Source organism: Bradyrhizobium sp. USDA 4472, assembly GCF_054058595.1.
Genome location: NZ_JBSSAM010000001.1, coordinates 844,799 through 1,075,484 on the forward strand (window position 1 = coordinate 844,799; position 230,686 = coordinate 1,075,484).

Genomic DNA, 230,686 nt, shown 5'->3' on the forward strand with positions numbered 1-230,686 from the left:
GCAATCGACGATTTCGGTGGCTCTGTGCTCGGCAAGCCGATCAGCATCGTGGTCGGCGACCACCAGCTCAAGGCCGATGTCGGCGGCGCGATCGCCCGGCGCTGGTACGACGTCGACCAGGTCGATCTGATCGTCGACGTGCCGGTCTCGGCCGTTGGCCTCGCGGTGCAGAACATCGCCAACGAGAAGAAGCGGCTGTTCATCACCCACTCCACCGGTACCGCCGATTTCCACGGCAAGTTCTGCTCGCCTTATGCGATGCAGTGGGTGTTCGACACCCGGGCGCTCGCGGTCGGCACCGCGGACGCCGTGGTCAAGCGCGGCGGTGACAGTTGGTTCTTCATCACCGACGACTACGCCTTCGGTCATTCGCTGGAGCGTGATGCCTCCGGCGTCATCACCGCCAATGGCGGCAAGGTGCTGGGCTCGGTGAAGCCGCCGCTGGCGACGCCCGACCTCTCCTCCTTCGTGCTGCAGGCGCAGGCCTCCAAGGCCAAGATCATCGGCATCGCGGCCGGCCCGCCCAACAACATGAACGAGATCAAGACCGGCTCGGAATTCGGCGTCTTCAAGGGCGGCCAGCAGATGGCGGCGCTGCTCGCGCTGATCACCGACATCCACGGCCTCGGCCTGCAGGCGGCGCAAGGCCTCTTGCTAACGACCTCGTTCTATTGGGACATGGACGACAAGACCCGCGAATGGTCGAAGCGCTATTTCGCCAAGACGAACAAGATGCCGACGATGTGGCAGGCCGGCGTCTATTCCAGCGTGATGCACTATCTCAATGCCATCAAGGCCACCGGCACCGACGATCCGCTCAAGGTCGCGGCGAAAATGCGCGAGACGCCGGTCGAGGATTTCTTCGCCCGCAACGGTCACTTGCGCGACGACAATCTGATGGTGCACGACCTTTGGCTGGTGCAGGTGAAGACGCCCGGGGAAAGCAAATATCCGTGGGACTATTACAAGATCCTCGCGACGATTTCCGGCGAGAAGGCCTTTGGCCCGCCGGACCCGGCGTGCCCACTGGTGAAGAAGTGAGGTTAGCGAATGGCCAATAGGAGCGGGCGAATAGGACTAGCTCCATTCGCCACTCACCACAGGCCATTCGCTACTTCACAACTCCGATCTCGCGAAAATATTTCATCACGCCCGGATGAATCAGCTCCGGCCTCGGTGCTGCGGCGACGGTGTTCGCCGCCGTGGTCTCGCAGGCCTGCGCCAGCTTCTTGCAGAAGGTTGCTTCCACGCCGTGCAGCGTCTTGGCGAGACGATAGGCGACGTCGTCGGGCAGATCCTCGCGCGTGAGGACAAAACTCCAGGAACCGAGCGAGGCGATCGACTCGGATTGTTTGGGATAGGAGCCGGCCGGCACGGTGAGCGGTTTAAGGAACGCGTGCCTGGCACGGATGCGCGTGATCTCGTCGGCATCGGGCGCGATGAAGCGCGCGCCTGACGCGCTCGATGCGACCGCGGCAAACCCGGGCCAGCCGATGCCGGCGCCCCAGAGCGCGGCGACGCGGCCATCCTCGACCATCGCAGGCCCGTCGCCGGCGCGGTCGAGATAGACGGCCTTGAAGTCCTCGTCCTGCTTCAGGCCGAGACCGTCGAGCACGTAGCGCGCCAGGATCGGCAGGCCCGAACCTTTGGCGCCGAACGCGATCGGCTGTCCGACGAGATCGTGGATGGTCTTGTAGGGGCTGTCGGCCCGCACCACGAACATGCCGGGGTTGGAATAGATCGCCGTCAGGATCTTCAGCGCGACCTTCGCCCGGCCGATGCCGGCAAAGGCCTCATAGGCCGGCTCGCCCGCGACCAAAGCGAGATCGAGCTCGCCTTTCTCCAGGAGCGGAATGTTTTCGTTGCTGCCCTTGGTGTTGCGGGGTGCGATGGTGAGCGAGCCATCCGCTGCATTCATCACCTCGGCGAAGGCGTTGCCATAAAGCGGGAAGCCGCCGCCCGGCGTTGCGGTGCCCAAACTGATCGTGGTGGTCGGAATGGCGTTGCCTCCGGTTTGAGCGGCGGCGGGGCTCGCGAGCAGTGCCGCGCCGAGAAGAATGGGAAAAGCGAACTTCATGATCGTTCCGGCTGCGCCTGCGTCAACATCGACGAGAGGCGATGTAGGCAGCGGGCGGTTTTTGTGAAAGCATGCCCACAACGACGATAGAACAACGGGAGGCGACATGTTGCGAATTTTGCGGTGCGCTGTTTTCGGGCTGGTCTTTCTGTCAGGTCTTTTCGCCGCCTCCCCTCCGGCCTCCGCCGCCTACCCCGACCGGCCCGTGCACTGGCTGATCGGCTTTGCCGCCGGCGGCCCGGTCGACATCGTCGCGCGCATCATGGCGCAGTGGCTGTCGGACCATCTCGGTCAGCAATTCATCGTCGAGAACCGCGCCGGCTCCGGCGGCAACATCGCGGCCGGTGCCGCGATCAACGCAGCCCCCGACGGCTACACGCTGCTGTTCGTCGCGCCCAACAACGCGATCTCGACCTCGCTCTACAAGAAGCTGCCGTTCGACTTCCTGCGCGACACCACGCCGGTCGCGAGCATCATGCAGCTCACCAACATGCTGGTCGTCTCCAACGCGATGCCGGTGAAGTCAGTTCAGGAGTTCATCGACTATTGCAGGGCCAATCCCGGCAAGATCTCGTTCGCCTCGTCGGGCAACGGCACCTCGGTGCACATGTCGGCGGAGCTGTTCAAGGCGATGACCAAGTGCGACATGGTGCACGTGCCCTATCGCGGATCGGCGATCGCCTTCCCCGACATCATCTCCAACAAGGTGCAGCTGATCTTCGACAACCTGCCTTCCGCGCTCGAGCAGGCGAAGGGCGGCAGCGTCCGCGCGCTCGGCGTGACCTCGCCGCAGCGCTGGCCCGCCCTGCCCGACGTGCCCGCCATCGCCGAGACCGTGCCGGGCTTCGAATCGGTCGGGTTCTACGGCATCTCCGCGCCGAAGGGCACGCCTGGCGAGATCGTCGAGATCCTCAACAAGGCGGTCGGCGAAGCGCTGAGGGACCCGAAGCTGGTCGCGCGCCTCGCCGAGACCGGCGGCATTCCGAGGCCGATGACGCCGGCCGAGTTCGGCAGGCTCGTCGCCGACGAGACCGAGAAGTGGCGCAAGGTCGTGGAGTTCGCCGGGGTCTCGGTGGACTGAGCGGGCGGCCGGCCGCCGGTCAATCGCCGGCGCGACCGGGGGCCTGCGGGCCTCCTCCCGCCAAAACGCGAAAACAACCCCATGCACAGTAGAAAGCCGGCCGATTACAGCGCCTTACGGCAGGAAAAACCAAAACCGCGGGGGACAGCGGTTGACTCGTCGGGCAAAACAGGCGCATAAGGGCACGATCACAGAATTCGGTAATTCGTAAACCACGCCGCCGGCGTCTCCATCCGCCCAACCCGGCATTGCACCCCCGCCTCCATCCCTGTAAACGAACCCCGCACCGTTGCCGGCCGCGCATTCCCGCGAGCCGACTCGCGGCGGGGCCTGTAGCTCAATGGTTAGAGCCGGCCGCTCATAACGGTCTGGTTGCAGGTTCGAGTCCTGCCGGGCCCACCAAATAAATCAATAAGTTATCAGCCACCAAGTCGCCAGACTGAAATCACCGCACCAGAAACCGCACCAGATACGTGCGCTTTTCGTTCACTGGCTGGGTCGCCTTAGCGATTTTGTCGACGGCATCGCACAAATAGTCGGAACGTGGCGGCCAACTTGTTGAGCAGCACCTCCAGCGGCATTCCGAGACAGCGCGCTACGCGCCCTTTTGGTACCGGCCAAATCGATGCTGTGCGATCGCCCAGGGCTCAAGTCAAGACCGATAAGATCGACGCTGGCGTCGGGCACGCCGAAAAGATCCATGCCATTGTCCTGGATCAGGTTTGAAGGAATGAAAAATGGCCTGGCGTGCCCAGAATTGGCTTAGTTGCCGTTGAAGCGAGCATGGCTCAACAGGTGCGGCAAATGCGTAGCTCGCGCGTTGGAATTCGATGGGCGCACTCAGGATTCCGCGAGCAAGCGAAGGCGTGCTTTCGTCTTACTATCTCTTCGAGGGCTCAATGTTCTCGACGGCGAGATCGAGCTTGACAAAGTCTGATGCCGACACCCTGCTACCCGTTCCTGGTGAACTGAAGTTTCTCGCCAAACGCTAGAAGCCCGGAACCTCTGACTGTGCCTACCACACGCAAGCTGTGATTCTGCGCCAATCACCCGCCTGGCGCGATGAACTCAGAGTGGATGGCAGATGCGGTATTGATGGCTGCATCGACTGACAGATTTCCAAATGCAGGCTGACAAAGGAGATAATTAGCGCCGGCCTCTTCCAGATGTTGAAGAACGGTCTGCCGCACAGAAGCGCGTGTTCCTACGACGCACAGTTCGCTTGCGATTGCGGCCTCGAAGGTCGGAGGAAGGTTGGCCGGGAGCGGTATGTCGTTCATTTCGTAGAGGAACTTAAAGTTAGCGAGCCACCGCTCGTAAGCAGGTGCGGCAAGCAAATAGGCCTCTGCCTGGGAACGTCCGATCACAATCATGCGGAGCAAAGCAATAAACAGGTCCCCACCGTCGGCCGGGCGCCTAAGGTTTCCATGAGCGCGAAATACGTCGGTGACTTTGCGAACAACAGAAGACGGTCCGACACAGGCAAGGTTCGCGCCATTGGCCGCAGCCCAACCGGCCGACTCTGGCCGGTTTGTGGCGACCCACGTCGGGGGGTGCGGACGCTGATGAGATGCAAGAGTTAAGGGAACATCGTCCAAAACAAAATGCTGGCCCCTATAGTTTAGAATGCCGCCATTCATTGCATTGACAAGGATCTGAGATGCTTCCTCGTAGCGACTAGAAGCCACATCCGGATTCACGCCGAAATAGGTCAGCTCCATTGGGAGTGAACCACGACCAATACCGACTTCAAGTCTGCCATTACTCAAGTGGTCCAACATGCAGATTTCCTCGAAGGCACGCAACGGGTGGTACAGATTAAGCAGCATGACCAACTGGTTGACGCGAAGCCGGCGGGTGCGCTGTATGACGCTGGACAGAAACACGTTCGGGGACGGGCTTCGTCCGTGGGGGGTACAGTGATGCTCGGCCAGATGATAGGCGTAGAATCCGAGCCGATCGTAGGCCTCGGCCAACATTAAACGGTCTGCGTATTGCTCGGTGATGTTGCGCCCACTATCGTCAAAATGATCGAAGATGCCGCAAGTTGGGTTTGAAGCAGTGGTGTTAGTCACTTGATTATCTCCAGCTTAGGAGTTTGAGGTTCGCGTGCTTGCAAACGATTGGAGTAGAAGGCGCGGTCTATTGCTTGTGATGCAGACCAGTATTGATTGCCCGCCGGCGATGGGATGATTCAAGGCGCTCGTCCGGTAGACGTCGAGGCGCCTCAGCTAGGGACAAGAGCAGGCGCCGCAGAACCTCTCGTGCACGTGCCAGACGCGAGTAGAATGATGATCAAGTGTAGCGATCTGCAGCACGGCGAACCTTGCCGACGGCGCCAAGAAAGGCCTCCATCTGCTCACTTGTGCCGACGCTAACGCGAATGCAATCTTCCAGGCCGTCATCCGGAAAGGTGGCAACGAGGATCTTCTGACGTTCCAAAGCGCTTTGCCACCATCTTCCGTCCCGACCGGCAGGGACACAGGCAAGCAGAAAATTTGCGTGTGAGGGCAGTATCGAGAAGCCGAAGCCGGAAAGGGCGTTCGAAATCCGCTGCCGCTCATTCTTTATATGCTTATGGTTCTCGTCGTAAGCGCTGCGGTGGGCAAGGACACTCATACCGACGGCATGAGCCACCACATTCATGTTAAACATATTTTGGAGGGCGCGAAGTCTTCCAATCAGCTCGGGATGGCCGAACGCGAAGCCAATGCGAATTCCCGCGACCGCGTAGCTCTTAGAGAACGTGCGCAACACCAGAACATTCGAATAGCGATCGACTAGATGCAGCCCGTTCTCCGGTGCGAAATCAATATAGGCCTCGTCCAGGACGACCAACCGGTCATATTGCGCTACGAGTCGCTCGATCTCAGCAATGGGCACGAACGAGCCCGTGGGGTTGTTCGGATTAGCCAGCAGAATGAACTTGGCATGTTTTGCAGGGCCGAAGAGCAGATTATTGATCGGCAGGCAGTCATGTTCGTTGCAGCGGACCTCAATTAACTGCGCCCCTTGTAGCTTGGCAAGCTGACGATTAAACGAAAACCCCGGCGACATCATTGCGACGCTGTCACCCGGAGCAAGAAAGGCTCTATAGACTAGGCTAAGAAGCTCAGATGATCCATTTCCTGCCATAACGCGATCCACAGAGATGCCATAGGCAGCGGCCGCCGCTTCCCTCAAGGCGACATTGTCATGCTCCGGATAAATGTATTGCCGCTCTAGCGCTGCAATCGCGCTTCGCATCACCTCGCGTGGCAGCGGAAATGGATTCTCATTCGTATGTAGCCTCACATAGCTTTCATCTAGAGCTGGCAGTAATCCTGTCGGGGTAGCGTCTAATACTTGAGCGATCGGGGTAAGCGAGGATAGCAGCGTCGCCAATTTTGCTTCCGTCATGAATATCTTTCGTTTGTTCGTACCGAGGTTTTGAGCGAGAGACTCGGCAATTGCGCGGAAAGCGAACGGCAGGAGTGCTCGAACTAACAATTTTCAGTTGGCGTTCAGCGCATCGGGGCCGGACCACGAAAGTCGGCCAGCTACTCGCATGCATGTCGACATTTTCCCGTGCAGACATCCCGGGAGTTCGCAGTTACCCGCTGCTGCAGAAAGGGTTCAAAGGGTTTATCGGCCGAAGTCTCTCGTCTGTAGACATTGAGCGATGTCGATCATCGTTTCGCTGTCCAGTACATTCCTCATCCTTTGCTCTCGCGCACTTTGGGCCGATTGCCCGGCGAGTGAGGCAGCCATCCGCTCCTCGGCGGCGCCTCCCGAGGTGCCGAAGCAGTGGATCTAACGGCTTACCCGGAGTTCGTCCGGGCGCGCCACGGCGTCGTTGTCCTAGATCGTACAATTTGACGCTACGTACGATTCAAGCCCCTTTTGGCGTCTTTGGCCTGATTTACTTTACTCGACGGGGCGATGCGTTGAAGGTATGCCGGCGAGGCGCAGCGAGCATATCGTCGGAAAGCTGAGACCTTAATGCCGTCATCCCGCCTGTCGCCTCTAACGTCCGCTGCGTGTTAGGCTTATCCCTCGGCCTTTGTAGTCCCGGCTGAACAGGTGGCGTTCCTAGGGTGGATGCAGTGCAACTGCGAAGATCCCTCTTTGTCAGGCCGGCATTGACTCACGCTTGCAGAAGATAACTGCACTGCCGTCGCGAGGTTCGAGTTGGCTGCGATCGCTGATATGCCCGGCAAAGCCGCAAATTGTCTCCTGCCAAACAATCAACTTGCCGCAGTTTGATTGCTCGAGCAGCCATCCAGCTCCTTCAACTTGAATTACTGAAGTTTGCCCAATGCGGTCCACGGCAATTCGTTCGTAAAGATGATTTCGCGAGGCGCCTTGAAGCGGGCGAGCTGCGATCTCACATATTCGATCAGAAGGTCCACCTCAATTTGAGCTCCAGGCTGCTTGACTATGAGCGACCGGCACTTCTTCCCAGCGAGCATCAAGCCGGCCGATAACAGCGCATTTAGCGACAGCGGGATAGATATGCCCATGTCTCAATAGCCGGGGCGATTGGATAGCCAGACGCGACCGTCACGTGTGCTAGCACCTTACAATCTAACGTCGCGTGCGATTGCCTTCTGTCGAGACTCGCACATTTTACGAAAGTGAGTGAAGTGAAGAGACGACAGACAAGACTCATGTTGGTTGAGATACTCACCGATTACGACGCTTCCTGCACTCGTGCACGGATCGTTGGTCAATAACTCACCGACGATATGTTTGATTTTAATATGCAGCGGGCTTTCTTGCGCTCCGTCAAATTGCTGCACGCTAACGATATCGACGCTGGCCGGCGTCCCTGTCCACCAGGGACAAAGCTGCGGGCACCCTGGTGATGTTTCCACTAGGGCTGGCCGGTTCGGCCTTCCGCGCGGAGCATAGATGGCATGTCCGCATTTCGCGCAGACGCAACGAGCTTTCCTGTCGAGCCGCGCGCGCGTGTCGCGCCTAACACATTTGAACAATTCCGGAATTTAGAGGCGAGATTCTGCATAGAGATACGTATTCAGGGCCTGCCGGATATTTCAGTAACTTATCAGGCGTCATTTCGCCGGATCGGAATAACCGCACCAGATATTGAACTAGAAACGTGCGATCTTCTTTCCCCAGTCGGATCGCGACTGGCGATTTTTTCCACCGCATCCGACAAATAGTCGGGATGGTGATGGCCGTAAGTGTTGAGCAGCACCTCGAGCGACATTCCGAGATAGCCCGCCGCTTGCCACGGATCTGCCCCTCGCTGCATAAGCCAAGTCGCTGCGGTGTGCCGCAAAGTGTGAGGGGAGATTCCCGGTGCCAGGCCTGCGAGCCTGACAGCACTCTTGAATGCCGTCTTCACCGAGGTCACAGCCTTCCCGTTGTACTCCACGAAATGCTTCGCCTCTGGATTAGCTCGGTGCCAGCGCCGCAGGTGCGCAAGCAAGCGCAAGGGGATTGGCACGGTTGGCTGCCGTTTGTTGGTTTTCGCGCTGCCCTGCTTCAGGCGGTAGTAGCGGCCGCGCTCTAAGTCGACGTAAGAGCGACCAATGGCCGGAATGGGAGATGCAGCTGCGATAGCTCCAGCACGAGTTCCGCTGTAGATCCCCAATAAAATAAACCGTGCAAGATGGCGCAGTGGACGCTTGCTTGTCGGGACCTTCACATCGTCGGTCGGCCGACGAGAGCCCTTTTGCATTTCGCGATAGCGCCAGCAGGTCCAAATCAGTTTCGCCGCATCGCTCCGCGTCAACCACTTGTCCCGAGGTTGGCCCTTCTGTGGCAGCGATATCTTGACGATTTCCCGATGATATCCTTCGGCCGCGTGGTGACCAATGGCTGCGCGGAGGTCTTCAAGGTCTCGGCGCGCGCCTCCCCTCGTGGCGCGCTTCTTGGCAAACGAGCGACACGCCTCCCCGTTTACCTCGCCTAGCATTTTTGCTCCCCACCAGTCGTTCAACCGCTCGATCCGCTTTTTGAACTTGCGGATATCGGGGATGGCATTTTCGCTCTCGCCATCGACGCTGAAACGCTCGCGAAGTTTGTCCAATTGCGCGTCTAAATAGATCGAGAGAACGTCCGCAACTGCGATATCATCTATGTGGCGAATTCGTCGCTTCGGCGTGTGTTTAGAGCTTATGTAGTCCTTTAGTTTTTCCTCCGCGGCCGCAATCTCATCTGCAACGCAGCCTGTGCTGACATCCCGGCCGTTGTCTCTGATGATCCAGGTTGCCTGGTGGGTGATCTTTCCGCTCTTATTCCGGCGGGCAGCCTTGAGCTGAAGTCGGGCTCCCTTGGTTCTTCGCGGCATAGCTCTCTCATCCGTTGGATATGAGCCAGGGTTGTAAATTCCTTGCCCGCTATCTTCTCGGTGACCAATCGGTTACGATCGCGCTCGCGACGTAGACCGGCGACCGAAATTCCTCCCATAGGAAACGCGATCTTCACGGCATCAACGAGGCGAAGAGGGGTATCGAGTGTAATTTCAGGTTGCGTTCGACTTGGCATAGAGGCCCATGGCGCGACCGTTAAAGGTGAACTAAGATGTCGGCGCATGGTGGGGAGTAAAGCTTTCTTTCGTTCCATCGCAGGATTGGCGGTCGCCTCGCAAAACTGAGCAGAGTGCGCAGCACCACCTGCTTCTTGGACCTGCTTTGGCCGCGCGGTAAACGGACCGTCCGATCTGGCGAAACGGGCCTGTCTTGTCGCCGGACAGCGGTAACGTCAGCAGCGGGTTGGCCTCCGTCCCGGACGGTCCCCTTCACGACCCAGCCTTCACCCTCCAGAGCATGGCCTACCCTGCTGAGAGCGTTGGGGAAGAGGATCCCTGGCAGGGTGACGCGCTTGGTCCCTTGAGGTGTCGTTTGCTGTATTCACGTGAAGTGCACCCCATGAAGGGCTTCGTTTTTGCCGCTTCAGCGGTCTTGGTGTGGCCGTTGCCGGCTGCACACAGGGGGAAACTAATCTGAAAATCTGCGGCTTCGCGCGCGCGATTGTGGGCCCGGTACGTGGCGGCCATCGTCGGAGAGATTGCGGTGGCCTCCACGCCCCCCCTGGAAATCGGCCCCATAGCTAAGGGGATCAAGCGCTTAGCTGCGGCAATAGGCCGGAAGGAAAGGAGCCCGGTCAGAACTGCCTGTACCTTTAGGCAACGGCGGCAAATGTGTCCCGGACCATGATGAATGACTTCCCGTGCAGATCTGAGGAGTCATTCACCTCGTCTACGCCACAAGCGGTAGTGAGCCGTCCGAACTGCGCTTGGCCCACCTTTTGAAGTGAGGCGCCGTGTCCTCTCTAGAAGGACCGCAACGCCTCGCTGGTCGGTCTGTAGTTCTAACCAACGATCATCCCCCGCGCAACGACAGCGCTGTCAACGATCGCCTTCAGCGATAGCGAAGTGATCTGGCACGTGTTTCCTGCGCAGGTCGACTTCCTCCTCATCGTCCGCTTCGTCGCCACCGGTGCTGGTCGGCGCAACTTCTGCACGCTGCGGTCAGCTTCGTCGTATCGCTCCTGCTCCAGCCACTTTTCTAGAGGCATCCGGCGCCGTCCTGGCTTTGCACTTGCGGCCCTCGCAGCAGCTCGGCTTGCGATGTGGTCGACGTCGGGGCTCGCGATATCTCCGTAGGCCCGCCTGCTCGCCTGTTTATTGCCGTAGCGACCGTATGCTCGCCAGTTGAGATCAAACTCTCCCGTCAGCCAGAATTCCGAGCGGCATACGCTTTAGCCATTCCCGCTCCGCAGATCTATAATTTTAGTTATGGCTTCTTGAGACTCTTCGGCGGGTCCACTGTTTCAGTGTGATAGATTGCATCACCACCTGCCGCCCGATCTCAGCACCCCTCTCGTCCAAAACCAACACGACCGTGCCGCTAACGGGGTCGAACTCCGGATCGCTCCCAATATCCTGAGCGACACGAGCGCCGTATTTCAGCGCGAGATCAGCCGAGCCAAATAGCTCTCCCATCTCGCCCGGCTGTGCCTCGCCATTGTGGAGTATCGGGAAGTAGTAACGCTGCATGGCCACGGCCCTCGTCTATGAGGTCATCGTGCGCTATCTAAGGATGCGCCGTACCTGTCAAAAATGACAGGTCATAAACGGGGGGTTGTACTTGTCGATAGCCGCGCCGCCGCGCGCTGAGCTAATCTGGACGTCAATCGTTTGGTTAAAAGTCGAGCTGTGGCTGCGGATGCCGAAGGACTAGCAACAGGGCTCAGGGAACAGTGCAGGACTTACGTAGTTTTCCCGGTAGCCCAGTTCGTGATGCTGGGCTAGAAGGTGCCTTGCCCCAGCTCACTTCCCCTTGGTGATGCTGGGGCTTTTTTCGGCTTAGGGCGGCTTCACCCAAGGGCCATCGGCAGGGTTGCGAGGCCGACGGTGGTCAGCCCCGTGCCAATGCGTACACTATCCAGGGCTGCCTCATCACGCCACTCGGTGTTCCTGCCCGAGACAAGCAGCACTCGTCCGACGCGCGCTACTTGAGATGGACCAAAGGCCGAACAGGAGCATCGCGGCGACGCCGACTGTGGAAGATTCTCGCCCCCGAGCTAGCTCTTTGCCCATGCTCGAAATCTAAGTTAGGGTGGAGCCGGTGTGCAATTCATGCCAGCCAACTGAGGCGGCGTTACTCGCCAGCCTCTTTGGTCTGCATTTCGGCTAATGCACACTCCAGCTCGCCGGCTAAAACCTTGTAGTGCGCCGCCGCGCGGCGAAAGACATTTCGCTTGATGTCGCTCTTAGCCGATCGTCTAAGCTCCTCGCAGTTGGCGATGTTCGCCCGGAGCCTCTCAAGGTGGACAAGGATGTCTTTCATGGAACCGTCCCGATCATGCCGAGGGCGTAGCAGATCGCTGATGACTAGGATAGTACAAATGGCACCGTGCTCCGCAGGATACCTGCCCGGTGACTTTGGATAGCCGACGTGTGCTCTTCGAGGCAGTCATCTTCAAGGCGAATAGCGTGCTCGAATTCTAGCCTCAGAGCCCGTTGAGCAGGCGCCCCTTCATGTGTAACGGCGTTGGTCGGTCGCTGCTTGCGCTGTTCGTCTATGGGAACGTTCCGGCAACTACGGGTACTTAGTTTTTGGGGTGGCGGCCTCTTATTCGCGTCGATAGACTCCTCGTAACAGCATTGGTTGGTCCCCCTTTCAGCCAGCTGCTGACCTCGCCTACGAACCGGCACACTTTGACTTCCGAGGCTCATCGCTCCACGCGCCCGACCCGAGAAAGTTTGAGTGCAGACGTTCATGGCGCATTGTTTCCTGACTTGCGCTTGGACCGGAAGCGCCGCACTACGCCTGCATGTGAGCCAAGAAGTCGCTGACCTGCCCCTGTAATGAAGAGATACTTTTGCTCAAATGTCTCGCCTTTCCAATGGCTTGGTCCGCCGACGAGCCAGAGGTGCGCGAGGCGTCATTTAACTGGTCAATATCTCTGGACGCTTCGCGCATATCAACACTGATGCTGGTGATGCTTCTTGAGATGTCGTTCTTCACAATCGATTGCTCTTCAATTGCCGCCGAGATGCCGCTCGATATCTCTTGTACTTTTTCGATGATGTCGGCGATATCACCCATCGCAGCGGTCGCCTGTGCCGTCCTCTGTTGAATGGCAACAATCTGAGCATCAACCTCGCTGGTCGCTTTGGCTGCCTGCGCAGCAAGATTCTTCACTTCTCCCGCCACCACTGCAAAGCCTCGCCCCGCTTCGCCAGCCCGTGCTGTCGATGGTTGCGTTGAGCGCCAGCAAATTGGTTTGCGAGGCTATACCTTCGATCATCTGGACGACGCTGCTGATCTTTGTCACCGACGCAACGAGCTCACCTAATGTTGTTTCAGCATGTGCGGTCTTGCCGCGCGCAGTTTGCGAGATATTCGCGGCGCTGGACACTTGTCGGCTGATCTCTGAAATCGAGGCCGAGAAGTCCTGAGCGGCCGAAGAGACTGCGGTCGAGTGTTCTTCGGTCTTTTTCACTATTGCTGTCACGCTTCAGTGCGAAGACAGACATCTCCCGTCGAAGCCGTCATTTCCGACGCGACCGCTTGCATGTCCTGCATCGAGCTCGCCACAACGTCGACCACTCGCGATACATCGCTGTCAAATCTTTTCGCAAGAATCAGCCGCTCTTCGCGCATGCGAACCAGGTCCGTTATGTCCTGCCAAACACACACGACGATCGGACGAACACCGTCGCTCGTCGGCGTCTTTCAACGCCGAGTCTGTAAGTCTAAATTTCGGCTTGTCACTGGACAACCTCAACGATTGAAGCTCGTTTGGCGCGGCACCACTTTTGAGCACCCCGGTGGTCGATTATCTTACGACCTACGACAGCTGGCCATTCCTAGCCGCGATGTTGAGCTTAAATTTCGCTTCGCCAGTTCACTCATTGACTACGTTTTTTCGAGCATCGCTCATGAATCGAACGGGTGGCGCGCTGTTGGTGCCGACGAACTGAGAGTCCTCAGTCGATCCTCGAGCTGTTGTCGGGCCAGTCACGCCTGGCCATTCATATCGATCGCGAGAGGGGCTCGAGAAGATCTGTAGCATAACAGAAGGTAGGCAGCATCACACGCATGATGCTTTGAGATTATTGGCTCACACATTGAAGGATGCGGAGCATGCCGAGCTTGCCGCAATGGACACCTCTATAGAGCCTCTGGAAAGCATGCTACCGGCAGACGACCTGAAGGTCTCCTTCGTATTCGATAGCGAGCCCTCGATTGTCGTTCAGCGGGGTGGATCCGTGGTCTCTACGAGGACGGATACCTTCCAGGACTTAAACCTAGCCTTCTGGAAACGGGGGCAGGCTCGTACATCGAGATGCTATCCCTTTCGCTGGCGGCCTTGAGCAGCTTGCTGATGTGTCTGTCTATGACCGAAAGAATAGTAGACGTGTTATCTACATCAGAGCTCGCACGAAGATCCTGTTTTCCCCGCAATTGCCTGCTGTCATCCGGCGGCGCGCACTCCAACCTGCCGCCGCCCCGTCTGCGACCGAGACGCGCGAGTTGCAGAAGTATCTCGTTGCCTCTCGCATTCTGAGGCTCGCAACGCTTTGTCAAGCCTGGCAAGCTCCGGAAGAGCGACACCCATCTCGTCCCAGTCCGCTTCAATCGCCGTCCGCCTGACGATCGCAACCGGAATAGGGGCAGGTGAGCTTTGCAGCATACTTGTTGCTGATGTGGCTCCCGAGCGGGGCGCGTGTCAGGATTCGCGGCAAGGAAGCAAGGGATCGGCGAAACTTGTTACCCAAACTAAAGGATCGGCGACGCATCGGCGCTGCTACGACCAATGCGGTCATGCCTTCTTCTCGGCAATCCGCATCGCAGCACCGGTCGCCTTCCATAGCGGATGTTCGAAGAGACCAACGAGGTTGTGATGAGGTCAGGTCACGTCGCGATCGAATGGTGGCTTCAGCGCAAAGATCAGACCTCCATTCCAGTCAGGATAAGTCTTGTCGTCTCGAAATTTGACGGAATGCCTATTCCGAGCGCGCTCGGCACGGCTCGTGCTCAATGAGCTTCGTCGCTGCCTGTCGGCCACGACCCTGCCGCTGGGCGAGCTGTTCGCAAGTGGACCTTGGCTCATCATAAGACCCATTAAGCAGAAAGACGGCAGGCGATAGCTGCTTTGCGCTGATTATCGCCATAGCTGCCGTGCTAAGCTTGAAATTCGTATTTTGCCCGGGACCAAGATGGTCGGACGCATTCGCAATATAGTCATTGCAGGTACTTTCCTCGCGGTTGCTGCCGGTAACGCTACCTGGGATCTGGTGAACAGCTATTTCGGCTGCATCCTCGCGCTCGGCGCGTCGTTCGCTGCCGGCCGTTGCTTCGAACGTGCCCTCATCAGACGCGCTCATCGCGAGATGACGCGGCTTCATGGCGCGGACTGGCGCGCGGGAGACCGTTAGTCTGGCTGGATCGGTTCACCGCAAGTAGAGTCTGCTGGAGGACTGTACTTTCCCGTTTCCGCGAGCAGGCCTGGCACCTAGAGGCGCCCGCGTCAGAGGCCGAGGGCTCTTAAAATCTGGCTCACGCCCGACGCCCTTTCCGGCGGCTCTAGTCGCCGCCGCAACGCGAAATTGTCCGCGGAGACCGGCGTGCCCGTCTACGACGCCGATGCCGCCGTCCATCAGTTCTAAGAAGGCGACGCCGCGTGTGCATGATTGGGGCGGGTATCGCACGATCAGGGCTCGAGGCCGTGCTGCCGCAGAACTTTGTGCATCAGCTCGCCTTTGATCTCACGTGCGATTTCGCTGAGGATCTGAGCTCCGACCACCCTCCGGGCATCGACATCATTTGTCAGGCCATGCTCCGCGAGCCGCTCGTTCAAGCGCGTCGGAAACTCATCTTCCATCGCATCGGCAAGCCGGTCCCGCATCGCGACATGATCATCGGGGGCGATCCGCCTCACCACCGTATCCCAGGGCTCCCAGCGCGTTGCTAGAAAATCCTCGAAACCCGTCGCTTCCAGTTCCCGCACCGACGTCTCAGCCCTAGCAACGTCGTCCGCCGTGACGTCAGCGAGATTCAAGAAGCGCATATCCGGGGCGATGTGGCGCAGTTCCAGTCGATCCCGTAGCTGGGTCTGATAGGCAAGATAGACCTCGATCTCGTCGATATTGGCCTCCGGGTCGGTACGACGGAGCGAGTTGACCGTCTCGCGCGCGATGTCGTCAAGCGCCTCCAAGCGAAACATGACACGGCCATGTTGGATCAGCTTGTCGAGCCGATTGTCATAAAGCCCGTCCTTGACATCAGCGTTCACGCGTGCGGTCTGCATGCCATTCCAGGTCAAAGTGATGCGGTCCTCGCAGGACGCAGTCGCTCCATTGGCCAGCTCGAAATACTGCTCGCGCAGCTGTGGCCTCAATGCGGCCTGCAGCAGATTCTCGGCCACCCGGTCGCGGAACGCCTGATGACCATAGTTCACCGTGCCCGCGAGCCTTTCAAGAAAGAGAGCGAAGTCCTGCGCACCTGGCTCTTCGGCGAAGCCCTGCCATGCATCCACTGCGCCGGGCTCGTCCGCGAGCCAATCCGCGACAACCTCGTGCAGAAGCCGCGGCTGATGTTCCAGCGGTTGTAGCGGCATAGAAAGTAAAACCTGCGGGCCGGTATAATGCGCGCCACGCGTGGCTGACGCCAAATCGGCCAGCACCGGGGCCGGTATCGGATTCGACCGTAGGTCGATGCTGTACGCGCTGCCGAGCTGCGTCATTAAGGTCGAGGGGCAGGCTCGTCAGCTGGTTGTTCCTGGCGCCGAGCATTTCAAGCCCGCCCGGGAGCGTCTCGGGCAAATTCGTCAGCCGGTTTTCGCTGACATCCAGATATCCAAGTCTGGCCGGGATTTCGGGCAGGCTTGTCAATTGGTTGTCGCTTGCGTCCAAGTAGCGCAATCTGGCTGGAAGATCGGGCAGGCTCGTCAGCTGATTTTCGCTGACGTCGAGGCGGCGGAGCCTAGCTGGAAGGTCGGGCAGACTGATCAGCTGATTATTGCTGGCGGAAAACTCCTCAATCGTTGCCGGAAGGGCGGGCAGATCGGTCAGCTGGTTACCATCGACGGTCAAGCTGCGGAGCCTGGATGGGAGCTCTGCCGGCAGGCTGGCCAACTCGTTAGCCATCAGCTGGAGGTGCCTCAGCCTGCTCGGGAGGGCGGGCAGACCAGTCAGACGGTTGTCAGAGGCGTATAGGTCCCGGAGTCCGCCCGGAAGCTGGCTCGGCAGGCTGCTCAATTGGTTACCGATGACGTTGAGGGTGCGGAGCGTGGGCAGGAGTGAGGCTGGCAAAGCGGTCAGGGACAATGACGACAAATTCAGCTCGTCTCTGACATTGCCCTCGTCCCGCCATGCCCTCGTCCGGATGACCGCCTGTTGCCGATTCTCGTCTTCGCCCTGCCCATCTTCCACTGCCCAGCTCGCTAGGACGCGGTCCTGGGACGAGACGAGGTCGGCGGCCGCCGCTCCTGTGGCCCATCGGGCCAGGACTGACGCCCACTGCGGCAGGCATGAGGGGGACCGTCCAGCGGACCCCGACGTTGGCTCGGTGCTTTCGGATTCGGAAGCTATGCCAGCGCGAGGCTGGGCCCGTTCTGTGTTCATTGAACTTCATGACATGTTTGCCTCAGCCAAGAAGGCGGCTCTATCGGCTAGATCGAGACGTTCGCATACTAGGAAGCTCAGCTGTCGATAAGCTGTCGAGATTGGTTTATCCGGTCGGCTAACATGCCCGGGACTGTCTGCCGCTGTATATGCCGAAATTCGCCTGAGCAGGAAGCTCGCCTTCCGTGAGGCTCCCGCCGAGCTTGTCAAAGGAAGCCGATCGAGAGCCACGGCACGGCTGCTACGATCAGGGTGCCGATCAGAAGCGCGATGATGTAGCCCACGATCGGCCTCATGCCCATATCCCGGTTGATGCGGCTGATGGCACAGACCGCGTACAAGTCCGAACGGCGGCGCGAACAGGCCGATGCCCAAGGACGACCACATTCGCGTAGTGGACGTCGTGCACCCCGACCAGCCGCGCGAGCGGAAACAGTAGCAGACCCTCGCAGGCGCTGCCCTGCAGCGCAGCCGGATAAGGGGGCTCGTATACGAAAACTCTCTTTCGCCAGCTTCTGCAACACAGAGAAAGGCGGTTCGGTGGAAAAGTCACAGCTACAAATGCGATTGAAGCGTAGCCCTGCTTCTTCAGCGAGAATAGTATATAAGTTTTCACTTTAAGAGTGACTCAACGTGGTCCGTCCGTTCTGGTTCGTGCTCGACGAAATGGACGAAGCACGGGGTCTGGGAGGTAGTCGCACGCAATCTGTCTCGTCGCGCTGTAAACCACGTCCGAGTTGTACTTCCATTTCAGGCTCAAGCAGCGCAATCGCGTGGTATCCCAACTCCGTGGTGAGGTGCTGCTTGAGAGGTGCTGGCGAAGATCGCTTTCCCGTGTGCCGAAGGCTCGAGCTTCGGCGGTGGCCTGGGAAATCAAGCGAATAGGGGGCGGCGCGTCAGAGCCCCGCTCACAATACGCTCGCCGTCTGCTATTGCGACGCCAACAGCAACTGCGCCCAGTTCTACATCGCACCCTGCGGCAGCCAATGACGCGAGTTTCCTCATTTTGATAGCGCTCAAACATTCTTTGCGGCAGAGCGGCTTGCCCGTTTCTAGTACTCGGAAACTTTGATTGCCGGCGACTTCTGCTCAGCTTTTTTGCTGCGGATTGGCCTGTATCGTGTATCTCAAGCGTTTGGTCGCACTGGGCCAGCGGAGAGTGCGGCTGCGTGGTCACTCAAGGTCGTGGGGCCATGTCCGCCCCACAGCATCCCTACTGGCTTGTGATAGTTTCGCATCCCACGAAGTGGTACGTTTGTGCATGGTGCGGGCGAGTATCGGACGCATTAAAATAGGGAGGAGACACGCATGAGCCGTTCGGGCCCAAGGCTACATCCGCCACTTATGATAGATCGATCTGAGATTGAGTCCGTCTCGAGCTTTTTGACGCTGCTAGTTGAGAAGCGTCAAGCGACATCTGAGATAGCGATAGCCACGGATGCAGATATTCGCATTCCGATTGACAGCGTCTCTAAGGATGGAAACTTCGACGCGTACGTACACGTGGGATTGGCGGGCGGCGGGCATCCCAATATCAAGCTGCTTGTAGATTCTGGAAACTCGACTCTCATTTTGCCTCGATTTGACGAGATCCAGCGACTACCCAATTTCAAAAAGAGTTACAAAATCGAAGCTGAAGATGTCAGAGAACCATGGGGCGCGCCAGCAAATATTGTCACAGGCCCAATTGTGCTACCGCGCGCGGGAGGCACGCATACGATATCCTCTTGCACATTTTACGCCTGCACTGACGTGAATGACTGTGGGGAGTACACAGCAAATTTTGGGATTGGCTGTGTAGACCCTTGGTCAGCCGGAGATTCGCATGAACTGCGATCCCCGCTTTCATACGGGGCAGACTACGTTCAGATCGACTATGCTCCCGTCGATCAAGTTCTTGCCTCAGGCGGTAAGCTGCGGGTTGCACCTGGATCGTACCTTACCCTATGCAGGGCAAAACCGGACGGCTTCTCGACGACGCTAAAGATCCTTCAAAATTTGGCTTGGATGGCGCTCAAACCGCAATCCTTGGTCATAGGTGCGCAGAGAACAGATTGGCCGGGAAAGGGAGAAAACACATCCGTAGCTATGATCGACACCGCAGGGGGTCCAGTATTTCTAAGCGATCCCGAAAATTACTTACGGAAACGCGATTGGCCCGAAACATTGCCGGAAACGATACCAGATTTTTGGGTGTCTTCTTGCAAGGGGATGAGCGCTGACCTTGCCTTTTCGCTAACTGACGGCAAAGAAACGGTATTACTAACCATACGCAGCAAGGCATTGACACCTGCAGTTCAAGGCTTGTCTCTGATCATGTGTGATAAATGTGAGTTTATGCGCGCTCAGGACGGAATGAACATCGGTGGGCTAACGGCTCTTTTCTACTCGATTTTGATAGATTACAAAAATGCGCGAGTTGGATTTAAGCCGAAGCTCCATTCTGTCCGTGAGCCGGCAGTTCTCTCGTGAAGACAGGAATGTGAGAGCAAGCTAGTCGTAGCTAACCTATGATTCAGTTTTGGTGGGCGTACCTTAGTTTTAAAAATCAAGCATCGCGGCAGGCCACTCCTGCACTGTTTCTCCATCGAGTAGGCCAAGATGGCCAATTTCCTTGTGCATCCATCAGCGGGGTGAGATCGGAAAATTCAACCTCAATGAGCTAAAAGCCTGCGTCGCTTGCTTGCCCTTTTGACTTCTCCTTTGACAACCGGCGTATCGCCTTCGCGACTGAGCTCTACCTTAGAGACTGCTGGTTGAACCGCGCGCTTTCTCAGTAGAAGATGACTCTGATGCGGAATAGCTATGCCCTCTTTGGCGCTCTCAATCATGAAGATGGGGGCCGAAGTCCTCTCCAAGTTACGTCATCGGTTTTCAAGCCGCCGGGTTAACCTCCGGGAAGCGCTGCCCGTTGAGGACCTCGTTGATACGGCCTTGATTTCAAGCTGCGCGGCGATCTGGTGCTGATGCAACTGTTCATCGCGAGCGAGCTTCTTGATCATCGCCACGGCTTCCGGGTTGAGCGGTCCGCGGTACTTCTTTCGCCCCTTCAATCTGAAGCGCCTTGTACACCAGCGAAGCCGGTCCTTCGGGCCACCCAGAGCGATTGCACCAGAATGGCCCTGCTTCGCGCCGAACTTCAGCCAATGAGGCCCTCGCGACCAATCGACACCCGCAAGCCTGGCATCTTCCGCCGCATTGAAGGCGTGGTTGATTGCGCCAGCAGTGAGGGGCTTGTTTAAGTCGTCCGCCCATCAGCTCGCGGAGAACCTCGTGATCGACGACGCCCAGAGCGCACCAAACCGACGGTGATGCAGCAAACGTCTTGCCGCGCTGATCGCGCTGCAATGCTCCGTTCACATCAACCACGGCAGAGTACCAAGCGACCGCCGCGCGGCGGAAAGTCTCCAACCGGTCCTCGTCATCAACGGCCAACATCGGTGAGGATAAGAACAGTGGACGCAGGCAGCTTCAGGCCATCGAGCGATTCGCCAAGCGCGGGCATTGAGCTGGTTGGCAGGTACCACGATGGGGCGGTGAAGGGCTGGACGCTTGGTGCCAGTGCCACCTGCGCCTTAATCAGGCGATTTTCGGGCTAGAAAAATTGCGGCAAGTTGTTTGGAATCGCCCTCTAAGGGCGCATCCTTATACGCCCCCTTTAGGAAGCTGAAGCCTCGCAGCCTCAGCTCCCTCGGTTTAGACCAGCTGGACATTTTGGTGTTAGACCGGGCTTAGAGAGGGCGGCCGACAATGACGGTCAAAAGCCCGTGGCCCCACAGCCGCTTGGCTGCCGCCTTGGCATCATCCAGAGTCACGGCATCGACGATGGCGTTGCGCTTCTCGATGTAATCGATCGGCAGCTTGTGCTCCTGATGCTGCAGCAGCTTCAGCGCCAAACTGGAGGACGTGTCGATCGCCAGCATCTGCGAGCCTTTGAGATAGGACTTTACGTCGTCGAGTTCTTTCTGAGTCGGTCCATCCTCGGCGATACGGCGGACCTCCTCCTCGATCGCCTTTGTCGTATCGCCGGCGCGCTCGGCACGCGTACCGGCTGTGGGTCTTGACCCTCTCAAGATCTTCGGCGCGGACCGGGTTCCGGGCGACGTCGGCGATCACGCCGTCTATCGCGCCCTCGACCTCGGCAAAGCCGACGCCTGGTTTCGGCGAGGCCGAGATCGCGAACCGGGTCGGGTCGGGCGAGATGCTGGAATAGCTAGCGCTGGCGGAGACCGCGAGCGGCTTGTCGACGACGAGCGCGCGGTACAGATACGAGTTGCTGCCGCTCCCCACCAACTGCGCCAGGACGTCGAGCGCGTCACTCTCTCCGGCCGCGGCGGTGGTCGCCGAGGGCACCAGATAGTAGCGGCGCAGGCTGGGCTGCTCGACGCGCGGGTCGGACAGTGTGACGGTGCGCGGCGCTGCAGGTTCCGGCTCCTGTGGACGGATGCGCCGCGCCGGGATGGCCGGCCGGGGTAGGATGGCGCCGAAATTGCGTTCGACCAGCGGACGCACATCGGCGACCTCGACATCGCCGGCGATCACCAGGATTGCGTTGTTCGGGGCGTAGAAGCGACGGTAGAAGACGAGCGCGTCCTCGCGATTGAGCTTTTCGATCTCCTGACGCCAGCCGATCACCGACCGGCCGTAAGGATGATTGAGATAGAGCGCGGCCATGAGCTGTTCGTGGAGCCGCCCGTCTGGATTGTTAGGCAAGGCCCATGTTGTACTCTTCGAGCACGACATCGCGTTCGGGCAGCACGTTCTCGTCCTTGAGCACCAGCCCGCTCATGCGATCGGCCTCGAACTCCATCATGGTCGGGAGCTGCTCTTTCGGCACGCGCTGGTAATAGTTGGTGTAATCGACGGAGGTCGAAGCGTTCTCGTTGCCGCCGACGCGGAGCACGGTCTGAGTGAATTCGCCGAGGGGATGCTTCTCGGTACCCTTGAACATGAGATGTTCGAGGAAGTGGGCAAGACCGGATTTGCCCGGCGTTTCGTCGGCCGATCCGACCCTGTACCAGATCATCTCTGTGACCACGGGGGTGCGGTGATCCGGGATCACCACGACCTGGAGGCCGTTGGGAAGCGTGAAGCTGGTTGGCCGCGTCCCTGCAAAAGATGCCGATGAGACGCCGTTCAACAGGAGGGCGCACATCAACGTCATGCTAGCGGGCGAATGACCGATTGAGATGAGGATGCCGCGCCCCTAAAAGCACTCCAGCTAGAACTTGCGAAAAGAAGGGTCGACAAAGACGGGATTTCAGCTGGAGTGTCAGAGCATTTTTCAAGCGCCGTTGCAATTTATTCACAATGAAAAATAAGGTCGGTGTCGACGTGTGCATCGGACGCTCCATCTTTTGCGATTCTCCAGACCGCGATTGATCCATCGCAATAACGTCGGTCCAGTGTGTAGCCGCCCGTTGCATTAGCCATGCCAAAGCAGATAATCATTTCGTTATAGCGTGGTCGCTCAAACCAACTTGTCAGCATCCGCACACAGCGTGGTTCATCGGACAGGACGTCGTGGGCTCAGATCTTGCGCGCTTACCTATCCGGCCACGCCGGCGAACGTGGTGATCTGTGGGCAGCTCCACCGCGCACCGGGCACACTGCCGAGTCATCAGTGACGATCCGCAAAGCGGATCGCTCGGTTGTGATGGCCGAGCGCGCAGCGAACGGATTTGCTAATCAGCCACTTCAGCGTTTTGGGCAGCATCTTCGCTCGGCCCGCTATGACTGATCTGTTTATCTGTACGGCGTACGGCCTGAGCGCCTTCCAGAATTTCACCAGATCGGCAGCAGTACAAAGCGCCGAGCCTCTTTAGATGCGGAGACACAAGTACTTAAGCTCGAGATAATCATTCAAGCCATCCACATCGGATTTGGTACGCACCAATTGCCCAGCGGTGCCGGCTGAAGCTTGATCTCGAGCAGCTTTCCTGGCTCACCCTTCAACGTGCGCGGTGGCTCCAAGGGAGCGAACTCCTCGCCTCCTACAACCCTTCGAGGTACTTCTGTGAGCGGAACGCGTAGGTCTTCATGCAATCGACCGCGATCGAGCCTTTCGTGCCTTCAACGCATGTGCCTGCCCTGAACGTCCGAGAACACCGCCTTGAGGCGGAGATTTTTTGTCGTGCACTTCGGGCACTTGCATAGCCATGAGTAGGCGGGGTCGGCGAGGTTCGTTGAGACAGGCTACACAGGCCTCAATCGCCGTAGATTCGTTCTGCAGCCGCGCGACCACGGTGTCCACGACGTGGTCGGCATCTTCGGGCTTCGTATGGCGCGTTGCGAAATGGCTCTCACTGCCCGGATCGAATTCCAAGAGGTTGGCGCGTCAGTGTCTCCTTCAATTGCCGACGATATCGTCCTGGCATGCGCCTCCTCCGAGCCTCGCGAGTTTCTTCGTGTCCAGATCCGACAGCACAGTAACCTTAGCGGCTCGCGCCGTGTCGGCGTCGGGCATAGCGGACTGCCCGGCTACGGAACTCGCTGCACTTCCGGCCTGCCTGCGCTTGCCTTCTTTCCTGCGCGCTGGGGTGCCTTCGGCCGCCAGGGCCTTGTCGGCAGTGTCGGGCGGTATGCCAAGGCCAGCCTCCATTGGCGGCGCAATCATGGCTGGACGCTCCGCGACTATCGCGCGATTTACTTCGGCGCAGCTGTGTGGATGCAACGGAGAGGATAAGGAGACAATTCAAGAACCTTGCTCGGATGGCGCGGTCGCGTGTTTCGCTTGGCGCAGAGCTGCAACATTCGTTAGCGGTAAGCCGACTTTACCCGGTCAGGGCATGCAAGTATCGCCCTGTCTGGAGAATGCCTGTTACAGGAGCCGGCAAGCGCCACGTGCCGTTAGAGCGCCTTCGCCGCGCCTTGCATAACATCTCTGCCTAAGGATCATGATCGGATCCCGGTGAGAAAGTCATCGGCCTCGATTTTTAGATGATGGCTGGTTCGGGCAAGCACATTTGCAGATGTCAGCACCTGCGACGATGATGCACCTGTCATGAACGCTTTCTGCGCGACCTGCCTGATGTTGCCTGCGACAGTCGTCGACATCGCGGCGGCATGCTGAATATTCCGAGCAATATCTTTCGTGACTGCGCCCTGCTGGTCCATCGCCAAGGCAACCGCTGATGCAATTTGTGAGATTCTGCCAATGCTGTTTCCAATGCTGGTGATGGCGCCGACCGATTCCAGCGTCGCCGCCTGAATATCAGAAATCTGCTGTCCAATTTCAGCTGTCGCGTTCGCCGTCTGAGTTGCTAACGACTTCACCTCAAGCGCCACAACGGCAAAGCCGCGGCCGGCGCCGCCGGCACGAGCGGCCTCGATCGCTGCATTGAGCGCTAAGAGGTTGGTTTGCCTGGCGATCGCTGCAATTAGGTCAACCACCCCACCGGCTTTTGTTGCAGCTGCCGATAGCTGGCTCATCCGCCGGTCTGTTTCCTCAGCCTCTCGCACGGCTCCATGGGCGATCTCTGTCGATCGCGCGACCTGGCGGCCGATCTCGGAAGCGGACGCCATCATCTCTTCCGTTGCCGCAGCAACCAGCCGAACATTGGCTGATGCCTCCTCCGATACGGACGCAACGTTATCAGAGATCTCCCGAGTAAGCTGTGCCGTCTCCGTCAGCTCCCGAGCGGAAGCTTCCAATTCGGTCGATGCGGACGACATCGTATTAATGACGCTGCTGACGGCACTTTCAAATCTGACTGCCAGTTCCCCAAGCTCTGCTTTGCGGCGCTCCGCGAGCGCGCGATCCTGTTCTTGACTCGCTGCAAGTTCCTCTTGCAGTTTTTCCCTCGATCGCAGCTTAAACGCTTCCATGGCCTGAGCCATGTCCCCGATCTCGTCTGAACGGCCAAGCCCCGGCAGCGTGACATCGAACTGCCCGGCCGCAATTTGACGCATTGCCGCGCTCATGTGGCTTATAAGTCTCGCCAGTTTCTGGCCAACAAGCACCGCAATGAAGCCAATCCCGAGCGTTGCAAGCCCGATTGCCCAACCCAAAGTCTCTCTGAGGCGAACGGCACGCTCTTCAGCAGAGACAGCGCGCGCCTCCGCGGCTGCTATTGCCTTCAAAAGAAGGGGACGATTCCGGCTGTAGATTTGGAGGAGATCGTCAACTTGGTCGTCCAGCGCTTGCTGCGATACAAGAAACGAAAGAAAGCTCGATCGATAAGAAGCAATCAGAGTCCTCAACTCAGTCTTGGATTCCGGGGCAAGATCTGAAGCAGCAAGCGCGGCCTCGAATTCGACGACGCGCCTTTCCAGTTCATCACCATACTTCTCTTCATGACGCAGCATGAAATCCTTCTCGTGCCGTCGCATCATCAACATTAATACGGTCAGGTGCGGCTTATTGAAATGTGCGAGCCGCGCTTCAGCCTGATGTACCGCTTCGCGGAGCTTACCCTGGAGGCCGTCATTTTCCGTAAGCCCGAGCACCCGCTGCGCGGACACGATGTTATTAAAACGAGTCGCATAAAGGTTGATTCCAGCGCGAAGGAACTTCACGTCTCTCAAGGGATCGCCCTCGGGCAAGGAATCGGCCCGCTCCTCGATTTGGCCAAGGTCCGCCAGTGCGTTATTGACGCTCTCGGCTTGTCGAACGATCACGGCTTCGTCGTGCTTGCGCAAAAACTCCAACGCTAGCTGCTGGGACTCAAGAAAGGCCTCGGAAAGGGACGTTAGGTGAGCGCGGAGATTGGTGCTCTGGCTTACATCACTCTGCGCCTTCGCGAGATAACTGATTCCGGTAACGCAAGTCGCGCCAGTCACAAGCACGCTCACGATTCCCAAAAACCCAATCTGGGTGCGCAGACTCGGTCGAAGCTGACGAAGAATTATTGATGGGAGCCGTTTGACGGTTCTAAGAGCGGGCATCAGATGTCCAATAAATGCAATAACGTTCCGCCAAACCCCTACTTTTGATTGGTTACATAAGATTGAACTCGATTGTCATATGAATCATACATGCGCGAATGGCCAGGGATGGCACGCATTTGGCAACATAGCAGTAATAATCCGACGCACAAATTCTGCGGTCTGCCACTCATGCCCGCAGGATTCACGCGCAGAATGGCGATAAAACTTGCGCGGAGAGAACCGTGCTGCGAGGCGCCATCCAAAAATATTTCGAAGACTCCGCCATTTCGTCTTGCGACTTCGACGCCCCACGGATGGATCGAATAAAGGCGGATCGTCTTCTGCCGGAGGGGCTGGCTCGATCGGCACTTGACTGGATGCGCTGGTCGTTAGCTGAGTGGATCTCGCATTCGACCCACCTGGAAAAGTCAGGAGATCAATCAACGCGTGACGGCGCGAGAATTTAGCATCGGAGCCGCCAATATGCCGAAACCTTGAGCTGTTCAGGGTTGGCTTCTCGGATGCGGGGATGCTTTTTAAATTCCCGGCTCGCCACCACCGATTTCAACCTCAATCTCGGCTATAACTGGATCTTGCCATGCGTCCGCTGTCGGCGAACCGGGTGGATGGTCTCGTTGCTCGAAGATTTAGCTCGAACACTGCGAAAAAGGGCTAACAAAGCCTTGCTCACCCAGCGAACCCGGAAAGACCAAAGCAATTCTGACGCCGAGGACACAATGACGCTCGCGCCTGCCATAGGCAATCCGCTCCTCCCGCCCGGGCCACAGTCGAAAACCCCGGTTGGAAGCCGGGGTTTTCTCTTGTGCTATTATAGGCACCAACTCTCGTAAACTGCCGTGGTACGGTCAGTACAGTGCACCTCACGGATTGAGCTGCAAGGCTCTATCGTAAGCCGCAGGTATTGGCTGGTCTCCGCTCCTGCTCCACTTCAATGAATTGGTGGAGATTTCACCTCACATAAAGTCTCCATCCGAGTCGGACTCTGGTGAAGGTTCATCGTCGCTCGCCGTTTTGACTTTGGAGAGATACATCGGCGAATTGGTTGCACGCTGCCATTCACCATCCCTATATCTCCACTGTCTGGACTGGGTGGGATCAAGTACCATATCATTGTGATCTACATCAACGAAGCCCATTTGTTCTGCACGGGCTCTCGCTTCGTCACTGGCAGGACGCCAGTTCACAAGCGGCCGCTCGCCGTCTTGCTGTAGTTGGTGCTCGAGCAGAATATCGCCAGCGTTTCCAACGAGCGGATGAGCAACCTGAAAATCCACGATTGATGTGACGTGAGTTCGTCCGGGGAACTGATGTTGCCACCGGTCGGTGGTGAACTCAGTCGCCATAGGAAACCCGGCTTCCGTTCTTTGGAGACCGACGCTCCTATTTCCTAATTGGTAGCTGTAATATCGCGCGGCATCAGAATCCTTTCGGATCCCGTAATTGCTAGCAACGTGCGCGGTCCGCCTAGCTCTTTCGGATATAAATTCCGAGTATTCCTGCGGATTGTTGGCGATATGATTGATCTCGTCACCATGAAGGCTCCTCACCCGTTCCCGGAATTCGGCTTGGTCGATCTCGACAACGGGAGATCTTGAAGTCAGGTGATAACTCGGCTGCGAGGATGAGCTGGCACCCGAATCCTGCAATCCCATTCTACCGAACGCGTCCGCGAAATAGTCAGCATTCCCGTGCTCCGGGGAGCTCGCATAATGATACTCATCAGCGGATGGAACATCGGACCAACTGTTAATTCGACCGTCCATGACGACCACACTCCTATGGCTGTTGCATTGTGTTCAGGTCATTAGACCTGGCTCCGCCGATAAGCAGCTTAGCTGTCCGTAAGCTGACCCCGACAAATAAACGGAAGCAAAATTCTCCGAAACGGTAGAGCGAGCCGCGAGAGCGCGCAGTTCGGCGCCGCGCTCGCCGGAGCGTCTTCATAACTCGGCCGAACTTGAGATCAGCGTGAGCGAAGCTCCGTTCCCACGATGAACGCGCCATCAGGAATCGGCTGGGCGATCTCATGGAGGAAGCGAGCGAAGCCGTCCCGGCGCCTGAGCATATAATTGATAGGCTTGAGCACCTCGGACGAGCGCGAGAGGGTTTCCGCTCGAGCAGCGGTCAGGCGTGCATGTCGTCGAGAAGCGGCTGCTCTGTTCCTGGCGGAGGGCGCGCCGATGCTTAGCCTCACAGCCGTTAATGTCGCGCTCGAGTCGAAAAAGCCTCTCCGGGCATGGCATAGCGCAACACGCCGACGTAATGGGCAGTGTGTTCTTGGGTGGGTCGAACAGCGGCTTTGTCGGAATCGGCTTGCAGGATGCCGGCGAAGACCACCAGATGGATTTGGGGACGCTCGCTTCGCCGGTCGCTTGAGGCGTAATCACAGCTGGCCGCGGCGGGAACCCGTTCAGCGGCCGGTCGTCGAGCTTATGTAAATCTCGACATAGTAGAGAGCGTTTTTAGATTGGCGGCGCGCGGTTCGGTACCCAACACGAGCACTCGCGAGCGGCGCCGGTAATCTAAAAACGTGTTGGACGAAGCCGCGGGCACGCCGCTGCAGCTATGGGTGTTGAATCACTGCGCCGTTATTTGTGGACGTCGTGACCTGGACTGGAGACAAGTCCAAAGGGACATTACCCGAAAGTACTGGGTGGAAGGGACATCTGGGAAGCGAAGTAGCCGAAAAATGCGAAACGCCGGAGGGTTGACGTCGGAAGAACGACAACAGGGCATCTATCGGCTGCCACGGCGGCCGGAAGAATTGCGCAATAAGGTGGCGGTTCTTGGTTGATTGAGGTCTCGCATCAACAAATGTCCGGTGAACGAGTGGCGCTGAACGAACCTGGCTGCAAGACCTCGACGCACACCATATGGCCTTGATGACAGGATGGACATTGACGCAAGGAAGCGGCATTGCAGTGCTCAGCCTTCGCGGGGCAATCGGATGGCTCTTCCGGGTTCGAATGAGCATCGGCGGATATCATTCCGAGCAGTTCACGGCAGCGAGCGAGCTTTTGCTTGCGGTAGCGGTTACCCAGAAAACCATAGTAGCGAATGCGTTTGAAGCCTTCGGGCAGGATATGGATGAGGAAACGCCGGATGAACTCCCCGGCGTCCAGCGTCATTACTTTCTGCTGGCTTCCGCGGCGGTAATCCTTGTATCGAAAGCGCACTTTGCCGACTTCGATATCGACGATACGGCTGTTGCTGATCGCCACCCGATGCGTGTAGCGGCCGACATAGTGCACAACCTGTTCGGCGCTACCAAATGGCGGCTTGGCGTAGACAACCCAATTGATTCTGCGGACCTCGTTCAGATAACGCCGAAGCGCAGCCGGATCACGCAACGCTTCCAGCGACGAGAAGAATTGTAGCTCGCCAGTATCAAACGATTTTTGCAGGGCGTTGAGAAATAGCCGCCGGAACAGGCGAGAAAGCACGGCCACGGGAAGAAAGAAGCCCGGCCGGCACGCGATCCAGCGGCTGCCATCTGGAGACAGTCCTCCTCCAGGAACGACGCGATGGAGGTGGGGATGGTGAAGGGAGGTTCTGCCCCCCAAGTATGAAGGACGGAAAAGAACCCGATCTCGGCACCGAGGTGCTTGGGGTCGGCAGCGATGGTCCGCAAGGTCTCTGCAGCTGTGCGGAACAGAATAAGTCCGCGACGCACTATTCCGCGCAATTGCAGGCCGGCCCAGCTTAACCCTGGAACGTCGGAGCAACCGCGTGCGTCTGCGACCGGTACTCGGCGAGGTAAGGCCGTCGATTTTCAACACCGCGACCGCCAAGCCCGTCGATGTCGTATCAGGCATTGTACCCAAGACTGACGTCGTCTGGAGCGAAGCTTGCGGCCTGCGCGTCGATTACCGTCTTGAACAGCTCTGGCTTCTGGTTGAGCCTATCGTTATCACCGAGCTTGCCGCAGATGCATCAGACGACACACTCGAGCTCACACGCGAGTTTGTACGCGAGCGACGTGCGCGTCGACACAATCGCCTCGCCAACGCCATGCTGGACGGCTGGATAAGCCTCATTGTGGGTCGACAGCCAAGCGTGCGTCTCAGGGCGTTTGGTATCGCGGTCGAAACTAAGCGGCTGCATATGCGGTCGGACATCTTCGCTTCATGGGCGGTCTAACTGCCATCGCACAGACAAGAGAATTGCTTCGGCTATGAAACATAACGCAATCACGGCTCCGCACGGGCTCGCTGCTGCACAGGTCGTCCTTGCCCTGGGAGAATTATTCATAGGCACCGGCGAATTCGCCGCCATGGGCTTGTTGCCCGGCATGGCCGAGTCCATCGACGTTTCAATACCCAAGGCGGGTAATCTCATCAGCGCCTATGCGCTTGGCGTGGTCGTCGGCTCTCCATTACTCGCCGTGCTCACGCTCGAATGGAGCGGCGGCCGCTGTTGGTGGTGCTTGCTTCGATTGTCCTGCTCGGCAATGCCGCGTCGGCACTAGCGCCAGGAGTCCTCGGGCTCACTGCGGCTAGATTCCTCGCCGGTCTCCCGCATGGCGCTTATTATGGTACGGCTTCCATCGTGGCAGCGGCCATGGTCCCGCCGTCAAACCGGGCCCAGGCAATCGGCCGCGTTATGCTCGGTCTCGCCGCCGCAAATGTCGTCGGCGTGCCGGTGGCCACGTGGCTAGGCCAAGTTTTCGGCTGGCGCTCAGCGTTTGCGCTGGTGGCCGTCGGAGGGCTGGCACTAATTGGCCTGATCCGCATATTCATCCGCATGGTCGCTGCCGACAAGCAGGCCAGCCTGCGGCGGGAGCTTTCCGCTTTCTCCAACGTGCAGATCTGGCTGACACTCGGGGTGGCCACGATCGGCTTCGGCGGGATGTTCGCGGTCTACAGCTACATCACTCCAACGCTGACCCAGGTTGTGGGTGTCACCGCCGCGCATGTTCCGGTTTTCCTGGCGCTCTGGGGGCTAGGTATGATCGCCGGCAACGTCGCCGGAGCATGGCTTGCTGATCGCGCGTTGATCCCATCAATTTTCGGGATCATCATATGGAATGTGGTCTTCCTTGCTGCCTTCGCCGCGGCGGTGAAGCAAGGCCCCGTTGCCGCTGGCCTCACGCTCCTCATGATCGGCATCGGGTTCGCCCTGGTGCCTGCTCTTCAAGCGCGTCTGATGGACGTCGCGCGACATGCTCAATCGCTGGCGGCGGCCATGAATCATTCGGCATTCAATCTCTCCAACGCTATCGGAGCCTGGATTGGAGGAATGGCCATCAGCGCCGGTTGCGGATGGCCCTCGACCGGTCTCGTTGGCTCGGCGCTCGCAGGCGCGGGACTTATTGTAATGGTCATATCTGCACTGCTTGCACGGCTCCCAGCGGGCACGACGAGCCGCCTGGCCTCTGCTGGTATCTGTGCCAGGTGCGCTCTGGTAGAAGAACCCGATATCAACGTCGAGGCTCTGGGCGATCTGCGGCGTGGTCAGAAACACTTTGCGGCGCCAATCGTCACTCAAGTCTCACCCGGCGCGTTGGGTTTCCAATCGCCGGGATGCAGGGCGGCCCAGGAGCAGCACTTCTTCATACTCAAAACGAGGAACCACTGATGCACGAAAGAGATGGACGACCCGCATTGTTTGCCGCAGGCAATGTCGCCGTCATTACCGGCGCAGCCAGCGGCATCGGGCGTGCGGCGGCGGAACGCTTTGCTACCCTCGGTATGCGACAGGTCCTGTCCTGTTCGATCAGGACGAGGTTGAGTTGGTGCGCGTCGCGAGCGGCCTTCATGCCGAGGTCCGGCACCTAGCTGGGACCGTAACTCGCTTCGATGATTTGGAGCGCTTGCGCGACCTAGCCATCGGCGCCTTCGGCGAGGTCTCGGTGCTGATGAATAATGCCGCCATTGGTCGGGAGGACGGTAACTGGACCGGGTTGAGCGATTGGCGTCGGATCATCGAGGTCAACCTCTGGGGCGTCGTGAATGGCGTGCACGCACCGAAGCAATGCTGGCTCAGCAATCGCGCGGCGCGATCATCAACACGGGCTCCAAACAGGGCATCACCAATCCGCCGGGCTTTCCCGCTTACAATGTTGCCAAGTCCGGCGTGAAGACCTTGACCGAGCAACTGGCTCACGGACTGCGGGGAGAGAGCGACGCCGTGACGGCCCATTTGCTTGTTCCTGGATGGACCTACACCGGAATGACTCACGCGCCCGACGGGAAGCAGCCAGCCGGCACGTGGACGGCCGACCAGGTGATCGACTTAATGATCCCTCGAGTTGAGTCAGGTGACTTCTATGTCATCTGTCCGGACGGTGCCGTCACACCAGAGCTCGACGCCGCGCGGATTCTATGGGGCGCCACGGACATGACGGAGAACCGTCCCGCCCTGTCGCGCTGGCATCCCGCCTGGAAGGAACGCTTCGACGATTTTGTAGCAAAGGAGACGGGCGCATGAAGCCCTATGTGATCTGCCAGATGATGGGCCCGCTTGACGGTCAACTTCTTGTCGAGCAGTGGGCCCCGTCCACCGGACAGCCCAACGACGCGCTGATCGCGGAATATGACCGTGTGCACGAACAGTTGAGCGCAGACGCCTGGATCGTGGGACGAGCGGTCGGAGCCAAATTCGCTGACGGCGGGCCGCACGCGCCGATTGATACGCCCGCCGTCGAGCGTCCGGTTCGTGTGGCGCGCAGCGGTGCTGAGGAATATGTCGTGCTGATCGACCCCCACGGCAAGCTTCACTGGACCGGACCGACGACCTATGGGGCGGCGACGATTGTTCTGCTGGGGCGGAACGTTCCGGACGCACATCTGGTCGACCTGGCCTCGGACAGCATTTCCTATATTATCGCCCACGGCGAGAAGATCGATCTCTTCCAGGGGCTTGAGATACTCAACGCAAAGTTCGGGATCGAGCGGCTGATACTTGAGGGGGGCGCACACAGGAACGCAGAATTCCTTGAGGCAGGCCTCGTCGACGAGATCAGCTTGCTCCTCTTCCCAGCAATTTGTGGTCGGACCGGTTGTCAAACCATATTCGGGGCGCGGCCAGACGGATTTGCCGGCCGGCTTCGATTGTCGACGATTTCGTCGGAAATGCGTCAGACCGGCGTGATGCATCTTCGGTACAAGATGGAGTACCCTCGGAAAAGTCAATGACCGTGACGCGCGTGAAGTCACCGCACCTCGTTCTTCAAGAAGGAAATCAGGGCGCGGAGCGCGATCGGCACCTGCCTGCGGCTACTGTAGTAGATATGAAAGGCGGGCCCAAACGAACTCCACTTCGGCAGCACTTCCTTCAGCACCCCGGATTTGAGCTGATCCTGGACGCGCCGTTCGATGCAATAGGCTATGCCGGTACCGGTCTCTGCGATTTCGATCGCGAGCGCCGTCTCGTTGACGACGATCGCCCACTCCACTGAAACCTGTCCGCAGTCAGAGCCTTTCTCGAGCTCCCAGTGGTAGATCGCTCCTGTACCAGTGCGCTGACCAACACATCGGTGGAAAGACAGGTCCGACGGAGTCTTCAATTGCGGCCCCTGCGCCAGATAATCTGGCGAAGCGACCATGATCCAGCGAAGATCTGCGCCGACCGGTACAGCAATCATATCCTCAGGAACGGACCCGCCGACGCGAATGCCGGCATCAAAGCTGCCGCCAACGATATCGATGAACTCGTCCTGAACGACTATCTCAAGCTTCACCTCCGGGTAATCCAACATGAATCTTGCGAGGTTCGGGCCGAAAGCAAGCCGAGCTGCGTCGGTGAGGACATTGATCCGCAGACGACCTGACGGTGTACCCCGATGAAGGTTGAGGCTCTCGATCCCGCTCTCGATAGCCTCGAAGCCCCGTCTCCAGGCTCGCCAATAGCTTCTGGCCCGCTTCCGTCAGCGTGACGCTTCGATTCGTGCGGTTGGCCAGACGAACACCAAGCCTCGTCTCAAGTCCGCGCATCGCATGGCTGAGTGCCGATCCTGAGACATCGAGTTCGAGAGCGGCACGACGGAAGCCGCCGGCGCGCGCGATCGTTCTGAACAGGTTCAAGTCCCCAAGGTCGGAACGGGTGAGTGTAAGGCGAGCCATGCACTATCTATGGTCCTCGTTCTGAAGGCCCACATAAACTGCGGGGGCTGACCTCACGCATCGGCAACACAAATACGAGGTTCACAACCGCATTTTTCCTGAATTGTGCGCCAAGCTCGGAGATAAGCAGGTGCTAGTCGACCAAAATGACTCTGATGTCGTTCACATTGGTCAGCGTTGGACCTGTCTCCAGTAAGTCGCCGGTTGCCGCAAAGAATGCGCTGGCGTTATTTTCATCGAGAAAGTGCTGAATGTCGAGCCCAAGTGATTTCATCCTGCTGAACGTTCGCTCATCCACGATAGCCCCGGCTGGGTCGGACGCCGCACCTCCGCCGCCATCGGCACCGTCCGTATCTGCAGCAATCGCCGCAATCCCCGTGACATTCTTGAGTGAGTCGGTTAGCGAGAGCGCATACTCCTGATTGGGACCTCCTCGCCCATTTCCGCGCACTGTAACAGTGAGCTCACCGCCAGACAGTATAGCGACCCGCCGTCCGTTTCGGCGCATGTCCAGCGCGAGATTCGCGTGTATGGCGGCCACTTCGCGCGCTTCGCCTTCGACATCGGCACCTAGATCCATGATTTCGTAACCGGCTTTTTTGGCATGGACGATCGCGGCGTCGAGCGACGCCCTGGGCCTTGCAATCAATTTAAAGCGCGCACGGTCGAAGCATGGATCGTCAGGCTTGCAACTCTCGTTTCTCGGATCCCGCAACGCGCGCAGAATTTTATCGCCTACCTGCAAATCGTACTTGTAGACGATTGCACGTGCATCCGCGAGGGTTGTCAGATCCGGCACAGTCGGCCCGGATGCGATGGCAGAAGGATCATCGTGTGGGACGTCAGAGATTGCTGGTGTGACGATCTCGGCCAGCTTCCCTGCCCGACCGAGGCGCCCACCTTTGATACGGGACAAGTGCCTCCGAATGACATTTATTTCATCGATAGGAGCGCCGGAGCGCAATAGAGCCCTCGTTAGTTGCTGCTTCTGGTCGAAGGTGACGCCATCTGCGGGTGCAACCCAATTCGCCGAACCACCACCTGACAATAGAACGAGTAAGAGATCTTCTGGCAGCGCGCTGCTTGCCAACTGAAACGCTTTCTGGGCGCTCGCCAAACCTGCTTCGTCGGGTATTGGGTGACCGACCTCGACGACACTAATACGACGCGTAGGCACTGCATGGCCATGCCGTGTGCTGGCGATGCCTATCAGTCGATTCGGATCAAGGTGCAAATCATCGAGATAGTGCCGCTCGGTGGCTGCCGCCATAGCCGCCGCACCCTTGCCGGCTGCGAGACAGATTACGCGACCTTTTGGCTCCCGCGGGAGATGGGGAGCGAGCACAACACGGGGATCCGCGGCAGCAACGGCTGCATCGAACATGGCACGCAGAAGCACACGCCGGTCGGTCATCTCAAAAAATGCTCAATTCTTCTTCGAAGCGAGCCCACGGTAATCGTCGTGAACGACGCAGTTCGCCCTCGCAGGTACAAGGATAATGCCGGCCCTATAGAGACGACATGTGCATCGGCTCTGGATAGTACCTGAAACCATCGCCGTCCCTTCCTACATGACCAACCCCAGGCCAGGGGAAATGATAAGACATAAACGGCGTCTTGTTTGCGGCCAACATATCCAAGACTCTGACGCGTGATTGTGCCGACAACTTTGGATCAGTGTCGAAGGCAAACTCCATCTTCGGCTTTTCGAACAAGAGCACAGGGTGGTGCGTCAGGTCTCCGCCATAGCAGAACGATTTTCCCGCCGACTCAATCATGAAGCAGTGATGCCCCACAGTGTGACCGGGCGCGGCAATTGCGTGTATCCCTGGCAGGAACTGCTCTCCATCCTTAAAGAACACGATCCGGTCGCGCACCGGCGGCAGATTGCGGATTGCGGCCTTCACCAAACCATCGACGTCAGTGCCAAGCTTGCTCTTGTCGGTCCAGAACTCGTAGTCAGCCTGGCTGATATAGATCTGAGCGTTCGGAAATGTTGGTTTGTCATCATCGCTCCAAATACCACCGACGTGATCCCAATGAGCGTGAGAGCACACGACGGCATCAATATCCTCGAGGGCGATCCCGGCCGCTGCAAAGCTACTTCTCAAACGACCGGTAGTAGGACCGAACTGCTTGAGCGACCCCATACCCGTGTCGAAAAGCACAAGTTTGTTGCCGAGATTGACGACCGGGGCATTTTGCTCGAGAACGACGTCGTCGATCGGGAGGAAACTCTTCTCCAGCATCTGCACGACCTCTTCCTTTGGCACCCCTAGAAAACTTTCACGCGGATCGCCAAGTGGAAGTGGGCCATCGGACAGGACGGTAACCTGCGCTTCACCGAGTGCGAAGCGATAGTAGGACGGTGCCTGCTTATCAAACTTGATTACCTTCGCCTCGCCGGGCGTAGCGGCCGGTCCTGTTAGTATCGCTCCGCCGAGCCCGCCCGCAGCTCCCTTGACCAGATCACGGCGACTGACTCGCGAGTGGTTAGACCTCGATTCCATTTTGTCGCTCCCACAGAATGATATTTGCGTCTTGAAATTATGCGCACTAAACCGCGATCATACCGCCGTCGACCACCAGTTCAGACCCGGTCATATAGCTGGATCCGTCGGAGGCCAAAAAAGTGAGTGCTGCCGCGACTTCAGAGCATTCTCCGGGTCTTGCCATAACCGTGCTTCCCAGAATGAGCCGTGTCTGATCCGGATCTGAGAAGTAATCTTCATTGAGCGGGGTCCTGATTGTCCCCGGATGAATTGAGTTTACTCTGATCCGATACTGCCATAGGTCGACAGCAGCAGCCTTGGTCAACATGCGGATCGCGCCTTTCGTGGCGCAGTAGCCGCTCATGCCGGGCATATTCGCCACGATACCTGACACCGAGGAAACGTTGACAATCGAGCCGCCACCGGCCTGCCTCATACTGGGAACGATCAACTTGCATCCGAGAAACGTCCCGGCGACGTTCACGTCGTACAGTCTCTTGAAGTCAACGAGAGAGAGACTCTCGATCGTCTTCCGAATCAGTATCCCGGCATTGTTGACGAGGACATTGACGCATCCGAAAGCGCGCTGTGCCTCCTTGATGACATTGATCCATGACCCTTCATCAACTACATCATGGGCGACGAAGATGGCTTTGCCTCCCGATGACGATATCTCGCTGGCGACCCGGGCACCGTTGTCCCTGTCAACGTCGGTTAGCACGACTGCCGCATGTTGCTTCGCAAATTCGCGAGCGTGAACTTCCCCCATTCCCTTGGCCGCTCCGGTAACTATGGCAATCTTGCCTTCGAGCATATTCGTATCCCCCTATTCAGGACGCCTGTTGCACGTCGAGCCCGGTCAAATCCCTGTCGTGTTCAGGCACACGGCATAGATTGAAGTGCTTGCCGCCATGAACAATCTATTCTTGTGGCGGCCGCCGAAGCAGATGTTCGCACAGGTCTCAGGAAGATGTACTTTCCCGATCAGCGCGCCTTCCGCAGAATAGCAGCGAACCCCGTCCTCGACAGGATCGGCCCATCCCATACTGCACCAGATGTTTCCGTGAACGTCGACGCGAAGTCCATCAGTGAAACCAGGAGCAAACTCGTCTGCAAACACGGACCCGTTCTTCAAGCGTCCATCAACTACATCGAACTGGCGAATATGGGAGGGGCCGCCGTCGGTGATGCCGCTGTCGACCACGTAGAGCCGAGACTCGTCAGGCGACATCGCCAGGCCGTTCGGCCTGACGAAGTCGTCAGCGACCACCGTAGTGAGCCGCTCGGATCGAGTCTATAGACCGCTCGAGGGAGCTCGGCTTCCTGCTTGATGCCTTCATAGTCGCTATCAATTCCGTATCCCGGGTCGGTGAACCAGACGGCGCCATCCGACGTCACGATGACGTCGTTGGGGGAGCTAAGACGTTTTCCCTCATAACGATCCGCGAGTACCGTTATGTTGCCGTCCAACTCCGTTCTGGTGACGCGCCTGAGATGCTCGCAGCTCACGAGGCGTCCAGCCCCGTCGCGGGTATGGCCATTGGCGTAGTTTGAGGGACTTCGGTATATTCCTAAATGTCCATCGGACTCGAGCCATCGGTAGATGCGATTGTTCGGGATATCGCTGAATAGAAGACAGCCGCTGTCGCCGAAATAGACCGGACCTTCTACCCAGCCGAAGCCGGTTGCAAGGCGCTCAATCGGCGCATTGCCTATTTTGTAGGTAAATCGCCTATCCAGCACCTCAACGCCGGCGACCGGATACCGCGAGCTATTTTCAATCGGGCCGAGAGCAAAACCCACAGCAGATTCTCCTCGCCCTAGCCTTCTTTCAACCGCCCGCCAAACTTGTCGGCACACACAGCCATCAGGATGATCGCGCCGATCACGACCTGATGCCAGAAGGTGTTGACGTTCAGAATATTGAGGCCGTTGCGTACCACGGCCATGAGGATCGCACCGGCTGCGGTACCCAACAGAGACGCCTTTCCTCCGGCTAGACTCGTTCCTCCCATGACCACGGCTGCGATCACGTCCAGTTCATATCCCTCGCCAGCCTCCGGCATCGCCGCTTCAAGGCGAGATGTGAGAAGAACACCCGAAAGAGCCGCCAGAAATCCCGTCAGGGCGTACACGGTGATCTTGATGCGATCGATCCTTATACCGACCAGACGCGCGGCTTCGGGGTTGCTGCCAATCGACAGGGTGTAGCGCCCAAACCGCGTCTGATAGAGCAGAAAATAGATCGCCAAAAACGTCGCGATGGTGATTATCACCGGCATTGGTACAAGCCAGACGAAGCCTTGTCCGAACACCTGAAAGGTCGGGGTAGACAAACCCGTGAGCGGAATGCCTTCAGTGTAGACCATGATCAAACCGCGCGTCATGACCATCATCGCCATGGTTACAATGAAGTCGGCAATCCTGACTTTCGCGACCAACACACCGTTTACAATTCCGATCAGCGTTCCAGCGGCGAGACTTGCCGCGACGCTGGCGAATGGATTGAATCCGCGGTTCATGAGATCCGCAGCGATTAGACCCGTGAAGGCAAGGGTCGAGCCGACCGAAAGATCTATGCCGCGCATGGCGATCACGAGCGTCGCGCCGAATGCTATGATTGCGACGAAAACGGCCTGGCGCGTGATATCCGTGAGATTTCCCAGACTCAGGAAACGCGGCGACGCCAAGCCGAGCGCGGCGATCAACACGATCAATGCGATCAAGATGCCACTACCGCCCCCGGAGAGCTTGAACCTTGAGCCGAGCGATTTCACGTCCAGAGTTTGAGCCGACAACCTATCCTCCACGATTCCCCTCATATGTCCGTTGAATTGAAAGCGAGGCGATAGTCTCTTCGCTCGTGGAAGACGCATCCAGAATTCCGGCAGCTTCTCCCTCGAACATCACGAGAATCCGGTGGCACAGTCCGATCAGCTCCGTGCTATCGGATGACACGACGATGATCCCTTTGCCCATCCGAGAACTGGCTACGATCAACTGGTAGACGTCTGCCTTGGCCTTGATGTCGATTCCGCGGGTCGGCTCCTCGAGCAGCATCACTTCGGGCTCGGTCAATAGCCATCTTGCAAGCAGCACTTTTTGCTGGTTGCCGCCGCTCAAGCGCCCGATCGGCTGGTGAGGACCTTCGGATTTAATTCCCATCTCTTTGATATATTTGATGCACCAGCTTCGCTCCGCGCGTCGATTTAGGCGGATGCCGCCGAGCTTGGGCAGACTAGGAGCAGTCAAATTCCACCCGACGCTGTGTTCGGCAAAAATGCCTTGCGTCTTTCGTTCGGCGGGAAGAAACGCAATGCCGCTGCGCATCGCGGATGATATCGAATCGATCGCGACTGGCTTCCCTTTCAGGGAAATATTGCCAGCATCTGCTGCCCCATCTCCAAACAATGCCCTTACGAGGAAGCTCTTGCCTGATCCCTCCAATCCCGCGATGCCTAAAATCTCTCCTTCACGTAGGTTGAAGCAAATGTCTTGGAAGGCTCCTTTTCGAGAGAGCCCTTCTACCCTGAGGATTGGATCCACGCCTGGACTCGTCTTGGCCGGGAATTGCTTTCCAAGCGAGCCGCCGATCATCAGGCTGATCACTTTGCTAACGTCAAGCGCCGATGCCGGCAGGTCCGCGACGCACGCTCCATCGCGCAAGACGATCACGCGATCACAGATCGTCAGGACCTCGTCCAGCTTATGGGATACGTATATGACGGATTTACCTGCCCGCTTGAGGTCGTTGATGATCCTTACAAGCCGCTCTCTCTCCGCTCTTTCGAGTGCTTCGGTTGGCTCGTCCATGATTAGGATGTTCGCGTTCGAATTCAACGCCCGAGCGATCTCTACGATCTGGCGCTGGGCAAGCGTGAGTGAGCCGACCGGGCAAGCGAGGTCCAGTTCGACATTCAGCACCTGGCTCAAGATCTGCTGCGCGCGGTCGCGCATAGTCTTTTTTCGAAGTGGCGAAGTGAGCTTTGGCGTCGCGCCAATTGAGATTTCACGGCCGATGAAGATGTTTTCGACGGCATTCAGATCGGGAAATAGACTCAACTCCTGGTAGATGATACTTATTCCAACTCGCTGGGCATCCGCCGGCTCGCGAATATCGACGCGTACGCCGTTGACCTCGACTTCTCCTTGGTCAGGGACGTGAGCGCCGGCTAGAATTTTCATCAGCGTGGATTTGCCGGCACCGTTTTCCCCGACCAGGCCGAGCACTTCGCCTTTGGCGAGGGTCATCGAAACATTGAACAACGCGTTGGTCGCGCCGAATCTCTTTCCGACGCCCGTGATTTTCAGAGCTTGTTCCGATTGACTCATTAGAGAGATCCTTCCAACGTAGAGAGCCGCGCAACGCGCGGCTCTCTCCTCAGCCACTACTTCGTAGACTTCGCGACGTAGATGTAGTCGGACGGATTGAACGTGCCGATGTTGTTGGCATCGTATGTCTTCGGAGCGACGAAGATCTTCTTCGGAACGCCCTCGCCCTTCATGACGAACTGTTCGACGGCACGGACTATATTGCGCCCTTCTTCCTTGGCGCCGGTATCCACCGTCGCGGCAAAGTCGCCGACCTTGATCGCGTCATTGGCTTCCTTCATGTTCTCGTACCCAACGATCGCGATCTTGCCGTTCAGCTTCCTTGCCTTCAGCGCCTGGAGGCCGCCCAACGCCATCTCGTCGTAGAGCGCGACGAGAATGTCGATGTCCGGATGCGCGGTGAGCATGTTCTCCGTCACGCTGAGACCTTGCGCTCGCACCCAGCCGGCAGGCTGCTTCGCAACAATCTTGAGGTTCGGGTATTTCGAGATGATCTCATTGAAGCCCTTCATGCGCTGAGCCGTATGCGGTCCGGGCAGCCCTTCCAAGATGGCGATTTTGACGTCGCCCTTGTCCTTGTAGTGGTCTACGATCCACTGGGCTTGAGCACGTCCACCGTCGCTTTGGTCGTATCCGATATCACTCACATAGTATGGATCGTCGGCGACGGGCGAATTGAACAGGAACACGGGAATGCCGGCCTCAGTCGCCCGCCGGATCAGGGGTTCCAACGCGCCCTCGTTGTAGAGAGCGACAGCGATCGCGTCGACGTGCTCGTTGATCCAAGCCTCCATCGTGCGGACTTGATCGTCCGTCGCGGACTGGCTCTTTGGCGCCTGAACGAGCAACTGGATCGTGCCAGGTCCGCCTAACTTGTCGATCTCCTCCTTAACGCCAGCCAAGACCCGTTGATAGTAGGTGTCCATGGCCGTCGGCAGGAAGCCGACCTTGAGTGGCCGATTGCTCTTGGCTTGCGGCTTCGCCTCCTTACCGGTCGCCGGAATCACTTTGTCCATGAGAATTCCGGGAAATACGGCGCCGTAGTCAGCGGCACGCGTCACCCCCGGAACGATCATCGCCGCCATAAAGGCAGCAGCAAACGGCACGCTAATAGAACGTCTCATGTTTCCCCTCCGATGTTTTTTCCGTACTGCACTTGCTGCACGCGCAAAGCGCGGGCAGCCCTCGCCGAACGCTCCGCCCACGCGGAGCGTCGCAAACGATCCGTTTCGCTCGATGCGTTGTCCTGCCGCTACTCTTTCAGATTGCGGAGGATTTCCCTCAAGAGCCGCCAAATTGGTTCGACAGTCGTGTGATTGAGGCGCTCTCGGGTCGTATGGACGTCGAACGCCTCGGGCCCGATCGAGATCATGTCGATACCGGGAATTTTCTTGTTGAAGAGGCCGAGTTCGAGACTCGAGTGGGACACCTCTACATGCGGCTTGACCTTGAAGGTCTCCTCATAGGCGCGGGTCGCCACAGCCAAGAGCTTCGAGTCCTTATTGTAAGGCCACTCGGGGCAATCGGCGAACGTCGTAACCTTTGTTCCGCGTCCCATCAGTGCAGCCAGTCGCTCGATGCGTTTCAGGATCGCGTACCGTCGCGAACTGATCGCACTCGGAATGGTCGAAACAATCTCCACCTCCTCGTCGCTTGTCGACAGCAAGGCGATCGTATTCGAGCTCTCTACCAGGTTGGCAATGGTGAGGCTCATGCTCTGGACGCCATTCGGCGTGAGCGTGATGGCCTGCACGGCCGAGTTGGCGGTGACGTCCGAGAAGACACGCTCCACAGCTTCAGTGTGGCGCTCCAACCCGACCTCGAGCTTGGGGTCGCTGACGAGGAACTCTTTTTTGAGATCCGCCGAAACACTCCTGACGATTTCGTTCGCGCGGTCCAAATCAGCTTGATGCAGGAGCAGGATCGCTTCGGCATCGCCGGGGATGACGTACCGATTGACGCCTCCTTTAACTAAGGCAAGCCTTGTCGGCAGCTCATCGATGAGCGCGCCAAGGAGTCGGGCGAGAAGGACGATCGCATTCGCACGTTCGAGATGAATGTCGAACTCCGAGTGACCGCTGCTGAGCCCTTTCACGAACGCGCGCAGGGTCGTGAGGCCAGCCGGCGGTTTCTGCCATTCGATGGGAATCCGGAAGCGGGCCGAGATATCGCCCGCGCAACCCGCGAATAGGCTCTTGGGATCGTGCCAGTTAAAATCGATCAACCGCTTCGCAGTGAGGCGAGAGGCGTCGAAATGCTGCGCACCCCCCTTTCCCACTTCCTCCTGCACAGTGAGTACGACCTCCAAGGGAGGATGTGGAATATCCGTCGAGTCCAGCACCGATAAGGCGAGGGCGACGCCCACCGTGTTGTCCGCGCCGAGGGTCGTGCCCGTGCCATGAATGAAGTCACCATCGATGCGGAGTTTAATGCCCTCCTTCTCGAAATCGTGGTCCACGCCTTCATCGCTTTCGCACACAATATCGGTATGACCGTGGAAGATTACGGGAGCTGCGCTCTCGTACCCACGCGTACCAGGCTTCTTCACGAGGATATTGTGAATGTCGTCTTGAAAGTATTCGAGCCCACGATCTCGCGCGAACCTGGCTATATAGTCGCTCACCTGCTTCTCGTTGTACGAGCCTCGCGGGATGCGGCTGATCTCTTCAAAATAGCGAAAGAAGATTTCGGGTTTAAGGCCGGAAAGGACGTCGTTCGTCTGACCACCAACGGCTCGGTTCTCGGTCCGTCGTCCGTTCACACTATCGGTCAAGGTCTGGTGCGCAGACATCATCTTCCTCCCATCTTCCGGCGCCGCTTAGATGCGCTCGCTTCAGACTATGATGATAAGAACTATAAATTTCGCATCAAACGAATTACTTGCCCAGTTAGGTGAACCGCATTCATGCGAGTACGCTCAAGGCAAGGAGCAACTCTGGGTGATTGACACACCGGAGCCAGGCTTTTCATCCGCTTGGGTGAAAGCCGAGGATGACGACCCATCTGCCAACTCGACAGAAGGGCCCTTAAATGTCATTGGTGATTTATGACCGCCACGAGTAGCGTTGCTGGGTTGATAAACGCTTCCGCTGCGCCTGCCTTGGGCCGATCCACCAGCGTGCGACCGTGGGACACAGGTCAAAGCAGGCGCAATCCTAGGAGTTTCGAACGGAATATTGCTCACCGCCGATCCGGGCCCAAGCGATTTGCCGCACGGAATCGAGAACAGAGGCGGAGGCCTGCCCTTCGAGGGACGTCGTCCTGCGCAAAGCGCGAATCAGGTCAGAGGATGAAATCTGTATGGATGAAGCTAGAATGGTGGCCTTCGACAACCGCATTGAGGATATCGCGCGCGGGCGGCGTGTATTTCGCTGCCACCATGGAGCGGATAGAAAACGAGCGCAGCGCATCAGTAACCGACAGCGTACCTTCGGCGGAGTCCTTCCTTCCGGTGAAAGGAAACACATCGGGTCCGCGCTGGCACTGACAGTTAATGTTCACGCGACAGACCTGATTGACGAGCGAGTCCGCCATCCGACCTATTAGGCTAGGATCTCGCGCAAACAGGCTGACCTGTTGACCGTGGTCCGAGGTCGCAACGTAGTCAAGTGCAATATCAGGATCGTCGAAGCGCATTATTGGGACTAATGGACCAAACTGCTCTTCGCGATACAATCGCATTGCCGGCGTGACCGGATACAAAACCGCCGGATAAAACAGAGTGCCGGCTGCCGCGCCTCCCCCCGAATTGCAAACGCGTGCGCCGAGGCTGACGGCATCATCGAGCAGCGCAGTCATCTGTCTCGCCTTTTCCAGAGTCGGTAACGGCGTCAAGGTCACCCCAGATTCCCATGGCATTCCAACTCTAAGTTCGTCCAGACGCTGAACGAACTCCGAGATAAACGCTTGTTCAATATCGCGATGAAGGAGTAGCATCTTCAGAGCCGTACAGCGCTGACCATTGAACGTGAGTGCTCCCATCAGACATTCGCGCGCAGCAAGTGCTATGTCGGCATCAGGCATGACGATTGCGGCGTTCTTGGCATCGAGTCCAAGAACTGCGCGCAGACGGTTCGTCTTTGGATGGACTTTCTTGAGATGATCCGCTACCCGGCTCGAGCCGATAAGCGTCAGCACATTCACCTGCCCAGTACCAAGGAGGGCAGGAATGATTTCGGCTCCCTCGCCGTAAGCAAAGTTGATAGCGCCAGCCGGGAATGCATCACGAAACGCTTCCAATAGCGGCTCGAATAATAGAACGCCGTTGCGCGGCGGCTTGAACACGACGGTATTGCCCATGATCAGGGCAGGAACCAGCGTCGCAAACGTCTCGTTGAGCGGATAGTTGTAGGGCCCCATGCACAGAACAACGCCCAATGGCGTCCTGCGCACTAGGCCGACCGCCCCATCGACGATCTGGAACTGCGAATTGGCATTATCGAGGTTGCGTAGAGCTTCGATGGTTTGCCTGATGTACTCGATCGTTCGATCAAACTCCTTTTCCGAGTCAGCAAGCGTCTTTCCTATCTCCCACATGATAAGACGCGAGACGAGTGTTCGACATTCGCTCATACGGGCGACGAATTTCTGCATCGCGGCGAGACGATCTGCAACGCGCATCGTCGGCCAGACGCCACGACCGTTGTCGTAGGCGGCTACCGCTGCGTCGAGTGCGGCGAGAGCCGATTCGACTTTCCCTGACGGATGGCTACCTAACCGCATCTGCGTCAATTCGCCATCGCTCCCCCGCACGAGTACAGGCGAGAGGACGTTCTTAGTCGGCCCCGTCCAATCGTGGAGCTCGCCACCAACCAGGATTCTGCGCTGCTCGACGGGTGCAATCGCAACTTCGCGCAAGCCAGGATCATCAGCGGTAGGAAACAATCGATTCAGATGGCCGAAATCCATAACACCTCCAGAAAACAATTCTTCGCTGTCACATTCGGTTCATTGGTCCTGGAGGTTCTGAATATGATTAGGCCGCAGGCGGCCCTACGACATTCTTCAAACGGCCGCTCCAAAATGCTTCAATGTTGTCTACCAACTGATCCGCGAGCGACTGGACGGCCTCTCGACTTGCCCATGCCACATGCGGGGTAAGAATGAAGTTCGGCAGATCGGTCAAACGCACGAGCGGGTGATCGTCGGGCGGAGGCTCGACGGTAGCAACATCAAATCCAGCGCCGGCAATGTGCCCACAGCGAAGAGCTTCAGCCAAGGCAGCTTCGTCCACAAGGCCGCCTCTTGCGGTATTTATTAGCAAGGGTCTGCGGTCCATCAGCGCGAACTCGGGAGCAGCGATCATGTTTCGCGTGGCGGACGTAAGGGGTGCGTGGAGGGTGATCACATCGCTCATGCGCAGGACGTCTTCGAATGGCGTGTACAGCGGTCCCATTCCAGAGATACCCTTGTAGGACGAGAAGAGGACTCGCATTCCGAATGCGCGACCGATGTCCGCAACCGCTCTGCCCAACGCGCCATCGCCAATGATGCCAAGAACCGATCCGGCCAGGTCGCGGATCGGATGATCGAAGTAGCAGAACTGGCCGGATGCCGACCAGCGACCAGAACGCACGGAATCCCTGTAAGCGACTAGGCTTCTGCGTAATGCCAGCAGCAGTGCAAAGGTGTGTTCGGGGACGGTATTTGTCGCGTAGTTCCGGATGTTCGATACGGTTATGTCTCTCGCAGCGCAGGCCGAAAGATCCACGATATCGGTCCCCGTTGCCGCGACAGCGACGAGCTTGAGATTGCGCGCCCTAGCGACCGTTGCTGCGCTCAGCGGCACCTTGTTGGTGATGATGATATGCGCGTCTGCCACTCTATCGCCGATCTCATCTGGCTTCGTGGCAGAAAACTCGCGCAAGTCGTGCGGGAAAGCGAATGGTCGCAGGTTGACTTGAGACGGCATGGTGTCGCGATCGAGAAACACGATCTTGGCCAATTGGTTATGAATCATCTTTCGTCCCTCTGCCGAACAGTACAAACTTCCGGATCCGATAGCGCGTCACTGCGGCGATCTAGCGCGCGGCGAGAAATCAACCAACGTCAGCGGCGGTTCTCCCACTATATGGGACGATGCTTCCGATGAGATAAAACGAAAAATACCTCCGGATAGATGATTTCTGGTCAACTGATCTGGAAAGTCTCGATGCCTCGCAGATGTTCTTTTGTGCTCGTGCCGCGGCGTTGAGGCTCGACCTCGACTGAAAGGAGCGCACTCAGCCTTTCATGCGCCGCCGGCGAGATCCATGGGGGAATCATCTGCGATGCAGCCTAGCGGCAGCTTCAGTTCGTCCTTCCTACTAATCAGGGTCGACCTTCGAGTAGGTCGTTACGCGCTTGTCGACCACCCATGGGGAAACCAACCGGTCGAAGCTCCGGAAATGTTCGGTGGCGAGATGAGCGTCGAAGGCGTCTTTGACGTCGTAAAGTTCGTAGAGGAAGACCTCAGCCCCCTCCTTCGCCTCACAGACTTCGAAAAGACGGCATTGCGGCTCGAGCTTGAGAGAATCGGCAGCGTTCTTCGACATTGCTTTGCGGAAATCCGCCCGGTATTCGGCCTTGATCGAGAAGCTAACGGTGACTACGAACCCTCCCGTCATGCGACCTCCTTCATGGCGCTCGAAAGTGCCGCGATCGTTTCACGGGTAACCGTGGCGCAGCCCGCCGTGCCGCCAAGCTCCATCGGAACGGCGCCGGAAGACAGCGCGATTTCGACCGCACTCTCGATCAAGCGCGCTCGTGTCTCGAGGCGAGGTTCATTGTGTTTTTCGGCGAGCCAGTCGAGCATCATCGCTGCCGATAGGAACATCGCGCAGGGATTTGCCTTTCCTTGGCCTGCGATGTCCGGCGCTGTGCCGTGAGCCGGCTGGAACAGGGCATGCTTATCGCCGACGTCGGCGGAAGGAGCCATCCCCATGCCTCCGATCAAACCCGCGGCGAGATCCGAAAGGATGTCGCCGAACATGTTCTCCGTCACCATGACATCGAGCGTCCACGGCTTCTTCACCATGGTGAGAGCCATGGCGTCCACGTAGGCGTGATCCGCTTCGATACCGCTGTGCTGAGCCGCCACTTCGCCGAAAACTTTTCGAAAGAAGGCCATCGAGGCAAACACGTTGGCCTTGTCGACGCAGGTGACTCTGGCTCTCTTGCCGCGCGCTCGCCGTCGCTCGGCAACACGGAAGGCGAAATCGCTGACTCGCGCCGTTCCAGTCCGGCTGATGTGCATCGTATCATAGGCATCGCGATCGTCGATCAGCTCTCCCTTACCCCTGGCATAGAACAGTCCTTCCGTCTGTTCTCGGATAAGCACGAAGTCGATGTCGCGCGCCCGGGGGTCCGACAGAACGTTAGGCAGCCCCGGAAACCAGCGAATGGGTCTGACGCCGGCGTAAAGATCCAGCGCCATACGCAGATCCAGCTGCGGAATAATCTCAGTACCGTCCGCATGCCTGATATCCGGCCACCCCATTGCCCCGAACAGGACGGCGTCCGCCTTTCGGCAGGCATCGAGCGTCATGTCCGGCAAGGCTTCGCCGCTCGTCGCGTAATATTGGGCGCCCGCGTTCCAGATCGTGGTTTTTAGGGCCGGCCCTCCGGCTGCCTTGGTTTCGACGGCCGCCAGCAATTCCAGACAGGCCGCCATCACTTCGCGTCCTATGCCGTCGCCGGGGAGTACCGCAATATCCAGGTAGTTCGATGAGGTGGTCAAAGGGCGTCTCCATATCTGCGTTCAAGTCGGAATGATCGCGCCGGCATGCGAGCGTTACGCCGACGTGGACAGGCAATATGCTGGCCGGACGGCGAGTATACCACTTTCGAATGCGATAACGCATGCATTAATGTACAGTAACCCGACCGCGCGCTTGTCGCAAGCACCGACGGTGGGATTCTCGATACCCAAGACGCAGATTCGTCGAATCGGAGCGCCTATCATCCACGCATTTTTTGAGGGAAGATCAGACACGCGCTTCTCTTTTTCCGCGGAGCGTGCCTAGTCTGGGCCGCAAAGCACATGGTGCCTCGAAACTCGTTTGTCGCACCGGAAGAACGCACAAGAACGACACATAGCGGGCCGTAATGACCACCAAGCCTCAAAGAAATTCGCCCGATCGCAAGGCAATCGAACGGAAACTCCCGCCGCGAGGACGCTCGGGAGCAACGCCCTCACGCGGAACTCGATCGAACCAGGCAGACGTCGCCTATTCCCGCCTGCGGGAGCTTATCCTGAGTGGCGGGATCGCTCCGGGCAGCTTCGTTCTCGAACTCGAGGCGGCGGCTCGGCTGGGTATGAGCCGTACTCCCGTGAGAGAGGCAATGGTCAGACTGCGCGCGGAGGGTATCGTCGAGATACGCGCCAGACACGGAATGCGCGTTCTCCCAGTCTCTGCCGACGACATGCGCGAGATATACGAGGTGATTACAAGCCTGGAGTCCACGGCGGCCGGGCTCGTTGCCAAGCGCGGGATCGATGCAGACGCACTGTCCTCGCTCAACAAAGCCGTCAAGGCCATGGACGCCGCGCTGGAGCGGGACGATCTGGAGCGATGGGCGCAGGCGGACGAGGACTTCCATCGGACACTGATCAATAGCTGCGGTAATGGCCGCCTGATTCAGACCGTCGATCAATTTTGGTCGCAAGCACATCGCGCGCGCCTGCTGACTTTGCGACTTCGGCCCAAACCCACGCAGTCGAACCGCGAACATGCCGCCCTCGTCAAAGCCATCGCCAAGGGCGATGCGGAAGCCGCGGTGCGCATCCATCGGGAACACCGCGAGCGGGCGGGGCGTCTTCTGACCGACCTCTTGGCCAAGATCGGCTAGGTCGTGGCGGCTCTCGGAAGTTGCTGCGCGCCCGGCAAAACGGGCGCGCATCGGCCTCAAGATGCGGTTCCCAGACTCGTCTGTGCCGTCGCCGGCATCGACCGCGAGCGTTGCCGTAGGAAATATGCGACAGACACGGCCACGCAAACGCCCCAGATCGCCGCGACGCAGTAGATCCCCAGGTCGAGGGTTTTGGTGGACTGGGTGAGGTATCCGATTATGAACGGCGAGAAGAAGCCCGCCGTCAGGCCAATGGAGTTGATGAAGGCTATTCCAGCGGCTGCGGAGATGCCCTTGAGGGCTGCGGTCGGGAGGCTCCAGAACACGGGCAGCGTGGCCATGACGCCGCCGAGAGCCATGCTCAGTCCCAGGAGAACCATAACAAGGCTGTCCTTGAACCAGATGCTGATCAGGAAGCCCAGGATGCCGAACAGACAGCTTCCGACAAAGTGCAGACCTCGCTCCCTCTTGCGGTCCGAACTGCGGCCGACCAGGAGCATCACGACGACCGCTCCGGCGTACGGGATCGCGGAGTAGATTCCAAGTTGGACGGTGTCGGTCACGCCCGCCCCCTTTATGAGGGAGGGCAAATAGAAGAACACCCCCGACTGTGCGAGCACGATGCCGAAGAGAATGACGGCCAGCATGAGCACGTCGATGTTCTTGAAGACCCCGGCAATTCCGAGCGCCGGCTTCCTGGTGTTCTCCGATTCGATGTTTGCGCGCAGGCGAACCTTCTCGTCCCGCGTCAACCAAGGCGCATCCTCAATGTTGTCCCTGAGCTTGTACCAGACGACGAACGCCAAAACGACGGCAGGAAGGCCTTCCAGAATGAACATCCATTGCCAACCGGCGAGTGAACCTGCGCCGTGCATGTTCGCGATGATTAACCCAGAGAGCGGTGCACCGAAGATACCCGCGAGCGGCGCGGCCAGATAGAACAGCGAAGTGACGGTCGCGCGACGTTCCGTGGGGTACCAGCGCATCATGTAGAAGATGACGCCGGGAAACAGACCCGCCTCGCCGATTCCGAGTGCGATGCGCAGGATGTAGAACGAGTATTCCGACCAGACGAGGGCCATTCCCATCGAGATCAGACCCCAGGTCAGGAGAATTCGAGCCAGCCAACGTCGCGGACCGAAGTAGTGGAGCAGTAGATTGCTGGGAACTTCCGATGCCGCATAACCAAGGAAGAAAAGGCCGGCACCAAGCCCGTAGATGGCTTCGTTGAGACCGAGTTGCCCCATCATTTGCGGCTTGGCGAACGCGATGTTGATCCGGTCCAGATAGGAGACTGTGTAGCAGGTGATCAGCAACGGCATTACATGGCGCGTCACCTTCTTGTAGAGCGGATCGTCCTTGGGATCTTGAGCGGGCATTTCCAAGCTCATCTGCTATCCTCCTTCGCAATCTTTACAGCATTCTTTAATGTATGCATTATTGTCACAATTGCAGAAACGAGCCGCTGCTGCAAGGGTTTTCCCGAGCCAGGTTACGCGGCACCTTGGCGAGTAAAGAACGATGTGAGAAAGGGATACGATGCCCGAGGAATTCGACTATATTATCGTCGGGGCTGGAGCCGCCGGTTGTGTCCTGGCAAATCGCCTCTCGGCCGACGGCAGTTCGAGCATCTGCGTTCTCGAGGCCGGCCCCGCGGATCGCAATCCGTTCATCCACATACCAGCAGGCTTCATCAAGACGCTCTTTGACCCTTCCTGCACCTGGCAGTTCAAGACCGAGCCAACGGCGCTAACTGGCGGTAGGGCTATCTCGACGACGCAAGGCCGTACGCTCGGAGGCGGCTCGTCCATCAACGGCATGGTTTACAACCGTGGGCAACCGGCGGACTTCGACGGATGGGCCCAACGCGGCAACCGGGGCTGGGGATGGAACGATGTTCTGCCTTACTTCCGCCGTTCGGTTCGCAGGATCGGAATTGAGGGTGATCCACCGATCGACGACGGCATTCCCGTAAGCCGCATGGATTGGATTCACCCGGCTTCCGAGGCGTTCATCCGGGGCTGCGCTGGCTTGGGAATTCCGCTCAACGCTGACTACAATGGGGGACGGCAAGAGGGCGTAGGATATTTCCAGCGCACGATAAACAGAGGGCTGCGTATCAGCAGCGCGAAAGCGTTCCTAAAACCGGCACTTGGTCGAACAAATCTCGATTTGAGGACGGGGGCGCGCGCATGTGAAGTGGTCATCGAATCGGGACGGGCTGTAGCGGTCCGCTACTTGAGGGGACGTGGCGATGCGCCCCTTGAGGTGCGGGCGCGCCGCGAAGTCATTGTATCCAGCGGTACTGCGAACACCGCGCGCCTATTGCAGATTTCGGGCATCGGCCCTTCGGATCTGCTTCGCAGCATCGGTGTGGAAGTTCGGCACGAGCTCAAGGGGGTCGGCGAGAACTCTCGCGATCATTACGCCGTGCGGGTCGTGGTACGAGCCAGGAAGGGTACGATCACCCTCAACGAGTTGTCGCGCGGCTACCTATTGGGGGGCCAGATCGCCCGATGGGCAATGGGACGGCCGACCATCCTTGCGACCACACCTTCGCAGGTCCATGTATTCTGGAAGTCCTTCGACGGTCTAGATACGCCAGATTTACAATGTGTCTTTACGCCCGGCTCCTACAAGCAGGGGGAGGTCTACGTTTTGGACGACTACCCGGGATTCACGGCAGGCGCCTGGCCCCACCGGCCGCAGAGTTCTGGCTATGTACGCGCGCGATCGGTCGACGTTTTCGACGATCCCATTCTTCAGCCCAACTACCTCGCCGAGCCGGCCGACCGGCACGCCACGCTCGGTGGCCTACGGCTGATCCGACGACTGCTGTCGACGCCCGAGATGACGAACTTCGTTTCCCACGAGACGCTTCCGGGGCCTGACGTGCGATCGGACGACGAATTGCTGGACTTCGCCTACCGGAACGGGAGCACGTGCTACCATCTCGTGGGCACCGCCCGCATGGGCCCGGCAAGCGATCCGGGCGCTGTAGTCGACAACGAACTTCGCGTGCACGGCCTGTCGGGTCTGCGGATCGTCGACGCATCGGTCATGCCGATGATGCCATCGGCCAACACTTACGCTGCGACGCTAATGATCGCCGAAAAGGCCTCGGACTTGATCCGCGGCAAAAGCGCCGCCGGCTCGGATTTGGCGGCATGACGGCCTCCTTTCGAGAAAAATGGCCGCTGCCGAGGGCAGCGGCCAAGTTCTCCAGGGGAGGAAAGCAGACGACCGGCCTGCCAGCGGAAAGGACACGTTGATCCCGCGGACCTTCGCGCGGCCGTTTGCAGTTGAAGAAGCGCTTCGGGCCAGCTCTAGCTGGCAGAAACCGTCAACGCATTACGAACGGATCTGCTACGTCTTCAGCCGTGCTGATCATGACGCTCTTGGTCTGAAGATAGTTTTGGATCGCGTCGAGTCCGTTTTCTCGGCCGATGCCCGAGTGCTTGTAGCCTCCGAGTGGCGACAAATAGCTGATCACTCGATAGGTGTTCACCCAAACCGTTCCCGCCTGCAGTCGTTCAGACATCCTCAGGATCCGGCGAATATCGCGGGTCCAGAAGCCGGCGGCCAAGCCGTACGTCGTGTCGTTCGCGAGCGCGAGCGCCTCTTCCTCGTCGTCGAACGGGATGCAAGCCAGTACAGGTCCGAAGACCTCCTCTTGCGCGATCCGCATCTGGTTACGGACGCCAGTGAAGATGGTTGGCTCGACAAAATAGCCCCCGTTTCCGACGTCCGGACCAGTTGCCGGACCGCCTCCGAGCACGCACGTCGCGCCCTCGTCCTTGGCGACTCCGATGTATTCGAGGATCTTGCGGTATTGCGGAGGCGTGGTGACCGGGCCGACCTGTGTGCTCGTCAGCAGCGGATCACCTTTCTTGGCACGCTTGGCGAACTCGACAATCCGCTCGACAAAACGATCGTGAATGCTTCGCTGGACCAGCAGGCGCGAACCCGCGATGCACGTCTGACCAGTCGCAGCAAAGATTCCGGAGATCACGCCCTTGACCGCATTGTCGATCTCCGCGTCGTCGAAGACGATGTGAGGAGACTTTCCACCGAGCTCAAGCGTGACCTTCTTGAACGTGCGGGCCGCAACCTGACCGATATGCCGACCGGTGTTTTCGCTGCCTGTGAACGCGATCTTGGCCACATCCGGATGGGACGTCAGAGCATCTCCGATTTCGCTTCCGAAGCCGGTGATGACGTTGAAGACTCCCGCCGGAAATCCCGCTTTCTCGACCAGCTTGGCGAATTCGAGCGTCGAGGCTGATGTGAACTCGGACGGCTTGGCGACGAAGGTATTGCCTGCGGCGAGTGCTGGTGCGAGCTTATATGCCAAAAGAAGCAGAGGCGAATTCCACGCGGTGATGCCCACGCACACGCCCAGGGGCTCCTGTCGCGTGAAATTGAACGTCTGGGGCTTGTCGATAGGAATGACGGCGCCTTGGACTTTGTCGGCGAGCCCGCCGAAATAGTAGTACCACTGTGGAATATAGCGCAGTTGGAACGCCATCTCGTTGATGAGCTTTCCGTTGTCCGTCACCTCGACACGCGCGAGCATTTCGGCGTTCTCGGCAATGAGATCGCCCAGACCACGTAACAGATGGCCCCTTTCGCTTGGTGTCAGCTTCGGCCAAGGCCCGGCCGCGAACGCCGATTTGGCGGCTGCGACGGCTTGATCGACGTCCACTTGGCTTCCCCGCGGGATCGTCGCCCAGGACTTACCGGTGAAGGGGTTCTGACTTTCGAACCGCTCGCCACCGGCTGCATCGACCCACCGGCCGCCGATAAACATCTTGTAGGATTGCATGCTCTCACCGTTTGGTTTTTACGATTTCCGCGACTGCGTTCCCCGGTGGCTCAGGTCCCCAACTGCCGCGCGAAATCGATGATGTCAGTTGCGACGACGTCCCAGTCTCCCGCTGGGGCCAAGTCCGTCTTTTGCCCGGGTCCATACTCGGTCGGACGCGGGATGAATGCGGTCTTCAGCCCGACGCTGCGAGCCGCCGCGAGATCGTAGTTGTGGGCGGCGCACATCATCACCTCGCCAGGCTCGAGGTACATCAGCCGGCAAACTCCAAGATAGGTCTCCGGATGCGGCTTGAAGTGACGGAAAAGCTCGCATGAAAAAACGTTGTCCCAGGGGAGCCCCGCGTGCTTCGCCATGTTGACGAGCAGCGCGACGTTTCCGTTCGAGAGCGGGCCAATCACGAACTTCCGCTTCAGGCGCGTGAGGCCCTCGACCGCATCGGGCCATGCGTCCAGCCTGTGCCAGACGCAGTTAACGTGCTGCATCTGAGACGGAGATAGGTCCTTGATGCCGAGTTGCGCTGCCACTTTTTCGAGCGCATGCGCGTGAAGTTCGTCGAGATTGGTCCAGCCGATCTCTCCGTTTCGCACCCGGTTCTTCTCCGGCTCGTACTCGTCCCGCCAGCGATCCGCCAGCGCCGTCCAGTCGGCCTGGATGCCCTGGTTGTTTCCCCAGGCGGTTAGATCGCGGATGATGCTGCCCCGCCAGTCGACCACCGTTCCGAAGGTGTCGAACACGATGGCTTTGACGTCCTTGATCGAATTTTTCATCTTGCTTGCGACCTTGGCGGCGGCGAAGGCGAGAGCGGGTGAATTCCCGCCTTGCGGCAGCCGACGAATTCGTTAATGCATACATTATGCGCGTGGGGCACTTCATCCGTCAAGGCGGATCTAGAAGCGACGCGTCACTGCGCCGACGACATTTTCGGCCGTTATGCCGAAGCGGCGGAAGAGTTCCTCTCCGGGCCCCGACGCTCCGAAGCCTGTCATCCCGATGAATATACCGGTCTCTCCGAGATAACGCTCCCAGCCCTGACGCACGGCGGCCTCGATTCCCACCTTGAGTATGTCCCCGCCTCCAAGAGTGCTGCGCCGATAGCTTTCGTCTTGCCGCTCGAATGCCTCCCAGCTCGGCATCGAGATCACCGCCGTCGATATCCCTTCTTTTTCCAATAGCTCCCTGGCTTCAAGCGCGATCGAGACCTCGGAACCGGTAGCGATCAGGCTGACCTGTCTGGGACCGCCGACCGCCTCCGCGAGCACGTACGCTCCCCGCGCGCAGAGATTCTCGTCTGTATGGCCCCGGCGAACTGGCGGCAAAGCCTGGCGAGAGAGGATCAAGGACGAGGGACCATCGCGCCTCGCCAGCGCCATCTCCCAGCATTCGGCGACCTCGACCGCATCGGCCGGTCTCATGACCAGCATGTTCGGGATCGCCCTGAGTGAGGCCAATATTTCGACGGGCTGATGGGTAGGTCCATTCTGCCCAATTCCGATCGAATCGTGGCTGTAGACGAATACGCTGGGCACCCCCATGAGCGCGGCCATTCTGATCGCGGGACGCAAGTAATCGGAGAAGGCCAGATAGGTCGCCCCGATCGGGACGATACCGCCGTGAGCGGCCATGCCGTTCATCATCGATCCCATTGCGTGCTCGCGTATTCCGTAGTGGACGAAGCGCCCTCCTCTGTCGCTGGCGGTGAAGGCGCGCAGTTCGCGCTTGTGCCCCGTCGGTCCTTCCAGATCCGGAGCGCCGCTCACCAACTCGGGGATCGCGGCAAATACGCTCGCGACCGCCTCTCCGGAGGATTGAATAGACGGTTGGGCGGGCAGATCGATCGCCGATCGCTTGTAACGCCGCAGGGATTCCTCCCAGCCCGTCGGCAGCTCCCGCCGGGCCAGGCGTTCCGCAAGGGCGCGTTGGCCCTCTGGCAGCTCGGCGAGCCGCCCCTGCCAGGCGCGATACTCTCCGCCGTTGCGCGCCTCGATCATGCTCCGCCAACCCGCCAAAACGCTTTCCGGAACGACAAACGGTGGGGACGTCCAGCCCAAGCGCTCGCGCGCAGCCTCGGTATCCTCCTTGAAGACGCGGCTGCCGTGGGCGCCCCTCTGCCCTTCCAGCCGAACGAACCCGCGGCCGATGATCGTGGCGCACGCGATCAGACTGGGCCTGGAATCGGATTTGGCGTGGGCGATCGCACTGTCGATCGCCTCCATATCGTGTCCGTCCGCATCGAGAACCTGCCAACCCGCAGCCCTGAAGCGGGTCCGGATATCCTCGCTGATCGAGATCGAAGTGCTACCGTCGTCCGTGATCGAGTTGTCGTCCCACAGCACGATCAGCTTTCCCAATCTCAGATGCCCAGCGAGCGAAAGGGCCTCCTGAGCGACCCCTTCCATTAGACAACCGTCGCCGGCGAGAACATACGTGAAATGGTCGACAACGCCTGGTCCGATCACGCTACGCAAATGTTCTTCCGCGACGGCCATTCCCACGCCGTTCGCGAACCCCTGGCCGAGTGGCCCGGTTGTCACCTCGATGCCGTGCTCCGTCGCGTATTCCGGATGGCCGTGGCAGATCGAGCCTAATTTTCGGAACGACTTGATCTGTTCCATCGTGACCGCCTCGTAGCCACTGAGGTGAAGCAGCGAATAGAGCAACATCGAACCGTGACCGTTCGAGAGGACGAACCTGTCGCGATCGAACCAGTTTGGATCGGCCGGATTTAGCTTCAGGTGCCGGGTGAACAGAACCGTAGCGATTTCCGCGCAGCCGAGCGGAGCCCCCGGATGGCCGTCGCCGGCGCGTTCGATCGCGTCCAGCGACAGTATCCTGATGGCGTCCGCCATCTTCTTGTTGAGAGTTGCGTCGGAAGGCACTTGTGTTTGAACAACGACGTTCATAGGTCTACTCTCGCTTCATCTGGTGTGGTCGCTCGTCTGCAATTGCGGGGACCGCGCGGCTTAGAGGAAACCGGTGGAAAGCCAGGGAATGCAAGCCACGATCACGAGGCCGATCAGAAGGGCGGCCACGTAGCCCAAGAGGGGCCGGATGCCTTCCGCTGGATCCACGCGGCCTATCGCGCACGCGGCGTAATAGCCGACGCCGAATGGCGGCAAGAACAGCCCGATTCCCATCGCGAGAATGACCACGATGGCATAGTGCACCTCGTGAAGGCCGACGCTCTTCGCGATCGGAAACATCAGAGGCGCGAACAGCACGAGCGCGGGAATGCCTTCAAGCACGCTTCCGAGGATCACAAACATGGCAATGGATACTGCCATGAAGGTCGGCGCGCCCCCTGGAAGCGACGACATCATCTTGGCAAGATCACGCGAGAAGCCGGACTGGGTGAGGCACCAGGCGACGGTGGTCGCCGCTCCTATGATGAAAAGGATCGCACCCGACAAGGCGGCCGTGTCGACGAGCATCTTCGGGAATTTGGACCAATCGCAACGCCGGTAGATCAGAAGGCCGGCGAGAATCGAATAGGCGATACCGATGGTGGAGACTTCCGTGGCAGTGGCAACACCTTCGACGACCGCCAGCCTTATTATGAAGGGTAGGGCCAGGGCCGGCATCGCGAAGACGAAGGACTTGAGAACCTCCTTGCGGCTCGGTCTCGTCACGTCGGAAAGGTCCGCCTTGCGGTTGCGCCACCAGACTAAGGCCGCAAGGCATGCCCCCACAGCGACGGCCGGAACCAGACCGCCTGTGAAGAGTGCTGCGATCGACACGGTCGTCACCGATCCGATCGTGATCAATACGAGGCTGGGAGGAATCGTTTCGGTCTGGGCTCCCGTCGCAGCCAATAGGGCCACGAGTTCGCCGCCGCGTTGCCCGCGTTTCCTCATTTCTGGAAACAGCGACGGCGCCACCGCTGCCATGTCGGCGGTCTTGGATCCGGAGATGCCGGACACCAGATACATCGCGCCGATCAGGACGTAGCTCAATCCGCCCTTGACGTGCCCCAGCAGCGCAGCGAGGAAGTCGACCATGGCCTTCGCCATACCGGTCAGTTCCATGAGCATTCCAAGGAACACGAACAAGGGCACGGCAAGGAGGATCAGATGCGACATGCCTTCGTCGAGCCGACCAGCAACGGTGAGCAATGGTGCATTGGTCGATAGACCTATATAGCCGAGCGCGGCGATCGCGAAGGCGAATGCAATCGGCACACCAAGGAAGACCGCCACGCCGACAAGTCCGACGAAGAATATGACGAGGTTGAGATTTCCTAATGTGTGGAAAACGCCGCGTAGATACCAAGCGCTGGCCACCACGAAGGCAAGCAGACAGGCCGTCGTCGCCACGCGTCGGAAGCCGGAGATCGAACTGAGCCGAGCCAGAGCGAAGATGATCATCAAGGCAAAGCCGACGGGCAGCGCAGCGGCCCTAGCCGAGCCCGAGATTTCTAGCGCGGGAGTGATGACAAACGATTCTTCGTGTGCGTAGTCGAACGATGGAATGAAAACGAGCAGCATCATCGCTACGCAGACAAGCAATGCCAGTAGTTCGCAATTCGCGCGAGCCGCTCTTGGAAAGCGATCGACCAGCGCAGTCATCCGCATGTGCTGGCCTCGGTGCAGGGCGATCGCCGTACCCAACATAGAAAGCCAGACAAACAGGATCTGGGCCAGCTCGTCCGTCCAAACGATCGGATTGTGAAAGACATACCGCGCCACGACACCTACCGAAAGTATGCCGACTTCGACGGCCACAACGAGGCCGGCGAGAAATTCGGTGACGGTTACTAATGGCATGACCAGGCGCGATACTGGCGCCGATTGAACTCCTACGTCCATCACCGCATGCCGCTCGCCGGTTGTCGACATCGTGCGCTCCTCAGCTCAGCTTGCCACTTGCGGCCTCCAACAAAGACCAGGCCTCCTCTCCATACTTGCTCTTCCATTCTCCATAGAATCCGGACTGTTGTAGCCTGGCGCGGAAGGAGGAGGAATCCACCTTTACGAACTCGAGACCTTTCGCCGTTAGTTCACCCTGCAATGAACTATTGAGAGCGGCGCGACGTCGGCCCGCTGCTTGACGGCCGCGTCATTGACGGTGCCAACGACTAGGTCGCGGTCGGCCGCGGAGAGCCCATCGAATGCTCGCCTATTGGCCAGGAACCAAAAGCCATCCCACATGTGGTTTGTTTCGGATAGGTACTTTTGGACTTCATACATCTTCGCGAAGTAGATTCCGGCCAGCGGATTCTCCAATCCGTCCGCGACCTTCGTCTGCAATGCCGAATACGTTTCGCCCCATGGGATGGAGGTGGGTGATGCGCCCAGCGACTTGAAAAGGGACGTCCAAAGTGGACTCGGCGGGACGCGAATCTTGAACCCTTTGAGGTCGTCCGCGGTCTTGATCGGACTGCGCGCAGATGTCGTCTGCCTGAAGCCGTTGTCCCACATCTTGTCGAACGCAACGATGTTGGCTTTGGCAAAGCTCGCCACGATGTGCTTGCCAAGAGATCCGTCCGCGGCGTTCCAGACTTGCGTGTAGTCGGAAAACGCGAAGCCTATGCCTGTAATGGCTGCTACCGGAACCAAGGTGGCGACGATCAGACCCGACGACCCGAAAAACTCGAGGGCGCCGGACCTTAGCTGGCTTAGCATGTCGGCATCGGTGCCAAGCTGACTGTTTGGAAAGACCTGAATGTCGACCCGCCCATCGGTACCTTTGAGTATCTTCTCGCTCGCTTCCCTCATTCGGGCGTTGAGTGGATGGTCCGTCGGCATGATGTTGGCGAACTTCATCTTGAACTGGGGCTCGGCCCTCAAGATAGATGGACTTGCGAAGCCCACCGCCAGGCCCGTCCCGCCCAACATAAGTCCGCGGCGCGAAAGCTTCCTCATGGTCTCCTCCTTGGTAGCAGCTTTGTTGACCGACCTGCGCCGCGGGCTGCATCGCAGCGAATTACTCAATCCTTCTCGGCAAAGAACTTCAGCAAAGCCTGCACGACGAATTCAGGCTGCTCCTCCGCGACCCAGTGGCCGCAATCGGGAATGATGCCGCCTCGTACCTTCGCGGCAACGCGCTTCAGAGATTCTAAGGTCTCCAGTCCACGCCCGAATGCCTTGTCTCCCCCAAGAGCGAGAACAGGCATCTTGAGCTTGCCATTGCGTTCCAGGACTTCGCGATTATCGGAGGCGTCCTTCGCGAACTCGCGGTAGTAGCCGAACATCGCTCGGAAGGCCCCGAGCTTCTTGTACGTGCGGTAGTATTCCTGCTTGTGTTCCTCCGTGATGCAGTTCGCCCTATGACCGTAGTTCTCGAAGAACCAGTCCATCATCAGTTCTTCCCGCCCGGCACAAAGTGCTTCAGGTAGATCCGGCGTGCGGTAGAAAGGATGGTGCCAGCGTCTGCCACCCTGAGACATCTCAGCTCCGTCACCGGGAATCGTGACGTCCAGAACAGCAAGGCGTGAAACGGCTTCCGGATGATGAGCGGCAAGAGAGAACGCAACTGGCCCACCCCAGTCGTGCCCGACGAGGTGGAGGCGGTTTATGCCGAGATGGTCATGGACCAGCTGCCATACGTCTTCAGCGATCGTCTTCTTGTCGTATCCGAAGACAGGACGAGTCGAGTCACCAAGCCCCCTTAGATCCGGAGCAATGACGAGGTATTTCTCGGCCAACTTCGGGAGAATGAAGCGCCATTCGAACGAAGTCTGCGGAATTCCATGGAGAAGCACCACTGCTTCGCCCTGTCCTGCCGTCAGATAGTGAAGGGTGACTTCCTTCAAATCGGCGAACCGTCCGGTGACAACGCTCATGGTTCGCTAGCTCCCGCATCGGCTGTCATGGCACGATAGGCGCGGACAACCTGGCTGTCGTCGATCTGTCCCGCCCCCTGTCCGGATACCGCCAGGAACATTTGCTGAGCGACCGATGCGAGGGGAGTCGGCGCCTTGAGCCGGAGACCCGCATCCAGCACAATTCCGAGATCCTTCACGAAGATGTCGATCGCGCTCGTAACCTTCGGTTCGCTCGCCACCATCCGCGCCCCACGATCACGCAGCATCCAGCTCGAGGCGGAAGACTGCGAGAAGATATCTATCAATATGCGCGGATCTATGCCCGCCTTCGCTCCAAGCGCCACGGCCTCGCCCGCTGCGGCAAGGTGCACTCCGCACAGGAGCTGGTTGATCGTCTTGACCAATGCGCCTTGCCCGGCGCGTTCGCCGACGTGGTGTACTTTGTCGCCCATCGCATCCAGTACAGGCTTCGCGAGCTCGAACGTATCGGGGTTGCATGCGGCCATGATCGTGAGTCCGGCGGATGCCGCGCCCGCGACCCCGCCTGATACCGGAGCGTCGACGAAGCGTCGTCCCTTCGCCTCAACCTGAGCCGCGATCCGCTCAACCTCCGCCGCGGGACACGTGGCCATCAGGACGACCGTCGCGCTCGCCGGCAATGCATCGACGGCTCCGGACTCGAAGAGAATCTGTTCGGCCTGACCGACGTTGACCACCATCAGCAGAAGGAACTCGCAGCCGGCCGCCACATCCCGCACGGACTCGGCCCACGTCCCTCCGTTCTCTTCAAACGCCCCGCGCGCGTTTGCTCGAACGTCGAAGCCCTTCACGCGAAAGCCGCGAGCGCACAAATTGCGCGCCATCTGGGAGCCCATTGATCCCAGCCCGATGAAGCCGATGTGCTTCGCCCCGGAAGCGGGTGAGCTCTGCTGTTGCATGTCGTCCTCAATCAAAGCCATGACTTGATGCTGTTCGTGATCGCGCTGGCGGAAATGCCGTAGCGATCGTGAAGTGTCGGAAGTGCGCCGGCGGCCAGGAATTCGTCCGGAAGTCCTATGTGATGAAACGCCGGATATACGCGCTCGCGCATCAGAAGCGCAGCGACGGCTTCGCCCAATCCGCCGATGACCGAATGGTTCTCGGCAATAACCACGGGCCGACCCGGTTTTCGGCATGCCGCGACGATGGCTTCCGCGTCGAGCGGCTTGATGGTCGGAACGTGCAGCACGGCCGCCTTGATGCGATCGGTCGCGAGCAGCTTCGCGGCCTCCAGGGCGCGCATCGTCAGCAGGCCCGACGCTATGATGAGGACGTCTTCGCCGTCCCGCAATTGCTTCGCTTTACCGAGCTCAAACTGGTACCCGTACTCGTCGAGCACGAGCGGCACCTGCCCCCGCAGAAGCCGCATGTAGACGGGACCCTGGTGCTCGGCAATCGCCGGCACGACCTGCTCAATCTCCAAGGCGTCGCAGGGATCGATGACGGTCATATTGGGCATCGCGCGGAGCAGCGCGAGATCTTCCGTCGCCTGATGGCTGGGCCCGTAGCCGGAGGTCAGGCCGGGCAACGCGCAGGCGATCTTGACGTTGCGGTTCTCCTCCGCAATCGTCTGATGGATGAAGTCGTAGGCGCGACGCGACGCAAAGACGGCGTAGGTCGTGACAAACGGAATGAACCCCTCTGACGCGAGCCCCGATGCGCTGCCGAAAAGCAGCTGCTCGGCCATGCCCATCTGATAGTAGCGATCGGGAAACTCGTTGGCAAAGACGTGGAGATCGGTGTACTTGCCGAGATCTGCCGTCATTCCAACGATCTCCGGACGTCGGCGGGCGACCTCGATAAGCGCGTGACCGAAAGGAGCCGGCTTCGTCGCCTGGCCCTCGGCTGCGATCGAAGCGATCATCGCGGAGGTGGTGAGCCGCGGCTTGCTCGGTGCCGTCACGCCGTTTGTCTTTTTCGGCTTCATGCCGAACTCCCTTCGCCGAGCGCCTCTAGCGCCAGTTTCCACTCGTTCGCGTCGACCCGCATGAAATGGTTTCGTTCACGAGCCTCCAGAAACGGAACCCCTTTTCCCATCAGCGTGTCGGCGATGATCATTCGAGGCCGCGGTCCTTCGTGCGTCTTCGCCGCATCGAAAGCCGCGACAACCGCGTCGAGATTGTTGCCGTCGACCCGTTGCACGAACCAACCGAATGCCCGTACCTTGTCGGCGAGCGGCTCGAAGCCCATCATCTGCTTGGACGGTCCATCGGCCTGCTGATTGTTGACGTCCACGATGGCGATGAGATTGTCGAGCTTGTAGTGGGCTGCCGACATCATAGCCTCCCACTTTGAGCCCTCGTCGAGCTCGCCGTCGGAGAAGAGCGTGTACACGCGACTGTCGGCTCCGCGTCTCTTGAGACCCAGACACTTGCCAACCGCGATGGTTAGACCGAGCCCCAACGAACCGCCGGACATCTCCATTCCCGGCGTGTAGCTCGCCATTCCAGACATGGGCAGTCGGCTGTCATCGAATCCATACGTCTCGAGTTCGCTCTCAGGTACGATCCCGGCCTCGATCAGCGCCGCATACAGGGCGATGGCATAGTGGCCGTTCGAGAGCAGGAAGCGATCGCGGCCGTCCCATTCCGGGTCTTCCGGCTTGTAGCGCATGGCGTGGAAATAGGCCGTCGCCAGGACGTCGGCGATGTCGAGCGCTTGCGCGATGTAACCCTGTCCTTGCACTTCGCCCATGCGCAGCGCGTGGCACCTGATGCGACGGGCTCTTTCGCTCAATGAAATGTTGTGGCCCTGGCCTGTCATATCGCCGCTCCCGTGTTGCGTTGTAAGGCAGCGAAGGCCGAAAGGTCCTTCGCGCTGCGAACCCGTTACGCATGATCGGAGATCCGCTCGACTGCGAGCAGGTTGGGCGTTTCTCCGTTCGGCGGTTATCCATCCGCTGTTTCGTTCGAGACCGTAGCCCCCTTGTCCATTCGCAACAAAAGAATTAAACCATCAGTTAGATGAATGGGGCTCATTCGACGTGTCTGAACTTCCGCAACTTCGTGCCATCCAAATTTTCGAGGCTGCGGCACGCCTCGGATCGTTTCTTCGTGCCGCGGACGAGTTGACGCTCACGCCCTCGGCGGTGAGCCACCAGATAAGGTCGCTGGAGGACGCGCTCGGCGTGCAGCTTTTCCACCGCATCAACCGAGCCGTTATGCTCACGGACATCGGCAGCAAATACGCCGACGAGATCTCCGAGGCATTGGGACGAATTGAAGCCGCGACACATACGATCACACGTCGGGGTAAAAGTGATATCCTCACGATACACTCCGTTCCGAGCTTTGCGAGCCAATGGCTCATGCCACGATTGTCCAGGTTTGGCGCTCTCAATCCCGCAATCGATCTCAGACTCAACGCGTCGGGCGATGCAGCCGATCTTGGAGGCGATGCGGTCGACATCGACATTCGCTATGGGACGTTCGTTCCTGCCGCGTATCTCGGGGTCGATCCTTTCCCTCTCGAAACGATCGTCGTCCTATGCTCGCCCAAATTGATGAAAGGGGCCTCGCGTATTCGCACAGCAGCCGACCTCAAGAAGCACGTCCTCATCCACTCTGAGGTCAATCTCTATAGGTGGCGACACTGGGCCGAAGAAAAGAAGGTCGAATTGGATCTCGAACGAGGTCCCCGCTTCGATCGATCGTTCATGGCAATCAGCACCGCCGTGGACGGCCTCGGTGTCTGTTTGGAAAGCCGACTTCTGGTGCAGCGTGAACTGGAGGATGGGCGGCTTGTGATGCCGTTCGGCGCATCCGGCAGGCGGATAAAGTGTCATAGCCTCGTCTACCGACGATCCCGCGCGAACGTTCCGAAGATCGCGACATTCCGGTCGTGGCTGGTGCGTGCCCTCAAGGAAACAGACACGTGAACCGCTCAGAGTCCGGTCCGCGCAACGCCTGCAGATGCGCATGGTCCGGCCCTCGATCTAGCCGCTGTCCGGCGGGAAAAGTGCCACTCATTTGGATTCACGCCAGCTATGGGCCGGAGCATAGCCGAGCATCCGGCGCGCCTTGTCGATCGAGAGGAGCGTTTCGCTGCCCTTGACCGCCCTCTTTAATGGCACCCCGGGAAAGTACTTTGCGGCGAGTTCGGCGCTCGGCGTAGCAAAGACTGTATCCTGATTTGCTATCACAAAGACCTCCGCTCCCTTCAAGTCGGACTCGAGCGACAGCCGAACGGCCTGCGCCCCGTCCCGTGCGTCGATGTAACCGAATAGATTGAACTTGCGGACTTCCGGATCGAACGAGGGGAAGTCGGCGTATTCAGAGGGATCCATTACGTTCGAGAAGCGGAGGCAGATAATCTTGGTTTCGCCATCCCACCGGCAAAATTGGCGCGCCAACTCTTCTCCAACCGCCTTGGAGAGCGAGTAGGCGGTCTCCGGTCGCGCAGGATAGTCCTCATCGACCGGCAAGTAAGGGGGCGGATTCTCGTACGGGAGGCCGAGCAGAGTCTCGCTCGAGGCCCAGACGATGTTCCGTATCTGAAGACGCCGCGCGGCCTCGAAAACGTTGTACGTGGTCAAGGTGTTTATTCTGAAAACCTCGCCGCTGGGCTTGACGCCCGGCATCGGAATAGCTGCCAGATGCACGATCGCGTCGACGCGACGATTGTGGTTCCAATCCATACCTGACAGTAGCTCGACCGTGCGGTCCAGGCTGGTGAGGTCAACCTCGACGAAGGGGCAGATGCGCTGCTCAGGGGGCGAAACGTCGGCGTTGATCACGCTGTAACCGCGGTCCAGTAGATCACGGGCGCAGGCCCTGCCCAGTTTTCCGCTGCCGCCGGTCACGATCACCAAGGTCATCTGCACTTTCCTTCTCGACTAGTAAGCTCTCGACCGATCAAGAGCGCTGGTTGCGACCCAGCGCCACGGCTAAGACGATCAGTACGCCCCGCGCCATAAGTTGTTGGCTGAAATCGAGACCCAACAGAATCAGGCCGTTGTTGATCACACCAATCAGCAGAGCCCCGACGATCGATCCCACCACGGTCCCGGCTCCGCCAAACAGGCTGGTACCGCCCAGAACGACGGCTGCAATGACGGACAATTCGTCTCCTTCCCCGAGCTGAAAACGCCCTGATTGGAGTCGCCCCGCATAGAGCATTCCGGCGATCGATGCCGCAGTTGCTGTAATCATAAGCGCCTGGAATTTCACGGTGCGCGTCTTGACGCCACTGTAGCGCGCTGCGGTTTCGCCGCCGCCAGTAGCTAGGATTTTTCTACCGAAAGGCGTCCTACGCAGCGTGATGTGAGCAACGGTCCCAAGTACAGCGACCCAAAACACCAATACCGGCACGGGACCAATGTTGCCCGAGCCGAAAATCGCGATGAACGTATCGTTGATGACCGGCACGGGCGAGGTTCCGCTCGTCCACATACCCAGCCCGCGCGCGAATCCCATCATCCCCAGGGTTACGAGGAAGGAAGGAATACCGATCCAGGCGGTGAGTCCGCCGTTTACCGCCCCCACGAGCAAACCCGTGGCGAGACCGGCCAGGACGCTGGGGATCAAGCCGTAGCGACTAAGTGCCATACTGGAGATGACGGATGCCAGGCCGGCGATTGCGCCCACCGACAGGTCGATCTCGCCGGCGCACAACACGAACGTCATGGCCATCGCCATGATGGAGATGATTGCCGTCTGGCGCGTGATGTTCAGCAGATTGTTCGTCGACAGAAATCCGCGATCGCTCAAGACAATCGCAAAGACTGCGAAGATTACGGCGAAGCCGATGTAGACGACATACTGCCTCCAGTTAGCAATGAGCGAAAAGCTCCGCCTGTTCCGGGCTGGATCTATGGACGCTGTTGTCATCGTCGTGCCATTCTCTTCAGCGCGCTGGAGCATTGAGCCGGACTTCTTGAATCAACACTTGCAAGCCGTGCTCGGCCTTTGCGATGCGCGTTCCACCATCCGAACCGGACGGATCCTGGTCCTCCGTCCAACTGGATATCTCGTCCCTGGTTACTTCTCTGACGAGACGGCCGTCACTCATGATGAGGACCCGGTCGCTTACTGCAAGCAGTTCGGCAATCTCGGAGGAGATCATGACGACGGCGCGCCCTTCGTCGGCTAACCCGCGAATGAGTTCGACGATTTCCGACTTGCTGCCAACATCTATGCCTGCTGTAGGCTCGTCCAGAATGAAGATATCGGGGTCAGTGGCCATCCATTTGCCCAGCACGACTTTCTGCTGGTTCCCGCCGGAGAGAGTCCGCACCGGGATAGCGTCCGTTTCAGCCTTGATTCTCAGTTTCTGAACGATACTTTCAGTCGATGCCGTTTCCACGGCATTGTCGATCAAAGGCCCCCGAGCGAGATCGTCGATCCTCGGGAGAGCGAGGTTGGCTCGCACGCTATGGGCAACGATCAACCCCTCGCGCGATCGGCTTTCCGGTATCAACGCGATCCCTGCGTCCATTGCGGCGCGCGGCCGATCGATCTCGATCTGCCTCCCCTTGACCCTGATGTCGCCGGAGACTTTCCGGTCGATACCGAACATGACGCGCGCAAGTTCGCTCCGTCCGGATCCGAGCAAGCCAGCGATACCGAGCACCTCTCCCGCGTGCAGCTTGAACGAGACGTCTATCGGCTTTTCCGCCCCGGAAACGTTGCGCAGCTCGAGGACCGGCGGTCGGGAACGATCGACGGTCCGTGGACGCCAGTCGAATGCCCCGACGCGCTTGCCGATCATGTGCTCGACAAGATCCTGAATCTGCATCTGCTTCAGAGAGGCGGTCGCGACGTTGCGTCCATCGCGAAGAATCGTCACATGCTCGGCGACGCGATAGATTTCGTCCATGCGGTGCGAAACGTAGATGATGGCGACGCCGTCCCCCGTGAGGCGCTTCAGCACGCCGAACAGATGCTCCACCTCGAACGCGCTGAGCGCAGAGGTAGGCTCGTCCATGATGAGCACCCGCGCGTTTTGCGAGATCGCCTTCGCGATTTCGACCATTTGCATCTGACCGGCACTCAACTTCCCGACCGGGCTGTTCGGATCGAGATCGAGTCCCAATTCGGCCATCAAAGCGTGCGCTCTTGTCGCCGCGGCACGGTCGTCCACGAAGATGCCGAATCGTCGCGGTTCTCGCGTGAGAAAGATGTTCTGCGCTATGGTGAGGGAAGGAATGAGGCTCAGCTCTTGAAAGATCATTCCGATTCCCAAAGATCGAGACATCTCGGGACTATGGGTGCTCATTGGCCGACCGAAAACGCAGATGGAGCCGTCGGTCGGCGCAAGTACACCTTGAAGAATTTTGAGCAGCGTGGACTTACCAGCGCCGTTTTCTCCCATCAGCGCATGAACCGTGCCGCGATCGACGGAGAAGTCTACGCCCCGGAGGACATTGAGTCCGCCGAAGGCCTTCTTGATTCCAGTCATCTCGACCGCGGCGGTATCTTTGGTCATTACGCTGATCCTCACGTCGAGGAAATCGAGGCGGGTCTCGTGCCCTGCTACTTCATCGCGTCCGTGACCACCTTGGGCGGCTCGGTGCCATTGGATTTGGGCCAGGCTGCGACGAGATTCTCCTTTGACACCGCGAGCGCGGGAAGAACCACGTAAGCCGGCGCCTCCTTGCCAAGCAATGCATAGCCGGCGAGCATACCTTCGGCGTAGCCCGCTCCGTAGGGCCGTTGTGATCCGGTGCCGCGAACGAAGCCGTTCTTGGCCATGTCAATCGCGATATTGACCCCGAGATCGCAAGTCGTGATTGCCAGATCTTTGGGTGCGCGTCCGCTCGCACGCGCCGCGGCCAACACGCCCTCGGTTGGCACATCCCAAACCGCCCAAATCCCGTTCAACTCGGGATGAGCGGTGAGCATTCCGGACGCGATCCGCTCGGATTCACCGGCGAAGTCGGGCCCACCCACTCCCTGTTCCACTGCTACCTTGATCTCCGGATAGGCCTTGATCGCCTCCTTGAACCCGACCACACGCTCCTTTGTGGCGAACAGGTCGGATGCGTGCGGGATCAATCCGATATTCCCCTTGCCGTTGAGCGCTTGGGCCATGAGCAGCGCTGCTGCCTTCCCCATACCGCGGTTGTCGGAGGAGACGAGGCTTACGTATTCCTTTCCGGGCACCATGCCGGCTCCGGTTTGATCGAGAAAGACGATCTTGATGCCTGCAGCAGCAGCTCGTTTGTAGGCGGCTGACGTAGCGCTCTGCTCGGCCGGTACCGAGATCATCACATTCGGCTTACGCGCCATGACCGTCTCGATATCGGAAACCTGCTGCTCGGCCTTGTAGCCGGCGTCGGTCACTGCGATGATCTTGATACCCAGTTCGTCGAGAGCCGCCTTTTGACCGGCCATCTGAGCCTTGGCCCAATCGGACGCGGTATAGTGCATCACGATAGCCGCAGTCGCGTTCATCGACTTTACTTTCGCGATCTCGTCGGCGGTCAGCTTGATGTCACTCGCGAGCACCGGCTTCTCGCCGTTCGGCCCTGGCGCAGGGTGCTCTTCGATTTCCTTGAGCGCCGGCGCGATATCGGCCGAATGAGCCGGCGGCGCCACGATCGCGGCAAGTGCGACAGCAACGGCAGCAACGACGTACTTCTTCGAGAACAGATTAACCATCAGATCCCTCCCATCACGCAATCGTCGATGTACTTATTAATGCATACATTAATGGACGCGTAGGCTTGCTGTCAATCCCGAACGAGAAGTCGTGAAGCGTTTCCGATTCGTGGCGAACCAAGAAAGATGCATCGAGTGCGCGCGGCAGTGCCCTCCATCCGCCGGCGCCGCGCGCGCGGAGAAGCTGCACAAGCCCGGGCGCTTGTACGCGAAACCGAGACAGGACGCGGATGCTGTCTGCCTTGCTGCTTAGCAGCGAGGCCAAGCGCACATTGCCGGAGGCTTGAGCAGGATCAAAAGGCGACGTTGCTTGGCGACTCCAGGGGTATCAGCTCAAGGATCAAGAACATCATCCACCAGGGTCCTATACATGGGCGCACGAAGTTGAAGGACGAGCTCGCCCGCTCGCTTACCGTCGTTAGCGATGGCATCCAGCGCTCGCCGGACTTCCTCCAGGTCTGGCGGTTGAGCGCTCAGCCAATTCAAGGCCGCCTGAGCATTAATGATCGTCGCTGTGAGCGCGTTGATGGCGGCAGTATGGGTACGCAAAGAATCCACTGTGGTCTGCAACTGCGCTCCGCTTTTCGCATCGCCCTGATTTCCTTCTGGTTCGGCGTCGCGGGTGCGATGCACCCAACGCGGCCTTAAACCCTGAACAGCGTTCGCAACCTTCCGGATCACATCGAGGACGAGGTCAGGCTGGCACAGCTTGCGAAATCGGCCGCTGTCGGCCGCGAAGGCAGAAGCGCCTATGCCTTTTACGACAAGACGTTGAAACTCCGGTTGAACCGTGCGGCCCTTGTTGGCCACGATGCACCAACTCGACTTCCAGGACATAGCGCGCTCCCTCAGTGGGGGTGAGAACGATTCGGCGCTGTCGGCCCGAGGGGCCACTCCAACGTCGATGCAACAGCCAACTTCTTCCCTTCGGTTCTTTGTAAGTTTTTGATGACCCCCCCTAGTGGGAAATATCCGGAAATGAGAGCTTGAAGGTCTTCGCCAAATCCTGTTCCTGCTCCGGCGATAGGTAGCGGGGGTTGAGTCCACGTAACAGCAAGTAGAGCCTCGCGGTCTCCTCCAATTCTTCGGTTGCGAAGACGGCAGCTTCTAACGTATCGCCCGCAACCACAGGGCCATGGTTGGCGAGCAAGACGGAGGAATACTTCCCCCCAAGCCCCTTGATCGCGTTCGCAACGGCAGGATCGCCTGGCCGATAGTACGGCACCAGAGCGGTCCGACCACATCTCATGAGGTAATAGGGGGTCATCGGCGGGAGGACGGCGCGCGGATCAACCTCGGGCAACATCGAGACCGCGACCGAATGAGCCGAATGAAGATGTACCACGGCGCGGGTCGCACTTCGGGTCTGGTACAGCGCGGCGTGCAACGGGACTTCCTTCGTCGGCGTATCCCCCGATAGGACCCTTCCCTGCGCGTCTAGCCGTGTGATCCGATCGGGATCAAGGAATCCGAGCGATGCGTTGGTGGGCGTCACTAGCCAGCCGCCGTCATTGAGCCCGACGCTGATATTGCCGGACGATCCCGGCGTGAGACCGCGCTCAAACAGGGAGCGGCCGAAGCGGCAGATTTCATCTCGCAACTTGCTATCGCTCACTGTCGGTCCGCCATTCGTCGACTTACGGCGTCTACGTCACACATTCGAGTGAATCCGATCTGGCCGGTCGCAGCCCGCCTTCAAAGACGGGCCCCTTCAAAGATTCACGGTACTGCGATGACGCGGATATTGTTCGTGGTTCCAGCTTGCGCGAACGGGATACCCGCAACGATCACCACGTGGTCCAGGGCTTCTGCGAAACGCTCCCCGACCGCGGTAGAGACAGCGCGCGACACCATCTCCTCATAGTTGCTCACGTCGGATGAGAACACGCTGTGCGTCCCCCAGAGAAGACACAGACGACGAGCGGTGTGCGAGCTCGGCGTAACGGCAAGCACAGGCACATCTGGACGGCGGCGGGCGATGCGTGCTGCGGTCGTGCCTCCGGACGTGTACACGACGATGGCCGCCGCATGGATCGCCGACGCCAAGCCGGCCGCAGCTGCGGCCACGGCGTGAGGCGGCGTTTGCTCCTCGTCGGGACGCAAGGCATCGACGATGGAACGATACATTTTGTGACGTTCGGTGCTGCAGATGATGCGATCCATCATCTCCACCGCCTCGCGTGGATATCGGCCGACGGCTGACTCCGCTGACAACATCACGGCGTCGGATCCATCGTAAATGGCCGTGGCGACATCGGACGCTTCTGCGCGCGTCGGCGACGGCGAGGACACCATAGAATCCAGCATTTGGGTGGCTACGATCACAGGCTTAACCGCCAAACGACAGGCTCGCACCAGCTCCTTTTGCCGGCCGGGGACGTCTTCGTGGGGAATTTCCACGCCGAGATCACCGCGCGCCACCATGACCGCGTCGGACAAGCCGATGATGTCATCGATCCGATCGAGCGCAGCCGGCTTCTCGATTTTCGCAATGAGCCCTGCCCGATCTCCGATGAGCCCCCTCGCCTCGAGGAGATCTCCCGGTCGTTGCACAAACGACAGCGCGACCCAGTCGACGCCGAGCCGAAGACCGAAGTCGAGGTCGGATCGGTCTTTTGGGGTGAGTGGAGACACGTCGAGGATTGTGCCCGGCAGGTTAACGCCCTTCTGGTCGGAAAGCTTCCCGCCAACGATTACCTCGGCTTCGAGACTGTCGCTGAAGAGCGACTTGACGCGAACGCGCAGCCGACCATCGTCGATCAGCAGGTCGTGACCAGGTGCCGCCGCCGCAAACACTTCGGGATGCGGCAACGGGATAGCAGTCCGATCGCCAAGTGCGCCTTTTTGGACAAATCGAATGGTCTCACCGGCCGCTATCATCAAGCTCCTATCACGTAATGTGCCGATCCGGATCTTCGGCCCCTGGAGGTCCAGCAAGATGCCTATCGGCCGGCCCATTTCAATTTCGAGAGCGCGTATCGCCGCGTGTACCTTGGCGTGATCCTCCTTTGCCCCGTGACTAAAATTGAGGCGAAAGGTATCGACGCCAGCCTCGAACAAAGTCCGAAGCATCTCAGGCTCGCAGGACGCTGGCCCGACGGTTGCTACGATTTTCGCTCGGCGGCTTCGGCGCACGTGAATAGCCTCCCAATGATACCGGGCTCGCTCCGACGAAGCAGCCCTGCAAGGACTAACTACCGCGGAGGGGTCTTGTCCGGCCCGAACATCAGGCCAGCTTCACGGAAGCCGCCGTCGACATTCAACGTGTGACCGTGGACATATCTGCTCTCATCCGACGACAGAAAGACTGCTGCGTCGGCGATCTCTTCAGGAGTTCCATAGCGGCTCATTGGAATGAGATATTCATAGGCCCGACGCGTGGCCGGATCGTGCGCGGTCTTGGCCATCTCGGTTTCAATTGCTCCCGGAGCGATGTTGTTGACGTTGATGCGGTACTGAGCAAGTTCGACCGCCATGACCTTTGTCAGCAACTCCAAACCGGCTTTTGCTGCACCATACGCTCCCCGTCCATTCCCACCGCGCTGCCCCGAGAGCGACGCGATATTTATGATCTTGCCACCACGGCCTTGCTTGACCATCTGGCGCGACACCGACTGCGCTACGATGAACGCGCCGGTCAAATTGATCGAGATCATACGCTGCCAATCCTCGAGCTTGATATCGAGGAATGGCGTGTTGCCACCAATTCCAGCGTTGTTGATCAGGATATCAATTCCCCCGCAGCGGCGGACCATTTCGTCCATCAGTTCGCTTACCGACCCCTGATCCGCCACGTCCACTCGTAGCCCCAAGTGATCCCGGTCGGCATGTTCGAGAGAGTTCGCCGCCGCCTTCGCGCCATTGAGGTTGAGATCCGCGATTACAATGCGTGCTCCCTCGCGCGCCAACGCCTTTGAGATCGCAAAGCCGATGCCCCGCGCCCCTCCGGTGACGAGCGCCACCCTGTTATTCAATCTCATATCAGTCCAGCTCCTAATTCTTCGTCTTCACGTTAGTTTCCCGGTCGTGCGCTCAAGCGTCGTCCACAGCTCCTCGCCGTACTTGGTCCGCCATTCCTTGTAAAAGCCTGCTGCGCGAAGTGCATCGCGGAAAGCGCCGACGTCCGGCTCATTGAAGATTAGGCCTTTCTTTGTCAGATCACCGCGCAAGGACGTGGCCAGCACGGCCATATCCTTCCTCTCGGCCATGGCCGCATCGTTGATGGCCGTAGCGATGATGTCACGAAGATCCTGCGGGATGGCTTCCCAATTCCGCTTGTTGGCCACGCAGAAGAACGCATCCCACATGTGGCCAGTCAGAGCGCAATATTTCTGAACTTCGAACAGGTTGGCAGTAAAGATGTTTGCCAGCGAATTTTCCTGTCCGTCGACGATCTTTGTCTGGAGCGCGGAGTAAAGCTCGCTGTAATTGATCGCTGTCGGCGCGGCACCGAAGGCCTGGAACATAGAAGTCCACAGTGCGCCGACGGGGACACGGATCTTGACGCCCTTCAGATCCGCCGGGGTATTGATCTGCTTTGTGCTGGTCGTGATGTTGCGGAAACCATTGTCCCACATCTTTGTCATCGGCACGAGGTTTGCCTTGCTAATATTGGTTCGCAACGCATCGCCAAGCTCCCCGTCCATCGCTTTCCAGACAGCATCGTAGTCCGGAAAGATGAATCCCAATCCGTAGATCGACGCTGATGGAACGATTGTCGAGAGCACGTTTATCCCGGAATTGAGAAACAGATCGAGCCCGCCAGCGCGCAGCTGCGACAGCATGTCCGTGTCGCCGCCGAGTTGGTTGTTGGGAAACACATTGATTTCGACCCGGCCCTTCGTTTCAGACAACACGCGATCGGCCGCTTCGCGAGCTCGCGCCGTGATCGGGTGCGATTCGGCGAGATCGAACCCCCATCGGAGCCGAAACTCCGCTGCAGCCCGCGCAGGCTTGACGGGCAATCCGACACCCGCGGCCAACGCTACCGACGCTGCTCCTTGCAATAACGTCCTGCGATCAACACTCTTCATCATTCCCTCCAATGTGTTTACTTGCTTAGATTAGAGATCACTCGTCGCGCGCTCTGCGCTTACAAGAACCCCGTTGAAATCCAGGGGATCGACGCCACGATCACAAGTCCAATCAATAAGGCCAACATGTAGCCAAGGATCGGTCTCATCCCGGCATCAGGATTCACCCGGCTAATTGCGCACGCGGCGTAGTAGCCGACGCCAAACGGTGGCGCGAAGAGACCCACACCCATCGCCAATATGACAACCATCGAATAGTGAACTAGATTGATCCCGACGGCCTGAGCGATTGGGAAAAGCAATGGACCAAAAAGAACGATGGCGGGAATACCCTCGAGCACACTGCCAAGTATGACGAAGGCCAGGATCGAGACTGCCATGAAACTTATTGACCCGCCCGGCAACTGTTTCATCGCAACCGCGAGAGAGCGAGAGAAGCCCGATTGCGTCAGGCTCCAAGCCATAGACGTCGCAGTGCCGATGATGAAGAGGATCGCGCCGGACAAGCTCGCCGTTTCCACGAGCATCGGCTTGATGCGCCGCCAGTCGAACTGCCTGTAAAATAGAGCGCCAATGATGATCGAGTAGAATATTCCAATGGTTGAGACTTCGGTGGCCGTCGCCACACCTTCAATGACAGCGGATCTGATGACGAAAGGCAGAACAATTGCCGGCACCGCAAGCAGGAATGTCTTGCCGATTTCCTTTGCCGAGGCGCGGCGGACGAGGCTGCGGTCCTCGCTGCGGTATCTCCATGCGATGACGCAACAGAGGGTGATCGCCAGGATGATGCCCGGAAGTAGTCCGCCCGTGAACAGAGCCGCAATGGAGACACCGGTGACCGAGCCGATTGTTATAAGAACGATGCTGGGCGGAATCGTCTCTGTTTGAGCCCCTGTCGCCGCCAGCAGCGCGACGAGGTCGCCTTCGTTCGCGCCTCGACGCTTCATTTCCGGGAACAAGACCGGTGCCACCGCGGCCATGTCAGCGGCCTTCGATCCGGAAATGCCTGAGACAAGGTACATCGCTCCAACGAGCACGTACAACAAGCCCCCGCGCACGTGACCCAATAGGCTGGCCAGGAACGCAACCATGGCTCGCGCCATGCCGGTCATCTCGATGAGCTGACCAAGAAACACGAACAATGGGACCGAAAGTAGGATCAGATGGCTGACACCTTCGTCAATGCGGCCGACGATGATGAGCGGCGGGGTTCTGGTCGTAAGCATGAGATAGCCGAACGTTGCCAGACCAAAGGAAAAGGCGATCGGTACGCCCGCGAAGACGGCGCAGGCCACTACTACCACAAAGAAGATTATGAGATTTGCGTTGCCAAGAGGCGCAAAGAGAGGCTTAAGCAGCCAAAATACCCCGACGATAAGCGCAACGAAGGCGAGCGCACTGACAACCTGTCTTGCATCACCGAGCCGCACGAGGCGAAGGAGTGCGAACATGCCCATCAAGCTGAAGCCGACAGGAGCGGCGGACGCTCGCCATGCGTTGGAGAGATCCATCGCTGGTGTTCTAACGATGGCTTCCTCGAGTGCATACTCGAGCGCGGCTGGGAACAGTAGGATGACGAGGCACAGCGATGCGGCCAGCGCGATTGCGTCGAGGTGAGCCCGCATTCTGGGAGACACGTACGCGAATAGCGCCGTCATTCTCATGTGCTCACCGCGTCGCAACGCTATGGCGGACCCTAGCATCACGAGCCAGAGAAACAGCATGGAAGCCAGCTCGTCCGACCAAATGATGGGCTTGAGGAAAACGTACCTTGCCATAACTCCTGCAAACAGCAGCAGAATCTCGGCCGTAAGCAGGATGGTGACAAAGGCCTCAAGAATGTAGCCAAGCAGCTTGTCGGCGCCGCCAGCGATTGTATGCAGGACGTTTTGCCGTGAGCTCTCCGTCTCCTCTAGCAAGAGCGTATGCGAGGTCATGGCGCCCGGGCCCTCCTGCACGGCTGCGCCGCCTGAAGCGATCGTTCGGACACGCATCGGCATCTTCTCTTTTGCGTTCTTATCAAACCCGGCCCAGCCATCCGCGCTTGAAGAACTCTTCGTCGCCCAGTTGGCCGCCTTTGAATGCAATCTGAAGCCCGTCCAGACGTCCGCGGATTGATCTCGCTCGGCAGAGTGGGACGCCGGGGCTTACGCGAGAATCAATTTCAAGAGCATCGATGTCCAATAGCTGTGCAACCTGGCTCGACGTATCGCCTCCTGATAACAGCAATCTGTTTAAGGGTACCATCTCAAGGATGTCACTGACGAGCTGCCCCATCTTCCGGCCAAGGTCTCTGCCACCTTCATGCTTGGCCAATTCTCGTGACATGCCGCCGCTAACCAGCATATCGATCATCCTTGCGATGCGCGGATCATCGGGACCACGAGCGGTGTGTAATATGACGCTGCGGCCTTCCTTGAGCAGCGCGACGGTACGTTCGACGACTTGCCTCGCGGCTGTCTCATGTCGGCTATCATCGAGTAGAGCAGCAGCGTCGAGTGGTACCTCTGCGAATCCAGCCCGCACGGCGGCATTGATCTGTAGCGCTGTCACGGGCGAGGCACTACCTGACACGGCCAGGACCTGATCGACCGAAGCCGGGTTGCCGTAGGTGCTGGAGGCGGGAGGAATCTCACCGGCCTCCTGCCACCATTGCGTCAGGGCATACTCCACACCCGACGGTCCAATCACAAATGCGCTTCCGCTAATCCCAGCCCATTCAGTGAGAAGTCGGCCGACCTGCGTAAGCTGGGACGCATTCGCGGAGTCCAGCAGGATGGCGTCGGCCCCACCCTCAGTCAAATCATTGAACTGCCGAGCGGCCGCGTCATGACCTTGGTCTAAGAAGGGATACGTCAGCTTTTCGATTCTGAGAGTTGCCTGCCGGGCAATGTGAAGGGCCAGATCGCTTTCATTCATGGGCGTCACGGGGTGAACGCTCATGACCGGATGCCTATCGATGCGATAGACATTCCCATCGGTTCCCGATCGGGCAAACAGATTTCCAAAGATGCAATATCTTTGGAGCGATGGCGTGCCACCAACGATCGGAACTGGGTCACCGAAGATAGACTTCGCGATTTCGATCACCCGACCGATGCTGCCAATCTCCGGCGAGCTGTCAAAGGTTGAGCATACCTTGTAGTGCACGATCGGTGCACGGAGAGATGCAAGGTAGCGTAGATCCTTTTCCAGATGCTCGTTCATCTCCCGGGGGGACATGCTGCGGCTCACACCGGCAAGGCCGACCACGTCGATGTCCCCGAAATGCTTCAAGACGTCAGGGCTTGGAGGCCGGAGAAAGAGAGCAGCGCGGAGCCCAGCAAATGCGACGACTTCAAGGGCATCCGTCGATCCAGTAAAGTCGTCGCCATAGAATGCCAACCGATAGCGAGGTTGCGTCACGATGCGCCCCCGAACTTGGACAGCGCGAGTTGAAGCGCCGCATGTGATTTTGCGTATTCGGCCACGGGTATACCCTGGGCCGCCGCTTCCCAGGCTTCGCGCAAGCTCAAAACCCCGTCAGCGATACCGCCGGGATGCCCCATGATTCCACCGCCGGCGAGATGCATGAGGTCTACACTTCCAAGACGCTCGAATGTGTCTCCGGCTTGCCCCGCCCACTGCCCTGAAGAGAAGACAGGCATCATCGGTTTGACACCAGAAAACGCGGCGAGACATGAGCTTGCGGACTGGATGACAGAATCATCCGGCTCCCAGAATTTGCTCCTGAGGCCATTGACGTGCAGATGATCGACGCCCGTCAGTCGCCACAGTTTTTGAAATGCCAGGAAATCGAAGCCCAGCCATGGATGGCGGGTAAATAAACCCCATCCATTGCGATGGCCATGAATTGGAAGATCAGTATATGTTCGCAGGTGTTCAATCGCGGAGAAGCCGCACCAATTGACGCTGACCATCACGCACGTTCCGCCGGCCTGTAACACCAAATCATGGCGACGTCGCATGTCGTCGATCGAACCACTGATGTTGATCGCGTACATTGGCTTACGCCCCAACCGGTCGGCATGCCTTTCGATCACAGGAAAAACCGCCTTCAAACGCTCTTCGAACGGCGCGTAAGGCGGGTCTGCGATTAACTCGTCATCCTTGAGAAAATCGATGTCGGCTTCGCAGATCTTGTCGACCAGCGAGGAAGTCTCGGACGGAGACATGCCAATACTTGGCTTCAAGATAGTACCGATGAGCGGCCGACCAAAAACGCCGGCCAGCCGCCGGGTGCCATCAACGCCGAACTTCGGGCCGGGGAAAGTGGCTGCGTAGCCGTCCGGCAGGCCTATATCGAGGAGCCGAAGCCCTGTGGTCTCGCCGAGCTCGAATAGATTGCCTGCAATTGTCGCTAATAGCGTCGGGATATTGCGGCCTACGTTATCGATCGGAAACGCGATTTCGATCTCGCCGCGCCGAAACGCCTTTGATTTCTGCCTCCGCTCGACGAAGGCGCTACGCAAGGTCGGAGTGTCGACGGATGGCAGTTCGGTTACCCGTACCACCCGTGCGCGCGACCTCTTCTTCAGTTCGTCCGTTTCGCCGGGCAAGGAGAGAAATGTCCCGCTCGACTGCTCTCCCGCGATGACTTCCGCCGCCCTCTCGAGACTATCGCCAGTCTCGACCAGGTAACGCGCCGTGAATTCGGATCGCGGATTGTCGCTGCGCATTGTGACGCCCTGCTGCGTTTCTTCCCGGAGTTCGTCTCATTCATCCGTACGACTGAAGAAGCGTTTCGGATGATGGATGACGATATCTTCACTCCGGCTACGGCCTGACGGCAAACGATATTCGTGAAGCGACCTGTGAGGAAAACTCACAGAGCGCCGAGTTCTGGGAGGCTTCGGACGCGCCTCTCTAGGCCCCAGCGCTAGCCAGCATTGCACAGCTCTTCACCGTCGCCGACATTTCGCGCGCAAGCCATTGGGAGACCGCCCTGCTCTCGGGGCGAGTTGCGACATGCGGCGCCGTCCAGAGCATCAAAGTGCGTTTACCTGGGATGCTCCCGAAGGGGGCAACCAGTCGTCCACTGTGGATCTCCTCAAGGACGAACATCGTCGGGACCAGCGCCAACCCAAGTCCGCATAGCGCTGCCTGGATGAGAAGATAGAAATGATCATAGGACTCTTGAATGCGGATATCTTGCTTCAACCGCATTTCATCGAGCCAATCTGCCCACGCCTCGGGGCGCGTCCGCGTACCCAACAAACGGCAACCTGCGATATCGTTCGGATCCTGGATGTTGTTGGCCTTTGCGTAGGAAGCTGCGCAAACCGGGGAAATCCACTCTCGCGCAAGCTCCTTGAGAACTACCTCTCGCGGCGGCGCGATGGTACTGGAACGGATGGCGATACTGACCTTGTCACGGATGAAATCCACTTGATCGTAGTTCAGATTGAACTGGAGATCGATGCCCCTATGAGCTTCGTGAAAGGCCGCAAGGCGGGGAATCAGCCAATACATCATGATGGTGGCGGAACATGAAACCGTCAGTGGTCCCGGTAAGATCTGCTCTACGCTAGCGTCAATGAGGCTGAATGCGCCGGACAGTCCTTCCGCCAGGCGAACCCCTTCCGGCGTCGGATCTGTGGAGGACGACCCTCGCACCAGGAGCGGTACGCCAAGCAATTCCTCGAGCGATCGGATGTGGCGGCTGATCGCCCCGTGCGTGACAGACAATTCGAGCGACGCCGCAGTCATGCTGCGCAATCTCGCCGTTGCCTCGAAGGCACGCAGCGCATTGAGCGAAGGCCTGGGACGCACCATCCGATACCCCGAAAGCTCAAAGTTTAGCCATTGTGAGCTTTTGTCACAAGGGGGCTGCTAAAAGTCGTTTGGGCATTCTGCGTCGGAGCCATAGTCTTGCTTGCGGAAACTCGTCCATGGCTGATCCATCCGAGGAAGGCAGCCGTGAACGAGATCTCGAGCACCGCCGGCACCTCGCGAGAGAACAAATGCTGAGAAAGATGATCGTCGAAGCTCGCGTGAACGAATACGCGATGCGGGATGGAAACCCACACGTGCCATGGACGGCGGATGAAATAGCCGAAACGGCGGCCCGCTGTCGCGAGGCCGGCGCGTCGATCCTGCATTTTCACGCCCGAGCTGATGATGGTGCGCCCCTTCACACGGCTGAGAAGAACGCCGAGATCATTCGCAAAGTCAGGAAGAAATGCGACATACTGATACTGCCGACGCTTGGCTTTTTTGCCAACGACACTGACCCGAACGCGCGCATTAATTGCATTCTTGAGCTTGCCAAAGATCCGGAGACCAAACCCGATATTGTCCCAATCGATACCGGAAGTAGCAATCTTGACGTGTTCGATCGCAACAATCTCATGTTCGAACACTCCGATCGCATCTATGAAAACCGCACTTCCGCCGTGGAGCACTATTTTCGCTCTCTCAAGTCCGCCGGCGTAAAGCCAAAGATGACCTGCTGGTCGATCGGGTTTGTTCGTCGTGCGATCGCATTTATGGAAATGGGACTTGTAGCAGAACCGGGTTATTTCCTGCTCAACATGACCGACGGCCCCTATCTTACAGGCCATCCCGGCACGATCGAAGGGCTGGATGCATTCTTGCCGTTTTTACCGAAGCATGCTCGCCACAGTTGGACTGCCAACATCGTTGGCGGAAACTTGTTGGCTATGTGCGAAGGAGTGGCCAGGCGCGGCGGCAACATCGCTCCGGGCATCGGCGACTATCCCTATATCGAATATGGCTGTCCGACTAACGAGGAGCTCGTCCGTCGGACATGCGTCATCGCAACGGGTTGCGGTCGCGAGATTGCGTCTCCTGACGACGTCCGGGAGATGCTTGAGATCTCTTGAAGCCGCTCCTGTTGCTCGTCTTCAGCCGCAGACCACTGACTTAAAGCGAACGACCAGCCTCGCTCCGCTGTTCCGAGGGCTCTCCCTGACTGTGCCGGGATCTCGTCGATCCCGGCACTTTTTTATCGCTTTGCTTCTGATCTGCCGATCGCTTCCCTCGACGTTGGATTCGGTTTTATCTCACTTCAAGCCGACAACTTTGTGAGGCACATAGCGCTCTTCGAGCCGCGCAATTTCCTCGGACGTCAGCTTCAGACCTAAGGCCGCAACTGCATCGTCCAAGTGCTGAGGCTTCGTTGCGCCGATGATCGGCGCCGTTACGCCATGTTTTCCCGCCACCCAGGCGAGAGCTACATGCGCTGGTGCTACCCGACGCTCCGTTGCGATGTCGGACAGCACGTCGACGATACTCCGGTCGGCCGCTTCGGCGTGTCCATAGAACTGGGACGTTATGTTGTCCGTCTCGGAACGGGCACTTTTCTCAGTCCAGGGGCGGGTAAGGCGTCCGCGAGCCAGCGGACTAAAAGCGATCACACCGATGCCTTCGTCGCGACAAAGCGGCAGCATCTCTCGTTCCTCCTCTCGATAGAGGAGATTCAGGTGACATTGCATCGACACGAAGCGTGCCCAAGAGTTGGCGTCGGCCCGATAGAGAGCTTTGGCAAATTGCCAAGCATAGGCGTTGCTGGCGCCGATGTACCGGACCTTACCGCCGCGCACGAGATCGTTCAACGCTTCGAGCGTTTCATCGATTGGCGTGTCGTTGTCCCAAAAATGGATCTGGTAGAGATCGATATAGTCGGTGCCGAGCCTGCGGAGACTGGCCTCCGCTTCGGCTAGAATTGCCTTTCGCGAAAGACCCACCCCATTTGGCCCTGGCCGCATACGACCGTAGACCTTCGTAGCGATCACAATCTCGTCTCGCGGCACCATTTCCGTTAGAATTTTGCCGACGATCTCCTCGCTCGTACCGTCTGAGTATACGTTAGCTGTATCGAAGCAATTGATGCCGCAGTCGAGAGCCTTCTGTATGAACGGCCGACTTTCGCTCTCACCGAGTGTCCAGGGATGGTTCCCTCGATCTCCTACTCCGTAACTCATACAACCTAGTACGATCCGCGAAATTTTGAGGCCCGAGCGGCCCAAACGCATGTAATCCATGAGCGATACCCTTGCTGGCTTGTTAGTCCCTGAGCCGTTTCAAAGTGTCGCGATATCGGTAATTCGAAGTCCGCGATCGCTCACCCGGGACGGGAAGTGGTCTTTGAGCTTTTCCTCGTGGACGGGTACGAGCCTCAGCATGTCGCCGCCGACGCTGGCGAGCATTTCTTCCGCCGTGAGAATTAGATTGGTCTGACTTCCCGTCGCAAGTCCCGGCGGCACGAAGCATGGATCATCCTGGTTGCCTCCGTGCAGGTTTTCGTACGTGTAGACAACGTCTCCGGTCAGGATCCATCGGTCCTCGACGCTTCCGCCGTTGCGGACCACAACGTATTGCGAACCAGCCGTGTGCGTGTCGAAGGCGGGAAGAAGATCGATATTTGGCAGGACGTCGTGCGACGCACCGTCCAGCACGACCAGCCGGTTCTTCAGTCCGAGATCCACGAGTTTCAAGATATCGGCTGGATTGATGCCGCCGAGTAGGGATCGAAAACGACGTCCCTTGGACATGGCCCAGACCCAGCTCTCGATCTCACGCTTCTGGATGTAGAACTTGGCGTTCGGGAAGTAATCCAATCCGCCCATGTGGTCGAAATGAGCGTGTGTAAGGAACACGTGCTGCACATCCTCGGGACGAAGGCCAACGGCCCCCAGGACCTCAGAAGGGGGGGTCCAGCCGGTGACGCCGATCGAATTGGCGATCTCGCCTCCGAGATCCGACTGATCGTAACCAGTGTCAACCAACGCGACCGTGTCGCTGCTGCGCAGCAGCACATAGGCAAACGGCAGATTCATGCTTCCGCTGTTGTGCCGGCCGTATATGACTCCACTTATCGGATGTTTGGGGCTTGCGGCGTATTCGAGCACAGTGATCGCATATCGCGTCATTCGGAGGCTCCAATCAGAAGGTCAGCACCAAGCTTGAGTTGGCCACAGCACTGCCGCAGGTCGATCAAGCCGCTGCTCACCATCGGGCTCGCCCGACGCAGATGGCCCCAGGCCTTTGACAGCAAACGCGTTTCGCTCGTGCGTCGATGCGGAGCCAAGGGGGCCGCCCGCGGCAGCAACAGATGCGCCGCCTGCTTGACATGATGATGCTCGTGCCGCCGCTGCAGCGGTACCCGAACCGCCGCAAGAACATCGTGCACATGATCCGAATCGCCGGCGTCTGGCCTGTTTACGTCCTCCAGATGCGACATCCCGATAAAGTTTGCGAGAAGACGAACAGAGCGGTCAGCCACGATATCGCGCAGATAGCGAATGACAGGCCCGATGACGGTATCGTATTCAGCGACCGCTGAACCAGGCGCAATGCCTTCGAAGGGATCGTCGGCACGGAACTGTACGCCCACAAACCCGCTCACGAGGAATGCCCGTCTTCGGGAACCGGAGCATTTGATGGGATCAGGCTGAAATTCCTCAAGTCCTGCCAGAGAGCAGCCGGTATCCGCGCCGACACAGCGTCGACGTTCTGGGTGATCTCGCCTATCGACTTCGCGCCCTGAACAACGGTGGCCACGGCCGGATGCGCTTGCACGAACTGCGTCGCAACGGTCGGCAAATCAACATTGTGTCGTTCGCAAACTTTCTCGATTGACCGGACGCGCTCCAGTATAGCGCTCGGGACCTTCTGATAGTCATAAGTCGAGGGCGCCTTCGAGCCAGCGGCCAGGATGCCCGAATTGTAGATGCCGCCTGCGATCACCGAGACATTGCGAGTTCGCAGTTCCTCGAAGTGCCCATCGAGTGGCGCATGGTTGAGAAGCGTATATCGACCGGCGATCAACGCGCAGTCAATTGGGAATTCGCGGGCGACTTCGATGACCGAGTCGGTCTCATTGACCCCCAACCCCACCGCACCGATAGCCCCCGAACTCTTCAGCTCATCGAGAGCACGGTATCCGCTCTCGCGGAGTTGGTTCCAGTAAAATTCTGCTTGATCGCCATGCCATGCGCGCCCGACGTCATGGACCAGAAGCACATCGATATAATCAAGACCCAAACGCTGCTGACTGTCCTCGAACGAGCGCATCACACCGTCATATGTGTAGTCATAGGTATCGCGAAACGGGTATGGATCAACCCATTCGATGCCGTACACCGTGTCGAGTTTCGGTGTTCGGCTTGCGGGCTTGAGCACGCGGCCGCACTTGGTGCTCACGACAACCTGATCGCGAATGCGCAGATCGCGGAGAGCACGGCCAAGGAAATGCTCGGCCTTTCCGAGACCGTACATCGGCGCGCAATCGAAATAGCGAACCCCGAGATCGAAGGCTGCCCTAACAACGGCTTCGAATTCGGAATAGGGCACTCCGACATTGAATCCCGAAAGAGGCACCGTCCCGAGCCCTGCGGATGTGACGGATACTTTGGTGCGGCCGAGAGTTCGCTTATTGAGCGGAAGCATCGCTCTTCTCCTTGCTTGTCTTGGATAATTTAGCTGGACAGAGCCACGGAGCCCTGATCCGGCAGCGGGGCTTCTTTGGGGATCAGACCTTCGCTCCTGAGCTCCATCCAGAAGGCCTGAGGAATTGGCGCCGCTATAGAGGCGACGTTTTGCTCCACATGTGCTGGCGTGAGCGCGCCCTGAACCACCGATGTCACGGCCGGATGCGCATAGACGAACTGAGAAGCCGCATTGGCGAGCGCGACGTTATGACGTTCACAAACAGCTTCCAGCGCCGTCACGCGCTGTACGATGGATTCGGGAGCCGTCTGATAGTCATAGGTCCGCGTTAACGCGTTACCCCGACTGCCCTCCGCGAGGATCCCCGAATTGTAGACACCGCCTGCGATAATACCTATGCAGCGACGTTGGGCCTCGGGAAAGAAGTCAGTCAGTGGCGCATGATTGAGAAGCGTGTAACGTCCAGCGACGAGCGAACAGTCGAGATTGAATTCGGCGGCTACTTCGAGCACCGAAGCCGTCTCGTTTACACCGAGGCCGATCGCCTTGACCGCTCCCGAGCGACGGAGTTCGTCGCAGGCGCGGTACCCGCTCTCGCGCAGTTGTCGCAGATAAAGGGGATACTTCTCCTGGTGCCAGACTCCGCTGACGTCGTGCAGGAAAAGAATGTCGATGTGGTCGAGACCGAGGCGCTGCTGACTATCCTCGAACGACCGCATGATGCCGTCGTAAGTGTAGTCGTATTCGTCGACGAAGGGCAGCGGATCCACCCAATTGATCCCGTAGAGACTTTCCGCTCGCTTTGAACGGCTTGCCGGCTTCAACAGCCGACCCGCCTTGGTGCTTACCATGACCTCCGGGCGAAGACCGTGAACACGAAGGACGTGGCCGAGGAAATGCTCCGATTTCCCGAGACCATAGAGCGGCGCAACATCGAAATAACGTACGCCCTGCTCGTAAGCCTTAAGGATGACAGCCTCAAAAGTCTCGAAGCTTACTGGAACACCACACCCGCCCAATGGCGATGTGCCGAGCCCAAGCGAAGTCAAATTCACGCGTCCGTTTGGAAGCGCTCTCTTTTGCAGAGTCGTCATATTCAACTATCCCGCCTAAAGATCAGTGCGCACGCGGTCGTTCACCGCGTGCGCACGATGTGCATCACATGTATTTTGCGACGTTCGAGGAATCCAAGATCAGCCAGGGAACGACGTAGTCCTTCTGAGTGCCGCCTTTCCACTCCATCAAGGAATCCCAGACCTCGGAGCGGGGCTTGTAGCTGTCCCCCTTGACGGCATGCAGGGCGAGATCGACGGCGCCCTGACCCTCAGCACGGGCGTACTTGTAGAGCGTCACTGTCATTTCGCCTTTCTGGACTGCGCGCTTTCCGTCCGGGATGCCATCGATTGCAAGCACCGGAACGGACTTGAAGTCGACTTTTGCACTCTTCATCGCCTCGATCGCGCCCAGTGCCATCTCGTCATTTTCGGCGAGTACGGCATTGATCTGGCCAGGATGGGCGAGCAACCAATTCTCCATGAGCGACTGCCCCTCGGCGCGGCTCCAGTTGCCCGACTTGCTGGCAATCAACTTAAGCTTCGGGAACTTAGCCAAACCGGCATCGATGCCAGCCTTGCGCTCGATCTGCGCCGATTGACCAATGGGGCCTTCCATCAGCACCACGTTTCCACCATTCGGGAGTAGCTTGCCCAACTGGTCCCCGATGATACGCCCTCCTTCCGTGTCGTTGACGATGATCGATGCGGTGTAGTTCTTTGATGCGGTTTTCAGGGCCGATACGATCACCGGAATGCCGGCAGCGACGGCCTTATCGATTGCGGGCGCGGAGGCCTGGAGATCGAACGGCGACATGATGATTGCATCGAACTTTTGAGTAATGGCCGTATCGATCTGGTTCGCTTGGACAAGAGGATCGTACTTGCCGTCAAAGATCGTGACTGCGACAGAACCGTCCTTGACTGCCGGGTGGCTCTGAATTTCGCTGGACCAGGCCTTCATGTACTCGCCGGATTCTCCGAACGATAAGGCGGCAATCCGTGTCTTGCTTTGAGCAAAGGCCGTCCCGGTCGATAGGATGATTGCAGCGGCGGCGAAACTCGCCATCGTTGATCTACGCGTAACCTTCATCGTCTCCTCCGATTGATGTGGTCAGTCACCTAGTCCGCCCATGCGGGGCGTTACAGCCGTTGTCTTCGTCTGTAATGGTCTTCGCAGGTGTCACTTGCGAAATTGGTCAAGCATCACGGCGACGACAATGATCGCGCCCTTGAGAAGCTGCTGGTAGTAGGAAGACACGCCCATCAGATCCATGCCGTTGTTGATCGTCCCGATGATGAGTGCGCCGAACAACGTCCCGACTAGCGAGCCGCGTCCTCCTGCAAGGCTAGTCCCGCCGATCACCACGGCCGCAATCGCATCGAGTTCGTAACCGATGCCCGCCTGTGGAAGTGCGGCAGTCGTACGGGAAGTAAGCACGAGACCAGCGAGTCCAGCGAGAAGTCCCGAGATAACGTAGGTGGAGGCAATGACGCCGCGCGTGGAGATGCCGCTCGTCCTAGCGGCTTTGTCGTTTCCTCCCACGGCGTACACGTAGCGCCCGAACGTCGTGTATGAGAGAACGATCCATCCGATGGCGAACACAAGAAACAGAATCAAGACCGGCACAGGAACGCCAGCAACGCTGCCGCCGCCGATCCAGCGATACGACTCGGAGAGGTTGGGGATAGGACGCCCCTCGGAGAAGATCAGTGTCAGGCCGCGCGCCATGCTCAGCATTCCGAGGGTGGCAACGAAAGGCGGGACATTGAAGGCCGTTACAATGACGCCGTTCAGGAGACCCAACGCCGCTCCCGTTCCCAAGCCGGCTATAATCGCCCAGAGAACGAAGTGCTGGTTGGTCGAGGTCACAAGGCTGGCAGCAATCATGCCGGCGAGGGCCATCACTGAGCCGACGGAAAGATCAATGCCCTTTGTGAGGATGACGAAGGTCACTCCGATCGCCAATATGCCGTTGATCGATGATTGCCGCAGCAGGTTTACCCAATTCAACCATGTCATGAAGTACTCGTTGGCCACCGCGAAGAACGCCGAAATGACCAGGAACACAATGACGATACTGAACGATTTCAGGTACGGTCCTATTGCAGCGATGCTTTTGGATCGGGGACCCGTCGCGGCGTTGCTTACTACGTTGGCCACCATATCCACTCCTTGCTTGGATCGCATGCGCACGCCAATTCTTGAACAGCCGATCCGTCTAACTGGCGAGATCTGTCAGCATTTGTTGTGTCGTCGCATGCCCGTCGACAACGTGATCAAGTCGTCCTTGCCGAAACACGGCAATTCGATCGCTGACTTGGAGAATCTCCGGTGCCTCAGATGACACGACGAGCACACCGTTTCCCTTGGCCGCGAACGCGCGGAGAAAGGCATAGATCTCCTGCTTTGAGCCCTCGTCGATTCCACGTGTTGGCTCGTCGCATATCAAAAGGCGCGGATTGGTTAGCAGACAGCGTGCGAAAACCACTTTCTGCTGGTTTCCGCCGCTAAGCGTCTCGACAGCGACATTTGGAGATGCCGCCTTGATCCGATGTAGCCGCATCATCCGATCAGTTGCGACTGCCTCCGCCTTGCGGCGGACAAATCCGGCGACGGCACGGAGTGTTAGCGATGACAAGGCAATATTGTGTGCGATGGACGCGCAAAGAACGAGGCCGGTATCCTTCCGATCCTCGGGAATCATAGCCATGCCTTGTTGGATGCACTTCTTCGGATTACCCGGATCGACCCTTCTCCCATCAAGGAAGACGTCGCCGGCGGTCGGCGCGTAGATGCCAAAGATCGTCTCCAAGAATTCAGTCCGACCTGAGCCAAGCAAGCCGTAGATGCCCAGGACTTCTCCTGCAGCGACGGTCACAGAGATGTTCTTGAAGTGAGGTCCGCGCGACAAGGAGCGCACCTCGAGCAGGATTGGCGCGCCTTCGTTGGGCTTGCCCTTTTCGACCGTCTTGATCTCGTGGCCGACGATCTGAGTCACGAGGTGATTGCGATCGATCGCGGAAATTGCCCCGCTCTCGATGAATCGTCCATCGCGGAAAACCGTGTATTCGTCGGCGATCTCGAAAATCTCGGTCAGCTTGTGCGAGACGTAGATGATCGCGGATCCACGCGCTTTTATCCGTTTCAGAGCATTGAAGAGGATGTGTACCTCGTGCTCGCCGATGGCCGAGGTCGGCTCGTCCATAATGACGATGTCCGCGCGGTGGCTAAGGGCCTTCGCAATCTCGACGAGCTGGATCTGTGCCAAGCTCAAGTCTCGCATGCGCGCGCCAACCGGCACATCGAACTCGAGGTCATCCAGAAGCCTCTTGGCGGCCTGCCTCATCTTCGGGAAGTCCACCACAAGACCCCCGATCTTCGGCTCTCTCCCCAAGTAGATGTTCTCGGCCACCGTCATCTCGGGAACCGGAGACAATTCCTGGGTGATGATGGTCACGCCATGTCGCAAAGCATCCGCGGCACTCCTGAAATCGACGGCCACCCCGTCAATACGGATGCTGCCTTCGTCGCGGTGCAGCAAACCCATTACGATGTTCAGGAAAGTGGACTTGCCGGCGCCGTTACCGCCGCAGAGCGCGTGAACGGTTCCGCGCTTGACGACGAGCCGCCCATCGCGAAGGGCAGGAACACCATTGAAAGACTTCGCGATTCCCTCCGCCACCAACAGCGGCTCGTCTAGCGGCCCAAGGACGACGTCCCTTTCACGGCCTTCCGGTTTTGACCCGGTCGACAAAAGCATCGGTTTCCTCCCGCGGCGTCTTCATCGCGCCTGCGTAGAGATATGAGGTCATACCTTATACCTGTTGTCAACAGAGATCATACCTCCTACCTTGTGGATGTTCGTTTGTTTCGCCTGGTCGCGGGGCGGCTTATGTGTTGGCTTTCCCCGCGGCGACGGCGAAAAAATAGAGTGCGAGCGACCGATGGAGCGGATGGAAACCAAAAAACTACCCACGCGTGTCGAAGTCGCGTTGAACTACATCACGGGTGAGATCGCCAACGGTAACCTAAGTCCCGGGGACAAGTTGCCCAATGAAAAGGAACTGGCAGAGAAGCTTGGCATCAGCCGTACCCCCATTCGCGAGGCGATGAAGACGCTTGCAGTCTCAGGACTCATTGAGACCCGGCATGGGCATGGCAACTACATCCGTAAGGATGAAGGCACCGCTGTGATGCCGTTGATGATGTTTCAGCTCTATCTTCAGGATTCGACCCCCGAAATGCTGATGGAGCTCCGGTACATTTTCGACCGCAATTGCGCAGAGCTGGCTTCGATAAGACGCACCGAACGCGATCTCGCCGTCATGCGAGAAAGCATCGATAGATTGAAGGCTCTGTCAGACGATCCAAATTCGCCGATTGACAAATTGCTGGAAGCCGATCTCGATTTCCACCGCGCAGTCTATACGGCAGCGGGCAATAAACTCATCGTTGTGATCGCCGATTTCGTTTTGAACATGGTGGCGCCCTGGATCCGCAAATCGCTGGAGGTCAGCGGACGCTACCGCGCGGTGGGCCTACATGAAAAGATGTATGCAATGATCCGCGATCAGAAGACCGGCATGCTTAGTCGGGAAAGCGTGGAGGCGAACATGGAGCACTTCATGTCTTCCCTAAAGATTCCCGCGGCGTAGCGCTTGTGACAAGGTCGATTCAGGCAAAGTTCCGGCCCAATATCTCTAGGAGACGGCTTCGCCGCACACCGGCCTCCGATTCGCGTTGCTGGCAAAGCGCTCATGCGAGCCTTTTTGAGGCTAATTCGTCCTGCGGTGGACGCCTGACATGATCGCAGGTCTGAGCCTGATTCTACTTTGCCAGTTGGCAGGCGAAGTACTCGTGCGCAGCCTTGGACTGCCGATGCCCGGACCGGTGCTCGGCATGGCAATCCTGCTCTTGCTTCTCTTGGCTCGCGATCATTTCACCGCCCTCAACCGTGGCCCATTGCGAAACGAGGCAGTTGAGAGAACCGGGCGCGGCCTGCTCGCCCATCTATCTCTCATGTTCATTCCTGCGGGCGTAGGCATCGTGAAGAAGCTTGACTTGATTGTCGAGCACGGCGCCGCAATTTTAGTGACGTTGTCGGCATCAGTGGTGATCACTCTGCTCGCGACGGTCGCCACCTTTCTGGCGGTCAGCCGTCTTCTCTCGAAAAGCCAGACAGAGCCATGAGTGAAAACTCATTCTCGCTGTGGGTTTATCTGTCGCAGTCACCTTTGGTTTGGCTCACTGGGACGCTCTCGGTCTATGGGATCGCAGATGCTTTCTCGCTTGCGACAAACCGGCACCCGCTGGCAAATCCTGTTTTGCACTCGATCTGGATCATCGGAGCAGTCTTGATCATTACGGACACTCCGTACACCACATACTTCGCCGGCGCCCAGTTCGTGCACTTTCTTCTTGGGCCAGCGACGGTAGCGCTTGCGATTCCCCTCTACGATAACCGCGCACGCGTCGCCGCCGCGCTCCTGCCAATGGTGATTTCGCTTGTCGTTGGATCAGTCACAGCGATCGTTACTGTCGTATTGTTCGCCGAGGCCTTTGGTCTACCTCGAGCGATCATCCTATCTCTTTCGCCGAAATCAGTTACAGCCGGCGTGGCGATGGGTATCAGTGAATCCCTACACGCTGACCCGTCTCTCACCGCTATCTCGGTTGTTCTCACTGGAATCTTGGGTGCGATCATCGTCACGCCGCTCATGAATCGGGCCGCAATTACCGATTTTCGCGCACGCGGGTTCGCAGTCGGCATCGCCGCACATGGCATCGGCACAGCACGAGCGTTTCAAGTCGACGAGCTGGCTGGCGTTTTCTCCGGGATTGCCATGGGGCTGAACGCGCTTGTCACGTCGCTTCTGGTTCCCATCGCAGTGACCTTCCTTCTGCGCTGATCGCGTCAGCCACCTTCGGTGGCCTTCGGTCCTAGATTCGAGCCGGATAAGGCGGTGACCAACGAATGTCGCGGCTTGATCAAAGCGGGAAAAACCGCGCCGAGCGCAGGGATTAGCTGCATGGGCTGTGGTTATTCGGCTCAAGTGCTCGCGCAAAATTGGCGAAAAACTCGTCCGCGAGCTTCTTTGCCGTGCCGTTGATGAGCCGCTGCCCGAGCTGTGCGAGCTTCCCGCCGATTTGCGCGTCGACCTGATAGGTCAGGAGCGTGCCATTATCCAGTTCGATCAGATTGACCTTTGCGCCACCTTTCGCAAAGCCTGCGACGCCGCCCTCCCCCTCTCCAACGATATTGTAACTTTTTGGTGGATCGAGGTCGGTCAGAGTGACCCTACCTCTGAATCGCGCGGAAACGGGTCCCACCTTCATCTTTGCGACCGCACGAAATCCCTCACCGTCGATACTCTCCAACTCCTCGCATCCGGGAATACAAATCTTCAAGACGGCGGGGTCGTTCAATTTGGTCCAAACGACTTCGCGGGAGGCGGCGAGCTGGATCTCTCCGCTCATTGTCATTGCCATTGGCGTCTCCAAAATGGACGAGGTATGTCATCATCTGCGGATCAGTTGGGAACAGGCGCAAAGACCCGGGCCATGTAAGTCGATAGATCGGTCTCGATCTCCGCGCGCAATGCAGACGAAATGCCTGCAAGCGCTTTGGCCAAATCCTTCTTAAATTCGATCTGCATGGATCGCGCGATCTGGATACGCTGGGCCTGCGGCGAGCCGGCGCCATGCATGGACTCCGTCAGATAGCCCACCGCGTTCCTGCCGAGAGTCATGTTCTCCACGAGGCGAAGGATGCGAATTCGGTCCTCCGTTGCGATCTCGGGCCGTCCCTTCAGGTACTTCTCGATCATCGGACCGATCTTCTCATGCCTGAGTTCGCGCTCGGACGGCAGCGTCACCATTAGGCCGCCGGCGAGATCCTGCGCCAGCCGGCCAATTTCGTAGGGTAGCCGCGTGACGTGATGCTTGCAGACATTTGCCAGCATTTCGTCCGGCAAGTAGGCACCGGACTTCATCGCGGTTCCTTGATGGCTCGCCGCGATGCCTGCCCCGTAGATCGTCTCGTTGAGGTGGGTCATCTCGACGAGTTTATCCCGGATATGCGAGGCGCGTTCGACCCCGTTGTAGTCAGCGATTGTCGCCGCGGCTCCGATCAGGACGTCGCCCACGCCCGTTTTGCAGACGTAGCTGCGGCGGTGGTAGCAGGTGAATCTCTCAACCAGCGTCGACGCAAATTCGAACTCACCGTCGAGGAAAACGTGTTGGTTTGAAATGAAGACATCCTCGAAGATGATCATCGCTTCTTGACCTGCAAATTGCGCGTTGCCGGCGTCGATGTCTCCGCTTTCGCTGCTTCGCGTATCACAAGACTGCCGGCCGTAAACGTAGGTAACACCCGCAGCATCGACCGGAATGGCGCCGACAATCGCATAGTCCTTGTCTGCCGCCTCTAGTCTCATGGTCGGCATTACGATCAACCAATGCGAGTTTAAGCACCCTGTTTGGTGCGCCTTCGCTCCTCGGACGTAAACGCCCTCAGGCGTGCGACGGACCACGTGCAGGAACAGATCAGGATCCGCCTGCTGAGAGGGGGACTGGCCACGATCTCCCTTGACATCGGTCATCGCTCCGCCGATGACGAGGTTCAGCGCCTGCATACGTGCGAGGAACTGCGTGAAACGTGCATGATATGGTGTGCCGTGTTTGGCATCCACATCGTAGGTCACAGAGTGCAGCGAGTTGAGTGCATCCATACCCACGCAACGCTGGAAGCACGTTCCTGTTAGTTGACCCAGACGACGCTGCATCTTGTTCTGCATCACAAGATCGGCTGGGCTTTGCGAAATATGGAGAAACCGATTTACGTCGCTGCCGGTGAACGGCGAGATTGCCGACGCGAGGGCAGGATCCTCGTTCGCGAGGTCATAGGTTCTTGCGACCGCATTGATGGAAGGTCGAATCACAGGATGGTCGACAGGCTCGTCGACCAGCTCGCCCATTAAGTAGACGGCCAATCTGCGTCCGCGGAGGCTCTCGATGTATTCAGCCCCGGTACGAATCCGATTGGGCATTCCAGCCGAGGTCGCTGCGACAACTTTCTGATCCATCGAAATGGCTCCTTAAATGCTGGACCGGTCGGATTGCGGACCCGAGCCCCGGCTCTACGTGTCAACCTTTCCGTACCAACGGGCAGGTGCTGTCCTTGAGCGGACGGAACGCCTGATCGCCCGGGATCACTTCGCGAAGCTTGTAGAAATCCCAGGCTCCCTTCGATTCCGACGGCTTCTTGACCTCGTATACGTACATATCGTGCACCATGCGGCCGTCCTCTCGGATGCGCCCGTTTTTGGCAAAGAAATCATTGATGGGCATCTCGCGCATCTTTTTCATGACCGCCTGCGCTTCGTCGGTGCCCGCCGCTTCGACTGCACGCAGATAGTGCATGGTGGACGAATAGTCGCCAGCATCGCCCATGTGCGGCATCACCTTCATCCTATCGAAGAACCGTTTCGACCACGCGGGGGTCTCGTCGTCACGATCCCAGTAGAAAGCATTCGTCAATACCAGCCCTTTCGCGACGGAAAGGCCGAGGGCCTTGATGTCGGTTTCCCAGACGAGCAGGCCAGCCAACGTTTGCTGCTGTTGAATCCCAAATTCCTGCGCAGACTTGATCGAATTGACTAGAACGTTGCCGGAGCCTGCCAACGCGACGACCTGGGCTTTCGACGCCTGCGCCTGGAGCAGGAACGAGGACTGATCGAAGGATTCGGGCGGGTATCGGGTCGATCCCAGGACTTCACCACCCATCGCCTTCACTACGGCTGAGGTGTCGGCTTCCAAAGCGTGGCCGAAGGCATAGTCCGCGGTCAGGAAGTACCAGGACTTCTTGCCTTCTTTAGCTAGCGCAGTTCCGGTCCCGCGGGCGAGCGCATAGGTGTCATAGGAGTAGTGGATGCTGTTCGGCGTACATGCATCCCCCGTCAGACGGGACGATCCGGAGCCATTGATAATGGCGATCCGGTTCTTGTCCTTCGCAAGCCCGGAAACAGTAAGTGCGATCGAGGAATTGATGAGGTTGCCGATCATGTCAACCTTCTCGACATCGAACCATTTGCGCGCCAATGCGGAGGCCGTGTCAGGCTTGTTCTGATGATCCGCGACGATGACCTCGATCGGCTTCCCCAGCACCTTGCCACCGAAGTCTTCGACCGCCATCTTGATCGCAGTCACCGCGCCTTCACCAGACTCGTGCGAGAACTGCCCCGACATGTCGGTTAGAACACCGATCTTCACCACGTCGTCCGAGACAGCCCCTGTCTGAGCATTGGCGCTGACGCTCATCGTCAGGATTGCCGCCGTTGCAATCAGGCCAATTTCCACGCTCCGCTTCATGACGTTCCTCCCCAGGGTTATCTTTCCATTCCCTAATTACTATCATAACTAGACTAATGTTACATGCATAACTAGACTGAACTTTTCGACGAGTCAATCGCGCCGGTGTGCTACAGCTGCGCGACTTTTCAGGGCTGTCCGGCCGTGGCAGCTGTTTGAACGGACCGATCCGGATGCCTGTTGCCGCCAAAATCCAAAGAACCGCGACCAAATCGAAGGCGACAGCGGCCTCGCCCCGCACCGCAGCCGGCCGAACCGAGCGCAACTGCTCTGTCGCCCGTACGTTGGACATTGTCTCCGACGCCTGGGCTTTCCTGATCATTCGCGAGGCATTTTTCGGAACACAGACGTTTGAAGCCTTTCGATCGGCGCTCGGCATTCCTCGCGCGACGCTGACAGATCGGCTCAGAAAACTGACGCAGCTCGCGATCTTCCGTCAGGTTGCGCCCGGCTCTTCACAGAGGAAGGAGTACAGGCTGACGAAAATGGGCTTCGACCTTTATCCGAGCTTTATTGCGCTCATGCAGTTCGGTGATCGCTGGCTATCCAAGGGTAAGCCGCCGCCGCTGACGCTTGTCCATGCGACCTGCGGCTGCGAGAGTCACCCGGTCGTCACGTGCTCCCATTGCGGGGAAAAGGTGCCAGCTCGAGAAGTCAAATATCGCGATGGGCCTGGTGCCGGGCGTTGTCCGGCCAAGCCTGGCCGCAACACACGGCGCCCCTCTGAGGGAAGCCGCTTCGTGCTCGGCCGTCCGAGCTCGGTATCCCGCGCGCTCGAAATAATTGGCGACAAATGGAGTTTCATGGTTGTCCGCGAAGGATTCTTCGGTAATCGCCGTTACGATAAGATCCTCAATGAGCTCGCAATCGCCCCCAATATCCTGACCGATCGGTTGAATCGCTTAGTTGCCAACGGAGTGCTCCGGCGCCGGCAGTATCAGAGCTCTCCCGACCGCTATGAATACCTCCTGACCGAGATGGGTCTGGAGCTTTACGGTCCGTTCATCGCCATGCTGCGATGGGGGGATCGATGGCTGTCGAAAGGAAAGCCGCCTCTTGTCCTCACGCACATCAAGTGCGGTCACGACTTTGATCCTGTCGTCAACTGCGACCGATGCAAGACTCCCATCGTAGCTGCCGACATGCGATATCGCCTTGCCTACGACCCGAAATCCTATGGCGCGCTGGGTCCACGCTCCGTCGACTGAAGGCTCAAGCCGCTCAAGCCTGCTTGCTCAAAGCCTCGACGAGCTTGAAACGCATGATTTTGCCGGACCCGGTGCGCGGAATTTCTCCAACGAGATGCGTGGATTCCGGGATCTTGTATGACGAGAGATGGGCCCTGCAATGCTCCAGCAGCGCGGGCACGTCGAGAGCCTCGTCATTGGCGACCACGAAGAGGCACGGTACCTCGCCAAGGGTCGCGTGCCGCATTCCGACGACTGCGCAATCCCTGACCTGGGGGTGTTTCACCACCACTTCCTCGATCTCCGCCGGCGCGATGTTCTGGCCGCCACGGATGATCAGCTCCTTGATCCGGCCGGTGATCGTCAGATAGCCCGAAGGGTCCGATTTTGCGAGGTCGCCCGTATGGTACCAACCCTTGCGCAGCGCCGATGCGGTTTCCGTCGGCTTGTTGTGATAGCCCAGCATGAGGTTCGGTCCGCGGACGATGAGTTCGCCTTCCTCCCCGATCGGAACGTCCTCCAGCGAGGAAGGATCCACGATGCGGACCGCGAGGCCAGGCACGGGAAGGCCGCAGGATCCCATCGGTCTGCCGCCGTGCAGCCAATTCATTGTCACCATCGTGGATGTCTCGGTGATGCCGTATCCGTCGAGGAGCCGCGTCTTGAACCGTTTCTCGAAGGCTTTGTTCAGGGTCGCAAGCATGATCGCTCCCGCCGAGATGCACAGACGCACGGATCCGAGCCGCTCGATGCCGGCTTCCTGCGCGCGGAGCAAAAGGTAGTGGAACATCGTCGGCACGCCCGGCATGATCGAATATTTGCCAGTCCCTAGCAGCTCGAGCGCCTGCTGTGGGGAGAAGCGCTCCATGATGTGCTCACTGGCGCCAAGCGCGAGAACGCCGAGAACCGAGAGATTGAGACCGTAGGAATGGAAGAGCGGCAGAGGCGATAGGATCACGTCGTCGCTTGTCAATTCCGCAATCGGCCCCCAGCAAGCTGCTGAGACCCAAAGCATGCCACGGATCGACAGCAGAACACCCTTGGCCCGCCCCGTGGTGCCCGACGTGTAGATGATGAACGAGCACCGATCGATGTCAGCCGGATCCAGCGACGCCGCACCTTGGTCCTTGGCGAGGTTCGCCATCGATACTCCGGCGCTGTCGGCATCGTTCTGAGCGAAGATCACGGTCGGTGAGATACTCGCGTCCCTAAAGACCTTATCCAGCAGATGCTTGCGCGACCCCGTCGTGACGATAACACCGCAATCGGCATCGGTCAGGCGATAGCTGACCTCGCCCTCAGCTGCCTCAAAGCTGATCGGCACCACGACTGCGCCGGCGCGCAAGGCGGCGAAGCAGGCTTCGATCCAGTCCACTCCATTCGGCAAGTAGATCGCCAGCCTGTCGCCTTCCTTCAAGCCGGCTCTTGTCAGACCCGCCGCGATGGAGGCTGTGCGGTCGGCGAGCTGCTCGTAAGTGATGGACCGCGTCGAATCCCAATATGCCACCTGCTCCGGTCGGCTCTTTGCGTGACGATTGAGGAGCGTCGCGATCGGCGCGATCAGATCAACTTGCAGCATCGCCGTCCCCCTTTTAGACCATCGAATATCCGCCGTTCACGCTGATCACCTGGCCGGTGATCCAGGCGCCGGCGTCGGACGCGAGCAAACTGACCAGTGGGGCCACGTCCGAAGGCAGGCCCAGACGGCGAATGGCGTAAGCTTTGACGAGCTTGTCGCGATTGGCTTCCACCCAGACCTTGTCGTGTGCGGTCTCGATCAGGCCTAGCGAGATCGAGTTCGCGGTAACTCCAGAACGGCCCCATTCACGAGCGAGCGATTTCATGAGCGCGATGGTGCCGGCACGCGCGGCCGCGCCAAGCGCGAGGCCCGATTCGCCGACCCGCGATGAGTCGCCCATGATCGATATGATGCGCCCGCAGCCTGACGCCTCAAGCAGTGGTCCGGCACTATGCGAGCAGTTCAATGCGCCGTAAAGGCAGGTGTCAATCTGCTTCTTCCAATCCTCCGGCGTGCTCTCATTGAACTTCTTTCGGAACACCAGTCCAGCGTTGTTGACGAGAATGTCGAGGCCGCCGAAGTCACTCTTGACGTCATCGACCATCTTCTTCACGACGTTCGCATTGGCTATGTCGGCTTGATAGGCTTTCGCTTTTCCGCCTGCATTTTTGATCTCGGTAACGACAGCTTCTGCGTCAGCTTGCGAGCTGTGGTAATTCACGGCGACCGATGCGCCACCGTCAGCCAGCATCCTGCAGATTGCGGCGCCGACGTCGCGGCCACCTCCCGTTACAAGCGCTATACGTCCCTTTAGGTCGGTCATGGTTTTCCCTTTGCTGTGAGCTTGGCGTCCTGAATAAGCCTGAAGATGCGTTCCGGCGTCATCGGAAGAATCGAGATGTCGATATCGAGCGGCGATAGCGCATCGGCTATGGCGTTAGCGATCGCCGCCGGCGCGCCGATTGTTCCGCCTTCGCCCATGCCGCGGAATCCGCCGGACACTGCAGACTCGCTTTGGACGTGGACGACATCCATGGTCGGCACTTCCGGCGCGGACGGAATCACGTAATCGACGAGGCTTGCGGTGAGCAATTGACCATCGTCATCGTAGATCAGCTCTTCGAACAGCGCCGCGCCGATCCCTTGTGCTACGCCGCCGTGAACCTGACCATCGACAATCATCGGATTGATGATCTGGCCGCAATCTTCGGCGACAACAAACTTGTGTATCTTCACAAAGCACGTCGCCGGATCGATTTCGACGGCAGCTATGTGAGTTGCTGCTGCGGTTGTGCCGTTGACTGGGTCATAGGTGTAGCTCGCCGTCAGTTCCTCCCGTGCCTCGACCGGCAAGGTCTTCATATCGGAATAGACGGCCTTTGCGATCTGCTTGAAAGACACCGCGCGATCGGTCCCGAGCACGGTCACCTTGCCTTCGGAAATCTCCAGGTCGTCGGCGCTGGTCTCCAGAAGATGCGATGCAACTCGCTTGACCTTTCCCTTAAGGATCTCAGAAGCGTGCTTCGCGGCACCACCGCCGAGCACAGCGCTACGGCTTGCGTAGGTCCCCGTCGACATCGGGACCTCGTCGGTATCACCCTGAATGACACGAATGTCTTCGAAACGAGCACCGAGGTCGTCGGCGACGATCTGCGCCAGAGTTGTCTCGAGCCCTTGGCCGTGGGAGGCGACCCCGAACGCTGCGGTGATGCCTCCAGTCGAATCGATTGTAATCTTTGCGGTTTCGGAGCCCGTATTGATCGGCATACCAGGCGCCACCGCAATGCGAGAGCCGATCCCCGTCAGTTCTGCATAGGAAGCGATGCCGATGCCGAAAAGTCGCCCGCGTTTGCGGGCCTCCGACTGCTGCTTTCGCAGCTGATCGTAACCCGCTGCCTCAGCGGCGGCTTCCAAGCACTCGATGAAGCCGGTCTTGTCCCAAATGATGCCGGACGCGATGCGGTATGGAAATTCCTCACTCCGTACCAGGTTGCGGCGCCTGATCTCAAGCGGATCAATCCCGAGCGCCTTGGCGCCCATGTCCATCAAGCGCTCGCAGACAAAGGTCGAAACGGGCCGACCAACGCCCCGGTAGGGACCGGTCGGGGGCTTGCACGTTGCGACGCCGCGAACCGCGCCGCGGTAGGATCGTATCTTGTAGGGCCCGGGCAGAAAGCTGACGACCTGCACCGGCTCCAGGCCGCAGGTCCATGGATAGATCGAGAAGGCGCCCACGTCGCCGATCACGTCTGCTTTCAGCGCGATGGCCAGACCGTTAGCGTCGAAGCCCATCTCGGCATCGACGATCTCTGCAAAGGCCTGGCTGCTACTGCTGACGTCCTCAAGCCGGTCTGCCGTCCATTTAATCGACCGGCGCAGCTTGCGCGCGGCGATGCACATCAAGAGTTCTTCTGGATAAAGGGATCCCTTCGAACCGAAGCTACCACCGACGTCGGGGGCGACCACCCTCAAGCGATGGCCTGGAAGTGACAGCGACCCCGAAATGGCATCACGTACAATTCCCGGAATGTTCGATGACGTGTAGAGCGTGAGCGCGTCTCTTCGCTTGTCGTACTCCGCAGAATAGCTCCGCGGCTCCATCGCGAGCGCCGCCTTGCGGGTCATTTCGAAGCGCCCACCTACCCTCACGGCAGCAGCTGCCAGGTCGGCCGCAACATCCCCCTTCTTGAACTCTCGAGCAATCAGGACATTCGTCCCAGCCTCCTCATGCAGCAGAGCCGCCCCCTCGGCGACCGCCACCTCTGCGCGCGCGAGCGGGGTCAGCGGTTCGTAGTCGACCTCGATCAATTCGACCGCGTCCTCGGCCAGGTAGCGTGAGGTCGCGACGACGGCAGCGACCGCCTCTCCGACATAGCGGACTTTTCCCGAGGCAAGCGGTAGAATCGGAGTTGCGTAGTAGTTCGGCGTCCGAGAGAACGGGACGACCGGTTTGAAGTCGCCGGAAATTTCCTCCGCGGTCAGCACCGTGATGACACCAGGCGCCTTCAGAGCGGCGGCGATGCCGACGCGCACAATTCTGGCATGCGCCTGTGCGCTGCGCAGGAAGGCGATATGTAACGGCCGATCCGGCCTGCGATCTGCGGTGTATTCACCGTTGCCCGCCAGCAAGCGGGGATCCTCGGTACGCCTGATCGGTGCGCCGACGTTCTTGGGGCGCAGCACGTCGGAAGCGTTGGCGCGGTGATCTCTATTCATAGCCCTCACCACCTTTGCGCAAGCCTTGCCATTGCGCGTAGTCGTGTCCGCAGATCACGGTAGCGCCGGACGTCTCGATTCTGCGAACCTCCGCGAACGTCTTCATCTGCTGCTCGACGTTCCAAGTGTTACGAGGGGCTGCGTCCGCATCGAGGTTCTGGCGTAGGCTGACAGCATCGGACGCAAGCAGGAACTCGCCGTCCCGGTCCATGCTGACCAGTGCGCCCATAGTGCCAGGGGTGTGGCCTGGAAGAGGAACCAACACCACGCTGGAATCACCGAACAGATCTTTCTCGCCGTTCACAGGCTCGATGGGGTGTCCGTAATCCCAGTCGGCTTTGAGGTATCCCGCACTATCGGCGCCAGGTGCCTTCGCTGCCTCGATCTCCTTGGCGTGAGCGAAAATCGTCGCTTTTCGGAAGAACTGATTGCAGCCGCAATGATCCGGGTGAAAGTGCGAATTGACCACGATGTCGATGTCATCAGGCCCGAGGCCCGTGCAAGCCAGGCTCGCCAGGAGTGTCTCCTCCGCTCGCATCATCGGCCTCATGACTTTCGCGAGCGGTCCCCACCGTCCCTCAGCATCATCGACTACGGCCGGATGGCATCCGGTGTCGAACAGAAGGCTACCCTGCTTATGCCGGATAAGCGCACAGCTGACCGGAAGGTCGATCGTCTCGTTGCGATCTGCGCCGGCCACGTAGATGCTCCTCTTCATCCGGAGGTGTCCGGCGGTGAGAAAGTTCAACTTCATGATTTTTTCTCCGCGCGCATCGCGGCGGCACTGCGGATCGCAGTCACGATATTCTGGTAGCCTGTGCAGCGGCAGAGATTGCCGGAAAGGCCCTCTCTGATGTCCTCATCCGTCGCCAGCGGATACTTTCGAAGCATGTCCTCGCCGGTCATCAGCATGCCCGGCGTGCAATAGCCGCACTGGAGTCCGTGATGCTCACGGAACTGCGCTTGCAAGACGTTGAGCTCGTCGGGCGAGCCAAGTCCTTCGATGGTTACAATTTCGGCGCCATCCGTCTGGACTGCCAGCATAAGGCAGGAGCGCGCGCTATCGCCATTCACGAGAATGGTGCAGGCGCCGCAGACACCGTGCTCACAGCCGACATGCGTACCGGTGAGGCCCAGCCGATCGCGCAAAAAGTCGGACAACAACATGCGCGGTTCAACGTCCGCGACGTTGTAACACTCTCCGTTCACTCTGACCGAGATCTCCGTCATGCTGCTTTCTCCTTTTGTCGGAGTGCTTTGCGCAATGCGCGCCTGGACAGCTCTTTTAGGAGATGGACGCGGTACTCCCCCGATGCATGAAGATCGTCGTTTGGCGAAATCTTCGACGCGACGATGTCGGAAAAGAGTTCCGGAGCCTGGTCGTCGAGCGGCAATGCAACGAGCTCCCGCTCGGCTGCCTTCAAGCGCAGCGGAGTGTCGGCCACGCCCATCACAGCGACGCGCGCATCCTCAAGCCTGGTACCCGCGCGGCGGACTGATAGAGCGATGCTAGCCAGCGCGAAATCGCCGAAGCGGCGGGCGACTTCTTCGAATGCCCACCCGTCCTGATCAAGAACTGGAAAATCGACTTCGGTGACGATTTCGTCCGGCTGCAGGCAATTCGTCAGAGCATCGACAAAGAACTGCTCCGCAGCGACCTTCCGAAGCCCATTCGGTCCTCGAATGGATATCATTGCATCATAGAATACTGCTAGCATCGGCAGTTCGGCGGCAGGATCCGCATGGGACAAGCTGCCGCCGATCGTACCCCGATTGCGTATGGCCAGATGAGCCACGTGCCGCATCGCCGCCGACATGACCGGAAGCTTCGCAGCGATGAGTGGCGAGTGCTCCAGGTCACGATGTCGCGTTAGCGACCCGACCGCAATCCGCCCCTCCCGATGCTCAATGTAGGAAAGCCCGCCGATGCGGTTAAGATCGATCAGAACCGAAGGTCGCGCCATCCGGAAGTTTAAGAGTGGCAGAAGGCTCTGACCGCCGGCCAGCAGTTTCCCTTCTCCGTTCGAGGCGACAAGCGCTTCGATCGCGGCCTCGACCGTTGATGGCGAGACATAGTCAAACTTGGCAGGCTTCATGGGCCTTCTCCAACCTTCCCCATCCCGAATTAATTTCCGCGAAAGCGTGGTGGTCTCTTCTGCACGAAGGCGTCGCGGCCCTCCTTGAAGTCCCTACTGTCAGACGCTTCGTCGACGAGCCGCTGTGCCGCCGCGAGATCCAGCGCGCCGTTACCCATCGAAAGACCGTTCAACATGAACTTGGCACCGGAGATCGAGAGTGGCGCGTTGACGGACAGGCGCCGCAGGAACTCCTCTGCAGCTGCGACGGCGTCTTCGTGAAGCTCGTCGATCAAGCCTAGTCGGAGGGCATCTTCTGCTCCGAAGCGGTCGGCTGAATAAAGGATCCGCTTTGCATTCGACAGCCCCGTGAGTGCCAGGAGCCGCTGAACGCTGTTCACCCCGTAGACAATAGAAAGCTTGGCTGACGGGATCCCGATTGTTGCGGTGCGGCTGGCGAATCGGAAATCGCAGGCGAGCGCGAGATGGCAGCCGCCCCCGAGGCAGTAACCGGCGATCGCCGCGACGACGGGTTTTCCCAGCGCAGCAATTGCCCCCGAGCAGGCATCGACTGCGACTTCGTACGCCACAGCCTGATGACGGTCTTCTCGGATGCGATCGAATTCGGAGATGTCGGCGCCAACGGAAAAGTCCTTGCCCGCCCCACTCAGAATGACCCCGCGAACATTCCGGTCGCTGGTGTAGCCCGAGAAAATGTCAGCGAGCTGTCGCCACATATCAAGCGTGACCGCGTTCCTTATCGCTGGGCGGTTTAGAACCACGTGCGCAACGCCGTCCCGCCTCTCGATACGAATTTCCTCCACGTTGCCTCTCTGGGCTGAGACGGGCTTGGGCAACCGACGAAGGTCGGGCTCACCCGTTACTTGCATAACTAGACTAATTTTCTCCGGCGAGTCAAGCCCTGGCTAAGCCCTCACTCCGCGTTTTAAAATCTCGTGTTGATGTCACAGTTTGGATCGCGGAGCTTGCAGCCAGCGAGGGGGGGTTCCGACGCAGGCGGTCGGACATCCCTATCCGGCGTTTAACTTCCCACCATCCCCAAAAACCGACGTCTCGCGACAAGAAGGGATTTAGTAAAGGACATTGCCGAGGGTTGGCAGACACGCGGTGACTGCGGGGCCCATGACTTCGCGACGGAGAGACTATGCCGGAGATTACGGTGGTCATCTGAAGCGTACCGAAGAGATCTGCTATCTAAGCCTATCTCAGACATTTGACACGTTGGCAGGTTAGCGGGAGAAGTAACGCGTGCATCGGGCTCCGCGCTAGAACCACAACGAGGAAGTGAATGGTGATAGGCAGAAAGAACGGCCGCCCTGCTCGCGCAAGGCGGCACCGATCGGCCGCTGCTTACAGTCTCGCGCTTGGCGCGCTCGTTGTGCTGCTGACCGGCGGCCCCTCAGTCGCCGACGAGGCATTTCAGCGCGCCTGCATGGGACTGGCCGATAGGACTATTCCAGCCACGTTGATCGGGCTTCCCAGCGGGAACACCGTCGTCGCTTCTGCAAGCTTCGTCCGCGCTGCAGCGCAGGCTAAGACGCCCGCGACGCCCGACTTCTGCAAGGTACTGGGCAGCATCTCCCCGGTTGATCCGTCGGCGCAGCTGATCAACTTTGAGCTCAATTTGCCGGTCGCCTGGAACGGCAAGCTGTTGCAATATGGGGGTGGCGGCTACAATGGCACACTGATCACGGGTCTTGCGCCCCTCCGCGATGCTGCGCCTGACGAGGTGCTGCCGATCGTGCGTGGTTATGCCACGCTCGGCACCGATTCCGGTCACCAGGCCGCGAGCTTCCCGCGCGACTCCATCGGCAAGTTCGGTCTCAACGACGAAATGCTGACCAACTATGCTTATGCATCCTACAAAAAGGTGCGCGACGTCGCCGTAGTTTTGAGCGAACTGCTCTATCGTAGGCGGCCGGCGAGGATCTACTATTTCGGCGGCTCCGAAGGCGGCCGCGAAGGGCTCACCATGGCTCAGCGCTTTCCGGTCGATTATGACGGCGTCGTCAGCGTCGTTCCGGTAGTGCAGTTGTCTATGCTCTTCCAGTCCTACATCCCGAACGTGCTGCCGCACTTCGACGGCGGCTGGCTCAATCCAGCAAAGACGGAGATGCTGGCGAAGTTCGTGATGGAAGCTTGCGACGAGCTTGACGGCCTGCGCGATGGTATCGTCAGCAATACATTCGCCTGCCAGCCCAAAGTGAACCTCGCCGCATTGCGCTGCCCTGGTGGAACAGATACGGGCGACAACTGCCTGTCGGATCCGCAGATCGCCTCCATCCAGGCGGTTCATGCGCCGCATCCCTTCCCGTTCGCGATGGCGAATGGCATCGCCGACTATCCGCAATGGCTCTATGGTAACGAGACGACACCCGACCCCGACCGATCCACCATGGCACGCTGGGTTGTCGGCACGGCCCCGCCAACCGACCCAGTAGATGTGGCTACGGCTTCGCAACATTGGATCTACGGCGTGAATGCCGTGCGCTTCATGATCGCACGTGACGACAAGTTCGATGTGCGGAGCTATCGTCCGGAAAATCTCCACGCCCGCGTCGAGGAGCTCTCGAAGTTGCTCGATTCCACCAATCCCGATCTGTCGGCGTTCTTCGCCCATGGCGGCAAGCTGATCATGCGAGAGAACCTGGCCGACCTTGCGCAGAGCCCACTCGCTGGTATCAACTATTTCCAGTCGGTCGTGGCCAAACTGGGTCAGGCCACAGTAGATGGCTCGGCGCGTCTTTATCTTTCGCCTGGCTCCACCCACACCGGCAACGGCGCAACCGTGCCGGACGGCATCGCGATTCCGACCATGGTCGACTTGCTCGACCCGCTCGACCACTGGGCCAGCGACGGCATCGCGCCGGCCGACGCGTTGATCCAGACGGTGAAGGAAGCCACGCCGCCCTTTGCTCTGAAGGCGTCCCGTCCGATGTGCCGCTATCCCAACTACCCGCATTATATTGGAGGTGATAGGTACTTGGCACGGAGCTACGACTGCAGAAATGGTCCATGACGAGCGGTATGGGGATGCGAGAGATGCCTCCCCAAGGCATGCAATTCCTTCCAGAACGCTACCAGCGAACACGCAAGTCATGATCGGCACGGCCAAGAAGACGGCGATGCCGCGGGGAAGCTAGCCACGAACTTCGCTTCCCCGCTCATGGGAGCGGCGTGAACTTCAGCTGGCTCAGTGGCGCGACCTTGTCGGTACGTGTCATCTTGAATTCGGTGCTCGGACCGAGCCACTTGTCCCAGATCTGGTTGATCTCCCCAGCCTTGTCCATCTCGAGCAGGGTCTCGTTGACCTTCGCGAGCAGTGCCGGCTCGTCCTTCTTCATGCCGATGCCGATCGGCTGAAGCACCATGGGCTCCTCGATCATCTTCAGCGGCTGCCCCGCCTCCTTGGACTGGCTGACGAGCTTGGTAATGGTCATGGTATTCGCCACCATTCCGACTGCCTTGTTCTGTTGAACCGCCATGAAGGCCGAACCGGTATCGACGAAAGTCAGCGGGTCGGATTCGTTCATCTTGATCGCGAGTTCCGACGTCGATCCTTTGGTCGATGCCAGGCGCTTGCCCTTGAAGTCGGCTTTGGCGGTCCCGGGGTCGCCCGCCTTCACTGCCAGCATTTCCTTGGCGATGTAATAGGGATCGGAAAACTGGATCTGCTCGGCGCGGCCCAGCGTGTAGGCGAGGTTCGCCACCGTGATGTCGACATGACCGAGCTTGACCTCTGGCACGCGTGCCTCGACCGAGAGCGGCGTGACCTTGGCGACAACGCCCCAGTGTTGGGCGATCACCTTGCAGAGGTCGACGTCAAAGCCCACCATCTCACGTGTCTTGGCATCCGGCGCCGCAAATGGCGGAACGTCCGCGAAGGTTCCGCAGCGCAGCTCCTTGCGCTGGATGATGTCCGAGAGCTGGTCAGCGCAGGCCGTTGACGCGATCCCAGCAAGGCCTACGATCGCGGCCACCAAGCCGATCGAACGATTCTTGAAAGACATTTGTGTTCACTCCTCCAGATTGGTCACATCAAGTCAGCGCGCTCACCTTGTGTGCAGGTCCGACAGAAAACGCTGCGCACGGGGATGTCGCGGTGAGCGGAAGAAGTCGACCGGAGCTCCCGTCTCGAGCACCCTTCCGGCGTCCATGAACCAGACGCGATCGGCGACATCGCGCGCGAAGTTCATCTCGTGGGTCACGCACATCATGGTCATTCCGTCGCGTGCAAGCCCGCGCATGACGGAAAGCACCTCGCCCACCATCTCCGGATCGAGCGCGCTGGTCGGTTCGTCGAACAGCATCGCCGGCGGCTCCATGGCGAGCGCACGCGCGATCGCGACGCGCTGCTGCTGTCCGCCGGAGAGCTGGCCCGGATAGTTCTGGGCTTTGGTCGCGAGTCCGACGCGATCCAGCAGGCGAAGTGCCGTTTCGCGCGCCTCGCTGCGCTTGACGCCGTTCACCTTGATCGGCGAAAGCATGACGTTGTCGAGCGCACTCAAATGTGGAAACAAATTGAAGCTCTGGAAAACGAATCCGATCCGGCTCCGCAAGTGATTCAGCGCCGTGCCACCCAACTTGCCGTGAACGTCCTTGCCCTCGAACAGCACCGAGCCCGACTGAATTTCCTCGAGCCTGTTGACGGTGCGGATGAGCGTCGATTTCCCCGAGCCGGACGGCCCACAGACCACCACCACCTCGCCCTTCTTCACCTCGGCGTTAACGTCGGTCAGCGCGGCGAGTGCCCCAAAAAATTTGTGCACGGCGACGAATTTGATCATCGGATCGGCATCCCGGGATGGAGGTTCATGCGACATGGTCATGTCCCTGATGCGCTTGCGGGTAAGGCAGGCAGTGCAGACACGGCAACCGGGCCTGCGGTCCGGCGCGCGGTTATCCGCCGCTCGACCATGCTGATGGCCTGCGTCAAGGTCCAGCACACGATGAAGTAGCTGATGGCAAGGAGGAAATAGACTTCGAACGGCTTGGTCAGTAGCCGGTTGTTGATCTGGCCGGCCGCGAAGGTGAGCTCGGGGACGTTGATGATGTAGCCGAGCGTCGTTTCCTTGATGGTGGAGACGAACTGGCTGAGAATGCTCGGGATCATGTTGAACAGCGCCTGCGGCAGAATCACGTAGCGCATCGCCCCGAGACGGCTGTGCCCGAGCGCGCGGGCGGCGTCCATCTGGCCTGTTGGCAATGCCTGAATTCCGGCTCGCACGATCTCGCTCAGGAATGCGGCTTCATAGCCGACCAGCGTGACCAGCATGGTCGCGTACGCCGGCACGCTATGGCCGATCATCAGCGGCAGCACGAAATAGACCCACAAAATGATCAGAAGCAGTGGCACGCCGCGGGTCATGTAGACCAAGCCCATGACCGGCCAGCGCAGCGCCCGCCACGGCGATAGGCTGGCCAGCGCCATCACAACGCTCAGCGGAAAGGCCAAGGCAATGCCGAGGACGGAGAGAATGAGGGTGGCCGCGATACCCCCAAGCGGGCCGTTCGGATACTGGCCGACGAGCAGCAACAGCCAGTTGTCCCTGACAAGGTCGATCATGCTCGGGAGCAGCGACATGATCACATCACTCCGGCCATGCGGCTGCGTTGCTCCAGATGGTGACCAAGCCACATCAGCAGCAACGAGCAGACGAGATAGACGATCGTGGCAATCAGGTAGGTCTCGAACGGACGAAAGCTTTGGTTCTCGACCTCTTTGACGGCGTGGGTCAGCTCGGCGACGCCGATCGCCATCGCAAGGCTGGAGTTCTTGAACAAGGAGACGGTATGGCTCACCAGCGCCGGCATCGCGTTGCGAACGGCCTGCGGCAGCAGGATGTAGGCCATCGCTCCGACGTAGCTATGCCCCAGCGCACGCGCCGCTTCCCACTGCCCCCTCGGCACAGCGCGTAGACCAGAGCGCTGATCCTCGCTGAAATACGCCGCCTGGCACAACCCCAAGGCAATGATGGCGAACAACGCTTCGCCGTTGTGATCGCCGAGCCACATTTGGACCGAGTCCGGCAGCAAGCTCGAAATGCCGAAATACCAGAGCATGAGCTGCACCAAGGTCGGCACATTGCGATGGTAGGAGACGTAGATCGCGACAAAACCGCTGGCGATCCGGCCCGGCAGCATTCGGATCGCAAGCAGGATCATTCCAAGACTCATCGCCAGAAGCCACGAGCCGATGAAGACGATGAAGGTCATCTTCACCCCATGGACCAGCATCCGGCTGAACTCCGGATTGAGCAGGACGGCCATGAGGTCGAAACCCTTCATCGCGCGCCCCTCCTCTAGGTCGGCAGAATGGGTTTTGGAAAACCCTCGGGGCGCGTGGTCGACAAGCCACCCGGCACTTGCAAGGTCGGTGTGATCTCGATGTAGCCGACATTCACCGCGACCGGAGCCGCAATCGCAAACGCGATTGCATCGGCAATGTCCTTTGCCTCGGGCAGTTCAAAGCCTTCGATGAAGTTCGCGCGCGTTTCGGCGCTGTCGCCGTGGACATGGGCGAAGATATCGGTTGCCACCCTGCCGGGGCAGATCTCGGTGACGCGCACGCGCTTGCCGAAGCAATCGACCCTGAGCTGACTGGTCAGCATGCTGACGGCCGCCTTGGTCGCGTGATAGCTCGAATTGCCCGCAAAGTTGTAAGCGCCGGCAATCGACGTGATGTTCACCACATGACCGCGATCGCGCTGGGCCATGCCCGGCACGAGAAGACGGCAGAGATGCAGGATCGCACGCAGGTTGACGTCGACCAGAAGATCAATGTCGTCCGGATCGGACTGCAGAAACTTCTTCGGCCGGTCAACCCCCGCGCAGTTGACGAGCACGTCGACCTCAATACGCTGAGCAAGCATGGTGACAGCCGCAATATCTCTAACGTCGATCGCATGGGAGATGCAGCCGGTGCGAGCGGCCAAAGCTCTTAGCGCACCCGCGGACCGTGCGAGCGCATGAACCTTCAGGCCCTCGCGCGCCAGGCGCTCGACCACAGCCAAGCCGATGCCAGACGAGGCACCGGTTACGAGAGCGGTCCTGTAATCGGAGAATGGCATGGGGGTCCTCACCTTTCCAACACGTTAAACGATCGCGCAACTTTCCTGCCAAGAGGGATTAAATGTGGCGAGATAAGGTCCCCTTATGATCACCTACCCGGTCCGCCGGAGTCCGCCACAAGCCGGGAAACCGGCACGATCTCGCCGCCGGCAGCCTCGATCGAGGCCCGAATCCCTCGGGCCAGCTCGACGGCGCCGTGGGTATCCCCGTGCAACAGGATTGATTTGACCGGCATGGCTAGCGCTTTTCCGCTGGCGGCAATAACAACGCCGTCACGCAGCAGACGCTTGACCCGCTCGGCGACCACCCCGGCGTCATGAATGACGGCGCCGGGCTTTGCCCTGGAAACCAGCAAGCCATGGTCGTCGTAGGCCCGGTCAGCCAGGAAGGTCGTGGCGACCCTGATACCGCACTGCGCCGCCGCACCCTCGATGGCGCGGCTGCTCGAGGAGACGATCAGGAGATCGGGATCGAATGCGGCGACCGCGCGAACCAATGGCAGGGCAAGTTCGGCGTCGGCCGCTGCAATGTTGCCCAGCGCGCCGTGAAAGCTCATATGCGTGACGCGATGCCCGACGGCCCGCGCGATGCCATCGAGTGCGCCGAGCTGGTAAGTGACCATGGCGGCGAGCTCGGTGGGGTCGATCTGCATCACGCGTCGGCCAAATCCCTGACGGTCGGGAAACCCGACGTGAGCCCCAAGATCGACGCCGCACGCCCTGGCGCGCTCCGCCGTGCGCTGCATGATCAGGGGATCACCCGCATGAAAACCGCACGCGACGTTGGCCGAAGATACGAGGTCGAGCAGCGCCTCGTCATTGCCCATGGACCACGGACCAAAACCTTCGCCCATATCGGCATTGAGATCGATCTTCATGCTGTCTCACCTCCAATCGGACGTAGTAGGAACAGCGGCTCGCCGTAGCCGACGACGGTGCCGTGGGCGATCAGCACATCGGTCACCATTCCCGACAGCGGGGCAGCCACGGCTAGAAGCAAAGGACCGATTTGCAGGAAGCCGAGAGGCTCGCCAGCCCTGACATTGGGGTCGGCCAAGGCGATTGCACGCTCGTGAAGCGGATGCCGATCGAAAAAAATTCCCGGCGACGGCGCGCGGAGGGTCATTGACGGTGCGTCGACGGGCGAGGTCGCCTCACCTTCAACGACACGCACCACTGCGCCGTCGTTGACCAGGCGCAACGAGGCGCTCGGACCGCGCAGCTCGAGCAGCGCGAGGTCGGCGTCCTGGAGCCAGACACTCAACTGATCGACGTGATCGAGAGGATTGCTCACCGGCCACGTCCTTCGCCGCAATTAAGCTCGACGAGACGACGGGCGTTGGCAAGCCAGCGGCGGACTTCCGCCGAGGCGCTCAGCGCTTCATCCCAGCTACAGCGGATGAAGCGGACGCTGCTCCCGATCGGGGCCTGGCCGAGGCGCCAGAGGTCTGCCTCGATCACCGTGCCGATTTTGGGATAGCCGCCGGAGGGCTGTGCATCGCGCATCTGGATGATGGGCTGGCCGCCATGAGGCACCTGAATGACGCCGGGCACGATGCCATGTGAGCGCAATTCCAGCGGACGCAGTGGGATGAGCTCAGGGCCGGCAAGCCTGTAGCCATAGCGGTCGCTCTGCGGGGTGATCTTCCAGGCGGTCGACCATAACGCACCGTGCGATGACTTCGTGAAGCAGTCGTATTCGGCGGCCGGCAGCACGCGAACGGCGGGCACGCCGTCGGTCTCGAGCGGGAGCGCCAGCCCGGGCGGGACCAGACCGAAGCCGGGAACGGCTCGGCCGCTCGAATGTCCGGTCGGCAGTTTGTCGCCATCGCGGAGCGGCCGCCCCTCGTGGCCACCAAATGAGCCTCTCAACTGCGTGCTGCGTGAGCCGAGCACAGCCGGCACGTCAATACCATCGGCGACGCACAGATAGGCGCGGCTCGCGCGCCATGTGGTCTGCTTGGGAAGCGACAGCGATAGCACCTGCCCCGCTTCGGCGCGATGCGCCCACCACGGCAATACCGGCGTCTCACCAATCCTCGCCGCACAGTCGGCGCCGGTGACGGCAAAAACGGTTGAGCGCTCAAAGCGAACCTTGAAGGGAAGAACCGGAATCTCGATGGCTGCGGCGTTCTCCTCGTTGCGCAGCAGGATATTGCCTCCGACAAGGGCGAGCGCGTCCATGGCGCCCGATATCCCGACGCCGAGATTTAGCCCACCGGTACGACCGAGATCCTGGACCGTCGCAAGCGCGCCTGCTGACAAGATTTTGATCATCGCAGCACCCTGACAACCCTGAAGCGGATGCTGTCGCCTGGCTGAAGCAGCGCGGGCGGGCTACGATCGACATCGAAGAATGGGACCTGCGTGCTGCCGATCGTATTCCACCCGCTCGGTCCGTCCGAGGCAGACACGCCGGTCTGGCTACCGCCTATCGACACGGCTCCTCCCGGAATCCTGAGCACCGGCACCTTGCGGCGCGGCGTCGCGATGCGCCCATCCATGCCGCCGAGATAGCAATAGCCGGGGTGACTTCCGAGCGCGAATACGGTGTAGGTAGGCGCACTGTGGCGTTCGACGATCTCATCGATGCTCATGCCGGTGTGCTCGATGACATCGGCCATATGCGGCCCGGCTTCTCCGCCATAGGTGACGGGCAGATCGATGCAACGCCCGGCAATCGGAAGCGGCTCGATGACGTCCCAGAGTTCGACGAGCCCTTGCTCGATCTCTTCCGGTCGTCGCGGTGGCTCGACAAAGGCCAGCATGAGGTTGTTCATGCCTGGCACAGCCTCGCGCACACCGGGAAATCCGGCTGCCTCGTGTGCTAAGGCCCAAATCAGCCGCTGCGTTTCGAGCGTGGTCTCGCCGGGCGCCTCGAACAGCAGCGCCGTCGTCCCGAGCAGGCTTGTGCGAGGCCGGTCCGTCGTCATGGCTGCCTACTCAACCGAAGTTTCGTCTCGAGATGGTGGATACTGACGCCACCGCGGATAAAATCGGGATCGGCGACAAGGCGCCGGTGCAGCGGCAGGTTTGTTGCAATCCCCTCGATCCGCGCCTCGTCGAGCGCCACCCGCAAACGGGCCAACGCCTCATCGCGTGTCGTGCCATGGACGATAAGCTTGCCGAGCAGCGAGTCGTAATATGGCGAGACGCGGTAACCGGCACTCGCGTGACTGTCGATGCGCACGCCAGGTCCGCCCGGCATCTGCCAGGTATCAATCACACCGGGTGACGGCACAAAACTGTCCGGGTCTTCGGCATTGATGCGGCACTCGAAGGCATGACCGCGACAGGCGATATCGCCCTGCCTGAACGGCAGCCTTTCACCCTGCGCCACGCGGATCTGAGCCTCGACGAGATCGATCCCGGTGGTCATCTCGGTGACGGGATGTTCGACCTGGAGGCGCGTATTCATCTCGATGAAGTAGAACGAATTATCTTCGACCAGGAATTCGAAAGTGCCGACGCCGCGATAGCCGATTTGCCGACAAGCCTCCGCGCAGCGCTCGCCGATTTCGCGGACCAGCCCATCTTCGATCTGCGGGGCTGGCGCCTCCTCGATCACCTTCTGATGACGGCGTTGGAGTGAGCAATCGCGGCTACCAAGCCAGACCGCGTTACCGTGTGTATCGGCGATCACCTGGATTTCGGCGTGGCGCGGATGCCCTAAGAATTTCTCGACATAGATTGCGCTGTTGCCAAACGCCCGCCGCGCTTCTTCCCGTGTCAGGAGCAGCGCGTCGCGCAAGCCACTTTCGCTCTCGACTATCCGCATGCCGCGACCGCCCCCGCCCCCGGCGGCTTTCAGGATCACGGGATAGCCGATCTCGCCTGCGACCGCGCGCACGACATCAAGATCGTCAGTCAGGGCCGCATCGGGACCGAGGACGCACGGAACGCCCGCCGCTCTCATGGCGCGCTTGGCCGCGATCTTGTCACCCATAACGCGCATGCTCGCGGCGGTCGGACCGATGAATGTCAGGCCCGCGGCCTCGACTTGCTCGGCAAAGCCGGCATTCTCAGACAAAAATCCGTAGCCCGGGTGGATCGCCTCGGCTCCGCTGACCTCGGCCGCAAACAGAATCGCTTTCTGGTTCAAGTAGCTCTGCGCCGCCGCGGCGGGTCCGATGCACAGAGCAAGGTCAGCCTGACACACATACGGCGCCCCTCGATCGGTCTCGGAATGGACCACGATCGTTCGCAATCCGAGACGCCGGCAGGTCCGCTGGATACGTAGGGCAATCTCTCCCCGGTTGGCTATGAGAACCGATCCAAACATGGGCTCACGCGAACCTTATCAGTTCTTGGCCGGCCTCGACTTCCTGACCGGAGACAACCAAAATCGCCGACACCGTGCCATCCCGTTCGGCGCGAACTTCGTGGAACATCTTCATTGCCTCGATGACACAGAGTGGGGTTCCAGCCGTCACGGTCTGACCGACCGAAACGAAGACGGATGCATCCGGCGCCGGTTGCAGATGCACAATGCCGAACAAGGGCGCTGCGATCTTCGCTTCTCTGTTCGGCGCCGCTTCGGGTTCGGCGCGAGTTGGCAACTGTCTGGCTCGCGTGGATCGGGCGGCCTTGACCGGTACCCGAGCCATATCGTCCGGCTGCGCCCGACGAACCAGCCTGAGCGACCAGCCGTCTTCGCTGAACTCCATCTCGTTCAGATCAGACGCAGCCATCGCATCGATCAGAGTCTTTAGACGGTTCAGGTCCATGCAGCGCCGCCAGTTCGGGGATCGTGGCCTGGCGCGGCCGTCGCGCCTGGATGGACGCTAGCGCCATCGATTCCTGCCGACCAAGACGGATTGGCTTTGCCCCTATAAGGGACCGCTATGACGCCTTCTGAGACCGCTCATCATGCGCAATCAGATTGCCCGGCAAGCCGGCCACAAGCTCCAGCAGGATTTCCTTGATCGCCTGTGCCGGTTCGGAGAGCGGCAAATGATCGGACTGGCACAGCGCCAGCGGCGCCTCGATCACGGGTTCGATGATGCAGGATTGCCAGGCATCGCAGGAGGACGCGACCTGCCGCGCCATCGATTCGGGCAGGATGGTGGCACCAAGGCCATCGGAGATCACGGCCGTCAGCGTGCTGGCGGATTCGATTTCCGCGATGACCTTCGGCACCTTGCCGATGGCCGCGAAAGCGTCATTCACCATCTTGCGGACGACATTATAGGGACGCGCGAGGTAGAGCTCGGTGTCAACGATCATCGCGAGCGGCACCTCGGCCGGTGGCGCCACCATGCTGCCGCGGCCGACAAGGTAAAGCGGCTCCCGCAGCAGTGGCTGGAATGAGAGGCCGTGGACGGCGGTCTTGCCGCCGTAGAGAACCGCCAGGTCCATGCGGCCATTCATCACGAGCTCGGAAAGCGTGGTGCCGTAGGTCTCGTTCAAATAGAGCAAAATACCGGGGTGCCGCGCCCGCACGGTGCGCAGCAGCGGCAGAGCCAGTCCTGCCGCGGCAGTCCCTGGCGCGAGTCCCACCGCAACGGCGCCGGAGATATTCTTTGCGGCCGCGTTCATGTCGGCACGCGCCTGGTCGCATTGCCGCAGGATGAGCTGGGCGTGGCGATACAGCACTTTTCCGGCCTCGGTCGGCACTACGCCGCTCTTGGTGCGCACGAGAAGCTGCTGACGCACCTCGCCTTCGAGGGTCGCGAGCTGCTGACTGAGCGCTGGCTGCGCCACATGCAGCACATCGGCCGCTTGCGTCAGGCTGCCGACGTCGACGATCTTCACGAAGTACTGCAGTCGCCTGAGATTCACGTCCTCTCCTCAGACTGCCGTCTGCTCCAGACCCGAGCAGAGCATCCATAAGATATGCCTATCAGGCCAGATTGAACTCGTGTTGGCCAGGGCCGGGCTCAATCTCTAGCGTCGCACCTCGCTTAGCCAGGGTCAATCACTATGAACCATCCTCGTATTTCCGCACGGGTCAGGCGCATCAAGCCCTCGCCCAGCTCGGCGGCAGCCGATCGGGCAACGGCGCTGAAGCGAGAGGGCCGGAACATCGTCAGCCTTGTCGTCGGCGAGCCGGACTTCGATACGCCTGCGAACATTCGCACCGCGGCCTCAAAGGCGATGGACAAGGGCGCCACCCGCTATACGATGTTGCCAGGGTCCGTCGATCTGCGCGAGGCGATTGCAGCCAAACTGAAGCGCGAGAACAACCTCGTCTACGCACCTTCCGACATCATTGTCACCAACGGTTGCAAGAGCGGCATCTATAGCGCGCTGGAGGCGACGATCGAGGCCGGCGACGAGGTGATCATCCCGGCTCCCTACTGGGTCTCCTACCCCGACATGGTGATCGCCTGCGAGGGCGTTCCGAAGATTGTCGCCTGCCCGGAAAGCCAAGGCTTCAAGATCTCGCCGGAGCAACTCGAGGCTGCCATCACGAACAAGACGCGATGGCTGATCATCAACTCGCCGTCGAATCCGACGGGCGCAAGCTACTCGGCGGCGGAATATCGCAAGCTGGCCGATATTCTCGTACGGCATCCTCATGTGCTGGTCATGACGGACGACATCTACGAGCACATCCGCTTCGATGGCCGCACAACGCCGCACCTGCTGAACGCTGCTTCCGAACTCGCAGACCGCGTGCTTGCGGTCAATGGCGTGTCGAAGACCTACGCGATGACCGGCTGGCGGATCGGCTGGATTGCCGGCCCCCCCGATCTGATCGGTGCGCTGAACACGCTACTGTCCCAGGCCGCGGGCAACGCCTGCTCGGTCAGTCAGGCTGCCGCGGTCGAAGCGCTCAACGGCGATCAGGGCTTCGTCACCGAAAGCGTCGCGATCTACCGTACCCGCCGCGATCGCATGCTGACGCGGATCAACCAGATCGAGGGCTTGAGCTGCCTGCCGCCCGACGGCGCGTTCTATCTCTACATCAATTGCGCAGGGTTGATCGGTCGAAAAACTCCGGCCGGTGCGCACCTCGAAACCGACGGCGACGTCGCGATGTACCTGCTCGAAAGCGTTGGCGTCGCCGTGGTCCAAGGTAGCGCCTATGGCTTATCGCCGTACTTCCGCATCTCGATCGCCGCGTCGCTCGATGTGCTCGACGATGGCATCAACCGCATCGCTCACGCTGTCTCCGAACTCCGCTAGCATCCCGATCGAAAGCACCTCATGTCAAACACCGGCATCGAAAAAAATCCCTCGGCCCCGCAAGCCGATCCCGCGGTGATCGCAAAACTGCGGACCATCGCGGTCGCCCTGCTCAGCGATCAGCTGCACCGCAACTGCGGCAGCACCGGCCTAGTCCCCTATCACTCGCCGGCGCCGATGGTGGGCACCACGGTGACGGTGAAGACGCGCGGCGGCGACAACCTCGCCATCCTTCGTGCCTACGACTTCTGCCGTCCCGGCGACGTGATGGTTGTTGACGCCGGCGGCGACATCTCCAACGCACTGGTCGGCGGCATCATGACGCTCGCCGCAGCCTCACTCGGGCTTGCCGGCATGGTGCTCGACGGCGCCATTCGCGATGTTACGGAAATCCGTGCACGCACTTTTCCCGTGTACGCGCGCGGCGTGACCCATCGTGGTCCCTACAAGGACGGTCCGGGAGCGATCAACGTTCCGATCACCGTCGGCGGCATGCCAGTGAACGCGGGTGACATCATCGTCGGCGACCAAGACGGCCTGCTGGCATTTCCGCCGGCTCTGGCCGTAACGGTCATTGAGAAAGCATTGGCGCAGGAGCGCAAAGAGCAAGGCACCATCGATGCGATCCGCGAGGGTCGCTGGGATCGCGCCTTCGTCGATGCGCTTGAGGCGCGTTGCGCGAACTAAGCGCTACAAGCTGTTGCAGGCCGCAAGTCCCAGTTCCCGGGCCGTCAGCGGCGATGCCGACGGGCTGATCGCCCGTCCTCTCGGGCGTCGCCTTGGCCATCAGATCCCTAAGGTCAGCAAGGGCGAACGACCGTCCCTCCGATGCGTCCTGTAGGAGGCATGATCGGTAGTTATCTCTGGATCAAGGCGAGCGCTTCGGAATGAAGCCGCGGCGTTGCGGTTGCCAAGATGCGCCCTTCCGAGTGAATCGACAGCGGGCATCCCTCCCAATCGGTGATGCAGCCGCCGGCGCCCTGCACGATGGGAACCAGCGCCATGTAGTCATATGGCTGAAGCCCCGTTTCGAGAACGATATCGCAGTGTCCCGACGCAAGCAGGCCATAGATGTAGCAATCACCGCCGAACCGGCGCATCCGCGCAACTCGCGACAGCCGCTCGAATGCCTCCATCTCGTCTTTGCGGAACATGTCAGGCGATGTGGTGTAGAAGCTCGCGTCGGCGACGCGCTCGCATGCGCTGGTCCGAACCAATCCATCGCCAAACCGCGCCACGCCGGGCTTCGCCATCCACCGCTCGCCGGTAAAGGGGATGTCGATCACGCCGCAGAACGGCTGCTGCTGATAACTCAACGCGATCAGCGTCCCGAACAAGGGAAAGCCGCTGATAAAGCTCTTGGTGCCGTCGATCGGGTCGACGATCCAGGTGAATGCGACGCCGGGCTTGGCTCCGATCTCTTCGCCGATGATGCCATGCTCCGGAAAGCGCGCCTCGATCCTTTCCCTGAGACGCAACTCGACGGCTCGATCGGCGATCGTCACCGGGCTAGCATCGGACTTGGCGAGGACGTCCAGCGACGTGCGAAAATAGGACAGCACGATGGGCCTGACTGAGTCCGCGAGCTCGGCGGCAAATGACAGATATACATCGGCATCGTCTGCCGTGACGGCATAGTGGGCCATTACAACTCCTTCAGGAACAGCGGGGGTATCGCGGATGGTAGAGCGCGCCCGCTTGTGTTTTCAGATGCCAGATTTGTGACGGCCAATATCGGCTCAAGCAATCCGCTAAGGCGGCTCCAGGATCCTGCAAACGTCCTGCGTCTTTCAAGTATCGTTTCGCGACAGGGGGGCGATCATCGTCGTTATCAAAGGCGACCTGATTCACAACGCCACTATCTTTGAACTTGTTAAGAAGTACGTATCCATCCTCGACGTTGTATTGTCCTTCCGGCATCTCGCCCGGTATCGCCCTTCGCGCCCGACGCTGCCGATGAAGTATAGCGCGCGAGGCACGATATTCACCAAACGCTACGACGTTGCCTTTCCACCTGGTCGCGCATGACCCGGTGAAGGAGCTTCGTGGGGCTGCCCAGGGAACTTTCGGGCAGCGCCTGACTAGCCCGGTCCCCTGACGAAAAGCTGACGGCGGCAATAGATTTCTCGAATTCGGCAACTCGGGCGCGGCGCCGTCTTCACCAATCGTCGCGAAGTTCCGCCATCAGGACACGTCAGTTACTGCGGGTTCAAGGGTGAAGGGCTGACCGTCAACACAATGGCAACTTTGTCATTCGACTCGCTTTGACGATCTCAGCCTTGGACGTTAATTGCTGTACCGGCTTTGTGCCGATGTCGAACTGCTAGTTGCAGCATCGCGGTAAGCTGCGGCGGAGGGGCTTTGGGGACTGATGATTCTGCAGAAACAAAATTGCCGCTGCTTTGAATATCAAGCTTTGCCGTGGAAACGACGGTTACGCAACGTGGAGCTAAACGCCCGCCTACCAAATTTGGTATGGGACATAAAGACGCGCTTACATTGAGCGACCGAAAGTCTGTCACGCTCGAGCGAAATTGGTCGCGACGAAAAACGTCTTGGCAGGCTTCATGCCCGTTCTTGTAAAGTCCCGCACACAAGCTCTGTTGACTAGACGCGAGCATCGTCCTCCAGGGATCAGCCTGATTTCAGCCTTCGCCGTGTTCGACCTCGCCAACCCGCGCCCGAACCGGACGTCGGCCGCGGAGAACCTCCGAAGTAGCTCTACGGGATCGGCGACACGCAAGAGGCCTGCCATTTGCCCAACGGCGACAAGTGCAAATATCGACGCGAGGGTATCTCGCAGCCAAGCCCGGTCGGCGCGCGCCTACTCGATGTCCCACCTTCGCCTGGTGCCGCCTCTTACCTTTGAGAATGCTGCTGGGGATATTGCCGGCGATATACACTTTCTCCAGTCGTAGATTTGGCAACTCGCTTCCTTCCTTGCTGCGCCTCTCGCGGCGGACAGGGTTCCGCAGCGGCTCCGCAAGTAGAGCAAATCTTATGCCGCGGTCGAAGACCGATGAAAGATAAAGTTGTGACTGTCTCAGCTGGTTAGCTCGCGAGAACGATGCTGGGCGTGTAGCCAAGCTAACAAACTGCCGAGATAACGGCCGAATACCAACAGGTCCGCGAGCTAGAACCGGTCGAACAGTGCGGCTATTTAATCCGCTATCGGTAAATGCCGATACAGCTTTAGCACCTGATACCCGAGCCGAATCAAGTCCTCGGGGCTAGGCAACAGCGGGCTGGATGTCGTCGATTGTTTGCCGCGTCGCGACGTCATGATGAGGCCGCCGACGAGAAATCGCGTGGTCCCGAATGCACGCGTCGTTCGCGCCTCCGACTCGACCGTCCACTTCAGAAGTCTAAACGCGAGCGGAAAGGCCTCGACCGAAAGAGACCGGAGCGCGGTCTGCTCTGTCGTCGATCAACGCGCCGCCTGTCATCGCATCTCGGAAGCCCTTCGCTAGGCGGCGGATAAGGACAATGCCAGTTCGTAATATCCTCCTTCCGCTAGCCCGGCAAATCCATCGCGACGATCCGCAGCGTTTTTGGCTCGCTATACGCTGTCTTTCTGCCCGACTAATTCCTCAAACAGAGCCGAACGCTGGTAATGCGGGGGGAATGCGCGATCACCCTTCCCCTCGCCGACCGCTTGTTGCTAACAAGCTCGCCCCTCAGTACTCTCTCTGAAAGAACTGAACATCATTTGCCAGTGCTATACGCTCTCGTTGAGAATAGCTTTGTTTGAGAGTTTCGATGTCTCTTTCGATCGAATTGATTGTCGACGGTTATATGAAACTAAACAACCGTAGCGCGCTGGAGAGCCTTCTAGCGCATCGGCGGAAGCTGCTGCAGCAGTTGACCTGCGTTACCGGCACTGATCCGAAGCAAGCGATCGCTCAGGTCACTCAAGAAATCGCAGTCATCGAAAGGGCACTTGCGGCGCTCGCACGGGAGTAAACGGGAACGACGCACCGGCTCGCGTGAGTGGACGGCGTTCCGGCGCCGAACATTGAGTTCGGCCGCTTTTTTGGACGAAGCTTATTGGCGCGACACGTGATTGGCATCGCAGCGCAAGGCGTGGCCAAGGCCTAGATGCGCAGCCTTTTGTGCGAGCTACTCTCTTGTTTCAGTGATCGGCCGCTCTCAGCTGGGGGGACAAGATATTGGCTGACGGCGCTTCCACGTAAAACAGATTCTTCGTTCGGAAGGGCGGGAACGGTCGGGTGGTTTATGATCGAGATCGTAAGAGACCAGCGCTGATTGTGACCAGCTTGGGAGTAATCTAACCATTGAAGAGGCCGAATCGACAAAGCTTGTCACCGCTCCGCAGGACAAAAACGTGTCATTTTGAGCAGAGCATCGAGATGCCGGACATTGTGTGATCGGGCGAGCCTGCGCGTGCGATGGGGTGCCACCAAGAACCTCAGCGCATTGATACGACACTTGGACGGCCGACATCGCGCAAGCGTCCCATTTGACGCGCAGTCGACGAACACCGCGTACCGCTTCTCAATCGGCATACCGACCACCGCCCCGCGCTGGTGAATGTCGCCAACGAAACGCACAATGAACTTCGATGCGCGGAGCTTTTCGCGTCCGCTGCGCGCAAAAAGATACGCCATGACAATGCTCCATCGGATAACGCCGCATTTGGGTGACGTGCAATCGCTATCGATCTGCGAGGACGATACACCTCTGCGAGCTGGCCGGATCGCTATGCCGCAGGGGACGCCGCGAAGCGCGAACCTGGATAACAGGCCAGGATCTTCACCACTGAGCCCTTGAAATTCACCTCAATAACAAGCCATGTACTAGATCTATCGCCACATCGTTGGTGCTTTGGAAAGAGCTTCCTGACCAATCTGTTTAAGCAGATCGGGGCGCGTCTCACCTCTGGTGGCGGCCTCCAGGATTTTGGAGGCGACGTAGACGCGGACGCCAACGTCATGCGGTGAAATGCTCTCGCAAACCTCATCCAGGATCGTGCGCAGAAGCGCGGTCGTGGCACCGTCCAGCATTGGGAGATCTCCCTCACCCCATCAAGGAAGATAATGGGCATTTGTTGGACCACAACTCAAGTACATCAGATCGATGACCTCGCTGCGACTTTGGGTTTTGGACATTTAAGCTGGTGTAGCAGAAGCACCCTGCGCGGATACGCGAACGTCGCGTGAAAATTCATCAGAGGCGCTGCCGTAGTGCAGGATTTGAGCGCGACAGCACGGCGCATTGCATTAATCGATATTGCCATTTTGTTACAGTCTCCGCGCCCAGTAATCACATTCAGCCGGAGCGCGGCATATTTAGTGGCCAGGTTATCTCCGCGATCGTTGGATCGTCGGCCATTCTGGAACTGAGCATGAGTTGTGAGCGGGCTGGCGTCGCCAAAACCTGCGAGATGGGCGCGAGCCCTCTGCAGCGAGTGAGCTAGCAAACCAGGTCGCCGCGGCCTGCTGCTGAAACTGCTGCGATCCGACGCCGAGGCCACGAGCTCAGACAAAGAAAGTGACCGGCTCGTATCACGATTTTTTGAAACGGAACGGGAGTTACATGAATCATCTCGGCAGTAGCCGTCGTCGCACAACGTCTGTGATGACAGACGAACAGCAAGAGCTGGAGTGCTGCAAGCAAGAGATTGCGCGTCTCAGACAGCCGGTCGTACGACTTTCTGAAATTGTTTTACGCCACGTCGTAACAAGCGCGCAAAGCAGTCGGAATGTGCCTGAGTATCTGAGCGAGCCGCCGAAGTGAACTGCCCCCCTTTTCGACCGGACACCGGCGTTAGCCGGAGGAGCTAGGCCTAGTCCTAGAGGCATACGCCTATGTCTGACACGTTTTCGACGATGGAAGTCATCACCGGCGTTGCCCGGCGGCGGCGATTTACGACGGGGCAGAAGCTCTTGCTCGTCAACGAGACGCTGCAACCGGGCATGTCGATCAGCTATGTTGCTGCTCGCCATGGGCTCTCCCCGAGCCTGGTCTTCCGATGGAGACGGCTGATGAGTGAAGGGGGCGAGGAAGCGGTGCCGGCCGACGAGAATGTGGTCGCCGCGTCCGAGGTCCGGCGGCCGGAGGAACGGGTTCGAGACCTCGAACGCTTGCTGGGCCGCAAGACCATGGAGATTGAGATCCTCAAGGAGGCTCTTGATCTTGCACGCGTAAAAAAAACGACCTTGCTGTCGCGACCGCAGGCACCGGAGGATACCCCCGTGAAACGGGGGCTCGACCGGGCCTCGTTGGAGCTACACGCAGCGAAAAACTTCGTCTTCAGGACTATCTCCGCGCCTGGCCCTTAGGGGAACTCGTGAGGCTCCTGCTTTGGCGCCGGCGCACCGAGCAAAGCGACGGGATGGCAGGCCAGGAATGTCCAAAGGTGACAGGCCGCTGCAAGCGCTGCAAGAATCGCGGTCGAATAGATGTCGTCGCGAAGCCGCTTGGATCGGGCCAGCCTGTTGGCTCTGTAGGTCCTGAAGTCGATGATTTTTGCCGATGTTTCTGTCACTTGACCTCCACCCGCTCTAGACGGCCATTCGAATTCTCTGACCAGGGCCGTAACTCAGTCCATTCCTAAGCCGCTCGCCGCCATCGAAGCCATTTCTGATCGGCCTCCCGTCGCGCCTTGAAGCGGTTGACGCATTTCTTGGAGCAAAGGGCCGTTCGCCAGCAGTAATGGCGGATCAGCCCAAACTTTCCGCCGCAGATCGCGCAACATGTGGCTGAGTGATAGAGAGAATTACGCAAGCTAATGTGCATTCTCATCTCCTGTGAGACATTTAGTTGGGAAACCCCACAGCCCCCTGACCACAGCACCGCGCGGAGCAAAGGTCCGCTCGCCCGGCGGGCTGTCCACCCGGTTCTTGCAGCCATCAAGTGACTGAAGTGCGATTGCCTCGCGAAGCAGTACTTTCCGCAGAAAGCCTCGCCAAGAATTCGCTCAAGATAATGGATTTCTCTAATCGTGCTTAGCGCAATTCGCTCGACATTTCGACCAATTGCTGCGCCTTCATCGGTCAGCCCGCAGGATTGCTGCGGCGCTCGGATCAGGACCGCTTAAAGAGCACGAGCCTGCGACCTTGTGTGCGTGCACCCTCGTGGGACACTCAAACGGAAGCAATACGGACACTTTCGCCTTGCAGCTGTCACAGCAGACGATTGCACGGTCAGATGCATCTCACATCAGCAAGTCAGCAGCGTCACGAATGGCAGCATAGATTTCATCGAGGTCGGCCGCCGTAACGCAGTAAGGCGGCATCACGTAGATCGTGTTACCGAGTGGGCGTAACAGCAGATTCCGCGCTTGGAAGAACGCCAGAAGTCTCGGACCGATGTCCGCCAGATAGCCGGCATCGCTCGTGTTGAGTTCTAGCGCTGTCACTGTTCCTGTGCGTCGGACGTTTTCGAATCGTGAATCGGTGCGGAATGGCGCGAGTGCCTGTTCTTGCATCTTGGCCAGGGATGCTAGCCGCAAGCGATATTCCTGATCCCGCCATAGATCCAGATTAGCCTTGGCGGCGGCACAGGCCACTGGATTGGCGGTATATGAGCTCGAATGAAAAAACGTACGCGTGCGGTCTTGCGAATAATGCGCATCGAAAATATCGGCACGACAGAGTGTGACGGCGAGCGGGAGCGCCCCGCCCGTGAGGCCCTTCGAATAGCAGGCAATATCGGGCGTGACATCGGCCTGCTCACACGCAAACAATGTACCCGTCCGGCCCCAGCCGGTCATGACCTCGTCCGCAATGAACAGGACGTCCAAGCCTTCGCAGATCCGCTTCATTTCTCTTAGCACCGAGGGAGAATACATCAGCATTCCGCCTGCGCCCAATATCAGCGGCTCCACGATGAAGGCTGCGGGATGTTCGTTTAGACAAGCGGCTTCAAGCGCATCGAGCGTTGTTTGCTCAAGATCTCTTGTCGGAAATGGAATCGAGGTCACCTCGAACATCAGCGGGCCGTAGGCCGCGTTGAACACGCCTCGGCTACCTACTGACATCGCACCGATCGTGTCGCCATGGTACGAGTGCTGCATCACCACAATTCGGGTTCGCTCTTTTCCGGTATTGCGCCAGTAGCCGAGCGCCATTTTCAGTGCGACCTCGACGCTGGTCGACCCGCTATCGGAGAAGAACACATGCTCGAGCGCCGGGGAGGTGACCTTCAATAGTTCTGTCGCAAGTTGCTCAGCCGGTTCGTGAGTGTATCCGGCGAAGATGACCTGGTTGAGCTTGTCTGCCTGCTCTCGGATCGCGTTCACAATGCATGGATGGCAATGGCCGTGAGTCACGACCCACCAGGAGGAGATTGCATCGATAAGGCGTCGACCATCTTCAGTATAGAGATAAGCCCCCTCTCCCCGCAGCACCTTCGTCATGTCGCACTGTAGAGCATGCTGCGTGAAAGGGTGCCAGATCGGCGACCTCTTGGCCATTTTCATAGGTTCACGAAATCACTGCCAACGAAAGAGTGTTTGAAAGCAGCCTGCAGCCTATCGTCCGTGAGGGGAGCAAGCCACGGGAGCCGTCCCAACCAACGTACCCTCCCGATCTCGCAAATCGCACTTTCAGTTTCGGCGTTTCTCTCGCCGATAAAGGCAATTCCAAGGATTCGAATCTGACGCTTACGCAGAGCCTCTATGGAGAGCAGCGAGTGATTGATCGTGCCCAGTCCCGTCCCTGAGCAAATCACGACAGGAAGCTGCCAGCGCTCGAAGATGTCGATGTAAAGGGTGCGAGCTGTCAGCGGTACCATGAGCCCGCCGGCGCCTTCGATCACAAGTCGCCGCTCGCCGCTGTCAGGCAGTCGAAGCCTCTCTGTATCTATGCGAATGCCGTCGATCTCCGCGGAGTAATGCGGCGACGCAGGCGTCCGAAGTCGGTAGAGCTCCGGGACAATCCGATCGGACGAGAGGCCACCGAGGCGGCGGACGCACTCGGAGTCGGTCTCTTGTTCGAGCCCAGCCTGGACTGGCTTCCAGTAATTCGCGCCTAGAAGGCCGGCGAGCCCTGCGGAAAACACCGTTTTGCCGACGCCGGTGTCCGTACCAGTCACGACGATCCGCTTATTCATCAAACCGAGCCCCTCGTCACATCAACCAGCGCATCGAGCATTGCGCGCACGTCCGCCTCCCCAACATTGAGCGTCAACGCAATTCGCAAGCGGGCGGTGCCCGCAGGAACGGTTGGCGGCCGAATTGCGCGGATATCGAAGCCGCGCTCCTGGAGAGCGGAGGCAAGTCGCATGGCATGATCATTGTTACCTACGATGTACGGCACGATCTGAGAGGTCGATGGTGTACGCAAACCGAGAGAGGTGATGCGCCGATGCGCGAACGCAACGAGTTTGGCCAGCCTTTGCTGCCTCTCCGGCTCTTTCTGCAGGATGCGCAGTGCCTCTCGAACGGCAACGGCGATCAATGGTGATGGCGCGGTGGCAAAAATAAACGGACGGCAGCGGTTAACCATGAAATCGCGCAAGATGCGGGGGGCTGTAACAAGTGCACCCGCCGCACCGAGCGCTTTGCCGCAGGTGTGAACGACGATGAGATTTTCGCGCCCGTCATAAGGGGCCGTGAGCCCTCGTCCCTCATGCCCGTAAGCGCCTGTGGCATGAGCCTCATCCACGATCAGAAATGCGTCTTGGCGATCAGCGATTGCAACCAGCTCCTCAAGTGGAGCGAAGTCGCCATCCATACTGTAGAGACTTTCGGCTACAATCCAGACCCGGCCCGCTCCACCTTTGTTTCGCCAGTCGCGAATTGCATCTTCGGCTGACTGGGGGTCATTGTGCGCGTGAATTCGGTACTCTGCTCGGCCGGCTCGCGCCCCTTCGTGAATACTGGCGTGCACGAGCGAATCGAGAACGAGCAGATCACCGTGTTGCGGCAAGGTTGTTAGGAGGGCAAAATTTGCGATGTAGCCGCCTCCAAAGAAAAGCGCTGCCTCCGCGCCAAAGAACTGAGCCGCTTCGGTTTCGAGTTGTTCGTGCTCCTCGCAATTGCCTCGCAGAAGCCGCGACCCGCCGGCTCCAACCGGAGTTCCTGCCTCGAGCGCGGCGACCATCGCGTTTTTGATGCGCGGGGCACTACCAAGCGCCAGATAGTCGTTCGATGCGAAATCGATCCCTACGCGCGGCTTGAGGCATCGCAGCCGTTTATCTTCGTTCAAGACATTCAACGCTGCGACATACGGACTAAGTCTAGCTGTTTGGATGGACCGCATTCATCATTCCCGAGGAACGCTCAAGCAAGCAAAAGATGCTTTGGAAGAAGGAAGGAAGGGGCCGTTAGGTTCAACTTGGCAGGATGCGATTGTCTTGATCCACACGCACAATGCGTGGCATAAATATCTTTGCTTCGGCCTCATCGAATGAGGCATATGCAACGATAATGATCTTGTCTCCAGGCATCGCCAGTCGGGCGGCCGCACCGTTCAGGCTTATCGTGCCGGACCTCGGCGGCGCCTCAATCACGTAGGTGGCAAAGCGCGCTCCTGTTTCAACATTATAGATTTCGACGCGCTCATTGATCACCATTCCGGCAGCCTCCAGCAGCGAACGATCTATCGAGATCGAGCCTTCATAGTGCAGATCAGCTTCGGTGACTGATGCGCGATGGATTTTTCCCTTCATCAAAGTTATCTGCATTTCTCACCTAGGCTGGATATAGGAGCAACAGACTGCGCGCACTGCGTCCGTCGAGCGAGCCCGGACGTGATGCCGAGCCGACCCAGCAGATCCGCGTCGCGATCAACTTTCGGATTATTGGTGGTCAAGAGGACGTCGCCGATGAAGATCGAATTTGCGCCGGCCAAGAAGCAAAGCGCCTGCAATTCATCGGTCATATATTGCCGCCCAGCGGATAAGCGAACCACACTCCTCGGCATCATGATCCGCGCGGTCGCCACCAGCCGAACCAACGCTATCGGATCGGGAGGCTCCGCGGTGTCTTCCACCGGCACGCCCTCGATCCTGCTCCACAGGTTGATTGGCACGCTTTCGGGATGGTTTGGAAGATTGGCCAACAGCACAAGCATACCTAGGCGGTCCTCCACGCGCTCGCCCATGCCGATAATCCCGCCGGAGCAGATCTTGATGCCGGCATCGCGCACCCGCGCTAGCGTATCGATGCGGTCCTGCAGGCTACGGGTGGTAATTATCTTGCTGTAGAACTCGGGCGATGTGTCGACGTTGTGATTGTAGAAGTCAAGGCCGGCCTCCGCGAGACGTGCGGCCTGCTTCGGCGTCAGCATGCCGAGCGTGACGCACGTTTCCATGCCTAGTTCCTTGACCGCCTTGACCATGTCGCAGACGGAATCAACATCGCTATCTTTTGGCGTGCGCCAGGCCGCCGCCATGCAGAAGCGCGTGGCGCCTGCATCCTTCGCGCACTGCGCGGTCGCAACCACATCCGCGCAACGCATTAGACGAGTGGCTTTCAGGCCGGTCTCGTAATGCGCGCTTTGCGAGCAGTAGCCGCAGTCCTCCGGACAGCCGCCGGTCTTGATGCTGAGCAGGCTCGCAGTTTCAACGTGATTTGGATCAAAATTCTTGCGATGGGCGCACTGCGCCTGAAGCATCAGGTCGGCAAAAGGGAGGTCGTAGAGCGCCTTGGTCTCTTCGACTCTCCAATGACAACGAACCTGCGCATCGATGCCTGTTTCTTTGCGCTGGAGTTCCGCGGCATCATCCATAACCATCCTGCTCAATTGTAGATAATCGCGTCAATTATCTATAGTCATTGCTCTCGAAGAGATGCTAATCGAGCTGCCTCGCAAATGCATCGGTTATTGCGGTAGATAATCTATGATCACTGCTGACAACATGACGACAGTCGCGCGCATCGCGGATTCAATCGCTGAGCGCATTATCAGCGGCGCCTTAGAGCCAGGGACGCCACTTCGCCAGGATCACGTTGCACGAGAATTCAATTCGAGCCACGTCCCCGTGCGCGAAGCCTTTCGGCAGCTGCAGGCACAACATCTTGTTGTCGCTGTGCCACGTCGCGGTGTTCGGGTCGCTCCGCTCGATACCCGTTCAGTGAAAGAGATCGCCGAAATGCGAGCTGCGCTTGAGGTGGTGGCTTTGCGCCATTCGGGGCCAAGGCTCACAACAGGTCATTTGACTCAGATCGAGCTCGCCCTGACCGAAGGAGATAATGCAAAGACGGTCGAGGAGTTTGAGATGGCCAACCGCGCCTTTCACCAAGCCTTGGTCGCGCCGTGCGGAATGCCGCGTCTGCTCGCGAGCCTCGATGGACTGCAGCTTGCCAATTCGAGATTGGTGTTCGCGATGGCGCGATCAGTGGGCTGGCGACCGCGCTCCAATCAAGATCACCGCCTGATCCTGCAAGCCTTGCGAACGCGCAACTTAGATCAAGCCTGTAACCTGCTCACGCGGCACATTCAAACCATTGAGCGCCTTGCCCTTCCGGCGTCCTGAGCAACACTGGCAAATTTCATTACGGATCGCCGACGATCGCAAGCGACGATGATGTGGCAACTGACTAGCCTCATTGCAACGGCCTCTATTCCCATATAGTTATGGTCCAGCTAGCGACATCTCCAGGGATGGCCATGATTCGCCACATCGTCTTCTTCAGCGCCAAGGAAGAGGCGCGCATCGACCAGATCATCGAAGGTCTTTCGCTTCTCACCACGATACCCCATGCGCGCCGGCTTGAGGTTGCCCGCAACCGCAAGACCGATCAGGTCGGCAACGATATCGACATCGTGGTTTATGGTGAGTTCGACAGCGAAATGGAGCTCGCGGCGTACAAAGCGCACGACCTCTACCAACAGTCGATTAAACGGGTCCGACCGCTCCGCGAGCTGCGGTTCGCGGCCGACTATGATGTATCGACAGATGCCCCTTCCACCTCCACGGCAGGATGATCCAGGTGCTGTCGCAGCAAAAAACACTGTCAGGTTAGCCTGGTAGTGGACCTATAGCAGAGAAGCCTCATTCTCATCGGGTCGGCCAACCGAGGGAACGGCACTTTCACGACGTCAGCCACCGGTGACCGACAACCCGATGTACGTTCGCGAGTTGCAGTGGATTGAACCCGTCACAGCGATGCGACGTCTCGGGCATCGATCGCAACTCACGTTTCTCGATAGCGCAGCAAGGCGCGAGCTGCTCGGGCGCTACTCATATCTAAGGTGCGATCCGTTCAGCACCTACACCGTCGCAAACGGCCAAGCCAGTTGGAACGGACTATCTCTTAAGGCCGATCCATGGAAGGTCCTTCGCGTTCTACTCGCGAAGTACCCGCAAGAGCATCGTCCCGAACTCCCGCCCTTCCAGGGAGGAGCGGCAGGCTACCTTGCCTACGACATGAACAGGACATTGGAGCGATTGTCTGCGCCGACAATTGCCGGTCTGGGCTTGCCCAATCCATCCTGCATTTCTATGACCTTGTCATCAGCTTCGACCACCGGGCTAATAAATGTTGGATCGTCTCGACCGGATAGCCGGAGCAAAATCGCGCGGGACGGAGCGAACGAGCGCGTCGTCGAGCCAACGAGTTTGCAGCACTGCTTGCCGGTCGAAAGCCGCCTCAGAATGGTAGTCCTATGAGAGCGGGCGCGTGGCGCTCGAACTTCAGCCGCGAGGGCTACATTGCGGCGGTACAACGCCTGATTGACTTGTTGGCGGGTGACGTGTTCCAGACGAATATTGCGCAGGGTTTCGGCACCCGGTTGTCGACCCCATTTGATCCGCTCGCCTTCTATTGCCAACTACGAGTATTGAATCCGGCGCCGTTTGCCGCCCTGCTACGATGGGGAAAGCTGACCATCGCATCAAGTTCGCCGGAACGATTCCTGAAACTTGACGGGCGACAAGTCGAGACACGCCCCATCAAGGGCACGATCGCGCGTTCGCCGGATTCGAAGGAAGACCACCGCCGTGCGTCTGTTCTCCTCGCTTCCGAGAAGGATCGCGCCGAGAACACGATGATTGTCGATCTTTTGCGAAACGATCTGTCGCGCGTTTGCACTGCGCATTCGGTACAGGTTCCGGCTCTGTGCAATCTCGAGTCTTATGCCTCGGTGCACCACCTCGTGTCGATCGTTACGGGGGAACTTGCCGGAGAGGAAGACGCCGTTAGCCTGCTCCGGGCTTGCTTTCCCGGCGGGTCCATTACAGGAGCGCCAAAGCTACGGTCGATGGAAATTATTACAGAAATCGAGCGCATAGCGCGAGAGGTCTATTGCGGGGCAATCGGCTTCATCGGCTTCAACGGGCACATGGACACAAGTGTTGCGATCCGCACTGTCACGATCGACGGCGACCTGGCTGTGTTTCATGCGGGCGGCGGTATAACGGCCATGTCGGAGCCCCAGGCCGAATACGAGGAAACGCTCGCTAAAGCAGAGCGAATCTTTGATGCATTTCATTTTCAACCATCTGGTGGATTTTGATTGCCATCATCGATAGTTACGACTCCTTCGTCTTCAACATTGCCCGCTATTTCCACAAGCTCAGTGAAGCAACGGAAGTGATCCGAAACGACGCTATCAGCATCAGCGAGCTCGTTCGTCTCGATCCGCGCGCGGTGGTCATATCGCCCGGCCCCTGCACCCCAACCGAGGCGGGAATATCACAGCAGTGGTCCGGGAGCTTTCTGGACGCGTACCAATTCTGGGCGTTTGCCTTGGACATCAGTGTATTGCGAGCGTTTTTGGAGGACGGGTGGCGCGAGCGCATCGGCCCATGCACGGTCGGCGCTCATACGTCGCGCATGACGGCCGAGGGTTATTCAGGGGGCTGCCAACCCCGCTTGAAGTCGGTCGCTACCATTCTCTTGTCGTCGAGTTTGATCAATCACGTGCGCAGAACCTCATAGTGACCGCGCGTTCGGAGGAAGGCGAGATCATGGCCCTCACGCACGGTTATCATCCCACCTATGGCGTCCAGTTCCATCCCGAGTCGATCCTTACCCCACAGGGCCACGTCCTGCTTATGGACTTCTTGCGACTCACAGAGAACTTCCGAAAGCAGGCCAAGCAATGAAAGGCTCGGCCTACCGATCAAGATGGTGGACCGTTACTTTCCGACGGGGTTGGAAGGCCAGCGTTATACGACAGGCATTTTGTGGTAATCAGCGCTATTCCGTGCTCGGCTCCGCGGTCAGCGGCGCGCCTCCGACAGAGACTGCACCTTGCGGTTTTGATGGCCGGACGTCTCTCTTGGCCGGCTTGGATGTGGTGCGCACGGGCGGCGGAGAAGCAGCAGGAGCAGGTGAAACGACAGGCGCCGGCTTCTGCAGCTCGTGGATTCTTTGGGTCAGGGCTTCGATCTGGCCCGAGATCCGCTTTAGCTCGGCTTGCTGAGCATCGAGGTTGCGATTGAGCTCGACAATTTCATCGGCTGTCTTCTGCTGCCCCGATTGGATCCCTAAAAGGACGTCCTTATCCTCAGGTGACAAGTCGCGAGTGGGAGCCACGATTCCGTGCGCCGGTGGCGCCTCGGCAAACGTCTCGATATCAGTCCAATAGTAGGCTCCTCCTGCGCCAAAAACGAGCAAGACGGCTACAAGAGCAAAACTCCAACGAAAGCCTTTCGATGGTCTCTGCAAGACCGGTGGCAACTCCGATGCTTGGGATTGATCCGTCACAGCCTTACCCGCTCTGTTCATTTCGATATGCTTTGGTGGTTCTCGTTGCCGCGACAAAAGACGATGGTCAAGAGCTGCCGCGCGCCGTAACAGCCGCCGCAACGTTCTCAGCAATGTTGTCTCCCGCATCGGAGTTTTTGCTTTGCGAGCTACTTTCGACGATCCCGGGCACGCGGAACCAGAGGCGAATCAAACCGCACGCGTCTTTTCGCTGGCTGATCATGCCATGTTGGCATACCCAAGATTTCAGAAGGGCACACATGTTCGACGTCTGCCCAAACGATAGACATCACTGCTCGTCGTATCGGCTCGACCATCTGTCTTAGGCCGTTCGGCGAATGGCCAATAAAGACGGTACGCCTGGCGAGCGTCGGCCCGGAGATCAGGTCGGCCGTTCAGAAACACGAGCACAACATGCGTAACGGAACGATTCGAAGACGTGGATCCCTATGGAAACCTGAGCAGATCATGTCGATCGCCGGGCCTCCATTACAGCCATAGCAGCGTCCTGTCCGGCTGCGCACCGCCTTTGCGAGAGGCCTCGCAGAAATCCCAGCGCGTCGACTGTCGAGCGCGGGATCTAAATGAAAGCAAGTGCGAGCAGGCTGGAGCAAAGCAGCGCAACGCCAGCGGCGGTGAGCGCCAACAGGCTACCGGACATAATGTCATGATTACGCATCAACCGTCCTCCACAGCTCGCGGAGGCAGCAGCGCGGGCTGTCTTGCGGTGTTAAAGTCCCCCTAAATTACTACTCGAATTCGCTGCACCATTCCTGCGGCCTCCTTGCAAAAACGCATTTTTTAGGCGGAATGATCGCCCCGATAGCCAACCTCCGGCAAGAACAGTCGGTTATTAGCTTTTGGCTGCGAATACGCTGGGATCCATGGGATGCGAAAGGCCTCCCCTTCTCCAAGGCACCAGATGTGAGCCGCTTCATAATTGCGATAGATTAACTTGAGTAATAATGCATGCGCAGTCTTCTGATTCTCCTCGTGGCGTTTACGATCATCTTGACCGCACGCAGCCAGCACCAGAATGGCTTCGACCCACGTCAGAGGGCGCCCATGCCTCCCGTCAATGTGCCGTAACGCAAGCATCTTGCTCCGAATGACTTGACGCGCTTTATCAATATCGGGACGCAATTAGTGACACCGCTCATGCCCACGATCTGCGCCGCCGCCTTGGTAGGCAATGCACCTTCCGCCGAAGGGCTCAAGCTAAATGATCTCGAAGTATCTCCGACGTTCAAAGTCGGTGACCCGATGTTGCACGACCTCCCACTCCCAACGGCGCGAGCAAGAAAACATTTCAACAAACCTTTCTCCGAACACATCACTGGCCGCTGCAGATTGGGCAAAGCGATCAGTTGCCTCTGATAGGCTTTGAGGCAGTCTCGCGCACGGAAGGCACATCTCCACGCCTGCTTCACCGACGATCGAAGCCGGCAGTGACGATCCTGTCTCGACGCCCAATATGCCGGAACCAATCGCAGCCGCGAGCGCGAGATATGGGTTCATGTCTGCGCCAGGCAGCCTATACTCCAGCCGATGGGCTGATGGCTCTCCGGGAATGGAGCGAACCGCGCAGGAGCGGTTGTCAACTCCCCAGCTTGGATAGATTGGCGCCCAGCAGCCAGGAACCAATCTTTTGTAGCTATTGAAGTTTGGCGCCGCGAGCACGCAGAACTCATTCATGTAGTCTAGTTGTCCGGCGATGAATTTCTTCATCAGCTTCGAGACGTTACCGGACGCATCACTGTCATAAAACGCATTTCGGCCATCCGAGGACATGGAGATGTGAATATGGCCGGACTGGCCGGGCCATTGCTCGGAAACCTTGGCCATGAATGTAGCCATCATCCCTCGGGTTTGCGCCCAGCCTTTTATCATCGACTTGAATATGGTTGCCCGATCGGCAGCTTCCAGCGCATCACAATGACGAATTGACGCTTCAACCACGCCAGGTCCCGTCTCAAAGTGTAGTCCGCTGAGAGGTATTCTAGCTTTTTCACAAAGCGCTAAGATCTCATCGAACAGCTCATGGTGCGCGACAGATCGCGCAATCGAGTAGCCGAACGGGCCGCGCGTTAAAGGCGCCCACTCCCCGAAGGGCTTTTCTTCAATCGTGTCTGCGTTCTCCTTAAACAGCATAAACTCAAACTCGAACCCGACAGTGCAGTCGTATCCGTGGTCAGAAGCCCTGCGCAGGACCCTACGCAGAACTCCGCGCGGGCAGATGTTCTCATGCGCGCCCGTGAATTCCGCGAGGTAGAGATATTGATCGCTGAGATGAGACACCGAACGGCCGGTGCCTGACAGAATACGCAGGTCAGCATCTCCGAACGCTGATAGCGGATTCTGCGTGAAACTAGCCGGAATGAGCCGGTCTTCACAATCCCACGCCAGCACCGCTTCAGAGAACTTGATAACTTTATCTCCACCCTTGAAATCTTCACCTAAGAGGTGTTTGCCTCGCAGAACGCCATCGAAGTCGCTCACGCCGACCATCGCCGCGCGGGCTGGATTCGCTCTAGTCAACCTGGCATCAGTCGGCATTAGTCGCGATCCTGCATCACTAAGTCGAATACCTGATCCATCCGCATTGCTCGTAACTTTCGATAGTCATCCTCAAGCTGAATCAATTCGCTATTCACCAGATAAACGATGCCCGGCGTCGAAGCCAAGTCAGTGGTTGGAACTAGCTGCCCACCAATCGGAACGAATGCAATGGCATCCGCGTAGCTCGGGAGCTTGCGTATCATTTCGAGGCCCGGATGACCTGTAACGACACCGCTCCTGTCCGAGATCAGCGAGACGCATAGCGCATGCGACTTCCGCTTGTAGGGCCCCCGTAGCCTCATGTACTCACGAAAGCCCTTAGGATCTGCGTAGCGCCAGGCCGTTAGCGTCATATGGTTATGCCCCAGCGCCATCGTTCGCGCCTTTGCCGACATAGTCCCTTGAAGTCTCGCCCCGAAGTCCACCAGAACCGGCCCTCGATGATCGACAATGATCTCGGCGTGAGCCGGCCCTTCGACAATTTGAAGCGCCTGCAACGCACGCTCCAGGTACTCGGCCAACTCATGAACGATTGGTTCGCCGCCCTCCAACAATCTCTCCAGTGAGCAAACCGACGACGCTCCCTCGATAGGCACAGTGTCATACGTCCAGGCCTCCGTAACGAAGGCTTCACCGCCAATCGAGATGGCGTTTACGGTATATTGCTGTCCATTTATTTTTTCTTGCGCGAGGGCAAAATGATTAAAAGCGCCGACACGATTTGTCTTCCCGATGATTGTGCTTAGCGCCCGCTGAATATCAGCATCCGTCGAGCAGAAGAACACGTCCTCCGTGCCCGTACTGTTCAGGGGCTTGATCACGATCTCATCGAACTTCGCTTCTAGCTTCCAGCTTGCGATCTCTGCCGCATTGTCGGAGACAACTTGTCTGATCGATCGCACACCAGCATAGGTCAACGCGCAGGACAATCGCGCTTTGTCGCGCCTAGCAGCCGATAGTGCGGTGCCATTGGAAGGCAATCCAAGCCGTTCCGACAAAGAATCGGCCAGTTCAACCCCGGTCTCGCAGCCCGCGATAACGAACTCTAATTCCCGACCATGGAGAGCCTGAAGATGATATTCAACGATGTCGTCAAACCCCATGCGCTCGCTGGGGCGAACGACTTCTTCGTATAGATTCGCATCGAAGTGCGATTCAAATATGGGTGGAATCCGGGCCGCCGACATCGCATGCAATGTTCCGATGCCATATCGTTTGAATTCTTCCGGTAAGTATCGGCCGGTAGAGTATGCGTCCACGACGACGCATTTCCGTTCTTTCATACGGATCTCCTATATTGCAAGTAGATGTTGGTGACAGCGATAGCCGTTATGAGGACGTTACCAACGAACGTATGTGATGAGGGCACGATGCGAGCATCGAAGTACTGGAACAGGAAGGTGATGACGGGGGCCGTTGACAGGACCATGTTGACCGTGAAGGGCTCTACCCGGCGGATGCCCTGCTGGATCAAGAGCAAAGGTAAGACGATCGTCGACAGGCCAATTGTAGCAATCGCCAACCAATGCTGTGCAATTTCGGGTCCGACGGATGAATGGTCCACCAGTCCCAGCAGCAAGAGAATCGTTCCATAGAACCGATGAGCCAGCACTTGTCGGCCCGAAAAACCCCGGTCGAACAGTAATTTCACGAGTATATTTGTGATGGCGATCGATAGGCCGGCCACGATGGCCAAGACAATGCCAAAGGATGAGCGAGCTCCCCACTCCACACCCGCGTTGCCGCTGGCTGAGATCCAAATCATGTAACTTCCGATCGCTGCGATCGCAGCACTGACGACTATCTCGGATGCTGGAGGAGAACCCCGGCGCCTGATCACTGCGTTTAGCCAGATTGTTGCGGCCGGTCCCAGCGCGACCATGAACGAAACAACGATCGCAGGCTCGACGTATTTCAATCCGATGAATAGGCCCACCCAACTGATTGCTGTCACGACATTGAGTACGATGAAGGCTAAAACCGATCGACTTCCTACTCTTGCTTCGCCTCCCTCGTGGCGGGCCAAGAAGTTGAACGTCAGACAAACCACCGCGAATGACAGCAGGAGCGCAACAAACGCATCTCCTTGCTGAAAATAGGATGCAGCATAAACCTCGCCTGCCGCGCTCAGAACGACATAAAGGGCCACAAAGAGCACTCCTAACGCGAAGCCGCTCGTCGAGCGTTCACCATTTTGGAGCCTGTGGCGTGAGACGCGGCCGGTTCTCGATGACTGGCTTTTCGGCTCACTGGGGCCACGGTTCATTTGCATTATCGCGCTCTGCCTCTAGCCCTTCTTACTCCTGCAGTACCCAACACACGCCTCCCCAAATGCTTTGAACAATTGCTTGCTAAGGAGGTCGGTCGAGACGTGCCATTCTGGGTGCCATTGAACACCGATCTGCAGCGTCGGAGCGCCAATCACCGAAGCTGCTTCGACGAGACCGTCAGGCGACCACGCCTCCCGCCTCAGCGCTGGGGCAAGCGCCTCGATGCCCTGATTGTGCAGCGAGTTGACCTGCGCCTCCATTGTCCGCGCGACAGGAAAGAGTACGCCATCCGACGATATGCTGACGCTATGCGCGGCATCGTACTGGCGGTCTCTGGGACGATCTGGCTTCTCGGCGTGCATAGCGCCGCTTTCTGGCCTCCAAACTGCGAGCGATGGGCGGAGCGTGCCGCCAAAATAGACGTTGAGTTCCTGAAGCCCACGGCAGATACCCAGAATCGGCATTCCGAACGCGATGGCACTCTTTATGCTCAAGGCAGAAAGCCGATCCCGTGGACGGTCCAGGACTCCAGGCTCGACGTCCTGCCGATCAGCATCTGTAAATGACGCAGGCGCTGTAAGGACGGCCGGGTCGATGTTTGATTCATCACCCGTCAACACCAGGCCGTCGACCCGACCCATGATGGCCATGGCGACCTCCTCGCTAGCATCCTCCGGATCGAGGGTCGGCAGTATGATGCAAGCAACTCCCGCATGACGATGGAGTGCATGCACGTACTTGCGACGTAACCAGTCGCGATGCACATCCTCGACCAGAAGACGGTTCGATGTGACGGCGACAACGGCTCGGGCGCGCTCGGACTGCTGCAACCTCACGCGAGCTGACCTCCCGTGCGAACGCCGGCAATAGACTGCTCATACAACCGTCTATTCCGCTCTTTCAACTGAGCTATGACGCTAGGTTGACCTTGAGGTCCCTTGACAAAGAGTCCGCCCCAAGTCGCAGCGACCTTCGCGTAGTTCGGATCCTGCATCCGGATTTTCTGCGCTTTGCGCAAGAGCCAAAACGGGATACCCGGTGAAAGGTGGTGCTCCAGGTGGTACTCATCCAGATTCTGCCCGAGGATGGCTCGCTCGAGAAAGCTCCCTTTCCGGTTTCTGGTGAGATAGACGTTCTGCGTCTCAGTTTCGCACATCGGTGAGTGCTCTGCGAGTTCGATGAACCAGCCGAGGACCTGAAATGTGGTGAGATAGGGCACAATCCAGAACAAAACGACGACATGGAGTAGCCCAAGCAGATATGAGCCGACGAGGATGCTGATCCAGAAGAGATAGAAGCAATACCTGTCGACAAGTATGGCTGTCCGGCTCTGATCCCCGGCATCTTCGATAGAAAAACGATTGGTCCAAAGGTACTTCAGATAGGCCAATGTCGCGCCGCCAAAGATCGGCTTCCAGATGATGTTGAACGCGTATCGCTCCGGAGGCTGCACGTCATAAACGCCGCTGGCCAGGAAGAACTTCAGATCAGGGTCCTTGTCGGGATCGCCGAGATACGGATGATGCAGGTAGACATGCGAGATCCGATAGGCCCAGTGGCGCTGGAACAAGGGATAGGAGGCGAACAGAATGCCGAGCATATAATTCCAAGTGGTGTTCTTCGCGAGCGTGCGGTGAGCTGCATCGTGCGCAATGGTGGTCAAACCGCGCTGATAGGCGCCGATCAGAAGAACGGCCAGCGGGTACAGCCACCACGAGACGGAGACGGTCGCGAGCGTGCACGCTGCGATGACAGCATAATCTTTCGCGATGTACGCCGCTCCCGTGATATTGTCGGGTCTTAGCTCCGAGAGCTGCTTATTGACCTCACGACTGAATTGAACGGCTTCAAACCGTGATGACCTCAGTTTCCAAGCGTCTGCCTGATTCATGAGAACCTCTTTTCTGATCGCCTTGCAGGTTGTCAGATTGCGGAAAGCGCCTTGTCCAGATCGCGCAGGATGTCGTTAACATCTTCGATGCCGACACAAAGTCGGATAGATCCGCCAAATATGCCGGCTGCTTCGCGCTTTTCTCGGGGGACAGTGGTGTGAGTCGTAGAGACAGGATGGGTTACGAGTGTACGGGCGTCTCCCACGTTCGAAACGTGATACATCAATTCAACGTTCTGGATGAACTTGCGCCCAGCCTGTTCATCCTCAACTTCGAACATGACCATCGCACCGTATCCGTATGCGGTGTTGAGTGTCTGCTCGACGATTTCCCGATCGGCGCCTTCAAAGAGCCCCGGGTAGTAGACGCGACGCACTTTAGGGTGCTGCTTGAGAGCACCGGCGACGATGCTGGCATTCGCGCAGTGCTGCTTCATGCGAAGAGGCAACGTCTCAAGTCCTTGGATGAGCTGAAAACTCGCAAACGGGGCGATGGCCGCGCCGGTATCGCGCAGCCAGGTCATGCGAGCCTTGAGGAGGAATTCACTCTTTCCGAGATCGCCGACATCTCGCACAGCGTTATGCCAGACAATTCCCCCGTGCGCTTCGTCGGGACGGTTAAACAATGGAAAGCGGGACGCTCCCCGGTAGCTGAACCCACCGTTATCAACGATCAGCCCGCCAAGCGTCGTGCCATGGCCCGATATATATTTCGTCGCGGAATACGTCGTAATAGCCGCGCCGAGATCTGCGGGCCGGCAGGCCAGAGGTGTGGTCGTGTTGTCAACGACCAGTGGCACTCCGTACCTTCGGCCGATCTCCGCCAACTGCTTGACCGGGAGCGGAATCAGACAGGGATTCGAAATCACCTCTCCAAATAGGCATATTGTGCGGTCATCAATCGCGCGCTCGAACGTCTCGGGCCTCCGAGGATCTGCCGTCCTGACGCTAATTCCGAGCCGCTTTAGTGTGTTATGGAGCAGATTCCACGTATTGCCGTATAGGTACGGTGACGCGACGATATTGTCGCCCACTTCGCCACTTGAGAGGTTCACGATGGCAAGGAACGTCGCCGCTTGCCCTGACGCAACGGCGAGCGAGTCCCTTCCCATGTCGACAGCGGCATAGCGCTTCTCCAGCGCGCGGGTCGTCGGATTGATGATCCTCGTATAAGTGAATCCATCGGCCTTGACGTTATAGACGTCGGCGATGTGGCTTAAATCGCCATCGAGCTCATAAGCTGTATTCTGGTAAATCGGCACTGCGACAGCTTTCGTCACGGGGTCGCGTCGATAGCCCGCATGAAGAACGGCAGTCTCGGCAGGAAGACACGGCTGCCGGTCTCCAGCCGCTCGAGCGGGTACCTTTACACGAGCCCCTGCTACTTGCCCCGGCACTGGCCTTTCTGACCGGGCCTGACCGGACCGAAAATAGGTACGAAAAGCGCACCCCAACTGCTCAATCCAGCTGGGTTGGATCTCCCCGATGCAACCGACGCGAAAGCTGCGTGTCGCAAGATGCAGCTTCGAGTAGACGTAGAGATTGTGGGCCGCCAGGTGGCGATAAAGTCCATCGAAGCTTGCCTGGTCGACAATTCCGGGCGGCGCACTGAAAGCAACGCAGACCGGCGACTGCAAGTCCGGAGACAGCAGCGGAGACGCAACGCCTTCGAGTTCTTTGACAATATCGTCTCTAACCTTTTCATACCTAAGGCGCCTCGCATCGGTGCCCTCCTCGTGCAAAATCTTCAAGGCCATTGCAGTGGCCTGAACGATGTGGGTAGGAGGGGTCGACCGCCACTCACCGGTGCGCTCGAGCGAGAGCCACTGATCTCTCACATCGAGCACAAACGACCTCTGTTCTTGAACCGCATTCTCCAGCAGTTGGCGCGAGGTGACGACAAACGCCACCCCCGGCGGGCCTTCTATGCACTTGTTGCTCGATGTGACCAATACGTCGGGTCCTCGATTGCTCAGGTCGATGTTGAGGGCGCCAAAAGAACTCATCGCATCGATGATCGTCTTTACGCCACGTCGCTTTGCCTCCTCCACTAACTCTTGCAAGGGATTGACGATGCCGGTCGTTGTCTCGCAATGGACGAAACATAGGTGCGTAACGTCAGGATGCTTGGTTAGATACTCACCGATTTCTCGAGGGTCCAAAGGGTCCGTCGCTCGCTTGACGAGCTTCAGCGCTTCGACGCCCCACAGCCGCAAAATTTGCAAAATGCGCTCGCCATAGATTCCGTTTATGCAAACAAGCGGCTTATGGACACGGGACACGAATGAAGAGAGAGCCGCCTCCATTGCAAAGGAGCCGCCTCCCTGAATAGGCACTACCGAATAATCCTCAGCACTTCGCAATAGGCTGAGCATCAGCCGCCTCATGCTGGCGGTCACCTCCTTGAACTCGTCATCGCGGGATGCGAGGTCAAGCTGCATCTGGCTCCTCACCGCCAGCGATAACGACAATGGACCAGGCGTCAGCAAAGAGCGCTGTCTTGTCAAACCGTTCTCCTCAAGTTGTGTTCTTCGTTGGATTTGGAGTACGCCCATCCCACCAGAGGCCTCTCTGTGGCACGCCGCATTCCTCGGTAAACAGCTCGAATGAAGCGCCATAGATCGACGCAACACTTGCCGTCGACTTCAGCCGCCGGCAAGATGACAAGCCAATTTTTCATCCCAGATGCAAAGCGATCCTTCACAAAGCTTTCGTCGAACCCATTCAGATTTCTGATGGCTCGAGTCTTGATGCAACGGGGCTCTGTCGCTGTTTGAGGATTTCGGACACTGCTGGCGGTCATTGTCATTTTTAGATCGTACAACTTGACGTTAGGGGCGTTTCAACCCTCTCCAACGATCTTCTCGCGCATTTTTTTCTGACTGCACTCCCGTCCTACGCAGAGGCGAGCGGAGGTTCGCAGCGAGCTAGAAATTTTGAGAGTTCGGCCCTCACGACTCCCCCTGGCAGTAAAAAACCTCCAGCAATCCAGTATCGCCTGTCTTGCTTCCGCGTTGACTGCTGTACCTTCTGCACTGAACTGCCGGAGAGCCTGAAACAGAGATATTGCTTTCGCAAAAGAACCGCCTTGGCAGCACCTCTCGGCGCTCTACTCCGCTTTACGGCGCGTAACGTCTCATCAGTCGATCCATGCTGCGTCAAGCTCGCTGTGTTTTCGGCTGGCACAAAGCGCGGCTTCCTAGGTGAGTAGCGAGTACCATCACCGACGCAAGCACCTAGCGTGAGGCGTGTGTCCTGTGAACCTCACTTCCGAGCCGCTGTGCTGGCGTTGTCGCCTCTGAAGCACCTGCTCGATCGTACAAGCTTCCATTGATGGCGCTGTCAATCCGCCGGCAATGCATGTTGCTTGGGATCGCGCGCTCGGCTCTCCCGTCCGGTCGATAACGCCGACCTTGGCCGATGCGGCGTCTCGAAGAGCTGTTCTCGCCCCGGTCGTTCCTGGTCTAGGGCGGTGATCGTGATGCTGATAGTTGAGGAACGTTAGGTCAATTGCACGCGCGCGCACCGGTTGATGCGGAGGAGGATGGGCATCGCCCCGGAGAGCAAGGCGGAACAAGACGAGGCCAACGCCGGGCAAGATCTTCCCTATTTCTTGTGCAACATGATGATCGACCAGCCGAACCAACTATGGTCGGCGCACATAACGTATTCCCATCGGCCGCGCTGCTTTACCTTTGTGACATGATCGATTGAGAGCCGTGCGGTCTTGACGTGGCGGCTCTGGAGGCGGCGGCGAAGTATGGCACTCCGAAGATCCTCAACATGGATCAGGTCAGCGAATTCACTAGTGCGACCTTCACTGGCGCGTTGACGAACGTGGGATCAAGATCTCCATGGAGGTCACGCTCCTTAAATTGGCAACATCGGCGGCAGTAGCGGTCGCTTAAGCAAAAGGGCATCTATTTCAAGGAAAAACGCGATAACTATTACGCACAGCCGGCATCCCCTTTGTGCGACCCACTAGCATCTATTCATGAGAAGACTTGAAGACGTGGCAAGCATATCGAATTCCGCCGCGCTCCCCGTGATCCGTCATGGGTGCTCAGATCGTGCGGCCAACGACATTGGTCAAATTAATGAGCTTGTTTGATTGCAAGCACTCGAACTACATTAGGCGATATTGAGGATCTGCTCCAGTCGCGCGACTTCGTCCCGCAACATTTGGATAGCCGCGTCGCGATTGTCCGAGACATTCGAGGCGACGTGGACTGGTGCTTCAGCGTGAGACGAGGCCGATAACGCTCCCCTCTTTGTAGTTCGGAAACGCCACCACGTCCGAAATATCCGACGATAGAGTTCGGTTACCTCCTCTCCGGTGTCCATAACTCCGGCTTTCCGGGCGTGTCGCAGTTCCTCCTCATATCCGAGTTCTAAAAGAAGCTCGGCGCCGACGAGATTGGTCACTGTTTGCATCTCTTCGACGCTCAGTTGAGATCGCCACGCCTCAACAGAACCTTGGTCGATGGTCGTTCGCTCTAGTATTTTTCGGTCTCCAAAGCTGCTGGTTCGGAGATAATCTGCTTTTTCCTGTCCGCCGATGTGAAAGCCGCTGGATCACACTCGAGCGCCGCCAGCAGCCGCCGAATTTCCTTCTCAGGATGCGCCACAAGCATTTCGTATTGCACCAAGTGTGTTTGCGGGCGAGTGCGGTGCGCAGCTAACCTAGGAAGGTCCAGAACTAAATCGGCAAGCGAGGATATGATCCCGTCGGGCATACGGAGCATGAGATCGACGGTACTGGAGACGCTGACACTACCTGAGCTTTCTGCCCGGAGCGGGATGCCCCACGTAGATTTCAAGGAAGCAGCGATTGCAAAGGGATTGCGCATCAGGAGGATATGTGGCGCTTCTGGGTAGACTGAATCGAGAAAATCAAGCGCCGTCCAATATCGTGGTGTCTTGTCTAAGATGACCCGCTTGCCTGCTTCTGCGAGATACTGATCGTATGCTGCATCGGCAAAAGCGCGGCTGGCCGCTGTGCGATTGATCCGCCCCAAGAATTGAGAGGACGCGGCCTCAATCAGTGCGCCCCCCGCCGGATGGGAAGAAACCACCCCGCCAAACGCTTCAAGCGCCAGCATCAACCAGGGCTCAGGGGGAGCTAAAATGTCTGGATGATGCTGGAGTAAATGCCCAAGGAGTGTGGTCCCGGATCGCGGAAGACCGAGGAGAAAACACACCGCAGACGAACGGCCAAAGACGTCCGCTCATGGTTCAGACATTCGTGCTTGAAGAGAGCCCGCCGCCGGCGTTAGCTCGATTGGGCACAACAAAGCCAGCCACAAGAACACTTGAGAGCAGCTCTTCCGTATAAACTCTGAAACCGACAACCATTCATATCCTCTGCCTTAGGCGCCGCTCGATTAATTGGGCCAGACTGCGGAAGAGCTTACTACCATTGCTTTGCGAATTGCTCGGGAGCTACACGAAATCAAGCGACCACTCAATTGCACGAACATTGATCGCGCTTATGGAAAGGTTGGAAGACACTATACGGAAGTTTTGCCGAAGACCGCCCGCGACACATAGGGCTTTTGCTATCATCAAAAGCAGCATGCTGGGGCCTTGAAAGGTACATGCGGCATCTCTCTCGCTGATGCTACGCACACCCGAACGGATATGAGAAGAGTGTAGCAAAGGCGCAGTTCATATCGTACACATCACAAGGTAAGACCGAGCAATCTTCTCAACGGGGAAGCAATCCCGACGCAACTTTCCTGTCAGCCCGTCGTTAGCCGTTCAACACTCTGGATTATAGCACCGGACAGTTTGTCTTACACAAGTCCACTCCCCAAACCGTACGGTGCATTTTGGGTTAGCGGATCGTGCAACGTCGCTCGTTAATTGACCAACGCGAAGAAGGGTTGGAATAACGGACCTGATCCAAAATCCAACTAGATTATCCGAGACATGCGCCTAGCGCCAACCCCTGCCGAAGGAGGCGAGATTGCTCGGGCATTCATAATCCTTCGCAGGGCTGTGACCAAGACAATTTCTTCACTGCCAATAAGGATCGCAATAGCCGTAACCGTTGAGACCATCTTAGACAATCAACGGCGAGAGGATGCGTGAGCCCGACCGCGACATTGAACCGCGATTAAAAAATCTCGCGGCGCGGATGGGTGAAGCTAGTCGTCGCAAAATTTCTGTGGCGCTGAGGGCGGCCTGCAAGCCGCCCTACCGCGCCATTGCCGGCAGCATCCAACACTATCGCTGATGTCCGAGCCCAATTCCGAGGTTTAGCGCTTTCTGGCGGAGCGCACCGACGCTCCGTTTGGTCATCTTTGCTATTTTGATTACCGGGGTTCTGGCCTTTGAATGGACTTTGAGCTCTCTGATATCTGCCCTCGTCCACTCGCGTCGCTTAACGCGTTTCTTGGTTGCTTTTTTCACGATATATGCTCCTTTTAAGAGGGGTGGCTTGTAACACGGTTTTCCATAAAAAAAAGGGCAACGTTATAGGCAGTCCCGCCCACATATAGATTCGATATGACTCTCGCGAGGCGAAACGTCTGGATCTAATGAAGCTCTGGAACTGTAAATTTCGTACAGCCGCGGCGCAGAGGGATTCGTTCTTTGAATGCCTCGCAATGAACTTCTTACCGTTCGAATCTACGCATGTAGAAGGACATGTTCCGGATAATGAGCCAAAATAGCTATCAAGCTGAACAGCTCCAACCAGGGACGTTCGGACAGCGAGCGGAACGTCGCTGTGTTCCAACGTCCGGCGATGATTGCTTTGGGGGCTTGCGTACGCTCAATCGCTTGCGGGGCGCTTCCTGCCTACGTTCATTCCTAGCTGCAAAGTCAAAGGTGGCGGCTGCTCAGCTGTCGACACTTGCACGTTCTCCCGCTCCACCTCAGCTTGCATGACAGTCCGATCTAACTGCTCGAGTGTCTCGAGATATTTCCTTCCCTGCTCGCTGATGATCCAGCATCCTGCGTCTCGCTCGATCAAGCTCTGGCCGAAAATATCGAGTTGGGGTGCGCGGCTTGCGATGCGCTTCATCCGAGCCGGCCACTCCGGGCCGCTGCTATAATAGATAGCCAAATGCTGCTTAACGACTTCGATGCTCGCCCGACCGTGTGGCTGACCGGCAAGTATTTTCAGAATGGACAGCTGAAAACTCACGCGCTCGCCATCGAGGCAAATAAACTCTCCATATCAATGATCTTGAGGTAAGCTCTTCAGCCGTGCGCAGCTTTTCAAAAGAAGCCGTCCTCCTCAAGCCCTTAATGCACGATAACCACTTCGCTTCGGGTGCGAAAACCAACGCTTTGGGCGGCATCTGCGACGCCCTTCCCAGAGTGTTCCGAAGAATGATGCAGCATGGCTGTGCCGCCTAAGACTGTGTCACGGTCTCAACTACCGCCTTCCCCCGATTTGGGATCAAGCGACGTCGGTGGTAGCCTCGCTGTTGCACATCATGTCGAATGACGTCGCTCACGGAACGAACCGCCCGCTTCCTTCGCTTCCAATTCAAGCCCAATCCCGCGGGGATCGCAAAGCCTTTCGGGACGACCAAGAGATGTCTTCGATTCAGATATATATCGAACATATCGTCCCTCTTTTGACGCGAGCGTAGATCGGTCATGCATTCATTTGGTGACATCGAAGCAACAGTCTTCTCTAAAGTCGCTGGACGGCCAAATGATACTCCAGCAATCGTTCTGACGCACGTGAAGATCGCCTCGGCTACGCGGCCGTTGCCTCAGGGTTCAGGAGAGCTGAGGCTTCAGCTCGAAAGGACCACGTGAACGGATTAACCTCATGCAAGTGGTGCTCGAAGCACGAGCACATCAGCGAAGATTGTCCAATCACGGACACTCTTTTGCTTGCAGAAATCGATCTCCGCCTGCTGAGCGGCAGCACCCAGGGAGGCCGCATCGACCTGGAACGCTGCCTGGCGCGCACGATGTCCGCCGCCGGTATCGTCACAAACATGTCTTGATAAACCGAACGGTAAATGAAGGCATGGTCTTGTCTTGATGTGGTTTCGCCCGACCATTACTCCCACTTCGGGCGAGAGTTTTTGATCTGCCTCAATCAGCTTCTAAATGGGTTTGTCCCGCTCCCTCAGGAACAGACCGCGCGGCTGAGGGTCCTGTTGCCTCGAGGAAGCGCGATCGCCCCTGTCGAACCTGTCATATCGCCCGCTACTTTAGGCCGGTGACCGGGGCCTCGTAGGCTCCTCATGCAAAAACGGGGCTTTGACCGAGAAATGTCTCGCCCGGGCGTGTCCGGCTCGTAGCGGCCCGTCGAGCTCCGCTATTCTCGGAAGCGCAATTGCTTTTGACCCCTATCAATGCTGCGGCAGCAGCTGACTTCCGCTAGAAGTTGCTCCCCCGTAACCGCCGCATGGCTGTCCGAAATACTTGGTTTGCCGTTATGCTTTTCCGTCCGACAGCAGTGAGCGGTTGTTAAGACAGCTGCCAAGCGCACCAGAGCCGCACCAAAATTACCTGAACATGATAAGCTGCGCCGCTTGCGATGACCTCTACATCATTGACCTGCGAATCAGCCCGATGACGTGTCCGAGCGCGACTATGCGAGTCGTAATGGTGTCCACTGGCTCCGACGTCTTTCCCCCTCTCGCTGAGCGATCTGCCGCGCTCGCGAGGGCGCGTTTGACGTCACCGACAAGCCAACGATGGTGACGCGCAGGCAAGAAAGTCTCTCACCAACAAAGGATGTGACATGACAGCATGTTGGACCATAGCACCGCCGCCGGTGGGATTGCTGGAAATACCGGCCGCCGGTCTAGCTTTGCGGAAAGCGACAAATGCCAACGGCGGAGGTTGTGACCTGATCCAGCCGGCGGCACGGCCGATAGCCTTATGTCGCGGCCGGCGCCATCGAGACCGCGTACCGTCTTCGGCCCTATCGAGCGTGAATCTGTCTACGCGCACATTGGCGCATCTGGCTTGGATAGCAGCTTCCATCTCCGCAAGCATCGGCGTGCGCTTGAGAAAGAACTGCCTGTCCGGACTCTTGATTCGAACCGTAGGCGATTCTCCCTCGGACCGCGACAAAGTAGCGCGACGCGTCACCGTCTCATCGGACGCCGCTCCATCCCCGGCCCATCAAGGGCCGGGTACTTTGGTTCGACATTGTGGAGCACGCAAATCACCACTAGCGAATTAACCTCGTCGACAACAGACTAAGCTCGGGATCAATGGTTTTGCGGATCGGATGCAGCGCGCAGCTCGCGGGCGGCAGCGACCATGTTGACCAACGCGGGCCGCACTTGCTCCCATTTGCGCGTTTTTAGGCCGCAGTCCGGATTGACCCAGAGCTGCGATTTCTGCAAACGCGCCTGAGCCAACACCATCAGTTCCTTCATTTCGCTCGTCCCGGGAACGCGTGGAGAGTGGATGTCGTACACACCCGGTCCAATTTGATTTGGATACCTGTACTCTGTGAATACGTTCAGTAGCTCCATTTTAGAGCGCGACGTCTCAATCGATATTACATCCGCATCCATTGCGGCGATTGCGCCGATGATGTCGTTAAACTCCGAGTAGCACATATGTGTATGGATTTGCGTTTGATCGCTAACGCCGGACGAGCAGATGCGGAAACAATCTCCCGTCCAATCGAGATATTCGTTCCACTCCGATCGGCGCAATGGCAATCCTTCGCGGAGTGCGGGTTCGTCGATCTGGATCATGGCTGCACCGGCATCCTCGAGATCGCGGACTTCGTCTCGGATTGCGAGCCCAAGCTGACGGCAGACCTCACTTCTAGGAAGATCATCGCGAACAAACGACCAATTCAGGATTGTCACCGGTCCGGTCAACATCGCCTTCATTGGCTTGCTCGTTAGTGACTGCGCGTAGCGCCACCATTCTACGGTGATCGGCTTCGGCCGCACTACATCGCCAAACAGGATCGGGGGACGAACGCAGCGCGAGCCATAGGACTGCACCCATCCATTGCTGGTCGATGCGAAGCCTGCGAGTTTTTCGCTAAAGTACTGCACCATGTCATTGCGCTCAAATTCGCCGTGCACAAGGACATCAAGCCCAATGTCTTCCTGCCAACGTACAGCGCGGGCTATCTCCTCCTTAAGAAACCTGTCATATTGTTCGTCGCTCATCGTGCCTTTCGCATGCGCCGCACGAGCACCTCGGACCTCAGCCGTCTGTGGAAATGATCCGATCGTCGTCGTAGGGAACGCTGGTAGTCCGAAGCGCACCCTTTGAATCTCGGAACGACGGGCAAATGGGCTCGTTCGCCGGCGCATCTTCTGGTCGATCGCCCTCATCCGGGCAGCAACATTCGCATCATGGATCTTCGGCGAACTCCGGCGGGCAGTCACAGCGCATTCCGACTCGGCAAGAGCTTGCCCGACATTCCGGTCGCCAGCGAGTGCCCGCGCCAGGATCGCAAGCTCACGCATCTTCTGAACCGAGAAGGCGAGCCAGCTCTTGACGTCGGAAGTGAGCCCGGTCTCTAGTTCAGCATCGACTGGTACGTGAAGCAACGAGCAGGATGGAGCTAGCTGTACACGGTGTTTACCGAGCTTCGCGATCGCGGGCTCTAGCCTCTGGCGTAGCGACGACAAGTTCGACCTCCATACATTCCTGCCGTCGATGACACCGAGCGACAAGACGAGATCAGCTCGCCCGTCAGCAATGATCTGCTCCAATAACTCCGGCGATCGAACCAGATCGACGTGCAGGCCGGACACTGGCAGGCTCAAGGCAGTATCCAGATTGTCGCCTAGTGCGCCGAAATAGCTGGCAACCAAGATTTTGATAGCCGGTCCCTCCTTTGCCAACCGGTTATAGGCATGTAGCAAGGATTTTCGCGCCGCCTCGTCCAGATCAAGGACCAGGCTGGGCTCGTCAAACTGAACCCATCTTGCCCCTCGTTTGGCCAATTCATGAAGAACCTCGATATAGACCGGAATCAGATCATCCAACAGGGAGAGGGGCTGGAACGAGTTATCGGCACTCTTGCCGAGCTTTAGGAATGTGACCGGTCCGATAAGAACGGGGCGGGTTTGAAAGCCCAGACCCTTTGCTTCCTCATATTCTTCAATGGGTTTGCGAGAGCACAGCCTGAACGCCTGTCCCTTGTGAAACTCTGGAACCATGTAGTGGTAATTGGTGTCGAACCACTTGGTCATCTCCTGCGCTGGCGCGCCAGATCCTCGTAGGCCGTGACCGACACTCGGGTCGAGGTCGTCGCATTGCGATCCGCGGGCCATGGCGAAGTACGTCGCAAGGGAAACGGATTCTCCCTTCGAATCGTAGATCTCCGGGATCGCGCCAACCATGACACTTGTATCGAGCACTTGATCATACAGCGAGAAGTCATTCGACGGAATGATAGTGACGCCGATAGAGCTCTGACGAGCCCAGTTCGCTGCGCGCAGGCCGGATGCGTCCTCTTGCAACTGCTGTTCGCTTATCCTACCGGCCCAATACCTTTCGAGAGCGAATTTCAGTTCACGGCGTGGACCGATGCGTGGCGTTCCGAGCGTAGCAACGGGAAGAGAGAGAAGAGACATAGCTTAACCCCTGTTGGGGACAAGGCCATGGCGGACGCAGGCAGTCGAAGTCGCGCATGCGACAGCTGCTTGGCGCACCACCGAGACACCCCGCCCGTGGACCAATATTTTGCCGGGGCAGGTCTCCTGGCTTGCAGGTCGTCGCTGCTGTCCGGCCTTCCCGAAGCCGTGGAGGCTTCAGTGACATCGTTGGACAGTGGCTCGCCGCTCACAGTTGCGGGGGCAGCGCCGGCATTGCACCGGCTTCCCTCTTAGCTCCGGATCGAACACGCCCCGGAGAACCTCGACGACCTGGATTATCGGTAGGAGACCTTTCCCGTCAACCTCTCAGATTGTGTACCAAGCTAGTCTGCGACATCTGGTAAGCGAATGACCGTTGACCGGCGAATGACTGTGCGTCTCAACGATTAACCGCCACCCGGAAACATTGGCTGGTCAGAGATCGCGTGTCAGAAAGTCTCGAGTGAGCATCGGTAGCTGCCATGGGATGCCTCTGCACGCTATGGCGATGGCAGGGACAAAGGCAGCGTTCGCGGCGAGGACTACCGCCATTTCGAGCAGATGCAGCGTTCGACGCGGCTTCGTTTCAGCGTTCGCCCAGCAGCTGCACCGGGCAGCGGCTTCTTTGCTAAAGGATCCGCATCGATAGCGGAGGTTTTTTCGGCGCACTCGGGCACCACACGCGGCGCGCCGATTGATCGCCTGCCAGCCAGACTTCAACGTCGGCGGCTAACTCGGCTTCGTGTCGCTGGCCGGCATGTAGGTCAACGAAGAAGGCGATCGTGAAGCACACCGTTCAATGGTGGCAGCGGCACTCCAAGCCGGGATCAGATTTCCATCCGAGGCGCTCGCTTCTTCTACTGCGGGACAAGGGGGTCCAAGCTGCGGCCGATGCGCCGAATGGAAGCATCGAAACATGCGCACGTCGGAAAGGCGACAAGAACACACAAAATCGATGCGTATTTTCGCCCATTGCCTGGCACGAAGAATGCAATCCGTCGGCATGCCCAGACTGCTGCTGCTGGGCATGCCAGCTCAGCCAATTGGAATGCTGTCGCTGACAGGGAAGTTAGCGCCGCGTGACATAGGCAACGGCGTCGAACAGCCTTATCGCGTCGTCGCTAACTTCTTGCCTCTCGCTCAGAGCAAGTTCAAGTCACCTGCTGCCTAAGTCTCTGGATGGGAGACGCCGAGGTTATGAAGAGACTGTTTGCAAGACCCCTGCTATATCTGTGGCTAGGTGCATCTCTAATCTGCCTCGCCTGGCCGGCCGCCACGAGCAGCCGTATCCGGTCGGTCGACAGCCCCCTTATCGAGAGATTCAAGTCGGCTTGGCGGGCGCAAGATGGTGAAACGGTAGAACAAATCATCTCCAATGTCTCGAAGGTGGCACAGTTCGTCCCCCAAATGTGGGGCGTCGCTGAACTTGGCGGAGACGACTTTGTTTTCGTTTCGTGGACCAGGCACCAACACAACAAATCGGACGAACACTACGTTATCACCTGGAAAGTCGGGCTCGATGGTACAATTGAACTTGCGTCAACCTACGCGCAGCCGATGGAATTAGGCTGGCACGCGCTCGCACTCTCGTTGATCGCCAGTGAAGTCGCAGATGGCGAAAGGAACGCAAACCTTCGCTTTCTACACGATCTGTCGAACTTCAATTTTGTGACTACCCCCCAAGGTCGGCTCGGCGATGTTCTTCGGAAAGGCCGATGCACTATCGTTGAAGCTGTGGTAGATTACTTACCGAAGCCCAATCACAAGCCGACCCAGAAAGGTGATCTGTGGCGCGTTCTCCTATTAGTAAACTGTAATATCCAAGGACCACGTTATTTTACACACAACGGGGTCATCACTTTCGAGAAGAGCGAAGTAAAAGATTGGGGAGCCACAGTCCAGCTTTGCCAAGCATATCGCGAAATTCCCTCCTGGGTCCTGGTTTCAGCGCACCGAACCAGAGGAAGAGAAAGAGGAAGAGTAGGCGAGCCCCTCATTGAACGGTCCCGCGCCCTGCAACTGCGACAGCTCAGTCGCCTCTCCCGGAGCTTTCGGCTCGTCGTACTTTGGGCAGCATGATTTCGCGATCTTTCTGACAGGCGCAGAGCGCGAGGGCCCGTCGTAGTTTGCGAGATGCCTGCTTCCCGGCGAACCAGCTGTCATGCATTTTTCAATGCGTGCGCCGGTGGATAAGCTTCCGTCCAAGGCCGGTCCGGCGTACTCCGCGCATCGCCAATTGAGTGCCCACGCAGTAGCGTCCGCACAGCGAGGTGGAGCGACACTCAGCGGTGGCTGAGACGATACCTGGGAGAACGTCACCCGGGGTCGGCCCTGTTAGCCGTGGCCTGCGACGGCTCATCCCCGAGCCCTCGTCGAAACCGTCGTCCACGTACTGTTTTCTGATGACTTCGTCATCAACGATAGCGACGTTGCTGCTCCTCCGTACCCAACCGCTGGCGCCGGAGGTCCAGACTCGCTCACCATTTGCAAGACTAAGCGCAGCATTCCGAGGCTCGGGATTGTTCAACATCGCGAGTTCGCCGCTTAGAGGCGAGGATCTCCAGCTCAAGTCGAGAAGTATCGTACGCTTTCAGTGAGGAAGACGTCGATGCTCGTATTCGCTGCGCGCGCAGCGGATGAAATCACTTGATCCTTACGTGGCGTCAGGTCGTAGGTTCGAACTCACGACAAGCTGTCATAGAGCACACTTCTACCGCTTGTGGCGGAACGCCGGATATAACGCGATCAAACAGCCTAATCTATCGGCAGTGAGCATGGATCAGGAGCGAAAGGATATTGTCGGGATGATGCGCCGCGGAACAATGTTCGCATTACTCGCACTCATTACATCTCCGGTGTGCGCGGCGACGCTCAGCGGTGTTCCGCGCATCCTCGACGGGAACACGATTGAGATCGAGCAAACCACCATTCGGCTGTCTGGAATCGAAGCTCCTGAGACCGATCAGATTTGCCTCGACGCCCGAGGCCGAAAGTGGGCCTGTGGCGTAGCCGCTCGCGACGAGCTTATCAAGCACGCGAATGGGCGAACGTGGGATTGTCAGACTCAACGACTTGATGAGCAACGGCGCGCCCTAGGCAATTGCTTGATCGAAGGCGAGGATGTGAATGCTTGGATGGTGCGCTCAGGCTGGGCGCTATCGGCTGGTGCAGCTCAACATAGCTACGTGATCTATGAGTTGGTGGCGAGCACAAATTATGCAGGGCTCTGGTCCGGGGCGTTCATCGCGCCCTGGGACTGGCGTAACCGCAACAGGGCCACAATTATCGTGGGTGGAAACTCGGTTCCGGTAGACGCTCAGGAACTTTTGCTAGGATCCATCCTGCTGTCTGAACCGCCGTCCCCCGAGTGCCTGATAAAGGGAACCCATCGCAGCGGCGAGCGCATTTATCTCATGCCGCTGCAACCTGGATATGAACAAATCGACATGACGAACAAGCGAGGCGAACGCTGGCTCTGTAGCGAAGCGGAAGCCCGAGCCACCGGCTGGCATAAGGCCGCGCGATGAGGCGACACATGCACGAAGACCATTCTCTAAACATGGACTCCCTAACCAAGTTCGCGCGTTCGCGCCGGGCGCTGTTGTTGTTCGGTGTTTCGACAGTATTTCTCGGACTCGGCAGCAACATTGTCGATGTGGAGGACGCAAGGGGACAGCCAAAGCCAGACAACGTGCTCGCGCCGGATGCTGCTCTGCAGCGGCTGCTGAAGGGAAACGATCGGTATGTGCAGGGCGAACCACGAGCCGATGATTTCAGGCGCGAGCGCCCGGTCTTGGTCGAAGGCCAAAATCCCTATGCGGCGGTTCTAACCTGCGCCGACTCCCGCGTCCCGCCCGAACTTGTCTTCGACAGCGGACTTGGTGATCTGTTTGTCTGCCGCGTTGCCGGCAACTTCGCTAACGATGATACGATCGCCAGTATGGAATATGCGGTCTCAGTGCTCAACACGCCACTGATTCTCGTACTTGGCCACGATCATTGCGGTGCGATAGACGCGACAATCAAGTCGCTGCATCAGAATAGGCCGCCGCCGGGGCACATCTCATCCCTGGTCAAAGCACTTGCTCCTTCAGTCAAGGCATCTCTAGAGCAAGACGGCGACATATTCGCCAAAGCAATTGGACAGAATGTGATCGACAACGTCAACAAACTCAGAGCGACGGGCCCGATTCTGAACGATGCGGTCGAGCAGAACCGGCTGAAGGTCGTGGGGGGCCTCTATCGGTTCGAAACCGGAAAAGTGGATATTGTGAGCTAGGGCTAGCATCTTCACACCCGCGGCAAATCATCCGCAGTCCGGTTTTGCATTTCGGGAAGGCGCTGTTTGATGGTCCATTGTCTTGAACAAATGCGTCGGATGCTGTCCAATTCACAATTGTCATCGCCTCGGAAAAGCCCCGCGGTATGCGTGGCCTCTTAGCTATCCTCCCGTTGTACGTACTCATGTCGGCAGCGGGTGGCCAGCATCAACACACGCACATAGCGCGCGCGGCAGCATTACTCTTGGTTGCCCGATTGAAAGCGATAAGCTTCGGAGCAGTCGCGAGCTCTGGACTTCCGAGCCGACACGATTTCTATTGCGACTTGCCGCACAAACGTCTCTATTGGGTCAGCGGCTCACATACTTTATCAACAGGCTCAATCAGGGACTGAAGACCGCCTACAGCGAGCAGCATGACTGCTCGTTTGAGGTAGTAGCCACGGATGCTCAGCATCAGGCAGCGACAGGCCGCAATGGGCCACGCAAGTCATAAATTTAGCTACCATAGAACGCAGAAAGGCGAAGCGGACCTCCAACAGCCTAAACCTGTTCGAAGCGCTTCGTCTTCGCTCGCATGGGCGGGCAGTTTTGGAGCCAGCTCGAACTACCGAGGCTGCCCTCGTACACTTGTTTAACACCTGCCGTGCGAAGGTCCGCCTCTACCTCACTTACTGGCAGTTGCTCGAAAGCAAATGAGGCTGTCGGTAGCGCCGGGAGATCGGAGCACGCCTTCGCGTTTATCATGAACGTTGAATCCAGCCGGTCAGCGGTCGAGATCCGCCAAGGTCGTCTTTTCTTGCGGATTGTTGACTGAATGACATTTTCGTCTGAAAGCAAACACGAACCACGCGCATTGCGCCGGCACGGCGCAGTGATCTCGCATGACTAAGACGAGGGCGGCAGACATGCTTAATGGCACGTCGATTGGTGGGAAAATGGAAAAGAAGCCGTAGGCTCGGACGCCGTCCCGAACGCAAATCAGAAGTTCCGCACCTGGTACGGCTCGGCATGTCCCGAATGTGACGACGCGTCCATTGGAGCAGACATGACACCGCATGCCCCCATTGAATGGCGCAGGCCCCAGGACGGCAAGGACGGCTCTTGTCACCGCCGCTTATCGATTGCTCGGCAACCCAGCGTCAAGGCCAGCTGCAACAGCTACATCCTTGTGAAACTCCCCGGTCCCTTAGGTTGGGAAGCCACCGGGTGCAATCCCCTGCATTCCAGATCAACTGCGACAGCTTCGGATTACCGTGTAGCCGCTATCATCCACCTGGCCTCGCCACACGCACAAGCCACATGAGTAACGCGCAATGGTGATCCGCTCAAGACACGGAGGACAATTTATGAACGCTCCAACAGAAACGATGCCTGCCGAAACCCATGCCACCGCTTCGACCTGGGCTGATCTGTCCTCCCTACTCGTTGAGATCCGTGAGCGTCGCAACGAGTTTGGCCGCGCTCAGAAGATATTCCAAAAGAGAGCATCGACGGCTTCAGACGTATCGGCGTCTACCGGGCCATGGTCGCCAAGCGTTTCGGCGGCGAGGAGCGGACGCCCGCGGACTTTAGCCGCCTGATCGAGCGGATCTCCGAAGTCGACGGATCTGCGGGCTGGGTCGCCAGCTTTGGGGATGGAGCTCGCTACCTCGCTGCTCTTCCGGACGACACGCTTCGAAATGTGTACGCCAATGGACCCGACGTCGCATTGGCGGGTGCGCTTTTCCCGCTCCAGCAAGCCAAGCGATGCACCGGTGGATTTGTCGTGAACGGCGTGTGGCCATTCGCGAGCGGCTCGCCGGGAGCGGATCTGATAGGACTTGGTATCACTGTAGATGACGATCCGACTGGTGACCTCCCGCGCGTAGCCGTGATGCCGGCCGAGAAGGTAACAATCCGGCCCAATTGGGATGTCATCGGGTTGCAAGGCACGGGAAGCCACGACATTGTTGTCAGCAATGTCATAGTGCCAGAGGAATGGACGTTGATCCGCGGCGGTCCACCGACACTTGATGGCCCGATTTATCGCTATCCCTCTGTGGCTTTCGCTGCCCAGGCGCACGCGATTGTGGGAATCGGCATTGCGCGCTCTGCCTTGGACGAGGTGACCACCATGGCAGGAAGCCGCGTCTCGATCACTGGAGCGCCCGTGATGGCTGAGCGTGGCTACGTCCAGCTTGAAATCGCCAAAGCCGAAGCGATGCTACGCTCCGCTCGTTCGTTTTTTTTACAAGGCCACGGAGGAGCTGTGGAAGCAAGCGCTTACGGGTGAGGTAACTCTGGGCGCCACAATGCTAATGCGGCTCGCCGCGACGAACGCTGCGCGGCAGGGGGCTGAGGTCTGCAGGCTTGCAAGCGGTCTTGCTGGAACTGAGGCGCTCTATACCGCAGGAACTCTCGCGCGCGCCATGTGCGACAGCTTCGTCGTTGCCCAGCACGCAGCGTTGAATGAAGGAACGCTCCAGAGCGCTGGCCGCGCCCTGCTCGGAAGTGAAATACAACCGGGCTACCCATGAAGCGCGTCACGTAAGGCAAGCCACACAACACGAGAGCAGATCTGAGCAGCTGCTACGCACGCACATTCTTGAGCAGTACATCACCTTCCACAGCGCGAGGGTAGTGAGCCGCCACTTCAAATGATGGCAACAAGTTGAGAATGGCTTGCAGGGTCAACTGCCCTTCGTAGAGCTCGCGGTCACTATATTCGGTGTAAATGAAGCGCGTCTTGCTCAAGGTCCGCATGCCGCCTGCGATAACGTCGGCCTCGGCTCCTTGAACGTCCATCCAGATGAAGTCAACTTCGTCCAGCTTTGCTTCGCTGCACCAGTCATCCAGCCGACGCGTTTCAACCGATACAGGATGATCAAAGCGCACCCATTCATACTCAGTAAGATGGTTCTTTGGACGGCGTATTGAGCCGGATAGGTCCCAATCCCTCGCATCCCCATCGGCATTGCTTGGGTGGAAGTCGATTGTCCCGTTTCGATCACTAATCGCTATTTCAAACAGCTTCACCCTACCAAGGGAGGATCCCAGCTTCGTCTTGAAGCGAGCGATCGCTCGGGGATCCGGCTCAAAGCAGTAGAGCTCGGGTTGCGGACACAACTCGAGAAACTTTTGCGTGTCAGTCCCATCGTTGCAGCCGATATCCAGAATGATGGGATTCGGCTTTTCCAGAAGGGAGACGATGTGCTGATGTACTTCTACGGACGACACAGCTGCTTTTCCATGGTGCGCGGAGATCAGGCGAAGTTCGACTTTGAAGCTTGCCATCACACGCCAAAAGCCGCTGCACAACGTATATCAAGGTATAAGCTTCATATGTCCGCCGATCTCCCTGCTGCACGGCAGCTGTTTGCGTGCCATCGACATCATATCGGAAGCATATCGTGCGCCTAGCGAAGCCGCTCTCGAAGCCATCCCGTAAAACGCGGCCCAGCGGGGCATATCGTCGCCTTAGCTTTTTGCAATTGTCCGGCGGCCTTTGCTCGCACTGATTTGCCAGGAACGCACCCTGTTAAAACCGAGGCACGCGTTGCGGTACGCAAGCGATCCTACAAGTTTCCTCACGAGCGGTCGATCACGAATGCGCAGGAATCAACTGAACAGGCTCGCGACACGGCTACATCGCCACACGCACTTAGTTGATTGCAACGTGCTCATCAGCCAGCCACTCTCTACAGGAACTCGCGTCCTATTGTTCGAGATCGTTACATGCTTATTTCGCAATCGATGAACCGCGCAGATTCGGCGAGCCCCCTCTTTGATAAGGCTTCTGTACCGCAGGCTTCGCGGGGCCACCGCGGCTAAATGGGGTCGCCAGATAGCCGAGTTCACCCCTGAAACGGGCATCGAAACCCGCGGCGTTTTGATCGGTCAATGCGCGTCCGGGGAATGTTGAAGTGGCCGTGTCAAACGCCTTCCGGAACTGCCCCCTTTGCGTCACGAAGAACTGCCCCCACCATCGGATTATGATCTCGGTTGAAGGTTGTTTCCGCCGGTGACGGGCCGGAGGGAGGCGGAGCCGACCGGAGGGCCGTCACCGGCGGTCGGCGTCTTGATGAGGCCGCTTTTGCGCTTGGCGCGAAGTCGGTAGCTGTCGCCGCGGATCGTCAGCACGTGGCTGTGATGCAGGAGCCGGTCAAGGATCGCGGTGGCGACCACGGGATCGGCGAACACCGTACCCCATTCGGCAACGCTGCGGTTCGACGTGATCAGCATCGCGCCAGTTTCGTATCGCCGGCTGACCAGTTGGAAGAACAGATGGGCCGCGTCAGGTTCAAGAGGCAAGTAGCCGAGTTCGTCGACGATGAGCAGCTTTGGCTTCGACAGCGCGAGAAGTTTCTCGTCCAGGCGTCGCTCGCCGTGCGCCTTGGCAAGGCCAGCGACCAGCGTCGTCGCCGTGGTGAACTGCACCGTGTATCCGGCCAGGATCGCCTCTCGCCCGAGCGCGATCGACAAGTGCGTCTTACCTACGCCTGGCGAACCAGCGTCATAATGCCGGGTGTCTAGGATCCGAGATTGAGATCCTCTACCCGTTTCATCCGCGATGCGGAGCGTCAGTCGTTGTTGTCGCCTGCAAGCGGCTTGGCGATGAGACGCATCTTGTTATCAGACAGCCTGATGCCACGTTAACGCTTCTGCCGGCATGGATGGCGGCTCCCGCCGCCGCTTCCTTCCGACTGATAGCTGATCCGCGGCTTCCGGTGGATCGTCTGCTGGAGGTGCGCGTTCTCGTCGATGCGGTCTTAGCCTCCTCTTCCAGGGAATCATCCCATTCGCGAGGAGGCGGACATGGCGGACGCATCACGTCGTCAGGGGGATCTTTTCGAGAGCCCTCCAACATACAGCAGCATTCCGATCGAAGCCCACCAGCAGATGCTGGAGCTCTTAAAGGAGCTTCTGGCCGAAGCGTTCACCGACAGCGCGGCCGAGACATGCAACGTGAGCGGGGAGGACAGCGGTGAGCAAGATCACGCCTGAGCACCTTGCTCGCCAGGCCGTCATCTACATTCGTCAGTCGACGGCCGACCAGGTTATCAACAACAAAGAGAGCCAGCGCCGCCAGTACGGCTTGGCCGACCGTGCGCGCCAGCTGGGCTGGAGCGAGGTGATCGTGATCGATGATGATCTCGGTCGCTCTGGTAGCGGCACCGCGCGTCCTGGGTTCGAGAAGCTGCTCGCTGCGATTTGCGAAGGGCGAGTTGGCGCTGTGGTCTCGATTGAGGCCTCTCGGCTGGCCCGCAACGGCAGGGATTGGCATACGCTCCTGGAGTTCTGCGGGCTCGTTGGAACGCTGATCGTCGATGAGGATGGCGTCTACGATCCGCGCCATCCCAATGATCGCCTTCTGCTCGGCATGAAGGGCACAATGAGCGAGATGGAGCTGTCGATCTTTCGGCAGCGCTCGCTTGAGGCCTTGAAGCAAAAGGCGCGCAGGGGTGAGCTCTTCCTCAACGTTGCCATCGGCTATATCAAAGTCTCCCACGATCAGATCGAGAAGGATCCTGATCGACGCATTCAGGAGGCGCTCGCACTCGTGTTCGCCAAGTTCGCCGAGATGCAGACGCTGCGCCAGGTTCACCTATGGTTACGGCAAGAGCGAATCGCCTTGCCTGCAGTCAGCAGTGGCCCCGAGGGACGTCACGTCGAGTGGAAGTTACCCGTCTACAACACGATCCGCCACATCCTTACCAATCCGATCTATGCTGGCGCCTACACCTTCGGGCGTTCTGGCAGTCGGGTGACGATCGAGGCCGGCCGCAAGAGAATCGTGCGGGGTTTCCGCCGGGAGCGCAGCAACTGGGAGGTTTTGATCAAGGACCACCATGAGGGCTACATTACATGGGCGGAGTTCGAGAGGAATCAGCGCTTGATCACCGATAACGCCAATGGGAAGAGCTTCATGAGTCGTGGCTCGGTCCGCTGCGGTGAGGCCCTTCTTGCAGGGCTCCTTCGTTGCGGTCACTGCGGTCGTAAACTTCACGTTGCCTACAGCGGCACGCACAGTAACGTCGGGCGCTATCATTGCCGCGGTAGCCAGATCAATCATGGCGGAGAGCCATGCATCTCATTCGGCGACCTGCGTGTGGATGCCGCAATCAGCGTCGAAGTCATCGCGCGCCTGCAACCGCTCGGAGTCCAGGCTGCGTTGTCTGCCATGGAGGACCGCGGCCGGGAGCACGCCGAGAAGCTGCATCAACTTGAACTTTCTCTTGAGCAAGCGCGCTATGAGGCCACTCGGGCTCGTCGGCGATATGAGGCTGTCGATCCCGACAATCGCCTGGTCGCCGGCGAGCTGGAGCGACGTTGGAATGAACGCCTGCTGGCCGTCCGCGCGCTCGAGGAAGAGCGCGGTGCACTGTTGGCCAAGCCGGAGAGTCCTCTGAGCGAGGCGGATCGCGACCGGTTGCTTGCGCTTGGCTCCGATTTGGAGCGGGCCTGGAACAGTCCTGGGGCGACGCCTGCCACGCGCAAGCGGATCATCCGAACCTTAATCCACGAAATCGTTGTACGCGTCGGCGATGCGGCAATTGAGCTTGTGATCCACTGGCAGGGCGGCGATCACACAGCGCTAGAGACCAGAAAGAACCGCACGGGCCAACACCGCTGGAGCACATCCGCAGATGTCATTGATCTCGTGCGTGTTCTGGCACGCCAGATGCCCGACGGCACGATCGCGGCGGTCCTCAACCGAGCGGGCAAGTCGACGGGGCACGGTAACAGCTGGACCCGCGCCCGCGTTCGTCACTTGCGCAACCAGCAAGCTATTGCACCCTACCGGGAAGGCGAACGCATGGAGAGAGGAGAAATCACTCTGGACGAAGCCGCCGCTGCGTTGAAGGTCAGCCCATCGACGGTTCGCCGCCTGATCGCGGAGCGAAGCTTGCCCGCGCACCAGCTGTGCAAGGGCGCACCCTGGGTGATCAAGGCGCCTGATCTGGAGCACCCCGAGGTCAGGAACGCCGCGCAGGCGCGGCGCTTCCGGCGCCCGTCGTCTGGCGATCTCCGCCAAAGAGAGCTTGAACTATAATGGCATAGCGAGGTGGGCAGTATGAATCGGACTCGGGCGGCCCGAGCAGCAGCACGTTTTCTCCGTTGGCTATCCAACGTGATGCGGCAAGATCACGGATCTGCTTTGGATCGATTGATGGCTGCGCCTCGAAGTCGAAGCCAGCAAGCTCCTTCACCGCCGGGAAGTGTGCGAGCTTCAGCGCCATCTCTATGCGGCGATGGTCCTTGCGTGCGATCTCGCGCTCGCACAGCAGGATCAGCGTCTCACGCGCCGACAGGTTCGCGCGCGCCGCCTCGTCGAGCAGGGTGTCGAGCTGATCGCGGATACCGGAGAGCTGCAGTCGCGCCAGCATGGCATCGAGCGGATCGGCCGTTGCTTCCATTATCTTCTTTGCCCGTGCCATCAGAAGCTTCCTCCGACCACGGCTTCGTATTCGGCAAGAGGGCGCAACAACGAGGGGGGTGAGGACGGCGCCAGCACCGCCGCCGCGATCTCAGCCCGGCGGACCGCGCCATTGCGACCAGCAACACCATCGAGATGAGCGGTGTCGATGATCCGCAGCCGGCGTCCATCCGATTGCTTGTGGATCGCAACTTGGTGCAATCCATGGCGGATCCGCACTTCCCCGGCCGCGATCGTTACCGCCACGGGCTCGCCAATCAGGCGCCACGGCACTGAGTAGCTGTTCGTGTCGATCTCGACGGCGCAATCGTGCCCGACGACGCGGGTCAGTTCACGCAACGATCCGAACGACGGTTGCCCGCTAAGCGGCTTCAACCGATGTGCCTCGTCACGCGCAAAGCGAGCAATCGGCGCCTCCCCGGTCGTGCCGTGGATACGCACGTTCGCCACCTCACGCTCCCATCCGGCCAGATGCGCCTCGAATGCCTCCCAGCTCGCGAAGGAATGCCCCGCGATCGCGTTCTTCTTCACGTAACCGACGCCATTCTCCGTCTTGCCCTTCGTCCGCGCCCGATACGGCGCGCAGGCGCGAGGACGGAAGCCCCAATGCTTCGCGAACGCGATGAGCTTGTCGTTAAATTGGACCGACCGGCTCACGGCGTCGTGGCGCACGACAAGCGCCCGGGGATTATCCATCAGCACTTCCTCCGGCACACCGCTGAAGGTCGTGAATGTGCTCTCGAGCCGGCGAACCAATGCTCTTGCCTCTCGGCCCGGAACGCACGCACATGCAGCCGCCGCGAATGCCCAAGCGTTGCCACGAACACGAATGCCTTGACTCTCGCCCCTCCGATCTCGACCAGACGCTCGCCGAAGTCGATCTGCAGCTGCCGGCCTGGCGGCGTCTCGAACCGCGTCGTCGCCAACGCCTCCGCCTTCAGCGCCTGACGATAGGGCTGCACGGCGCGTTGCAGCGTCCGCCGGCTGACTGCCACGCCTTGCTCGGCCAACAAGTCCTGGCGCACCACGTCGGCATTGCCGCGATGCCGAATGAGCCTCTCGCGCAGCCAACCCTCAAGGCCGTCGAGACGCTTCGGCCGCTCAGGCGACTTGAACGGCTTCACCCCGCCCGCCGCCACGTAGTCCTTCACCGTGTGATGACTGCAGCCCAGCTGCCGCGCAATCCGCTTCAGACCCCACCCGCACGCCCTCAGGCGCAACATCTCCGCCACGTCATCCGGCGTCTTCATCACCTGCCCCCGTGGATCAATCCACGACGAGCTTTCCGCGATTCGTTCCTCTTTCATTCACTCTCTCCTCGGCTATCCAAGGAGGGGGCAATTCCTCATGACGCCGAGGGGCGCATTGCCTCACTAAAAATGTTACCGGACAACTTTCCTGTCGTGTCTGGGGCGGAGCTGCCGAATCAGTTCGGTGGCGGGTATGGCAGGGAAGATCAGCATGCGCGCAAAGCGCGAGATCACATCAGCGCTGGTGGAGCGTTATCGGGCGAGCGGACGGCTCGAGAAGGCACGGATCCTGGACGAGCTGTGTGCCCTTACGGGATGGCATCGTAAGCACGCGATCCGAGCACTGTCGGTGGACGGGGCATCGGGATCGGCCGTGCCGCGGCGACGGGGCCGCAGTTACGGAGCTTCCATTCGCGTTGCACTGATTGTGCTCTGGGACGCCTCTGACCGGCTCTGCAGTAAGCGGCTCGTCGCGATGATCCCGTTTTTGCTTCCGGCACTTGAACGGCACGGCAGATTGAAGCTTTCTGCCGATGAGAGGTCGAAGGTTTTGAAGGTGAGCGCGGCGACGATCGATCGCCTGCTGAGCGACGTAAAGATCGCAGCAGCCGGAGGGCGCCGACGGCGGGCGGGCTTTTCTAGTGCCGTACGGCGGCAAGTCCCGGTGCGTACATTCAATGACTGGGGATCACCTCCGCCGGGGTACTGCGAAGCGGATCTGGTTGCGCACGGCGGCATGTCCGTATCTGGCGCGTTCATTCAGACGCTAACAATGGTGGATATCGCAACGGGGTGGACCGAATGCTTTCCGCTCGTCGTGCGTGAAGCAGCTCTTGTGATCGAAGCTCTCGAGCGGGCGCAGAACCTATTTCCCTGGCCCATTCGGGGGCTAGATTTTGATAACGACAGCGCCTTCATGAACGACACGGTCGTGTCGTGGTGCCGTTCTCACGATGTCGAAGTCACTCGTTCCAGGGCCTACAAGAAGAACGATCAGGCATTCGTTGAACAAAAGAACGGAGCTATCGTTCGCCGCCTGGTGGGCTACGGGCGGTTTGAAGGCATTGATGCCGCTCGCTCATTAGCTCGCCTGTTTGCTGCGGCACGGCTGCACATCAATTTCTTCCAGCCCTCGTTTAAGCTGAAGGAGAAGCACCGCGAAGGTGCCAAGATGATCAAGCGCTATCTTCCTCCCGCTACGCCGTACGAAAGAGCATTGGTCCACCCGAGGCTCAATGAGGCATTCAAAGGTCGGCTGCGGGAGATTTACCGGACGCTTGATCCGGTGGCATTGCTGGCACAAATGCGGGACGCTCAGAATGAGCTGGGTAAGCGCGTCGATCAACGGGCTGGAAAGCCAGCGATGACTGTCGCGCAGGGGCATAGCGACTTAGCGGCCTTTGCCCGAGAGCTCGGCGACGGTTGGAAACAGGGTGAGCAGCGGGGCATTCATCGTCGTCGCTATGTGCGGCGCAAGCCTGTGCCACGTCGGCCATCGATGCTCGACCCCTACATTCCCATCATCGAGGAATGGCTCGCCGCGGCTCCGCACTTGTCCGCGGTCGATCTTCTCTCCCGGCTGGAAGCGCATGCGCCCGGTCGGTTCAGCGGCCATCAGCGGCGCACGGTGCAGCGATTGGTCAAGAATTGGCGATCAAAGGCCGCTCGACAGCTCATCAGCAGCACAGAGATCACACTATCGGGCCAAGCTTCGTGCCTTAGTATTTAAATCCTGACAGGTTCTTTCGCCGAAGCACCGCAAGCCGCTCGCTCGCTACGGCGCTCTGTAGGGCGCGCTTCGCGAGCAGCTTGCTCCGACTCGCGGCAGCCGATCCAGAAAAACACCAGGGTGCGCTTCGGTAACATTGTCATCTGAGGCAATATGAGGGGGCAGTTTTCCATGGCGCGCGACAGGCCGGGCCAGAATACGGATTTTGGAAGAAGCGCGATGTCACTTTCGCAACGGCCGAGCGGACTGTGCCGGTCAGCGCGTTTGCTTCTCGACAAAGTCACCCGCAGCCCCGCAGTGATCCAGCAGAATTGGAAGGCTAGATCGCCACACTGATTATGGTCCGACTCTTGCTGTAGTGAGGCTGGTCACATTGTGTCCAACTTCAACTTGTTCAAACGTTCAGGAGACTTCAATGAATTTTCGACCACTTCACGATCGCGTCGTGCTTAAACGCATCGACGCCGATGAGAAAACCGCTGGCGGTATCATCATTCCGGACACAGCCAAAGAAAAGCCGTCGCAAGGCAAAGTTATTGCAGTTGGCCCAGGCGGCCGAGATGAGAGCGGCAAGCTAATTCCGATCGATATCGAAGTCGGTGACCGGGTGCTGTTTGGCAAATGGGCAGGCACTGAAGTCAAGATCGACGGCCAGGATCTACTGATCATGAAGGAGAGCGACGTGATGGGCGTCCTCACCGAAGTGTTCTCCAAGCAGAAGGCCGCCTAATTCTGGACTTGCGCAGCTCACCTCCTTCTGAGGAGGCCCCTGGGGGCGCTGAACCAATTGGAATCGAGGGAATTCTCTATGACAGCGAAAGAAATCAAGTTCGGAGTAGATGCGCGAGATCGTATGCTGCGCGGCGTCGACATTCTCGCCAATGCCGTGCAGGTCACACTTGGTCCAAAGGGGCGCAATGTCGTACTCGACAAGTCGTTCGGCGCGCCGCGTATTACCAAGGACGGCGTTGCGGTTGCAAAAGACATCGAACTCGAGGACAAGTTCGAGAACATGGGCGCGCAGATGGTGCGCGAAGTCGCTTCGAAAGCTGCGGATGCTGCCGGCGACGGCACCACTACCGCGACCGTCCTTGCCGCCGCAATCGTGCGTGAAGGCGCCAAGTCGGTTGCCGCCGGCATGAACCCGATGGACCTCAAGCGTGGTATCGATCTCGCGGTCGAGGCTGTGGTGGCGGACCTCCAGAAGAACTCCAAGAACGTGACCTCGAACGACGAGATCGCCCAGGTCGGAACGATTTCTGCCAATGGTGATGTCGAGATCGGCAAGTTTCTCGCCGACGCCGTGAAGAAGGTGGGCAACGAGGGTGTCATCACTGTCGAGGAAGCCAAGTCGCTCGAGACCGAGCTCGACGTCGTCGAGGGCATGCAGTTCGACCGCGGCTACATCTCGCCCTACTTCGTCACCAACGCCGACAAGATGCGCGTTGAGATGGACGACGCCTACATCCTCATCAACGAGAAGAAGCTCTCCTCGCTCAACGAGCTGCTGCCGCTGCTCGAGGCCGTGGTGCAGACCGGCAAGCCGCTGGTCATCGTCGCCGAGGACGTCGAAGGCGAGGCGCTCGCGACCCTGGTCGTGAACCGCCTGCGCGGCGGCCTCAAGGTCGCGGCCGTCAAGGCTCCGGGCTTCGGCGATCGCCGCAAGGCCATGCTGCAGGACATCGCGATCCTGACCGGCGGCCAGGCGATCTCGGAAGATCTCGGCATCAAGCTCGAGAACGTCACGCTCAACATGCTCGGTCGCGCCAAGAAGGTGATGATCGACAAGGAGAACACCACGATCGTCAACGGCGCCGGCAAGAAGGCCGACATCGAGGCGCGCGTGGCCCAGATCAAGGCGCAGATCGAGGAAACCACCTCGGACTACGACCGTGAGAAGCTCCAGGAGCGTCTCGCCAAGCTCGCTGGCGGCGTCGCGGTGATCCGCGTCGGCGGTGCGAGCGAGGTCGAGGTGAAGGAGCGCAAGGATCGCGTTGATGACGCGATGCATGCGACCCGCGCGGCTGTCGAGGAAGGTATCGTCCCCGGCGGCGGCGTCGCCCTGCTCCGTGCCTCCGAGCAGCTGAAGGGCCTGCAAACCCAGAACGACGACCAGAAGACCGGCGTTGAGATCGTACGCAAAGCACTGTCCTGGCCGGCACGCCAGATCGCAATTAATGCCGGCGAAGACGGATCGATCGTGGTCGGCAAGGTGCTCGATAATGAGCAGTACTCCTTCGGCTTCGATGCACAGACAGGAGAGTACAGCAATCTCCTCTCCAAAGGTATCATTGACCCCGCCAAGGTCGTGCGCATCGCAGTTCAGAACGCCTCCTCCGTGGCGGGGCTGCTGATCACGACGGAAGCGATGGTTGCCGAGTTGCCGAAGAGGGCTACGCCTGGTCCAGCAATTCCTGCTGGCCCCGGTATGGGCGGCATGGATTTTTGATCCAGGTTCTCAATTTCTCCATGACTCGCGAAACCCTGGCAAATGCCAGGGTTTTTGCATGGATTATCCTTAGGCCCTTGTCATCCGCTGCCCATCGGTTTTTCCAAGTGCTCGGCGGCAGGACCAGGCTCGGCCGTCAGCTTTCGACCGACCTACCAACCTTTTCCGTGTCACGTAGCCGAAAGCGATAAAATTCCGTCGTGACGTTTCGCACCTAAATCTTGTGGCCAACGCGGTTGTCTGAACCCTGACAATGCTCGTTCTCATAGTCACCAAAGTATCCCGGAGGAGTGATGATTGACGCTATTCATGTAGTCATCTCGGACCGGCTCCCCCTCAGCTTCCCTGCTGCGAAGGTCGGGTCACGACGCGCTTAGACTTAAACGCCCACTAAAGTTCGTGCTGCTTGCTTCGCATTCAATTTCTTGGGTTTCCATGTGATGATGGGAACGGCATGGTACTCCGCATAGGAGCTCGCCGGCTACGACGGCAGTCAGGAATTGTGGCCTCGGCCAACAAGCCTATACTTGCTTGCATCCACACTATACCAATGTGTAGCGGAGCTAGCCGCTGGGATGAATTGGCACGAAACATGATTGGGATCATCGTGGCTTTATGCCCATGTACAACCAAGTTTACGCTCAATTCGAGGCGAAGCAGGAACGCTCAGCTGAGAGTCGTGCAACCGCACTATACTCCAGTTTGGCTGCTGACCTCAGTCAGTTGAATTTCGCAGACGCGGATGACCGCCGAGCATTCCCTCCGACCCTACACAGCATTTTGGCAAGGCATGGACTGTTCGGGCTCACCGCACCAAGAGAGCTGGGTGGATTAGCTCTCCCCTTGCACGAGGCCATCGATCTCATCTCCGTCACGGCATCGTTCGATGTCTCCGCTGCATCGACCCTCGTTATCCATAATTTTCTAGCCTTGCCTTGCATCGAAGCGGCCCCGCACATCCCCGAACGAGGCGCTATCATTCGGGGAGCAACACGCGGCGATCTCTGCGCTTTCGCTTTGACGGAACCTGGAGCTGGGTCTGCCCCGAGACATATAAAGGCTTCGGCTTTCGTCCAGGACGATACAGTTCGTATCTCTGGCCGCAAAATCTGGATCGGCCTCGCTGATTGGGCTCGCTGGATCGTTTGCTTTGCGCGCGCGTCAGGACAGAACGATGCCAGAGGTCGGTTGGTTGCTGTACTCGTTGACAGGCAGGCTCCAGGCCTCAAGGTGACCCACGAGCATAGAACCCTCGGTCTACGTGGCATCATTCAGAATACACTGGAGTTCCAGGATGTTGAATTGCCGCGCTCCTACGTGCTTTCCGGCGATCAAGACGGCTGGGGAGCGGCGACATCGAGTATGAACCGCGGCCGTATCGGTGTAGCTGCTATGGGTCTTGGGGCCCTAGAGCGTGCCATCCAGATTGCGGCCTCTTATGCAACCCATCGCCGGCTTGGTAAAGTGCGCATGATCGAGAACAGTTACATCGAGCAGCTATTTGGACAGATGGTGCTGCGGCGGGAAGTGGTGAAGGCGATGCTGGCAGCATCCTGCCAGCTTCTTTCACTGCACGGCGCGCCGAACGTCCACCTTGCGTCGGCAACGAAGGTTTTGGCCTCAGAGTGGTGCGGCCTTGTCGCCGATCAATGCGTTCAACTGCTGGGCGGCCGCGGTTATGATGAGGGAACGCCTTTGGCTAAAATCTACCGGGACGCTCGCATCCTCCGCATCTTCGAAGGCCCGACTGAGGCGCTCCTATCACATCTCGGCCGCTGCCTCCTCTCCAAGGCCACGCGCCACGAAATAGCGGACCTGTTTCGGTCGGTTGGGGCGGCATCGATCCATGCTGCTGCGATCGACGAGCTCTCTGGCCTCAATGAGACTGACGGTGCCGTCCTGATTTATGCAGGTTGGCTCACCACATTGGGACTGGCAAAAGCCGTCATGTCCGCTGGCTGCTTCTCAGCCTCAGATTGTGCCGCGGCTGCATCCGACATGGTCGGTTCTGAACTAGCATCTCTCCGCACTCGCGCGCCGGCACGACAAACTGTCGAAGCCTGCAGTCGGGCCAATCGGAGACTAGCTGCTTTTCTTGACGAAGCGGCTTGCTCTATTCGCTCTCCCGTACTCACAGACGATTACCTCAAGTTGGTGCAGTATGTCTGACGACTAGCGCGTGTCGGACGTCCTTTCGTGTGGTGGTCCCCCCGCAAGGCGACACTTGACCGCGCGCTCGCATCATCGACGGGCTGGGTATATTTGCATCCTGCTGCCCCTTCTCGCTGTCACGTGGCATATACGTGGCCAGAAGCTCTCAAAGGAAACAACAGTCGTACGTTAGGCCATGTCTGCTTTCAAGACAGGTGGGCACGGACCTCCACAAGCCGCTCTGGCTTAATGCACTGCGTCAGTTCGTCAGCTTTTCGAAAGCTTGTCGGTGTAAATCAATGTTGAAGTTAGCGGCGCGTGGTAGGGACAGCGCTAGCCCCGAGTATGCGTGGGGATTTCAGCGCCGAGTCACGTTTCTGCTAACTTCACCAGTAGTGCGGGCGTGGCAGAGACAGCGTCTAATCCATCCAGCCCGACCATCGTCGAGTCCGCCCGCGCTGCTTCCAGCGTTAGACCAGGACCAAATCCACCCTGGTGGGCGACGGTCTTCCGGATCAGCTTAATAACCCGCTTACGCTCGATCGCGCGAAGAGAATTCCGGCTCCTTAACTCAGCAGATCTCGTCGCATTCTTCGGCGTTTAACTTCTAAAACGACTTTGTCGTCCAGCTCCGCGCCACCTCAATTGAGCAGTTTGGAACGCACATGATTGTCACAGGCCAGCCCGCGGATGACCTGTTCACCGAGGGCGACATCAAGAGCGGCAACGAGGGCACGGCGCGGACTACTGCGAAGCACGCAGCGATCGAGGATTGATTTTTGTTCGACGGCATGCCAACGCCATAAGCAGCAGCTATTTGGTTGGGAAATCAGCATAGCAACGGCCGACAATGACTCCAAATCGCACGAACTGCAGCTTCTGCGCCACCGTGGATGCCTAGTCGCTGACCGTATGCTGTAGCGCGATTGAGCGCAGGGTATCGGTAATCCTGCCAGAAATGTCCTTCCTGAGTGCAAGCGCATGCCATCCAGGCTTTTTGACGTAAGATGTCGGGCTCGCAAACCTGAATGATCGTCCAACCTATATCGCTGAACATTCGTCGTCCTTCGCCCTACTTGAGAGCTTCAGTCGAGAGCACGACCGAGCATCCCAAAAATAGTGACGAGTGCACCTAGTAGGCGGTGTGTCTCGCATTGACCGACTAGGCTCCGCGCGCGGTATCCTGCAAGCTCCGTTGCAACCTGCGCCCGCTCACGTTATTCTCTGTGTTACCACGGTGGATATATCATGTCCGTTCAAGCTGCTGTAACGATCGGCCAGGCTTTTGAAGAGCGCGCGCATCTGCTCTGACCGAATAGTAAATTCCCCATAGTTAGGATCAAAGAGCGTCGTCGTTCCATTGGACGTCGAGGTTGCAATTGTGTGTCCGCCACCTGCGGCGAAACGTAAGGTCACGAAGTAGACTGACGCTTCGTGGGCGAGCTCGTCGACGATCGGGGCAATCTGCGAGGATGTACCAAACCTATATCGCGTCTCTGCGGTGGAGGGTTCTAGACCTGCTTCCCGCAACATTGAACTCTTCGCCCGGAAGTCATTTGACCCTTCAGCATTCTCCCTTCGCACAAGTGTCTTTAGCTCTTCATACCGCTGCTGCCGCATCGCCGCTGAGCGATGATTTTCAGCACCCGGACGCAGAGCCCTCATGCGGGATGAGGGACTGCTTGGGAGATTGAGGAGCCACTCCGCTGCCAATCCAACGCAGATTCCGCTGACATTGGCCCCGGGCAATTCAGCAGTCCTGTATTCGAACAGAGGACGGACAGAGCCCGTTGCAGGGGATGAATCGGATCGGGAGGACAGAGAGGATAGGCTACGGGGCGAAGTGCCTGGACTCTCAGTGATTGCATCCAAGCTATGCGGCTTGCTGCAGCAGAGTCCCATTCGGTCAGACAATTCCCCAGATGACAGACTCTCCTGACGAGCCAAATCGGTGAGCGTTTGCGTGAATTCACTACCGTTGGCGGACCTACTCGGTTCCTCAGCTTGATTGAGCTGCGTATATTGGCCACTAACCCGATTGTACATGCCGGTTCGCCTGCTTCTCAGAGAGAACGCGCGCTGCTTGCAGCCCACGTACAAATGATATTGCTGCAAGCTGACGGCGAGCTGACCACCGGAGAAGCTGGCCTCTCCAACAGCGAGTCCGTGATTCAACACCTCCGACATGAGCTCGGATGCAGCCGCAGGCTTGCGGCCGACGAGTTAACAACCTTTCACAGCTACGACACCCCTAGTTGTGGAATGCGGGCGCACTTCCTGGGCAGCGGCCTTCGCCAATGACGCCTATCAATTCGCGATCTCACCACTGCCGCGTTGCGGCGCGGCCACACTCTTGCCGTAGGATCGGCCAGTTGCGCGCCGGTCGGCCCGACTAAGCGTGGGCGTTGCTGTTGGCCAAGTTCATCACCGTCTGCGCAACGGCAGTCATTCTGTCGGAACTTGTTGTTAGCTGCTCCTGCACCGTAGAAGTTAATTCTGCGGCCACAGCCCCGTGCTCACTGCACAAGGCGATCGGTACAGACATATAACCCGGATGTCCGGCTTACTCATGGGCACCAAATCGGTGCTTCCGCACCACCCCGGTCTCACCTTGCGCTCCCATCACGCTGTCGCGCTCATCCGCGCGAATAACGCTGCCGCGTCCCCAGGACTTAGCCCAACGACGCCTACATAGCTCGGAGACGGCATCGGAATGTCTCTATAGGTGGGTCTCCACAAGTGAAGGCAATATCGGCTGTTATTCACATACTGCGAATGTGGAGGATGCAGTTGCATAACGCACTCTTCTTCATGCCAAAACAGGTCTTTGACAAAGCACATCTCGTCCCAGTTCGGACAACGCCGCGGGGTTGAAACTGCGACATGTTCCCAGCCGGGACGGACAAATGCACTGATCTTGAGTTCACACCCGCAAGGCCCCTGCACGAAGAAAAGACCGCCAGGGCCTGATCCTGGAGCAGTAGCTAAGGGGCCGTGTCTCACGCGGCCCGCCTCCAGCTTGTCTATCATCTGGGCTCGCACGCCTGCTCCTTTGCCTTTCGAATAGCTCTGAAGTCAACGTAGATGACGTTGTCTCGCAATATGTCAAGCTGCTCGATTGTCGGTCCAACGTTCCAAAACCACTGTATAGGGTACCAGCCCCAGAAGCCGTAGATGTCTATCATCACTCCTTCTCCTCCTACTAATCCTCTAATGCTCGAACCGACGCCCTCGTCCCCACTGGTTGCCTGCGGACGGGCGCCCCGCGATCTGCGCGTTCGGCGAGTCGAACGGCCGATTGCATTTCGCGCTCCTATGTAATCCGCGATTGGCCCATCCGATGCGAGCATTGAATCGTTGACTGTTCACCCAGTGCCCCGCTTGCCCACACGAAATCAGCGACTCTTGGCCTAACCTCGTCTTCAGTGAATTAGCCTTCATCATGGCATGCCCTACTGTGGCCTGCGACATCTAGATCGCACGATGCTCGCAACACCAGTAGTGGCTGCAGATCGCTCGGCGCAACATTGCTGCTTCTCGAGAAGGTACTTGATCCTCCGCGACGTCCTCGCCAAGGCTGAACAGTCCCAATGCGCCATTTATGTGAAAATGATTCAGCCTTATCGCGGCCAAATCGCCTCGCGGACAACCGCAGACGTCCGCATCTCTATTCTCCGAACCAGCGTTCGGCTGCTATCTCCGTCGTAAGCTAGCCGTCAGGAACAATGTTTAGTCGATCTCGTCGTTCGCAACTGGATATCAACGGATTTTACAGGACAAGATGCAGCTCCTAGCGAGTTGTCCACGGTATGTCGCTCGCGAAGCGCTCACTATTTGCTGCTAATGCGGGTGTTGTCCCCGACAGGAGTGTCGCGTGTCCGACATCGCACAGCGGTCCGCGTGACCAACCCACCTCATCAAAAGCGCTGACGACAGTTCTGGCTCGTGGCATGTCACTTGCTGTGCTCACAGACGCGACTTGTACCGACGATGTACGGGCAATCGATCGGCCAAATGCCCCCGCGCAACGAACATTATTTCTGATACTTCCCTATGAAAGAGGACTGCAAACCTATGGATGACAGGAGGCATGCAAAGCTTGGCATCTACGGTTTAGACAGCGGTCAGCGAGATGACATGCCACATTGGCGCTCAACAAAACTCCCAACGATCACGCATTTGGGCGCCGATCGTCGCTCCCGGCAAGTGGGAAAGAGCTGGAACTGGGGGCTTTTGGCCGCGTTGCTCATAAATGCGCTGCTCTGGGCGGGTATCTACTGGGTCATCGTCGCCTTCTTCTGAGACAATCCGGCCATAGCAGCGAGCGGCTACAAGCACCACTCCTTGCTAGGGCCGCAAGCTGACGCCGGCCGCGCACTCCGCGCTGCGCCTTGATAGTGACTGCGCTGCTCCAGCGGCCGCAAACGAGATGTCGACAACCCAGATGCCTCAAATCGGCGACACAGAGACCTCGTTCCAGCTGCGACGAAATGCCAAACCTAGTAGATAGAAGGTCACCGTCGCCCAGAGGTGGCGTTCTGGACAATTCGTCTGATGCGACGAGAGAATTAATTCTCAGTAGTCTTTTTTTGTGAAGATCGCTTCGGTAACCAGACGAACGAAGGTGACCTGAAACAGGAATTGGGCAGGCGGCTGGCTTGCTCTCACGAGCGTGTGGCATGCGACGATCAGGCCACCGCGCTCATCCCAGAACGCCTCGTGCAGGTGTATTGACTTGCTTGCTGAGCGATATGTGCCCAGCGGTAGCGTCGGGATACGCCAGCAGGATGGGGCCTTCTGATCGTAGCAACGCTCTACAGCTCTTGCTCAGGCCGCGTATCGTCCTCATTCTTGCGCGTCTGCCACACCTGTGCCCGGCGCGCCAACTTGTCGTATTCCAAGGCAATCTTCAGCAGCCGGTCCTTGGCCTTTCCGTCGGCGAGGGCTGCCGCTTTCTTTCGCGTTGCTTCCGCGCGGCTTCGCCAATGACCTGGCTGGTGCTTACTTTTAGGATTCATGCCGAGAGCATGCAATTCGTAGATCAAAGAATTGCGACACCGAGGCTCCGTATCATCACGTAGCGGCGACGCTCGTGTGTCTGGCTACCGAAGCAGCCAGTGCTAGTCCACAACTATTAATCAGATGCCGCCGAGTGCGTATCGCAGACGAAACCTATCGTGCACAGGCGCAGAGAGCTTCAAACCAGCGACGCAGAGAGACTTGAATCGAACGTGGCGTTAGATTGTACGGTCCTGGACAGGTGGGGATCACCTCTAACAATCGGAAGACAGCTGACATGGCAGGAGAGCGAACGTCTCAATTACCTACCCTCGCCTGGGACCACTTATTAGAGAGCGCAACCTCATCCTACGAAGGTTACCCAAGGCCGTTGCTGCTCCAGTCACTTTTGGACCGGATCGCACGTATCGGTACCTATGGGACTGGCGACTAGACTACGCCATAGTATCTCAGATCATGTCAGGCAGACCCAAGCGATGCGTCTTGCTAACGCCGTCGGATGCACCGCCCGCCCAACCCCCAGCAGCTTCAAATCATCACCCGTTCCATCGGGACCCGCCTGGTCCTTCCCGTCTTTCCTTGGCCTCTGTCGGAAGGTGTCGCCTCCCGGACCGGTCAGCAGCCAAGCTCCATGCAGTGAGAACGGCAATGCTAGAGCGTCGAGGCTTACCGACACCACCTAGCTAAGCAGATCCGCCTTCCCGGTTTGCGGGTGATGGCACCCACCAAGAACAAGAAGAAGATCAACTTACCCGAAGGGACGTCATGATTCAGATACGACGAACTTACTTGGCTTCGCGCCTCCGCCTCTGCTACCGCGCCATCGCTGTTGGCATTGCAATGACAGCTGCAATGCTCGCCCCGGTCAACGCGGATGATCGGCCGCCGACCTCAGAGGAGAAAGACGCTTGCATGGAGGACGTGCTCCGCCTTTGTAGTAGTCTCATACCAAATCGCACCGCTATCACCGCCTGCCTGAGATCGAAGCAAGACACCCTTTTGCCGCTACGAAATCTCCAGGCGAGATGGCGGCGAGAAAAGGAGCGGATCGAAGTGAAAAATGCAGATCCCTTCGAATCGCGCTTAAAGGTCGTCCCACTTCGCGCGCAATTAATCCTTCGTGCAGCACCGGCAAAGGCATGCGTCTAGCGCTCCGGCAAGGCCGCACGGCGTAGGTTGATTACAGTTGGTCACTCGATTTCGCAGAGCAACTGACCTCGGCCTCAAAATCTACTCAGCATCGGGAATAGTGCGCCAAAAGCCACTCAGCGGTGCCGCCACGGCGCCCCCGAAAGCCAGACGCCTTGTGATGCGGATCGAACGTCTCGGGCAAGCGGGCGGAGACAAACGCTATTGTTCTGGCAACACATAGCGGCAGTGCTCTGATCCGCCACGATATCCTATGGACGCACCATCGGGAGAGAACTTGACCCTCACGTAGCGTCAGGTTGTAGCGTCGCCACCTATGCCCACGTTCATCCGACGGCCGTCTCGAGGACCAGTGTGGCAAAGCGAGTGCGGACAGACCGCCGGCTGCATCAAGGCACTCCGCTTGCAGAGACGCTTGGCTGGCGGTCGGGCCTAGATTGGACAAAGGAACGTATAAAGTTCGATGGAACCGCTCAAGTCAATCATCGCCAAAGTCGTCACCGGCGCTACCCTGACGCGTGAGGAGGCTACCTCAGCGTTCGACAGCATGATGTCGGGTGACGCAACTCCCTCCCAAATCGGTGGCTTGTTAGTTGGGATGAGGGTCCGCGGCGAGACGGTCGAAGAAGTCACCGGCGCCGCATCCGCAATGCGAAATCTGATGCCCAAGGTGGAAACCCGGTGCGACGCTGTCGATATCGGTGGCACGAGCGATACCGCTAAGTGTTCGCTCAATGTATCGACGTGCGCTTCCTTTATCATCGCCGGCCTCGGCGTTCCCGTTGCGAAGAATGTCAGCCGCACGGCATCGTTGCGATCAGGCACCGCCGACCTGTTGGCACGCCTCGGCGTAAAGGTCGACCTCGGGCCCGACGCAATTGCACGTTGTGTGCGCGAAGCCGACATCGGCTTTATGTTTGCGTCAGCCGAGTATCCGGCGATGCAGCGCGTCAGCCAGATCCGCGGCGTTCTTGGAACCCACACGATGTTCAATCTGATCGAGGCCCTGTCCAACCCGGCCGGGGTCAAGCGGCAGGTCCTTGGACTATTCACTCCGGAATGGGTGCAGCCTTTGGCGTACGTCCTGAAGAACCTTGGTGCCGATTCGGTGTGGGTTGTACACGGCTCGGATGGGCTCGATGAAATATCCCTTACCAGCACAAGCTTTGTTGCGGCGCTTGAGGCGGGTACGGTCCGCACGTTCGACGTGACGCCCGAAGACGCCGGGCTCCCCCGCTACCGCGCCGATGCGCTGGAGAGCCGCGATGTCGAGGCTTACGCCGTTGGGTTACAAAACGTGCTTAATGGCATGCCTGGTCGTTTTCGTGATGCTGCACTTTTGAACGCGGCGGCGGCACTGGTGGTGGCCGGGCGAGCCTCGAGCCTGCGGGAGGGCGTGGCGCTTGGACAAGAATCGCTTGATCGCGGCGCTGCAGCCGCTCGTCTCAATCGCTTGATCGCGGTTTCAAACGCCTGACAACCGAGCTGGTGATGCTGCATCGTTGTGGCCAACAGTGCCGCTTAGACACGCAAGGGATAGTGCAGCCGGCGAATGAGTGGCCCTTGTGCCGTACTTCGAGGGACCATCGTCGTGGCAAGTAATGGTCAAAACAATTCCCACCGAGGGGCGCGGCCCGATAGCCAAGTCTTGGTCGAGCTGGAGGCTGTTGGAGCCCCAGTTGCCGAGGTTAGGTCCCGCGACGAAGCGCGCGACGCGCCAAAGGAGATCAATTGATGATGCCCTGGCAGAGGATGGAAGCACTCGGAACTATTGCAACGATAGAACACATCATTCGAAAGTTTCGGCAATTGATCGACACAGACAGTTCGATCGCGCCGGAGCTGCGGCGTACGCTGCACGAGACGCTGGATGAGCATCTTCTGGAAGCAAAACGGCGTGTCTTCCTGAGAGCCGATTAGATCCGTGATGCCTTCTATACACGCAGAGAAACTCTGGCACGCTGCGTCGCGCTTTACGCACACCGCAGAAACATTTGCCGTCTCGACGAGCTGCTCCTTCGTTCAGCGGTGCCGCCTGCGACGATCGTTTCGCGCCGCTTGTCCTCAGACCGAGCGTTGGCAGTCCCGCATACGCCCCCTGAGCAACTCTTCATTCTGCTAGAAATCAGCGCCCCATGTAAGTTGGTCACGCCACCGGCGCATTCGCCGGGGTGCTGCCAAGACTGAATAGCGGGGCAGCACTTCCTCAAGGCAGCGCTGAATACTTGCGACATGCGAGACCTCCTGGCAGCACTCTTGGGTGCCAGCATGAGCTCCCCCGTTCTCACAGGTTGACAAAAAACGGGCTTGAATCTGACGCAACGTTAGCTCGTAGGCTTTTGAGGGTGGCACCTAATCTGGGGTGTGAACGACTTCGAATGCCTCAGCTGGTTAGATCCGCGGACCGATCGCCGGTCTTGCTCCTCAGCCACAATGGACCAGCGGTCGGGAGAGCTAGACAACGAGTTCCGATTGCGTCGCTAGGCCCGCATGCCGGACGTGGCGAGCCACTTCGGTCGCAACGCCCGGCAGATGGGGCACAAGCCTTCGGGGTTGCCCCGCGCGCGTGCCCCTGCCTGACCCGCGGCATCAGAAGACATTACCTGGCATGCTGGGACGACAAGTTGAAAGACCCGGACGGCCTCAAGAAGGTTCTGTTAATTGATCATATGGAAGGTCGGTGCCGCTGCATCATCGGCTTCAGAGATGGAGATGTGGGAGTGGCCATATATGTGTGGGGAGCCCGTGCATCAAAGAGTGGCAAGACAAACTCATCGTGGTGCGCCTATCACTACCGACAGATGCACAAGGCCGCCGCCGAGTAGAGCGAAGTGGGCGATCGCTCGGCAACTTCCCCTCTTTCAATATCCGCCGTTCGCACCCCATCACATCCATCGAGAACAGGTTCTGCCAAAGGGGTAGCATTTCACACGACGGATTCCGAACACCGCGCCAGGCAATGGCCAGCGCTTTTGATGAAGCGAGCTGCCAGGCCACACAATCGGCAGATCGCAGACCCACCGTTCTCTCCCGTTCCATTAGGGCGACAGCGCGACAGCGGGGGCTCCTTGATCTCAGCGCCTCACAACAGCACGGCCAGTTGATGGTGACTGCCATGACGATCCCATCCTGATCACGTCCAGATGCCCGGAGGTCGCGAATGCCGAGGATCCTAATTATGAATGCCGGTACGCCTCAGATGTCGGGCGGCCATCTAACAGAAGCCCAACTCTCGTTGGCGGCCAATTCGGCGTACCGTTCAGCGTGGTTTGCTCAGGAGGGCGACTTGATAGTCTCACCGGTAGAGATCCCGGCAAATCTACTATCCTTCATCGGAGCGACGCTTGATTTCGATGCATCGAGTCTTCGCCTGGTTATACGTGAGAGCCGCCAACCGACCATCCTCGATGATTGTACATTGCTGTCTAGGGCTGTTGTCGAGCAGATTAAAAGACATGTTTGTCAGCAATCCGGCTGGCGACTATCTCCCTGCTACTTTACCGAAGGTGTCGCGCGCCTCGCGGCCAGGTTAGGCATACCGAATACCGGCGACGACTTCGCTTTGCAGCGCGGGCCTGATCTGTTGAATCGCAAGAGCCACTTCCGTCAATTGGCAACAAGCGTCGCACTTCCGCTTCCTCACGGATCAGTCGCCACAGACCCAAACGGACTGTCAAACGCGGTCACCTCCCTAAGATCCGAGACCGGCAGGGTCATCGTAAAGTTGGATAATGGTGCTGGTGGAGTAGGAAACGTTATCTTGACCAGCAATAAGAGCGATCCCTTACCTGGAGCCAGAGATACCCGGTGGATTTCGTGGCGATCTTTTGATCCCAAGGCACTTTGGTCCGAGATGACGACAGAATCGTGTAAGACGCTGGTCGTGGAATCGTACCACCTAGCTCGCTCTTTATTCTATCTCGAGTATGCAATCCAGGATGATGCATCAATCGTCTTTGTTAACAGTGGAAACATTCGTCTGCGTAAAAGCACAGATCGCTCCGAGAGAGCTCTGATTTGGACAGGGCTTGAGCTGCCAAGTGACTTGGAGAACAAGCAATGGTTGACCGCCCAAGCGCATGCTTACCGATTTGTGGCACTGGCGAGAGACCTGGGATATCGTGGATTGATCAACATTGACGCGATTTTTGCAAAAGATGGCCGGTTGCTGTTCAATGAAGCGAATGGCCGCTGGGGTGGCGGCTCGGTGTTACACAACATAGCCATCCGACTACTAGGCTTCGACTATTCCCATCGCAACGTTATCTTGTCCGTAAGAAATGTGCGATCACCGTCCTTCCAAGCGGCGCATGCTCGTTTTATCAAAGATGGAATTCTATTCGACCGCACACGTAAGGAGGGCGTGATCCCGCTTGCCGCCGACGAAGAGGCTGGCACCGTGGAGTGCGTCGTGATTGCACCTGACAGGCCGGCCGCGCACGATCAGCAGCACCGACTATTGGGGTCATAAAACTCACGTCGAGACCCGCTCAATTTTTCGCCTGGCTGCCGGGTAGTTCTCCCGCAGGCCCACGTCTCCCCTGGTTTCGCACAGCGAAAAAGATCGCCACGATCGCAGAGCTCGCGCTTGCTCCAATGATGCGTGGTGGTCCTTTTACAGATCGCTGCCAGCCACGCCGTCCGACCAGAGGTCTCTCAGACTTTACGGCGACCTGTCTGACCACAAGATGCAATCTTTCAATTCCCCTGAGAGCTCGCTCGCCACCCTCTCAGAGGAACATATCTGGCGCGCCACTTCATACGCGCGCGGTGGACCTTTCGATGATCCGGCGGTTCGCGCCAGCGCGTTTTGAACAGAAGTACACGAGGGATCTGCGTTCCCCGCCTGAGACCGGCTTTACCTCGTGCCGGACCCTACATGTTGTGACAAGCACGGCACCAAATGGAGGGCGGAATACGTGCTGCTCGTAGCCCGTTGGATATACTACAAATTCACCGCCGTCGAAGTCTCTCGCTAACTGCACAATCACCGCGTACTCGAAATCCGGGTCACTCGCCGCATCCAAATGGACGCCGACGAATGAACCCGGCGGCAGGCGATGCATTTGGCATCGGCGAACCACGTAATCTGAGGATGCTCCGAAGATCTTTCTTAGCGCGAAGCTGCGGTCTTTACTTTCAAGTAGCTCCATGATCTGGGTTGAAGCTGTACCACTCACGTTTGTCGGCGTGTGGCCGGGCGGGTCTACCCGAACGCGCTTGACAAAGACGCTGTGCAAGTCGCCCGCATCTCCCTCCCGCACTTCCTCTTCCGGAATCTCAGCCTGAAGCTGATCGATCTTGATCAAGTCCTCCTGAGTAAACAATATCTGCGGGGCGATTACGACCGTTCCTTTTACCAACAGCTCTATGCGGTACTTTGTCAGTGCTTCTTCTGAAAGCAGACGGGATTTATCGGTCATCGCGCGTGCCATTCAAGCTCACTCCTTTGGTCTTCGACGCATGATTGGGGCTCCAGGTGCACCGACGTGAATGCTTGCTCCCAACGCTCGCCGTCGAACTCAGTTATTCTGATGTGCTCGATCGTCTTTCTATCCAAACATCGGATGTTTATGCTGAACCCGGATGGGTTCGATCTAGGCCTATAGAACGGCTTTACGCCACAAACTCGGCAAAACGTGTGGCGGGCGATGTTCTTGTTGAACTGATACATAGTGAGGCATTCCTCACCACACTCGATGTGGAGCTTGTCGCCAGTTACGAGCAAGTGGACAAATCCAGACATCTGACAAATTGAGCAATTGCATCGAACTGCCGAGAGCTCGCGCGGCGCACTCACGTGAAACTTGACAGAGCCGCAATGGCAGCTGCCATGATGCAAGATTTCAAAGTGATCATCTCCCGTGCGTGTGACAATCCCCAGAAGATCGCAGCACCACCGGACGCTGAGCCGATAGGCTTGATCGAATTCATTCAGAAAGCGATCGCTCCGGTTAGGCTGCACGAGTTCGGCAATCAGCCGGCCTGTCATTTCTCCATGGTACTTCTCAGCGGGATCTTCTCCGCCGACATGGTCGCTAAAATACTGAAGATCGTCCGGCCGCGCTCTAAAGGTACTGACGAGACTGGTCCATAGCGACTGGATCATGTCCGCAGCATGCAGTTCAAAAGCGACCATGTAGGCGCAACGAACCAGGGGGTCGTTCGAGGACAATCCGTCATAGAGAGAATGCAAGTACTTTCTCGTCCTGAAACTGTAGTTTGGCACTATTGCTCTGCCGAGTAGCTGCGAGGCATCCTTTCTCAATAGGTTGGAGTGAAACTTTTCGGTCAGCAGAATATCTGGTAGCGCTGATTTACCGCCCTGAAGAATTCTTCCATGGCCGCCGGTCTCGTCCCAACAGATGAAATTCCCGACCACGCTGGTCAGTTCGACATCCCTCGTGATATCTCGATTGTGACGCATTGCATCGAATATGAGCTCCCTTTGCGATCCCGCCTGCAGGTACGGGAATGCCTGTGACATCGCAAGGTATTCAGGCAGCAGTCCGGCGACCTGATCCTCCGACATCTGCGCAGCGAATGGATGTGGGCCGAAGACGGCTCGCGCGCGCTCAGTCAAATACTCGCAGGATATCCTCGGAGCCTGCGCCGGTACAGATCGAGATTCTTGAGTTGTCATTTGACCTCTGCGGATGAGAAGCGAACGGTCCTTTGACGAAACAAGTTCGTCCCGGCCGACTGTTTAGGGCCTGGCAATGCGTTGCCTAGAGCTTAACCGCTTCGTGGTGGCGTTCGCGATGGTAGATCTGGCATGCTTAACCCTGCTCCTGCGCATCGAAGTAAAAGCTGTCAGCAGTGAAACAATGAGAATCATGGCTGATTCTGGTCCACCTGCGGACCAGTGTCGCAAATGCTCGCCGCTTGTCATGGACATTTTACTGCGCGCTCCTTCTTGCAGCTGATGTCGCGTGCACGAGTGCGGCAATCCAAGCAACTGGATCTTGGCGGTAACTCGGCCTGCGCATACTGGTAGAATGCGCCGCTACATGTCGCGCGCGCCGCTCGACACATGTGCGTCGTTGATAGATGCTTTCGATCGTCTTTAACTCTCCTCACATGGAAGCTACTGATCGAGCTTCGCGAGCAAGTGTCGCCAGATCGGTTTCGAGCTTCGGTTGATGCGTGAAAATCGCCTCTATCAACGCCTGCGCCGGTTGCTCGGCAGCCTCAACCAGCGCCGCCCTCTCACCCCGGGCGGAGGGGGCGAACACACGCTTGACGACCGTCGGCGAGCCCTTGAGGCCGCATTTAGAGATGTCTTCGATACCGGCATCTTGCGCGCTCCATTTTACAATCTGGGCACGCGCGGCACGCAATGCATCCGTCATCGCGCCGCGCCGAATCTGATTCGTCGCCTCGAGCATAGTGACGAGACACGGCAATTTGGTCTGCAATATCTGAACACCGCCCTCGGCGCGTCGTTCGGCTTCAATTGTTCCAGCGGCGAGGTCCAACGATTTGATCTTGGCAACGTACGTCAGCTGCACTACGCCCAGTCGCTTTGCAATGCCGGGCCCAACCTGCGCAGTATCGCCGTCGATGGTTTGCTTTCCCGTGAAGATGAGGTTTGTCGGGCCATATTCCTTGCCAATCTTCCGGATTGCGGTTGCAAGTGCATACGTTGTGGCCAGCGTGTCGGAGCCGGCAAACCAGCGATCGGTGAGTAGGATGGCGCGATCGGCACCAAAAGTCAGCGCCTTTCGCAAGGACTCTTCTGCCGATGGTGGTCCCATGGTGAGCACGGTTATTTCGCCGCCGGACCTGTCGCGCAGCTCGAGCGCTGCCTCGAGCGCGAAAAGATCATAAGGATTGATGATGGTCGGTACTCCCTGACGCATGATTGTATTGGTTACGGGGTGAACACGGATTTGCGCCGAGTCCGGAACCTGCTTGATGCAGACGACATTGTGCACGGTGTACTCCCAAAGTGGCGATAGCCGCGACGAGAGCAGCAAGTGTTGTACCATCACCGCCTCTTTTAAATCGGCACGCGGTCGCAATGCTTTAAGCTGGGTGGTGCCCGCTCTAAACCGCTACCGAGACAAGTCAGGTTCGGACAGTCCTTTTTCGTACGAGTCGCCAGCCAGGGGACGCGAAAAGGGGACCGACAACCACTGCCGCTAGGCCCCCAGTGTGCACGGCGCGCAACGCCTTCCTCGGGCCTGCCAGCTTTCTTCAGAAGCCGTGTATTTCCCAACCTGGGCTGTTTTTACCCATCTGCTTTGGTAGTCGCAGTTTCAGCCGATGTGGGCGTTCAGAACCGCTTTATCTCGATCCCGTATTTCCTCAGCGCATAGCCGATTTGCCGCGGGGTTAGTCCGAGTAGGCGCGCTGCCTTGGCCTGCACCCAGCCAGATTTTTCCATCGCCGCAATGACTCGCTCCCGATCCGCCATCCTCGCACCACCAACGAGAGCTGTGCCGGCTGGAGCGAGCGCGGTCGGCTCGCTAACCGATTGCGGCGGAACGGTCGTTTGATCTAGCGGAATGACGGGCTTCGCAGGCATCGCTTGAATGGGTGCCAGTTGTCCCGTCTTGTCATTGGATGTACTTTTCCAGAGCATAGTGGAAAGACACTCCCCTCGGCGACATGCAAAGTCACTTCCCACAATCGATGATCCGTCACACAGTGTCGCCGTTCGCTCAATGCAGTTTTCGAGCTCGCGGACATTTCCCGGAAAGGCGCAGTTCATCAGTACGTCAATCGCACCGGCCTCGAGGGTGAGCGTACGGCCGTTCTCGCTATTGAATTTTCTGAGGAACTCTCTAGCGAGCAGCGGAATATCGCTGCGTCTTTCGCGCAGCGGCGGCAACAACAAGGGAACCACGCTAATGCGATAGTAGAGGTCAGCACGGAACTCGCTCCTTGCCACGGCTTCTTCCAGGTTCTTGTTGGTCGCGGCGATAACTCGAACGTCGACCTTAATCGTATGATTGCTGCCGACGCGCTCGAACTCCTGTTCTTGCAGAACTCGCAGCAGCTTCGCCTGGAACGACGCCGAGATCTCGCCGATCTCGTCAAGAAACAGTGTCCCTTTATCAGCCAGCTCGAAGCGCCCCTTGCGCGAACTGATCGCACCGGTAAAGGCACCTTTCTCATGGCCAAACAATTCCGATTCGAGGACCGTCTCCGGAAGCGCCGCGCAATTCAGTTTAACGAACGGTCGCTTAGCGCGAGACGATGACTCGTGAATGGCCTTGGCAACGAGCTCCTTGCCAGTGCCGGATTCGCCACGTAGCAAAACCGTGCTGTTCGATTTGGCCACAACCGCGATCTTCTCGAGCAGTCCGCTTAGCGCGGCGCTGTCGCCAATGATCCCGTGAGCGTGAAGCTTCTTGCGCTCGCGACTGGGCGACCCAAGCTCAACTCTCTGCTTCTCGCCCTGGTCTTTCTCCACTAACGGCGCTTCGCGATCCCTGGCCAAGAAGCGATGTAGCTTCACTGCTTGCCCCACCAGGTTGGCGACCATTGCGAGCAGCCAGGCATCGTACTCCAGACGAAGCCTTGAGCCATCGTTCTGGATACGATCTATCGTCAACGTACCAACAACTCTCGCACCAATGTGAATGGGAACCCCGATGAACGAGATGGGCATATTGTCTGAGGCACCGAGAACCTCCCGGTCGGCGGCGCTGAAGGCTGGCGCGGCGGCTACGTTCTCGACGATAAGAGGTCTGTCTGTCGCTACGATCTGGTTCAATGCATTCCGCGGCAGGCAAGCCCGGTAAGGTTGGTCGCCGTCGCTCCAGCCGGTACCAACTCGAATTTCCGGCCCTTCATCGCTAAATAGCGAGACGATGCCGTGCCGCATCTGCACAAACGATTGCAGTAAGCCAACGACGTTGGCTAACGTGACTTCGAGGCGACAGGTAGCGTTGAGTATTTTGGATATTTCAAAGAGGCCGCTCAACGCGCTCTCGTGCGACAGCTCCCCTGGGGCGTTACGCACCGGCTCCGCTTGCGAGGCGGGTCTTTCGCTTGAGGCAGGGATATGCAGCATGAGCCGGTCTCCGTTGTTTTGATTATCCTCCATGGAGCCATGTTCGGATTGGCGAGCTAAGTTTTGCATGTCACTCTCGATCTAGCGCCAAGTGTTGACGAGATGACATAGAACAGTGACATCTTTTCGTGGCACGACGGTAAACTTCCGGTGCGCCTTCGTTTCACTTTTTGCGGATTTGTGGGTGCGGAGAACATGAGCGCGCCGCAGCTTAATTCAGCCACATCACCAAGGTGGCCGCTTCACAGGTGCTGCCCGCCATTTATCGGCACCTCGGCCCCCGTGACATAACTCGCCGCATCCGAGCACAGAAAGAAGATGACCTTTGCAACTTCATCGGGCGTCCCCACTCTGCGCAGCGGGATACTTGGCACGAGACGAGCTTCCGTGTCTGGGGACAGCATGTTGGTCTTGATTTCGCCGGGAGCGATCGCATTCACGCGGATACCATACGGCGCGTAATCATGAGCCAGCTCGCGCGTGAGGCTCGCAAGCGCCGCTTTCGACGTCGCATAGGCACTTCCGGCGAACGGGTGCACGCGCGAGCCTGCGATTGAAGTCACATTCACGATTGATCCTGACGCGGCTCTTAGCTCGTCAAACAAACCCTGCGCCAGCAGGATCGGAGCCACCAGATTAAGATGAAATACCCTCATCCATGTTTCGGTTGACGTACTCAATGAGGTCATCCGATCGCCAGTTGGCGTTTTCGGCGAGACACCGGCGTTATTCACCAACGCGTGCAAAGGCGCACCGGCCAAGCGTCCCCTGATCTCGGTGATCGCGCGCGGAAGCATTCGATGATCGCTAAGGTCGATCTGAAGATGATCGTCGTTCCCCGCCTCCCAGGGGCATCGCTCACCATCAAAAGGTTGACGCGCGCAAGAAATGATGCGCCAGCCCGCGTCCGAGAAGAGCTTGGCGGTGGCATGCCCAATTCCGCGCGACGAGCCGGTGAGCAACATCGTCTTCTGTTGTCTGCCATCAGGATGCGCTTTGTCGGCCCGAACGGGGCAACCCAGTTGTGTTCCGGACGGCAGGTCTCTGATCAGATTTTCATTTGGCAGATCGAGACTCACAAGCGCGCCCTCTACTGTTACGCCAGCGAACGGGTAGCAGGATTTGCGCCATTGCGGTGCACGTAAATCCCCCCTGTTTTGCGTCCTAATGTCGCGCGCATGGAATACTTGGCAGATGCAAGACAGCGGCGGGTACGCTTTGTGACAGCAATGTCCAATCCGGCACGTAAGCTTGCGGGGCCGCTCGCTGCTTCATGACAAGGCAGCGAGCCGCGTTTGCCTTCGTGATCGCGCAATCGAAAGCGGCGGGCCGATGCCTCTCGCCGACCTCAAGATCGCACCGGATATCGGGGCAGGGTCTTTCGGAACACCTCCAAAGCTGACGCACCAGCCTCGCACGTTAGATTATCGGCGATCAATTTTGAATTGTCGGGCCCTGCTCTGAGCCAACTGTGTTATCCTATACGCGCTCGTTCCCCCGAAATGGCGTCCTATGTGTTGATCCGCCATGAGCAACGTATGGATTTTCCGCTCGAAGCGAAGCAAACTGTTCCGTCTATTTTGCGCTGCGCAACAAGCTGGGACCGCTATTGCGATGTTACGTCTCAGTGAACGGCGTCTGGCCCCCCGTCCGTTTTGCTCTGTGCGCCCATTTCGCGGCAACAGCATCACGTTGGCCAGACGATTTCCGTACGTACAAGAACTGCCAGTACTTCTGGATACAAAGAGCAGCGATCAGGTCTATGAGGCGGGTTATGCCCTTCATGGCGCCGCGAGCTCTTGCGCGTTGTCTTCAATCAGGATCAACTCGCTCCGATCGTTCAAATCGAATTCTATAACGCGCGGAGCAAAGAGACGGGCATAGCGCGTGAAGGCGCTCGTTGGGGGAAACCTGATCACTGTGTCGCAGCGCGCCAGGAGATACATCTCAGTCAGGGCAGAAAAGCCACCCTCGGCTCCGAGTGCGGCGTTGTGCAATGGGCCGGCCTGGGGTGCCTGGAACTGTTTTGGGATCGCAAAAACATCCGGAAATGCCTTTGAAATCTGCTCAAGGACGATCGCGCTATCCGTACACAGGAACGCTCTCACAGGTTTTGCGTGCGGTAAAGCCTTGGCCTTATCGATGGCAATGCAAACCTGCCGCAGCGCGCGCTCCGTGTCTGCCCAGTAAGGAGCATGCCCCATAATATCCTCGCCATTGCCATGACGGACATGAATACCGATTACGCTGTATGGCTCGAAGTGCTCGCGGTAGATCGCATCAATCCGGGCCCGGATTTCAGGTCGCGGCTTGATACTGCGAAAGATCTCTCGCTCCGCCTCCTGATCGCAACGCCACATGAGACAGGCGTCACACACCACCGTGGTAGCGTCACTATCTCTCTTGCTTTGGAACAGTTGATCGAGTTCGTCACGTTCTCGAAAGATCTGCTCGTCCGGGCGATAGACGCAATCGATAGATGGCTTATTCCACCATGCCGGAAAGAATGGCCCCGGAAACGAACGTCGATTGAGGTCGTCGTCGCAAATGACGCGCACGCCGGCGATGTCTTCAACCGGTTCGAAGAAGACTGGAAAGGCATTGGCGAATGGTTCGTCAAGATAACAAGACCCCCGCCAATCGATTACCAGGGTACGTCTTGTCTGCTTTGCAAACCGCCAGGCCGCCGCCAGTGACCACAGACAGTCACCGAGCCCAGTGCGTCGTCGGGACACTACGAACCGATCATTGATCGAACCACTAGCCATCTTGATTGCCTTTTCCTGCCCTCTTGGTTGGACAGCAGATATCGATACAGACAGGTCGACCATCTTCTCTCCCAAGGTCAGCTCCTGTGATCGCGATACCGGCGAGCTGCGTTGGTAGAACTTCATAGCGGCGCTGTCCCTGATGTACTGCGTCTCTAAACATTTGCGTGTTCTCTTCACCGACGGCCATTTCGTCGGAATACCTGGCTCACCTGCGCATTCGATGGCTTTGGCGGCTACCTGTACGCATGGGCATGGCCATGTTCATCGTCTCGCGGGTTGTTGGAGAACCCACCGTGACGCGGCATCAATTTCGATGCTCCCACATCATCGCAGCAGGCGCCGCCGAAACAATAGTGTCGATACGAGGAAGGGCAATACCGCATACAAGCAAAGCGCGCTGACATGCAGCAGAACGTCGCCAACGCTGTGCTCCAGCATCATTGGGCGAATGAGGCCGATCGAATGTGAGAGCGGCAAGACGCCGGCGAAGTTACGAAATGAATCGGGCAGCTGGCTCGTCGGAAAGACCGCGCCACACAGAAACACCATGGGCGTGAGGAGGAGCGAGTGGTAAAATACGAAGTAGTCGTAAGTTGGGGCAAGAGATATGACGACCATTGCAAGGCTGCCGAAGACGAGGCCCGTAAGGGCAATTGTTGGTATCGTAAAGAGAATCGACGACCAGGATGCATAGCCAAGCGTGGCAGCGACAATCCCGATTGCTGTCCCCGCTAGTACGGACTTAGTTGCCGCCCACACCAACTCTCCTAAAACGATATCGCCAAGCGTGAGCTGCGTGAACAGGATTGCCTCCCAGGTACGCTTGGCATCCATGCGAGCAAAGGCCGCATATAGGGTTTCAAAGGTTGCGGATGTCATCGCGCTGATTGCGACCATACCCGCCGCCAAAAACGCAATGTACGAAGTCCCCTCAACTCGTCCCACGATGAGGCCGAGACCAAAGCCGAGACCAAGCAGATTGGTTATTGGGTCAGCGAGATTGCCGAGCAGCGATGCAAGCGCTACTTTCCTCCATGCCAAAAAATTTCGACGCCATACCGCGATCCAGTTGTACGCGTTAGCCGGCATTACCGACGCATAAGCATCATCCATTGCTTATTTCTCCATCTCGCGCCCGGTCAACCGCAAAAACACGTCTTCCAGATTCGGGGGGCGCTGCAGAACGCGAAGGTCCGACCGCCCGCTCAGATGCGCACGGACTTGCTCCGGATAGCGCACGTAACAAAAAAGTGTCTCGCCGCTGACTTCGATGTGTTTAGCATAAGGCCTGATCAGCTCTCGAAGTTGATGTACGTCACCGCCATAAATCTCGATCACGTTGCAGCCAATATGCTCGTCGATCAAAGCGTGTGGTTTGCCTTCGGCTATTTTGCAGCCACTCTCAAGCACGCATAGTCGATCGCATAGCCGTTCGGCTTCTTCCATGAAGTGGGTGGTCAGGAGGATGGTCTTGCCGCGCGCAAGCAGGACACGTAGGCGCTCCCAGATCAGGTGGCGCGCATGGGGGTCCAGACCAGTTGTCGGCTCGTCCATGACGAGTAGATGCGGATCATTAATCAGAGCACGCGCCAGCGTCAGCCGCCGCTTCATGCCGCCAGACAACTCGGAGACGCGCACGTCTGCTTTGGTTTCAAGGCGCGCGAACTCGAGCAGAGAGGGCACGACCGCCGCGATCTTGCGAGTGCTCATGCCGAAATAGCGGCCAAACACCAGCAAATTCTCTCGGACTGTGAATTCCGATTCAAGGTTATCGAACTGCGGCACTACGCCGACCCGCACACGCGCCGCACGAGCGCGCGAAGGCACAGGCTCATCGAGGAGCGTAATCGTGCCAACGTCGGGCGAAATCATGCCGAGGAGCATTCGTACGATCGTACTCTTGCCAGCTCCATTTGGCCCAAGCAGTCCGAAGCACTCTCCGCGCGCGACCGAGAATGACAGGTCATTGACGATGAGCTTGTCGCCAAATGACTTTTTCAGGCCGGCAAGGTCGATTGCCACAGTGGACATGTTCATCTTAGGCTGGCAGAAGCCGTTCCGTGCACGATGGCTTCTTGACGACCGTTTTGCTCCAGAGCATGCCCTCGCACCAAACATGCTCGACACGCCCCCATTTGCAGGCCGCTGCAGCGTCCGGAAAGAAGCCCCGTCCGTGGAGGTTGGCGCTCGTGTTGCAGAGCAGCGGAATGCCCGTGAGCTGCTCAAACTCGACGAGAAGCGCGGCAACTTTATGAGGTGAGTTGCGCGAGATCGTCTGCAGCCGCGCCGAACCGTCAAGATGGACCACGGCGGGGATCCTGTCGCGCCAATTTGCCCGGGTCTGGTGATCAAACAGCATGTAAGGATCTGGCGTACCCGGGTTAAAGATCTCCGCCGCGCGATCTTCCAGACAGATCGGCGCCACCGGTCGGAAGTGCTCGCGAAGTTTTATGTCGTTGAGATGATCCTTCATTTCCGGGCACGTCGGAGCTGCTACAATGCTTCTACCACCCAGGGCCCGCGGTCCAAGCTCGGCACACCCGGTAAGAAAGATGACGGGCTTATTGTCTGCAAGAATCGACGCAAGTTCACGCAAGCTGCAGGGCGCCGCTTCCCAGTCCGGTGGAATCTCGCTCTCCCGCAGCGCCGGACCACTGTAAACAGACCATTCCAACGGCCCGAAGCCATCTTGCGCTGCCATAGCGCCGCACGCCGCGCCGATTGCCGAGCCGCTGTCATTCGGAAATGGCGGCACCCAGACATCATCGAACAATCCGCTCGCGCGAAGCGCGCTGTTCCATTTGATATTGAGACCGCAACCTCCGGCGATACATAGATTTCGCGCTCCGGGGAGTGACGAATATCTGAGCAAAACCAGCGACATTTCCCTAACAAGAAGACGCTCCAGAAAAACATGAAACGAGGCAAGGACATCCTCCGCTCGCTTAGCCGTCAGGCGCAATGCGCTTGCCTCGAAGAACTCGTGCATAGCAGCAAGAGACGATTCCGCATTGTTGATGTCTTCACGGTAGCGGCGAGCCTGCTCCGTGTTGCCAGCCAAGCATGTTTCATAAAGCTCCTGAAACACGTCCACGATGCTCTCGTCGACCGAGCCAAGCGCGATGTAGGCCATCAGCTTGCCGGCAATACCTAGATCCCAACTGGAGCGGTTCGGCTGCCGGTATGGCCCGAAGTGAAGGCCCGCGGCAGCATAGGCGTGTCCAATCATCGGAAACAACGCTGCGATGAGCCGCGCCCCGCCAGGTTCGACATAGTAAAGACGTGGAAAGATACAGCCATCCCAAACCAGACAGAACGCAGGCTTTCCCGCGACTGCAAAGAGACTGGTGCTATATGCTGACGCGACATGGCCCGTGACATGCGGGTAGCTTTTATATGGAAACTCTTTGCCTCCGAGCATGAGGCCAAAGCCGTCGACAGAATCGAGAAGGCCCTCAGCATGACGCTCGACATATGGCGCCCCTTTCAGCGCGACCGGCACCGCTCCGCTTAGGACTTGGAACTGCGATTCTTTCTCGCCGTCCCAGCCGTCAATGACGAACTGATCAATATCGCACGGGTCCAGGCCATGCTCCGCCAACGCGTGCAGAACTGCGTCGAGATTGTCGACGGACTGATAGCGTGGACTGTTGCCGCGCTTCTCTTGCTCCATGCAAAAAAGAAGGCGACCATTCTCGATGACGGCAATTGCCCCATCATGTGTCAACTTGATTCCGCAAATGCGCATACGCTCTCCTGGCCTAATGACCGACGTGTGATTGTTCTGACGAGCCGTCCGGCTTCCGAAACCGGACAATCAAGCAGTCTTCGTTGGCCGACCCGCTATGGCAGTTTAGACGGTCGAGCTCTGATAGGCTCTCGTTGAAGAGAGCAATCACTGTTTCCGCACCAGCAGCATGCCCCCAACGTTGACATATTTCATCACGTGCAGACCCGAAAATCAGAGTGCCACCTGGCGCAAGCATTCTCACCATGTTGCGAATCGCCGCCTGCATCTCGGCCACGTCCTTGAGATAATAAAGAACCTCGGCTACCACGATTAGATCAAACTGCTCATTGGTCGAGAACCGCTGAATGCCGCAGGTCACCCAAGTTATATGTGACCACTTACTGGTCCGCAGTCGGGCTCTTTCAATCGCCTGCGGCATGACATCCAACACGGTAAGCCGCACGCATAACGGTGCCAGCATCTCTGTGAATGCGCCGGCCGCACATCCTACTTCGAGAGCAGACGAAGCACCTGCTCCATTGCAACGCAACATCCGGAGCATTTCTGCGTATCGCGCTTGTTCGAACGAACTACTGTCGAGGCTCCATGGGTCGTCGGCGGCAAACTCTCGCTCTAACAAGTGATGGTATGCGTCCAGAGTCATGAGCCGGGCACCTATTTGAAGGCCGTCGAATGATCGCGACAGGAAACACTCTCCGTCGCCACCACGCTCGATGGACGATGCGGCAAACCCGCCTTATGGAGGGGCGCGGGGCTCCCCCCCGCATTGGCCGCACCTCTTCCGACGTTCGGGTGAAGGACACGCTGCGTTTCGTCATCCACCGGCACATTGCTTACTTTCCGCGATAGCCAATCGCTATTGCTCAATGTACAAAGCGCATAGGCCTTCAAGGGAAGTAAGAGAAAGATGTTGATGGGTGTGTGAAGAGAGAATGCGATAAACCGCAATTCGCGCGCACGCAGCGCTGCGACGCTGCACCGGACCATGGTCATCGCTGCAATCGTCAATCCCGTCCACCAGGGTATCGAGCCGCCGATCAGAAGCTGTGCGAGCGCCGCAAGTGATGAAATGGCGAGGAGGATTGGGCCGATATTTTGCCCGACAACGTCTAGCGTCAAATAGCCATCGAGCTCTGGCAGCAAGCGCAGCGCAAGAAACGTGTCCCGAAAGGTACTGCGCGCCCAGCGCAGTTGCTGTCGTAGATACGGCCGAAGACTGTGGGGGACGACCGTAGCTGCTATTGCGTCCGGGGTGTATTCGGTGCGAAACCCCGCCTTCAGCATGAGTATCGTTAGATGGCGGTCCTCGCCGAAGTCGCTCGGCTTCCCACGAAAGAATTGCGCTTCGTATTGGTCAAGTAGCAAGTTGAGTGCGGATCGCCGATACATGGCACATGGGCCGCAGCAGCACATGACGGCACCGAAGCGCGCCTGCGCCGCACGCTCTTCGTTGCACGCGAGCCAATATTCCATATCGATCAGCTTGGTCAGCCAGGTCTGGTTGCGATTGCTGGCGATCAGCTGACCCATGGCCGCACCAATGTCCGGATCATGCATCTTCAATACGAGCTTTGTGACGACGTCAGCAGCAAGGATCGTATCGGAGTCGACGTTGAGAACCAGATCACCGGATGAGCTACGTATTGCAGCTATCTGCGCCTTGCGCTTTCCTACGTTGTTTGGCAGCAAAATGATACTGAATCTCGGATCGTTGGCATACATCTGGTGCACGGGCCCGACAGCGTCGCGGTTTGCAGACCCGTCATCGACCACATAGACCTGCATCTTTCCGGCGTAGTCTTGACAGGCGATCGAGTCCAGACATTCGGCGAGGGTGTCTGGATCCTCGTTGAAGCACGGCACGATGACGTCAACAGTAGGAAGGAACACCTCGGCTTGTCTCAAGTTGTCTCGTTGCGATGAGCTCATCGCCGGTTGGGCATAAAGCGCTTGTAGACTCTTATAGACAGTCGAGAGTAGCGCATATGATGAAACGGCGGCAGCACTGGTCGTCGCAAGCAGGTCCATTGGGTGTCGTTTTTTCAGTGGAGTTGAGGGAGTGGACGGATTGCAAACCCGCGCCGTTGTAGTGCCGGAATTAGAAAAGCCAGCGCCATCGTGGTCTGATCGCGCAGCGTGGTATCCGCGCCCAGACGCTCGTCAGTGGGAGGATATCCGTCATGCAGGAGCACAATTGCACCCGGGCGAACGTTCGCTAGGACTGAATTCACGATTGTCTCGACCCCAGGGCGGGACCAATCTCTCGGATCGACCGACCAGTGCAGAGCTGTGAGGCCGGCGCTTGCTGTCTTTGCGAGCACCTCCTGCGTCCATATTCCGTAAGGTGCTCGCATAAGCCGGGGCGAGGCGTGCGGGCACACCAGACGGATCGCCTCGCTCGCGCTCAGCACTTCATCGTGAAGCTCCGTAGGGCCGCATCTGGATAGATCAGGATGCGTCATCGTATGGTTGCCAATCTCGTGCCCTTCCGCAACCACTCGTCGGACCAGCTCAGGATGCTCGATCGCATACGTGCCGATGACGAAGAACGTCGCCGGGACCCGATGTTGCGCCAGCACGTCGAGCACCGAAGGCGTACAAAATGGGTTCGGCCCGTCGTCAAAGGTCAAGTAGACAGCCGGATTTCCGCTCGCGTCAGCGTAGTCGCAGCGGACAACAGATGGGGAGGAACGCTCTGTCACAACTCAGGCCCGTTCCGATCAATCACCGTCCCGGCCGGCCACTCAGTGATCGAGCGACCAACTGGAAACACCACCACGATCACGTCTTCCATGCGGGTCGGCGACAAATTGGGATAGACGTCAGGCAGCGTGGAGAGCACGCGGATGCCATTCATAAGAGTGGCGAACCCCTGCCTTTGGACCAGTCGCGTCATATGTTTCTCGAGCGCCGGTCGAACCGTGCCAAAGCCAAACGGAACGCCCAGCTCGTGCAGTATTGGATACATCACGCGCATTGCGTGGCTTATTCCGAGCCCCTCGAGATCCGGACGGACCGCATACAATCCCAGTTCGGCCACAAGGAGATCGGCTCCGCCAACTTTGATGAAGCGTCGTAGTAGCCCGACGTGTGCTGCTATCCCGCGCGCGTCGTAACCAACTACACGAACCTCGGGTCTTGCGCCGGCCCAACTTCGGCTCCCCTGAAACGGCTGCGCATTGAACGCACCTGTCGGGCCGTAACTCTTGCGGAAGAACTCAGCGAGCTCGGCGTGCTCGGTAAGCCCCAGTTCGCTTTCCCACCGACGCCGCCACTGTACCTGAGCGCGCGCAGAGGCACCCTCCGCAGTCGGAGATACCGCAATGTTCATGGCAAGCTTCCTTGTAACAGTTGAGATGGTCACAAGGCCTCGTTACCCGCTGAACCACGATGAATACTGGAACGCGCCGCCATGCTGTGTCTGAGTTCGGCACCGCGGTTCTGCGCTCGCACGCCTCGCGTTGCATGCAGCGGAGCCATGGCTTTGTCCGCACATTTGATCCGGCGGATGTGCCATGCGCGCGATATGTCGGAAGATGCCTTCGAGGCGATTGGACAAGCCAGATCCTGTTTGCGCCAGAGAGCTCTTCTCCCTCCCCTCGCGGCGCAATCCGGCATATTGTGGTCTTGCGGCAAGCCATTTAGGCGCGGGCCCTCATCGATGGCGCATCTGAGCGGCATCGGACCAAACTGTTTCTTAAACATCTTCAAGACGCCCCGAATACGCTGGACAAGCAGGCGGTTTGAAACGGGCCTGCAAAGCTTGGCATTCGCAAACTGCTCTGCCGCTATTTCTCGACAGTAGAACGAGGCTGAAGCGCTCTCAATTGTACGCGAGTAAACATCAAATATGGGAACGGTTGAAATCCGCATACCAAGGTTTATCGGGACTTGCTTCGAGCCCGATCGAGCGGGCCTAGCACCGAAAAGAAGCAACGCCGCGCACCTATAGGCATCCTCAAAAACGGATGACGCCATTCGCTCTCCCATCCGGAAGACTTTCAGCGAGCGCACGTGAACGATCAAGGAGCATCGCGGTGGGCCTAATTATTTTTCCAAACTTCAGTTTGCTATCCAATCTCCCGCAGTTTGGTAAAATCGATTGTTTCGATACAACACATCCACACGATGGATAGACTTACGACATGCGGTTCAAGGGACTCGATCTAAATCTTCTCGTTGCGCTCGACGCCGTGATGACGGAGCGCAATCTCACAGCGGCGGCTCGCAAAATTAACCTGAGCCAACCCGCTATGAGCGCTGCTGTCGCACGGCTGCGCACCTATTTCCGCGATGAACTATTCACTATGAAAGGTCGAGAACTCGTCCCGACACCTGGTGCGGAGTCGCTTGCAGGCCCGGTTCGCGAGGCCCTGCTGCACATCCAACTCTCCATCATTTCGCGAGACGCGTTCGACCCGACTCAGTCCAGTCGGCGCTTCAGGGTCATTCTCTCGGATTTCATGACTATCGTGTTTTTCCGCAGAATCGTCGACCGCATGGCACAAGAAGCTCCCGCCGTGCGCTTCGAACTGCTGCCATTTTCCGATGAACCGGATGAGCTGCTCCGGCGGGGCGAGGTTGACTTTCTGATCCTGCCGGAACTGTTCATGTCGAGCGCGCATCCTAAGGCGACGCTGTTCGACGAGACCCTCGTATGCGTGGGATGCCGCGCGAACAAGCAGCTATCCCGGCAGCTTACGTTTGAAACATACATCTCGATGGGACACGTGACTGCCAAGTTCGGGCGGGCACTAAGACCGAACCTTGAAGAATGGTTTTTGCTTGAGCACGGTGTCAGACGACGAATAGAGGTCGTCGTGCAAGGCTTTAGCCTGATTCCGCCTATATTATTAGGCACGAGCCGTATCGGCACGATGCCCTTCCGCCTGGCCAGATACTTTGAAAAGCGGATGCCACTGCGGATCATCGAACCGCCTCTCCCTCTACCCACCTTCACAGAGGCCCTGCAGTGGCCCTCGTTCCACAATACCGATCCTGCGAGCATCTGGATGCGACGGATATTGCTCGATGAGGCATCCAACATGTCATCTGGGGAGCAGAAACCTCCAACTCGCAGGCGGTGTTAGAATTATCGTCCGCCGCACTCTGAACATCCAAGAACGACTGCGGCGGTTGGTCGCGAGGGCGCTCCCAGGTGCAAAGCGATGAACTCCAGAAATGGTTTTGATGCACCTGAGCTGCATTTCGGCTGCACTGTCGCGGGAAGAACAAAGAACATCTCTCCAGTGCAGATGTTTTTCTTGGCTAATAAAATAGCTTGAATCGCACATTGCGTCAGATTGTAGGATCACGATCCTGAGTGGCGCTGCAAGGCGCAGCTGTCGACGGGGCGGTTTGGCGAGCTCACCGCGCCATCGGCGGCCGGGTTGACCTTGCGTCAGCGAGCTCCGCTGCGTGGTTAGCCGGAGCCGGTGAGATCAATCAGCTTGGAGGCTCCTGATCCTCTCCCGCCGCTGCTGACCGGCTGCTCTCTATTCTAGCGATCACTTCGCGAGCTTCTTTCGCGATACCGGATGCGCCGACGTCCATTCGCGCGAGCCGAGACGATTGCTCAAGACGCAGCTGCCAGCCCGCGCTTTTGTGCCGCAAAGACGTTTGTCCCGGAGAGGAAGAGATGCGTTTCAAAGGTCTAGATCTAAATCTTCTCGTCGCGCTGGATGCTCTAATAACGGAGCGCAACCTAACCTCGGCGGCTCGAAAACTCCATCTCAGCCAACCGGCTATGAGCGCAGCCGTGGCGCGGTTACGCTCGTACTTCGATGATGATTTGTTTGGAATGAGGGGCCGCGAGCTTGTCTTGACCTCCCGCGCGGAACGGCTGGGCGCTCCGGTGCGGGACGCTCTAATGCACATTGAACTTTCAATCATTGCGCGAGACGCGTTCGACCCAGCCCGACTGAACCGCAGATTCAGGATTGCCCTTTCTGATTCTATAACAATTGTATTCTTCCGAAATGTCGTGGAGCGCGTCACGCGAGAGGCCCCGGCCGTCAGCTTCGAACTGGTGGCGCCGACCGATCAGCACGAGGAGCTACTCCGCCGGGGTGAGCTCGATTTTGTCATACTGCCGGACTTGTTGTTGTCGAGCGCGCACCCCAGAGCAGCGCTATTCGATGAGAGACTCGTCTGCGTAGGCTGCGGGGCGAATAAGGAATTGCAATGCCGGCTTACATCCGATCGCTATATGTCCATGGGCCACGTTGCAGTTAAGAACGAAGGCGTGCCCCCGACCGCAGTTGAGCAATCCTTCTTCATCGATCCCGGCTCCTCCCGGCGCATCGACATTCTCGTGCAGAGCTTCAGCCTGATGCCGCCGCTCTTGCTTGGGACGAACCGCATCGGCACGATGCCACTGGGCCTCGCTCGGCACTTCCAAAGCACGATGCCACTTAAGATCGTCGAGCTTGCGCATCAACTCCCGGCCTTCACTGAGGCGGTCCAATGGCCCGCGCTTCACAACAGTGACCCGGAAAGCCTGTGGCTGCGGGAAATCTTCCTGCAGGAGGCCACCCGCATGGCAACAGCACAAGAGCCCCCTGTTAGCACTTGCCAAGAATCGCGCGCCGCGGGGCATGTACGATCTGTCTCGCCGGCGTCGTGAAGACGTTCCGCGCCAGCTGAGACCACACAGACTTCTCCCATGGTTAGCTCTCATTGCCCACCAATAGAGACCCTCGCAGCGGACGACCCTTGAGGCAATCTTTCGCCTTTCGTACGGTCGCGTTAGCTCCTCCAACCTGCACAGTGTCGCCGTAGTTTGAAGATGCAGCTGAGCAATGCATCCACGCTGAGCGTTACACACCCGGCCGCGGGACGCACCTGCCAAAAGAAGTAGGACATGCACCGATCTCACGTCGTCAACTGTCCAGGTCAGCAACTGCTTCCGATGAACGGATCCGACCAGCTTCTTCTGAGCCTGCTAAATTGCGTTGTGAGCACCGCGGCCCTCGAGCATGCATATGGCTGGGAGCCGCCCCGCTGTCGAAGCAAGTGTCCGGCACCGTGTGGCCCTGTCGCATCACGGTGCAGGACATCGCGACATTCACGACTGAATGCCGCACCTATGTCTTCTTTTGGCCCTATCGCAGCCAAACGTCTTGACGACGCGCGCTGCGCTTGATGCAAACAAAAGAGGAGTTGAACGTTGAATCTTTGCAGCAGAGTCTTCGATCCGGAAGAGCTCTCGGCCCTTGGACGCGTTTACGACCACGCCGTCAACGCGCTTCCCCCATCGATGCGTAGTCAAGACAACCGCACAGCTATCGCCAAACTCATCTTGGAGCGTACGGCCGCTGGCGATGCTCAATTGGCGCGCCTGATGAACTTGTTCATTACCCTTTCCCCCGAGGTTGATCGGCTGCCATCTTAAGGATAGTCACCACTCGCGGTCTGGAATGGAAGACGATTTAGCTGGAGCTTACAAAGCCGCTTGAATCACACGTGACGTCAGGTTGTAGGCTTTGAAATTGAACAACATGAACAGACCTGCACCAAGACGGCGTCGATGGCGCATTGGCGAACTTGCAGATGCGACCGGAGTAACGGTACGCACGCTGCACCATTATGAGCACACTGGGCTCTTGGCAGCCACGGAGCGAACCGACGGTGGTCACCGGATGTATGACCGAGAAAGCCTGCAACGGGTTCACCAAATCCGTGCGCTGCGTGAGCTTGGTTTCTCGCTGGTCGAGATCCGTAAAGCTATGGAGGGCACGACCTCACTTACGGACCTCCTGCGCAAGCATCTAGAGCGCATAGAGCTCCAAGTTGCGCGAGCCACTCTGTTGCGCGACCGTTTGCGCAACATGACCATCGACGGCGACGCGAAGGTAAGTGTGGATGAGCTGCCTGCGACCCTCAATGCGATGTCGCGGGCGGAGACGCGTGATGATCCGCCGCGATGCGCCTGCAATCTTGCTGCGGAGCGCGAGGACCGCTGGCGTCGAATCCGTGACGACCTTCGCGCATGCATGGATGGAGGCGAACATCCTTGCGGCGAGCGCGCAAAGGCTGTCGCGGGTGCTGCACGCTTGCTGATCAGCGAAATCGCCGGCGCCGATTCACGTGTCTCTATGATCCTGAAAGTACTCTCACGATTAAGCGCGCCCCGCAGCCTGGCTGGCTGGGATCCCTGCCTGATGCAATATCTCGATCTCGCCCTAGGCGGCTTGGAAGATCAGCCGTACTGATGCATTCACGAGCATTGGCAGCAGCGCACGCTTCCATCATTCACCTAGTGTAGGTTTAAATACGCGGGATTGACGCCCGCGTTCTTTGATGCGGCTATGGGATTTAGCGGATAAAACAGACAGGTTGGACTCTGTCCAACGATCCGCGCCCCGAAGCATCCACTGCTCTTCCCAACGGGCTTGATCCGCACGTAACGTCAGATTGTAGAACCTTATCGCCGATGGGGGTTCGTCGAACTAACGAACGTTTGCCTCGGCAAGCGACCTCGACCAGGGGCGTCTGGTCACAAGTACATGCGGTTTTACTTTAGGTGACCATCGGAATGTCAAATATGCGGCCCGCCTCTATTGCGAGAGCAGCGCTTCTCTTCTGCGCGTTTGCCTCTCCCTTCGCGCGCGGCTCTGAAATAAAGATTGCGGTGGCCGGCCCAATGACTGGAAGCAGCGCAACGTTCGGCGCGCAAATGCGCGATGGGGCGGCTGCGGCAGTCGAGGCCATAAATGCTTCGGCCCTACTTCCCGACCATGCCAAGGTCGTACTGAGTGTCGTTGACGACGCCTGCGACCCAAGGCAAGCTGTCGCAGTCGCGAATAAGCTCGCAACAGAGCGGGTTCTGTTGGTGGTTGGCCATTTTTGTTCCGCTTCATCGATCCCGGCCTCCGACGTCTATGCCGAAGCAGGCATCGTTCAGGTATCACCAGGCTCATCAAGTTCTCTGTTGACGGAGCGCGGGCTCGAAACTGTCTTTCGGATCTGCGGCCGCGACGACCGACAGGGAATCGTTGCCGCCGACTACATTCAGGCGAACCACCCCAACGAGAGCATCGCGGTGCTCGATGACAAGAGCACGGCTGGCAAGGGTATTGCCGACGTGGTCGAAGCCCAGCTTCATCGGTTCGGGCGACAAGTCAGCCGGCAAAGCTATATTGCCGGTGAAAAGGACTTCAGAGCGTTGGTTTCAAGAATGAAGAAGGATCGGGTGCGCGTCGCCTATATCGGCGGCTACCACACTGAAATTGGATTGTTCGCACGCCAGGCGTCGGAAGCAAACGCAAACTTCATAGTCATGGCCAACGATCCGCTAATGAGCTCCGAGTTCTGGGCCATCACCGGCAGCGCTGGGAATGGCACATTGTTTACCTTCATGGCTGACCCCGCTGGGGATGCCAACGCGGCCGCAGTGGCCGCCAGTCTCAAAGCTTCCGGCCTGTCCGTTGAAGGCTACACGCTATACGCCTATGCAGCTGTGCAAGCCTGGGCAGAAGCGGTGAACCGGAGCGGCTCCTTCGACGCTGCGCGCGTCGCCAGCGCGCTCCGTTCACGGCCGATCGATACTGTAGTTGGGCAGGTCCGGTTCGATAAAAAGGGCGACAACTCGGCCTCTGGATTCTTCGTTTATCGATGGCGCAACGGCCATGTTGAACGGGTCAAGGAGCACTGATTCTCATGCAAAGCCGGCGCCCGAAGCGAGACATCTCGCGAATGACAAAACGCTCTCAGAAGGTCTTCGCAGCGATACTCGCTGGCTGCTTTATACTCGTCGCTCTCGGAGCATTTTTCGCGCTCGCTGCCGCACTCGCAGAGCTACCCAGCCCTGACCAGACAGAGGTGCTACGTCCGATGATAGACAAATAGCAGCCCCCTTTGCGTGATCCGCCCAGTCATAGGGTCTCTGAAGGTGGCCATGTCCTTCTACGGGTTTGAATACATGATCGTTCTGCGGCCGAGTGATTCCAGGTTCAAGATAGGAAGAGCGAAGCTCACATGTTTATGGTCAAGCACGGGCTTAGCTGGATGCAATCGGCGCTTGCTGTCAGATTCAGTATCCACGTATTCTCTTTTCTCGATCATAAGCTGTGATCCACGATCGAGTGAGAGAGGGACGGTATGACGCAGTCGGACAGACTACCTAGCCTATACCAGGGTAGTGGGAGCAGCCGGGCTGCCGGATAGAAGTTGCCGAGATTGCTCGTCTCCCACTTCGGTCTGGGACTACTCAGAGTTCGGGATTCGTCAAAACGATTCGCTGCTATCTCTTGCCCTCTCACTCATGGCCCGCCAACAGCGGATCAGCAATCTGCCGATATCTCTTATGCTTGCCAAGGCTAGACAGCCGGAAACACCCATTGACCGGTTTCCCATCAAGGCAGTTGAGATAGCTGCGCTATCAACGAACTGGATGCATTCCATCAACACTTTCGATTTTACTAGTTCGAGCCTAACACCGCATAAGTCGGCCGCCGGCTTACGGAAGGCACAGCTCACGAATGTCGCGTGTTAATGGATCCTTTTCAGCTTGGTCGCAGTCCAGCTCACGTCTATCGCGGCTGCGTCGAGCATCGCCTGGCAGCGAGACATGTGGGGGCGAATGCAGTGCGAGGTCCGATCTTAGCCAGCCGCGCAATCTCTAACATCGTGGCCATCCCTTTGGCATGATACTTGATGGCTCCGCGAAGTCAGCTCTCAGGCAAACTGTTCGGCAATGGTAAATGCTCTGCAGCATAGAGCTTGGGCAGCTGAACTGCCCTCTGCACCGGTGCGGGCTGGACTTTTCGCTCCGACCAGGCCGGTAGCGTCAGCTATCCGACACCGTCATCGCGGCCTGCGGCCAAAGCGTCACAATCGGCTGCATGGCCCCGAACGGAGTCACTGCTGTTGCGGAGCGCGCTGGATGGCTCGCAATACGTTCAAATCGCTAGCCATCAACAGTTTTCGTTTTCCCCTGGATCGTTGGCGGCACTTATGCGCCCCCTTTCTAGAAAACCGGCACACCTGCCGTGCAGCATTCATTTGTCCAGCGGAGCTTCCGCCGTTTGGCGTACGCAAAACGATACCTTTAGTCAGCCTGCGTTGCATTCACTACTTTGGAGAAATACCGTGGAACTTGACCCTTCCAATTCACGCATACAGCATCTCGAGGATCGGATCGATCTGCAACTCGACATCGTGGCGGGACTCATGCGCGAAGAAGGCGACGAGCTTGAAGCGATCCGACTGCTCAATGCGCTCATAAGTCAAATGATTGCGGCGGAGCTGGAGCTCGTCCAGCTTGGCGATGCCAGATCCGGCGGCGGACAAATGCGACTGTCGCGAGACCGCGGTGTCTACTACCCCGAGGAGCTCCGGGTTTTGGGACGCCTTTTTGATCAAACTGTGGCGGCTTTGCCGGAAGCGCTACGAACCTCCGCCAATCGAATGACGATCGCCAAGCTCATTTTTTCACGTGCAGCAGTGGACTGAGGTTTATTACGAATGTGCCGGCTTCCCCTCCGCTCGCTCTGTTTTGAGCCCGGAAGCGAACGGCCACCGCTTCTTTCGCGAGTGGCAAAGAGCCCTCTCGAGAGCATCGCATTTGCCCTTGCATCGCGCTCCCTGTGTAGGCGACTGACCTGGAACAAGCGCCACACACACAGGGCAGAAGCATAGGCTGGGTGAGTAAAACGTCGATGGGTCATTTAGTTATGTCAGAAAGCCGACACGGCGGATCCAGAACACGCTTACATGATCCCGCAGCGGATATCACCAGCGCCAATGTGTTTGGACGCTTCTTGGCTGCAGCGCGAGAAATGACCAGCCCTGTCCATTTTCGCATTGCTCGGCTTCAATCGCGACTGTTTGGTGCCGATGCTCCGGCATGAAGAGCAGCTACATCTCGTGATTTTTGACCGATGCCGACCAACAGGACCACTCCGGCAACCAATGAACAATGACCCGCATTTTGATTATCTATTTTTCCGAATTCGTCCGATTTCGGCGCGGCGATGCGACCTTCGGTCATCGGACTTTCAACAAGCATCTATATGCTCTCCATAAAGCATCGAGAGCAGCTCGATAGAAAGTCTGCCGGGCTGACGCCCTGCTTGCTGACGCACGCTGCATAATGTCAGCTTTCTCTGTTTCAAGATGTCGAGGAATGTTTGAGATGGATCAGATCTTTTCCCAGCACGCGCAGGTGCCAGACGCCGTCGTGAGCGCCGCATTGGACAAGGCATGGAGCTTTGTTGAGACGGATCCCTTGTTAGCACATAATCTCAGGGCCGTCCTTTATAGCCGGCTGCGCACTTACCTCGAATGTTCGGTAAAAAACGGCGAACGGAATACTCTAAATCTGGCAAACGACGCGATACGCAACTTGCGGGCTGAATTGGCGCCGTCGAGCCAGAAATGAGGCGCTTTCACCTTTAGCGTCGAGACGATTTGATGTCATCGCATTCAGAGGCGCAATGCGATAGAACAACCGGGTCAGCGCGCGTTCGAGCAAACTTTGCTCTCCTCATGTGCATCTTCGTTGATGAGAACGTTCCCGAAAAGCTATTACCTCTGCACCTCATCTGCCGACTCGAGACCCGTAAGCTGAACACCAGGCCGGGTCGACGATGAGAGGCGCCGGCCGCACTGGTATTCGCTGGCGTCAGGAAACCGATCACCGTTTTCTCTCCTACCCCTGAGCTCGGCACAACTTTGCGCAACTAAAAGAGCAATATCTAGCCGCAATGGCTTTCCCGACCCGGCGATTGCGCGCGCGGTCGGTCGGCATCGCGCAGCTCCGATTAAGAGCGATAGCATGACCGTGTTGCCCGAAGCATCGCGTTGGCGCGCATCGGGCCGGCATTTTAGGCGCGGCCTGTTGGCGTCCCTTGCGACAGATGGAGCCAGACACCGCCGCTCTGCCTCGCAGATCATGGTTAACGATCCTATGCGACGAAGCCTCGACGCGATCGCTGCCGAGCCACAGCGTCGCGTTAGGAGCGGAGCAGCGGCGAGTTGCGCGCCGCGCAACCTGACGTGGCGTGCGATTGCGCACATTTCTTTCCAAGACATGTTGTGCGGCAGTTACAGCAATTCGCGTTCATGTTGTTAAACGCACGCCGCTGGGGGCACCGAAAGGAAACGACACTGCAATGAAAAAGATTCTAGTTCTGACTGCCAGCATCGGCGCACTTGGTGCGGCCGCTCCCTCATTCGGCGCGGACTTGGCCGAGCAGCCTAACAAGGTCAAGGCGGCACCGGTGGCGGTCGCAGCCCCAGTCATCGATTGGTCCGGCTACTATGTCGGCGTCAATGGTGGCTGGGGAACGAGCCGCAATTGCTGGGATTTCAATGGCGTCACTTCCGAAGGCTGTCATGATTCGGCTGGCGGCACCTTTGGCGGCCAGATCGGCTATCGTTGGCACATCTTCAACATGGTCTATGGCATCGAAGGTCAGGGCAACTGGGCGGACTTCAAAGGCTCCAATGTTAGCACCGCCTTCCCGGCAAACACCATTGGCACCACGACAGATGCATTCGGTCTACTCACCGGCCATATCGGATACGCATTCAACTCTGTGCTAGTGTACGGCAAGGGCGGTGCTGCGGTGACCAGCAACACCTATCAGGTCAACTCGGCGACAACCAGTGCGGGTGGCAAAAACGATGATGTGCGTTGGGGAGGCGTGCTGGGCGCCGGCGCCGAAGTCAGCCTCACGCCGAACTGGTCAGCTGGCGTCGAGTATAACCACTTGTTCATGCAGCGCAGCAACATCAGCTTCCCAGCGGCACTTGGCACCGATCGCGTGCATCAGGACGTCGACCTCATCACGGCTCGGCTTAACTACAAGTTTGGCGCGCCGTTTGCCCGATAAAGATCCCCACGCACTTGCATGAATCGGGACCCCGACCCGCGGTCGGGGTTCTTTCCTCAAGTGCTCCTCTCCGGCCCCAGTTCCAGAGCCACAGCTGCGAGCTTATTTGAGCAAATGGTCGCCCGCGAGATAGAGTGAGGCCGTCACGCCCAACTCGTGAGGCAAATCGCTGCGCCCGTTCCACTGCCCATCGGCTTTACGAAAGTCCAAGAACCTCGGTCAGCGCGAGATAGCCGACTTGTCCAAGAGCACTGTATCTGCGAGTTCGTGACGATGCTCAACTCGCCTGAAGCCGGAAGGCAAAGATGTGCCGGTCAGCGATCGTCGCTCAATCGAATTCAAAGAACATCAAGGCGAATAGCCATGGCGATTGCTTGAATCCGGCTGTCAGCACCCAGTTTTGGCATCGTGTTCTTGACAGGAAAATTGACTGTATTCTCGCGGATTCCTAGGATCATCCCAATTTCCCAGGACGATTTTCCCTCAGCGACCCACCGCATACAACTGAGCTCCCGCTTCGAGAGCGTCACTTTCTTCTCGCAAAAGGTACTGCGAGGACGAGCGATCTCGCTGTAGGCGCGTGAATCAGACAGGCGAGCGTGTTCAGATGCCCGATGCGCTCCCTGAGGATCAGCATCGTCGAAGTCCCATGCAAACGACACCACAGATATCCGACCCAACGGGCCAAACAACGGCAGGCACGCTCATGCCATGCTTCAGGCCCGCCTCTCTCGCCTCCTCCAGGACGCGTCTCTCATCCGGTTGAAGTTGATGGTGTTCGGCGACGTGATCCCACAAAAACGGTCGCGAAAGCATCGGCGTCCGCCGGACCACTGGACGATAGTGTGGTACTTGCGCTTAAATTAGCGGTGGCGGCCACTTCACAGCCATATCGGAGGTGGACAGTCCTCTAGCCCGATTGCCTGGACGACGTTGAGAGCGCCGTAGGCCGACTTCAGTGAACCCTTCCTTGCCGGCACAGCGCACAAGTAACTCGAACGGCGCCCTGAGGGAATGCGTCTGGTTCGTGCACTCGGTGAAGCTGAAGAGGTCGAAGTGCGATCGCTCGCCAGATTCAGACGCCATTCGCCGCACTCGGCGCTCTGCTGCCGGCGCTTGCCTGATCGCATGGTCAGGGAGCCGAGATATCGCCATCATCCCTGCTTCGAGGCGAGCGATGAAGTGATCGGTCCAGGTCGCCGATAGCGAACAGACAAAATCGGAGATCATCGTCTGCCGCCCGTTTTGTTGAGGTTTGCCGTCGATGAGGACTAAGCGATGCGCCCACCTTACTCATGCGGCAATGATAGAACGTGGGGAGGCTGCGGACTGCGCCTGGAACAAGGACCAAGCAGTACTAACCGCAAGACCCGAGGCCCTGTTTAGCTCGCATGAGGATAGAATTTAATCGTGCTCGGATGAGGCTCGTGTAGTCTTGAATGGCACGAGAAGATCCTGTGCTCGAAAATCGCGCGATATAGGTAAGGTAGAGCATGCGCATGGCGATGCGGGACTCGACCCGCCCCTTGTCCGTATCAAGACCTTGCTTCTAGACGATGACAACAGGAACGCCATCTTTTTTACCTATATTGCGAATCACCATGGCGTTCGCTCATCCACCGCCCTGTGGCGGCGACGCGAACGCGATCGATGAGCAACACGGAATAGCCAAGGCACAAGACATCTTTTTCGCATCATTGTACGGCGTCTCATTGGGTCCGCCCGGCGTGGCAGGCGCGAAAAAGCCGAACGCTCAGAAGCGGGCCATGCTACAGGCGCAACGAGAGCTACTCGTACACGCGGGATCTGCTTGATGCAGAGGACACTGTGCATGCGCTTCTCCAGCAGGGAGATGACCCGGGCCAGACGCACCAGCAAATGCCATACCAACTATCAGCTTGCTAAAATCAGGCGTCGCAGAACTCGCTCCGAACGCGGACGGTTGGGTACAACGTAGGTACCTCGAAGCATTCATGACATTGCGAGGGAATGCGACAGCAAGCGAGCTACACCGCACTTCACCTCGGCAGCTCACTGCGGCCGGCCGCCTCAAGCCCCGCCTTTTTAGGACCTTAACGCAATCCCATTACGGCCTGGTCAAGTGCCAACGTCGGCAATTGATGGGCCGATCCACACATGGCACTCGTCCAGGAACTTGAACCAACTGCAGTTCCAGCCGCGCGTGTCGGCGAAGTTCGCCTGGATCCCTCGAGCCAAATACAACTCGGCCGCACCTAAAGGAGGAATTATGATGAGCTTGATGGAAAAGGACGAAAATCACCGCCAAGATCGGTGAAGCATGGCTTCTCTGCTCATCGCGATCATCTCACTGCTCTATGCGAGCGTTGGCCAGGCTGGTGGCACTGCGTTCCTCTCCCTAATGGCATGGTTTGGGATGTCATCGACAGAGATGCGCCCGACGGCACTTGGTCTCAACATTGTTGTCGCGACTTATTCTACTTGGCTCCTCAACCGCAACAAGGTCGTTGAGTGGGCAATCCTGCGCCCGCTTCTCTTTTCCTCGATGCCGACGTCCCTCGTCGGCGGCTTAATTGTGCTCGGTGAGCATATGTACAGAACATTGACGGGGCTCATTCTTCTTCTGGCGAGCGCAGCGATGATCACGCAGCGGGGACGAGCTGCTGGCCGCGCTCGCGAAACTCCGCTGCGGGCGAGCGTGAGCATTGGCGCGGTCTTAGGCCTCGTTTCCGGGCTGACTGGGGTGGGAGGCGGAGTGTTCCTCGCCCCGCTGCTCATCGCACTGAATTGGGCGTCACCGAAGCAGACCGTGGCGCTATCACCGCCCTTTATTTTGGCCAATTCCACAGTGGGTTTCGTCGGAGCCCTTTTCGCCGGGCAATTTCCCTCGCCAGATTTGGCCATTTACGCGATCTCAGCGTTGGCGGGGGCAGTCGCTGGAACGATAATCAGCCTGAAATGGCTGGACGCGACAGGAATCAACTTTATTCTCGTGACGGTTCTGCTCATTGCCGGCGTCCAGTTGGTTTTTGCTTGAAAGTCTCAACTCTATCTTTAGTGCGATTGGCAGCAGGTCCTGCGCGGTCAGATCGGCAGGCACGATGATGGAGGCCGCAGCGGGGTCTGGTCCGAGTGTCTTTCCTAGCTCCGAAAACTGACTCACGCGATCACGAAAATCTGTTCTTGGAAAGAGGTTACAACTTGAGGGCGCCTTTCACCTCAGCGATTTCGGCTGCAGGCTTTCGAGTAATGAGCGCTTCGCTGGCCGTGTGCAGAGCCGAAGGATGCTTCGCCTCGGAATAGCGCGTCAAATAGCCTCAACCTCAAGTCACCCGACATCATGAGCTTTGTTGAGCCACGTAACGTGGCAGCGAGCGATGCCTACAAAGGCAATGTCAGAACGAAAACAACCCAGCTGTGAAGCAGAATCGAATATCGCAGATAGTCTCGCCTCTGAAGACATTCGGGACGGTCTCCTCTTGCAATTAGCAAGACGTTCACAGTCGTTGCGGGTGTGTGAACCGCATCGGGCAGGAACGAGACGCCGCCGCCTAACGAAAGCGCCCCGACGCACTTCGCCGTGGACGGAAAGTGCGCTGGGGTCGCCCCAACATCATCAGTACATCCGTGATGATGCTTGCGGCAATGAAACAACTAGCGTGGCAGAATTGAGGCTTGTGTGTTCGATACTGGATCAAACTTATCTTCGTGCGCTGTGCCAAAGGACTTGAATCGCACGTTGCGTCACGTTGTACTGTGACGCTACTCGCACTCTCATGGAGATTATCATCCATATCACGTCCGCCTCAAAAGGAGGCGCGCGTTCGACGGTCGGGAGCCGACCACGGCGACTGGCGATGTCACGAAAACGCTGCGAGCGTTGCTCGTGCCACCTGGCTATTCTGAAGGCAAGTCTACGCTCAACGACTCGTGCGCCAGCACATCGGTCCAAGCGATAATTGTGCGGGACTGCCGGCAATCAACAACATTTCGAGGCGGCCTCATCCTTTTTAGGAAACTCAAATAGCAGAGATTACCTGCTACGCGTGACTGCTGATGAAAAGCTGACGGGCCTGAAGCGTCTGACGACTCGCTCTTCGCGGCGCTCGACATTGCAACGGACAAGGTCATCGGCAAATGCTATTCCCGCTACCGTGCCGCAAATTCGCCAAGTCCCTCGACGCGATCGAGGCCGCCATCCCGCGCGGACGCAATGTCCATCTCCTCATTGACGACTCGCCACACAACGCCCCACTGATCCGCAGCTGGCTCGCGAAACGGCTGTGTTCGCATATTGAGCTCCTACCGACCAGTTTGTCCTGGCTCACTCCGGTTGAGCGCTTCCTCGCGCTCATCACCGACAAGAAGATGCGGCTTGGCGTCTATCGCAGAGTCCCAGGCCGTGCGCACGGGCATTCTGGACTTCATCAGTTATCACAATGCCAATCCCTTGCGATTCAAGTGGACCGAATCCCCAGACGACATCCTCACGTCCATCGAACGCTTCTGCCGACACTTAGGCATCGCAACGTTGCGAAGTTCTGGTTCGGCCCACGACGCCCGTTTGACATAACGCAAAGACATTGGAGAGAGGATCTGTCAGCTTTGTGCTTACCTGAGCATGGGAAAGTTAGGACTTGCAGACCTCTCTTTTGAACAAGTATTGCGATGCTCGCCTGCCCTGGTACACGATCTACCCGGCCGCCCGGGACTTTTCCGCGATAGTTGGCGCTGACACTTGTGCAACATGGCTGTCTCGGCTGCTGCCCGACGACCCTGTATCGCTCTACATCCACGTTCCGTTCTGTCGCTCTATTTGTTGGTATTGCGGCTTCCCTACCAGCCTTGCGCGCAGCAAGCGACCGCTTCGCAACTATTTGGCAGCACTGTGGGACGAGATAGGCTTGGTCGCAGAGCAAGTGCCGAGCGCTTTGCCGGTGAGCGATGTGCATTTCGGCGGTGGGACGCCGACCACCGTTGCACCTTGCGATTTTCTCGCCTTGATGGAACTCCTACGCCACCGTTTTCAGTTCAACAATACAACTACCATTGCCATAGAAATCGATCCGCGTCGACTCACGGCCGAGATGGTCGAAACGTTACAAGCGGCCGGGGTCAGCCGCGCGAGCATCGGCGTGCAAAGCTTCGATCCCGTGGTTCAAAGGTCTGTCAACCGCGTGCAGAGCGAGGAGGTGACGGCTTCCCTCGTCGCCAGTCTACGCCAGCATGGGATTAGACGCATCAATTTCGACCTTCTCTTCGGGCTACCGCATCAGACGGTGCGGTCCTGCGTAGCCTCCGCGCGGACAGTACTGGCAATGCGGCCAGACCGGCTTGCGGTCTTTGGCTACGCTCACGTCCCCTCCTATATGAAACGTCAACGCCACATCGACGAGACGGCGCTGCCGGATAATATTGCCCGCGCTGAGCAAGCCGCGGCCATCGCAGATACGCTGGTCTCGGCCGGCTACCACCAGATCGGGCTCGACCATTTCGCTCTACCCGGCGACGAGCTCGCGCTGGCGCAGAAAGCTGGTCGACTGCGCCGCAACTCCCTCGGTTATTCGGCTGACACTTGCAAGACGGTGATCGGCTTAGGTCCGTCCGCCATCGGCCGTTTGCGTGAGGGTTACGTTCAGAACGAGATGTCGACCACTTCGTATCAGGAACACATTCAGGCCGGCCGCCTGGCCACTTCAAAAGGCTACTGTCTGTCCGCAGAAGATCGCCTTCGCGCCGCGATTATAGAGCGTCTGATGTGCGATTTGCAGGCCGACATACCAGCGATCTGCGCTGCTCACGAATTTGATCCGGCTTTCCTCCTCGATTCTGCAGGCCGCCTAGGCATGCTTGCCAAAGATGGGATCGTGGACATTGAAGATGGATTTATTCGGGTCAAGCAGGAGCATAGGTTTGTCATTCGTGCAGTTGCTGCCGCATTCGACACTTGTCTCGATCGTATTCCTATTACCTAAGCCACGCATGTAAGCAGACTACATCCAAAACGCTACTTGCGATGGAGAGATCCAACAAGCGCGTCCGGGCAGACAGGCCAGATCTCGAGGATGCGCGGTATGACGAGGCTTTCAGGTATGGCCTCGAAACTGGCGAGAGCTGATGAGAGGAGAGCCGATTGAAAACGAAGTGCATGGGGGCGCTGCGGTCTACCCTCGAGGAAGGCTCTGCCCGCTACGGCAGAGGATCTCTATCGTGATCAAACTCCGACACGATACGCCGGCACCACCTCAGCTTTCGCTATTTGCGATCGGCGCAGCTTTGCGAAGCATGGCCCTCCTCGGGGGCAGCTGGAAGCGGGTACGCCTGCAGCGGTCTCGACCTCACGGCTCGTCTTTCTTCGGTCCTGCGACCACTGGCGCTCCTCCGACAGAAACAGGCCCTTCTGGTTTGGGCCGGCCGAAGCCTTTCGTGGTGCCGCTTGAAACAGCGCGGGCTTTCGGCAAAGGCGGCACAGGAGCAGCAGGAGGCAGAGGTGTTGAACTTTGCAGCGAATCTATTCGCGAGGCTAACATGCTGATCTGATCCAGGATTCCTTTCAAGTCCTCACGCAGCGCATCGAACTGGCGGTTGAGTATCACGATCTCATCGTCAGCTTTCTGTTGTGCCCACCTCATCTCCGACAGGAGAGGCCTGTCCCCTGGGGGCGAACTCATCGTTGAAGCGACATCCTGGACTTCCGGCGTCTCACCGAACTGCTCAAGGTTAATCCAAAGCCAAGCTCCCGAAGCACACGAGCAAGCGAGGAGAACCGGCAGCACAAAAAACACTGCGAGATTTCGTCTTGACGGACTGTGCAAGAGCGGCCGCAAGTCCGAAGGCGCAGCTGGATCACTCACATCCATTGTTCCTCGCTCAACATCCGATTCCAGCAGGTTTCTTTGACGATCAACGGCCTGCGATTCAGAAGCGCTCAATGAGCTGCCAGCGTCCACAATAAGAAATCTTGGCGAACTCCTGGCCGGCTGCTCCTGCTTTCATTTTACCCCTTTTAGGCAACGGCGCAGTTTGCGCTCATCCCTCGAAGATTGGGTCTCGCAGGTTGATGGCGCAGCGTTTTCTTATCATTCAGACGAAGAACCCGGCAGATTGCTCAGCCTCGCCTTGCGCCTTGACGACATCAGCAACTTCATCCGGCACATCAAAATAGCCGCCACGGGTGAGCGGCTGAGCCGCAATGTCAGATTGGACCAGCTATCATCGTTACTGTTCAACTACCAATTTCGGCGGGTTGTTCGAGGCGACGGATACATGGCAAGCGTGACCAACGAACGCGCGCACGTCGAGAAATCGGATGCAACACAGATTTTGCCGCAACACCGGCACTGAGAGAGCCAGCAACTTGCTCGCAGGTAGTCGCGAAAGCTGCTCTATTCCCGATCGCTCCGGCCGCCTGGCCGGCAGGCCAGACAGCTGGGATTGCCGGATGCGCAACTTCGACGGCTGCTCCGCCAGCTTGGCGACTGTATCGTGTTCCGCGACAATTACCAATGAGGTGCTTTGTAAAGCCTGGCCTCGCCGCCAAAATCGCGCCTGAGCCAGGGGGAGCAAATGGACATTCGCAAGCCTTTTGTGCCCGTGACAGCCTCGCGCTCGTTGTTAGCATTGACAAGCCAACGCTCGCGGCGCGCTCTCGGCCCACCGGCGCCATAAGCACGGTTGCGATCCTGGTCCATGCCCCCCCGAGCTAACAGCTTTGCAAAGCGTGAGCGGCTCTGATTGGAAAAATCGAGATCTACCGCGTCTTGCGAGCCCTCGGACGCGAAAGCGCTAAGAGGTTTACTCTTGGCCAGTCAGGCCTCGCCGCGATCTATTCATGGCTGGCAGAGATGGAACCGACGTACGCTGTGCCTGACTGCTTTCTTGAGACGACTTTGCCACCGAGATGCTCCGCGGCGGCCGCACATTCTTTCAATTTAGAACGAAGGCGAAACCAACGTGGGCTTGCTATCGCAGTTTCGGTGACGGCTTGTCTGTTCAACAATTCCGTACTTGCACAAAGAGCGAGCGGGGTTGATGCCAGTAACCACCCAGTGGATCAGGCCAGCAGACGACGAGAGGCTTCTGACCACGTTGAAAAGTTCCGGGTCGACCGGGAAATCAGCTCTCCTGTCCCGGCGCCAGCACCAAGTTCCGGTGTGCCCTTCGAAAAGCGCGCTAATGCGGACAGGCCTACCCAGACAAGCACGCAAACGACCATCGACTTTGCAAGGTACGATAATCTGCGTGAAAAAGGACTGTGGTTCAACATACCTGGCCCTGCGGACACGATCGATCAAGACAAAGGCGGCGTCAGATCGGCGCTTGCAGATGTCGGAATCGGCTACATCGGCTGGACACAGAACAGCTTTGCAAACAACCTGCTGCCGAATGCCGCCAGAAGCACTATCGCAAACCAGCTTTACATGGGCCAGAATCCGACCTTCGCGTCGGCAAACTTTATGATAGTGACCTACGATCTCAGCCGATTTGGCATTTCCGACGGACAGATCGTCCTAGGGGTCGAGCAGCAATACTCGACGTGGGATCGCCCGGGTCCAGATCGAGTTGGTCTCAACACGCTCGCCTACTATCAGACTTTCTTCGACAGGACCGTAGAGCTAAAACTTGGCTACCTCAGAAACCAAAATGAATTCGCCGGCACCCTGTTCGGAGGGATTACAGGATCGAACATGGCCGCCTTGTTACAGGCAGGCATGAGCACCAATGCCGCACCGACGCCTGCGGTCAACCTGAAGTACAATTTTGACCCCCGCTTATACAACAAGGTCTCCGTCCAGCGCTCGATTAGCCCAGATGGTCCCTATGTGCAGATAACGGAAAATCCCACGGGCTTGAACTGGAGCACGCCCCATGCGGGCATTCTTCTCGTTGATGAAGCCGGCTACAAGAGCAAGGCAGCTTCCGGCGTACCGGACACATGGCTGCGGGCGGGCGTTGGTTTCAACAGCAGCCGGTACACAAGTTTGACGGATCCCTCGCGGCGGAGTGAAGACGGGAATAACTTTCACTACATCGCTGCGGACAGGCAGTTCTGGCAAAACGACGCAGATGGGACCCCATCTCGAGGCATCTACGGCGGCTTCTCCATTATGGGAGCTCCGGCGGACCTGAATAGAATCAGCCGGTATTATGAGCTTCGCCTTTACGCGAGGGGCGCATTTGACAGTCGATCCAGCGATCTGATTGCGCTCGTTGCTAGCAACACGAGCTGGAGCAAATTTGCGGTGGATGTAGCCTTGGCTGGAGGCCGGCTTGCGCATCGCGATACCACAGCAATTACCGCAACATATACGGCCCATCTTGCTCCAGGAATATATGCCGGTGTGGGACTATCATACGTTCATAACCCCACAAGCATCACCCACACGCCCCAAACTGAACACGCCCTCAATCTGTTGGTATCTACGTTGATATTCTTCTGATCATCGCAAACGGTCATTTTGATTCAACCATCACGTGCTGCATGGGAATTGAGGCTTCGCGATATTGTGAAGGGACCAACTGCATCTGTGCCAGACCAGCCTGTTAGGGTCCGCCAGCTATAAGAACCTATGGAAAAGAGATAGATCCTAGGAAGGCCGAGGCAGTGTTCTAGAAGAGCCTGGTTCCAAACGCGTCATTTCCGCGGTTGGCCACCGCGAACAACGCTCCGCGCGGAATCATGGTCACGTCAGGTTCTCGAAAGCTTACCCGACTAGGCAGACCTGTTCAGGTGATCCTAGAGGTGAGGTTAGCGTGGACCCGCAAGAATATGACGCATTTAACTTGCCAGATTGGTCGCAGGTGCAGCACGCAGTCTCGCAAGAGCCGCAGACGAGCCAGTTTGGAAAAGATCGCTTTGAGCAGCACCTGGCTGAGGCAAAGCAGGTCGAACCCGCTCCTGTCGCCGGTGAAAGCTCCTATCCCCATCTATCTACAGAGGACCGGGACCTGATCGACAAGGCGATTGCTCGATATGTAGATGAGAAGAACCCACAAACGAACACGGTCAGGCTCTATACTCAGGCACTTTGTCGACTCGCGGATGATTTCCGCGCCCGTGGCCAAACAACTGATCTAAAGGACCACCAATCCCTGCTTAATCACCGAGATACTTACTTTCCGAAGGACGCCCTCATGAAGACAGGCATAAGCGTCCTTCGAGCCTATCATGATTCCGGTCATTTAGTTTCTCGTGGGCGACCGCGCGCGCTCCCCTCAGCTAAGGACGCATCTGAGCATGCCCAGCAATTCCCGGACGAGGCGATGGATCCACGTGCCCGGAGCAATCTTCTGGCTAGCGAGGAGGTCCCCGTCAATTATGAAGATGACACAGCTCAATCGAGAGCAGCTAAAAGACAAAGGACGCTGAACGATCCGCAAGAAGTTCAGGTATATCGGAAACCGAGCGCAAGCGCCGCTTCAGGAGAAAGTGGCGGAGCAATGCCGGTCGCCTCAACGGGCGTCATAATTCGGGGACGATGGGACAAGCGGCCTCTTTACCCCGAAGATGCTGCCGATATCTTCAGACTTGAGAAAGCGCTTATTGAGAGTGGCGCGGCGGCCAGTACGGCGAAGCAGCATGCAGGTTCACTTCTTGGCTATAGCCGTTGGCTCTTCGCAAAAAGCAAACCAAGCATTGTTGCTCGGCTGGGCGGCAAATCGCTGAGCGATGGCAGTGACGTGCGCGAGTTCAGCGGTGCCTCTGATAGTAACAGTCTCGTTAGAGCATTAGAGCATCTGCGGACCTTTCGGTCGACGGGGGCCATCATGCCCATCGTGCGTCCAGGGCGTCGCGCTAAGCTCAATCCTTCCCTCCAGAACGTGACGCGCATCAATCCCGAAGCCGGTTTACTGGCACACCTGACACGCATCGACAGCACCCCTGCGCAGCACCACGCGTCGTACGAAGCCAACCGGCAAGAAGAGCATCACGAGGGACACGACAATCAACCTCTCCCGGCTCTCCTCGAAGGACAGGTCGCAGTCGATCCAGAGCAGCTTCGTCAGGAGCAGCTTGGGCACCTGCGAGACCAGCTTGATGACCATGCCATCCCCTCCCCAGTTTCCCCGCCTTCTGAAGAGCTTCAGCAGCTGGAAACGGAGTTGCGTAACGAGCTGCTCCGGCAATCGGAGGATCCTCCTCCCCCCTCGTTTTCCTTTGATCCAGAAGCGCTTGTCATTGATCTGGACCAGTTCTCTCCCGCGGAGTTTCGGCGACTGCTCGAGGATGAAGACACACAGGAGCTTACCGAGGGGCGTGATGATCAACCCGCCACCTCGGCTTTCATCCATGAGCGAGTCGCACTCAGTTCGGAGCAGCTCCCTCAGGCCGACCTTCGCGATGATGCACCCAGCCAATTGCCAGCCTCCGTCCCTCCAGAAGAGCTGCGGCAACTGGAAAAGGAGTTGCACGACGCACTTCACGGATTACGGGACGATCACTCCTCTCCTCCGGTCTCCATTGATCCAGAAGAATTTACTTTCGAGCCGGAGGGGCTTTCTCCAGGGGAGCTTCGGCGACTGCTTGATGATGAATAATTAACGGAGCTTTAGGAAGGGAATGACGTCCGCGTTCGAAAAGGGTGCGGATTCCGACGAAGTCGCCCAGGCGTACCGATATGAAGTCGCCCGTGGATTCCGAGACGATGTCGCCCACCTTTCCGATTTGATCTCGCCCAGCGGCGAGGCGTTCTGGCCGGCTGGTTCTCTGGCATCGGTCAAGCCGCGCGGTCAATCTGGAATCGCGACTTCAACCTTTTTTCTTCTTCTGCGGTTGCTGTGGGCATGTGGGCAACGCGGTTGCGTTGTCCAAGCGCAGCGGCATGTCCACAGCGCTCAGGTCTTTCGGGCGGATTGCCGGGTTCGGCGCAGGCTCTCACCGCTGAGGTCGAGCCGATGGGCATTGTGGACCAGGCGATCGAGCACGGCGTCGGCATAGGTGGGATCTCCAATGAGCAGATGCCACTGGTCCACGGGGAGCTGGCTGGTGACGATGGTGGAGCGATGACCGTAGCGATCTTCGAGAATTTCCAGGAGGTCGTGACGGGCGCCGGCATCGAGCGGCTCGAGCCCCCAATCATCGAGGATCAGCAGATCGACACGGCCAAGGCCGCGCAGCAGGCGTGGGTGACGACCGTCGCCGCGGGCGAGCGCCAGATCGTCGAACAGGCGCGGGACGCGCTGATAGAGCACGGAGCGATTGTCGCGACAGGCCTTGTGGCCGAGCGCCGAGGCGAGCCAACTCTTGCCGACGCCTGCCGGGCCGCAGATCAGGAGATTGACGTGGTCGTCGATCCAACGGCCCTCGACAAGCTTGGCGAACAGCGGGCGGTCGAGACCGCGCGGGGTGCGGTAGTCGATGTCCTCGACGCATGCCTGCTGGCGCAGCTTGGCGTAGCGCAGGCGAGTGGCGAGCCGTTTGTCGTGCCGCAGCGAGGCTTCACGTTCGAGCAGCAGAGCAAGCCATTCGGCGTGACCGAGGCTGCCAGCCTCACCGGCGGCTTCGATGTCGGCGAAGGCCTTGGCCATGCCGTGGAGGCCGAGGGCGTTGAGGCGGTCGAGGGTCGGATGGGTGAGCAAGGGACGGTCTCCTAGTTGTAGTAGCGCGGTCCGCGGATGTTGGCATGCAGGATCGGCGCATCGTCCGCGGAGCGCTGGTGAGCGGGACGCCGATCGAGATTGTTGGCGAGGATCGACTTGACCGAGCCATAGGTGCGCGCGCCGATGTCGATCGCCCGCGCAGCCGCCGCGTCCAGCCGTTCGCGCCCATAGGAGGCGGCGAGCCTGAGGATGCCGAGGCAGGCGCGGAAGCCTTGTTCGGGGTGCGAGCGCTCGTCGAGAATGAGGTCGCACAATGCGCTGGTTGCCGGCCCGATCGCGGCGGCGTCCTGACGGATACGCCCGATAGTCCAGCCGGCGTAGCGCCGATGGCTGGAGGCCATGTGCTCCGGCACGGTGGTGTGCTTGTGATTGCCACTCATGCGCTGATGCGCGGTAATCCGCTCGCCCTTGTGGAAGATCTCGACGGTGCGGGCGGTGAACCGCACCTCGACCTCGGCACGCGCGAAGCGATGCGGAACGCTGTAATAATGCTTCTCCACCTCGACGTGGTAGTCGAGGCTGACGCGGCGGATCCGCCACTCGGCGAGCACGTAGGGGCTCGCCGGCAACGGCTTGAGCGCCGGCCGGTCGATCTCCTCGAGCAGCCGGCGGCGCGTCACGCCGAGCCGCCGGATCGGCCGCTCCTCGTTGAGCCTGGTGAGCAACTCGCCGATCGCTGCGTTGACCTCGGAGAGGCTGTAGAAGACGCGGTGGCGCAGGCGGCCGAGCAGCCAGCGCTCGATGATGAGGACGGCCTGCTCGACCTTGGCCTTGTCGCGCGGCTTGCGAGGTCGCGCCGGCAAGACGGCCGTGCCGTAATGCGCGGCCATCTCCGCATAGGTGCGATTGATCTGCGGGTCGTAGAGGCTCGCCTTGATGACTGCGACTTTGGTGTTGTCAGGCACCAAGAGCGCCGGGACGCCGCCGATCACCGCGAAGGCGCCAACATGGGCGCTGATCCAGTCGGCGAGCCCCTGGGTCCACGTCGCCTGCGCGTAGGTGAAGCTCGAGGCGCCGAGCACGGCGACGAAGATCTGCGCCGTCCTCCGCTCGCCGGTGAGGCGGTCGACCACCACCGGCACGCCGTCGCCCGCGTAGTCGACGAACAGCTTGTCGCCGGCCGCGTGCGCCTGGCGCATCGTCACCGACAGGCGTCCCTCCCAGGCGCGGTAAAGCTCGCAGAAGCGCGAGTACCGGTATCCGCCGGGCTCGGCGCCGATGTACTCCTCCCACAGGATCGACAGCGTCACGTGCTTGCGCTTGAGTTCGCGGTGCACCGCCGCCCAGTCGGGCTCGGCGATGCGGCGATGACCCTGCCGGTTACCGTTGCCGGTCTTGGCGAACAGGCGGGCCTCCAAGGCCGCGTCCGTGAGTTCGTCGGGCAACGGCCAGCTCAGGCCTGCGGCCTCGAACCGCCGGATAGTCAGCCGCACTGTTGAGGGCGCCGCGCCCATCCGCCGAGCAATCTCGCGGCTCGGCAGCCCAGCCGCCTTCATCCTGATCACATCGCGCACACGGCGCATCGCAAGCCTCTCCGTCGGCATCCAGGGTCCCCCTTCGCAAAGCCGAAAGGTTGACCCTATGGGAGCCAGAAGAGGTCTCGTCACCCGGGCGACATCATCCCGGAATGGTGGGCGACATCATCTCGGAACGGGTGGGCGACTTCAAATCGGAATGGTGGGCGAGATCATCTCGGAATCCTGGGCGACATCGATCGGAATCCGCAAAAAGGGCACATCGATTTAGGCGATAGGCTGTTCGCAGGGATAATTGGGGGAATCCTGGAGACAGGCGTGCTCGCTCCTCCTTGTGCGGTATCAGCAAACGTGATGGTACCAGCTGACGTGAGTACCGGCCATTCAAGTGCGGTATTTTGATAATTTTTATGAGAAGGCTTGGGCGCCGACTTAAATCATGGCGCAGCGAGCGGGCCGACGCGCTCCTGTTTCAGCACCACGAACACGGCACGGCGAGCCAATGATAAAGCGGCACCATGAGGCAAACGCCGCGTGCGTGGGACCGATCGTCATGCAACTAGACGCCTGCCGGATGTTGACTCGCCCGATGCGGATCTTGCAGGGCAGCTTACCCTGTACCCAAACTTCCGTTTTGAATGGGTTGTTTGACTCGATCGGGTCCGCGCCGCGCTCGCTTGAGGCGACTTCGTCGGAATCCGCACTGAGCCAACATCGCGCTCGAAATCAGGCGTGTATTCCCGCCCCAACTCTGCGATCTGCATAAATTGGGTGCATGGCCGGTCAAGCGACGCGCGAAGAACGCCTCGGGCGAGCCGCCGGCGGAGCATTTGGAATACTTGTTCACCGAGGTTGTTCGGGATAGACGCGAACGCGCTGGCGCCCTTCGCTTTCCACCAACTCGCCCCTATAAGGCACTCCGCGGATCTGGAAATAGGTCGGCCGCCCGGGCTGCGGCATGATGCGCTCGCCTTCCAAAACGCGTACGAGGTAAGGCGGCAAGAACCGCTCCCTATGCTCCCAGCCGCCCCGGATAAGATGGCCAAGATCGACAACACCTTCCACGGTTTGCCTTGCGCTTGCGATTGGCGGTGGACGATGCTGCGGCCGGGATGACCCGGCCTCGTTCATCCCACCGGCGCGCGGGTGATGAACCAGGCGGACATCCCTGCGACCGCCTGGTCCAAAGGTCGCCGAATAGCGCTCTCCATTGATCGCAAATTGAGTTGGCCCGAACTGATTTGGCAGCAAATTGATATTGCCCAAGACATCGATCAACACGTCTGAAGCCGGCTGGGAGCCGTGGCGCCAGTTGGTGCCCACGATCGCTCCAATGTCCCGCAATTCCGGAGCCGCTCCCGGCCATCCTGCGAACGACGAGGCGGGTGCAAATTCAGGTGCTGGCGCAGAGCGCGCATCGTCACGCAAGTCGTGGGCTGTAGGTGGATCCAGATCAACGAAGGAGCCGAGACCGCCGTAGATGTTCGACGATTGGGGCCGAACTGACGACGACGATGCGGGCTCTTGCATCTGCTGCCCAAGCCAGGCCCATGCGCCTTGGCTTGGGGTGGCTGGAGTCGCAGGAAGTTCGACTGGCAGATCAGCGTGGGCGGCCCAGGGCGGCGCTGGAAGCGGTGACACAGGACCATGGATTTGCTCGCCGAGCCAATCCCAGGATCCCGCGCTCGGCGTGGCCGGCGTTGCGGGAAGCTGCTGGGACGAGCCGGCCTGCCATCCGCTTTGCGGCGCCGGCATCGATGAACCAGATCCATGCATTTGCTCTCCAAGCCATTCCCAAGCTCCCGCGCTCGGCGTGGCGGGCGTTGCGGGAAGCTCCCGTGGCGAGCGGGCCTGCCGAGCAGCTTCCGCAGCAGGATGACCCGGATCCTGAGGAGGCGGCAATCCAAGTGCCCTGTTCGCCTCAAGGATTTGCTGGTAACGGCCGAGCCTGACCAGATCAGCGCTAATCTTGCTGTCCTCCGTTTGGCGCTTGTACGCCTCCACATCCTGGGCGAGACCAGGAGTGGACAGCCGACCGGCGATCGGCGGCCTGTCATTGGTCTGCAGCCACTCACTCAGCCTGAACATGCGGCGGGTTTGCCTGTCGATCGTCTTTGGGTCGATCCTGTGTGTCGCCTTTTCCGCAGCCGCCCACATGCCGATGAGGGTTGCGTCGTCAGCATGAGGAGCCAGCCGGCGGACATCCGCCGCCAGGGTGTTTCCGGCGCCGACTTCACGAAGCTTCTTCAGGGCCGCCTTGATGCGCCTGCCGCGGTCCTTTGCGTAGGTGTCCACGTCCTCATCGAGCTCAGCTTCAAGCTGGTGGTTTTCCACATCGGGATTTTCCAGCTGCGCGTTTTCCAATTCCCGGCGAATTCGATCGGCGATCGAGGGCCTGCCGGCGTCGCTCAGTCGCGCGCTCAAATGGCGCAAATCGGCTGCCGCATTCTTGATGGTCCCGTCGCTGAGATTACCCGCCGCCTTGTTTCTGAAATCTTCAATAAGCTCCTTGTCCTCGGCAGAGACCCCGCGCGTCCGGCCCGGCTGCCTTGCATAATCAATTCGCACATTCGTCGAAAAGACGTCAGATTGGCCAGCGTCGCGCGATAATTTTTCGTTCCCACTTCCGCCGAGGACGTTGCCGATTCCCGACTTGAAGCGTGACCATAACCCGCGACTTTTTTCGCTCTTGGCCGAGGCGGCAGACACTGCGTCCGGAAAGCTGTAGCGTGAGCTGCTGAACAGATCGTCTCGCAATCTAGACTGCGGTTGTGCCGAAGTTGGAAGCTGACAGTTGGGAATGTCTACGCTCCGACGCGTACCGCCTAGCGCACTCTCCCTAAAAGCGGAGTGCGGCGGCACCCGCATCGAACCGCCGAAGTCGCCCCGCCGGACTGCTCGACCACCTGCTGCGGGGGACCGATTAGGCGAAGTTGAGTTCCCTTCATCAGACCGATGGAGTTTCAGATCCTGCAGCCGCCCTTCAAAGTCACCCTGCACGCTTGGGCTGCCTGCTCGCTGGCCAGCCCGCCCCTGAAGGGCGGCGTACTCGCGCATCCAGGCTCCTGAATCGAAGAATGGGTCGACCGGATCCATCCTGCTCTCCTCATGTTTGCATAGACCCCTGCAGCAATCGTACGGCGTGGATTACGGCCCAATAGCAGCTCGTTCTGCAAGCGTCAGATTCTCGATTGTTATAGCCGCAACCTTTCGAACAGCTGACGAGATCAGGATATTGCTGCACGCAAAGGCGTCGCATCCGAAGCCGCCTGACGAAGGATGGAGTCCATCCAGTTTTGCCGCACCTCTTCGCCAGCCCTCGGCTTGAGCCGACGAAATTGACGACCGATCTGACAATGGGTCGCCTGAGCGGGTACCAGTCTCGAGTCGATCATAGGTGACGAGATCTTGTCGCCCTTGGCATTAACTTTGGCAGTGAGCCTGCTGCAGGCGCGCATTGATGATTCGCAAGGTCTTTGCTTGACGCAACTGGGAGCGCTCTCGTGCCTTGGTGTTCCACGTTTTCTTGACTGACGTCCTGAGAGACCGAATTGTCTTCGCTGGTGTTCCATAGGTCCTGCTTCGAAAGGGAGGTTCAGCCCCAGTGGCCGGCGAGCGCCCATTAGAACGACCTGAAAATGTTCTTCGAGAAGATGTGCAGGCCGTCCTGACTCACAGCAACAACGCCGAGCGCCTCTTGTGATCAGAAAGGTTCACAGTTTGCTCAGCGCGCAGTTCGCTTACGGGCATGCCAAGCCCACTCGGCAATGAACATCCGGCACACTTCAATTCGCTCACTTCGATGGGGCTCAATCTTTGACTGAGGGGCCCAAGGCTTCTTGTGCAGTCTTGGGACCAACCCGCGCGAGCGCACGCACGACATCACCTGCACGACGGCTTGGCGGTCGTAAGCTGCCAGCGCAGTGCATGCTGAACTCCACAGCTTGCTTGCCAAAATGGAGCTCGCGGGAAGCACGCGTCAAATAGACCTGGCGAACAGCTAGCTTCCTCGTCAAACCGAGCTGGCGGCTGCGGTAGCGCCCGTAACTAATGATTCGCCGCTACTTGCCTTGCTCTCCTCGACAACTTTTTGACCGACGAAGTTTTCGTCCCAAAGGTTTTCGACCGCACGCAGCTATGCCGTTGCCTCGCGCGCAGGACCTTTTATCGCTCGACAAGACAGAAAGGCCTCGATCGACGGCAGCCGCTTTCGAAGGTGCAAAAGCACCTTTGAGAGCGATCGGCTAGCTTCACGATCGATCTTTTTGTACCGCCGCAGAGCAATGATAAATTTCTCTGCGGCGGTACGGAGCCTCATAGCTCGAGGCCACGCTCTGCGAGCACACGGTGCATGACCTCGCCTTTGATCTCACCAGCGATCTCGTTTCGGACTTGGGCTCCGAGCACCCGCTCGGCATCTGGATCGCCTAGAAGATCATGCTCGGCCAGTCGCTGATCCAAGCGGGTTTGAAACACTTCGCCCATGGCTTCGAGCACTCGGTCTCCCATCGCTGCATGTTCGTCCGGAGCGATGCGCTCCAGCACCGTCTCCCAGGGTTGCCAGCTGCTGGCCATGTAGTCGGTGAACTCGCTTGCCTCCCGTTCCCGGACCAGGTCAAGCGCCTCCGTCGCATCGCCCTCGCTGACGTGAGAGACCTCCAGGAAGCGCATGTCAGGGGCGAGATGACTGAGCTCGAGCGGCTCGCGCAGCCGATGTTGATAGGCCAGGTAGACTTCGATCTCGTCTACGTTCGGGTTGCCGCTGGTGAGCGAGTCGATCCTGGCGCGCGCGATCTCGTCCAAAGCCTCCAAGCGGAAGGCGACGCGGCCGCGCTGGATCAGATCACGAAGCCGATCGTCATAGACCCCGTCCTTGACCTCGGCGTTGATGCGGGCGGTCTGCATACCATTCCAGTGCAGGGTGACGCGATCCTCGCAGCTCGTGTTCGCCTCGGAAGCCTGCCCAAAGAACTGCTCGCGCAATGTCGAATTGGCGGCCGCTTGCCGCAGATTGTCAGCCACTGCCTGCCGAAACTGGTCATTGCCGTAGTTCACAGTGCCTCGTAGCCGATCTAGGAACTGGGCATAGTCCTGGGCGCCCGGCTCATCGGCAAAGTTCTGCCATTCGGCCAGCGCGGCCGGGTCGTCTGTGAGCCAGTGTGCGGCAGCCTCATGCAGGGATTGCTGCGCAAGCTGCGGAGGCCCTTCAGCCGCCGCAAGATGAGCGAGGACGTGGTCAGGCAGCGCGTTATCGGCGAGCTCGAAGCTCTCAAGATGCGGGTAGTAGAGGCTATTATTCGGCACAAGAGCATCTAAAAGACCTTCGGGCAGGCTGGTTAGCCGGTTACCGCTGACATTGAGTGATTGGAGCGTGCTCGGAAGTGGGTCGGGCAGGTTGGTCAATTGATTGCCGCTGACATTGATTTCAATGAGCCACGAAGGGAGGGAGTCGGGCAGCTCGGTCAGCTGATTGCTACTGACCGCAAGCGATGTGAGCCCGCTCGGAAGAGCGTCCGGCAGGCTAGTGAGCCGGTTGTCGTTCGCGTTCAGGATCTGGAGCCCGGCCGGAAGGTTTGCAGGCAGACTGGTCAAGGCGTTGTCAGCAACCTCCAGCTCAGAGAGGGTCGCCGGAAGATTGTCCGGCAAACTGGTCAAGCGATTATGGCTAATGAGAAGATGCTGGAGACCGGGTGGGAACATGGCGGGCAGGCTGCTTAGCTCGTTGTGTCTGGCGCGCAGTTCCCGCAGCCTGGGCGGAAGGGCGGCGGGTAGAGCGGTCAGCGTAAGCGAGGACAAATCCAGCGAGCGCGAGCCTGTATTATCCGAATTCCTGATTCGCCTGCGCCCCTGTCGCCTATTCTCGGCTTCGCCCTGCCCTTCTTCGGCAACCCAATTGTCCAGGATCTGTGCGCGCGCGCAGGCTGGGGTCCGATACCCTGTCAAGGATTCGACCAAATTCGCGACGGCACGATTGAAGCCGCCGAGGTAGCTTTCCTGCTCCACCTCTTCAAATGCGTCCCGGGAGGAAGCCCCGCTCCGCTGTGCGTGTCCTGTGTCCATCAATCTCTCCATCGTCAGAGCTAAAGTACACCTCCGCTTCCCGAGGCCGCGAAGCAGCTAAGTCGGCAGAGCAAATGATGATTCGAAGGCCTGTGTGCGTGGGCCGCGACTGCCGTCCAGCATCTCTTCGACAAAGGCCGATACGAGCCCAACCTGGGCAATAGATCGATACTGCTGCCCGCGGTCTGCCATCTCGTCCGGCCAGATAAGTCCGGAGAACCGTCAACGCTGGCAAGCCTCCGCCCTTAGCAGGCCCACCTGTCGGTCAGCTGACGGTGTCGCTGCAAAGACCCAGATTGTTGGGCTCGCCACCAACGGCGAATACCAGCACGGCAGCGATTGTCTTGGCACGAGAGAGGACCGAGGCAGACGTTGGACAGCGTGCGCTCTTGCTTCGCAGGCAATTGGCGAAAGGCACCGCCGCCCGGCGCGGTCGTTATACTTGAGCCACTACTGCGTGCTTGTGCGCAGAAACGTGTCAGCGGAAAATATCTTACGGTCGGGGATTGGCCGATCAAATCATGCGCTCAGGGTCATGCCAGCTTCGTGCCATCGGTGCCACTTGCGGTGATGGTCTGTCAGCTTATCGAAAGCTAACTGTCTTAGGTCCTAGAGCATGTCACCACGGGCTTGTGTCTACTCAGTTTCGTAAGGAGGGTGAGATGGATCCTTTTGAGGCAGGACAGATTCAGCGCGGCGGTGGCATTCTTTCTGCATCTTCCGGACAGGAGGGTGGGGAAAACGGAGCGGCGGCGGCGCAGTGGAGCGCCCTCGCGACAGTCCGCGCAGAAAGCTCCGGAGATTCTGCCCAGGCTGAGGATGAAGGCGAGTTGCTTGAGAATTGGGCTGCTGAACCGGAGGTAGGCCCGCTCGAGGATCGGGAAGAAGCAGTGCGCCGAGTGAATACTCTCGGTGAGACCAGTACACTGGATCTTGGATCGCTGTGCCTTACCAGCCTGCCAAGACTTCCGAGCGCTATCGTTGCGCTTGATGTGCCCTTCAACCGGTTGACCACTCTGCCCGATAGCCTCCCTGCTTCGCTCCGGCGTCTGGACGTTAGGGGCAATCAGCTGACAACCCTGCCCGAACTTCCGACCGAGCTCAGAGGGCTCGACGCGAGCTTCAACCGACTGAGGAGCTTGCCTGGAGTCCTACCTGCTGAGCTCGAGCTTCTCTACCTCGACCACAATCAGTTGCAGGAACTGCCCGAGCTGCTCCCCGCTTCGTTGGAATTTCTCCGCGCCAGCCACAATCAGTTGACGAATCTACCGGAGGACCTTCCAGCCACTCTCCAGTTTCTCGACGTCAGCGAAAATCAACTGACGCGCCTGCCGCGGCACCTCCCTATTTCGCTGGATTTGCTCGACGTCGGCCAAAACCAAATGACGAGCCTACCGGATGATCTGCTGACGCAATTTGCCGCCTCTGGCAGCATAGTTTTGACCGACAATCCTCTGCCCGAGCAGGTGCTCTCAAATCTGGATACTGCCTTACGCTCCGAGGGCTATGCCGGTCCGACCGTCTACCATTCGCGCAATGATGAAAGTGAATTGTCCGAGACAGACGATGAACAGGCCGATGCTCTCATTGAAACGGTCGCAAACTGGCTCCGGGGTAATCCACAGGAGGGTGACCGAGAGGTGCTGGCCGCTTGGCAGAGCGTTGCTGAAGAGCCGGGCGCCCGAGAGTACGCGCTCTTCATTGGCAACCTGTTCGACTCCGTGAACTCTGGCAACGAAGAATTCCGGCAGTCGCTGGCCAATGATCTGCGCCAGGTGGCGCAAAACCCGGAATTGCGTAAGCGCTACTTCCAATTAGCCCTGGACGCCAACGAGAGCTGCGAGGATCGCAGAACTTTGACCTGGAACGGCATGCAGACCGCACGCCTCATCGCAGACGTCGAGAACGGCGCTTATGACAAGAAGGCTCGGCTTCCCGATCTCGTCAATCTTGGCCGGGTCATGTTCCGCCTGGACGCGCTGGAGGGGATTGCGCGCGAGAAGGTTGCCTCGCTAAGCTCGGGCAACAACGTCGAAGACATCGACCCCATTGAGGTCTTTCTTGCTTATCAAAATAAGCTCCGCGAGCGGCTGGGGCTGCAACACGTCGCCCCGAACATGCGTTTCTTTGAGGTTTCGGGCGTCACCGACGCTGACGTTGATAGCGCAGAGACATCCGTGCGAAACAGGGAGGCGGCGGAATTCGCCGACTATTTGGCGGTGGACTGGAAACCTTGGGACGACGTCGTCAGTCACATCGCACCCCAAGACCACGCCGCGGCACACGATGAGCTTATGGCTTCAATGGAAACCGAGTTCAACAGCCGGCTGCAGCAACAGCTCGCCGCCCAAGGGTTGACCGAGGCTGAAGCTGACCTCGTTGACGATGCTAAGCGAGAGTTGGGTGCCGCAATTCGTAGGGAACTCGCCCGTGAGATCAAGGGCGCTCTAAGAGACAAAGTGCTCAATGAGCACGGCCTTATCCTATGAAGCGGCCTTTGCGTATTAGAGCAGCTTCCGGCCCGGTCACTCCTAGGTCGTCCTTACGCCGAATCGTTGTCTCAGCGCGCCGGTGTTTACCAGGCAGAGCTCTGATCGTCTCGGAGATTGTCAAGGCCACTCTTCAGTGAACGAAGCCATTCTCTCTTCTGGGCCGACGAGACTCTGGAGACCAAATCTGCAACCGAGAATG

At 58.5% G+C, this 230,686-nt stretch carries 175 protein-coding genes, 1 tRNA gene, 15 pseudogenes and 1 riboswitch (1 of these 192 only partly in view); of the genes and pseudogenes, 57 read left to right on the plus strand and 134 right to left on the minus strand.

Going from position 1 to position 230,686, the window contains the following annotated elements:
• On the plus strand, positions 1–1,041 hold the 3' portion of the coding sequence (locus tag ACVWZ4_RS03970) for an ABC transporter substrate-binding protein (RefSeq protein WP_456739926.1). Its footprint begins 174 nt before the window's first position; only the last 1,041 of its 1,215 coding nucleotides appear in the window; its start codon lies off the left edge, out of view; it ends in the stop codon at positions 1,039–1,041.
• Positions 1,042–1,111: 70 nt separating this feature from the next.
• On the opposite strand, the gene ACVWZ4_RS03975 is transcribed toward ACVWZ4_RS03970, so the two are convergent.
• On the minus strand, positions 1,112–2,077 hold the full coding sequence (locus tag ACVWZ4_RS03975) for a TAXI family TRAP transporter solute-binding subunit (RefSeq protein ID WP_456739927.1): 966 nt from the start codon (positions 2,075–2,077) through the stop codon (positions 1,112–1,114).
• Between the two features lie 106 nt (positions 2,078–2,183).
• Between ACVWZ4_RS03975 and ACVWZ4_RS03980 the strand changes: the two genes are divergently transcribed.
• Together ACVWZ4_RS03980 and ACVWZ4_RS03985 are read left to right on the plus strand one after the other, a co-directional pair.
• Entirely contained in the window at positions 2,184–3,158 is a 975-nt protein-coding gene (locus ACVWZ4_RS03980) for a Bug family tripartite tricarboxylate transporter substrate binding protein (RefSeq protein WP_456701859.1), read from the plus strand.
• A gap of 326 nt (positions 3,159–3,484) precedes the next feature.
• Positions 3,485–3,560, plus strand: a tRNA-Ile gene (locus tag ACVWZ4_RS03985).
• 644 nt (positions 3,561–4,204) lie between these two features.
• On the opposite strand, the gene ACVWZ4_RS03990 is transcribed toward ACVWZ4_RS03985, so the two are convergent.
• From ACVWZ4_RS03990 to ACVWZ4_RS04025, 8 genes and pseudogenes are all read right to left on the minus strand, one after another.
• Positions 4,205–5,233: an LLM class flavin-dependent oxidoreductase gene (locus ACVWZ4_RS03990; RefSeq protein WP_456701858.1), complete on the minus strand. Its 1,029-nt coding sequence runs from the start codon at positions 5,231–5,233 to the stop codon at positions 4,205–4,207.
• 220 nt (positions 5,234–5,453) lie between these two features.
• Positions 5,454–6,557, minus strand: a complete 1,104-nt coding sequence (hisC, locus tag ACVWZ4_RS03995) for a histidinol-phosphate transaminase (RefSeq protein WP_456701857.1) — start codon at positions 6,555–6,557, stop codon at positions 5,454–5,456.
• Positions 6,558–7,268: 711 nt separating this feature from the next.
• Positions 7,269–7,466 carry a hypothetical protein gene (locus ACVWZ4_RS04000; RefSeq protein ID WP_456705365.1) on the minus strand — a complete coding sequence of 66 codons (198 nt, stop codon included), beginning with the start codon at positions 7,464–7,466 and terminating at the stop codon, positions 7,269–7,271.
• Positions 7,439–7,660: an AMP-binding enzyme gene (locus ACVWZ4_RS04005; protein WP_456739928.1), complete on the minus strand. Its 222-nt coding sequence runs from the start codon at positions 7,658–7,660 to the stop codon at positions 7,439–7,441. The genes ACVWZ4_RS04000 and ACVWZ4_RS04005 overlap by 28 nt, the downstream gene beginning before the upstream one ends.
• Before the next feature lie 545 nt (positions 7,661–8,205).
• Entirely contained in the window at positions 8,206–9,456 is a 1,251-nt protein-coding gene (locus ACVWZ4_RS04010) for a tyrosine-type recombinase/integrase (RefSeq protein WP_456701856.1), read from the minus strand.
• A 1,443-nt stretch (positions 9,457–10,899) separates the two neighbouring features.
• Positions 10,900–11,166: a DUF6894 family protein gene (locus tag ACVWZ4_RS04015; RefSeq protein ID WP_456701855.1), complete on the minus strand. Its 267-nt coding sequence runs from the start codon at positions 11,164–11,166 to the stop codon at positions 10,900–10,902.
• A gap of 604 nt (positions 11,167–11,770) precedes the next feature.
• Positions 11,771–11,959 carry a hypothetical protein gene (locus tag ACVWZ4_RS04020; protein WP_456701854.1) on the minus strand — a complete coding sequence of 63 codons (189 nt, stop codon included), beginning with the start codon at positions 11,957–11,959 and terminating at the stop codon, positions 11,771–11,773.
• A 477-nt stretch (positions 11,960–12,436) separates the two neighbouring features.
• Positions 12,437–13,130, minus strand: a pseudogene (locus ACVWZ4_RS04025) (methyl-accepting chemotaxis protein).
• Positions 13,131–14,838: 1,708 nt separating this feature from the next.
• Between ACVWZ4_RS04025 and ACVWZ4_RS04030 the strand changes: the two are divergent.
• Positions 14,839–15,057 carry a hypothetical protein gene (locus ACVWZ4_RS04030; protein ID WP_456701853.1) on the plus strand — a complete coding sequence of 73 codons (219 nt, stop codon included), beginning with the start codon at positions 14,839–14,841 and terminating at the stop codon, positions 15,055–15,057.
• Positions 15,058–15,332: 275 nt separating this feature from the next.
• Here ACVWZ4_RS04030 and ACVWZ4_RS04035 read toward each other — a convergent pair whose 3' ends face one another.
• Positions 15,333–16,364, minus strand: a complete 1,032-nt coding sequence (locus ACVWZ4_RS04035) for an NEL-type E3 ubiquitin ligase domain-containing protein (protein ID WP_456701852.1) — start codon at positions 16,362–16,364, stop codon at positions 15,333–15,335.
• On the opposite strand from ACVWZ4_RS04035, the gene ACVWZ4_RS04040 reads away from it, so the two are divergent.
• Entirely contained in the window at positions 16,336–16,836 is a 501-nt protein-coding gene (locus tag ACVWZ4_RS04040) for a hypothetical protein (RefSeq protein ID WP_456701851.1), read from the plus strand. The two genes, ACVWZ4_RS04035 and ACVWZ4_RS04040, sit on opposite strands and share 29 nt — an antisense overlap.
• A gap of 614 nt (positions 16,837–17,450) precedes the next feature.
• On the opposite strand, the pseudogene ACVWZ4_RS04045 reads toward ACVWZ4_RS04040, so the two are convergent.
• A pseudogene (locus tag ACVWZ4_RS04045) lies at positions 17,451–17,689 on the minus strand (TRAP transporter large permease subunit); the annotation flags it as partial.
• An 863-nt stretch (positions 17,690–18,552) separates the two neighbouring features.
• Between ACVWZ4_RS04045 and ACVWZ4_RS04050 the strand changes: the two are divergent.
• On the plus strand, positions 18,553–19,716 hold the full coding sequence (locus tag ACVWZ4_RS04050) for a hypothetical protein (protein ID WP_456701850.1): 1,164 nt from the start codon (positions 18,553–18,555) through the stop codon (positions 19,714–19,716).
• 392 nt (positions 19,717–20,108) lie between these two features.
• Here ACVWZ4_RS04050 and ACVWZ4_RS04055 read toward each other — a convergent pair whose 3' ends face one another.
• The 8 genes and pseudogenes from ACVWZ4_RS04055 to ACVWZ4_RS04090 form a co-directional block, all read right to left on the minus strand.
• Positions 20,109–20,297, minus strand: coding sequence for a hypothetical protein (locus ACVWZ4_RS04055; protein WP_456701849.1), 189 nt, complete (start codon positions 20,295–20,297; stop codon positions 20,109–20,111).
• A gap of 678 nt (positions 20,298–20,975) precedes the next feature.
• Positions 20,976–21,293, minus strand: a pseudogene (locus ACVWZ4_RS04060) (M16 family metallopeptidase); the annotation flags it as partial.
• Between the two features lie 7 nt (positions 21,294–21,300).
• A pseudogene (locus ACVWZ4_RS04065) lies at positions 21,301–22,399 on the minus strand (M16 family metallopeptidase); the annotation flags it as partial.
• A 1,194-nt stretch (positions 22,400–23,593) separates the two neighbouring features.
• Positions 23,594–23,860 carry a hypothetical protein gene (locus tag ACVWZ4_RS04070; protein WP_456701848.1) on the minus strand — a complete coding sequence of 89 codons (267 nt, stop codon included), beginning with the start codon at positions 23,858–23,860 and terminating at the stop codon, positions 23,594–23,596.
• A gap of 278 nt (positions 23,861–24,138) precedes the next feature.
• A complete protein-coding gene (locus ACVWZ4_RS04075) occupies positions 24,139–26,031 on the minus strand; it encodes a methyl-accepting chemotaxis protein (protein WP_456701847.1) in 1,893 nt (630 codons plus the stop codon).
• 1,055 nt (positions 26,032–27,086) lie between these two features.
• Positions 27,087–27,896 carry an effector protein NopP gene (locus ACVWZ4_RS04080; RefSeq protein WP_456790038.1) on the minus strand — a complete coding sequence of 270 codons (810 nt, stop codon included), beginning with the start codon at positions 27,894–27,896 and terminating at the stop codon, positions 27,087–27,089.
• A 266-nt stretch (positions 27,897–28,162) separates the two neighbouring features.
• A pseudogene (locus tag ACVWZ4_RS04085) lies at positions 28,163–28,559 on the minus strand (IS66 family transposase); the annotation flags it as partial.
• 381 nt (positions 28,560–28,940) lie between these two features.
• A pseudogene (locus tag ACVWZ4_RS04090) lies at positions 28,941–29,791 on the minus strand (IS91 family transposase); the annotation flags it as partial.
• A gap of 71 nt (positions 29,792–29,862) precedes the next feature.
• On the opposite strand from ACVWZ4_RS04090, the gene ACVWZ4_RS04095 reads away from it, so the two are divergent.
• From ACVWZ4_RS04095 to ACVWZ4_RS04115, 5 genes and pseudogenes are all read left to right on the plus strand, one after another.
• The gene (locus tag ACVWZ4_RS04095) at positions 29,863–30,273 is read left to right on the plus strand and encodes a hypothetical protein (protein ID WP_456701845.1); all 411 of its coding nucleotides are present in this window, start codon (positions 29,863–29,865) and stop codon (positions 30,271–30,273) included.
• A 34-nt stretch (positions 30,274–30,307) separates the two neighbouring features.
• Positions 30,308–30,601: a hypothetical protein gene (locus tag ACVWZ4_RS04100; protein WP_456705364.1), complete on the plus strand. Its 294-nt coding sequence runs from the start codon at positions 30,308–30,310 to the stop codon at positions 30,599–30,601.
• Complete coding sequence (locus ACVWZ4_RS04105) at positions 30,532–31,710, plus strand: MFS transporter (protein ID WP_456701844.1); 1,179 nt, start codon at positions 30,532–30,534, stop codon at positions 31,708–31,710. Before ACVWZ4_RS04100 ends, ACVWZ4_RS04105 begins: the two co-directional genes overlap by 70 nt.
• Positions 31,711–31,867: 157 nt before the next feature.
• A pseudogene (locus ACVWZ4_RS04110) lies at positions 31,868–32,562 on the plus strand (SDR family NAD(P)-dependent oxidoreductase).
• Positions 32,559–33,269 carry a dihydrofolate reductase family protein gene (locus ACVWZ4_RS04115; RefSeq protein ID WP_456701843.1) on the plus strand — a complete coding sequence of 237 codons (711 nt, stop codon included), beginning with the start codon at positions 32,559–32,561 and terminating at the stop codon, positions 33,267–33,269. The pseudogene ACVWZ4_RS04110 and the gene ACVWZ4_RS04115 overlap by 4 nt, the downstream one beginning before the upstream one ends.
• A 17-nt stretch (positions 33,270–33,286) precedes the next feature.
• Here ACVWZ4_RS04115 and ACVWZ4_RS04120 read toward each other — a convergent pair whose 3' ends face one another.
• The 14 genes and pseudogenes from ACVWZ4_RS04120 to ACVWZ4_RS04185 form a co-directional block, all read right to left on the minus strand.
• Positions 33,287–33,895, minus strand: coding sequence for a LysR substrate-binding domain-containing protein (locus ACVWZ4_RS04120; protein ID WP_456742182.1), 609 nt, complete (start codon positions 33,893–33,895; stop codon positions 33,287–33,289).
• The gene (locus ACVWZ4_RS04125) at positions 33,804–34,196 is read right to left on the minus strand and encodes a LysR family transcriptional regulator (protein WP_456701842.1); all 393 of its coding nucleotides are present in this window, start codon (positions 34,194–34,196) and stop codon (positions 33,804–33,806) included. The genes ACVWZ4_RS04120 and ACVWZ4_RS04125 overlap by 92 nt, the downstream gene beginning before the upstream one ends.
• 133 nt (positions 34,197–34,329) lie before the next feature.
• Complete coding sequence (locus ACVWZ4_RS04130; RefSeq protein WP_456701841.1) at positions 34,330–35,610, minus strand: glycerate kinase type-2 family protein; 1,281 nt, start codon at positions 35,608–35,610, stop codon at positions 34,330–34,332.
• Positions 35,611–35,704: 94 nt separating this feature from the next.
• Entirely contained in the window at positions 35,705–36,706 is a 1,002-nt protein-coding gene (locus ACVWZ4_RS04135) for an MBL fold metallo-hydrolase (protein ID WP_456701840.1), read from the minus strand.
• A 46-nt stretch (positions 36,707–36,752) separates the two neighbouring features.
• Entirely contained in the window at positions 36,753–37,502 is a 750-nt protein-coding gene (locus tag ACVWZ4_RS04140) for an SDR family NAD(P)-dependent oxidoreductase (RefSeq protein WP_456701839.1), read from the minus strand.
• 45 nt (positions 37,503–37,547) lie between these two features.
• Positions 37,548–38,470 (minus strand): annotated as a pseudogene (locus ACVWZ4_RS04145) (SMP-30/gluconolactonase/LRE family protein).
• A gap of 38 nt (positions 38,471–38,508) precedes the next feature.
• Entirely contained in the window at positions 38,509–39,486 is a 978-nt protein-coding gene (locus ACVWZ4_RS04150; protein ID WP_456737678.1) for an ABC transporter permease, read from the minus strand.
• 1 nt (position 39,487) lies between these two features.
• Positions 39,488–41,020: a sugar ABC transporter ATP-binding protein gene (locus ACVWZ4_RS04155; protein ID WP_456737677.1), complete on the minus strand. Its 1,533-nt coding sequence runs from the start codon at positions 41,018–41,020 to the stop codon at positions 39,488–39,490.
• Positions 41,021–41,076: 56 nt separating this feature from the next.
• Positions 41,077–42,225, minus strand: a complete 1,149-nt coding sequence (locus ACVWZ4_RS04160) for a sugar ABC transporter substrate-binding protein (protein WP_456701836.1) — start codon at positions 42,223–42,225, stop codon at positions 41,077–41,079.
• A gap of 47 nt (positions 42,226–42,272) precedes the next feature.
• Positions 42,273–43,814 (minus strand): aminoacyl-histidine dipeptidase, encoded by a 1,542-nt coding sequence (locus ACVWZ4_RS04165; protein WP_456737676.1) that lies wholly within the window; start codon positions 43,812–43,814, stop codon positions 42,273–42,275.
• 488 nt (positions 43,815–44,302) lie between these two features.
• Positions 44,303–45,928, minus strand: coding sequence for an NADP-dependent glyceraldehyde-3-phosphate dehydrogenase (locus ACVWZ4_RS04170; protein ID WP_456701834.1), 1,626 nt, complete (start codon positions 45,926–45,928; stop codon positions 44,303–44,305).
• Positions 45,929–45,995: 67 nt separating this feature from the next.
• The gene (locus tag ACVWZ4_RS04175; RefSeq protein ID WP_456701833.1) at positions 45,996–46,979 is read right to left on the minus strand and encodes a D-2-hydroxyacid dehydrogenase; all 984 of its coding nucleotides are present in this window, start codon (positions 46,977–46,979) and stop codon (positions 45,996–45,998) included.
• 346 nt (positions 46,980–47,325) lie between these two features.
• Positions 47,326–47,625, minus strand: a complete 300-nt coding sequence (locus ACVWZ4_RS04180) for a putative quinol monooxygenase (RefSeq protein ID WP_456701832.1) — start codon at positions 47,623–47,625, stop codon at positions 47,326–47,328.
• Positions 47,622–48,737 (minus strand): isocitrate/isopropylmalate dehydrogenase family protein, encoded by a 1,116-nt coding sequence (locus ACVWZ4_RS04185; RefSeq protein WP_456701831.1) that lies wholly within the window; start codon positions 48,735–48,737, stop codon positions 47,622–47,624. Before ACVWZ4_RS04185 ends, ACVWZ4_RS04180 begins: the two co-directional genes overlap by 4 nt.
• Positions 48,738–49,105: 368 nt before the next feature.
• On the opposite strand from ACVWZ4_RS04185, the gene ACVWZ4_RS04190 reads away from it, so the two are divergent.
• The gene (locus tag ACVWZ4_RS04190; protein WP_456705184.1) at positions 49,106–49,849 is read left to right on the plus strand and encodes a GntR family transcriptional regulator; all 744 of its coding nucleotides are present in this window, start codon (positions 49,106–49,108) and stop codon (positions 49,847–49,849) included.
• 56 nt (positions 49,850–49,905) lie between these two features.
• Here ACVWZ4_RS04190 and ACVWZ4_RS04195 read toward each other — a convergent pair whose 3' ends face one another.
• A complete protein-coding gene (locus ACVWZ4_RS04195; protein ID WP_456737675.1) occupies positions 49,906–51,240 on the minus strand; it encodes an MFS transporter in 1,335 nt (444 codons plus the stop codon).
• Between the two features lie 148 nt (positions 51,241–51,388).
• On the opposite strand from ACVWZ4_RS04195, the gene ACVWZ4_RS04200 reads away from it, so the two are divergent.
• Positions 51,389–53,020, plus strand: a complete 1,632-nt coding sequence (locus ACVWZ4_RS04200) for a GMC family oxidoreductase (protein ID WP_456790039.1) — start codon at positions 51,389–51,391, stop codon at positions 53,018–53,020.
• Positions 53,021–53,192: 172 nt separating this feature from the next.
• On the opposite strand, the gene ACVWZ4_RS04205 is transcribed toward ACVWZ4_RS04200, so the two are convergent.
• From ACVWZ4_RS04205 to ACVWZ4_RS04245, 9 genes and pseudogenes are all read right to left on the minus strand, one after another.
• On the minus strand, positions 53,193–54,674 hold the full coding sequence (locus ACVWZ4_RS04205; RefSeq protein ID WP_456701829.1) for an aldehyde dehydrogenase: 1,482 nt from the start codon (positions 54,672–54,674) through the stop codon (positions 53,193–53,195).
• A 50-nt stretch (positions 54,675–54,724) separates the two neighbouring features.
• Positions 54,725–55,444, minus strand: a complete 720-nt coding sequence (locus ACVWZ4_RS04210) for a haloacid dehalogenase type II (protein WP_456701828.1) — start codon at positions 55,442–55,444, stop codon at positions 54,725–54,727.
• A 120-nt stretch (positions 55,445–55,564) separates the two neighbouring features.
• On the minus strand, positions 55,565–57,577 hold the full coding sequence (tkt, locus tag ACVWZ4_RS04215; protein ID WP_456701827.1) for a transketolase: 2,013 nt from the start codon (positions 57,575–57,577) through the stop codon (positions 55,565–55,567).
• 60 nt (positions 57,578–57,637) lie between these two features.
• Positions 57,638–59,479 carry a TRAP transporter large permease gene (locus ACVWZ4_RS04220; protein ID WP_456705183.1) on the minus strand — a complete coding sequence of 614 codons (1,842 nt, stop codon included), beginning with the start codon at positions 59,477–59,479 and terminating at the stop codon, positions 57,638–57,640.
• A 40-nt stretch (positions 59,480–59,519) separates the two neighbouring features.
• Positions 59,520–60,535: pseudogene (locus ACVWZ4_RS04225) on the minus strand (TRAP transporter substrate-binding protein).
• Between the two features lie 65 nt (positions 60,536–60,600).
• Positions 60,601–61,455 carry an alpha/beta fold hydrolase gene (locus tag ACVWZ4_RS04230; protein ID WP_456701825.1) on the minus strand — a complete coding sequence of 285 codons (855 nt, stop codon included), beginning with the start codon at positions 61,453–61,455 and terminating at the stop codon, positions 60,601–60,603.
• Positions 61,452–62,396 (minus strand): NAD(P)-dependent oxidoreductase, encoded by a 945-nt coding sequence (locus ACVWZ4_RS04235; protein ID WP_456701824.1) that lies wholly within the window; start codon positions 62,394–62,396, stop codon positions 61,452–61,454. The genes ACVWZ4_RS04230 and ACVWZ4_RS04235 overlap by 4 nt, the downstream gene beginning before the upstream one ends.
• The gene (locus tag ACVWZ4_RS04240) at positions 62,387–63,403 is read right to left on the minus strand and encodes a transketolase family protein (RefSeq protein WP_456701823.1); all 1,017 of its coding nucleotides are present in this window, start codon (positions 63,401–63,403) and stop codon (positions 62,387–62,389) included. The genes ACVWZ4_RS04235 and ACVWZ4_RS04240 overlap by 10 nt, the downstream gene beginning before the upstream one ends.
• Positions 63,400–64,239, minus strand: coding sequence for a transketolase (locus ACVWZ4_RS04245; RefSeq protein ID WP_456701822.1), 840 nt, complete (start codon positions 64,237–64,239; stop codon positions 63,400–63,402). Before ACVWZ4_RS04245 ends, ACVWZ4_RS04240 begins: the two co-directional genes overlap by 4 nt.
• Before the next feature lie 220 nt (positions 64,240–64,459).
• Here ACVWZ4_RS04245 and gcvA point away from each other — a divergent pair, with 220 nt between their 5' ends.
• Positions 64,460–65,353, plus strand: coding sequence for a transcriptional regulator GcvA (gene gcvA / locus ACVWZ4_RS04250; protein WP_456701821.1), 894 nt, complete (start codon positions 64,460–64,462; stop codon positions 65,351–65,353).
• 87 nt (positions 65,354–65,440) lie between these two features.
• Here the strand turns inward: gcvA and ACVWZ4_RS04255 are convergent, their stop codons facing one another.
• The 13 genes from ACVWZ4_RS04255 to ACVWZ4_RS04315 form a co-directional block, all read right to left on the minus strand.
• Entirely contained in the window at positions 65,441–66,292 is an 852-nt protein-coding gene (locus ACVWZ4_RS04255; protein ID WP_456701820.1) for an NAD-dependent epimerase/dehydratase family protein, read from the minus strand.
• Between the two features lie 37 nt (positions 66,293–66,329).
• On the minus strand, positions 66,330–67,304 hold the full coding sequence (locus tag ACVWZ4_RS04260; protein WP_456705182.1) for an ABC transporter permease: 975 nt from the start codon (positions 67,302–67,304) through the stop codon (positions 66,330–66,332).
• 16 nt (positions 67,305–67,320) lie between these two features.
• On the minus strand, positions 67,321–68,901 hold the full coding sequence (locus tag ACVWZ4_RS04265) for a sugar ABC transporter ATP-binding protein (protein WP_456701819.1): 1,581 nt from the start codon (positions 68,899–68,901) through the stop codon (positions 67,321–67,323).
• Between the two features lie 47 nt (positions 68,902–68,948).
• Complete coding sequence (locus ACVWZ4_RS04270; protein WP_456701818.1) at positions 68,949–70,076, minus strand: substrate-binding domain-containing protein; 1,128 nt, start codon at positions 70,074–70,076, stop codon at positions 68,949–68,951.
• 333 nt (positions 70,077–70,409) lie between these two features.
• On the minus strand, positions 70,410–70,913 hold the full coding sequence (locus tag ACVWZ4_RS04275; RefSeq protein ID WP_456701817.1) for a hypothetical protein: 504 nt from the start codon (positions 70,911–70,913) through the stop codon (positions 70,410–70,412).
• 121 nt (positions 70,914–71,034) lie between these two features.
• Positions 71,035–71,691, minus strand: coding sequence for a 3-oxo-tetronate 4-phosphate decarboxylase (gene otnC / locus ACVWZ4_RS04280; RefSeq protein ID WP_456701816.1), 657 nt, complete (start codon positions 71,689–71,691; stop codon positions 71,035–71,037).
• A gap of 104 nt (positions 71,692–71,795) precedes the next feature.
• A complete protein-coding gene (gene pyk / locus ACVWZ4_RS04285) occupies positions 71,796–73,211 on the minus strand; it encodes a pyruvate kinase (RefSeq protein ID WP_456701815.1) in 1,416 nt (471 codons plus the stop codon).
• Positions 73,212–73,270: 59 nt separating this feature from the next.
• Positions 73,271–74,056: an SDR family NAD(P)-dependent oxidoreductase gene (locus ACVWZ4_RS04290; RefSeq protein ID WP_456701814.1), complete on the minus strand. Its 786-nt coding sequence runs from the start codon at positions 74,054–74,056 to the stop codon at positions 73,271–73,273.
• Positions 74,057–74,083: 27 nt separating this feature from the next.
• Positions 74,084–75,109 carry a TRAP transporter substrate-binding protein gene (locus ACVWZ4_RS04295; protein WP_456701813.1) on the minus strand — a complete coding sequence of 342 codons (1,026 nt, stop codon included), beginning with the start codon at positions 75,107–75,109 and terminating at the stop codon, positions 74,084–74,086.
• A 59-nt stretch (positions 75,110–75,168) separates the two neighbouring features.
• On the minus strand, positions 75,169–77,049 hold the full coding sequence (locus ACVWZ4_RS04300) for a TRAP transporter large permease (protein ID WP_456701812.1): 1,881 nt from the start codon (positions 77,047–77,049) through the stop codon (positions 75,169–75,171).
• Positions 77,050–77,131: 82 nt separating this feature from the next.
• Entirely contained in the window at positions 77,132–78,517 is a 1,386-nt protein-coding gene (locus ACVWZ4_RS04305; RefSeq protein WP_456701811.1) for a four-carbon acid sugar kinase family protein, read from the minus strand.
• Complete coding sequence (locus ACVWZ4_RS04310; RefSeq protein WP_456701810.1) at positions 78,514–79,791, minus strand: ribulose-bisphosphate carboxylase large subunit family protein; 1,278 nt, start codon at positions 79,789–79,791, stop codon at positions 78,514–78,516. Before ACVWZ4_RS04310 ends, ACVWZ4_RS04305 begins: the two co-directional genes overlap by 4 nt.
• Before the next feature lie 187 nt (positions 79,792–79,978).
• On the minus strand, positions 79,979–80,887 hold the full coding sequence (locus ACVWZ4_RS04315; protein WP_456701809.1) for a LysR substrate-binding domain-containing protein: 909 nt from the start codon (positions 80,885–80,887) through the stop codon (positions 79,979–79,981).
• A gap of 116 nt (positions 80,888–81,003) precedes the next feature.
• On the opposite strand from ACVWZ4_RS04315, the gene ACVWZ4_RS04320 reads away from it, so the two are divergent.
• Entirely contained in the window at positions 81,004–81,957 is a 954-nt protein-coding gene (locus tag ACVWZ4_RS04320) for a 3-keto-5-aminohexanoate cleavage protein (protein WP_456701808.1), read from the plus strand.
• A gap of 180 nt (positions 81,958–82,137) precedes the next feature.
• On the opposite strand, the gene ACVWZ4_RS04325 is transcribed toward ACVWZ4_RS04320, so the two are convergent.
• From ACVWZ4_RS04325 to ACVWZ4_RS04360, 8 genes are all read right to left on the minus strand, one after another.
• Positions 82,138–83,118 carry an aldo/keto reductase gene (locus ACVWZ4_RS04325; RefSeq protein WP_456701807.1) on the minus strand — a complete coding sequence of 327 codons (981 nt, stop codon included), beginning with the start codon at positions 83,116–83,118 and terminating at the stop codon, positions 82,138–82,140.
• 39 nt (positions 83,119–83,157) lie between these two features.
• Entirely contained in the window at positions 83,158–84,006 is an 849-nt protein-coding gene (locus tag ACVWZ4_RS04330; protein WP_456701806.1) for an N-acyl homoserine lactonase family protein, read from the minus strand.
• Positions 84,003–84,482 (minus strand): hypothetical protein, encoded by a 480-nt coding sequence (locus tag ACVWZ4_RS04335; protein WP_456701805.1) that lies wholly within the window; start codon positions 84,480–84,482, stop codon positions 84,003–84,005. Before ACVWZ4_RS04335 ends, ACVWZ4_RS04330 begins: the two co-directional genes overlap by 4 nt.
• Entirely contained in the window at positions 84,479–85,525 is a 1,047-nt protein-coding gene (locus ACVWZ4_RS04340) for an aldo/keto reductase (protein ID WP_456701804.1), read from the minus strand. The genes ACVWZ4_RS04335 and ACVWZ4_RS04340 overlap by 4 nt, the downstream gene beginning before the upstream one ends.
• A gap of 29 nt (positions 85,526–85,554) precedes the next feature.
• Positions 85,555–86,619, minus strand: a complete 1,065-nt coding sequence (locus tag ACVWZ4_RS04345) for an aldo/keto reductase (protein ID WP_456701803.1) — start codon at positions 86,617–86,619, stop codon at positions 85,555–85,557.
• A gap of 64 nt (positions 86,620–86,683) precedes the next feature.
• Entirely contained in the window at positions 86,684–87,670 is a 987-nt protein-coding gene (locus ACVWZ4_RS04350) for a substrate-binding domain-containing protein (RefSeq protein ID WP_456701802.1), read from the minus strand.
• A 90-nt stretch (positions 87,671–87,760) separates the two neighbouring features.
• Entirely contained in the window at positions 87,761–88,744 is a 984-nt protein-coding gene (locus ACVWZ4_RS04355) for an ABC transporter permease (RefSeq protein WP_456701801.1), read from the minus strand.
• A 55-nt stretch (positions 88,745–88,799) separates the two neighbouring features.
• Positions 88,800–90,341 carry a sugar ABC transporter ATP-binding protein gene (locus ACVWZ4_RS04360; RefSeq protein ID WP_456701800.1) on the minus strand — a complete coding sequence of 514 codons (1,542 nt, stop codon included), beginning with the start codon at positions 90,339–90,341 and terminating at the stop codon, positions 88,800–88,802.
• A gap of 184 nt (positions 90,342–90,525) precedes the next feature.
• On the opposite strand from ACVWZ4_RS04360, the gene ACVWZ4_RS04365 reads away from it, so the two are divergent.
• The 3 genes from ACVWZ4_RS04365 to ACVWZ4_RS04375 all read left to right on the plus strand — a co-directional run bounded on the left by ACVWZ4_RS04365 (position 90,526) and on the right by ACVWZ4_RS04375 (position 92,490).
• Entirely contained in the window at positions 90,526–91,236 is a 711-nt protein-coding gene (locus tag ACVWZ4_RS04365; RefSeq protein WP_456701799.1) for a FadR/GntR family transcriptional regulator, read from the plus strand.
• A 148-nt stretch (positions 91,237–91,384) separates the two neighbouring features.
• Positions 91,385–91,771, plus strand: coding sequence for a CidA/LrgA family protein (locus ACVWZ4_RS04370; RefSeq protein WP_456701798.1), 387 nt, complete (start codon positions 91,385–91,387; stop codon positions 91,769–91,771).
• Complete coding sequence (locus ACVWZ4_RS04375; protein WP_456701797.1) at positions 91,768–92,490, plus strand: LrgB family protein; 723 nt, start codon at positions 91,768–91,770, stop codon at positions 92,488–92,490. Before ACVWZ4_RS04370 ends, ACVWZ4_RS04375 begins: the two co-directional genes overlap by 4 nt.
• Before the next feature lie 112 nt (positions 92,491–92,602).
• Here the strand turns inward: ACVWZ4_RS04375 and ACVWZ4_RS04380 are convergent, their stop codons facing one another.
• From ACVWZ4_RS04380 to ACVWZ4_RS04390, 3 genes are all read right to left on the minus strand, one after another.
• Positions 92,603–93,070, minus strand: a complete 468-nt coding sequence (locus ACVWZ4_RS04380) for an SRPBCC family protein (protein WP_456701796.1) — start codon at positions 93,068–93,070, stop codon at positions 92,603–92,605.
• A gap of 41 nt (positions 93,071–93,111) precedes the next feature.
• A complete protein-coding gene (locus ACVWZ4_RS04385; RefSeq protein WP_456701795.1) occupies positions 93,112–94,665 on the minus strand; it encodes a 4-hydroxyphenylacetate 3-hydroxylase family protein in 1,554 nt (517 codons plus the stop codon).
• A gap of 61 nt (positions 94,666–94,726) precedes the next feature.
• A complete protein-coding gene (locus ACVWZ4_RS04390; protein WP_456701794.1) occupies positions 94,727–95,950 on the minus strand; it encodes an ABC transporter substrate-binding protein in 1,224 nt (407 codons plus the stop codon).
• A gap of 173 nt (positions 95,951–96,123) precedes the next feature.
• Between ACVWZ4_RS04390 and ACVWZ4_RS04395 the strand changes: the two genes are divergently transcribed.
• Positions 96,124–97,158, plus strand: coding sequence for a winged helix-turn-helix transcriptional regulator (locus tag ACVWZ4_RS04395; protein ID WP_456701793.1), 1,035 nt, complete (start codon positions 96,124–96,126; stop codon positions 97,156–97,158).
• A gap of 13 nt (positions 97,159–97,171) precedes the next feature.
• On the opposite strand, the gene ACVWZ4_RS04400 is transcribed toward ACVWZ4_RS04395, so the two are convergent.
• From ACVWZ4_RS04400 to ACVWZ4_RS04430, 7 genes are read right to left on the minus strand one after another with little or no spacing between them, the layout of a single operon-like run.
• Positions 97,172–98,716, minus strand: a complete 1,545-nt coding sequence (locus ACVWZ4_RS04400; protein WP_456701792.1) for a class I adenylate-forming enzyme family protein — start codon at positions 98,714–98,716, stop codon at positions 97,172–97,174.
• 13 nt (positions 98,717–98,729) lie between these two features.
• Positions 98,730–99,479 (minus strand): SDR family NAD(P)-dependent oxidoreductase, encoded by a 750-nt coding sequence (locus ACVWZ4_RS04405; protein ID WP_456701791.1) that lies wholly within the window; start codon positions 99,477–99,479, stop codon positions 98,730–98,732.
• Positions 99,476–101,872: a xanthine dehydrogenase family protein molybdopterin-binding subunit gene (locus ACVWZ4_RS04410; RefSeq protein WP_456701790.1), complete on the minus strand. Its 2,397-nt coding sequence runs from the start codon at positions 101,870–101,872 to the stop codon at positions 99,476–99,478. Before ACVWZ4_RS04410 ends, ACVWZ4_RS04405 begins: the two co-directional genes overlap by 4 nt.
• Positions 101,865–102,626 carry an N-acyl homoserine lactonase family protein gene (locus ACVWZ4_RS04415; protein ID WP_456790040.1) on the minus strand — a complete coding sequence of 254 codons (762 nt, stop codon included), beginning with the start codon at positions 102,624–102,626 and terminating at the stop codon, positions 101,865–101,867. The genes ACVWZ4_RS04410 and ACVWZ4_RS04415 overlap by 8 nt, the downstream gene beginning before the upstream one ends.
• Positions 102,623–103,102: a (2Fe-2S)-binding protein gene (locus ACVWZ4_RS04420; RefSeq protein WP_456701788.1), complete on the minus strand. Its 480-nt coding sequence runs from the start codon at positions 103,100–103,102 to the stop codon at positions 102,623–102,625. The genes ACVWZ4_RS04415 and ACVWZ4_RS04420 overlap by 4 nt, the downstream gene beginning before the upstream one ends.
• Positions 103,099–103,968, minus strand: a complete 870-nt coding sequence (locus tag ACVWZ4_RS04425) for an FAD binding domain-containing protein (protein WP_456701787.1) — start codon at positions 103,966–103,968, stop codon at positions 103,099–103,101. The genes ACVWZ4_RS04420 and ACVWZ4_RS04425 overlap by 4 nt, the downstream gene beginning before the upstream one ends.
• A 29-nt stretch (positions 103,969–103,997) precedes the next feature.
• The gene (locus ACVWZ4_RS04430) at positions 103,998–104,771 is read right to left on the minus strand and encodes an enoyl-CoA hydratase-related protein (RefSeq protein WP_456701786.1); all 774 of its coding nucleotides are present in this window, start codon (positions 104,769–104,771) and stop codon (positions 103,998–104,000) included.
• 575 nt (positions 104,772–105,346) lie between these two features.
• Here ACVWZ4_RS04430 and ACVWZ4_RS04435 point away from each other — a divergent pair.
• Entirely contained in the window at positions 105,347–106,987 is a 1,641-nt protein-coding gene (locus ACVWZ4_RS04435; protein ID WP_456701785.1) for a tannase/feruloyl esterase family alpha/beta hydrolase, read from the plus strand.
• A 145-nt stretch (positions 106,988–107,132) separates the two neighbouring features.
• On the opposite strand, the gene ACVWZ4_RS04440 is transcribed toward ACVWZ4_RS04435, so the two are convergent.
• The 12 genes from ACVWZ4_RS04440 to nac all read right to left on the minus strand — a co-directional run bounded on the left by ACVWZ4_RS04440 (position 107,133) and on the right by nac (position 116,819).
• Complete coding sequence (locus ACVWZ4_RS04440; protein WP_456701784.1) at positions 107,133–107,978, minus strand: ABC transporter substrate-binding protein; 846 nt, start codon at positions 107,976–107,978, stop codon at positions 107,133–107,135.
• A gap of 42 nt (positions 107,979–108,020) precedes the next feature.
• The gene (locus ACVWZ4_RS04445) at positions 108,021–108,797 is read right to left on the minus strand and encodes an amino acid ABC transporter ATP-binding protein (protein ID WP_456701783.1); all 777 of its coding nucleotides are present in this window, start codon (positions 108,795–108,797) and stop codon (positions 108,021–108,023) included.
• Complete coding sequence (locus ACVWZ4_RS04450) at positions 108,794–109,552, minus strand: amino acid ABC transporter permease (RefSeq protein WP_456701782.1); 759 nt, start codon at positions 109,550–109,552, stop codon at positions 108,794–108,796. Before ACVWZ4_RS04450 ends, ACVWZ4_RS04445 begins: the two co-directional genes overlap by 4 nt.
• 2 nt (positions 109,553–109,554) lie before the next feature.
• Positions 109,555–110,256, minus strand: a complete 702-nt coding sequence (locus ACVWZ4_RS04455; protein WP_456701781.1) for an amino acid ABC transporter permease — start codon at positions 110,254–110,256, stop codon at positions 109,555–109,557.
• A gap of 14 nt (positions 110,257–110,270) precedes the next feature.
• Positions 110,271–111,038 carry an SDR family oxidoreductase gene (locus tag ACVWZ4_RS04460; RefSeq protein WP_456701780.1) on the minus strand — a complete coding sequence of 256 codons (768 nt, stop codon included), beginning with the start codon at positions 111,036–111,038 and terminating at the stop codon, positions 110,271–110,273.
• A gap of 89 nt (positions 111,039–111,127) precedes the next feature.
• Positions 111,128–111,916: a LamB/YcsF family protein gene (locus ACVWZ4_RS04465; RefSeq protein WP_456701779.1), complete on the minus strand. Its 789-nt coding sequence runs from the start codon at positions 111,914–111,916 to the stop codon at positions 111,128–111,130.
• A complete protein-coding gene (locus tag ACVWZ4_RS04470) occupies positions 111,913–112,332 on the minus strand; it encodes a hypothetical protein (protein ID WP_456701778.1) in 420 nt (139 codons plus the stop codon). Before ACVWZ4_RS04470 ends, ACVWZ4_RS04465 begins: the two co-directional genes overlap by 4 nt.
• Positions 112,329–113,315 carry a 5-oxoprolinase subunit C family protein gene (locus ACVWZ4_RS04475; protein ID WP_456701777.1) on the minus strand — a complete coding sequence of 329 codons (987 nt, stop codon included), beginning with the start codon at positions 113,313–113,315 and terminating at the stop codon, positions 112,329–112,331. Before ACVWZ4_RS04475 ends, ACVWZ4_RS04470 begins: the two co-directional genes overlap by 4 nt.
• The gene (gene pxpB / locus ACVWZ4_RS04480) at positions 113,312–113,971 is read right to left on the minus strand and encodes a 5-oxoprolinase subunit PxpB (protein WP_456701776.1); all 660 of its coding nucleotides are present in this window, start codon (positions 113,969–113,971) and stop codon (positions 113,312–113,314) included. The genes ACVWZ4_RS04475 and pxpB overlap by 4 nt, the downstream gene beginning before the upstream one ends.
• Positions 113,968–115,320, minus strand: coding sequence for an acetyl-CoA carboxylase biotin carboxylase subunit (accC, locus tag ACVWZ4_RS04485; RefSeq protein WP_456790041.1), 1,353 nt, complete (start codon positions 115,318–115,320; stop codon positions 113,968–113,970). The genes pxpB and accC overlap by 4 nt, the downstream gene beginning before the upstream one ends.
• Positions 115,321–115,324: 4 nt before the next feature.
• On the minus strand, positions 115,325–115,765 hold the full coding sequence (locus ACVWZ4_RS04490) for an acetyl-CoA carboxylase biotin carboxyl carrier protein (protein WP_456701774.1): 441 nt from the start codon (positions 115,763–115,765) through the stop codon (positions 115,325–115,327).
• 115 nt (positions 115,766–115,880) lie between these two features.
• Positions 115,881–116,819 carry a nitrogen assimilation transcriptional regulator NAC gene (nac, locus tag ACVWZ4_RS04495; protein ID WP_456701773.1) on the minus strand — a complete coding sequence of 313 codons (939 nt, stop codon included), beginning with the start codon at positions 116,817–116,819 and terminating at the stop codon, positions 115,881–115,883.
• A gap of 141 nt (positions 116,820–116,960) precedes the next feature.
• Here nac and ACVWZ4_RS04500 point away from each other — a divergent pair, with 141 nt between their 5' ends.
• Entirely contained in the window at positions 116,961–118,169 is a 1,209-nt protein-coding gene (locus tag ACVWZ4_RS04500; protein WP_456701772.1) for an aspartate transaminase, read from the plus strand.
• Positions 118,170–118,190: 21 nt separating this feature from the next.
• Positions 118,191–118,856: an RraA family protein gene (locus tag ACVWZ4_RS04505; RefSeq protein WP_456701771.1), complete on the plus strand. Its 666-nt coding sequence runs from the start codon at positions 118,191–118,193 to the stop codon at positions 118,854–118,856.
• Between the two features lie 170 nt (positions 118,857–119,026).
• Here ACVWZ4_RS04505 and hisN read toward each other — a convergent pair whose 3' ends face one another.
• Positions 119,027–119,815, minus strand: a complete 789-nt coding sequence (gene hisN / locus ACVWZ4_RS04510) for a histidinol-phosphatase (RefSeq protein WP_456701770.1) — start codon at positions 119,813–119,815, stop codon at positions 119,027–119,029.
• Positions 119,816–121,928: 2,113 nt separating this feature from the next.
• On the opposite strand from hisN, the gene ACVWZ4_RS04515 reads away from it, so the two are divergent.
• Positions 121,929–122,132, plus strand: a complete 204-nt coding sequence (locus ACVWZ4_RS04515; RefSeq protein ID WP_456701769.1) for a hypothetical protein — start codon at positions 121,929–121,931, stop codon at positions 122,130–122,132.
• A 359-nt stretch (positions 122,133–122,491) separates the two neighbouring features.
• Here the strand turns inward: ACVWZ4_RS04515 and ACVWZ4_RS04520 are convergent, their stop codons facing one another.
• Both ACVWZ4_RS04520 and ACVWZ4_RS04525 read right to left on the minus strand, forming a co-directional pair.
• Entirely contained in the window at positions 122,492–122,797 is a 306-nt protein-coding gene (locus ACVWZ4_RS04520; RefSeq protein WP_456701768.1) for a hypothetical protein, read from the minus strand.
• 195 nt (positions 122,798–122,992) lie between these two features.
• The gene (locus tag ACVWZ4_RS04525) at positions 122,993–123,193 is read right to left on the minus strand and encodes a hypothetical protein (protein ID WP_456701767.1); all 201 of its coding nucleotides are present in this window, start codon (positions 123,191–123,193) and stop codon (positions 122,993–122,995) included.
• A gap of 804 nt (positions 123,194–123,997) precedes the next feature.
• Here ACVWZ4_RS04525 and ACVWZ4_RS04530 point away from each other — a divergent pair.
• A pseudogene (locus ACVWZ4_RS04530) lies at positions 123,998–124,360 on the plus strand (transposase); the annotation flags it as partial.
• A gap of 107 nt (positions 124,361–124,467) precedes the next feature.
• Here the strand turns inward: ACVWZ4_RS04530 and ACVWZ4_RS04535 are convergent.
• The 6 genes from ACVWZ4_RS04535 to bioB all read right to left on the minus strand — a co-directional run bounded on the left by ACVWZ4_RS04535 (position 124,468) and on the right by bioB (position 129,865).
• Entirely contained in the window at positions 124,468–124,677 is a 210-nt protein-coding gene (locus ACVWZ4_RS04535) for a hypothetical protein (protein ID WP_456790042.1), read from the minus strand.
• Between the two features lie 669 nt (positions 124,678–125,346).
• Positions 125,347–126,612 (minus strand): adenosylmethionine--8-amino-7-oxononanoate transaminase, encoded by a 1,266-nt coding sequence (locus ACVWZ4_RS04540; RefSeq protein ID WP_456701766.1) that lies wholly within the window; start codon positions 126,610–126,612, stop codon positions 125,347–125,349.
• On the minus strand, positions 126,609–127,244 hold the full coding sequence (bioD, locus tag ACVWZ4_RS04545; protein WP_456701765.1) for a dethiobiotin synthase: 636 nt from the start codon (positions 127,242–127,244) through the stop codon (positions 126,609–126,611). Before bioD ends, ACVWZ4_RS04540 begins: the two co-directional genes overlap by 4 nt.
• Positions 127,244–128,395, minus strand: a complete 1,152-nt coding sequence (locus tag ACVWZ4_RS04550; RefSeq protein WP_456701764.1) for an 8-amino-7-oxononanoate synthase — start codon at positions 128,393–128,395, stop codon at positions 127,244–127,246. The genes bioD and ACVWZ4_RS04550 overlap by 1 nt, the downstream gene beginning before the upstream one ends.
• Before the next feature lie 70 nt (positions 128,396–128,465).
• The gene (panD, locus tag ACVWZ4_RS04555) at positions 128,466–128,819 is read right to left on the minus strand and encodes an aspartate 1-decarboxylase (RefSeq protein WP_456763525.1); all 354 of its coding nucleotides are present in this window, start codon (positions 128,817–128,819) and stop codon (positions 128,466–128,468) included.
• Positions 128,810–129,865 carry a biotin synthase BioB gene (bioB, locus tag ACVWZ4_RS04560; protein WP_456701762.1) on the minus strand — a complete coding sequence of 352 codons (1,056 nt, stop codon included), beginning with the start codon at positions 129,863–129,865 and terminating at the stop codon, positions 128,810–128,812. The genes panD and bioB overlap by 10 nt, the downstream gene beginning before the upstream one ends.
• A gap of 112 nt (positions 129,866–129,977) precedes the next feature.
• Here bioB and ACVWZ4_RS04565 point away from each other — a divergent pair, with 112 nt between their 5' ends.
• The 4 genes and pseudogenes from ACVWZ4_RS04565 to ACVWZ4_RS04580 all read left to right on the plus strand — a co-directional run.
• Entirely contained in the window at positions 129,978–130,613 is a 636-nt protein-coding gene (locus ACVWZ4_RS04565; RefSeq protein ID WP_456701761.1) for a GntR family transcriptional regulator, read from the plus strand.
• 134 nt (positions 130,614–130,747) lie between these two features.
• Positions 130,748–131,065 (plus strand): Dabb family protein, encoded by a 318-nt coding sequence (locus ACVWZ4_RS04570; RefSeq protein WP_456701760.1) that lies wholly within the window; start codon positions 130,748–130,750, stop codon positions 131,063–131,065.
• Between the two features lie 124 nt (positions 131,066–131,189).
• Positions 131,190–132,595: pseudogene (gene pabB / locus ACVWZ4_RS04575) on the plus strand (aminodeoxychorismate synthase component I).
• Positions 132,592–133,091 (plus strand): annotated as a pseudogene (locus tag ACVWZ4_RS04580) (anthranilate synthase component II); the annotation flags it as partial. The pseudogenes pabB and ACVWZ4_RS04580, both read left to right, overlap by 4 nt.
• A 190-nt stretch (positions 133,092–133,281) precedes the next feature.
• Here ACVWZ4_RS04580 and ACVWZ4_RS04585 read toward each other — a convergent pair.
• The 8 genes from ACVWZ4_RS04585 to ACVWZ4_RS04620 all read right to left on the minus strand — a co-directional run bounded on the left by ACVWZ4_RS04585 (position 133,282) and on the right by ACVWZ4_RS04620 (position 145,712).
• Entirely contained in the window at positions 133,282–133,905 is a 624-nt protein-coding gene (locus ACVWZ4_RS04585) for a hypothetical protein (RefSeq protein ID WP_456701759.1), read from the minus strand.
• A gap of 1,104 nt (positions 133,906–135,009) precedes the next feature.
• Positions 135,010–136,347: a glutamine synthetase family protein gene (locus ACVWZ4_RS04590; RefSeq protein ID WP_456737643.1), complete on the minus strand. Its 1,338-nt coding sequence runs from the start codon at positions 136,345–136,347 to the stop codon at positions 135,010–135,012.
• Entirely contained in the window at positions 136,347–137,633 is a 1,287-nt protein-coding gene (locus tag ACVWZ4_RS04595; RefSeq protein ID WP_456701757.1) for an ATP-grasp domain-containing protein, read from the minus strand. Before ACVWZ4_RS04595 ends, ACVWZ4_RS04590 begins: the two co-directional genes overlap by 1 nt.
• The gene (locus tag ACVWZ4_RS04600; protein WP_456701756.1) at positions 137,630–138,499 is read right to left on the minus strand and encodes an EamA family transporter; all 870 of its coding nucleotides are present in this window, start codon (positions 138,497–138,499) and stop codon (positions 137,630–137,632) included. Before ACVWZ4_RS04600 ends, ACVWZ4_RS04595 begins: the two co-directional genes overlap by 4 nt.
• A 138-nt stretch (positions 138,500–138,637) precedes the next feature.
• On the minus strand, positions 138,638–139,456 hold the full coding sequence (locus ACVWZ4_RS04605; RefSeq protein WP_456701755.1) for a gamma-glutamyl-gamma-aminobutyrate hydrolase family protein: 819 nt from the start codon (positions 139,454–139,456) through the stop codon (positions 138,638–138,640).
• The gene (rtxC, locus tag ACVWZ4_RS04610) at positions 139,453–140,511 is read right to left on the minus strand and encodes a dhydrorhizobitoxine desaturase (protein WP_456701754.1); all 1,059 of its coding nucleotides are present in this window, start codon (positions 140,509–140,511) and stop codon (positions 139,453–139,455) included. Before rtxC ends, ACVWZ4_RS04605 begins: the two co-directional genes overlap by 4 nt.
• 32 nt (positions 140,512–140,543) lie before the next feature.
• Entirely contained in the window at positions 140,544–143,129 is a 2,586-nt protein-coding gene (locus ACVWZ4_RS04615; protein WP_456790043.1) for a 2-aminoethylphosphonate--pyruvate transaminase, read from the minus strand.
• Positions 143,130–145,007: 1,878 nt separating this feature from the next.
• Positions 145,008–145,712 (minus strand): sulfotransferase family protein, encoded by a 705-nt coding sequence (locus ACVWZ4_RS04620; protein ID WP_456701751.1) that lies wholly within the window; start codon positions 145,710–145,712, stop codon positions 145,008–145,010.
• A gap of 884 nt (positions 145,713–146,596) precedes the next feature.
• Between ACVWZ4_RS04620 and ACVWZ4_RS04625 the strand changes: the two genes are divergently transcribed.
• Complete coding sequence (locus ACVWZ4_RS04625) at positions 146,597–146,749, plus strand: hypothetical protein (protein WP_456701750.1); 153 nt, start codon at positions 146,597–146,599, stop codon at positions 146,747–146,749.
• Here the strand turns inward: ACVWZ4_RS04625 and ACVWZ4_RS04630 are convergent.
• The 3 genes from ACVWZ4_RS04630 to metE all read right to left on the minus strand — a co-directional run bounded on the left by ACVWZ4_RS04630 (position 146,740) and on the right by metE (position 152,051).
• Positions 146,740–146,925 carry a hypothetical protein gene (locus ACVWZ4_RS04630; protein WP_456701749.1) on the minus strand — a complete coding sequence of 62 codons (186 nt, stop codon included), beginning with the start codon at positions 146,923–146,925 and terminating at the stop codon, positions 146,740–146,742. The two genes, ACVWZ4_RS04625 and ACVWZ4_RS04630, sit on opposite strands and share 10 nt — an antisense overlap.
• 364 nt (positions 146,926–147,289) lie before the next feature.
• Positions 147,290–147,664 carry a hypothetical protein gene (locus ACVWZ4_RS04635; protein WP_456701748.1) on the minus strand — a complete coding sequence of 125 codons (375 nt, stop codon included), beginning with the start codon at positions 147,662–147,664 and terminating at the stop codon, positions 147,290–147,292.
• A gap of 2,041 nt (positions 147,665–149,705) precedes the next feature.
• Entirely contained in the window at positions 149,706–152,051 is a 2,346-nt protein-coding gene (gene metE, locus ACVWZ4_RS04640; RefSeq protein WP_456701746.1) for a 5-methyltetrahydropteroyltriglutamate--homocysteine S-methyltransferase, read from the minus strand.
• 99 nt (positions 152,052–152,150) lie between these two features.
• A riboswitch (cobalamin riboswitch) is annotated at positions 152,151–152,352 on the minus strand.
• 615 nt (positions 152,353–152,967) lie between these two features.
• Here metE and ACVWZ4_RS04645 point away from each other — a divergent pair.
• The 5 genes from ACVWZ4_RS04645 (at position 152,968) to ACVWZ4_RS04665 (ending at position 158,849) form a co-directional block, all read left to right on the plus strand.
• A complete protein-coding gene (locus tag ACVWZ4_RS04645) occupies positions 152,968–153,222 on the plus strand; it encodes a hypothetical protein (protein ID WP_456701745.1) in 255 nt (84 codons plus the stop codon).
• A 1,603-nt stretch (positions 153,223–154,825) separates the two neighbouring features.
• A complete protein-coding gene (locus ACVWZ4_RS04650) occupies positions 154,826–155,578 on the plus strand; it encodes a thermonuclease family protein (RefSeq protein WP_456701744.1) in 753 nt (250 codons plus the stop codon).
• An 8-nt stretch (positions 155,579–155,586) separates the two neighbouring features.
• A complete protein-coding gene (locus tag ACVWZ4_RS04655) occupies positions 155,587–156,330 on the plus strand; it encodes a carbonic anhydrase (RefSeq protein WP_456701743.1) in 744 nt (247 codons plus the stop codon).
• A gap of 1,525 nt (positions 156,331–157,855) precedes the next feature.
• A complete protein-coding gene (locus ACVWZ4_RS04660; RefSeq protein ID WP_456701742.1) occupies positions 157,856–158,605 on the plus strand; it encodes a hypothetical protein in 750 nt (249 codons plus the stop codon).
• Positions 158,496–158,849 carry a hypothetical protein gene (locus ACVWZ4_RS04665; RefSeq protein WP_456790044.1) on the plus strand — a complete coding sequence of 118 codons (354 nt, stop codon included), beginning with the start codon at positions 158,496–158,498 and terminating at the stop codon, positions 158,847–158,849. Before ACVWZ4_RS04660 ends, ACVWZ4_RS04665 begins: the two co-directional genes overlap by 110 nt.
• Positions 158,850–158,901: 52 nt before the next feature.
• Here the strand turns inward: ACVWZ4_RS04665 and ACVWZ4_RS04670 are convergent, their stop codons facing one another.
• On the minus strand, positions 158,902–159,549 hold the full coding sequence (locus ACVWZ4_RS04670) for an FkbM family methyltransferase (RefSeq protein ID WP_456705181.1): 648 nt from the start codon (positions 159,547–159,549) through the stop codon (positions 158,902–158,904).
• 753 nt (positions 159,550–160,302) lie between these two features.
• Positions 160,303–160,821, minus strand: a pseudogene (locus ACVWZ4_RS04675) (ATP-binding protein); the annotation flags it as partial.
• A gap of 306 nt (positions 160,822–161,127) precedes the next feature.
• On the opposite strand from ACVWZ4_RS04675, the gene ACVWZ4_RS04680 reads away from it, so the two are divergent.
• Both ACVWZ4_RS04680 and ACVWZ4_RS04685 read left to right on the plus strand, forming a co-directional pair.
• Positions 161,128–161,316 (plus strand): hypothetical protein, encoded by a 189-nt coding sequence (locus ACVWZ4_RS04680; RefSeq protein ID WP_271591124.1) that lies wholly within the window; start codon positions 161,128–161,130, stop codon positions 161,314–161,316.
• Positions 161,297–163,366: a recombinase family protein gene (locus ACVWZ4_RS04685; protein ID WP_456701740.1), complete on the plus strand. Its 2,070-nt coding sequence runs from the start codon at positions 161,297–161,299 to the stop codon at positions 163,364–163,366. The genes ACVWZ4_RS04680 and ACVWZ4_RS04685 overlap by 20 nt, the downstream gene beginning before the upstream one ends.
• 34 nt (positions 163,367–163,400) lie before the next feature.
• Here the strand turns inward: ACVWZ4_RS04685 and ACVWZ4_RS04690 are convergent.
• Together ACVWZ4_RS04690 and istA (ACVWZ4_RS04695) are read right to left on the minus strand one after the other, a co-directional pair.
• Positions 163,401–163,730 (minus strand): annotated as a pseudogene (locus ACVWZ4_RS04690) (ATP-binding protein); the annotation flags it as partial.
• Positions 163,731–163,750: 20 nt separating this feature from the next.
• A pseudogene (istA, locus tag ACVWZ4_RS04695) lies at positions 163,751–165,057 on the minus strand (IS21 family transposase).
• Positions 165,058–165,193: 136 nt separating this feature from the next.
• On the opposite strand from istA (ACVWZ4_RS04695), the gene ACVWZ4_RS04700 reads away from it, so the two are divergent.
• From ACVWZ4_RS04700 to ACVWZ4_RS04715, 4 genes are all read left to right on the plus strand, one after another.
• Positions 165,194–166,729: a DDE-type integrase/transposase/recombinase gene (locus tag ACVWZ4_RS04700; protein ID WP_456701696.1), complete on the plus strand. Its 1,536-nt coding sequence runs from the start codon at positions 165,194–165,196 to the stop codon at positions 166,727–166,729.
• A 415-nt stretch (positions 166,730–167,144) separates the two neighbouring features.
• Positions 167,145–167,459, plus strand: coding sequence for a co-chaperone GroES (locus ACVWZ4_RS04705; RefSeq protein ID WP_456701739.1), 315 nt, complete (start codon positions 167,145–167,147; stop codon positions 167,457–167,459).
• Between the two features lie 78 nt (positions 167,460–167,537).
• The gene (groL, locus tag ACVWZ4_RS04710; RefSeq protein ID WP_456701738.1) at positions 167,538–169,178 is read left to right on the plus strand and encodes a chaperonin GroEL; all 1,641 of its coding nucleotides are present in this window, start codon (positions 167,538–167,540) and stop codon (positions 169,176–169,178) included.
• A 621-nt stretch (positions 169,179–169,799) separates the two neighbouring features.
• The gene (locus ACVWZ4_RS04715) at positions 169,800–171,347 is read left to right on the plus strand and encodes an acyl-CoA dehydrogenase family protein (RefSeq protein ID WP_456701737.1); all 1,548 of its coding nucleotides are present in this window, start codon (positions 169,800–169,802) and stop codon (positions 171,345–171,347) included.
• A gap of 1,194 nt (positions 171,348–172,541) precedes the next feature.
• Here ACVWZ4_RS04715 and ACVWZ4_RS04720 read toward each other — a convergent pair.
• Both ACVWZ4_RS04720 and ACVWZ4_RS04725 read right to left on the minus strand, forming a co-directional pair.
• Complete coding sequence (locus ACVWZ4_RS04720; RefSeq protein WP_456790045.1) at positions 172,542–173,516, minus strand: YopT-type cysteine protease domain-containing protein; 975 nt, start codon at positions 173,514–173,516, stop codon at positions 172,542–172,544.
• A 435-nt stretch (positions 173,517–173,951) separates the two neighbouring features.
• A complete protein-coding gene (locus ACVWZ4_RS04725) occupies positions 173,952–174,359 on the minus strand; it encodes a DUF7694 domain-containing protein (protein ID WP_456701736.1) in 408 nt (135 codons plus the stop codon).
• Positions 174,360–175,403: 1,044 nt separating this feature from the next.
• Here ACVWZ4_RS04725 and ACVWZ4_RS04730 point away from each other — a divergent pair.
• On the plus strand, positions 175,404–175,631 hold the full coding sequence (locus ACVWZ4_RS04730; protein ID WP_456701735.1) for a hypothetical protein: 228 nt from the start codon (positions 175,404–175,406) through the stop codon (positions 175,629–175,631).
• A gap of 512 nt (positions 175,632–176,143) precedes the next feature.
• Here the strand turns inward: ACVWZ4_RS04730 and ACVWZ4_RS04735 are convergent.
• Positions 176,144–176,374, minus strand: a complete 231-nt coding sequence (locus ACVWZ4_RS04735) for a hypothetical protein (protein ID WP_456701734.1) — start codon at positions 176,372–176,374, stop codon at positions 176,144–176,146.
• A 1,586-nt stretch (positions 176,375–177,960) separates the two neighbouring features.
• On the opposite strand from ACVWZ4_RS04735, the gene trpD reads away from it, so the two are divergent.
• The 3 genes from trpD to ACVWZ4_RS04750 all read left to right on the plus strand — a co-directional run bounded on the left by trpD (position 177,961) and on the right by ACVWZ4_RS04750 (position 181,968).
• A complete protein-coding gene (gene trpD, locus ACVWZ4_RS04740; protein WP_456701733.1) occupies positions 177,961–178,974 on the plus strand; it encodes an anthranilate phosphoribosyltransferase in 1,014 nt (337 codons plus the stop codon).
• Between the two features lie 257 nt (positions 178,975–179,231).
• The gene (locus ACVWZ4_RS04745) at positions 179,232–179,417 is read left to right on the plus strand and encodes a hypothetical protein (RefSeq protein ID WP_456701732.1); all 186 of its coding nucleotides are present in this window, start codon (positions 179,232–179,234) and stop codon (positions 179,415–179,417) included.
• Positions 179,418–180,675: 1,258 nt separating this feature from the next.
• A complete protein-coding gene (locus tag ACVWZ4_RS04750) occupies positions 180,676–181,968 on the plus strand; it encodes a preATP grasp domain-containing protein (RefSeq protein ID WP_456701731.1) in 1,293 nt (430 codons plus the stop codon).
• A 286-nt stretch (positions 181,969–182,254) separates the two neighbouring features.
• Here the strand turns inward: ACVWZ4_RS04750 and ACVWZ4_RS04755 are convergent, their stop codons facing one another.
• The 13 genes from ACVWZ4_RS04755 to ACVWZ4_RS04815 all read right to left on the minus strand — a co-directional run bounded on the left by ACVWZ4_RS04755 (position 182,255) and on the right by ACVWZ4_RS04815 (position 197,374).
• Positions 182,255–182,932 carry a 2OG-Fe(II) oxygenase gene (locus ACVWZ4_RS04755; protein WP_456701730.1) on the minus strand — a complete coding sequence of 226 codons (678 nt, stop codon included), beginning with the start codon at positions 182,930–182,932 and terminating at the stop codon, positions 182,255–182,257.
• Positions 182,917–184,140 carry a GFA family protein gene (locus ACVWZ4_RS04760; RefSeq protein ID WP_456701729.1) on the minus strand — a complete coding sequence of 408 codons (1,224 nt, stop codon included), beginning with the start codon at positions 184,138–184,140 and terminating at the stop codon, positions 182,917–182,919. The genes ACVWZ4_RS04755 and ACVWZ4_RS04760 overlap by 16 nt, the downstream gene beginning before the upstream one ends.
• 433 nt (positions 184,141–184,573) lie before the next feature.
• Positions 184,574–185,434, minus strand: a complete 861-nt coding sequence (locus tag ACVWZ4_RS04765) for an electron transfer flavoprotein subunit beta/FixA family protein (protein ID WP_456763742.1) — start codon at positions 185,432–185,434, stop codon at positions 184,574–184,576.
• 341 nt (positions 185,435–185,775) lie between these two features.
• A complete protein-coding gene (gene nifA / locus ACVWZ4_RS04770) occupies positions 185,776–187,521 on the minus strand; it encodes a nif-specific transcriptional activator NifA (RefSeq protein ID WP_456705178.1) in 1,746 nt (581 codons plus the stop codon).
• A 242-nt stretch (positions 187,522–187,763) separates the two neighbouring features.
• Entirely contained in the window at positions 187,764–188,543 is a 780-nt protein-coding gene (locus ACVWZ4_RS04775) for an SDR family NAD(P)-dependent oxidoreductase (protein WP_456705177.1), read from the minus strand.
• 759 nt (positions 188,544–189,302) lie between these two features.
• Positions 189,303–190,415 (minus strand): nodulation protein NodZ, encoded by a 1,113-nt coding sequence (locus ACVWZ4_RS04780; protein ID WP_456701728.1) that lies wholly within the window; start codon positions 190,413–190,415, stop codon positions 189,303–189,305.
• A 201-nt stretch (positions 190,416–190,616) separates the two neighbouring features.
• A complete protein-coding gene (locus tag ACVWZ4_RS04785) occupies positions 190,617–191,405 on the minus strand; it encodes an ABC transporter permease (RefSeq protein ID WP_456701727.1) in 789 nt (262 codons plus the stop codon).
• A gap of 3 nt (positions 191,406–191,408) precedes the next feature.
• Positions 191,409–192,329, minus strand: a complete 921-nt coding sequence (nodI, locus tag ACVWZ4_RS04790) for a nodulation factor ABC transporter ATP-binding protein NodI (RefSeq protein ID WP_456701726.1) — start codon at positions 192,327–192,329, stop codon at positions 191,409–191,411.
• A gap of 1 nt (position 192,330) precedes the next feature.
• Positions 192,331–194,040 (minus strand): nodulation protein NodU, encoded by a 1,710-nt coding sequence (gene nodU, locus ACVWZ4_RS04795; RefSeq protein WP_456701725.1) that lies wholly within the window; start codon positions 194,038–194,040, stop codon positions 192,331–192,333.
• A 13-nt stretch (positions 194,041–194,053) separates the two neighbouring features.
• A complete protein-coding gene (gene nodS / locus ACVWZ4_RS04800; protein ID WP_456701724.1) occupies positions 194,054–194,686 on the minus strand; it encodes a nodulation methyltransferase NodS in 633 nt (210 codons plus the stop codon).
• 11 nt (positions 194,687–194,697) lie between these two features.
• Positions 194,698–196,071 carry a chitooligosaccharide synthase NodC gene (gene nodC / locus ACVWZ4_RS04805; protein ID WP_456701723.1) on the minus strand — a complete coding sequence of 458 codons (1,374 nt, stop codon included), beginning with the start codon at positions 196,069–196,071 and terminating at the stop codon, positions 194,698–194,700.
• A gap of 14 nt (positions 196,072–196,085) precedes the next feature.
• Entirely contained in the window at positions 196,086–196,745 is a 660-nt protein-coding gene (gene nodB, locus ACVWZ4_RS04810) for a chitooligosaccharide deacetylase NodB (RefSeq protein ID WP_456701722.1), read from the minus strand.
• Positions 196,742–197,374, minus strand: a complete 633-nt coding sequence (locus ACVWZ4_RS04815) for a NodA family N-acyltransferase (RefSeq protein WP_456701721.1) — start codon at positions 197,372–197,374, stop codon at positions 196,742–196,744. Before ACVWZ4_RS04815 ends, nodB begins: the two co-directional genes overlap by 4 nt.
• Before the next feature lie 814 nt (positions 197,375–198,188).
• Between ACVWZ4_RS04815 and nodD1 the strand changes: the two genes are divergently transcribed.
• From nodD1 to ACVWZ4_RS04840, 5 genes are all read left to right on the plus strand, one after another.
• Entirely contained in the window at positions 198,189–199,133 is a 945-nt protein-coding gene (gene nodD1 / locus ACVWZ4_RS04820; RefSeq protein ID WP_456701720.1) for a transcriptional regulator NodD1, read from the plus strand.
• Positions 199,134–199,681: 548 nt separating this feature from the next.
• Complete coding sequence (locus tag ACVWZ4_RS04825; protein ID WP_456701719.1) at positions 199,682–200,668, plus strand: LysR family transcriptional regulator; 987 nt, start codon at positions 199,682–199,684, stop codon at positions 200,666–200,668.
• Between the two features lie 874 nt (positions 200,669–201,542).
• Positions 201,543–202,256 carry a MerR family transcriptional regulator gene (locus ACVWZ4_RS04830; protein ID WP_456705176.1) on the plus strand — a complete coding sequence of 238 codons (714 nt, stop codon included), beginning with the start codon at positions 201,543–201,545 and terminating at the stop codon, positions 202,254–202,256.
• 323 nt (positions 202,257–202,579) lie between these two features.
• Positions 202,580–203,698 (plus strand): branched-chain amino acid ABC transporter substrate-binding protein, encoded by a 1,119-nt coding sequence (locus tag ACVWZ4_RS04835; protein ID WP_456701718.1) that lies wholly within the window; start codon positions 202,580–202,582, stop codon positions 203,696–203,698.
• 1,436 nt (positions 203,699–205,134) lie between these two features.
• Positions 205,135–205,497, plus strand: coding sequence for a NolY (locus ACVWZ4_RS04840; RefSeq protein WP_456701717.1), 363 nt, complete (start codon positions 205,135–205,137; stop codon positions 205,495–205,497).
• A gap of 361 nt (positions 205,498–205,858) precedes the next feature.
• Here ACVWZ4_RS04840 and ACVWZ4_RS04845 read toward each other — a convergent pair whose 3' ends face one another.
• Positions 205,859–206,053: a hypothetical protein gene (locus tag ACVWZ4_RS04845; RefSeq protein ID WP_456701716.1), complete on the minus strand. Its 195-nt coding sequence runs from the start codon at positions 206,051–206,053 to the stop codon at positions 205,859–205,861.
• 126 nt (positions 206,054–206,179) lie between these two features.
• Here ACVWZ4_RS04845 and ACVWZ4_RS04850 point away from each other — a divergent pair, with 126 nt between their 5' ends.
• Both ACVWZ4_RS04850 and ACVWZ4_RS04855 read left to right on the plus strand, forming a co-directional pair.
• On the plus strand, positions 206,180–206,425 hold the full coding sequence (locus ACVWZ4_RS04850; RefSeq protein WP_456701715.1) for a hypothetical protein: 246 nt from the start codon (positions 206,180–206,182) through the stop codon (positions 206,423–206,425).
• 733 nt (positions 206,426–207,158) lie between these two features.
• Entirely contained in the window at positions 207,159–207,881 is a 723-nt protein-coding gene (locus tag ACVWZ4_RS04855; RefSeq protein ID WP_456701714.1) for an outer membrane protein, read from the plus strand.
• A 338-nt stretch (positions 207,882–208,219) separates the two neighbouring features.
• Here ACVWZ4_RS04855 and ACVWZ4_RS04860 read toward each other — a convergent pair whose 3' ends face one another.
• On the minus strand, positions 208,220–208,543 hold the full coding sequence (locus tag ACVWZ4_RS04860; protein ID WP_456701713.1) for a LuxR family transcriptional regulator: 324 nt from the start codon (positions 208,541–208,543) through the stop codon (positions 208,220–208,222).
• Positions 208,512–208,697: an autoinducer binding domain-containing protein gene (locus tag ACVWZ4_RS04865; protein WP_456701712.1), complete on the minus strand. Its 186-nt coding sequence runs from the start codon at positions 208,695–208,697 to the stop codon at positions 208,512–208,514. Before ACVWZ4_RS04865 ends, ACVWZ4_RS04860 begins: the two co-directional genes overlap by 32 nt.
• A 1,483-nt stretch (positions 208,698–210,180) precedes the next feature.
• On the opposite strand from ACVWZ4_RS04865, the gene ACVWZ4_RS04870 reads away from it, so the two are divergent.
• Both ACVWZ4_RS04870 and hemN read left to right on the plus strand, forming a co-directional pair.
• Entirely contained in the window at positions 210,181–210,897 is a 717-nt protein-coding gene (locus tag ACVWZ4_RS04870) for a sulfite exporter TauE/SafE family protein (protein ID WP_456701711.1), read from the plus strand.
• A 1,600-nt stretch (positions 210,898–212,497) separates the two neighbouring features.
• On the plus strand, positions 212,498–213,835 hold the full coding sequence (gene hemN / locus ACVWZ4_RS04875; protein WP_456701710.1) for an oxygen-independent coproporphyrinogen III oxidase: 1,338 nt from the start codon (positions 212,498–212,500) through the stop codon (positions 213,833–213,835).
• 363 nt (positions 213,836–214,198) lie between these two features.
• On the opposite strand, the gene ACVWZ4_RS04880 is transcribed toward hemN, so the two are convergent.
• Complete coding sequence (locus ACVWZ4_RS04880; protein WP_456701709.1) at positions 214,199–214,810, minus strand: hypothetical protein; 612 nt, start codon at positions 214,808–214,810, stop codon at positions 214,199–214,201.
• 73 nt (positions 214,811–214,883) lie between these two features.
• Between ACVWZ4_RS04880 and ACVWZ4_RS04885 the strand changes: the two genes are divergently transcribed.
• From ACVWZ4_RS04885 to ACVWZ4_RS04895, 3 genes are all read left to right on the plus strand, one after another.
• A complete protein-coding gene (locus ACVWZ4_RS04885; protein WP_456701708.1) occupies positions 214,884–215,204 on the plus strand; it encodes a hypothetical protein in 321 nt (106 codons plus the stop codon).
• Positions 215,205–215,908: 704 nt separating this feature from the next.
• The gene (locus tag ACVWZ4_RS04890; protein WP_456701707.1) at positions 215,909–217,300 is read left to right on the plus strand and encodes a carbohydrate porin; all 1,392 of its coding nucleotides are present in this window, start codon (positions 215,909–215,911) and stop codon (positions 217,298–217,300) included.
• Positions 217,301–217,613: 313 nt separating this feature from the next.
• Positions 217,614–219,398, plus strand: coding sequence for a hypothetical protein (locus ACVWZ4_RS04895; protein ID WP_456701706.1), 1,785 nt, complete (start codon positions 217,614–217,616; stop codon positions 219,396–219,398).
• 297 nt (positions 219,399–219,695) lie between these two features.
• Here ACVWZ4_RS04895 and istB read toward each other — a convergent pair whose 3' ends face one another.
• The 4 genes from istB to nopM form a co-directional block, all read right to left on the minus strand.
• The gene (istB, locus tag ACVWZ4_RS04900) at positions 219,696–220,439 is read right to left on the minus strand and encodes an IS21-like element helper ATPase IstB (protein ID WP_456763500.1); all 744 of its coding nucleotides are present in this window, start codon (positions 220,437–220,439) and stop codon (positions 219,696–219,698) included.
• Between the two features lie 11 nt (positions 220,440–220,450).
• Positions 220,451–221,983 (minus strand): IS21 family transposase, encoded by a 1,533-nt coding sequence (istA, locus tag ACVWZ4_RS04905; protein ID WP_456705175.1) that lies wholly within the window; start codon positions 221,981–221,983, stop codon positions 220,451–220,453.
• A 795-nt stretch (positions 221,984–222,778) separates the two neighbouring features.
• Positions 222,779–224,692 carry a hypothetical protein gene (locus ACVWZ4_RS04910; protein ID WP_456701705.1) on the minus strand — a complete coding sequence of 638 codons (1,914 nt, stop codon included), beginning with the start codon at positions 224,690–224,692 and terminating at the stop codon, positions 222,779–222,781.
• Positions 224,693–226,249: 1,557 nt separating this feature from the next.
• Positions 226,250–227,995, minus strand: coding sequence for a T3SS effector NEL-type E3 ubiquitin ligase NopM (gene nopM, locus ACVWZ4_RS04915; RefSeq protein ID WP_456701704.1), 1,746 nt, complete (start codon positions 227,993–227,995; stop codon positions 226,250–226,252).
• Between the two features lie 662 nt (positions 227,996–228,657).
• Here nopM and ACVWZ4_RS04920 point away from each other — a divergent pair.
• Positions 228,658–230,484, plus strand: coding sequence for an NEL-type E3 ubiquitin ligase domain-containing protein (locus ACVWZ4_RS04920; RefSeq protein WP_456701703.1), 1,827 nt, complete (start codon positions 228,658–228,660; stop codon positions 230,482–230,484).
• Positions 230,485–230,686 lie beyond the last annotated feature (202 nt).

Coding starts and splice junctions, on each gene's coding strand:
- ACVWZ4_RS04175 (WP_456701833.1), bottom strand. CDS start 46,979: ATGATTCATAACCAATTGGCCAAGATCGTGTTTCTCGATCGCGACACC.
- ACVWZ4_RS04455 (WP_456701781.1), bottom strand. CDS start 110,256: ATGAAGGGTTTCGACCTCATGGCCGTCCTGCTCAATCCGGAGTTCAGC.
- ACVWZ4_RS04855 (WP_456701714.1), top strand. CDS start 207,159: ATGAAAAAGATTCTAGTTCTGACTGCCAGCATCGGCGCACTTGGTGCG.
- ACVWZ4_RS04245 (WP_456701822.1), bottom strand. CDS start 64,239: ATGACAGGCCAGGGCCACAACATTTCATTGAGCGAAAGAGCCCGTCGC.
- nopM (WP_456701704.1), bottom strand. CDS start 227,995: ATGGACACAGGACACGCACAGCGGAGCGGGGCTTCCTCCCGGGACGCA.
- ACVWZ4_RS04785 (WP_456701727.1), bottom strand. CDS start 191,405: ATGGATGATGCTTATGCGTCGGTAATGCCGGCTAACGCGTACAACTGG.
- ACVWZ4_RS04565 (WP_456701761.1), top strand. CDS start 129,978: ATGATCACTGCTGACAACATGACGACAGTCGCGCGCATCGCGGATTCA.
- nodC (WP_456701723.1), bottom strand. CDS start 196,071: ATGGACCTGCTTGCGACGACCAGTGCTGCCGCCGTTTCATCATATGCG.
- ACVWZ4_RS04570 (WP_456701760.1), top strand. CDS start 130,748: ATGATTCGCCACATCGTCTTCTTCAGCGCCAAGGAAGAGGCGCGCATC.
- ACVWZ4_RS04395 (WP_456701793.1), top strand. CDS start 96,124: ATGCCTGTTGCCGCCAAAATCCAAAGAACCGCGACCAAATCGAAGGCG.
- ACVWZ4_RS04745 (WP_456701732.1), top strand. CDS start 179,232: ATGATGCCCTGGCAGAGGATGGAAGCACTCGGAACTATTGCAACGATA.
- ACVWZ4_RS04830 (WP_456705176.1), top strand. CDS start 201,543: ATGAACAGACCTGCACCAAGACGGCGTCGATGGCGCATTGGCGAACTT.
- ACVWZ4_RS04080 (WP_456790038.1), bottom strand. CDS start 27,896: ATGGACGGTCGAATTAACAGTTGGTCCGATGTTCCATCCGCTGATGAG.
- ACVWZ4_RS04415 (WP_456790040.1), bottom strand. CDS start 102,626: ATGAAGTTGAACTTTCTCACCGCCGGACACCTCCGGATGAAGAGGAGC.
- ACVWZ4_RS04705 (WP_456701739.1), top strand. CDS start 167,145: ATGAATTTTCGACCACTTCACGATCGCGTCGTGCTTAAACGCATCGAC.
- istA (WP_456705175.1), bottom strand. CDS start 221,983: ATGCGCCGTGTGCGCGATGTGATCAGGATGAAGGCGGCTGGGCTGCCG.
- ACVWZ4_RS04500 (WP_456701772.1), top strand. CDS start 116,961: ATGAACCATCCTCGTATTTCCGCACGGGTCAGGCGCATCAAGCCCTCG.
- ACVWZ4_RS04845 (WP_456701716.1), bottom strand. CDS start 206,053: ATGCTTGTTGAAAGTCCGATGACCGAAGGTCGCATCGCCGCGCCGAAA.
- ACVWZ4_RS04030 (WP_456701853.1), top strand. CDS start 14,839: ATGGTCGGACGCATTCGCAATATAGTCATTGCAGGTACTTTCCTCGCG.
- ACVWZ4_RS04625 (WP_456701750.1), top strand. CDS start 146,597: ATGCGTGAGCCCGACCGCGACATTGAACCGCGATTAAAAAATCTCGCG.
- ACVWZ4_RS04015 (WP_456701855.1), bottom strand. CDS start 11,166: ATGCAGCGTTACTACTTCCCGATACTCCACAATGGCGAGGCACAGCCG.
- ACVWZ4_RS04380 (WP_456701796.1), bottom strand. CDS start 93,070: ATGGCAATGACAATGAGCGGAGAGATCCAGCTCGCCGCCTCCCGCGAA.
- rtxC (WP_456701754.1), bottom strand. CDS start 140,511: ATGAATCAGGCAGACGCTTGGAAACTGAGGTCATCACGGTTTGAAGCC.
- ACVWZ4_RS04410 (WP_456701790.1), bottom strand. CDS start 101,872: ATGAATAGAGATCACCGCGCCAACGCTTCCGACGTGCTGCGCCCCAAG.
- panD (WP_456763525.1), bottom strand. CDS start 128,819: ATGCAGATAACTTTGATGAAGGGAAAAATCCATCGCGCATCAGTCACC.
- ACVWZ4_RS04340 (WP_456701804.1), bottom strand. CDS start 85,525: ATGCTTCCGCTCAATAAGCGAACTCTCGGCCGCACCAAAGTATCCGTC.
- ACVWZ4_RS04220 (WP_456705183.1), bottom strand. CDS start 59,479: ATGGACGTAGGAGTTCAATCGGCGCCAGTATCGCGCCTGGTCATGCCA.
- ACVWZ4_RS04870 (WP_456701711.1), top strand. CDS start 210,181: ATGGCTTCTCTGCTCATCGCGATCATCTCACTGCTCTATGCGAGCGTT.
- ACVWZ4_RS04590 (WP_456737643.1), bottom strand. CDS start 136,347: ATGCCGACTGATGCCAGGTTGACTAGAGCGAATCCAGCCCGCGCGGCG.
- ACVWZ4_RS04320 (WP_456701808.1), top strand. CDS start 81,004: ATGGCTGATCCATCCGAGGAAGGCAGCCGTGAACGAGATCTCGAGCAC.
- ACVWZ4_RS04540 (WP_456701766.1), bottom strand. CDS start 126,612: ATGAAAATGGCCAAGAGGTCGCCGATCTGGCACCCTTTCACGCAGCAT.
- ACVWZ4_RS04420 (WP_456701788.1), bottom strand. CDS start 103,102: ATGACGGAGATCTCGGTCAGAGTGAACGGAGAGTGTTACAACGTCGCG.
- nodU (WP_456701725.1), bottom strand. CDS start 194,040: ATGCGCATTTGCGGAATCAAGTTGACACATGATGGGGCAATTGCCGTC.
- metE (WP_456701746.1), bottom strand. CDS start 152,051: ATGTCTCTTCTCTCTCTTCCCGTTGCTACGCTCGGAACGCCACGCATC.
- ACVWZ4_RS04760 (WP_456701729.1), bottom strand. CDS start 184,140: ATGACAACTCAAGAATCTCGATCTGTACCGGCGCAGGCTCCGAGGATA.
- ACVWZ4_RS04825 (WP_456701719.1), top strand. CDS start 199,682: ATGCGTTTCAAAGGTCTAGATCTAAATCTTCTCGTCGCGCTGGATGCT.
- ACVWZ4_RS04295 (WP_456701813.1), bottom strand. CDS start 75,109: ATGAAGAGTGTTGATCGCAGGACGTTATTGCAAGGAGCAGCGTCGGTA.
- ACVWZ4_RS04370 (WP_456701798.1), top strand. CDS start 91,385: ATGATCGCAGGTCTGAGCCTGATTCTACTTTGCCAGTTGGCAGGCGAA.
- ACVWZ4_RS04035 (WP_456701852.1), bottom strand. CDS start 16,364: ATGACGCAGCTCGGCAGCGCGTACAGCATCGACCTACGGTCGAATCCG.
- ACVWZ4_RS04725 (WP_456701736.1), bottom strand. CDS start 174,359: ATGATAGACAAGCTGGAGGCGGGCCGCGTGAGACACGGCCCCTTAGCT.
- pxpB (WP_456701776.1), bottom strand. CDS start 113,971: ATGACGACGGACCGGCCTCGCACAAGCCTGCTCGGGACGACGGCGCTG.
- ACVWZ4_RS04190 (WP_456705184.1), top strand. CDS start 49,106: ATGACCACCAAGCCTCAAAGAAATTCGCCCGATCGCAAGGCAATCGAA.
- ACVWZ4_RS04235 (WP_456701824.1), bottom strand. CDS start 62,396: ATGGCTTTGATTGAGGACGACATGCAACAGCAGAGCTCACCCGCTTCC.
- ACVWZ4_RS04300 (WP_456701812.1), bottom strand. CDS start 77,049: ATGACCTCGCATACGCTCTTGCTAGAGGAGACGGAGAGCTCACGGCAA.
- ACVWZ4_RS04100 (WP_456705364.1), top strand. CDS start 30,308: ATGAAACATAACGCAATCACGGCTCCGCACGGGCTCGCTGCTGCACAG.
- ACVWZ4_RS04515 (WP_456701769.1), top strand. CDS start 121,929: ATGTCTCTTTCGATCGAATTGATTGTCGACGGTTATATGAAACTAAAC.
- ACVWZ4_RS04490 (WP_456701774.1), bottom strand. CDS start 115,765: ATGGACCTGAACCGTCTAAAGACTCTGATCGATGCGATGGCTGCGTCT.
- ACVWZ4_RS04330 (WP_456701806.1), bottom strand. CDS start 84,006: ATGACGCGATATGCGATCACTGTGCTCGAATACGCCGCAAGCCCCAAA.
- ACVWZ4_RS04750 (WP_456701731.1), top strand. CDS start 180,676: ATGAATGCCGGTACGCCTCAGATGTCGGGCGGCCATCTAACAGAAGCC.
- ACVWZ4_RS04655 (WP_456701743.1), top strand. CDS start 155,587: ATGCACGAAGACCATTCTCTAAACATGGACTCCCTAACCAAGTTCGCG.
- ACVWZ4_RS04070 (WP_456701848.1), bottom strand. CDS start 23,860: ATGATTGCGCCGCCAATGGAGGCTGGCCTTGGCATACCGCCCGACACT.
- ACVWZ4_RS04265 (WP_456701819.1), bottom strand. CDS start 68,901: ATGACCAAAGATACCGCCGCGGTCGAGATGACTGGAATCAAGAAGGCC.
- ACVWZ4_RS04275 (WP_456701817.1), bottom strand. CDS start 70,913: ATGTCCTGGAAGTCGAGTTGGTGCATCGTGGCCAACAAGGGCCGCACG.
- ACVWZ4_RS04450 (WP_456701782.1), bottom strand. CDS start 109,552: ATGTCGCTGCTCCCGAGCATGATCGACCTTGTCAGGGACAACTGGCTG.
- ACVWZ4_RS04405 (WP_456701791.1), bottom strand. CDS start 99,479: ATGACCGACCTAAAGGGACGTATAGCGCTTGTAACGGGAGGTGGCCGC.
- ACVWZ4_RS04680 (WP_271591124.1), top strand. CDS start 161,128: ATGGCGGACGCATCACGTCGTCAGGGGGATCTTTTCGAGAGCCCTCCA.
- ACVWZ4_RS04165 (WP_456737676.1), bottom strand. CDS start 43,814: ATGATGTCTGCGCACCAGACCTTGACCGATAGTGTGAACGGACGACGG.
- ACVWZ4_RS04645 (WP_456701745.1), top strand. CDS start 152,968: ATGCGCACGTCGGAAAGGCGACAAGAACACACAAAATCGATGCGTATT.
- ACVWZ4_RS04400 (WP_456701792.1), bottom strand. CDS start 98,716: ATGCTGCAAGTTGATCTGATCGCGCCGATCGCGACGCTCCTCAATCGT.
- ACVWZ4_RS04270 (WP_456701818.1), bottom strand. CDS start 70,076: ATGGTTAATCTGTTCTCGAAGAAGTACGTCGTTGCTGCCGTTGCTGTC.
- ACVWZ4_RS04155 (WP_456737677.1), bottom strand. CDS start 41,020: ATGAGTCAATCGGAACAAGCTCTGAAAATCACGGGCGTCGGAAAGAGA.
- ACVWZ4_RS04130 (WP_456701841.1), bottom strand. CDS start 35,610: ATGACCGACCGGCGTGTGCTTCTGCGTGCCATGTTCGATGCAGCCGTT.
- ACVWZ4_RS04260 (WP_456705182.1), bottom strand. CDS start 67,304: ATGACAACAGCGTCCATAGATCCAGCCCGGAACAGGCGGAGCTTTTCG.
- ACVWZ4_RS04230 (WP_456701825.1), bottom strand. CDS start 61,455: ATGAGCGTTGTCACCGGACGGTTCGCCGATTTGAAGGAAGTCACCCTT.
- ACVWZ4_RS04550 (WP_456701764.1), bottom strand. CDS start 128,395: ATGCGGTCCATCCAAACAGCTAGACTTAGTCCGTATGTCGCAGCGTTG.
- ACVWZ4_RS04040 (WP_456701851.1), top strand. CDS start 16,336: ATGCTGTACGCGCTGCCGAGCTGCGTCATTAAGGTCGAGGGGCAGGCT.
- ACVWZ4_RS04125 (WP_456701842.1), bottom strand. CDS start 34,196: ATGGCTCGCCTTACACTCACCCGTTCCGACCTTGGGGACTTGAACCTG.
- ACVWZ4_RS04345 (WP_456701803.1), bottom strand. CDS start 86,619: ATGACGACTCTGCAAAAGAGAGCGCTTCCAAACGGACGCGTGAATTTG.
- ACVWZ4_RS04290 (WP_456701814.1), bottom strand. CDS start 74,056: ATGAGATTGAATAACAGGGTGGCGCTCGTCACCGGAGGGGCGCGGGGC.
- ACVWZ4_RS04720 (WP_456790045.1), bottom strand. CDS start 173,516: ATGTCGGAGGTGTTGAATCACGGACTCGCTGTTGGAGAGGCCAGCTTC.
- ACVWZ4_RS04460 (WP_456701780.1), bottom strand. CDS start 111,038: ATGCCATTCTCCGATTACAGGACCGCTCTCGTAACCGGTGCCTCGTCT.
- ACVWZ4_RS04835 (WP_456701718.1), top strand. CDS start 202,580: ATGTCAAATATGCGGCCCGCCTCTATTGCGAGAGCAGCGCTTCTCTTC.
- ACVWZ4_RS04865 (WP_456701712.1), bottom strand. CDS start 208,697: ATGCTTTCGCGACCGTTTTTGTGGGATCACGTCGCCGAACACCATCAA.
- ACVWZ4_RS04815 (WP_456701721.1), bottom strand. CDS start 197,374: ATGAACATTGCGGTATCTCCGACTGCGGAGGGTGCCTCTGCGCGCGCT.
- ACVWZ4_RS04020 (WP_456701854.1), bottom strand. CDS start 11,959: ATGAAAGACATCCTTGTCCACCTTGAGAGGCTCCGGGCGAACATCGCC.
- ACVWZ4_RS04475 (WP_456701777.1), bottom strand. CDS start 113,315: ATGATCAAAATCTTGTCAGCAGGCGCGCTTGCGACGGTCCAGGATCTC.
- nodS (WP_456701724.1), bottom strand. CDS start 194,686: ATGACTCTGGACGCATACCATCACTTGTTAGAGCGAGAGTTTGCCGCC.
- ACVWZ4_RS04350 (WP_456701802.1), bottom strand. CDS start 87,670: ATGAAGGTTACGCGTAGATCAACGATGGCGAGTTTCGCCGCCGCTGCA.
- ACVWZ4_RS03975 (WP_456739927.1), bottom strand. CDS start 2,077: ATGAAGTTCGCTTTTCCCATTCTTCTCGGCGCGGCACTGCTCGCGAGC.
- ACVWZ4_RS04730 (WP_456701735.1), top strand. CDS start 175,404: ATGGATGACAGGAGGCATGCAAAGCTTGGCATCTACGGTTTAGACAGC.
- ACVWZ4_RS04360 (WP_456701800.1), bottom strand. CDS start 90,341: ATGCTTTTGTCGACCGGGTCAAAACCGGAAGGCCGTGAAAGGGACGTC.
- ACVWZ4_RS04005 (WP_456739928.1), bottom strand. CDS start 7,660: ATGGGCATATCTATCCCGCTGTCGCTAAATGCGCTGTTATCGGCCGGC.
- ACVWZ4_RS04180 (WP_456701832.1), bottom strand. CDS start 47,625: ATGACGGGAGGGTTCGTAGTCACCGTTAGCTTCTCGATCAAGGCCGAA.
- ACVWZ4_RS04135 (WP_456701840.1), bottom strand. CDS start 36,706: ATGGAATCGAGGTCTAACCACTCGCGAGTCAGTCGCCGTGATCTGGTC.
- accC (WP_456790041.1), bottom strand. CDS start 115,320: ATGTTTGGATCGGTTCTCATAGCCAACCGGGGAGAGATTGCCCTACGT.
- ACVWZ4_RS04315 (WP_456701809.1), bottom strand. CDS start 80,887: ATGGTGCGTCCCAGGCCTTCGCTCAATGCGCTGCGTGCCTTCGAGGCA.
- bioD (WP_456701765.1), bottom strand. CDS start 127,244: ATGAATAAGCGGATCGTCGTGACTGGTACGGACACCGGCGTCGGCAAA.
- ACVWZ4_RS04440 (WP_456701784.1), bottom strand. CDS start 107,978: ATGTCTTTCAAGAATCGTTCGATCGGCTTGGTGGCCGCGATCGTAGGC.
- ACVWZ4_RS04205 (WP_456701829.1), bottom strand. CDS start 54,674: ATGCAATCCTACAAGATGTTTATCGGCGGCCGGTGGGTCGATGCAGCC.
- hisC (WP_456701857.1), bottom strand. CDS start 6,557: ATGACGGAAGCAAAATTGGCGACGCTGCTATCCTCGCTTACCCCGATC.
- ACVWZ4_RS04715 (WP_456701737.1), top strand. CDS start 169,800: ATGTACAACCAAGTTTACGCTCAATTCGAGGCGAAGCAGGAACGCTCA.
- ACVWZ4_RS04050 (WP_456701850.1), top strand. CDS start 18,553: ATGAGCCGTTCGGGCCCAAGGCTACATCCGCCACTTATGATAGATCGA.
- ACVWZ4_RS04780 (WP_456701728.1), bottom strand. CDS start 190,415: ATGAAGTTCTACCAACGCAGCTCGCCGGTATCGCGATCACAGGAGCTG.
- ACVWZ4_RS04255 (WP_456701820.1), bottom strand. CDS start 66,292: ATGACCTTGGTGATCGTGACCGGCGGCAGCGGAAAACTGGGCAGGGCC.
- ACVWZ4_RS03980 (WP_456701859.1), top strand. CDS start 2,184: ATGTTGCGAATTTTGCGGTGCGCTGTTTTCGGGCTGGTCTTTCTGTCA.
- nodI (WP_456701726.1), bottom strand. CDS start 192,329: ATGAACATGTCCACTGTGGCAATCGACCTTGCCGGCCTGAAAAAGTCA.
- ACVWZ4_RS04920 (WP_456701703.1), top strand. CDS start 228,658: ATGGATCCTTTTGAGGCAGGACAGATTCAGCGCGGCGGTGGCATTCTT.
- groL (WP_456701738.1), top strand. CDS start 167,538: ATGACAGCGAAAGAAATCAAGTTCGGAGTAGATGCGCGAGATCGTATG.
- ACVWZ4_RS04240 (WP_456701823.1), bottom strand. CDS start 63,403: ATGAAGCCGAAAAAGACAAACGGCGTGACGGCACCGAGCAAGCCGCGG.
- ACVWZ4_RS04140 (WP_456701839.1), bottom strand. CDS start 37,502: ATGCTCGAAGGCAAGATTGCCATAGTTACCGGAGCGGCCAAGGGAATG.
- ACVWZ4_RS04445 (WP_456701783.1), bottom strand. CDS start 108,797: ATGACCATGTCGCATGAACCTCCATCCCGGGATGCCGATCCGATGATC.
- ACVWZ4_RS04650 (WP_456701744.1), top strand. CDS start 154,826: ATGGATCAGGAGCGAAAGGATATTGTCGGGATGATGCGCCGCGGAACA.
- ACVWZ4_RS04355 (WP_456701801.1), bottom strand. CDS start 88,744: ATGGTGGCCAACGTAGTAAGCAACGCCGCGACGGGTCCCCGATCCAAA.
- bioB (WP_456701762.1), bottom strand. CDS start 129,865: ATGGATGATGCCGCGGAACTCCAGCGCAAAGAAACAGGCATCGATGCG.
- ACVWZ4_RS04700 (WP_456701696.1), top strand. CDS start 165,194: ATGGCAGGGAAGATCAGCATGCGCGCAAAGCGCGAGATCACATCAGCG.
- ACVWZ4_RS04310 (WP_456701810.1), bottom strand. CDS start 79,791: ATGCGCAGCGACAATCCGCGATCCGAATTCACGGCGCGTTACCTGGTC.
- ACVWZ4_RS04425 (WP_456701787.1), bottom strand. CDS start 103,968: ATGAAGCCTGCCAAGTTTGACTATGTCTCGCCATCAACGGTCGAGGCC.
- ACVWZ4_RS04195 (WP_456737675.1), bottom strand. CDS start 51,240: ATGAGCTTGGAAATGCCCGCTCAAGATCCCAAGGACGATCCGCTCTAC.
- ACVWZ4_RS04660 (WP_456701742.1), top strand. CDS start 157,856: ATGGTCGCCAAGCGTTTCGGCGGCGAGGAGCGGACGCCCGCGGACTTT.
- ACVWZ4_RS04525 (WP_456701767.1), bottom strand. CDS start 123,193: ATGCTGGACGGTGCCACGACCGCGCTTCTGCGCACGATCCTGGATGAG.
- ACVWZ4_RS04375 (WP_456701797.1), top strand. CDS start 91,768: ATGAGTGAAAACTCATTCTCGCTGTGGGTTTATCTGTCGCAGTCACCT.
- ACVWZ4_RS04390 (WP_456701794.1), bottom strand. CDS start 95,950: ATGAAGCGGAGCGTGGAAATTGGCCTGATTGCAACGGCGGCAATCCTG.
- ACVWZ4_RS04365 (WP_456701799.1), top strand. CDS start 90,526: ATGGAGCGGATGGAAACCAAAAAACTACCCACGCGTGTCGAAGTCGCG.
- tkt (WP_456701827.1), bottom strand. CDS start 57,577: ATGAACGTCGTTGTTCAAACACAAGTGCCTTCCGACGCAACTCTCAAC.
- ACVWZ4_RS04010 (WP_456701856.1), bottom strand. CDS start 9,456: ATGCCGCGAAGAACCAAGGGAGCCCGACTTCAGCTCAAGGCTGCCCGC.
- ACVWZ4_RS04325 (WP_456701807.1), bottom strand. CDS start 83,118: ATGGATTACATGCGTTTGGGCCGCTCGGGCCTCAAAATTTCGCGGATC.
- ACVWZ4_RS04505 (WP_456701771.1), top strand. CDS start 118,191: ATGTCAAACACCGGCATCGAAAAAAATCCCTCGGCCCCGCAAGCCGAT.
- trpD (WP_456701733.1), top strand. CDS start 177,961: ATGGAACCGCTCAAGTCAATCATCGCCAAAGTCGTCACCGGCGCTACC.
- ACVWZ4_RS04170 (WP_456701834.1), bottom strand. CDS start 45,928: ATGGATTTCGGCCATCTGAATCGATTGTTTCCTACCGCTGATGATCCT.
- ACVWZ4_RS04615 (WP_456790043.1), bottom strand. CDS start 143,129: ATGGCGCTTCATTCGAGCTGTTTACCGAGGAATGCGGCGTGCCACAGA.
- ACVWZ4_RS04850 (WP_456701715.1), top strand. CDS start 206,180: ATGGATCAGATCTTTTCCCAGCACGCGCAGGTGCCAGACGCCGTCGTG.
- ACVWZ4_RS04595 (WP_456701757.1), bottom strand. CDS start 137,633: ATGAAAGAACGGAAATGCGTCGTCGTGGACGCATACTCTACCGGCCGA.
- ACVWZ4_RS04210 (WP_456701828.1), bottom strand. CDS start 55,444: ATGAAAAATTCGATCAAGGACGTCAAAGCCATCGTGTTCGACACCTTC.
- ACVWZ4_RS04200 (WP_456790039.1), top strand. CDS start 51,389: ATGCCCGAGGAATTCGACTATATTATCGTCGGGGCTGGAGCCGCCGGT.
- hisN (WP_456701770.1), bottom strand. CDS start 119,815: ATGGCCCACTATGCCGTCACGGCAGACGATGCCGATGTATATCTGTCA.
- nodD1 (WP_456701720.1), top strand. CDS start 198,189: ATGCGGTTCAAGGGACTCGATCTAAATCTTCTCGTTGCGCTCGACGCC.
- ACVWZ4_RS04520 (WP_456701768.1), bottom strand. CDS start 122,797: ATGGCGTATCTTTTTGCGCGCAGCGGACGCGAAAAGCTCCGCGCATCG.
- ACVWZ4_RS04105 (WP_456701844.1), top strand. CDS start 30,532: ATGGAGCGGCGGCCGCTGTTGGTGGTGCTTGCTTCGATTGTCCTGCTC.
- nifA (WP_456705178.1), bottom strand. CDS start 187,521: ATGCTGCATATCCCTGCCTCAAGCGAAAGACCCGCCTCGCAAGCGGAG.
- ACVWZ4_RS04755 (WP_456701730.1), bottom strand. CDS start 182,932: ATGGCACGCGCGATGACCGATAAATCCCGTCTGCTTTCAGAAGAAGCA.
- ACVWZ4_RS04465 (WP_456701779.1), bottom strand. CDS start 111,916: ATGAAGATCGATCTCAATGCCGATATGGGCGAAGGTTTTGGTCCGTGG.
- ACVWZ4_RS04115 (WP_456701843.1), top strand. CDS start 32,559: ATGAAGCCCTATGTGATCTGCCAGATGATGGGCCCGCTTGACGGTCAA.
- ACVWZ4_RS04385 (WP_456701795.1), bottom strand. CDS start 94,665: ATGGATCAGAAAGTTGTCGCAGCGACCTCGGCTGGAATGCCCAATCGG.